The organism is Roseivirga sp. BDSF3-8 (assembly GCF_041449215.1).
Lineage (GTDB): Bacteria > Bacteroidota > Bacteroidia > Cytophagales > Cyclobacteriaceae > JBGNFV01.
Genome location: NZ_JBGNFV010000001.1, coordinates 5,627,299 through 5,811,168, shown reverse-complemented (window position 1 = coordinate 5,811,168; position 183,870 = coordinate 5,627,299). Strand labels below are relative to the sequence as shown.

Annotated in this window: 158 protein-coding genes and 1 riboswitch (1 of these 159 only partly in view); of the genes, 95 read left to right on the top strand and 63 right to left on the bottom strand. The window is 46.0% G+C overall.

Features of this window, described 5'->3' with window-relative positions; translation table 11 throughout:
- Nucleotides 1-6,571 (top strand): gliding motility-associated C-terminal domain-containing protein (locus AB9P05_RS23675; protein WP_371911320.1); only part of this gene is annotated, 6,571 nt, incomplete at its 5' end.
- 74 nt (nt 6,572-6,645) lie between these two features.
- Here the strand turns inward: AB9P05_RS23675 and AB9P05_RS23670 are convergent.
- A complete protein-coding gene (locus AB9P05_RS23670; protein WP_371911319.1) occupies nt 6,646-7,656 on the bottom strand; it encodes an acyl-CoA reductase in 1,011 nt (336 codons plus the stop codon).
- A gap of 119 nt (nt 7,657-7,775) precedes the next feature.
- Between AB9P05_RS23670 and AB9P05_RS23665 the strand changes: the two genes are divergently transcribed.
- Nucleotides 7,776-8,120, top strand: a complete 345-nt coding sequence (locus AB9P05_RS23665) for a 4Fe-4S dicluster domain-containing protein (protein WP_371911318.1) — start codon at nt 7,776-7,778, stop codon at nt 8,118-8,120.
- A gap of 47 nt (nt 8,121-8,167) precedes the next feature.
- Here the strand turns inward: AB9P05_RS23665 and AB9P05_RS23660 are convergent, their stop codons facing one another.
- On the bottom strand, nt 8,168-9,067 hold the full coding sequence (locus AB9P05_RS23660; protein WP_371911317.1) for a DUF58 domain-containing protein: 900 nt from the start codon (nt 9,065-9,067) through the stop codon (nt 8,168-8,170).
- Nucleotides 9,068-9,277: 210 nt separating this feature from the next.
- Here AB9P05_RS23660 and AB9P05_RS23655 point away from each other — a divergent pair, with 210 nt between their 5' ends.
- The 4 genes from AB9P05_RS23655 (at nt 9,278) to cas6 (ending at nt 12,946) form a co-directional block, all read left to right on the top strand.
- Nucleotides 9,278-9,610, top strand: coding sequence for a DUF3276 family protein (locus tag AB9P05_RS23655; protein ID WP_371911316.1), 333 nt, complete (start codon nt 9,278-9,280; stop codon nt 9,608-9,610).
- Nucleotides 9,611-9,722: 112 nt separating this feature from the next.
- The gene (locus AB9P05_RS23650; RefSeq protein WP_371911315.1) at nt 9,723-10,808 is read left to right on the top strand and encodes an AI-2E family transporter; all 1,086 of its coding nucleotides are present in this window, start codon (nt 9,723-9,725) and stop codon (nt 10,806-10,808) included.
- Nucleotides 10,809-10,825: 17 nt separating this feature from the next.
- Nucleotides 10,826-11,920, top strand: a complete 1,095-nt coding sequence (gene ychF / locus AB9P05_RS23645) for a redox-regulated ATPase YchF (protein WP_371911314.1) — start codon at nt 10,826-10,828, stop codon at nt 11,918-11,920.
- A gap of 147 nt (nt 11,921-12,067) precedes the next feature.
- Nucleotides 12,068-12,946, top strand: a complete 879-nt coding sequence (cas6, locus tag AB9P05_RS23640; RefSeq protein ID WP_371911313.1) for a CRISPR-associated endoribonuclease Cas6 — start codon at nt 12,068-12,070, stop codon at nt 12,944-12,946.
- A 57-nt stretch (nt 12,947-13,003) separates the two neighbouring features.
- On the opposite strand, the gene AB9P05_RS23635 is transcribed toward cas6, so the two are convergent.
- Nucleotides 13,004-14,332, bottom strand: coding sequence for a DUF5103 domain-containing protein (locus AB9P05_RS23635; protein WP_371911312.1), 1,329 nt, complete (start codon nt 14,330-14,332; stop codon nt 13,004-13,006).
- A gap of 162 nt (nt 14,333-14,494) precedes the next feature.
- On the opposite strand from AB9P05_RS23635, the gene AB9P05_RS23630 reads away from it, so the two are divergent.
- Nucleotides 14,495-15,046 (top strand): RNA polymerase sigma factor, encoded by a 552-nt coding sequence (locus tag AB9P05_RS23630; protein WP_371911311.1) that lies wholly within the window; start codon nt 14,495-14,497, stop codon nt 15,044-15,046.
- Nucleotides 15,030-16,520, top strand: coding sequence for a hypothetical protein (locus tag AB9P05_RS23625; protein ID WP_371911310.1), 1,491 nt, complete (start codon nt 15,030-15,032; stop codon nt 16,518-16,520). The genes AB9P05_RS23630 and AB9P05_RS23625 overlap by 17 nt, the downstream gene beginning before the upstream one ends.
- Nucleotides 16,521-16,774: 254 nt before the next feature.
- On the opposite strand, the gene AB9P05_RS23620 is transcribed toward AB9P05_RS23625, so the two are convergent.
- Entirely contained in the window at nt 16,775-18,703 is a 1,929-nt protein-coding gene (locus AB9P05_RS23620; protein WP_371911309.1) for an ABC-F family ATP-binding cassette domain-containing protein, read from the bottom strand.
- A gap of 99 nt (nt 18,704-18,802) precedes the next feature.
- Here AB9P05_RS23620 and AB9P05_RS23615 point away from each other — a divergent pair, with 99 nt between their 5' ends.
- On the top strand, nt 18,803-20,005 hold the full coding sequence (locus AB9P05_RS23615) for a sorbosone dehydrogenase family protein (RefSeq protein WP_371911308.1): 1,203 nt from the start codon (nt 18,803-18,805) through the stop codon (nt 20,003-20,005).
- Here AB9P05_RS23615 and AB9P05_RS23610 read toward each other — a convergent pair.
- A complete protein-coding gene (locus AB9P05_RS23610; RefSeq protein WP_371911307.1) occupies nt 19,993-20,361 on the bottom strand; it encodes an Mpo1-like protein in 369 nt (122 codons plus the stop codon). The two genes, AB9P05_RS23615 and AB9P05_RS23610, sit on opposite strands and share 13 nt — an antisense overlap.
- Nucleotides 20,362-20,429: 68 nt before the next feature.
- A complete protein-coding gene (locus tag AB9P05_RS23605; protein WP_371911306.1) occupies nt 20,430-20,963 on the bottom strand; it encodes a DUF2911 domain-containing protein in 534 nt (177 codons plus the stop codon).
- 100 nt (nt 20,964-21,063) lie between these two features.
- Between AB9P05_RS23605 and AB9P05_RS23600 the strand changes: the two genes are divergently transcribed.
- Nucleotides 21,064-21,546: a cytidine/deoxycytidylate deaminase family protein gene (locus tag AB9P05_RS23600; RefSeq protein ID WP_371911305.1), complete on the top strand. Its 483-nt coding sequence runs from the start codon at nt 21,064-21,066 to the stop codon at nt 21,544-21,546.
- A 6-nt stretch (nt 21,547-21,552) separates the two neighbouring features.
- Here the strand turns inward: AB9P05_RS23600 and murB are convergent, their stop codons facing one another.
- The 6 genes from murB to AB9P05_RS23570 all read right to left on the bottom strand — a co-directional run bounded on the left by murB (nt 21,553) and on the right by AB9P05_RS23570 (nt 28,566).
- Nucleotides 21,553-22,644 carry a UDP-N-acetylmuramate dehydrogenase gene (gene murB / locus AB9P05_RS23595; RefSeq protein WP_371911381.1) on the bottom strand — a complete coding sequence of 364 codons (1,092 nt, stop codon included), beginning with the start codon at nt 22,642-22,644 and terminating at the stop codon, nt 21,553-21,555.
- A complete protein-coding gene (locus AB9P05_RS23590) occupies nt 22,637-24,379 on the bottom strand; it encodes a sodium:solute symporter family protein (protein ID WP_371911304.1) in 1,743 nt (580 codons plus the stop codon). The genes murB and AB9P05_RS23590 overlap by 8 nt, the downstream gene beginning before the upstream one ends.
- 85 nt (nt 24,380-24,464) lie before the next feature.
- Nucleotides 24,465-25,142, bottom strand: coding sequence for an N-formylglutamate amidohydrolase (locus AB9P05_RS23585; protein WP_371911303.1), 678 nt, complete (start codon nt 25,140-25,142; stop codon nt 24,465-24,467).
- Nucleotides 25,139-26,365 (bottom strand): glutamate-cysteine ligase family protein, encoded by a 1,227-nt coding sequence (locus tag AB9P05_RS23580; RefSeq protein WP_371911302.1) that lies wholly within the window; start codon nt 26,363-26,365, stop codon nt 25,139-25,141. The genes AB9P05_RS23585 and AB9P05_RS23580 overlap by 4 nt, the downstream gene beginning before the upstream one ends.
- A gap of 2 nt (nt 26,366-26,367) precedes the next feature.
- On the bottom strand, nt 26,368-27,849 hold the full coding sequence (locus AB9P05_RS23575; RefSeq protein ID WP_371911301.1) for a RimK family protein: 1,482 nt from the start codon (nt 27,847-27,849) through the stop codon (nt 26,368-26,370).
- Between the two features lie 9 nt (nt 27,850-27,858).
- Entirely contained in the window at nt 27,859-28,566 is a 708-nt protein-coding gene (locus tag AB9P05_RS23570; RefSeq protein ID WP_371911300.1) for a C39 family peptidase, read from the bottom strand.
- A gap of 219 nt (nt 28,567-28,785) precedes the next feature.
- Here AB9P05_RS23570 and AB9P05_RS23565 point away from each other — a divergent pair, with 219 nt between their 5' ends.
- The 4 genes from AB9P05_RS23565 (at nt 28,786) to AB9P05_RS23550 (ending at nt 32,211) form a co-directional block, all read left to right on the top strand.
- The gene (locus tag AB9P05_RS23565; protein ID WP_371911299.1) at nt 28,786-29,754 is read left to right on the top strand and encodes a succinylglutamate desuccinylase/aspartoacylase family protein; all 969 of its coding nucleotides are present in this window, start codon (nt 28,786-28,788) and stop codon (nt 29,752-29,754) included.
- The gene (locus tag AB9P05_RS23560; protein ID WP_371911298.1) at nt 29,741-30,751 is read left to right on the top strand and encodes a hypothetical protein; all 1,011 of its coding nucleotides are present in this window, start codon (nt 29,741-29,743) and stop codon (nt 30,749-30,751) included. Before AB9P05_RS23565 ends, AB9P05_RS23560 begins: the two co-directional genes overlap by 14 nt.
- Nucleotides 30,752-30,812: 61 nt before the next feature.
- Complete coding sequence (locus tag AB9P05_RS23555; protein ID WP_371911297.1) at nt 30,813-31,457, top strand: SDR family oxidoreductase; 645 nt, start codon at nt 30,813-30,815, stop codon at nt 31,455-31,457.
- 238 nt (nt 31,458-31,695) lie between these two features.
- On the top strand, nt 31,696-32,211 hold the full coding sequence (locus AB9P05_RS23550) for a hypothetical protein (protein ID WP_371911296.1): 516 nt from the start codon (nt 31,696-31,698) through the stop codon (nt 32,209-32,211).
- A 606-nt stretch (nt 32,212-32,817) separates the two neighbouring features.
- Here the strand turns inward: AB9P05_RS23550 and trpS are convergent.
- Nucleotides 32,818-33,789 (bottom strand): tryptophan--tRNA ligase, encoded by a 972-nt coding sequence (gene trpS / locus AB9P05_RS23545; RefSeq protein WP_371911295.1) that lies wholly within the window; start codon nt 33,787-33,789, stop codon nt 32,818-32,820.
- 167 nt (nt 33,790-33,956) lie between these two features.
- Here trpS and AB9P05_RS23540 point away from each other — a divergent pair, with 167 nt between their 5' ends.
- From AB9P05_RS23540 to AB9P05_RS23530, 3 genes are all read left to right on the top strand, one after another.
- Nucleotides 33,957-35,081, top strand: a complete 1,125-nt coding sequence (locus AB9P05_RS23540) for a DUF1573 domain-containing protein (protein WP_371911294.1) — start codon at nt 33,957-33,959, stop codon at nt 35,079-35,081.
- Between the two features lie 216 nt (nt 35,082-35,297).
- Nucleotides 35,298-35,744 (top strand): IS200/IS605 family transposase, encoded by a 447-nt coding sequence (tnpA, locus tag AB9P05_RS23535; RefSeq protein WP_371906921.1) that lies wholly within the window; start codon nt 35,298-35,300, stop codon nt 35,742-35,744.
- Nucleotides 35,745-36,179: 435 nt separating this feature from the next.
- Nucleotides 36,180-37,370 carry an IS4 family transposase gene (locus AB9P05_RS23530; RefSeq protein ID WP_371911293.1) on the top strand — a complete coding sequence of 397 codons (1,191 nt, stop codon included), beginning with the start codon at nt 36,180-36,182 and terminating at the stop codon, nt 37,368-37,370.
- Nucleotides 37,371-37,545: 175 nt separating this feature from the next.
- On the opposite strand, the gene AB9P05_RS23525 is transcribed toward AB9P05_RS23530, so the two are convergent.
- Nucleotides 37,546-37,692, bottom strand: a complete 147-nt coding sequence (locus AB9P05_RS23525) for a pinensin family lanthipeptide (RefSeq protein ID WP_371911292.1) — start codon at nt 37,690-37,692, stop codon at nt 37,546-37,548.
- 346 nt (nt 37,693-38,038) lie between these two features.
- A complete protein-coding gene (locus AB9P05_RS23520) occupies nt 38,039-39,262 on the bottom strand; it encodes an acyl-CoA dehydrogenase family protein (protein ID WP_371911291.1) in 1,224 nt (407 codons plus the stop codon).
- A gap of 65 nt (nt 39,263-39,327) precedes the next feature.
- On the opposite strand from AB9P05_RS23520, the gene AB9P05_RS23515 reads away from it, so the two are divergent.
- The 7 genes from AB9P05_RS23515 (at nt 39,328) to ppk1 (ending at nt 49,173) form a co-directional block, all read left to right on the top strand.
- Nucleotides 39,328-40,299 carry a tryptophan 2,3-dioxygenase family protein gene (locus tag AB9P05_RS23515; protein ID WP_371911290.1) on the top strand — a complete coding sequence of 324 codons (972 nt, stop codon included), beginning with the start codon at nt 39,328-39,330 and terminating at the stop codon, nt 40,297-40,299.
- Nucleotides 40,300-40,338: 39 nt separating this feature from the next.
- Nucleotides 40,339-42,180, top strand: a complete 1,842-nt coding sequence (locus tag AB9P05_RS23510; RefSeq protein WP_371911289.1) for a toxin-antitoxin system YwqK family antitoxin — start codon at nt 40,339-40,341, stop codon at nt 42,178-42,180.
- 24 nt (nt 42,181-42,204) lie between these two features.
- Nucleotides 42,205-43,779, top strand: a complete 1,575-nt coding sequence (locus tag AB9P05_RS23505) for an NAD(P)/FAD-dependent oxidoreductase (RefSeq protein ID WP_371911288.1) — start codon at nt 42,205-42,207, stop codon at nt 43,777-43,779.
- Between the two features lie 53 nt (nt 43,780-43,832).
- The gene (locus AB9P05_RS23500) at nt 43,833-44,198 is read left to right on the top strand and encodes a CoA-binding protein (protein ID WP_371911287.1); all 366 of its coding nucleotides are present in this window, start codon (nt 43,833-43,835) and stop codon (nt 44,196-44,198) included.
- 57 nt (nt 44,199-44,255) lie between these two features.
- Nucleotides 44,256-44,816 (top strand): hypothetical protein, encoded by a 561-nt coding sequence (locus tag AB9P05_RS23495; RefSeq protein ID WP_371911286.1) that lies wholly within the window; start codon nt 44,256-44,258, stop codon nt 44,814-44,816.
- A 163-nt stretch (nt 44,817-44,979) separates the two neighbouring features.
- Nucleotides 44,980-46,938, top strand: a complete 1,959-nt coding sequence (gene gyrB, locus AB9P05_RS23490) for a DNA topoisomerase (ATP-hydrolyzing) subunit B (RefSeq protein ID WP_371911285.1) — start codon at nt 44,980-44,982, stop codon at nt 46,936-46,938.
- A 114-nt stretch (nt 46,939-47,052) separates the two neighbouring features.
- Nucleotides 47,053-49,173, top strand: a complete 2,121-nt coding sequence (gene ppk1, locus AB9P05_RS23485) for a polyphosphate kinase 1 (protein WP_371911284.1) — start codon at nt 47,053-47,055, stop codon at nt 49,171-49,173.
- Between the two features lie 67 nt (nt 49,174-49,240).
- Here ppk1 and AB9P05_RS23480 read toward each other — a convergent pair whose 3' ends face one another.
- Nucleotides 49,241-50,125 carry a Ppx/GppA phosphatase family protein gene (locus AB9P05_RS23480; RefSeq protein ID WP_371911283.1) on the bottom strand — a complete coding sequence of 295 codons (885 nt, stop codon included), beginning with the start codon at nt 50,123-50,125 and terminating at the stop codon, nt 49,241-49,243.
- Between the two features lie 178 nt (nt 50,126-50,303).
- A riboswitch (SAM riboswitch) is annotated at nt 50,304-50,417 on the top strand.
- A gap of 59 nt (nt 50,418-50,476) precedes the next feature.
- Between AB9P05_RS23480 and metH the strand changes: the two genes are divergently transcribed.
- From metH to AB9P05_RS23450, 6 genes are all read left to right on the top strand, one after another.
- Complete coding sequence (gene metH, locus AB9P05_RS23475; RefSeq protein WP_371911282.1) at nt 50,477-54,187, top strand: methionine synthase; 3,711 nt, start codon at nt 50,477-50,479, stop codon at nt 54,185-54,187.
- Nucleotides 54,188-54,215: 28 nt separating this feature from the next.
- Nucleotides 54,216-55,172 (top strand): methylenetetrahydrofolate reductase [NAD(P)H], encoded by a 957-nt coding sequence (gene metF, locus AB9P05_RS23470; protein WP_371911380.1) that lies wholly within the window; start codon nt 54,216-54,218, stop codon nt 55,170-55,172.
- Nucleotides 55,173-55,559: 387 nt separating this feature from the next.
- Complete coding sequence (locus tag AB9P05_RS23465; RefSeq protein WP_371911281.1) at nt 55,560-56,906, top strand: SPFH domain-containing protein; 1,347 nt, start codon at nt 55,560-55,562, stop codon at nt 56,904-56,906.
- 296 nt (nt 56,907-57,202) lie between these two features.
- Entirely contained in the window at nt 57,203-57,334 is a 132-nt protein-coding gene (locus AB9P05_RS23460; RefSeq protein ID WP_371911280.1) for a pinensin family lanthipeptide, read from the top strand.
- Nucleotides 57,335-57,791: 457 nt separating this feature from the next.
- On the top strand, nt 57,792-58,640 hold the full coding sequence (locus tag AB9P05_RS23455; RefSeq protein ID WP_371911279.1) for a hydroxymethylglutaryl-CoA lyase: 849 nt from the start codon (nt 57,792-57,794) through the stop codon (nt 58,638-58,640).
- Nucleotides 58,641-58,846: 206 nt separating this feature from the next.
- A complete protein-coding gene (locus tag AB9P05_RS23450) occupies nt 58,847-59,488 on the top strand; it encodes a tetratricopeptide repeat protein (RefSeq protein ID WP_371911278.1) in 642 nt (213 codons plus the stop codon).
- Nucleotides 59,489-59,541: 53 nt separating this feature from the next.
- Here AB9P05_RS23450 and AB9P05_RS23445 read toward each other — a convergent pair whose 3' ends face one another.
- The 3 genes from AB9P05_RS23445 to AB9P05_RS23435 all read right to left on the bottom strand — a co-directional run bounded on the left by AB9P05_RS23445 (nt 59,542) and on the right by AB9P05_RS23435 (nt 62,280).
- Nucleotides 59,542-60,627, bottom strand: coding sequence for a DnaJ domain-containing protein (locus AB9P05_RS23445; protein WP_371911277.1), 1,086 nt, complete (start codon nt 60,625-60,627; stop codon nt 59,542-59,544).
- A 131-nt stretch (nt 60,628-60,758) separates the two neighbouring features.
- Nucleotides 60,759-61,226: a hypothetical protein gene (locus AB9P05_RS23440; RefSeq protein WP_371911276.1), complete on the bottom strand. Its 468-nt coding sequence runs from the start codon at nt 61,224-61,226 to the stop codon at nt 60,759-60,761.
- Between the two features lie 37 nt (nt 61,227-61,263).
- Nucleotides 61,264-62,280: a hypothetical protein gene (locus AB9P05_RS23435; RefSeq protein ID WP_371911275.1), complete on the bottom strand. Its 1,017-nt coding sequence runs from the start codon at nt 62,278-62,280 to the stop codon at nt 61,264-61,266.
- 552 nt (nt 62,281-62,832) lie between these two features.
- Between AB9P05_RS23435 and AB9P05_RS23430 the strand changes: the two genes are divergently transcribed.
- Complete coding sequence (locus tag AB9P05_RS23430) at nt 62,833-63,480, top strand: nitroreductase family protein (RefSeq protein ID WP_371911274.1); 648 nt, start codon at nt 62,833-62,835, stop codon at nt 63,478-63,480.
- 22 nt (nt 63,481-63,502) lie between these two features.
- Nucleotides 63,503-64,429 carry a DUF5996 family protein gene (locus AB9P05_RS23425; RefSeq protein ID WP_371911273.1) on the top strand — a complete coding sequence of 309 codons (927 nt, stop codon included), beginning with the start codon at nt 63,503-63,505 and terminating at the stop codon, nt 64,427-64,429.
- Here the strand turns inward: AB9P05_RS23425 and dprA are convergent, their stop codons facing one another.
- From dprA to AB9P05_RS23395, 6 genes are read right to left on the bottom strand one after another with little or no spacing between them, the layout of a single operon-like run.
- Entirely contained in the window at nt 64,430-65,575 is a 1,146-nt protein-coding gene (dprA, locus tag AB9P05_RS23420; RefSeq protein ID WP_371911272.1) for a DNA-processing protein DprA, read from the bottom strand.
- Between the two features lie 25 nt (nt 65,576-65,600).
- Entirely contained in the window at nt 65,601-65,939 is a 339-nt protein-coding gene (locus AB9P05_RS23415; protein WP_371911271.1) for a MerR family transcriptional regulator, read from the bottom strand.
- An 11-nt stretch (nt 65,940-65,950) separates the two neighbouring features.
- Entirely contained in the window at nt 65,951-67,156 is a 1,206-nt protein-coding gene (locus tag AB9P05_RS23410; RefSeq protein WP_371911270.1) for a CapA family protein, read from the bottom strand.
- Nucleotides 67,157-67,207: 51 nt separating this feature from the next.
- The gene (locus AB9P05_RS23405) at nt 67,208-68,023 is read right to left on the bottom strand and encodes a PhzF family phenazine biosynthesis protein (RefSeq protein ID WP_371911269.1); all 816 of its coding nucleotides are present in this window, start codon (nt 68,021-68,023) and stop codon (nt 67,208-67,210) included.
- Nucleotides 68,020-68,796, bottom strand: a complete 777-nt coding sequence (locus AB9P05_RS23400; protein ID WP_371911268.1) for an ABC transporter ATP-binding protein — start codon at nt 68,794-68,796, stop codon at nt 68,020-68,022. Before AB9P05_RS23400 ends, AB9P05_RS23405 begins: the two co-directional genes overlap by 4 nt.
- A 12-nt stretch (nt 68,797-68,808) precedes the next feature.
- Nucleotides 68,809-69,537 (bottom strand): MlaE family ABC transporter permease, encoded by a 729-nt coding sequence (locus AB9P05_RS23395; protein ID WP_371911267.1) that lies wholly within the window; start codon nt 69,535-69,537, stop codon nt 68,809-68,811.
- 182 nt (nt 69,538-69,719) lie between these two features.
- Between AB9P05_RS23395 and AB9P05_RS23390 the strand changes: the two genes are divergently transcribed.
- Nucleotides 69,720-70,424: an SDR family oxidoreductase gene (locus AB9P05_RS23390; RefSeq protein ID WP_371911266.1), complete on the top strand. Its 705-nt coding sequence runs from the start codon at nt 69,720-69,722 to the stop codon at nt 70,422-70,424.
- 5 nt (nt 70,425-70,429) lie between these two features.
- Here the strand turns inward: AB9P05_RS23390 and AB9P05_RS23385 are convergent, their stop codons facing one another.
- The 3 genes from AB9P05_RS23385 to AB9P05_RS23375 form a co-directional block, all read right to left on the bottom strand.
- The gene (locus AB9P05_RS23385) at nt 70,430-71,590 is read right to left on the bottom strand and encodes an adenylate/guanylate cyclase domain-containing protein (protein WP_371911265.1); all 1,161 of its coding nucleotides are present in this window, start codon (nt 71,588-71,590) and stop codon (nt 70,430-70,432) included.
- Nucleotides 71,591-71,697: 107 nt separating this feature from the next.
- Nucleotides 71,698-72,312: a hypothetical protein gene (locus AB9P05_RS23380; RefSeq protein WP_371911264.1), complete on the bottom strand. Its 615-nt coding sequence runs from the start codon at nt 72,310-72,312 to the stop codon at nt 71,698-71,700.
- A complete protein-coding gene (locus tag AB9P05_RS23375; RefSeq protein ID WP_371911263.1) occupies nt 72,312-72,917 on the bottom strand; it encodes an outer membrane beta-barrel protein in 606 nt (201 codons plus the stop codon). The genes AB9P05_RS23380 and AB9P05_RS23375 overlap by 1 nt, the downstream gene beginning before the upstream one ends.
- 211 nt (nt 72,918-73,128) lie before the next feature.
- On the opposite strand from AB9P05_RS23375, the gene ispG reads away from it, so the two are divergent.
- The 5 genes from ispG to AB9P05_RS23350 all read left to right on the top strand — a co-directional run bounded on the left by ispG (nt 73,129) and on the right by AB9P05_RS23350 (nt 77,259).
- Complete coding sequence (gene ispG / locus AB9P05_RS23370) at nt 73,129-75,120, top strand: (E)-4-hydroxy-3-methylbut-2-enyl-diphosphate synthase (RefSeq protein ID WP_371911262.1); 1,992 nt, start codon at nt 73,129-73,131, stop codon at nt 75,118-75,120.
- Nucleotides 75,121-75,223: 103 nt separating this feature from the next.
- Nucleotides 75,224-75,670 carry an IS200/IS605 family transposase gene (tnpA, locus tag AB9P05_RS23365; protein ID WP_371906921.1) on the top strand — a complete coding sequence of 149 codons (447 nt, stop codon included), beginning with the start codon at nt 75,224-75,226 and terminating at the stop codon, nt 75,668-75,670.
- 84 nt (nt 75,671-75,754) lie between these two features.
- The gene (locus tag AB9P05_RS23360; protein WP_371911261.1) at nt 75,755-75,982 is read left to right on the top strand and encodes a DUF6728 family protein; all 228 of its coding nucleotides are present in this window, start codon (nt 75,755-75,757) and stop codon (nt 75,980-75,982) included.
- Between the two features lie 10 nt (nt 75,983-75,992).
- Nucleotides 75,993-76,340, top strand: coding sequence for an MmcQ/YjbR family DNA-binding protein (locus AB9P05_RS23355; protein WP_371911260.1), 348 nt, complete (start codon nt 75,993-75,995; stop codon nt 76,338-76,340).
- Nucleotides 76,341-76,590: 250 nt separating this feature from the next.
- Complete coding sequence (locus AB9P05_RS23350; protein WP_371911259.1) at nt 76,591-77,259, top strand: hypothetical protein; 669 nt, start codon at nt 76,591-76,593, stop codon at nt 77,257-77,259.
- Between the two features lie 265 nt (nt 77,260-77,524).
- Here AB9P05_RS23350 and leuS read toward each other — a convergent pair whose 3' ends face one another.
- A complete protein-coding gene (leuS, locus tag AB9P05_RS23345) occupies nt 77,525-80,293 on the bottom strand; it encodes a leucine--tRNA ligase (protein ID WP_371911258.1) in 2,769 nt (922 codons plus the stop codon).
- A 211-nt stretch (nt 80,294-80,504) separates the two neighbouring features.
- On the opposite strand from leuS, the gene AB9P05_RS23340 reads away from it, so the two are divergent.
- A complete protein-coding gene (locus tag AB9P05_RS23340) occupies nt 80,505-81,857 on the top strand; it encodes an HTTM domain-containing protein (protein ID WP_371911257.1) in 1,353 nt (450 codons plus the stop codon).
- 174 nt (nt 81,858-82,031) lie between these two features.
- A complete protein-coding gene (locus AB9P05_RS23335; protein WP_371911256.1) occupies nt 82,032-82,463 on the top strand; it encodes a hypothetical protein in 432 nt (143 codons plus the stop codon).
- Nucleotides 82,464-82,755: 292 nt separating this feature from the next.
- Here AB9P05_RS23335 and AB9P05_RS23330 read toward each other — a convergent pair whose 3' ends face one another.
- The 3 genes from AB9P05_RS23330 to AB9P05_RS23320 form a co-directional block, all read right to left on the bottom strand.
- Nucleotides 82,756-84,789 (bottom strand): M56 family metallopeptidase, encoded by a 2,034-nt coding sequence (locus AB9P05_RS23330; RefSeq protein WP_371911255.1) that lies wholly within the window; start codon nt 84,787-84,789, stop codon nt 82,756-82,758.
- Nucleotides 84,786-85,169, bottom strand: a complete 384-nt coding sequence (locus tag AB9P05_RS23325; RefSeq protein WP_371911254.1) for a BlaI/MecI/CopY family transcriptional regulator — start codon at nt 85,167-85,169, stop codon at nt 84,786-84,788. Before AB9P05_RS23325 ends, AB9P05_RS23330 begins: the two co-directional genes overlap by 4 nt.
- Nucleotides 85,170-85,275: 106 nt before the next feature.
- Nucleotides 85,276-87,126: a glycosyltransferase gene (locus AB9P05_RS23320; RefSeq protein WP_371911253.1), complete on the bottom strand. Its 1,851-nt coding sequence runs from the start codon at nt 87,124-87,126 to the stop codon at nt 85,276-85,278.
- A gap of 252 nt (nt 87,127-87,378) precedes the next feature.
- Here AB9P05_RS23320 and AB9P05_RS23315 point away from each other — a divergent pair, with 252 nt between their 5' ends.
- Nucleotides 87,379-87,984 (top strand): TetR/AcrR family transcriptional regulator, encoded by a 606-nt coding sequence (locus AB9P05_RS23315; protein ID WP_371911252.1) that lies wholly within the window; start codon nt 87,379-87,381, stop codon nt 87,982-87,984.
- Nucleotides 87,985-88,391: 407 nt separating this feature from the next.
- On the opposite strand, the gene AB9P05_RS23310 is transcribed toward AB9P05_RS23315, so the two are convergent.
- Together AB9P05_RS23310 and AB9P05_RS23305 are read right to left on the bottom strand one after the other, a co-directional pair.
- Entirely contained in the window at nt 88,392-89,417 is a 1,026-nt protein-coding gene (locus AB9P05_RS23310; protein ID WP_371911251.1) for a hypothetical protein, read from the bottom strand.
- Complete coding sequence (locus AB9P05_RS23305; protein ID WP_371911250.1) at nt 89,414-91,663, bottom strand: RND family transporter; 2,250 nt, start codon at nt 91,661-91,663, stop codon at nt 89,414-89,416. The genes AB9P05_RS23310 and AB9P05_RS23305 overlap by 4 nt, the downstream gene beginning before the upstream one ends.
- Before the next feature lie 118 nt (nt 91,664-91,781).
- Between AB9P05_RS23305 and AB9P05_RS23300 the strand changes: the two genes are divergently transcribed.
- A complete protein-coding gene (locus AB9P05_RS23300) occupies nt 91,782-92,576 on the top strand; it encodes a thymidylate synthase (RefSeq protein WP_371911249.1) in 795 nt (264 codons plus the stop codon).
- Here AB9P05_RS23300 and AB9P05_RS23295 read toward each other — a convergent pair.
- Nucleotides 92,573-93,382: an aminotransferase class IV gene (locus tag AB9P05_RS23295; protein ID WP_371911248.1), complete on the bottom strand. Its 810-nt coding sequence runs from the start codon at nt 93,380-93,382 to the stop codon at nt 92,573-92,575. The two genes, AB9P05_RS23300 and AB9P05_RS23295, sit on opposite strands and share 4 nt — an antisense overlap.
- Nucleotides 93,383-93,459: 77 nt before the next feature.
- Between AB9P05_RS23295 and sdaAB the strand changes: the two genes are divergently transcribed.
- From sdaAB to AB9P05_RS23280, 3 genes are read left to right on the top strand one after another with little or no spacing between them, the layout of a single operon-like run.
- The gene (sdaAB, locus tag AB9P05_RS23290) at nt 93,460-94,140 is read left to right on the top strand and encodes an L-serine ammonia-lyase, iron-sulfur-dependent subunit beta (protein WP_371911247.1); all 681 of its coding nucleotides are present in this window, start codon (nt 93,460-93,462) and stop codon (nt 94,138-94,140) included.
- Nucleotides 94,141-94,146: 6 nt separating this feature from the next.
- Complete coding sequence (locus AB9P05_RS23285; protein ID WP_371911246.1) at nt 94,147-95,598, top strand: TolC family protein; 1,452 nt, start codon at nt 94,147-94,149, stop codon at nt 95,596-95,598.
- A 25-nt stretch (nt 95,599-95,623) separates the two neighbouring features.
- Nucleotides 95,624-97,012: an efflux RND transporter periplasmic adaptor subunit gene (locus AB9P05_RS23280; protein WP_371911245.1), complete on the top strand. Its 1,389-nt coding sequence runs from the start codon at nt 95,624-95,626 to the stop codon at nt 97,010-97,012.
- Between the two features lie 6 nt (nt 97,013-97,018).
- On the opposite strand, the gene AB9P05_RS23275 is transcribed toward AB9P05_RS23280, so the two are convergent.
- Genes AB9P05_RS23275 through accC form a run of 4 tightly spaced genes read right to left on the bottom strand, consistent with a single transcriptional unit; the run spans nt 97,019 to nt 101,325 of the window.
- The gene (locus tag AB9P05_RS23275; RefSeq protein WP_371911244.1) at nt 97,019-97,996 is read right to left on the bottom strand and encodes a CPBP family intramembrane glutamic endopeptidase; all 978 of its coding nucleotides are present in this window, start codon (nt 97,994-97,996) and stop codon (nt 97,019-97,021) included.
- Nucleotides 97,950-98,558, bottom strand: a complete 609-nt coding sequence (locus AB9P05_RS23270; RefSeq protein ID WP_371911243.1) for a nucleoside triphosphate pyrophosphatase — start codon at nt 98,556-98,558, stop codon at nt 97,950-97,952. Before AB9P05_RS23270 ends, AB9P05_RS23275 begins: the two co-directional genes overlap by 47 nt.
- On the bottom strand, nt 98,506-99,807 hold the full coding sequence (locus tag AB9P05_RS23265) for a DUF1015 domain-containing protein (protein WP_371911242.1): 1,302 nt from the start codon (nt 99,805-99,807) through the stop codon (nt 98,506-98,508). The genes AB9P05_RS23270 and AB9P05_RS23265 overlap by 53 nt, the downstream gene beginning before the upstream one ends.
- A 15-nt stretch (nt 99,808-99,822) precedes the next feature.
- The gene (gene accC, locus AB9P05_RS23260) at nt 99,823-101,325 is read right to left on the bottom strand and encodes an acetyl-CoA carboxylase biotin carboxylase subunit (protein WP_371911241.1); all 1,503 of its coding nucleotides are present in this window, start codon (nt 101,323-101,325) and stop codon (nt 99,823-99,825) included.
- A 175-nt stretch (nt 101,326-101,500) separates the two neighbouring features.
- Here accC and AB9P05_RS23255 point away from each other — a divergent pair, with 175 nt between their 5' ends.
- A complete protein-coding gene (locus AB9P05_RS23255) occupies nt 101,501-102,751 on the top strand; it encodes an aminotransferase class I/II-fold pyridoxal phosphate-dependent enzyme (RefSeq protein ID WP_371911240.1) in 1,251 nt (416 codons plus the stop codon).
- Between the two features lie 106 nt (nt 102,752-102,857).
- A complete protein-coding gene (locus AB9P05_RS23250) occupies nt 102,858-103,037 on the top strand; it encodes a histone H1 (protein WP_371911239.1) in 180 nt (59 codons plus the stop codon).
- A 75-nt stretch (nt 103,038-103,112) separates the two neighbouring features.
- Here AB9P05_RS23250 and dapA read toward each other — a convergent pair whose 3' ends face one another.
- Genes dapA through ligA form a run of 3 tightly spaced genes read right to left on the bottom strand, consistent with a single transcriptional unit; the run spans nt 103,113 to nt 106,526 of the window.
- Nucleotides 103,113-103,991, bottom strand: coding sequence for a 4-hydroxy-tetrahydrodipicolinate synthase (gene dapA / locus AB9P05_RS23245; RefSeq protein ID WP_371911238.1), 879 nt, complete (start codon nt 103,989-103,991; stop codon nt 103,113-103,115).
- Entirely contained in the window at nt 103,988-104,503 is a 516-nt protein-coding gene (locus AB9P05_RS23240) for a hypothetical protein (RefSeq protein WP_371911237.1), read from the bottom strand. Before AB9P05_RS23240 ends, dapA begins: the two co-directional genes overlap by 4 nt.
- 1 nt (nt 104,504) lies before the next feature.
- Nucleotides 104,505-106,526, bottom strand: coding sequence for an NAD-dependent DNA ligase LigA (ligA, locus tag AB9P05_RS23235; RefSeq protein WP_371911236.1), 2,022 nt, complete (start codon nt 106,524-106,526; stop codon nt 104,505-104,507).
- Nucleotides 106,527-106,809: 283 nt separating this feature from the next.
- Between ligA and AB9P05_RS23230 the strand changes: the two genes are divergently transcribed.
- Entirely contained in the window at nt 106,810-107,490 is a 681-nt protein-coding gene (locus tag AB9P05_RS23230; protein ID WP_371911235.1) for a TetR/AcrR family transcriptional regulator, read from the top strand.
- Nucleotides 107,491-107,503: 13 nt separating this feature from the next.
- On the opposite strand, the gene AB9P05_RS23225 is transcribed toward AB9P05_RS23230, so the two are convergent.
- The 6 genes from AB9P05_RS23225 to AB9P05_RS23200 all read right to left on the bottom strand — a co-directional run bounded on the left by AB9P05_RS23225 (nt 107,504) and on the right by AB9P05_RS23200 (nt 112,941).
- On the bottom strand, nt 107,504-109,723 hold the full coding sequence (locus AB9P05_RS23225) for a S9 family peptidase (RefSeq protein ID WP_371911234.1): 2,220 nt from the start codon (nt 109,721-109,723) through the stop codon (nt 107,504-107,506).
- Between the two features lie 54 nt (nt 109,724-109,777).
- Complete coding sequence (xseB, locus tag AB9P05_RS23220; protein WP_371911233.1) at nt 109,778-110,011, bottom strand: exodeoxyribonuclease VII small subunit; 234 nt, start codon at nt 110,009-110,011, stop codon at nt 109,778-109,780.
- Nucleotides 109,998-111,311 carry an exodeoxyribonuclease VII large subunit gene (gene xseA / locus AB9P05_RS23215; protein ID WP_371911232.1) on the bottom strand — a complete coding sequence of 438 codons (1,314 nt, stop codon included), beginning with the start codon at nt 111,309-111,311 and terminating at the stop codon, nt 109,998-110,000. The genes xseB and xseA overlap by 14 nt, the downstream gene beginning before the upstream one ends.
- A gap of 138 nt (nt 111,312-111,449) precedes the next feature.
- Nucleotides 111,450-111,887, bottom strand: a complete 438-nt coding sequence (locus AB9P05_RS23210) for a Spy/CpxP family protein refolding chaperone (RefSeq protein ID WP_371911231.1) — start codon at nt 111,885-111,887, stop codon at nt 111,450-111,452.
- Between the two features lie 16 nt (nt 111,888-111,903).
- Nucleotides 111,904-112,371 (bottom strand): hypothetical protein, encoded by a 468-nt coding sequence (locus tag AB9P05_RS23205; RefSeq protein WP_371911230.1) that lies wholly within the window; start codon nt 112,369-112,371, stop codon nt 111,904-111,906.
- 30 nt (nt 112,372-112,401) lie between these two features.
- Nucleotides 112,402-112,941 carry an RNA polymerase sigma factor gene (locus AB9P05_RS23200; RefSeq protein WP_371911229.1) on the bottom strand — a complete coding sequence of 180 codons (540 nt, stop codon included), beginning with the start codon at nt 112,939-112,941 and terminating at the stop codon, nt 112,402-112,404.
- 210 nt (nt 112,942-113,151) lie between these two features.
- On the opposite strand from AB9P05_RS23200, the gene AB9P05_RS23195 reads away from it, so the two are divergent.
- The 3 genes from AB9P05_RS23195 to AB9P05_RS23185 all read left to right on the top strand — a co-directional run bounded on the left by AB9P05_RS23195 (nt 113,152) and on the right by AB9P05_RS23185 (nt 115,236).
- The gene (locus AB9P05_RS23195) at nt 113,152-114,018 is read left to right on the top strand and encodes a hypothetical protein (protein ID WP_371911228.1); all 867 of its coding nucleotides are present in this window, start codon (nt 113,152-113,154) and stop codon (nt 114,016-114,018) included.
- 35 nt (nt 114,019-114,053) lie between these two features.
- The gene (locus tag AB9P05_RS23190; RefSeq protein WP_371911227.1) at nt 114,054-114,482 is read left to right on the top strand and encodes a Spy/CpxP family protein refolding chaperone; all 429 of its coding nucleotides are present in this window, start codon (nt 114,054-114,056) and stop codon (nt 114,480-114,482) included.
- Between the two features lie 253 nt (nt 114,483-114,735).
- Nucleotides 114,736-115,236 carry a MarR family winged helix-turn-helix transcriptional regulator gene (locus AB9P05_RS23185; protein ID WP_371911226.1) on the top strand — a complete coding sequence of 167 codons (501 nt, stop codon included), beginning with the start codon at nt 114,736-114,738 and terminating at the stop codon, nt 115,234-115,236.
- 35 nt (nt 115,237-115,271) lie between these two features.
- Here the strand turns inward: AB9P05_RS23185 and AB9P05_RS23180 are convergent, their stop codons facing one another.
- On the bottom strand, nt 115,272-116,000 hold the full coding sequence (locus tag AB9P05_RS23180; RefSeq protein WP_371911225.1) for a tetratricopeptide repeat protein: 729 nt from the start codon (nt 115,998-116,000) through the stop codon (nt 115,272-115,274).
- 237 nt (nt 116,001-116,237) lie between these two features.
- Between AB9P05_RS23180 and AB9P05_RS23175 the strand changes: the two genes are divergently transcribed.
- Nucleotides 116,238-116,642 (top strand): DoxX family membrane protein, encoded by a 405-nt coding sequence (locus AB9P05_RS23175; RefSeq protein WP_371911224.1) that lies wholly within the window; start codon nt 116,238-116,240, stop codon nt 116,640-116,642.
- 346 nt (nt 116,643-116,988) lie between these two features.
- On the opposite strand, the gene AB9P05_RS23170 is transcribed toward AB9P05_RS23175, so the two are convergent.
- Nucleotides 116,989-118,539, bottom strand: coding sequence for an ArnT family glycosyltransferase (locus tag AB9P05_RS23170; RefSeq protein ID WP_371911223.1), 1,551 nt, complete (start codon nt 118,537-118,539; stop codon nt 116,989-116,991).
- A 640-nt stretch (nt 118,540-119,179) separates the two neighbouring features.
- Entirely contained in the window at nt 119,180-119,743 is a 564-nt protein-coding gene (locus tag AB9P05_RS23165) for a hypothetical protein (RefSeq protein ID WP_371911222.1), read from the bottom strand.
- Nucleotides 119,744-120,390: 647 nt separating this feature from the next.
- Here AB9P05_RS23165 and AB9P05_RS23160 point away from each other — a divergent pair.
- Complete coding sequence (locus AB9P05_RS23160) at nt 120,391-120,576, top strand: pinensin family lanthipeptide (protein WP_371911221.1); 186 nt, start codon at nt 120,391-120,393, stop codon at nt 120,574-120,576.
- A gap of 395 nt (nt 120,577-120,971) precedes the next feature.
- On the opposite strand, the gene AB9P05_RS23155 is transcribed toward AB9P05_RS23160, so the two are convergent.
- The 6 genes from AB9P05_RS23155 to AB9P05_RS23130 form a co-directional block, all read right to left on the bottom strand.
- A complete protein-coding gene (locus AB9P05_RS23155) occupies nt 120,972-121,454 on the bottom strand; it encodes a CPBP family intramembrane glutamic endopeptidase (protein WP_371911220.1) in 483 nt (160 codons plus the stop codon).
- Nucleotides 121,390-121,653 (bottom strand): hypothetical protein, encoded by a 264-nt coding sequence (locus AB9P05_RS23150; RefSeq protein ID WP_371911219.1) that lies wholly within the window; start codon nt 121,651-121,653, stop codon nt 121,390-121,392. The genes AB9P05_RS23155 and AB9P05_RS23150 overlap by 65 nt, the downstream gene beginning before the upstream one ends.
- A 391-nt stretch (nt 121,654-122,044) precedes the next feature.
- Nucleotides 122,045-125,245 carry an efflux RND transporter permease subunit gene (locus AB9P05_RS23145; protein ID WP_371911218.1) on the bottom strand — a complete coding sequence of 1,067 codons (3,201 nt, stop codon included), beginning with the start codon at nt 125,243-125,245 and terminating at the stop codon, nt 122,045-122,047.
- Between the two features lie 32 nt (nt 125,246-125,277).
- Entirely contained in the window at nt 125,278-126,372 is a 1,095-nt protein-coding gene (locus AB9P05_RS23140; RefSeq protein ID WP_371911217.1) for an efflux RND transporter periplasmic adaptor subunit, read from the bottom strand.
- A 14-nt stretch (nt 126,373-126,386) separates the two neighbouring features.
- Nucleotides 126,387-127,823 (bottom strand): TolC family protein, encoded by a 1,437-nt coding sequence (locus AB9P05_RS23135; protein ID WP_371911216.1) that lies wholly within the window; start codon nt 127,821-127,823, stop codon nt 126,387-126,389.
- Between the two features lie 45 nt (nt 127,824-127,868).
- On the bottom strand, nt 127,869-128,342 hold the full coding sequence (locus AB9P05_RS23130) for a GbsR/MarR family transcriptional regulator (RefSeq protein ID WP_371911215.1): 474 nt from the start codon (nt 128,340-128,342) through the stop codon (nt 127,869-127,871).
- A gap of 544 nt (nt 128,343-128,886) precedes the next feature.
- Here AB9P05_RS23130 and AB9P05_RS23125 point away from each other — a divergent pair.
- The gene (locus AB9P05_RS23125; protein ID WP_371911214.1) at nt 128,887-129,174 is read left to right on the top strand and encodes a hypothetical protein; all 288 of its coding nucleotides are present in this window, start codon (nt 128,887-128,889) and stop codon (nt 129,172-129,174) included.
- Nucleotides 129,175-129,712: 538 nt separating this feature from the next.
- Here AB9P05_RS23125 and AB9P05_RS23120 read toward each other — a convergent pair.
- Nucleotides 129,713-130,048: a hypothetical protein gene (locus AB9P05_RS23120; protein ID WP_371911213.1), complete on the bottom strand. Its 336-nt coding sequence runs from the start codon at nt 130,046-130,048 to the stop codon at nt 129,713-129,715.
- Between AB9P05_RS23120 and AB9P05_RS23115 the strand changes: the two genes are divergently transcribed.
- The 12 genes from AB9P05_RS23115 to AB9P05_RS23060 all read left to right on the top strand — a co-directional run bounded on the left by AB9P05_RS23115 (nt 130,049) and on the right by AB9P05_RS23060 (nt 142,085).
- Nucleotides 130,049-130,231, top strand: a complete 183-nt coding sequence (locus tag AB9P05_RS23115) for a hypothetical protein (protein WP_371911212.1) — start codon at nt 130,049-130,051, stop codon at nt 130,229-130,231.
- A gap of 130 nt (nt 130,232-130,361) precedes the next feature.
- Nucleotides 130,362-133,127 (top strand): DEAD/DEAH box helicase family protein, encoded by a 2,766-nt coding sequence (locus tag AB9P05_RS23110; RefSeq protein WP_371911211.1) that lies wholly within the window; start codon nt 130,362-130,364, stop codon nt 133,125-133,127.
- A gap of 3 nt (nt 133,128-133,130) precedes the next feature.
- Entirely contained in the window at nt 133,131-134,534 is a 1,404-nt protein-coding gene (locus AB9P05_RS23105; protein ID WP_371911210.1) for a restriction endonuclease subunit S, read from the top strand.
- Nucleotides 134,535-134,652: 118 nt separating this feature from the next.
- A complete protein-coding gene (locus AB9P05_RS23100) occupies nt 134,653-135,726 on the top strand; it encodes a hypothetical protein (RefSeq protein WP_371911209.1) in 1,074 nt (357 codons plus the stop codon).
- Between the two features lie 408 nt (nt 135,727-136,134).
- A complete protein-coding gene (locus AB9P05_RS23095; RefSeq protein ID WP_371911208.1) occupies nt 136,135-137,127 on the top strand; it encodes a hypothetical protein in 993 nt (330 codons plus the stop codon).
- A 177-nt stretch (nt 137,128-137,304) separates the two neighbouring features.
- Nucleotides 137,305-137,634: an STAS-like domain-containing protein gene (locus AB9P05_RS23090; protein WP_371911207.1), complete on the top strand. Its 330-nt coding sequence runs from the start codon at nt 137,305-137,307 to the stop codon at nt 137,632-137,634.
- Between the two features lie 93 nt (nt 137,635-137,727).
- Nucleotides 137,728-138,588, top strand: coding sequence for a hypothetical protein (locus tag AB9P05_RS23085; RefSeq protein WP_371911206.1), 861 nt, complete (start codon nt 137,728-137,730; stop codon nt 138,586-138,588).
- 63 nt (nt 138,589-138,651) lie between these two features.
- The gene (locus AB9P05_RS23080; protein ID WP_371911205.1) at nt 138,652-138,987 is read left to right on the top strand and encodes an STAS-like domain-containing protein; all 336 of its coding nucleotides are present in this window, start codon (nt 138,652-138,654) and stop codon (nt 138,985-138,987) included.
- Nucleotides 138,988-139,005: 18 nt separating this feature from the next.
- A complete protein-coding gene (locus tag AB9P05_RS23075) occupies nt 139,006-139,416 on the top strand; it encodes a hypothetical protein (RefSeq protein ID WP_371911204.1) in 411 nt (136 codons plus the stop codon).
- A gap of 29 nt (nt 139,417-139,445) precedes the next feature.
- Entirely contained in the window at nt 139,446-139,643 is a 198-nt protein-coding gene (locus AB9P05_RS23070; RefSeq protein ID WP_371911203.1) for a hypothetical protein, read from the top strand.
- An 89-nt stretch (nt 139,644-139,732) separates the two neighbouring features.
- Nucleotides 139,733-141,214, top strand: coding sequence for an N-6 DNA methylase (locus AB9P05_RS23065; protein ID WP_371911379.1), 1,482 nt, complete (start codon nt 139,733-139,735; stop codon nt 141,212-141,214).
- 1 nt (nt 141,215) lies between these two features.
- Entirely contained in the window at nt 141,216-142,085 is an 870-nt protein-coding gene (locus AB9P05_RS23060; protein WP_371911202.1) for a restriction endonuclease, read from the top strand.
- Nucleotides 142,086-142,191: 106 nt separating this feature from the next.
- Here the strand turns inward: AB9P05_RS23060 and AB9P05_RS23055 are convergent, their stop codons facing one another.
- Nucleotides 142,192-143,004 (bottom strand): hypothetical protein, encoded by an 813-nt coding sequence (locus AB9P05_RS23055; protein WP_371911201.1) that lies wholly within the window; start codon nt 143,002-143,004, stop codon nt 142,192-142,194.
- 367 nt (nt 143,005-143,371) lie between these two features.
- Between AB9P05_RS23055 and AB9P05_RS23050 the strand changes: the two genes are divergently transcribed.
- The 3 genes from AB9P05_RS23050 to AB9P05_RS23040 all read left to right on the top strand — a co-directional run bounded on the left by AB9P05_RS23050 (nt 143,372) and on the right by AB9P05_RS23040 (nt 149,481).
- Nucleotides 143,372-147,457, top strand: a complete 4,086-nt coding sequence (locus AB9P05_RS23050) for a two-component regulator propeller domain-containing protein (RefSeq protein ID WP_371911200.1) — start codon at nt 143,372-143,374, stop codon at nt 147,455-147,457.
- Between the two features lie 121 nt (nt 147,458-147,578).
- Complete coding sequence (locus AB9P05_RS23045; RefSeq protein ID WP_371911199.1) at nt 147,579-149,192, top strand: PhoX family phosphatase; 1,614 nt, start codon at nt 147,579-147,581, stop codon at nt 149,190-149,192.
- A 61-nt stretch (nt 149,193-149,253) separates the two neighbouring features.
- Nucleotides 149,254-149,481, top strand: coding sequence for a heavy-metal-associated domain-containing protein (locus tag AB9P05_RS23040; protein ID WP_371911198.1), 228 nt, complete (start codon nt 149,254-149,256; stop codon nt 149,479-149,481).
- Nucleotides 149,482-149,528: 47 nt separating this feature from the next.
- Here AB9P05_RS23040 and AB9P05_RS23035 read toward each other — a convergent pair whose 3' ends face one another.
- Nucleotides 149,529-149,951, bottom strand: a complete 423-nt coding sequence (locus tag AB9P05_RS23035; RefSeq protein WP_371911197.1) for a nucleoside deaminase — start codon at nt 149,949-149,951, stop codon at nt 149,529-149,531.
- A gap of 103 nt (nt 149,952-150,054) precedes the next feature.
- Here AB9P05_RS23035 and AB9P05_RS23030 point away from each other — a divergent pair, with 103 nt between their 5' ends.
- Nucleotides 150,055-150,555: a DUF4920 domain-containing protein gene (locus AB9P05_RS23030; protein ID WP_371911196.1), complete on the top strand. Its 501-nt coding sequence runs from the start codon at nt 150,055-150,057 to the stop codon at nt 150,553-150,555.
- Nucleotides 150,556-150,614: 59 nt separating this feature from the next.
- Here the strand turns inward: AB9P05_RS23030 and AB9P05_RS23025 are convergent, their stop codons facing one another.
- Together AB9P05_RS23025 and AB9P05_RS23020 are read right to left on the bottom strand one after the other, a co-directional pair.
- The gene (locus AB9P05_RS23025) at nt 150,615-150,989 is read right to left on the bottom strand and encodes a hypothetical protein (protein WP_371911195.1); all 375 of its coding nucleotides are present in this window, start codon (nt 150,987-150,989) and stop codon (nt 150,615-150,617) included.
- Nucleotides 150,990-150,993: 4 nt separating this feature from the next.
- Nucleotides 150,994-153,420 (bottom strand): penicillin acylase family protein, encoded by a 2,427-nt coding sequence (locus AB9P05_RS23020; protein WP_371911194.1) that lies wholly within the window; start codon nt 153,418-153,420, stop codon nt 150,994-150,996.
- Nucleotides 153,421-153,705: 285 nt separating this feature from the next.
- On the opposite strand from AB9P05_RS23020, the gene AB9P05_RS23015 reads away from it, so the two are divergent.
- From AB9P05_RS23015 to AB9P05_RS22995, 5 genes are all read left to right on the top strand, one after another.
- Complete coding sequence (locus AB9P05_RS23015; RefSeq protein ID WP_371911193.1) at nt 153,706-155,280, top strand: GNAT family N-acetyltransferase; 1,575 nt, start codon at nt 153,706-153,708, stop codon at nt 155,278-155,280.
- 9 nt (nt 155,281-155,289) lie between these two features.
- Nucleotides 155,290-155,841 carry a KdsC family phosphatase gene (locus tag AB9P05_RS23010; protein ID WP_371911192.1) on the top strand — a complete coding sequence of 184 codons (552 nt, stop codon included), beginning with the start codon at nt 155,290-155,292 and terminating at the stop codon, nt 155,839-155,841.
- Nucleotides 155,842-155,843: 2 nt separating this feature from the next.
- A complete protein-coding gene (kdsA, locus tag AB9P05_RS23005; RefSeq protein WP_371911191.1) occupies nt 155,844-156,689 on the top strand; it encodes a 3-deoxy-8-phosphooctulonate synthase in 846 nt (281 codons plus the stop codon).
- A gap of 109 nt (nt 156,690-156,798) precedes the next feature.
- Nucleotides 156,799-157,572, top strand: a complete 774-nt coding sequence (locus AB9P05_RS23000; protein ID WP_371911190.1) for a polysaccharide biosynthesis/export family protein — start codon at nt 156,799-156,801, stop codon at nt 157,570-157,572.
- Nucleotides 157,573-157,575: 3 nt separating this feature from the next.
- Entirely contained in the window at nt 157,576-159,960 is a 2,385-nt protein-coding gene (locus AB9P05_RS22995) for a GumC family protein (RefSeq protein ID WP_371911189.1), read from the top strand.
- A 243-nt stretch (nt 159,961-160,203) separates the two neighbouring features.
- On the opposite strand, the gene AB9P05_RS22990 is transcribed toward AB9P05_RS22995, so the two are convergent.
- Nucleotides 160,204-162,945, bottom strand: a complete 2,742-nt coding sequence (locus AB9P05_RS22990) for a T9SS type A sorting domain-containing protein (protein WP_371911188.1) — start codon at nt 162,943-162,945, stop codon at nt 160,204-160,206.
- A 119-nt stretch (nt 162,946-163,064) separates the two neighbouring features.
- Here AB9P05_RS22990 and AB9P05_RS22985 point away from each other — a divergent pair, with 119 nt between their 5' ends.
- From AB9P05_RS22985 to AB9P05_RS22890, 20 genes are all read left to right on the top strand, one after another.
- Nucleotides 163,065-163,913 carry an ABC transporter permease gene (locus AB9P05_RS22985; RefSeq protein WP_371911187.1) on the top strand — a complete coding sequence of 283 codons (849 nt, stop codon included), beginning with the start codon at nt 163,065-163,067 and terminating at the stop codon, nt 163,911-163,913.
- An 11-nt stretch (nt 163,914-163,924) separates the two neighbouring features.
- Nucleotides 163,925-165,205 (top strand): polysaccharide ABC transporter ATP-binding protein, encoded by a 1,281-nt coding sequence (locus AB9P05_RS22980; protein WP_371911186.1) that lies wholly within the window; start codon nt 163,925-163,927, stop codon nt 165,203-165,205.
- 4 nt (nt 165,206-165,209) lie between these two features.
- Nucleotides 165,210-166,112, top strand: a complete 903-nt coding sequence (locus AB9P05_RS22975) for a sulfotransferase (RefSeq protein ID WP_371911185.1) — start codon at nt 165,210-165,212, stop codon at nt 166,110-166,112.
- Nucleotides 166,113-166,120: 8 nt separating this feature from the next.
- On the top strand, nt 166,121-167,251 hold the full coding sequence (locus AB9P05_RS22970) for a DegT/DnrJ/EryC1/StrS family aminotransferase (protein ID WP_371911184.1): 1,131 nt from the start codon (nt 166,121-166,123) through the stop codon (nt 167,249-167,251).
- 5 nt (nt 167,252-167,256) lie between these two features.
- Nucleotides 167,257-168,573: a glycosyltransferase family 4 protein gene (locus tag AB9P05_RS22965; protein WP_371911183.1), complete on the top strand. Its 1,317-nt coding sequence runs from the start codon at nt 167,257-167,259 to the stop codon at nt 168,571-168,573.
- 21 nt (nt 168,574-168,594) lie between these two features.
- Complete coding sequence (locus AB9P05_RS22960; protein WP_371911182.1) at nt 168,595-169,686, top strand: GNAT family N-acetyltransferase; 1,092 nt, start codon at nt 168,595-168,597, stop codon at nt 169,684-169,686.
- Nucleotide 169,687: 1 nt separating this feature from the next.
- Entirely contained in the window at nt 169,688-170,674 is a 987-nt protein-coding gene (locus tag AB9P05_RS22955; protein WP_371911181.1) for a hypothetical protein, read from the top strand.
- A gap of 55 nt (nt 170,675-170,729) precedes the next feature.
- Nucleotides 170,730-171,221 (top strand): hypothetical protein, encoded by a 492-nt coding sequence (locus AB9P05_RS22950; protein ID WP_371911180.1) that lies wholly within the window; start codon nt 170,730-170,732, stop codon nt 171,219-171,221.
- Nucleotides 171,222-171,305: 84 nt separating this feature from the next.
- On the top strand, nt 171,306-172,421 hold the full coding sequence (locus AB9P05_RS22945) for a glycosyltransferase family 4 protein (protein ID WP_371911179.1): 1,116 nt from the start codon (nt 171,306-171,308) through the stop codon (nt 172,419-172,421).
- Complete coding sequence (locus tag AB9P05_RS22940) at nt 172,418-173,548, top strand: glycosyltransferase (RefSeq protein ID WP_371911178.1); 1,131 nt, start codon at nt 172,418-172,420, stop codon at nt 173,546-173,548. The genes AB9P05_RS22945 and AB9P05_RS22940 overlap by 4 nt, the downstream gene beginning before the upstream one ends.
- Nucleotides 173,545-174,771, top strand: coding sequence for a glycosyltransferase family 4 protein (locus AB9P05_RS22935; protein ID WP_371911177.1), 1,227 nt, complete (start codon nt 173,545-173,547; stop codon nt 174,769-174,771). Before AB9P05_RS22940 ends, AB9P05_RS22935 begins: the two co-directional genes overlap by 4 nt.
- A 15-nt stretch (nt 174,772-174,786) precedes the next feature.
- Nucleotides 174,787-175,629 carry a sulfotransferase gene (locus tag AB9P05_RS22930; protein ID WP_371911176.1) on the top strand — a complete coding sequence of 281 codons (843 nt, stop codon included), beginning with the start codon at nt 174,787-174,789 and terminating at the stop codon, nt 175,627-175,629.
- A complete protein-coding gene (locus AB9P05_RS22925; RefSeq protein WP_371911175.1) occupies nt 175,626-176,777 on the top strand; it encodes a glycosyltransferase family 4 protein in 1,152 nt (383 codons plus the stop codon). Before AB9P05_RS22930 ends, AB9P05_RS22925 begins: the two co-directional genes overlap by 4 nt.
- Nucleotides 176,778-176,779: 2 nt before the next feature.
- Complete coding sequence (locus AB9P05_RS22920) at nt 176,780-177,784, top strand: glycosyltransferase family 2 protein (RefSeq protein ID WP_371911174.1); 1,005 nt, start codon at nt 176,780-176,782, stop codon at nt 177,782-177,784.
- Nucleotides 177,771-178,994, top strand: coding sequence for an O-antigen ligase family protein (locus tag AB9P05_RS22915; RefSeq protein ID WP_371911173.1), 1,224 nt, complete (start codon nt 177,771-177,773; stop codon nt 178,992-178,994). The genes AB9P05_RS22920 and AB9P05_RS22915 overlap by 14 nt, the downstream gene beginning before the upstream one ends.
- 4 nt (nt 178,995-178,998) lie before the next feature.
- The gene (locus AB9P05_RS22910) at nt 178,999-180,198 is read left to right on the top strand and encodes a glycosyltransferase family 4 protein (RefSeq protein ID WP_371911172.1); all 1,200 of its coding nucleotides are present in this window, start codon (nt 178,999-179,001) and stop codon (nt 180,196-180,198) included.
- The gene (locus tag AB9P05_RS22905; RefSeq protein WP_371911171.1) at nt 180,195-180,719 is read left to right on the top strand and encodes a hypothetical protein; all 525 of its coding nucleotides are present in this window, start codon (nt 180,195-180,197) and stop codon (nt 180,717-180,719) included. The genes AB9P05_RS22910 and AB9P05_RS22905 overlap by 4 nt, the downstream gene beginning before the upstream one ends.
- 4 nt (nt 180,720-180,723) lie before the next feature.
- Nucleotides 180,724-181,752: a glycosyltransferase family 4 protein gene (locus AB9P05_RS22900; RefSeq protein WP_371911170.1), complete on the top strand. Its 1,029-nt coding sequence runs from the start codon at nt 180,724-180,726 to the stop codon at nt 181,750-181,752.
- Nucleotides 181,753-181,796: 44 nt separating this feature from the next.
- The gene (locus tag AB9P05_RS22895; RefSeq protein WP_371911169.1) at nt 181,797-183,191 is read left to right on the top strand and encodes a phenylacetate--CoA ligase family protein; all 1,395 of its coding nucleotides are present in this window, start codon (nt 181,797-181,799) and stop codon (nt 183,189-183,191) included.
- Nucleotides 183,188-183,870, top strand: partial view of a glycosyltransferase family 4 protein gene (locus tag AB9P05_RS22890; RefSeq protein ID WP_371911168.1) — the 5' portion only. 529 nt of this gene lie beyond the right edge of the window; only the first 683 of its 1,212 coding nucleotides appear in the window; it begins with the start codon at nt 183,188-183,190; the stop codon falls past the right edge of the window. The genes AB9P05_RS22895 and AB9P05_RS22890 overlap by 4 nt, the downstream gene beginning before the upstream one ends.

Sequence of the window (183,870 nt, the reverse complement as noted above, 5' to 3'; positions counted from 1 at the left end):
TGTAGAAGTTATAAGAAACCAGCAGGCCACTGCGGATGCCGGGACTGATGTCGTAATTTGTGAGGGAGAAGATGTAACTCTCAATGGATCAATTGGTGGAAGTGCCACATCTTTACAGTGGACAACACTTGGAGACGGTACGTTTGGTGATGACCTTTCAGCATCTACCACTTACACCCCTGGTACCGGTGATCTGGCAAATGGCTCTGTTCAGATTGTACTCAACAGCGATGATCCTGATGCGGCCGGTCCTTGTACAATTGCAAGCGACACACTTACTATTACCATTGGCGGCGGTGCTGTTGTAAATGCAGGTACCGACCAGGCAATTTGTGAGGGTGATGAAGTGGCACTGAACGGTTCTATAGGTGGTGCGGCTACTTCAGCTACCTGGAATACAAATGGTTCCGGTGTATTTGCCGACCCTAACTCACTTAGTACAACCTATATACCTAGCGCGGCTGATGTAGCAGCGGGTAACGTACTACTTACCCTGACTACCGATGACCCTGCTGGCGCATGTACTGAGGAGTCATCTACAATAAATGTAACCATTCAGCCAGTCAATGGGGATGAGGTGACATACGGAAATGAAACTTGGATTGGCTATGTGTATCAGGGTGAAAACTTTGATACCTATCGCGGATATATTGAGAACACGGATATTGCAGGAGCCGGAAATGGATCTGCTTATGATGATCCGAGCGATGCCTTCAATTATGACCTCATTACAGACCCTGTAAACGGACCGAATGTGTGTGGTAGCTATGAAAATAGCTTCAGCATTCGTTACCGCATGCGTAAAACCTTACCAGCAGGCCTTTATACCTTCACGGTAGGTTCTGATGATGGCTTAAGATTTAGTATTGATGGTGGAACCACCTGGTTGATTGATGATTTTGAGCTAAAAGCTTATTCTACTTCTGACACCACAGTTTGTCTTGATGGTACGTATGATTTTGTGATCGAGTACTTTGAAAGGAACGGGTTAAGCAGACTTACGTACGATGTTTCGCCTGATACCAATCCACAGACCTTAGTGGATCTTACAGCAGACAGGACAGATATTTGTGCCGGTGAAACGGTTACTTTTACTGCCAGCGTAACTAATGGCGGGGATAGCCCTGTATACGAATGGCTTGTCAGTGGAGTGACTGACCCGGCCGGCAGTGGTGATACCTACCAGAATAATAGCCTTGTGGATGGAGATATAGTTACAGTGAGTGTAACTCCGGACCCTGCTTTTGCATGCGGATCGGCAGCTCCGGTAACCAGTAACCCTGTTACTATTAATGTACCTGGCGCCCTCACTGCTAGTGTAACTGTATCAGCTGATCAGACCTTTGTATGTGCCGGTGAGACTGTAACCTTTACAGCCGTCGGTACGGATGCCGGAGCTAATCCGACTTACCAGTGGTTTGTTAATGGAGTGGAGGATAATAGCTCCACTAGCGATACCTATAGCACGAGCAGCCTTTCTGATGGAGACGAGGTTTTCGCTGTCCTCACGGCAGACCCTTCAGCGTCTTGTGTAACTAATAGTCCTGTAACATCTAATACAGTAACTATTTCTGTTACCTCGACTCTTGTAGCTGATGTAACCTTGTCTGCTGATAGGACCGAAATATGCGAAGGAGATGAAGTTACCCTAACGGCTACGCCTACCGAAGCCGGGGCTAACCCTACCTATGAATGGCAGCTCAACGGCGTAACCATTCCAGGTATAACAGATCCAGTATATACAACCAACACGTTAGTAAACGGTGATCAGGTAACTGTGGTGTTAACTGCTGATCCAACTGCTACATGTGTGACGAATTCCCCGGTCACATCTAACGCTGAAATCTTCACCGTATCTCCCGTTCCCGGTATAGCAGAAGATGCTGTAGCTGATGTTAGTTCATGTGGAGCTGCAGACGGAAGTATAACTGTAACTGTAACAGGTGGTAGTGGTACATTTGACTACCTGTGGACCGGACCAAATGGCTTTACCGCTTCCACAGAAGATATCAGCGGACTTACTGCTGGTACCTATGAGTTAATAGCTACAGATGTCATTACTAATTGCTCTGCAAGCTATACAGCTACTATTTCTGAACCGGTTGACTTTACCATCCAGGAAGACAACGTAACTCCGGTTTCAGCCTGTTCGGCGTCAGATGGAGCTATCGAAATTTCCCTCACGGGCGGTAGCGGTACATTCAGTTTTGCCTGGACCGGACCAGATAGTTTTACTGCTTCTACTGAAGATATTAGCGGCCTGGCACCCGGTACCTATGATCTCGTGGTAACTGATGATGTTTCAGGATGTATAGCTACTTATTCCACTTCCTTAGCTGATCCAATTGATTTTACTGCTCAGGTTGACAACGCGTCTGACGTGTCTGCTTGTGGTGCGAATGATGGATCAATAGACATTAGTATAACGGGTGGCAGCGGTACATTTACCTTTGCCTGGTCCGGTCCTGATGGCTTCACCTCTATTGATGAAGACCTGAGTGGCCTGGCCCCCGGTACTTATGAAGTGATTGTCACTGATGATAACAGTACCTGTCAAACCACCCTTACCGCAGAGGTAGGAGGTCCCACTGGTATTTCTGTTCAGGAAGAAGCTATCTCGCCTATTTCAGCTTGTGGTAGTAACGATGGGGCAGTGGATATTTCTGTCCTTGATGGAAGTGGTGACTACACCTATGCCTGGACTGGTCCTGATGGGTTTACTGCTACTACTGAAGACCTGAGCGGATTGAGTGAAGGCACCTATGACCTGACCGTAACGGATAATGTGAGTGCGTGTACTGCCACTTATTCAGTAGTATTTACCGAACCGGTGGATGTTATCATTACAGAGGATAATGTGACCCCCATCTCAGCCTGTGGTGCAGCAGATGGAGCGATAGAAGTTTCCGTTTCCGGTGGTAGTGGGGTCTTCTCCTATGAGTGGGTCTCTGACAATGGTTTCACATCTTCTGATGAAGACATTAGCGGGCTTCAGTCGGGTACCTATGACCTCACCGTAAGAGATAATGTGACTGGTTGCTCTGTAACCTACAGTACGACACTGACAGATCCTATAGATTTCACCATTCAGGAAGATGCCAAAACTCAGGTATCTGCTTGTGGTGCAGCCGATGGAGCTATAGAAATAACAGTAGCAGGCGGTAGTGGAGTATTCTCTTATGAGTGGACCTCTGACAATGGATTTACTTCTACCAGTGAAGATATCACCGGACTTTCTCCCGGCACGTATGATCTTAGTGTAAGAGACAATATAACCGGATGTATCGACACCTATAGTGCGACTATATCCGACGCAGTTGATTTTACAATCCAGGAAGACGCTGTAACCCAGGTGAGTGGTTGTGGTGCCTCAGATGGAGCCATAGAAATAACAGTAGCCGGAGGCAGTGGTGTCTTCTCGTATGAGTGGAGTGCAGATAACGGTTTCAGCTCTACAGATGAAGACATTAGCGGTCTTTCTGCTGGAAATTATGTATTGACAGTAAGAGATAATGTCTCAGGCTGTGAGGCCAGTTATTCAGTGAGCCTGACTCAGCCTTCAGGTATCTCAGTTACCGAGGATATTGTAAGTGATGTAACAGCCTGTAATATTGATGATGGTGAAATAGCCATCACTGTCGAAAACGGTAGTGGGGATTATACTTTTGCCTGGACGGGCCCTGATGGGTTCACTTCTACTGATGAAGACCTGACCGGCCTTGCAAATGGTACTTACGACCTCGTAGTTACGGATAATGTTAGTGGCTGTACGGCTACATACAGTGCTACAATCAGCGAGCCTGTAAACTTCACTATCACAGAAGATGCTATCACCGCGATTTCTGCTTGTGGTGCAGCCGATGGAGCAATTGAACTAACCGTTGCTTCTAGCGATCCTGTTAGCGTCCTGACCTATAACTGGACAGGTCCCAATGGCTTTACAGCAAGTACTGAAGACATTAGCGGACTTTCAGCAGGTGTATATACCCTGACTGTCAGAGAGCTTTCTGAAGAGTGTTCAGATACCTATACGATAGAGCTTACTGACCCTGTCGATTTCACTATCAATGAAGAATCTGTAACCGACATTACAGGATGTAACACAGCTGACGGAGCAATAGATATCAGCGTGAGCGGTGGTAGTGGTGTGTTTAGCTTTGATTGGACAGGCCCCAATGGTTTCACCGCAAGCGGAGAGGACCTGAGCGGCCTGGATGTACCGGGTGACTACACAGTAAGCGTTTATGACAACATAGGAGGCTGCCGTGCTGAGGCTACCTTTACAGTGAATAGTGCGGTTGAGGTAACAAATCCTTCTGTCTCACTGACAGCAGACAAAGCAATTGCCTGCCAGGGAGAGGAAATTACCTTCACTGCCGCTTTCTCAGACGCCGGAGCTAATCCTACATTTGACTGGTTTGTTAATGGCGTAGAAACCCTGACCGCAGCAGGTCCCCAGATTACGCTGAATTCTCTGGCTAATGGTGATGAGGTAAGTGTGGTCTTGAATGTCGATCCTTCAGTAGCCTGCCCTGCAGCTACGGAAGTGAATGCAGGCCCTGTGGCCGTTACTATCAGGAGCATCGGAGACCCTGAGTGTGGTAGCGTTTCTATAGACTGTGGGTTGTTTACCGTGACTCTTGAGAATGATAAGCTCATTCTGCCCACTTGTTCCACTAACGACGATGGTCTGCTGGCTTTTGCCGTAAGTGGTGGCAATGCACCATACATACTCACCTTGCGTAATGATAGTCTTTCATACCTCACTAGTCTGCCAGGTAACCTGGAAGGTGACGGTAAGGCACGCTTTGAGTTCCCCGATCTGGCGGCAGGCAATTATACCTATACAGTTCAGGACTCCGACGGAGCAATCTGTTCATTACCTGTTACTCTCCGCAATGCAACCCGGATAACAGCTTCGGCTTCCGGTTTTGTAGATGCAGCATGTTATGGTGAAAATACCGGTCAGGCCAGATTGAATATTGCCAATCATACAGGCGGATCAGCAGAGTACAGCTTTGATGGCGGTGCCCAGTGGTACAGCTTCGTAGATAATCAGGTGGTTAATAACCTGCCTCCAAATGGCATTTATACCATCTTGGTGAGAGATGATGCTACCGATCAGTGCCCTGCTGAGGTTTCAGTGACCATTAATAGTGCAAGCCCGGCCATCGAACTTAGCCAGGAGATCACGACTGAAACCCCTGCTGATTGTAATCCTAACGTAACTGTAGGTGTCATAAACATCGGTACGGTATCCGGTGGTAATGGTGGCCCTTATACCTTTACCATTGATGATAAGGAAGACCCTCAGCCGGTTCCTGCTGATGGAAGAATTAGCGGAATATCCCGTAATGATAACTTACTGATCGTTTATGATGGTAGTGGCTGTAGCATGCCCTTCGCCATAGATGTAGATGTGCCTGGTGCAATAGAAGCCGAGGTGATCGAACTTACGGTAGATGAATGCAGTGGTTCAGAGGAAAGAGGTATTGCCGTAGTTATAGATACGGATCGTACAGATGCCCCCGGTCCTTATGAGCTTGTGCTGAATAATGCAGATACCCCTGACGAAGGAGAGGTTTATGCCATCCCTTCGTCTAACGAGCTGGAAGTTAGGGGACTTGATAAGGGTGTGCTTTATCGCTGGACCGTAAGAAGCGCAGCTATTAACAGTTGCTCTGACGACGGAGAGATCAGGCTTACCAGTGGTACCACACCAGTCGCCTTTGAGGCAGAAGAAGTATGTTCTGCTGACGGACGACCCTCTGTACTCTTCACTAACTTTAGCGGAGAATATGGTACAGCTGCTAATCCTCTTCAAGTATATGTATATGAGCAGACTGGCCTTGATCCTGTATACACCTTCGCCAAGAATGCCATTATTCTGGACGACTTCGAGATAAACAGCAACCAGTTTGCATGGGAGCCCGGCGGGTACAAAATTTATGTGACCCAGCGCCAGGGAAGTTGTGATGTGAGCTCAGAGCCGGTATTTGTGACTATTAGCAGTCCGCTGACCGCAGAGATCATAGAAACTTCTATCTCATTGCCGGACGAACCCACGGGTAGCGTAAGTATAGAGGTACCTCCTACGGCAGGTACTCCCGGATACTCGGCGAGTATATACCATACTCAGCCTACCTTCCAGGACAGAATGACATCACCTATTCTGGATCTTCCGTTAAACGTAAACCCTGATGGTGATTACCAGTTGACGTTTACAGACCTTTATCCTGGTAACTACCTTGTTGTGGTTCAGGATGCCAAGGGGTGTACCTATGAACTGGAGGATAGCCTGGGTTACGATGATTCAATATTTGTTCCTAACGTCTTCACCCCTAACGGCGACGGATCCAACCCGGTATTCTACATCAGGAACCTGCCTTCTGAAGGCGCTGGTGTAGTCATTACTAACCGTTGGGGACGTACGGTTTACCAGTCTGAGAACTATCAGAATGACTGGGATGGAGGTGATGAGACTGAAGGAGTATACTATTATGAAGTAAGAATGCCTTCCGGCCAGATATTGACCGGGTGGGTCGAAATATGGAGAGGGCCTGCATACTAGGCCCGCCATCCTCTTTAAAAAAAAGCCCCGTTGCGAACTTCGCACTGGGGCTTTTTAGTTAAGGTATTTATCTTTTATAGCTTGCTCAGGAAGGCTAGTGTATCTACACCGTCGGCATAGTCCCATAGCTCGGGTTCCTGAGCTTTTCCCGGTGCTATCGAATCTTTTAGTGTTTCTTCAGAAGACACGATACACTGAATCTTATCTGCATTTGCGTCTAGGCTGTTGTTCAAAGAATTCAGATCTTTATATTCCTCATAAAACAGCACGCTTATAGGAGAAACCATCTCCTTACTTTCTCTGATCAGTAAAAACCCATTATCGAAGTGAGGCACTATATTCACGAGGAAAATGCTCTTATTGTAATCATAATTATTGACATACTTGTGGTGGTTACGTACCTCTTCATATCCTTCCAGGTTCTCATATAACCTGTTAAATTTATAACCTTCCGGCACAAAGACCTTACTGATATTACGACAGCCGAGTCCGAAATAGCTAAAAATATCTTTTCCCATTTTCCGCAATTCATCATCTGTTTCCTCGCCCGTGAGTACAATTATTGAGCTCCGGTTCTTTCTGATAATGTTTGGTACTTTTGAAAAATAGTACTCGAAATACCTCGAGGTATTATCACTACCTGTAGCAATAACAGCGTCTACTTCTTTCAGTAGTTCAGGGTAATGAATCCGGTCCCTGAAAGTCGGTTCAATAGCAATAAGCTTATCTGCAAGGTAGGGGAGTAGATAAGGGTCCTGGCTGCTCAGTTTAGAATACAGGTGATGTCCGCTGATCAGAACGCTCAGAAAGTCGTGAAAGCCCACCAGTGGAATATTTCCAGCCATCACTACTCCGATTTTTTTTGGTTGGGAAGGATCCAGCGTGTAAGTACTTGTCCACTGAGTAAGCTTTTCCTTATCCAGCATATATACGCATCCCAGGAGGGCTTGTCTAATATTATTAAACGTAAACCAGTTATTTTTACCCTGTGCTCTGAGGCTCAGAGAGTCAATTTCGTCATCCGATAAACTTCGAATGGCATCGCCCAGCCTTGTAAATGCTTCAATACGTTGCGAAAGATTCATGCTTCGGGTAGGGTTTTAATTTTTTTAATTATTGCTATGCTAACAATATGTTGATAAATTTGGTCTTCAAAGGGAGTTAACCCTATTGAAAATAATTTGATCGCGAAACTACGGTAATTATGGCAATAATGATCACCGACGAATGCATCAATTGTGGTGCATGTGAGCCCGAATGCCCTAACACGGCCATCTATGAAGGTGGTGTGGAATGGACATGGGCCGGAGGTACTGATTTATCTGAAGTAGAACTGGAAGACGGCACTGTGGTAGATGGAAACGAGCCCCAGGAGCCTGTATCAGATGAGTTCTATTACATTGTATCCGGCAAGTGTACTGAATGTACAGGCTTTCACGAAGAGCCTCAGTGCGCAGCCGTCTGTCCCGTGGATTGTTGCGTAGATGATCCTGACTATGAAGAGACCGAAGAAGAGCTCCTTGCCAAAAAAGATTGGATGCATCAGTAATCCTTCTTAAGGCTTAAGAATATTCAAAAGGGCGCTCATCAGCGTCCTTATTTCATTTTGGTACGTTTTACCAGGAAAGAGGACAGTACCTGATTCACCCCCTCGTTTATATCAGCTTCAATGAAGTCAATTCCAAATTGACCGCACTTTAGTTTTAGTTGTTCGAAGTGCTTCTTAGCCTCTTTTATATAAGTTTCCCGATACTGTGAAGGCTGTAGTTTTACCTTCTCACCCGTTTCCATATCGATAAACTCATACGGCCTGTCTTCAAAGGAAAAATCCTGCTCTGTCTTCTTATCCGTTACATGAAATAAAAGTACCTCGTGCTTCCTGTGCTTCAGGTGCCGAAGGGCATTGAGAATATCCTGATCGCTATCTGATTGCTCAAACATGTCACTGAATAGCACCACCAGGCTTCTTTTGTGTATTTTTTCAGCTACCTCATGGAGTACACTTGAAACATTGGTTTGTGTCGGGGAGGGTTCAGAGATCAGTAGTTTCTCAAGATATGCATAGAGCGTGTGCAGGTGTGAGTGTGTGGACTTTATATCTGTTTGTGTTTCTATCCCTTCAGCAAAAGTAACCAGTCCTACTGCATCCCGCTGCCGGTTTAGTAGGTAAGCCAGACTGGCTGCAGCAAGACAGCTAAAGGTGAGTTTTCCCCGGTCTTGCGCAGGGTAATACATAGATGGACTGTGATCAAGTAGTATTACTCCCCGAAGGTTAGTTTCCTCTTCGTAACGTTTTGTATACAGACGGTCAGTTTTGGCATAAACCTTCCAGTCGATATGTCGGGTAGACTCACCACTATTATACAGTCGGTGTTCGGCAAATTCCACCGAAAATCCATGGTACGGGCTTTTGTGCAGGCCTGTAATAAATCCTTCTACCATTTGCCTCGCCAGTAGTTCCAGGTTACCTACTTCCCGTATTTTCTTTAAATCCATATGTCTTTAATCTCTCAAGTTCAATGAAAATCAACCGATTAATCAATATAAAATTTCTGGTTGGGGTATAATTATTATCGGGAAAATCTCCTTTAACGACTTGCAATAATGAAAATTATTCTACTATATTAGAAACGAAAATATAATCCTGATTGTACATTCAAAAAAATCCATTGGGAAGTTTGGGTGTTAAATAAATTATAGAGGATAGTGGAAGAGAACAACGCAAACGGTAAAGCTGAAATTTATTCTCAGCGTGTTAGAGCGGGTAAGAGAACCTATTTTTTTGATGTAAAATCAACCAGATCCAACGACTATTACCTGACCATAACGGAAAGTAAAAGACGTTTTAAGGACGATGGGTATTTTTACGAAAAGCATAAGATTTTCCTATACAAGGAAGACTTTAATAAGTTCATTGAGGCGTTACAGGATACTGTAGACCATGTTAAAAACGAGCTTATGCCCGAAATTGACTTCTCTCAATTTGAAAATGAAATGGAAACTGAAGCTCAGGTAGATGATGAGCTTAAGTGGGACTAAACTTCCCTGATAAATTATTCTAAAGCTCCATCAGTCCGTTGGAGCTTTTTTGTTATCATTGTTTTTTACTTTATCGAATTGTAAAGGGCGTGGGAGCCCTGCCTTCAAGCGTATGAGGAAGACGGCTGTATATCTGGTAATAGGCATAAGCCTGTTCATTTTTCTAAGCTGGTACTTCAGCAACATATTCATATATATTGCCCTATCCCTCATTATCAGTACAATTTTAAGACCCCTTACCAATTATTTCAGCCAGATACAGGTGTTTCGTGTCAGAGTTCCCCGGGTGCTGGCTGTAATCGTTTCATTTCTGGTTTTTCTGCTCATTATCAGCTCCTTTATTTTGCTGTTTGTGCCCCTTGTTTCTGAACAGATCGCCGTTATTAAGGACATTAACTACGATGAACTGTATGGAATGATAAGCCAGCCCCTGAGCAGGATAGAAGTATTTCTTATTGAAAATAATCTGACTCAGGACGATCCCGGCTTTATCGTTGATGCTCTTAAGGCCAATATTGCGTCTCTCAAAGATGATATCAGGGTTCAGGACATTTTCAGTGATCTGCTAGCCATCACCGGTAACTTCTTTGTGGGAACCCTTGCGGTTACCTTTATTTCATTTTTCCTCCTTTTTGAAAAAGGTATTTTTCGCAGAAACCTTATCTCCCTCATTCCGAATAAATATTTTGAGGTTTCTATTGCTGCTTTGTATAAAATGGAGAAGCTTTTAAGCAATTACCTGCTGGGCCTGCTTTTTCAAATGTTCGCTATTTTCAGTATAGCTTCCCTGGGGCTTAGTATTTTTAGGATAAAGTATGCCCTGACCATTGCCGTTTTTGCCGCTCTGGCTAACCTGATTCCCTATGCCGGCCCTCTATTGGGAGCTTCTTTTGGTATTCTGGTTGGGATATCCACTATGCCAGGCCTGGAAAGTACACAGGACTATATTTTTCTCGTAATCAAGATTGTATCCGTTTTTAGTACGGTTCAAATCATTGATAATATCGTTTTACAACCCCTCATCTTTTCTAAAAGCGTAAAAGCCCACCCGTTAGAAATATTTATTATTATCTTTGCGGGCGCTACACTGGCGGGTATCCCGGGCATGATTGCTGCAATTCCTGTTTATACTATTCTCAGGGTTTCTGCGGTAGAACTTTATGCCGGATACAAACAGTATCATATTTTCAGATATTAATTGAGGCTAAGATAGTTATGGGACTTCAGTGCGGGATCGTAGGACTTCCGAATGTTGGTAAATCCACTCTTTTTAACGCGTTATCAAAAAATCAGGCCGAGGCTGCCAACTTTCCTTTCTGTACCATTGAGCCCAACGTGGGCGTGGTTACCGTACCGGATGGCCGCCTCAAAGTATTGGAAACCCTCGTGAGCCCTGAAAAGGTCATACCCGCTGTGATTGAGTTTGTGGATATTGCCGGGCTGGTTAAGGGAGCTAGCAAGGGCGAAGGGCTGGGAAATAAGTTTTTGGCCAATATTCGTGAAACAGATGCCATTATTCATGTGGTACGGTGTTTCGATGATGAAAACATTGTGCACGTAGAAGGGAAAGTTGACCCGGTAGGTGATAAAGAGGTTATCGACTATGAACTGCAGCTGAAGGACCTGGATTCAATTGATAAAAGGATACAACGTCAGGAAAAAGTAGCCAAGAGCGGTGATGCGAAGGCTAAAAAGGAAATGGAGATCCTTTTGCGGTATAAGAAAACATTGGAGTCCGGTCAGAACGCCCGTTCTGTGGAGTACACAAAGGAAGAATACCCGATTATAAAGAGCTGGCAGCTGCTTACTATCAAGCCTGTGATCTATGTGGCTAATGTAGACGAAAACTCGTTGCATGAAGATAATGAGTATGTTTCTAAGCTGAGAGAGTCAATACAAGGCGAAAACGCACAGATCATTAAGTTATGTGCAGCCTTGGAATCACAGATAGCCGAATTGGATGACGAGGAGCAGTCCATGTTCCTTGAGGAATATGGACTAACTGAAAGTGGCCTGAGTAAACTTATAAGGGCCAGTTACGCGCTTTTAGACCTTATAACTTACTTCACTGCCGGAAAGCAGGAGGTAAGAGCCTGGACTATCAAAAACGGGTGGAAGGCACCTGCCGCCGCCGGAGTCATCCACACTGATTTTGAGAGAGGATTTATTAAGGCGGAGGTTATAAAACTGGATGACTATCAGCAATATAAAACTGAAGCAGCGTGCAGAGAGGCTGGGAAAATATCTATCGAGGGAAAAGAATATATTGTTAAAGATGGTGATATCATGCACTTTCGTTTCAATGTATAAAGGTTTAAACTCATTATTCTCCTCGAAAAGTCTTAGATTCGCACATGTGAACCATATTACTGTTTAGGGAATGCTAAACAACATCAATTCTTTCTATGTTTATTCCCTGAAGATTTTATTTTTTGATCGTACTGACGACTTAGAACTTTGAGAGTTAGAATAATTTTTAATTTAAAAAACCGGGGAGCAAATGTGCCCTTTCATCATCAGTTCCTTTTAGCTCAGCTAATTAAAGGGATACTTATGCAAGGAGGGGATAGCACATATTCAACCTATGGCTTTTATAATTTTTCGGGGCTGAAGGGACAGACTAAGATTAGTCGTAATGGATTACACTTCTTCTCCAGTAAAGTTACACTGGTATTATCTTCACCCAGCGAAAAATTCATCGGCTATTTTATAAAGAATCTTTTTGCTTACCCAAAAATCGAGATGGGTAACCTGATATTGAGTCCTGACTCAGTAGAAGAAGAGGAATACCCAGAGCTGACAGATGTATCTAAATTCATCTGTATTTCTCCTCTGGTACTAGTAGTACCAGGATTTAATGACAGTGAAGGCAAGCGATTTATCTCTCCCGAATCAGATAGTTTTTCAGATATACTTTATGAATCTACTATAGATAGAATGGAGCAACTCGGCTATACCCCTGAGCAGCTTAGTTCATTCTACAAGTTTCAGTTAGTACCTGACGCAGATTATCTGGCTCGTATTCGTGATTCACAGAAGAAGTTTGCCCGAATCTACCCTGTCTATGACCAGGATGTTAAATATGAGGTAAGAGGATACACATTCCCTTTCAGATTATATGCATCACCAGAAGTGCAGTCATTTGTATTTACTTGTGGGTTAGGTAACTTCACTCATAAAGGGTTTGGTATGCTGGATATTGCTAATTCAGATCCGGCAAAACGTACAAAGGCTTTCACCTTTGAGCAGGCCCAGGCTAAAGCACCGGAAACAAAGGAAAAACGCAAGAGGGAAGAAGTTTCTCAGGAAGAAGTCTCCGAAGATGAAAGTCATTAATCATGAAAGTCATTAATCAGGCTGTATTACAGCCTGATCACACTTGGCCATAATTTCTCAATCATCATTTACAGTTACGCGTGAGTAACCTACCAGATAGTCCGTTCTGTCTGTCTGTCCACGAAAGTAAACCAGTATCTCATAAATATTTTCAGTCTGGTTAAAACTTCCCTCATACATGTATGGATTCGGTGCCTCCGGGGCATAGTAGATGTAATCATACCATCCTTGTTTCAAAAGCAGGTCACCGGTGTAACCAGAAACAGCAGGATCGTACGTGAGCTTATTCTCTTCGGTATGTTTGTATTGATTCATTTGTCCCAGCACATATATGTCACCTATCGCCTTATCAGTGGTTTCCAGCAGGAAGTTAACTGATACATAGTCACTTTCCGTAGCGCCGGTACCCGTTCCTCTCTCCACATTTTCAATTACATATCCTCCGTCAAAGTCAGGATATTGAGTATAGGGCTGATTTGCCCTGGACTTATCTTTTAACAGAAAAGCCTTAACACCATCAGGCTCCATTTTGATTTTTCCAACATTCCTTCCTAGTGCGTTCAGCATGCGGATATCAAAAAACCGATACTGATTGCCTCCGTAAAATGTATTTCGAAGGTCGAAATACTCATACTCAAGCTGGTTTTGTCCTTCCCTTACGAAGTTTGGTTTTAGGTTAGTGATGGCATTGTCCCAGCGATAGTTCTTTCTTATTACCACTTTAACCTGCTCAAATGGGTTCAATACGGCCAGGTTATTGTAGTTCACTGTAAATTGTACCTGTTGCCGGGTACGCCTGGCGGCTACAGCTTCTGCCAGCCCGATACGGGGGCTTACCAAGACTTGGTTGTCATATACCATGAACCTCTGGGTTAGAAGAATATTTCCTGGCGTATCATTACGATATAGCTGCAAAACATAGTTTCCAGGCTGCTTTACTTTTGGCAGGGGAGTGAAATAGTGAACGTATTGTGTACGGGTGTTATACGAAAATTCATGCTGGGTAATGTTGAATTCATTGTAATCAAACAGATACTCAAGATTGGATAGTTGTGAAGGAGTCCAATCCTCATCGCAGTGGATAATCTTATAAGCATATTGAGCGTATTCACCTGTAAGGTCATCAAACTCAAGGTATAGCGGTGCGGCCTGTGCAAGAGGCACGATGGGTGGGTACATTACATCATTTACATCGCCGGTGTTAGGATATAGCCTTACCGTTTTCAGGTTGTCTGAAGCTACATAATTAGCAAGTGGGATGTTGGTGTCCGGCTGTGTTGTGGCTGATGAGCTTGAGCCAACGGGTTGGGAAACAGGGACACAGGCTTGTAGTAGCAGGCTTGTAGCCGCTAAAAATAAAAGAATTTTAAAGCTTCCTGAAAGCATATTTTCCGGATAGTAAGTATGTTTAGGGGAACGGCAACTTCATGAAAAAAGCGTTTATTGAAAAATTTTTGAAGGAAAAATTACGCTGTTCCAACCTTTTAGAAATTACCTGTGTCTGTGCAGGAGGATATGAGAGTCCTTTTGAAACCGGTCAGAACTGATATGGAACTGGAAGAAGAGTTGATCACCGGTTGCTGTAAAAAGGATCGCAAAGCTCAGCGTAAGCTATATGATCTGTATGCGGGTCAGATGCTTGTGGTGGCTATGCGGTATGTCAAGGCTCAGGATGAGGCAGAGGATATATTGCAGGAGGCTTTTATTAAAGTATTCAAAAACATAGAAACCTTCCGTAAGGAGTCCTCACTTTTCTTCTGGATCAAAAAAATCCTGGTCAATACCGCACTAAACCATCAAAGAAGTAAGCTTTATATGTACCCCATGGTAGATGTAGATGAAATGCGGTCTCTTCAGCAACAGGAAACAACGCTTTCAGGCTATAGATATCAGGAATTACTCGGATTCATCCATCGGTTACCGGATGGGTGCCGGGTAATATTTAACTTGTTTGCAATAGAAGGATACGGGCATAAGGAAATAGCTAAAATGCTGAATATTTCAGAAGGGACGTCAAAATCCCAGTATAGCAGAGCGAGGCTATTACTAAAGGAAATGATCAATAGTGAGGATGAGTTGAGGTATGGAACGTTCAAATAAACCGTCAGATTTCGAAAGGGAGTGGCATGACGCATTTGAAGGTGCTTCCAGAACTCCATCTCCTGGTGTATGGGAAGGTATTGAATCTTCCCTGGATAATAAAAAGTCACGCAAAGCAGCCTGGGTTTGGTGGGTAGCAGCCTCTTTATTTCTCGTTGTTTCAGTAGGGGGAGGTGTCCTTTTATTTAATAATGGCGGGGGAGATCAACTTGCAACTGAACAAACGATGAATAGCGAACAGGAGTTATTGGAACCTAGTCATTCCCCCCAAGCTGACATCGATAACGCCGCTTCGGATAATAAATCAGGTCAGGGTCCCCAGTCCGGTCAGATAAATGGAAGTTCTCTTGCACAGAATAATGCAGACCAGCAAACCGGGATAGTCCACACAAGTGGTGATCTTGCTTCAGGTGCCGTAGAGAATGTGGTGGTGGAGACAGGAGATGAAAATAGGAGGCTAAATGCCTCTGCTAACCAGGAAGATCGAATAGAAGCCTATCAGGATGAAGCAACGCATGACCCGATGGAAACTACCACAGGCTCAGTTTATGCCTTTAACGAAATAAATAAGGAGCTACTTAATTCACCTGCCAGTCTTACTACTAAAGGCCCGTTTTTGCTTCCTGTCAACCTTCAGACTGTAGCCATTACGGTATATCGGGTACCTGATAATACCATGTTTGAAAAGCTGGAGGAAGAGAGGACAGTGAAGTCCTGGGAAAAGGAAAAGCTTTGGACAGGGTTGAGTTTTGCCGGAGGCAGCTTTGATCCATCATTTAATGAAAGACCCGGGGCAGAATTACCCTCTGTTCAGTTCGGTAAAAAAGGAGGTGGGGCACGTCTGGAAGAGCCCGACATAGACCAGGAAATACAGCCCACCTTTAGTTATGATATGAACTTTAATGTGGCGGGCATGCTGGGTAAGCATTTTGTCTGGCAAAGCGGCCTTTCCTATCAGCGGATGAATGCCACAAGTAATACTACCCTGGTGTTTCAGGATGTTCCCAGCCAGCTGAAATATCCTATATTATTGTCAAATGCTGATGCACCACAGAGTGAAGGTTATAAGCAAATAGAATGGATAAATACCGATACGAAAACGACTAACTCTTTTGAGTTTCTGACAGTGCCGGTAAAGCTTGGCTACGTATTTGGCGGAGAGAAGGTGCAGTTCCTGCTTTCCTCAGGTATTTCTGCAAACTTCTTCTTAGCCAATACGATAACTTCGGATAACCCCTCAGCCTACGGCAGCTTTGAGACCAGACGTGGAGATGAAAACAACCCCTTTAAAAGCATGACGATCAATGGGGTGCTTAGCGGGGAGTTATTGTATCGGATTACGCCGGATTTCAGCATTTCTGCGGGCCCTATGTACCAACATTCACTGGATAACCTGGCGGAGGAAGGTGCTTTATTTGATAGTAAGCCTAGCAGCTTCCTTATCTCAACAGGAATTAAATATCATATTAGATGAAAAAAAATTCTGCTCATTCCAACCTTTTAACAAAAGGCTGTGTCTGAGGGGTAGCAATCTTTCGGAACGGATTGCGAGCGTTTAGCTATTTTGGACTGCAAAAATCCTGTGGGGCAAACGGCTCCACCGGATTTTTTTAGATGAAAACAATAAGCTTGTTTAAGATACTCTTTACGAGGCTAATGTCCGTAAATTGATTATGAGGAGAATGCTACTACTTAAGCCGGAAATGAATTCCGGCTTTTTTTATGTCTCTAGCTAAGTTTTTCTTCCATTTCGTCGATTTCCATGGCCACAGATTCCCACTTTTCTGTCTGCTCTTCCATCAGTTTTTTTACTCCGTCATACTTCTCGTTTACTTCAAGAAGCTTGTCGGGATCACCATAAATGTCTGGTTTGGCCATTTTCTCTTCCAGTTCCTTCTTCTCCTTTTCCAGCTTGGCTATCTGCTGCTCATGCTCTTCCATTGACTTCTGAAGCTTCTTGAGCGAACGTTGAAGCTCTTTATATTCTTCCTGCTGAGCCTGGTTTCGACTAGGTTTTTCCTCCTTTTTAGGCTTTTCTTTTTTTTCTTCAGCCGGGGGAGGGGCTACCTGCGAGCGCCAGTACAAGTATTCCTTATAAGTGCCAGGGTATTCTTTGATCTCCTTATCCTCTATATACCAAATCTTATTGGCTACCTCATTTATGAAGTGGCGATTGTGTGATACGACTACATAGGTGCCTTGATATTGCTGCAACGCCTGGATCAGGATATTCTCAGAGATCATATCCAGGTGGTTTGTCGGTTCATCAAGCATCAGGAAGTTAGCTTCCGATATGATGGTCTTTGCCAGAGCTACCCTTGACTTTTCTCCTCCTGATAAAACCTTGATCTTTTTGTGTACTTCTTCATCAGAGAAGAGGAAGCAGCCCAGTACAGCCCTAAGTTCCTGTTCTGTCTTACCGCTGCCGGCTTGTTTTAGCTCTTCAATGATTTCGTTATCAATATTCAGACTTTCCAGTTGGTGCTGCGCAAAAAAGGCTGTTATCACATTATATCCTTCCTTACGTAAGCCTGCATGCTTTTCCATTCCGAAGATAATGCGTAGCAGGGTAGATTTACCCTTACCATTGGCACCAATCAGCGCAATCTTATCTCCACGCATAATACGGGCATCTGTACTTTCCAGTAACTCCAAGTCGCCATAGCCTTTGCTGATATCTTCCAGCTCCATTACTTGCTTACCCGATTGCTGATTGAAGCGGAAATCGAAGTTTATAGCGACATTAGTGTCTGTAACTTCTTCTACCCGATCCATTTTTTCCAGGGCCTTAACGCGGGATTGTACCTGGCGTGCTTTAGTGGCTTTACTACGGAAGCGCTCGATAAACCGTTCGGTTTGCTTGATCTTTTGCTGTTGATTTTCAAAGGCATTCTGCTGAATTTCATCCCGCATAGCCTTCTCTTCTACGAAGAACGTGTAGTTGCCAGAGTACTGGTTCAACTGCTGCTGGGATACTTCTACTATGGAGGTGATGGTATTATCCAGGAACTGGCGGTCGTGGGACACGACGATAATGGCGCCTTCGTAGTTGCGCAGGTAGTTTTCCACCCATTGGATAGAAGGAAGATCAAGGTGGTTGGTAGGCTCATCAAGCATGAGCAGGCTGGGCTTTTCCAAAAGTAACTTTGCCAGCATCACTCGCATGCGCCAACCGCCACTGAACTCCTGCAGGGGCCTTTCAAGGTCTTCCGTACGAAAACCAATGCCTTCCAGTATTTCTTCGGCCCGGGACTGCAGGGTGTAGCCCTCCATGGCCTCAAACTTTTCCTGAAGTTTTGCCAGCTTGTCTACCAACTCATCCCTGTAGTTGGTTTCCATTTCCTTCAGCGTTTCATTAATTTTTTCCTGAACATATAATGCCTCGGCAAAGGCACCCATGGCCACGCTTAGTATAGACTCTGAAGATTGATAGCTAAGTAAGTCCTGATTAAGAAAACCGATGCTACAGTCATTCCCATAGCTGATTTCACCTCCGTCAGGTGTGTACTCACCTGTTATCAGTCTTAGCAGGGTACTTTTTCCTGTACCATTCAAGCCAATAAGGCCTATCTTATCTTTAGGTTTGATGTGAAGGTTAGCCTCTTCGTACAGAGGTCGGTCGCCGATGTAGTATGACAGGTTATTTATAGAAAGCATAGAGCAAAGTTACGTTGCTAGAATGACAGTATGAAACGGGGCTATCATAAACAATCTTCATTGCGTATAATTGTGTAGTTTGAAACTGAAACTCTAACTATGCCTACATTCAGAAATTTACTCATACTGGCCGTGCTTTGTTTTTTTTCTGCCTGTGATTCCGGTTCAGAAGAGTCCGGAGCTGTTACTGATGATGATCAGGTAAAGGAGCAGGATAATGGTGATATGAACGCCGGTGGTCAGGATATTGTCATTGATTCGCTTCCACTCGAAACGATCATTTTGCCAGAAGGCTTTAAAATAGCTCATTATGCTACCGGAGTAGAAAATGCGCGCTCTCTTGCTATGGGAAAAAACGGAACAATCTTCGTGTCCAGTCGCAAACATGATGAGGTACGCGCGCTGCGTGATACGGACGGTGATATGGTAGCAGATAAGATGTGGGTAGTGGCCAGTGGCCTGAATACTCCTAATGGAGTTGCTTTCAGGGAGGGAGATCTCTATATAGCGGAAATTAGCAGGATATTAAAGCTGAGTGACATAGAGAATAACCTGGAGACGCCTGGAGAGCCAGAAGTAATCTATGATGAGTATCCTTCCGACACACATCATGGATGGAAGTATATTGCATTTGGTCCGGATGGCAAACTGTATGTGCCTGTAGGTGCACCCTGCAATATTTGTGAAAGTGACTCTATTTACGCATCCATTACGAGAATGAATCCTGATGGCACGGATATGGAAATTTTCGTCCATGGCGTGAGAAACTCTGTTGGGTTTGACTGGAACCCGCAGACTAATGAGCTGTGGTTTACAGACAATGGGCGCGATATGCTGGGAGATAACATGCCGCCCTGTGAGTTAAACAGGGCACCTGAGAAAGGCATGCATTTTGGCTATCCATACTGCCACGGAGGCACGATCAGTGATCCGGAATTTGGCAGTAAGTATGACTGTAGCCGTTTTACAGCTCCTGCACAAAACTTAGGGCCGCATGTGGCGCCACTAGGTATGAAGTTTTACCGGGGTAATAAGTTTCCGGAACAGTATCGCCGGAATATTTTCATAGCTGAACACGGGAGCTGGAACCGGTCTGAAAAGATAGGTTACCGTGTAACGATGGTGCCTGTAGTGGACAATTCAGAAGCATCAGGATATAAGGTGTTTGCCGAAGGCTGGCTTAACGATGCAGAACAGGAAGCCTGGGGCAGACCGGTAGACCTGTTAGAAATGCCTGACGGCTCATTTTTATTGTCTGACGATAAGGCAAACGCAGTTTATCGTATATACTATGAAGGGTGAGTTTTCTTGTCTTCTTTGCGGGGGTTAAATGACTCACGGCCGGTAAGGAGGTCTTTGAACATGATGAAATCCGATGCCAGGCTATAGGCTGGATACTGAAAGGTGGCTGGCTTATTTTTTTCAAAAAAGAAATGACCAACCCAGGCAAAGCCATAGCCTACAAGGGGTATCAACAGTAATCCCCACCATGTTTGCGTGGCCAGAGCCCATATAAGTATGCCGAAGAGGAGGGAAGTGCCGATAAAGTGAAGGGTGCGGCAGGTAGGGTCTTGGTGCTCTGAGAGGTAAAAAGGGTAAAATTCCTTTAGACTTGTAAATCGCTTTTCGGTGGCCATGGCTTTACTGTTTATTCCCAAATGCAATATAAAAAATAAAGGCGTTCCGTGAGGAGCGCCTTATCTTTTGTTTCTACGATTCGCCGGGCTTACTGAGGCTCAATAGGAATAGTAACTTTAGTTCGGTCCCAGATCATGTTCATGGACACACTATCTTTATTGAGGTCGAAGGTGATGGTGAAGGGCTCATAAGCCACATCGGTTTTTTCTACGGGTACCTCAAAGGTGAAGAGGTTCAACTCTTCATTATATTTAAATGCGCCCCACTGTCCGAGATCGGTATTGACTATGACAGTCCAGCTATCTTCATTTGGAATGGTAAATATTGCGTAGGTTCCTGCGGGGAGCTCTTTTCCTCCGAAAATGACATCTTCGGTAAGAGTAATCTCTGTAGCCTCATTGGCTCCGGTACGCCACACCTCGCCATAGGGTACGAGACCGCCGAATATGTCGCGACCTCTCATATGGGGTCTGCTATAGACAACTTTCATATACAGGTCGTTGAGCTTAACAGACACAACCTCGAGTGGGCTGGGTTCGGGAGTAAGTGAATCCTGCGCCATAGTGGGAGCAAGGCCTAATCCGATGCAGCAAATTGCAAGTAAAAATATGCGACGTAGCATGGCAATGGTATTTAAAATTACTTTTGCGCTAAAGGCAGTAAATATAGGTATTCTTTTCTATTTTCGATTTCGAATATCGTGCCAAACATAGTGAAGAGGGATGGAGAAGCCTGATTTTGATGACATTTTTATGGAGCTGGCTGTAAACCTTGCCAAGCGCTCACATTGTGTGCGCCGGCATGTGGGAGCAGTGCTCACAAAAGACACGAGAATTATTAGTATTGGATACAATGGTCCGCCTTCAGGTACGCACAACTGCGATGTGGAATGGCCGGATGAGGGCTGTGCCCTGGACCGTAAGGGAAGTTGCTCTCTGGCTATACATGCAGAGCAGAATGCGATACTCTATGCAGTGAAAAACAATGCTTCCGTGGAGGGGTCTACCTTGTATGTGACCCTGGCTCCCTGCCTGGCTTGCGCCCGTATCATTTACAGTATGGGGATTATCCGCGTTATCTTCCTTAAGTCTTATGCAGCCTATAAAGGTATTACGCAGGAAGAAGGGGTGGATTTTTTAGAAAGGTTTGGTGTGGAGGTGGAACAATATAGAGGTAGCCTGGAGAACGTGTCGCCACTGGTCTAGGCTACCTCAAATGATGTTGACTTCAGGGCGGATCCCAATCCCGAATTTTTCCTTTACGGACGCTTGAATGGATTTAGCAAGTTCTACCACTTCATGACCTTGCGCGCCGCCATGGTTCACCAATACCAATGCCTGCCGGTCATGTACTCCTGTATGACCTACTCGTTTGCCTTTCCATCCGGCCTGCTCAATGAGCCATCCTGCCGGTACTTTAATGGTGCCGTCAGATTGGGGGTAGTGGGGAACCTCCGGGAAAGCCGCCTGAAGTCTATTAAACTCTTCAATGGAGATAACCGGATTTTTGAAAAAGCTGCCGGCATTTCCGATTACGCGTGGGTCGGGTAGTTTACTTTGCCTTATATGGATGACAGCGTCACTGATAGCACGGGTGGATAATTCGGTAATGTTTCGTTCTTCCAGCACCTGCTTGATGGCTCCGTAAGAGGTGTTGAAAGAAGGCTGATTATTCAACCTGAGGGTGACATGAGTGATGATGTGACGCCCCTTGAGTTCTTTCTTGAAAATGCTTTCACGGTATCCGAAGTGGCAGGTATCATGATCGAAATGCTCCACTTTGCCTGATGATATTTCCACGGCTTCAAGCTTTTCGAAGACTTCGCAAAGCTCCACGCCATAGGCGCCAATATTTTGCATAGGGGCGGCACCGACAGTGCCAGGAATAAGCGATAGGTTTTCGACTCCACTTAGGCCACGATCAATGGTATTCAGTACAAATTGGTGCCAATTTTCCCCGGCGCCAATCCTGAGCCAGGTATGAGCTTCATCCTTCCTGATCTCTTCAATGCCTTTGATGTTCATTTTTATCACGATGCCATCAAAGTGACCAGTCATCAGTACATTACTGCCACCGCCCAGGATTAGCTTGGTGGCGTCCAGGTACCGTGAATCCTTGAGAAGCTTTTGCAGATCGGCTACGGAAGTAACCTCGGCAAAATATTTGGCATCGGCTTCAATGCCAAAGGAGTTGTAGGGCTTTAAAGAGACGTTTTCCTGTACCTGCATACGATAGTGTGCGTCAGTTTTCTGAATGAACGTGGCAAAGATAGTAGGGTAGTGGCTAATTCCCTGATTAGTCACCAAATATGCGTACCTGTTTTGCGGTAATCAGGAGTATGCTTAAGCTAACAACAGCTGTAAGCAGATAAATAGCTGCTTCTGTCCATTCCATGAAGATGACTTTACCAATGAGAAAGAGGGTGGAATAGGCCATAATAATGGCGCTAAGCCAGCAGATGGTAAGTTTGCGAAGCCTGGCCCAGCTACTTTTACTCGTGTCTGCATCTTGAAAAGGTCCCCACCAGCCGTCGGGTCTGATCCGTTCGTAAAATGCCTTTAGGTGCTGCCTGTCTGTGGGGCGGGTCAGGAAGGTTACTACAAGCCAGGCGATGCTGGTAGTGATCAGTATGAATACAAAGCTTTCGGGAAACTCGAGATTCAGCCAATAGTGGCCTGCCAGATAAGCTAGCAGCGGGAAGATGGTAGCGGTGATTTCACTGTAGGCATTGACGCGCCACCAGAACCAGCGCAGAATCAGGACCAGACCGAGCCCTGCACCGGCCTCGAGCAAAAGCTTCCATACGCCTTCTATGGTTTCAATGTGTGAAGTGATGAATAGCGCCACAGCCATAACGAGAATGGTGCCTATACGTGAGGCAAGTAGAAGCTGCTTATTGCCCGCCTTGGTAAACCGCTTGACGATGTCATTCACAAGGTAACTGGTACCCCAGTTTAGCTGTGTGGATATTGTACTCATATAGGCGGCAAAAAAGGCTACAAGCAACAATCCGCGTAGGCCAGGAGGGAGGAAATCCCGCATGGCCATTACAAATCCTAATTTTTTATCTGCAGCAGGTAGCTCAGGATATAGTACTATGGCGCTGAGGCCTACCAGTATCCAGGGCCACGGGCGAAGGCAGTAGTGGGCTATCTGGAAGAAAAGGGTGGCGTATACGGCGTGCTTTTCATTTTTGGCGCTCATCATCCGCTGAGCTATGTAGCCCCCGCCGCCAGGTTCGCTGCCGGGGTACCAGCTTGCCCACCATTGCAGACCCACAAAGGTGAGAAAACTACCGAGACTGAGCGCCAGGACTGTACCTGAGCTTTCCTCGCTTCCGATGGTCGGGAAGAGGTTGAGAGTGCCATCGGGCAGGGCTGTTTTTAAACCCTCGATGCCTCCGATATCTTCGCTGTTAATGACCAGTACGGCAAGGATAATACAGCCAGCCATGGCGATGGTGAACTGGATAAGGTCGGTAAAGGCTACCCCGAGCAGTCCGGAAAGGCTGCTGTAAAGAGTGACGAGTATCATGGCTCCGGCGATGTACCAGATAAGCATGTCTTCGGGAATATCGAAAAATACCTGAAGCAAGGACATAAGGGCGAGGTTTACCCACCCGATAATGAGGGAGTTCATGAACAGGCCAAGGTATATGGCTTTGAAGCCGCGAAGAAAGGCAGCAGGCTTGCCGGAATACCTGAGTTCGATGAGCTCTACATCGGTAAGGATCTCGGCACGTCGCCAGTATCTTGCAAAGAAAAACACGGTGAGCATACCTCCGGCTAGCATGTTCCACCAGAGCCAGTTGCCAGCCACTCCATCCGTAGCCACCAGCTCGGTTACAGCCAGGGGGGTGTCAGCGGCAAATGTAGTGGCTACCATTGAGGTGCCTGCTATCCACCAGGGGAGGTTACGGCCACCCAGGAAAAACTCGCTGATATCTTTACTGGCTCTTTTGCTAAAGTAAAGCCCGATGATAAGGCTGATGACCAGAAAGGTCACAATGATGACGCCATCCCAGAAGGTAAGTACCATAGTGCTGTCTTAATAATCGGACAATTAACGAAATCAAGGCATCAGCGGCAAATACTGGAAGTAGAAAGGGTGAATTTAAGGCTCTTTATAAGGGGTGATAAATCTGTTGAATAGCCTCAGCAATAGCTCCAGCTACAGCGGTTGGATTTGCAGATGCCAGGTTTTGATTAATTTCGATTTCAACGCCGGCATAGTTTACAGGAAATCTCCTTCTCAGATATGTGGTAAAGCCATCTGCTTTGCCAAGGTAGGGGTAATTCAGGCGTACGCGATAAGGCGAGTGATGAAGGAGTTGATTCTTTACCTCCAGGCATATTTCTTTTTCTAAATTAGAGGAAGGATCATAAAGCAAGCCTATATCGGTGTTTCTGACCTGACCGTTAAGCTCGGGGGTGAATGAGTGGATAGAAAAGTGCCATACGATAGCACTTGGTAGGGCTGCTTCAATGGCCTTCTCTACTTTAAAGCGGTAGGGCAGGTAATAATTATCGATAAGGTCCTGTTTCCGGGGTTTAGGGAGTTCCTTACTCAGGTGGCTAAAAAGGTTTTTGTGGTGGATACTCCGGTTAGGTTCTATGAGTAATCTGGTGTATGAATAGGTAAATAATTTGGCATCGATGAGCCGGCTGAGCTCCTGTGCTACAGGGAGTGCACCGGGGTCCCAGCCCCGGTGCGATTGCAGGAGGTTGTCGCATTGGGAAAAGAGCTTTTGGTAAGCTGCCGGTACTTTATTACCGGCATGCTCACAGCTTAAGAGAATCATGAAGCGGGAATGAAAGATTCATTTTTAGCCAAACAGTCTGCTAGCTGGCGGTATACTTCTTGGATAGTCTCTACATTTGGTTCACTTCCCAGAGCCTTTTTGATCCGGCTACTAAGCGTTCCTCCCGAAAGAATTACCCTCAAAGGTTTAATGGCCTCTTCAGGAATGGTGATTTTCTCAAGTAGCTTTTGCCATACTGCTCCGGCTGTTGCAGGTTCCGGAAGCAGGCCCAGGCTTTCCAGGTAGGTCACGTCTTCTATAATATACCCTTCTCCATATTGAATGGAGCCGTTTAAAATGGCAGCAAGCTTACCGGTATCCTGCTGGAATTGCAGTGAAAATGGGGAAAGCTGTTCCTCCACGAGTGCCTGTAGTACGGCACAGGTAGCTTGCAATATGGCCAGATCGGCTGCGGGGCATTCCTGTATGTCTATGACACGAATCTCAATGGCATTTCTATCGAAGCGGGCAATGGCTCCACGGCTGTTCAGCCACTCTTCCTGTAATATACTGTCCGGGTCAAGCGGAGCTATGGCCTGGTACATTGGTTGAAAAATCACCCGGTCATATTCTTCCGGGGAGAGGACCGGTTCAGGAATGACCATACCGGCAATTTGCGGAATAGCACATTGGTTGGTCTTATACACATTAAGCCTGCTATCACTTAATCCTGACAGTACGCCTTCGTAGATGGGGGAGCTGGCCGCTATAGCTGGGAGTAATGGTAATATAATTCTGATAGCGGTATGTAAACGGGCAAACTCTCCTTTACCATTAAAAGGCAGGTTAAGATGCACGCTCTGTAGGTTAGCCCAGCCATGGCCTTTGCAGTTGAAAATGCGGTCGTAGGCAGCGTATATATCGCGGTTCCCGTGAGGCCAAAGATGCATTTCTGATTCCGGTTGCATTAATGGGTGCATGGCGGTGGGCAGAAGCATTGCATTCTCCTCTTCCAGTATCCGGTTTATTTCTGAGATGGCTTCACTGAACTTTTCAGCTAGACCGTTAAGCCCGGCGGCCGGGCGTGTGGTTTTTAATTCTATTACGTGGAGGACTAGCTCGTTACTCCAACTGATATCCGGGCCGATTACCTCATCGGTGATAAAGCCGGTTACCTTTTCCATTACTTTGTCTGAAACAGGTTTTACACTAAGGTCACTCCTGTCTACAATCATGTATTCTAGTTCTACCCCGTAGGCTTCGAACAGGTGGTATGATTTCATTCTTATTTTTTAATCTGAGACTCTTTGGTCTCGCGAATTTTTGAGAGAAAATGGTTCATGATATGCTGGTACAGGCTGTCTTTCAGAATGGCGTCTTCCACACCGGTATCAATACTGGGGTTGTCATTTATTTCAATGATGTAGTACTGCCCGTTTATTTCTTTAATATCCACTCCGTAAAGTCCCTTCCCAATAAGACTAGCGGCCTGTATAGCTGTGTCAATCAGCCCTGCAGGTGCATCTTCTACCGCCAGGGTGTCACTTTTGCCGGCATGTTGCCGGGTGGATGACCCTTTGTCCCAGTTCACAATTTGCCAGTGTTGCTGTGCCATGTAGTATTTACATACATACAAAGGCTCTCCGCCAAGTATGCCTACCCGCCAGTCAAAGTCGGTAGGCATAAATTCCTGAGCGATAATTAGCTCACTGGTCTCTTTTAGTAATTTTGCCGCTGTTTTTTCATACTCTTCGCCGTCCTTAGCTTTCGAAACGCCTTGTGAAAAGGAACTGTCAGGCTGTTTGAGGATGCACGGGAATCCAAGTTTGTCCTTTGCTTCCTGCAGATTATCCTTGTGCACGATAAGGGTCTTAGGGGTGCTAACACGGTTTATTTGCATTAACTCTGCCAGGTATACCTTATTGGTACAGCGAATAATTGAATCTGGGTCGTCAATCACCACTAGCCCTTCCGCAGCGGCCCGTTGAGCAAACCTGAAGGTGTGATGATTGACGGCGGTAGTTTCCCGGATAAAAAGTGCATCGAATTCTGCCAGGCGGCTGTAATCATCTTTGGTGATAAGCTCTACACTCAGCCCGGCCTTTTCAGCAGCTTTTTGAAACTTAGCAATTGTCTTTTGGCAACTCGGAGGTGTTTTTTCTTCAGGGTTCACTAATATGGCCAGCGCATACCCCGGTGTCTGTCGCTTGCTTACGGTAAAGCGTCTGGCACTAAAGTAAGTTCTGGCATACTCCTCCACGTAAGGCTTATGGTCCGCGGGAATATCACTTGTGGCAATGGGGCTGATGCTTTGCAGAGTCCACTTTTGCCCTTTTACAAACTGGGCCCGTATGAGGGGCGAACGAAACAGGTTAAAGAGCTGGAGACTTAGCTTATCATATTTTTTAGACAGGTTTTTACCCCAGTATATGCTTAGGGTAAATTTATCGCTACGGAGGTCATGCAGTGACTTCTGGATGAGCGTATCCAGGTCATCACCTAATATCTGAACGACAGGCCGGCTTTTCATTTCTTCGATAGCAGCCACGTCAGGGAATGCACGGTGCCCTCTGGCGGCGGCCAGGAGGGATACATAGTATCCGGATGTCTGATACTTGTAACTTCGGGTGAGGTTGAATATTCGCGCATTGCGGCTGCTAAGAAACTTGGCCTGGGTCAGGTAGCTCCTGGCTGAGATAACCTCCACTCCGGGTATTTCAAAACTCCAGTCTTTGGTGTTGCTGACAACTATTAGGTTGACGGACATATGTATTCTTTAGGTAGTTTTTTGAGGTTCGATAACGAGGATATTGGCATCATAGGTCACTATGCCGAGCATAATGGCCCCAATGAGTTTGTTCATGCCTACGGTGTATTGTTGCCCGGTAAAGGGATTACTCATGTGTGGATCAGATACCTGAACCATGCGAGAATCCTGATCGTATCCGCTCAGGACGACGAAATGACCCGCAGGGTAGCCACGGAGATCATCATGGTCCACACCATGCTCTCTGGCATCATTATATAGATATGTGGCGCTGAGTCCGGTAAGGATAGGTATGCCGGCTTTCAGGTAGCGACGAATCAGGGAACCGTTAAGATCTTCATACTTGATGACCCCGCCCAGTTCAAGGTATTGCAGGTAGAGATTGGTTGCATAGGCGAATTTGCTACCACGCTTGTAGGCGAGTTGTCTTTTCAACTTATCAGCCAGATCCACTACCGGTAGGCCGTGAGCAAACCAGGTAGGGTCGAATAGATTAAGATCATAGGTATAAAGGCTGACCCGATACCCTCTGAGAAGGGCATGACAACCGAGATTGCCGGCCAGTGTGCCGCCCTCCCTAAGCATTTCCACCTCGCTTATGAGACGGGAGAGACTGAATGTATCGCCATAGTAGCGATAGACGGAATGCAGGCAGGTGGGCCCGCAGGTGGTATCGTCCGGCTGAGCGGAGATATCAAATCTTAAGAATGTCTCCAATATCTTAAAGCGAATGCCCGGTGGTAAAATGGATTATCCGGGTGAAAATTGAAACGCAAATTTGCACTTGAAGTTCAATTTTTCATGGTTTATTTTAGAAAAATTTATCATTCATAAGTAATTGACAGTCAGTGCTTTTTGTGGAATGTAGGACCAATGGTTCAGTATGAGGTTTTTTCTGGCAATCAATACTGCGTAATTTGATTAAAAAAGGAGCAATTGAAGACGATTTCCATTTACGGCCATAAGGTTAAACCGGGACAGAGTATTCAGATAGATATACCTGTGGCCCGCCTGCCTTCTCATACATTGATAGACCTTCCGGCGTTTGTATACCGTGCGGCTAAGCCTGGTCCTACACTGTTGTTGAGCGCCGGAATACATGGAGATGAGATCAACGGCATAGAAATCATTCGCAGGCTGATATCCCGTGACCTGATCTTTCCTGATGCCGGAATGGTAATCGCCCTTCCCCTGGTGAACATTTATGGTTTTTTGCACCATTCGAGGCAATTACCTGATGGGAAGGATCTGAACCGGTGCTTTCCGGGGTCACAAAAAGGCTCACTTGCCCGGCAGATAGCCTACATGCTGATGAATGAGATCATTCCTCATATTGACTATGGAGTGGATTTTCATACCGGTGGGGCGCGTATCAGTAATTACCCCCAGATCAGGGCAACGCTTGATGATGATAAAAACAAGGAGCTTGGGATGGCTTTTGGGGCCCCCTTGTTGATTAATTCAAACCTGATAGATAAATCGTTCAGAAAAGCTGCTTATAAAGCTGGCAAGACTATACTGGTTTATGAAGGAGGTGAGTCTTTGCGGATCGATGAATTTGCGGTGGATAAAGCGATAGAGGGAGTGCTGAGGCTTATGCACCACCTGAATATGAAAGAGGTGGGGCCAGGGCCCGCAGAAACTTCTCTAATTAAGAGCTCTTCGTGGGTAAGGGCCAGAATATCCGGTATTTTTCACTCTAAAGTAGGCTATGGTGAAAAGGTGAAAAAAAATCAATTGGTCGCTAAGATAAACGATCCTTACGGCTCCTCTCTTCATAATGTGAAAAGTCCGATGGATGGGGTTGTGATCGGTGTAAATAATATGCCTGTGATTAATGCAGGTAATGCTCTTTTGCATATCGGCTCTACCGAATACATTACGGGAGCAGATGGAGAGGAGTAACCGGTTTTCTGTTACCGGATACAGGCTGGTAGCTCTGTGGGCCTTTGCTGAGGCAGGGTTAGGAGGGGTGCTGCATGCCTTGCATCTGCCGGTTACGGGCCTGCTGGTAGGAGGTTTTGCGGTATTATGTATGGCTTTACTTGCTGCTTATGAAAGGCCGGGGGTGATACTGCCTGCACTTGGCGTAGTGCTGGCTGTCAAGTTTCTGGCTAGCCCGCATTCTCCGCCACCTGCTTACCTGGCTGTTACTTTTCAGGGTCTAATAGCCTGGCTACTGTTCAGCTTTGTGCCGAATTTTCGCATAGCAGCATTGCTGCTGGGGATGCTTTCATTGCTGGAAAGCGCCTCACAAAAGCTGCTTATGTTACTGCTTTATTTCGGTAAGCCTTTATACGAGGCCTCGGGTGCTTTCATTGCCAGCGTCGCGAGTCAGTTTAATTTTGATATTGATGAAGACGGAACGGGGTTAGTAATTAGTCTGGTTTCTGCATATCTGGTTGTTCACTTAGCAATGGGGCTGTATATCGGGTATAAAGCAGGTAAACTTCCGAAAAAGCTGCGTACTTACGATATACTTGAAAGTAGTAAGCTCACCTTTACTCCCAAGCCTGAAAAGAACCCTCTATCGAAGTGGGTGTCAAAGCTCTTGGTGCTTATGGTACCTGCCATTATCATATTTTTCTATTATCAGGGCGGGTCAAACTATGTTTTTATCAATGTTTTGTTGAGGCTGGTACTGGTATACCTTCTCACTGGTCCTGTATTGCAGGTTATCATCGGACTATTTCTCCATAAAAAGGCAAATCGTTACAGCCTGGAAGTATCCGGTATATTGAAATCACTCCCCTACATGAGAAGTCTACTTATTTCCAGTTGGAAGGCGTCAAAGATCAGAGGGAAAGGCCGGTTAACTGATTTTATGTTGCTATTTATAGCCTCGTGGCTGTTCAGGCCATCCTATACAATACCCTCTAAGGAAAGGTCCGGAAATTCCTGAATCTCTGTAAACTATACGTACTAATATGGGTTTATCTAACAGAAATTAGAATTAGTAAACTATGAAAGTATTAGTAGCTGGAGCAAACGGCAATACAGGTCGGCGAGTAGTATCACTGTTAGGTAAAAATGGATTTGAGCCCTACGCTATGGTGAGAAAAAAGGAACAGATGGAAAAGATGTCTGACCTGGGCGGAAAGCCTGTATTAGGAGATCTGGAAGAGGACCTTGGTGAAGTTGTGAAAGGCATGGATGCTATTATTTTTGCTGCCGGATCGGGGGGAAACACTGGTCCCGAAAAAACTATAGACATTGATCAGAACGGAGCTATAAAGCTGATTCAGGAGGCCGAGAATAAGGGTGTGCCAAGGTTCATCATGCTCAGCGCAATCAGTGCAGATAACCCTTCTGGCGGCCCGGAAAAATTACAGCATTATTTGGAAGCAAAGCACAATGCTGATGAGGCACTGAAGGCAAGTAACCTTTTATATACTATTCTCAGACCTGGTACGCTTAATGACGATCCATCTTCTGGAATCAGGGCGGCGGCCTCCCTGGATGACCCGACGGGGCAGATAAGCCGGCAGGATGTGGCTAAGGCTTTAGTCGAATGCCTTAACATAGAGTCCACTCAGGGAAAGATAATTGAGATGCAAGGAGGAAACCTGAATGTACAGGAGGCCCTTCTTGATGCGACCAAGTCATAATTGCGGCTGAATATACTGCCTAATATTGAACCCTGTAAGTCTGTTTACAGGGTTTTGTTGTTTGTAAGCTTCTGTTAGCTAGTAACTTATTTAGGATGATCCCGTTATTATGACCAGCGGTTCGATCAACGATCGTAATTTTTTCCGCGAGGGCCTGAAAGTTTCAGACTCTAATTTTTTAATTAAAGTTGGATTTATGAGAAGGGGTATTAATGTGCCTTTCCTTGTTTTTTTGATTATGTTCTGCCTGACCTCTTTTTATGGTCAGGGACAAAGCTGTGTGGATTTTGAGGCCCTGGAGGATGGGACTACTTTCTCTCCAGGAGGAATAATAGATATTAGTTATGATGTAAGTATGTCGGTAAGGCATTCTACCGGAGCAAATTCGGGGGGCGCAGGGTCGGTTTCCGTACTTACTGATATGTATGAGGGGTTAGATGGCCTTATGCTGAAAACAGATAATGCCCTGGCCTTATTCAAAACTAAACGAAAAATCAGCAACCTGACCATTGCCCTTAAAGAAGTAGGTGGCGAAGTGGAGGTGCATGTAGATAAGGACAAGCGAACCTTCCCCAGCATAGCTTATCTGGAAGGTAGTTCTGTAGGTGCTGCCAAACTCAGTTTGGTATATGGTACGGAGGGCCAGCCTGTGGGAGTGACTATTACCGGTAGTTTTGATGAATGCGCTATTGGTGGAACGCAGGTCTGGCTGGATAATCTATGTACCAGCGGAATGACTGTGGCGGGCAGGTAAATTACTGCTGCACTCAAGCATGAGATTACTAGGTAGCACCTGAACTGAAAGTCTGAATGCCCCCGACTTCATAAAGAAATTTTTAGGAAAGCTGACTCACACGCGTGGGTCGGTTTTTTTTCTGTTATAGATAAGGCTTTTTACTTAGTGGCAGGTACCCTCACGTATTGTTATCCAGGAATAATGCTATATAGGTGAGTATAGAATGCCCACATGTTGACTATAGGATGACTATAGGATCACTATAGAATCCCTATAGGATACTCACAGGGGGAATTATGGGATTAGTACAAATTACCAATGCGTCAATGCACAACAGGTCAACAGTTGACTTGTTATTAAAAGGACAGGGCTCTGGTGTGCTGGGAGTCGGATAGGTGAATAAAAAGGGGCTGTCTCAACAGCAGAAAGGCCTTTTTTGATGCAAACAATATTTGGAGAATTACTTTAACCACTCTGCATAGCGAAGTCTGACGCGACCAGAAACCAACTTCGCGTAAATGGCAACCACGGGATCGAACGCGACCCGGTACAACCCCGTGGTAGTTTGCCAAATACAAAATTATGTTTTGAATAAAAACAAAGAAGCTGCTTTGTATATATTTACTATTTGTATCCTAGCTTTTCTCTAACTTTATCAAGGACTCCGGAGATTATCTGCCGGGCTTTTTCTTCACCTTCCTTCAGTATCTCCTCCAGATCATGCGGGTTTCTCATGTAGTGATCGAATGTTTCCCGTTCCTGCTTATACTTTTCCAAAATAAGGCTCAGCAGTGCTTTTTTTGCATGGCCATAACCATACCCACCGGCGAGGTAGTTATCTCTCATCTGCTTCGTCTCTTCTTCAGAAGCAATCAGTTTATAGATAGAGAATACGACATCTTTATCAGGGTCTTTAGGGTCTTCCAGTGGTGTGCTATCGGTTACGATTGACATAACCTGTTTTTTCAATTGCTTTTCAGGAAGGAAAATATCCAGGGTGTTGCCATAAGATTTACTCATCTTCTGGCCGTCTGTCCCCGGAATGGTCATTACCTTTTCATCAATATGGGCTTCAGGTAGTACAAATACCTCACCATAGCGGTGATTAAATGCGCCGGCAATATCCCTTGCCATTTCCAGATGCTGTTGCTGGTCCTTACCGACAGGTACGAGGTCAGCATCATAGCCGATGATGTCTGCAGCCATCAATACGGGGTAGGTAAAAAGACCGGCATTCACATCGGCCAGCTTATCTGCCTTGTCCTTAAAGGAGTGAGCATTTGCCAACATAGGATATGGGGTAAAGCAATTCAGGTACCAGGTAAGCTCACATACTTCGGGTATGCGTGACTGGCGGTAGAACATGTTGCTTTTATAATCGAATCCAAAGGCAATCCAGGCAGCGGCAACAGCATTGGTATTAGCGATACGCTCCTCTGCTGTCTTGATGGTAGTAAGAGAATGCAGATCAGCTATGAAGAACAACGATTCATTTGCGCTGTCTTTTGATAGGTCTATCCCGGGCTTGATGGCACCAAGGATATTGCCTAGGTGGGGTTTTCCTGAACTCTGGATTCCGGTAAGTATTCTAGCCATTGCTTTAAAGATTTGGCGCAAAAATAAGAAGTTTGAAGGATCGGCCGCACCTTAACTAATCTAATACAGCTATTTTCTTACATTTTTTGATATAAATGACTCTGGCGAACTAATTTGGTACAGAATAAGTAGAGAGTGAAGACGTTTACCAGAGGGACATCCTAAAAATGGGAAAACAATTGAAGATAATTTTTCTGTTCACAACCATTAGCCTGCTATCAGGCCTCACTTTGTATGCGCAGAACAATGCAGAGCTTACCTTATTGCAGAAAAGCCATGAGTTTGGTCTTATAAATGAGGCGGATGGCCCTGTTGAACATACGTTTTATTTTGTAAATACAGGGGAGGACTCTTTAAGGGTGAAAGGTGTACGGGCCAGTTGCGGATGCACCACCCCTGCCTGGAGTTCTGATCCGGTGGCACCGGCAGATACAGGTTTTATCACAGCCCGATATAATCCGACTAACCGACCAGGCCAGTTCAATAAGTCGCTGACAATTACAAGTAATGCCTTGCGGCCATTACAGGTGCTGACTATTTCGGGTAAGGTAATACCAAGACCACGCACTCCTGCAGAGGATTTCCCTACTAAAAACGGAGACTTGCGTTCTCGTTACCGGGCATTTTATATGGGTACCATTACTACCAGGGGGCCTGTCTCAAAGGAGTTTACTTTGTACAATGATGGAGAAGACACAATTTACTTTCAGCCTAACACGGTAGTTCCGGATCATATACAGCTAGCTTTCATGCCTGATACGCTGCCTCCCTCCACTAAGGGTAAGGTAGTAATCACCTATGATTCACAGAAAAAGGGACGGTTCGGTTACCAAACGGACAACGTGGTTTTCTTCACCAGTGAGAAAGAGGCACCGCATAAGAGTTATTCTGTAATGGCTACTATCCAGGAATACTTTCCTCCCATGACTAAAGAGGAGCTTAAACAGGCGCCGAAAATAGGGGTTAGTTCACGGCTTATCGATTATGGTAATCTGATTGAGGGAGATACAGCTACTAGAGAAATCACTATTTCTAATAATGGGCTCAGCCCGCTGGAAATACGTGATATTACTTCAAACTGCGGGTGTATTAAGGGAAAGGCCTCCCAGACAAGGGTAATGCCAGGCGAGTCTGTAAAAGCTGATATTCAATTTATGAGCGAAGGTCGTAAGGGGTCTCAGCAGAAAATGGTTACTGTTTTCTCTAATGATCCCAAGGATTCAGCTAAGGTGATTACCATAAAAGCGGATGTGGAATTACGTCCTGTGCCACCTGAATCAGTTGACCAGTAAATTTTTAAAAAAGGGGTTGAAAGGCCCCTTTTTCTGTTAATACTTTTGCTTACAAGAAGCAGGGATAGACATTAAAGCTACATCCATTATAGCCATAGTGAGTCTTAAAGTGGTCTCCTCCTTTAATCGTAACAGGTTCTTTATTAATCGAATTAAAACCACCGTCTTAGACGGTGGTCATGTTTGAGGGCTATGCCAGTAGGGGTATATTGTGGAATGAGCAAGTATCGTAAGCTATCGCATAGCTTTTACTATTGTGTCTATCATGTAGTATGGACCCCGAAGTACCGCCACCGTATACTTCGTGATATTGTTGCAGATACGTTGGAGAATAAGATAAAGACGATATGTGAATGGAAGGAGGTCAAGGTAGAAGAGTTGAACATTCAGCCAGATCACGTTCATTTGGTATGTAGTATACCTCCGAAACTTAGTGTATCAGACTTCATGGGTATTCTCAAGGGTAAGACAGCGATCATGATGTTTAAGAACTTCAAGAGTCTTCGCAGAAAACCCTATTGGGGCAATCATTTTTGGTCACGAGGCTATTTTGTAAGTACGGTAGGCATAGATGAAGAAAAGATAAAGCGGTATGTTAAGTATCAGGAGAAGGAAGATAAGAAAGAGGATGGGGATATAGATATCCCGCTATTCGATAACTGACTATCCCCCTTTGGGGGTAATAACCATTGAAAACCCCCTCCTTTGGTGGGGGTAATTTATTCTCAGTTATAAAGCTCGCCACCCTTAAGGAGTGCGTATTCATCTTCCTTTTCATAGCCTAGTGGAATTTATGCGATTGTAAAAGGTTAAAGGTATGCGGTTGTGCTTTATGTTTAAATGAGGGTATACCCTTAATATTCAAAACATTATGAATTTAGCTTTTTTTATTAGGATTAATGTAAGTGTAAGGGTGTTAAATCTATGTGTATTAATTTAGATTTGATAATCGGCTGCGTTCCAGTTGTTTAATTGATATAATTAGATTGTATTATATAATCACACCTGTCCTAAATAAATACTAGAGAGGGAAAAAAGACTGGAAGGCAACCGCAGTTGCCTTATATTATAGGTAGTGAATCAATAATATATCCAGTCATGTCAAAAGTAACACTTTTCAGTCAGATAATCAGCCTTCTTCCCACGGCTAACTTTAGAAGAATAATCCAACATCATCATTCGGACAAGCACAGCAAAGGTTTGAGCACTCGTCACCACCTTATATCGATGCTGTTTTGCCATCTGGCAAAAGCAGACTCAATTAGAGATGTGGTGCAGGGCATGAAAGCTATGTCAAAAAACATCGTTCATTTGGGCATTGATCGAGTCCCCAGTAAGTCCTCTATTGCTTACATGAACAAGCATCGGTCCTGGGAGGTCTTCCGAGACTTTTACTATGAGTTGCAGACACACCTTCAGTCCGGACAGCCCTTCGAACGGACTGGTATGAAACGCCTGAAGCGTAAGGTGTTTATTTTGGACAGCACTACGGTTCCCTTATCGCTGCAGGCCTTTGACTGGGCCCATTTCCGCAGTAGAAAAGGGGCTGTCAAGCTACACACCTTACTGGACTATGACGGCTGTCTTCCTGCCTTTATCGACATGACAGAAGGCAAACAGCATGATATTCAGGCTGCAAGGACAGTAAATATACCCAGTGGTAGTGTATTGGTAGCAGACCGGGCTTACCTGGACTTCAAGTGGTTAAACGATTTGGACAGCACCAGGGTGTATTTTGTGATCAGAGCCAAAAGTAACCTGAAAGCACAACTGATAGCTGATTATGCCATCAATGGTTACAAGGCTACAGACATCATCAGTGACCGGGATATTTGCCTTAAAAGTCCCCGGTCGGCAGAAGCGTATCCGGGTAAACTCAGGCTGGTACGTGTTTGGGACAGCATACAGCAAAAGGAGCTCACCTTCCTGACCAATAACTTCGACTGGCAAGCAAAAACAGTTGCTGATTTGTATAAAAGCCGATGGGAGATCGAGGTGTTCTTTAAGCAGGTGAAGCAAAACCTGAAGATAAAGTCATTTATAGGCACCAGCCCCAACGCTGTGCTCATTCAGGTATGGACGGCTATGATCGTGATATTACTACTCAAATATCTGAAACAGAAAGCAGCATTCAACTGGCATCTGTCCAATTTGGTCACCTTTCTTAGAGTAAGCTTGTTCCTTAAATTAGACCTATATAAATGGCTGGACTGGCCAAGCTTTAGGGAAGACACACCTGCAGAAATACAATTAAGCTTATTTACGTCTAATAATATTAGGGGGGCTTGATTTTGAAATCAGCAAAAAATCAGCGAATAGGAACCCAAAAGAATGATTTCTACCTCATTTCAAATCGTTTAGGACGGGTGTGTATATAATATTAAATTACATGTAATAATAAGCAAAAAAAAGGCCCCCAAGTGGAGGCCCTCTAAACTATTTCTGCTTACGAAGTAACTAATCCTTATAGGAAGCAGGGGTATCTGTATAGGCTGCATCCATTAACTCCATAGTAAGTATCTGGTGCACCACCTTTTACTTTGAGCTCATTATCCACATTTGTTACAAAGCTTTTCACTTTCAAAGAGGAAATGTTCATTTTCTTTTTCATAGCTAATATGATGTTTGGGTTTATGAAAATTACTTTGTGCTAATATATGTTTTATGCTGTGGGAATGGTATAGGTGTAAACCCTCAAAAGCTTTTTTGATTATAAGTGTTATTGTAACACGATCTACACTCTTTGTCCTGTTTGAGTGTACATTTATTTGGTAAGGTGATAAAGTATCGGTTTGAGCTTTACCTATTAAAAAGGAGGTTTGATTCTTATAAGCCTACAGGAGGGTAGATGGAGGATGATTGCCAATCACTAACCGGAGAGTGAAAATGGCCTCTGCCTTTAGCTAAAAAAAGGGCAGTCTTATGACTGCCCTTATAGAATAAAATGTATATAATATTTATACAAACGCCTGGATACCAGTGATCTCTTTGCCAAGAATTAATAGGTGTATATCATGAGTGCCTTCATAGGTTACCACACTTTCGAGGTTCATCATATGGCGCATTATTGGGTATTCACCTGTAATACCCATGCCGCCGTGTATCTGACGTGCCTCACGTGCTATTTCTAAGGCAACAGCAACATTGTTACGTTTAGCCATACTGATCTGTGCGGTAGTGGCTTTGCCCTCATTCATCATTTTGCCAAGTTTCCAGTTTACCAGTTGTGCCTTTGTGATCTCGGTAAGCATTTCTGCCAGTTTTTTCTGCACCAGCTGAAAACCTGCGATGGGTTTGTCAAACTGTATTCTTTCCATAGCATAACGACGGGCACTGTCGTAGCAATCCATAGCTGCGCCTAATGCGCCCCAGGCTATGCCATACCTTGCAGAATCAAGGCACATGAGCGGAGCTCCCAGGCCATCTTTATTAGGGAGGATATTCTCTTTGGGAATCTTCACATTGCTAAAGACAAGTTCACCAGTTGTACTTGCCCGTAGGGACCACTTGCTTTTAATTTCAGGGGCGGTAAAGCCCTCCATACCTTTCTCAACGATTACGCCTTTAATGCGGCCATTGTCATCTTTAGCCCATACCACAGCCAGATCGGCTTTTGGGGAGTTACTGATCCACATTTTAGCTCCGTTAAGCACGTAGTGGTCTCCCTCATCTGTGATGCGGGTGGTCATGCCCCCGGGGTTAGAGCCGTGGTCAGGCTCTGTAAGCCCAAAACAACCTAGCCATTCACCACTTGCCAGCTTGGGCAGGTACTTATTTCTTTGCTCTTCAGAGCCAAATTTATAGATAGGATACATTACCAATGAGCCCTGCACAGAGGCAGTAGAACGGAGGCCACTGTCCCCACGCTCAATCTCCTGCATAATCAGGCCATAGCTTATGTAGTCCATACCGCCTCCGCCATAGGCTTCTGGTATGGTAGGGCCAAAAGCTCCCATGTCACCAAAGCGTTTTACAAGGTGGTAGGGGAAGTGGTTTTCCTGTGCCCATTCTTCAATGGAAGGACTGATTTCCTTCTTTACGAAGTCTCTTATGGAGGATCTTACGAGCTTATGCTCATCGGTAAGAAGGTCGTCTACACTATATAGATCGGGCGATTCGAAAAGGTCCTGCCTGGCTGATTTAGCGTGTCCGTTGGCAGCAACTGTTGAAAATTCGGCCATTATGTTGTTTTGTTTCTGACAATTGTCCCAAATTTACAAAAGAATTCGTGATTGAAACGGGCAATATGAATTATTCCGACATAGACGAAAAGGTACTGGACAGAATCCAAAAGCTAAAAGAAAAGTACGGTGCTTCCGGACAGGATCTGCTGTCATACCTTGATGGACTACTATACGCAGACTACCTTACTTACTGGGACTACATTCACCTGGACACCTTGCTAACTCTTCAGGTACCCAGGACCTCCTTTCCTGATGAAAATATTTTCATCATTTACCACCAGATCAGTGAGCTTTACTTCAAGCTGATTCGTCTGGAGATGGAGCAGTTAAGTGAAGCAGGAAAACCGGACGCAGGTACCTATCTGATGCGTCTAAATCGCATAAACCGCTACTTTGAGCACCTAGTGAGTAGCTTCGATGTCATGGTGGATGGTATGGATCAACAACAATTTCTCGCCTTCCGGATGTCTCTGCTACCTTCTTCGGGCTTTCAGTCCGGGCAGTACCGTCTTATAGAGTTGCAGGCAACTACGCTGAAGAACCTGGTGGAAAATGTAGAAAAGGTGAATCTCTCTCCTGATGCCGATGAGGAAAAGCTAATTCAGCAACTGTATTGGCGAAAAGGCGCTACGGAATTAGCTACTGGTAATAAGACTCTTACTCTCAGGCAGTTTGAAGATAAATATGCTGAGGAGTTTCTCCATGCTGCAAGAAAGTACAAGGACACTAATTTGTACAGTCTCTACCAGCAGTATTTTAGTGAGGCTGATGAAAAAGATGCCCTGGTGGAGGCTCTTCGTAAGCTTGATTACCTGGCTAATGTGGGGTGGAGACTGGCGCACTACAAAGCAGCTGTAAGGTACCTCCATAAGGATCCGGAAGATATTGCGGCAACGGGGGGTACTAATTGGCAAAAATATCTACCACCACGTTTTCAGCGCACCATTTTTTATCCTGAATTATGGTCTGAAGCAGAAAAAGAAGATTGGGGTAAGAGATGGGTCTTTAAGGAGGTTTTCAATAAGGAAGAGTAAATTACCTATCTTTTTTCATAATTAATACGTTACTATTTAGTGAACTCTCTGGTACGTCTACCTCTTTTTTTCGGGCTGCTTACGGTAGCAGGAGTTTGCTATGCCCAAACGAAGCAGAAGAGTGAATATTTTGATGCGAGGAAGCAGCATTTAAAAGCTACTTTTTACTTGCATGATGACGATGGCACCGTTCTTCACGGGCCTTACACCAGTTATTATTTTTCCGGTGGCAAGGAAAGTGAAGGAATGTTTGTGGAGGGCGAACCCACAGGGATCTGGTCATACTATTGGGAAAATGGCCATCTGAAAATGAAAGGTGAGCTAAAAAACCAGAGTAATTTTGGTCTGTGGAAGTATTATTATGAAAATGGTCAGCCGCAGAAGGAGGGGTATATTTATGATGGGTTACGGCAGGACGAGTGGAAATATTACTACGAAAGTGGTGGCCTAAAAAGCAATGGAAAGTATCTCGATAATACGAGGGTTGGCATATGGAACTACTATTATGAGGACGGATTCCTTAAAGCACAGGCCTTTTATGAAAATGGTGTAGGTACCTATCGTGAGTTCTACACCAGTGGTAAGCTGAAGGCTGAAGGGCTTAACCGGGATGGGGTAAGTGATAGCCTTTGGACATTTTATTATGACGAAGGTACGATTAAGGCGCGAGGTGAATATGAAGATGGGGTAAAGACGGGTACGTGGAGCTATTATTATCCTAACGGCAACCCTAGTGCGGAAGGAGAATATACCAAAGGGGAGGCTGAAGGTAAATGGACCTACTACCACGAAAACGGTGTGATGAGCTCTGAAGGTATGCAGGCTGATGGACTTAAGGAAGGTTTCTGGAAAATATACGCTGAAACCGGTAAGCCTATGGGAGAGGGCCTTTTCGTGAAAGGAGAGGGGGAGTACAAGGAGTTTTATCCCAGTGGTAAGCTTAAGGTGAAAGGAAGGATAGTTGATGAAACTAACCAGGGGCGATGGGAATACTACTATGAGGACGGTAGCCTGGAAGGAGAGGTGGACTATATAGATGGTGAGGGGTGGTACACTGGTTACTATCCTGATGGTACGCGGTATATGACTGGCCGTATTAAAGACAATAAGCGGGTAGGTACATGGGAGCTGTATAGTGCAGACGGTAGCCTGGCGGGTTATTACAGGCCTATCTATGAAAATGATAAGCCTGTATTTAAGCTGGTAGAGAGTGCCACGGAGAATACGGGTGATAATGGGCCGGGGTATTCACGTCCTGAATACAGGTATCGTAACCGAAAGCTCAAATACTTTACTCCCCGAATAGGGGAATTCAGAGGTTTTGTACTTGCTGCAAACCCTATTGCCACGGCATTCGGAGATTTACCGGTATATGCCGAATATTACATGCAGGAGCGACTAGGGTACGAAGCTGTTCTCACTCTTATCAGAAATCCGTTTTTTGAAGGTGACGCAACTATTGACCTGAACGAAGTATACACACGTGGGTTCTCCGTTACTTTCAGGCAAAAATTCTATCAGCAGGACAGGAGCATTGGTATGCTATACTTCGGTCAAGGCCTTCGCTTCGTTTCCCAGAAGCATCAGGTAAATACCGATCCTCTTTCCACAGGTGAAGGTGTCAGGTTACTAAAAGCTGTGGAGCGCCGTGGGGAGTATAGTTTGTTTATAGGAGACCGAATTGTAAAAGAGGCGGGTAACTCTGGTATTACAATCGATATTTGGGCGGGTCTCGGCTTAGGCTACAGGTACTTTAATAAGCAGTATGATGAGGGTATCGGTGAAGATCGCCTTTTTGATGAAATTTCTCAATCTCCCTTCGCTATCTATCCCCGTCTGGGCATCAACGTAGGCTACATTTTTAATTTTAAGACGAAGTGATATCCTAATAATCGGCAGATTACAGTGAATAAAACTCTGAATATTGTTCTAAGCCCCAGCGAAGCCTTCAACCCCGACCAGCTTGAGCCGGCTATCAAAAAGAAGGCCCGTGTTTCCCCGGATGAGTCTGTGCAGGTACGCTTACTTAAACGTAGCATAGATGCCCGGCAGAAAAACATCAAAGTAAATATTCAGGCGCTTATATCTGATGAAAGCCTGCCTCCCCGTATATCATACCGGAGAGATTATCCGGATGTGAGCAAGGCGCCGGAAGCCATTATAGTAGGAGCTGGCCCAGCAGGAATGTTCGCGGCCTTACGTTTGATAGAGTTAGGCATAAAGCCCGTATTATTGGAGCGGGGTAAGGATGTGCGTGCCAGAAGGAGGGACCTGGCTGCTATTAATAAAAAGCATATTGTTAATCCGAACAGTAATTACTGCTTTGGTGAAGGTGGTGCTGGCACATACAGTGATGGAAAGCTTTATACCCGTTCTAAGAAACGCGGCGATGTACAACGGATACTGGAGATACTGGTAGCTCACGGCGCTCGCGAGGAAATTCTTATCGATGCCCATCCTCATATAGGGACCAATAAGCTTCCCCGGATTGTAGCTGACCTTAGGGAAAGCATACTGGAAGCTGGTGGTGAGGTAAGGTTCAATGCGCGTGTCACTGATCTTGTCTTGAGCTCAGGTTCCGTATCCGGAGTGATACTGGCCGGCGGCGAAAAGATCAGTGGGGTAGGGGTGATACTTGCCACGGGGCACAGTGCGCGGGATATTTTTGATATGCTGCAACGGCAGGAGGTGGAGATAGAAGCTAAACCTTTTGCTCTTGGGGTACGGGTAGAGCATAATCAGGAATTGATAGATAGTATCCAGTACCATACACCGGACCGTGGTCCCTGGTTACCTGCCTCATCTTATTCATTGGTCCAGCAGGTTAGTCATGACCGTATAGAAAGAGGTGTATTTTCATTTTGCATGTGTCCCGGCGGCTTTATAGTGCCTGCGGCAACGGCTCCTGGTGAGATTGTCGTTAACGGTATGAGCCCCAGCAGGCGGGATAGTAAGTATGCTAATAGTGGTATAGTGGTTGCCGTACACCCTGAAGACCTCCCTGACTATCAGAAATTTGGTAAACTGTCGGCACTCCGGTTTCAGCAAGATGTAGAACAAAAGGCTTTCATAGCGGGGGGGAGTACTCAGGTGGCACCGGCTCAGCGTCTGGTTGACTTTACCCACGGAAAAGTATCCGCTAGTCTGCCGGATACCTCATACCAGCCAGGACTGGCAAGCACTGACCTTAATGAGGTGTTACCTGGCCTAATTGCCAAGAGGTTAGCTTCCGGCTTCCAATCATTTGGAAGAAAAATGAGGGGGTATTTTACCAATGAGGCTCAAATAGTTGGAGTTGAGAGCAGAACATCATCACCTGTCCAGATCCCGAGGGACCGGCAAACGTTCGAGCATACCCGTATATCCAGATTATACCCGTGCGGGGAAGGCGCAGGATACGCCGGAGGCATTGTTTCGGCTGCAATGGATGGTGAAAGATGTGCAGAAAAGCTGGCAGCCAAATACGGAAAATCTATTTAGATACAACCTATGAGTCATTTTCCTGTTTATAAGCCATAGATAATTCAGGAATAATGAAAAAAACCGTCGTATTAGGTGCTACCCCAAACCCTGCACGTTTTGCCTACCGGGCATCACATATGCTGACTGAATATGGGCATGAGATTGTGCCGGTAGGTATAAAAAAGGGGGAAGTAGCCGGGAAAGATATTCTTAATCTTCGTGAAGAACCCGGGGTTGAGGGTGTTGACACAGTAACACTATATATCGGACCACACAACCAGGCTGAGTGGTATGATTACATATTTTCACTTTCTCCCAAACGAATAATTTTTAACCCTGGAACAGAAAATTTTGAATTAATTAAGAAAGCAGAAGAGAAAGGCATCCAGACAGTTGAAGGGTGTACCCTTGTCATGTTACGAGTTGGCACTTACTGAAGTGGTATAATTACATTATTTATTGTTTAAATTATGAACAAATAAACACCACTTAAGATGACAACCATTCCACACAGGTTTTTCTCCTCTGCTACGGAAAAACCCTTTGAACATTGCATTGAATGCAAGAAATCTCTTCTATCGGGAGAACCTTATCTTATTCAGAAATCATATAGGAGATATCCGGACTTTAACATTGAGGATACCGTTTTTGAGTTTGCGATGTGCTTCGGGTGCTTCGAGGGCATGAGAAATCGTATGTCCAGGGACTCGCTCCGCAGAATGGATTCTTTTTTCTCCGAAAATGCACGTATTGAAGAACACCTAAAGAAAAAGACTTTAGGGCTCAATTTTTCGCTGGATCATTTCATTAACAATTGTATAATCGAGGATATACCTATCGAGGAAACCGAAGAGTTTCAGTTGGTCGCCCTTTGTGAAGGGTACCATCTGAGTTTTTCACTACCTCCTTATGCTATTTCCGGTCAGGCTATGGAGCGTATGGCTGAACTATTAAGTGCGGAAACCCTGGATGAGATGGATGACTTCAGAGGGAGGCACTTTACCGGACCACCCGAGCTTAGTAAGCTGTTGAACAGGAAGCCAATACTGATTTGATTTTTCCTGACAGGCTTAGGTCTGTGTTAAAAATACTGTAAAGGCGGCGAAAGCCGCTCTTTGCTACCTTCATTTCTTTTCGCTTGATTTACTGTGCTTTTTATCCGCCCAAAACTGGTAATAAGCCAATTTTTTGCGTAATTTTGCAGTTTTGAAAAATGTTATGAGCGAAGAAAAAAAGACCAACGCAGGAGATTATTCAGCCGGTAATATTACTGTACTTGAAGGACTGGAAGCCGTACGTAAGCGGCCTGCCATGTACATTGGTGATGTACAGGTAAAAGGACTTCATCACATGGTTTGGGAGGTAGTGGATAACTCTATCGACGAAGCCATGGCCGGATACTGCGACAGGATCGATGTGACCGTTCATGAGGACAATAGTATTACTGTAGAGGATAATGGTCGCGGTATTCCAACTGACATTCACCCAAAAGAAAAGAAATCAGCCCTCGAGGTCGTTATGACCGTGCTTCATGCAGGGGGTAAATTTGATAAAGACACTTACAAAGTATCCGGTGGATTGCATGGGGTAGGGGTAAGTTGTGTGAATGCACTGTCCACCGACCTTAAGGCTACCGTTCATCGTAACGGCAAAGTTTTCCAGCAGGAGTACAAGCAGGGAATTCCTCAATACGACGTGAAAGAAATAGGTACTACTGAAAAGCATGGTACCATTGTACACTTCGTGCCTGATAATTCGATCTTTACTATCACTGAATATAGTTATACCACCATTGCTACAAGGTTGCGTGAGCTGTCCTTTCTGAATGCAGGTATCAGGCTTACACTGACCGATCTTAGGGAAAAGGACGATGATGGCAACATACAGCACGAAGAGTTTTTCAGTGAAGGCGGCCTGGTAGAGTTCGTAACTTACCTTGATGCAGGCCGTGAAAAGATGCTTCCCACGCCGATCTACATGGAGGGTGAAAAGGCAGGTGTACCTGTGCAGGTATCAATGACCTACAATACCTCTTATACAGAGAATGTGGTGTCATATGTAAACAACATTAATACTATCGAGGGTGGTACTCACGTGTCCGGTTTCAGGCGTTCGCTCACCCGCACGCTAAAAAATTATGCTGACCGTAATGGCCTACTCGATAAGGTGAAAGTTGATATCACCGGTGATGACTTCCGTGAGGGATTAACGGCAATTATTTCAGTAAAGGTAGCTGAGCCCCAATTCGAAGGTCAGACCAAAACCAAACTTGGAAACAGCGATGTAATGGGTGCCGTGGAAGGGTGTGTTAATGAGATACTCAATAACTATCTTGAAGAGCATCCCAAGGAAGCTAAAGCCATTGTAGGAAAGGTAGTAGTGGCTGCCCAGGCCCGTCATGCAGCTCGAAAGGCCCGTGAGATGGTTCAGCGTAAAAACGTTATGGGCGGAGCGGGTCTTCCTGGTAAACTGGCCGACTGCTCTGAGAAGGACCCGGCAGTTAGCGAAATATATTTGGTGGAGGGTGACTCTGCCGGTGGCTCTGCCAAACAAGGTAGAGATCGTCGCTTCCAGGCCATTCTGCCTCTGAGGGGTAAGATCCTGAATGTAGAAAAGGCGCAGGAGCATAAAATTTACGACAACGAGGAGATCAAAAATATGATTACGGCCCTCGGCGTTTCATTTGGTAAAGAGGATGATGAAAAAGCTCTCAACCTTGATAAACTTCGCTATCATAAAATCGTAATTATGACGGATGCGGACGTGGATGGAAGCCATATCCGTACGCTTATTCTTACGTTCTTCTTCAGATACATGCGTGAATTAATTGAGCAAGGCTACTTGTATATTGCTCTTCCTCCTCTTTACCTACTCAGAAGGGGTAAGGATGAACGCTACATTTGGAGTGAAGCCGATCGTGAACGTGCGGTAATGGAAATGGCTAAGGACGGCAAAGAAGATTCTGTGAATGTACAGCGTTATAAAGGTCTGGGTGAGATGAATCCTGAGCAGCTATGGACTACTACCATGGATCCGGAAAACCGAAGCCTGAAGCAAGTAACTATTGAGTCAGCTGCCGAAGCTGACCACCTCTTCAGCATGCTTATGGGGGATGAAGTTGCCCCGCGCCGTGAGTTTATTGAAAAAAATGCCAAATACGCCAAACTTGATATTTGATATTCCGATTATAAAAATCCCGGTAGTGTCCGGGATTTTTTATCTGGCCATTGTTTTTATTATATCTTATTGAAAAAACTTTTTGTAAAGTCAGCTTTAAAAACCATCGATACCGTGGAACGAGTCGTTTCTATTGATCGCGTCAATAACCTTGTAAAAAAGTCAGATTTCATCAGCCGCGATCTCAGCTGGTTGAAATTTAATCACCGTGTACTTGATCAGGCCAGGCATCTCGACCGTAATATCTTCGAGAGGCTCAAATTCATGGCCATTACCGCTTCTAACCTCGATGAGTTTTTTATGATCCGTATCGGTAGTTTGTATAACTACATTGATTATGGTAAGGAGCGTATTGACTATAGTGGCCTAAGAGAATTGCCATTCCGAAAAAAATTACTCACTGAGGCTCAGGACTTTGTTCGGGCTCAGAACGAGTATTTTATCAAAAGGCTCAGACCCCTTTTTGCCGAGAACCAATTTAAGATCGCTAAAATATCGGATCTGGACGAAGACCAGAAAGAGAAGGTAAAGAACTACTTTCGGAAGACTATCTTTCCTATGCTTACCCCCATGGTTTATGATAGTTACCACACCTTCCCCATACTCATGAATAAGCTCCTGATCTTTGGGGTGGTAACCGTTAGCCAGACAGATAAGAAAGACCAGAAAAAGCTCAGTTTTATACAGGTTCCGCAAAACCTCCCTCGCTTTTATGAGATAGAGCATAATGGGGAGATTCTTTTTGTGCCTATCGAGGAGATTATCCGAGAGCACATTGCCAAGCTTTTCAGAAACATTGAGATTCAGTCAGTAAACTTATTCCGTATCATTCGTAATGGTGATTTTACGCTTGAGGAAAGCGATGATATCGAGGCCAACTTTCTGGAAGAGCTAAAGCGTAAGCTGAAAACCCGTAAAACCGGCCGGGTTGTACGTATAGAGGTAGAGGAGACTTGTGACAGGTGGATGCTTCGCATCCTTAAAAACCGATGGGAAATCGATGAGGATAATGTATTTCGGGCACCCGAAGGGGGGATGATTGACCTTACAGGCCTATGGTCTATCGTTAATCATACCGAGTTTAAAGACAGAATGCCGGACAGGCACCCACAGGTACCACCGCTAAGCTATAGTGAGCAGGGTGAGACTGACATCTACGAGGTGCTTGATGACCGGGATATTTTGCTTCATCACCCCTATAATAGCATTGAACCCTTACTGGAACTGCTGGACAGGGCTGCTGATGATCCGGATGTACTTTCCATAAAGCTCACCATTTACCGGTTGGCAAAGGAAAGTCGTGTTACTAATGCTCTTCTGCGTGCAGCAGAGAATGGGAAGCATATTTCTGTTCTGTTCGAGGTAAAAGCACGCTTTGACGAAGAGAATAACATGCGCGAGGCAAGAAGGCTGCAGAAGGCTGGCTGCTTTGTTATCTATGGTATCAGCAGCTTTAAAACCCACACTAAGCTGATGCTCATCGTGCGACAGGTGGAGGAAAAGGTTACCCGCTATGTGCACATGAGTAGTGGTAACTATAACGAAGATACTGCCAGACTATACACAGATCTGGGCCTGCTTACCACCAATGAACAGGTATGCAATGACGTCTCTGAGTTCTTTAATGCCATTACGGGGCATAGCATACCTACTATTTACCGTAACCTTATCACCGCTCCGCGCGATATGAGGCAGCAGCTTATAGAGCTGATAAGGAAAGAGGCGGATAATGCCCGTCAGGGCAAAGCCAGCGGAATTGTGATCAAAATCAACTCTCTGGAAGACAGGGAGACCATCGCCGAGCTTTATGCTGCCTCTCAGGCTGGAGTTAAGATTAAGCTTATCATAAGAGGTATTTGTTGCTTAAGGCCTAATCGCCCCGGCTTGAGTGAAAATATTGAGGTTGGTAGTATAGTTGGTGATTTTCTGGAGCATAGCCGCATTTATTATTTCCATAATGATAATGACCCCATTTTATATAGTGGAAGTGCCGACGTGATGGTTCGCAGCTTTGATAGAAGAATTGAGAGCCTATTCCTGGTTCAAAACAGTCTGTTGAAGCAACAGGTCATTAATATCCTCAGATACAATTTAAGGGATAATGTAAATGCCTATATTATGAATGAGGATGGAAGCTATACTATCAAGGAAAGTACCGGAGAGCCTCCCTTTAACATACACAAAGAATTTTATGAAGTGACTCTGGATGACATCCAGGATGCGAAGCTGTTCTAAAACATTGAGATAAGAAATACCGCCACAAAGCCAGGCGTCCTAAAAGAGAGTAGATAAAGCTCTCTTTTTATTTTTCTCCCAGGTTACGGTCTATCATAGTTTGCAGCATTCCATCCTTAAGGCCTACCTCTGGTACCAGAATGCGGCCGGAGTCCGCCCACCGCATTACGGAGAGGTAGATGTCAGATGCCGGCAGGATTACATCTGCCCTGTCCGGATTCAGCTCCAGTATATTAATCCGGTCTTCAAGTGAAAACTGCCCGATATATTGCTGAACTTCTTCCAATTTTTCTATTCCGATAGTCTTGCCGGGTTTCTTACCTGCAAGGTCAGAAAGCTTATTAATGTTACCCCCGGTACCTATACTGACTACTTTACTGTGCCTGCGTTTAAGGTGGTGTAATACCCAATCTTTCATTTCTACCCAAACCGCCGGGTCGTCATGTTTTTCCAAAGATCTCACCGAACCAATAGGGAAGGAGCGGCTGGCCACCTTTTCTTTACGAATGTACAGATTCAGCTCAGTACTACCCCCGCCCACATCTATATGCAAATAGGTCTTATCCGTTAAAAATGACTGTAACCCTCTGTTTATCAGATCTGCCTCTTCATCTCCGTCGATAATCCGTATATCAAGGCCTAGCTTTTCCTTTACCTCCTTTGTAATCTCTAGCCCGTTTTCAGCCTCACGCATTGCTGAAGTGGCAAGGGCCATGCAGTCGTCTACTTCATATAAATCCATCAGGATCTTAAAAGCTTCCATCAGCTTTAGAAATTTGCCCGCATTTTCCTGTCCGATCCTGTTTTCTGTAAATACATCATGTCCCAGACGTAAAGGAAAACGTACGTATTCCATTTTTTTCAGGAAATAAGAGCCCTCACGGTCTATTACCCGGGATACTTGCATGCGCACGGCATTGGATCCAATATCTACTGCAGCTAATTTTAGCATAAGGTCACAAATCTGATGGTCTGCGGCTAAATTACAATTCTTCCTATACTTTCCTTTTTACTAAATCACTTTCAAATAGAAAGTTCGAACGTTTGCAGGACTATGGTATGAATATTTAAGGAAAAAATTTCCATGCATAATCTGTGCAATTCGCTTTAGTTCATTACATTTGTATGAGTACTTATCGAGAAAGACGGAGGGATTGGGCCCTTTGATGTCTTGGCAACCTTGGCAAACTTGGTGCTAATTCCCATTCCGGATACCCCTGTCACAATCCGGAAGAAGATAAGTGGTGATAGGTTTTACCTCTTCCTCTTTCTAGATAAGCGCCAAATGTGAAAATTTTAGCCAATGAGCGCACCCATTTTTTCAGTTATTAAGGACCGTATTCTTGTGCTCGACGGAGCCATGGGTACCATGATCCAACGGTACAAACTTACCGAGGAAGATTTTAGAGGAGAAAGGTTTAAGGATCATACTTTTGACCTCAAAGGCAATAACGACCTTCTTTCTTTAACCCGACCGGATATTATCAGAGCAATACATGCTGAGTACCTCGAGGCTGGTGCGGATATTCTGGAGACTAATACCTTTAGTGGAACCAGTATCGCACAGGCAGATTATAAACTTGAGGAGGCCGTGTATGACCTCAATTATCAATCGGCAAAAATTGCTAAAGAAGTAGCCGAAGAGTTTACGGCTAAAGACCCATCCAAACCCAGGTTTGTGGCAGGTTCAATAGGTCCTACAAACCGCACTGCCAGTATTTCTCCGGATGTGAATAATCCCGGTTACCGAGCGGTAACCTTCGATGATCTCCGCGTAGCCTACTACGAGCAAGTGAAGGGGCTGGCAGAAGGGGGGGCTGATATATTCCTGGTAGAGACTGTTTTTGATACCCTCAACTGCAAAGCAGCGCTATTTGCCATTAGTGACTATTGCGATGCGACCGGTAAAGTAATCCCTACTATGGTGTCAGGTACTATTACCGATGCCAGCGGGAGAACTCTGTCGGGACAGACCACTGAGGCTTTTTGGATATCGATCAGCCATATGCCCCTGCTTAGCGTTGGTCTCAACTGCGCATTGGGAGCCAAGCAGCTTAAGCAATATATTAAGGAGCTAAGCCGTGTATCTAATACTTACATAAGCGCCCACCCAAATGCGGGCCTGCCAAATGAGTTTGGCGAATACGATGAGTCCCCTGAGGCAATGGCAGCCACCATTGAGAGCTTTCTATCTGAGGGCCTTATAAACATTATCGGGGGGTGCTGCGGTACTACACCGGATCATATCAGGGCCATAGCTGATGTAGCTGCCAAGTATTCACCAAGAGTTATTCCTAAGCAGCCTGTGCGAACCCGATTCAGTGGGCTTGAGCCCCTGGTAGTGAGGCCTGAGACTAATTTTATCAATGTTGGGGAACGTACCAATGTGACCGGATCACGGAAGTTTGCCAGACTTGTAAAAGAAGAGAACTACGAGGAAGCACTATCTGTAGCGGTTAACCAGGTAGAAGGTGGGGCCCAGGTCATTGATGTCAACATGGATGAAGGCATGCTTGACTCTGAGCAGGTTATGACTACTTTTCTACACCTGATGATGTCAGAGCCTGACATTGCGCGCCTGCCTATTATGATAGACTCTTCCAAGTGGACGGTAATAGAGGAGGGGCTGAAATGCGTTCAGGGTAAATCGATCGTAAACTCTATTAGTCTGAAAGAAGGTGAGGAGAAGTTCATTCAGCTTGCTCGCCTGGTAAGGAAATATGGTGCTGCGGTAATTGTTATGGCTTTTGATGAACAAGGCCAGGCGGACAATTATGAAAGACGTATTGAAATTTGTGAGCGAAGCTACCGCATCCTGACGGAAAAAGTTGGCTTTCCTCCGGAAGATATCATTTTTGATCCTAATATTCTGACAGTCGCTACGGGGATAGAGGAGCATAATAATTATGCAGTAGACTATATACGTACCGTAGAGTGGATCAAAAATAACCTTCCCCATGCCTTGGTTAGTGGGGGTGTTAGTAATATCTCTTTCTCATTTCGAGGAAACGATATCGTGCGTGAGGCTATGCATTCTGCATTTCTATACCATGCTATTAAGGCAGGGATGGATATGGGCATAGTAAATGCGGGTATGATCGAAGTCTATGAAGAAATAGATAAGGATCTGCTCCGCAAAGTGGAAGATGTATTATTAAATAAGCACGCTGAAGCTACCGAGCAGCTTATAGAACATGCCGAGAGTATCCGGGGGCAGGGCGGTAAAGCTAAAGTAAAGGATGACGCCTGGCGCCAGGCACCTGTGGAAGAGAGACTTTCTCACTCGCTTGTAAAAGGTATTGTTGAGTACATCGAACAGGACACGGAAGAAGCAAGGCAAAAGGCAGATAAGCCCCTAGAGGTCATTGAGGGTCCTTTGATGGCTGGGATGAACGTAGTAGGAGATCTATTTGGCGCCGGTAAAATGTTTCTGCCCCAGGTAGTGAAGTCTGCGCGTGTGATGAAAAAGGCGGTGGCCTATCTGTTACCTTTTCTCGAAGAAGAGAAAAAGAAGAATGCGGATGCTTCCCGGAATGCTGGCCGTATTCTAATGGCTACGGTAAAGGGGGATGTACATGATATTGGTAAAAATATTGTAGGTGTGGTGCTCGCCTGTAATAACTATGAGGTGATCGACCTGGGCGTTATGGTTTCGCTTGAGCGGATTTTGGAAGAGGCCGAAAAGAATGAAGTGGATATTATTGGCCTAAGTGGTCTTATTACACCCTCTCTTGATGAAATGGTATATGTAGCACGCGAAATGCAGGCCAGAGGAATGGACACCCCGCTGCTGATCGGAGGGGCTACTACCTCACGTATACATACAGCGGTGAAGTTAGCGCCTGAGTATGGCCATCCGGTGATACATGTAGCGGATGCTTCCAGAAGTGTTACTGTAGCTAACAGTCTGCTTGGTAAGAATAAAGGCGAGTACACGGCTAACATTCGTGACGAATACGAACGCCTGCGCGAAGGGCATAAAAACCGTGGCAAAGAGAAGAAATACATCCCTATTGAGGAAGCCCGTAGTAATAAGGTGAAAATAGAATGGGATCCTGCTGACATCTCCAAACCGAATTTACTGGGTAATAAAACCTTTAAGAACTACCCTTTAGAGGAGATAGCCAGGTATATCGACTGGACACCGTTCTTTCATACATGGGAGCTTAAAGGCAGATACCCTAAAATATTTGACGACGGAAACGTAGGTACGGAGGCCAGAAAGCTATTTGATGATGCTCAGGGTATGCTTCAGCGTATTATTGATGAAAAGTGGCTGGAAGCAAGGGCTGTTGTGGGGTTCTATCCGGCCAATACTGAAGAGCACGATACTATCATTGTGTACGAAGATGATGAGCGAACCAGAGAGCTTACCCGTTTCCATACGTTAAGACAGCAAGGAAAAAAAGCCTCCGGTGTACCTAATATGGCCTTCTCTGACTTTGTCGCCCCTCTCGAATCCGGTCTTGGTGACTACATTGGAGGGTTTGCAGTTACGGCGGGTATAGGTATAGAGAAGTGGGTTGAAAAGTTTGAGGCTGATCATGATGACTATAATGCCATCATGGTGAAGGCCCTTGCTGACAGGTTGGCCGAAGCCTTTGCTGAGCTTATGCACGCCAGGGTTCGAAAAGAGCTATGGGGATATGCCAGCGATGAAAAGCTGGAAAACGACGACCTTATCAGAGAGAAATACAGGGGTATACGACCTGCCCCGGGTTATCCGGGTTGTCCCGACCATACGGAAAAAGTGACCTTGTTTAATTTACTGAATGCAGAAGAGGAGGCCGGGATATCGCTAACTGAAAACCTGGCCATGTACCCGGCTTCAAGTGTGAGCGGACTGTATTATGCACACCCTCAATCTAGATATTTTGGACTTGGAAAAATAGCCAAAGATCAGGTAGAAGATATCGCCTTCCGTAAGGGTATCCTCACCGAAGAGTTAGAACGCTGGCTTTCACCTAACCTGAATTATGACACAAGTATCCCTGAAAAAGCCACGACAACCTGAACAAGAGACCAAACAGGAGAAAAAAGGAATGAAGGTCACCGAATGCATAAAGAATAAGGGAGATAAAACTCTCTTTTCATTTGAGATATTGCCTCCCCTTAAAGGTGAGAACATCCAGAATATCTTTAATCACATCGATCCCTTGATGGAGTTCAAGCCACCATTTATTGATGTGACATACCACCGGGAAGAATATGTTTATAAAAAAAGGGAAAATGGGCTTCTGGAAAAGAAAGCCATTCGAAAACGCCCTGGTACAGTAGGCATTTGCTCTGCCATCAAAAACAGATATGAAGTAGAGCCTGTGCCTCATATTATCTGTGGGGGGTTTACGAAGGAAGAAACGGAAAATGCCCTTATCGATCTGCATTTTCTGGGAATTAATAATGTGCTTGTACTCAGGGGAGACCCAATAAAGACAGAGGGACGATTTGTGCCTGAGCCGGACGGGCATCACTATGCTACCGAGCTGCTCGAGCAGGTCCACAATATGAATGAAGGGCTATACCTTGATGATAGCCTTGAAAATGCGACCCACACCGATTTTTGTATAGGAGTGGCAGGCTATCCGGAAAAGCATTTTGAGGCCCCCAACATTAGATCTGATCTTCGCTGGCTTAAGAAGAAGATAGAAATGGGCGCAGACTATATCGTGACCCAGATGTTTTTCGACAATCAAAAATTTTTCTCTTTTGTAAAGGACTGCAGAGAGCAGGGTATTACGGTGCCTATTATTCCTGGTCTGAAGCCCATAACGACAAAGCGCCACATCAACGTTTTGCCTAGTATATTTCACATTGATATCCCTGAAGCGCTGTCCGATGAGGTAGAAAAATGTAAAGACAATGCGCAGGTCAAGCAGGTAGGGGTGGAATGGGCCATACAGCAGAGCAAGGAACTGATGGAGTTTGGTGTACCTGTCCTGCATTACTATAGCATGGGTAAGTCAGATACCATCCTCAGAGTTGCGAAAGAGCTCTTCTAGTACTTTAATATAGCACTCTCATCAAATAGCCGTCCGCAAGCAGCGGGCGGCTATTTTTTTTACCTGACAGAGTGCAATTTTCTGATTCACTATGATTATTGATTTAACTATCTCATTTTCAGTGATAACTAGTATTTTCATGTGGTTTTTAATATTCTGAATTTGACTCAAAAGTCCAAATGATGTTCTGTCATCGAAGTATTATTAATAAAAAAAGTTTGTAAAACTTGCAACAATAAAAATTATACTCTCGTATATAATAGTAAAGCTATTACAAAATAATGTAAAGCTTTTGACACCCTGAACCGGTGAAACTGAGAAAGGTAGGTTGGCGAGTGCCAGCCGCCTTTTTAATCCTAAATAAACACACCCTTAACCTATATAAATATGAATGCATGGATGATTACTTTTGGTTGTATTGCTTTGGCCATTTCTATTGGGTTACTCATCCTTGGTAGAAATCAAGCCCGCAAATTGCCATGGAAAACTTCCGGTGTATTTTTTCTTGCCGGAGTTTTCTTTTTCTCGGCAAACGGCCTGCTCTTTTACTCCGAGCCGGGATATAGTTACCTGGTCCAGTACCCTACGGGAACTCAGATAGCTGAACTTCAACCGGGCTTACACTTCAAATTCTGGGGGCAGGCCGTTCCATTTAAAAAAGTTGTGACGGTGAAATTTCGCTCAGCGGAAGAGCAGGCACAGGATGAGAATGTATACAGTGGTATGCGTAACGCTATCCCTGTACGATTTAACGATGCGGTAAAGGCAAATATAAGTCTTTCGGCCAGGTTTAGAATGCCTGAATCAGAGGTTGTTTTTCTAAAAATGGCCAGTGAGTTCAGAACACAGGATAATTTAGTCAACAGTTCTCTTATCCCTGCCTGTATGGAAGTTGCTAAAAACTCCGCCAGGCTTATTTCAGCCCAGGAATATATAGCCGGTAGGGGAGGGGAGCTTGAGTCTGCTGTACTGGATCAACTGGAGAATGGCATGTACATACTTGTTGCCAGAGAAATGAAGGAAACGGGTACAGATACCATTGCGGCAGTAAATAAAATGCGCACAATTGAAAATCGTACGATGGTTAGGTATGAAGTAAGTAAAAAACGCTCTGCTGACGGCAAGATCATGCGTAAAAAACATCCTGTGTCGGATTATAATATCATAGTAGCTCAGGCTACTGTAGAAGATGTGAATCCGGAGACCCGCTTTAAGGAAATGCTGGGGAAGCAGAGAGATGCTGCCGCCCAGGCAAGCATTGAGAAGGAAAAAGCCAAACAGGCGGAGTATGAGAAGCAGCGAATCATTGCTCAGGGAGAAGCCCAGAAGGCCAAGATTAAAGTAGATATGGAGAAAGAACAGATTATGACGCTTATTACCATCGAGACTGAAATGAAGCGTGAGCAAATCACGGTGGATAAGCGTAAGCTGGAACTTGAATCGGCAAGGTTAAAGGCTCAGGAGACAAAGGTACTGGCAGATGCCGAAGCATATCAGAAGCGTAAGGTGATGGAAGCTGATGGGGCATTGGAACTGAAGCTGAAGACCTACGAGAAGGTTCACGCGGCGTATGCAGAGGCTATAAAAGGAACCAGCCTGGTGCCCGCTACCTACATATCCGGAAGCGGAGGAAGTGGTAAGGGTACCCCCAATTCGCTGGATTTTATAAACATAGCTACCGCCAATATGGCCCAGGACCTGAACTTAAAAATGAAAACACCAGGAAAAAATTAGTCGGCGAGCAAAAGTCGTCTGCCATTGGCAGGCGGCTTTTTAGTGTTAAGTCATAATTTGTTGATGAAAAAAGACCTCTTGGCATGTTTTTTTCAGCTATCTATTTTGGCGCTTATTAAAATATCTTATTTGTCTGTGTGTCTGTTAGTTGTGTTTGTTGAATGTTTTTTGCTGAACCACTGGGTTGCTTTACAGGTATTTGGATGTTTTGATTTATTTATATAGTTAAAAATTATATGAATTATGTCATTCTTTTTAACCTGAAATGATTAAATTAAGAGTAAATTTTAATCGATATGGAACCCAAGAAATTAGCATTAGATGCGTTAAAGGTCGAGAGCTTTATGACAGAATTCACCTTCCTATGGGGTAAAAAAGATCCTACAGGGGTCTATCCTTGTGGATCAACGGTGTGTTCTCACCCATAACATTCCATCTAAAATCATCGAACAAATTCCAATTTTAGGTAAGTCACCTATAGGCTTAACTAAGATAAGAAATATCACGTGCTATCTTTTCTGCCATGTTACCTCTTAGGGTGATTTGGAATGCCACAGCTATATTTTTTGTGGTAAATTACAGGGGGAGGCCTAGATAAAGGCCTGCGTTGTTGTATGTAAGATGTTGATTGTTTGACTTATAGCCTGTCCTGCGGATAGGCTTTTTTTATATTAATATGTAGAGAAAGAGGTTTTAGCTGAAGGAGTTACAGGTAAAGAACTTTTTTCTCTGGTAAAATCCTTAGTAAGCCTTATTGAATTGTTAGTCAACCACTTTGTTAGATTCCTAAAAATGGGTGAGGGCTTCCCCAGGCCAAACTTATTCATGAGACCCGTCATTCCGGGTGGCTTTTTTTGTGCGGTGTAATTTTACTAACATTAGGGTATGAAAATAATCGAGTGCCCCCGTGATGCTATGCAGGGAATAAGCGAATTTATTCCTACCGAAGTGAAAGCTGAGTATATCAATACCCTACTTAAGGTTGGCTTTGATACCATTGACTTCGGTAGCTTTGTTTCTCCTAAGGCTATTCCTCAAATGCGTGACACGGCCGCAGTCCTTTCAAACCTTGACCTTCGTGATACCACTTCAAGGTTGTTGGCCATTGTAGCTAATGTGCGTGGGGCTCAGGATGCTGCTCGCTTTGCAGAAATCCTTTACCTTGGCTTTCCTCTCAGTATTTCGGAAACTTTTCAGCAGCGAAACACTAATAAGTCAATTAACCAGGCTTTAGAGCAACTTGAAGAAATCCAGGATATCTGTATTCAAAATAATAAGGTGCTTGTTACCTATATCAGCATGGGGTTTGGCAATCCTTATGGTGATCCTTATGATAAGGAGGTAGTACTGGAGTTTGTAAGTAAGCTTAAGGAGATGGATATAAAGATAATCTCTCTTGCGGATACTATAGGTAGCTCACAGCCTGAAACGATTAAGTTCTTGTTTTCTAACCTTACTCACGCCTACCCGGATGTGGAATTTGGCGCCCACCTGCACTCTACTCCGGAAACGGCCATGGATAAACTTAGCGCAGCATATGAGTCAGGGTGCCGGCGGTTTGACGGCGCTATTCGGGGGTACGGCGGCTGCCCCATGGCAAAGGATGACCTCACTGGCAATATGGCTACTGAGAAGATCATTCGTTTTCTTGAGTCACAGAAAGCATTACCAGCATCTATTGATACTGAATTGATGAATAAGGCAATTCAGGCATCCGGTAAAGTTTTTCAGTAATTTATTATAATGTTGAAACAGCATTAAAAAGGGTGAGGTTTCATTGCATTGCTGCTGGACATCAGGCGATCGTGCTATTCCAACTTTAATAAGGTTTTATTTTCTTAACATATAATAAAGGCATACACTCCTTCGGTTTGCGGATAGTGAGTATAAGTGTTTTTGTTAAGTGTCTGAAAATCATGGAATTAAAAAAGTGGTCGTATATGAAAGTATCTCGTTTGTTACTTCTGACTGTGTTTTTTCAACTGAGCTATAGCCTGACGGTCCTTGCCGAATCCACTCCTGATGAGTTGGTTAAAAAAGGGATCACGCTTTATGCAGAAAAAAATTACATGGAAGCTTTAGTCAATCTGAATAAAGCAATTGACTTAGATAAGTCTTACTTTAAGGCATATTACCTGCGTGGAGTAATCAAAGCCCACTTTGGCGATAATCATGGAGCAATGAAGGATTTTAATGAAAGCCTTGAGCTCAATCCTACTTTTACAGAGGGGTATTTTGAAAGAGGAAATCTAAAATATAGCCTGCAAGACTACTACGGTGCAATCTCTGATTATTCTGAAGTGATTAATTTAAATGAAAATCATGTAGAGGCATACTACAAAAGAGGGCAGGCAAAGCATCAGTTGGAGGCTTACTCTGATGCTATCAATGATTGCTCAAAGATTATCGAAATCAATCCTAAGAATGTTGATGCATTTTACCTGCGCGGGCTACTTCTTATTGAGCACGGCCAGTTGGAGGCCGGGTGCCTGGATCTGAGTAAAGCAGGAGAGTTAGGAGACCTTAAGGCATATGAGGTAATTAAAGAACGCTGTAATCAGAAATGCTTTACGGGTAACTAAGTACTGTTTATCCGGACAATATTGAAGGCTTGCCGGATGGCAGGCTTTTTCTATTATGGACAATTATGGCTGAGGCTGAGGTCTGAATCCACTACCTTATAGCCGTTTTCTGCTGCTTTCTTCAGGAGATTACAAACTGTACCTGTGTCATCGCTTCGCGCAGACATAATTCTGGCAGAGAGGTAATATCCTATCCCTGACCGAGGCACTCTCTCCAGGAAAAGGTTGATGAAGGTATGGGCCTCATCGAGGTCATTAAGCTTATAATAACCGTACGCTTTCAGAAATAAAGCATGATGAAAGCCGCTCGATTTTTTTAATAGTTCGTCAGCCAGAGTCAATCCAGTAAAGTAATCTTTTTGAATAAGCGTTTTGATTTCGGCCATCGCATATAGAGCGCTATCCGGCCCGCCCCCTTTATTATAAGCATACTCAAAAGTTTGGTAAGAGTCGGAAATCCGCCCCTCAAACATTTCATTTTTAGCCCTTATAAAAAGGAGGTCAGACCTCTCTTTCTGGTCAGGTTCTGCGGCTACCCCTTTGGTTGCAAAGCTTCCGGCAAGCGGTATGTCATTCAGGTCATATAAACTTATACGTGCCGCCAGCAAGTATTGAGATGCTTTTAGCCCACTACTATTCTCTTCCATCTGGATAAGCGTCCTAAGGGCCTGTTCAGGTTTTCCATTTTTCCTTTCTATTATAGCCTTCTTATAGGCCATTTCATTCTGGTAGCTTAACAATGCCTGTACAAAGAGAAACGTAATAGTCATGACCCCTAATACTATAGCCCACACCACAAAGTGATTATATCTTTGAGTTGTGCCATGTGGAGTCTTGGGCTTATGGTATGAGTGGTGTCTTCGGCGATAATTTGTATGATGCCGTTGCTTCTCCCTCCTGAGCGGAGTGTCTGTCTGCACTAATTCGTTAAGTAACTGCAGGTCATATATCAGGCGTTTAGCCGGGTCAGAAAGGACATAATAGGCTGCCGTAATCTTTTTAAACCGCTCCTCTGCCTCTTCAGATCCACTATTTACGTCAGGGTGGTGTTTTCTTGCAAGGCTACGGTATGCTTTTTTAATAGCGTGCTCATTTGCTTTCGGTGTTAGTCCGAGAATATCATAGTGATTTTCTTTCAAAACAGGCCTCTTAGTTTCCTATTCTAGCTAACGGAAATGAAGTAAAGATTATTCACTTGGGGGTCGCTTTAAGCAAAAAAAGCCCTCTGCCGAAGGGGCAAAGGGCTTAATGTATTTCCTGTTACTGCGAATTAACGCTGTACAGAGTAGGTGTCTCCGGTTTTTGTAATGGTAAGGAAACCAGGCCATGAAGCATTTCCTCCCTCGTCAGCAGAGAAGCTTCCAGTATATTCCAGCGTTCTGCTTGAGTTGATACCGATAACGTATACCGTAAAGGATACATTAACAGATCCACTGTAATACTCAAGATCTACTGAGTATTCGCCATCAGCGAAGATAGGCTCTAAGGTAACGTCTTCAAATGATGATATTCTTGAAGATTCGTCTACTTCCGTAGTTCCTTTCATAAGCACCATATCCAGATCCACGTCATCCAATGACTGCGTGTTGCTTCCTCCGGTACTCCACTCAAGAACAATGCTTACACCTTCTGTATCACTGATCTCATTTGCAGGTAGTGGCTCCTCGTCTTCACTGCTTCCACAAGCTGCCACAAAAACAAGCATTGGCAGCAACATCATTGTAAGTAATTTCCTCATGTCTATAGAAATGAATTATTAGTAAATAAGATTTTAATTAAAGTCCGTTTGCTTCACGGCGGGCCATCAGGTCTTCCATGTCTCTTTTCATGGAGTTTGTCCAGCCATCACTCTTAAGGCCATCCGCTTTTTCAATCACCTCGCTCACCTTATCAAAGCGAGCCAGCCAATAGTTAGCTACGGCAATATTATTAAGTAGAACGCTTGCCACTTTTTCATTTATGCGAGCTTTCTTTTCACTATAGTCGGCTTCGCTCAGTTCTTTCTCCCATACGGCCAGGGAAGCTTCCAGGGTAGCTTTCAGGTCATCCGTCAGGTAGTCCATAGTGGGCTCCATGTTAGACAGGGCTGTTTCAGTATCTTCGCAAGCCTTGTTTAATCCTTCGTAATCAAATTTCTTGAACTTCTTGATTTTACGAAGCTGTACATACTGGGTGCTTGGAGTAAATCCGTATTCATCAGAAATATAGCCACTGATAGTGCCCAGGTGCCTGCTGAGCAGGTCCGACCTCATTTTATTAACTGTGCTATTCCACTCATTGCTCAGTTGATCAGACTTTCTTACTCTGTCTGTAGAAGCTGACGAATAGTCCTGGCTATTAGAGATAAAACCATTGTACAGCTCAGTGCCGTTTGCTTTATCTTCTATGACCAAACGTACCGGATACTTGTATTCAAATGTATACCAGTACTCGTAGTAGGTGGTCACTTTGCCTTCCTTGTTTTTAGTTTCTTTCTTTTCGCTATTAAACTTTCTGTTCTGATAGCCAAAAGTTCCCAGTGAAACATAGATGTTCACATCACCGTCACTTTCCACTTCTTCGTAGCCGTGCAATTCCATGGCGTTCTTCACGCTGCTTTCAATGCTGGATCTGTCCTGGCCTGAGGATAAAGAGGGAATGTAAATCTTCTTATTATAAGTCTTTACATTTTCAGGTAAAGGTGCCTTAGGAAGCCTCAGGTACTTCACGCTGAAGTTTTCCCGGTCTATGTTCTGGGCTACCGACAGCAACGGCAGCAAAACCAGACCTAATAAGAGTAAACGTTTAAGCATAACGTAGTTATTAGTATTTTTGAATAGTTGTGAGGCAAATATGAGTGATTTATTTCCAGGAATTAGTCAAAAAATACCTTCTCAAATTACATCGAAGTGGGGGGGAGGTTAATGAACTATACCAGAGTGGTATCAGCGTTCTTTAACTCAAAGTGCGTGTTGTACCATGGAAACCAGTCTCAAAAGCAGGGTGTCTAATCTGATTATCTATTTGTTAATTAAAATTCTACAGCACAGCACTTTACAAAGGTATTGCGAGAGAACTCCAAACAGAGTCTAAAGGATAATTAAAAAAATGCTTTCCGTAATGGGTTACTTTTTAAGCAGGTATAAAGTGTGTTGAAAAAGTAAAAAAATTGTAAAAAAATGATTTAGTGCTTAATTCTTTACTTCAAGATCAAACAATCAGGTAGTTATCTTGAAAACTCTTAAATGATTTAGTGTCTAAATGGCAATTGAAAATGTATTTGCCAGCTAATTACCAAATCCAGTGTAACCCTTGTACTGGAAAGTCAGTTTGATAAGTAAAAATGTACGTACATATAATTTAATATGAAGACTATTACCCTTAGTCAGACACTGGTGGAATCACTGGAATGGAGATATGCCACAAAGAAGTTTGACCCGGAAGAAAAGCTGGAAGCTGAAACGCTGGAACTCTTACTGGACGCTGCACGTATGGCACCAACCAGCTATGGTCTGCAGCCTTTTAGCCTGACAGTGGTTAAGGATTACGAAATAAGGCAGAGAATTTATAATGAAGCTTGTCCCCAACCTCAGATTTTACAGGCTTCGGAGTTGGTGATATTTAGTGTGGATGAGCACATCGATGCCACTCTGGTTGACGATTATATTCAAAGGATTGCTGAAACGAGAGGGGTGAGGTTAGAATCACTCGCGCCATTCAGTACAACAATAAAAAATACCCTCGAACCCCTTAGTGCAATGGAAAAACAAGGGTGGGCCGCACGACAAGCCTATATTGCTATGGGCTTCATGCTTCATGCAGCGGCTATGCACAGAGTTGATACATGTCCTATGGAAGGTTTTAACAAGGAGAAGCTCAGGCCGTTACTATCGGAACATGAGGACAAATTACCGGTGGTATTGGTAACTATAGGGTATCGTGCAGAAGATGATGTTTATGCTAAAAAAACTAAAGTTAGAAAAGACAAAAATGATTTCATAAACTTTATTTAGTGTAATCATCACTAAACAACAAATGAATAAGACCGCCTACGCTCTACCAGAACTACCCTTAGGGGAGTGGGAAGAGAGCAAGATGACCTTACACCTTTATTTTCGAATTGTAGGGAAAGTAAGGATGGCATTGATGCCTCGTAAAAATCATTGGTGGTTTATTACACTTTATGCTTCATCCAAGGGCTTCACTACCGGAACTATTCCATACAATGGGGAAGCTTTCGAGGTTATATTTAATGTTATCGATCATCAGTTGGGGATCAATACGAGTTGGGCCGGTAGTGAAGCGTTTCCCTTAAAGGTCGAATTAAGTGTGGCCGAATTTTATCATGCCTTTTTCAGAAGTCTTGACAATCTAGGAATAAAAGCTACTATTCAGGACCGACCATATGACCTTCCTGTTAAAAAGCCTTTTTCTGAAATAAATGAATATCGTTCGTATCAGAAGGAGTATGTGACCCGATTTTGGAAAATTATGCTTTGGGTCACAGATGTGTTTAAAGAGTTCAGTGGCAGGTTTTATGGAAAGACATGCCCGGTGCATATCTATTGGCATCATATGGACCTGGCTGTTACCCGTTTTTCAGGAAAAAGAGCTCCTGCTATGCTTGCTGAAGCAAGGATTTCTGATAAAGCTGCCTATTCTCATGAAAATATAAGCTTTGGTTTTTGGGCTGGTGACGAAGAGGTTCGCTCACCGGCATTTTATAGTTATACATATCCTTCACCGGATGGGCTGGACAAGCAGCCACTGCAACCTGGCCAGGCATCATGGCAGGATAGTAATGGAAGTCCTATGGCTCTGCTAATGTATGATGATCTGCGGGCAGAAGCAGACCCCCGGCAGGCTCTGCTTGATTTTTTAGAGAGCGCGTATCAGGCAGGGGCCAATCTTGCAGGCTGGGACGTATCAGCACTGACAGTTCCTCCACTGTCTGATCTATAATCATACAAATAGTGAGGTCTGGGCGGTGCCGGTAATGGCCAGTTTCAGGCGGTACCTTCTTCCCGGAAGTGGAGAAACGAGTCCCTGCAATTCGAGACTTAATAATACTGAAGCCATCTCGCTCACGCGCATTTTAGTTCTTACACACAGGTCATCCAGGTCCATCTCAAATTTATTTTCCGATAATAATGTGATGACCTTTTGTTCCTTCTCATTAAAATTACTGAGATCCAGGGTTACTGCCTGAGTGGTTTCACTACCGGAATGGAGCCATCCAAGCTGATTTACTATGTCTTCGGCACAGGTGCATATACCTGCTACATTTTCTCTGATTAGTTTATGGCAGCCTTCTGAATAAACCTGCCCTATATTTCCCGGTACAGCAAGTACTTCTCTGTTGTAGTCCTGGCCGAGCCGTGCAGTAATCAATGCCCCGCCTCTCTTTGCAGCCTCTACCACAACTATGACCTGTGCCAACCCTGCGATAATCCGGTTTCGGGCTGGAAAGCGATGAGCATCAGGTTTTGTTCCGGGAGGATTTTCGGATAACAGTCCGCCACTGGTTAGCATATCTCTTGCTATCTGCTTATGGACAGCGGGGTAGATAATGTCTGTACCTGAAGCCAGTACGCCGTAGGTAGGTAGGCCATATTTCAGAGACGCCTTGTGTGCGGCAATATCAATACCATATGCCAACCCACTGACAATCACCGGGCTGTAAGGCACTAGTGCCTCCACCAACTCCTCAGCTACAGACTTGCCATAAGCTGTGGCATGGCGGGTACCAACTATAGCCACAGACCGGCTGAAATCCAATGCCCCGTCTCCCCGGGTGTAGAGTAGGGGTGGAAAATCCGGAATTTGCCTGAGCTGCAAAGGGTAGGAAGGATGTGTAAATGGCAGTACACTGGTTTCGTTTTTTTCTGCCTTTTCCAGCACTTCCTCTGCGAGGCTGGTATTCTTATATTTTAGTATATTTTCGGCTGTTTGCCTGCCTATTCCTGGCACTTTTATGAGTTTAGCTACCGGCAGTGCAAACACATTTTCTGCTGAACCGGCATAGCTAAGTAGCTGGCGGATAAGTCTTGGTCCAAGACCGGGCACAAGAGTCAGGGCGACCTCATGGACGTTAGCTGGCTGTAACATGTGTGTAAGGAGAGAAAGAGAGAGGTTAGGGGAGTTTTTTACGAAGATCTACAAGAAAGCCTTTTACCTTTTCGAGGGATTCTATCAGTTCCATCCGGTCTTTAACTTTTCCCACGTTGTTTTTAAGCATGTCTTTTGCTCCTTGTAAGGTAAAGCCCTTTTCTTTTACTAGATGATAAATGAGCCGTATGCTTTCAATGTCTTCCTTAGTAAACTGGCGGTTACCTTTCCGATTCTTTTTCGGGCGAATAGTATCGAATTCACTCTCCCAGAAGCGGATGAGTGAGGTGGCTACACCGAAAATATCGGCCACTTCGCCGATGGTGTAGTACTTCTTTTCTATTTCTTTCTCTTTGTAGGGCACCTGCCGTCTATTTATTGTTTAATATAGGTAATTACACCCCCCTCTTCAAAATACAGGGGTACCTCTGGAAAATCCTCTTGTGTAAGTTCTTTAAGTTTTTTCCATGCACGATCCTGTGTATCTACAACCGGACCACCTGCCCCACGTTGGATAATGCTCGTTACCTTAGCTTTATAAAATTTTCCGTTTCCATCTGTAAAGACTTTTACGATAGGCGCTATGCCATTAACACCCCGGAGGTTAAAACGTCCATAAGTGAGGAAATTACCAAGACTATAGGCGATAAATCTATCATTGTACACCTCTACAGCCCGTGTGACATGAGGGCCATGACCGAATATCACATCTGCCCCGTTGTCTATTAGTGTATGGGCAAATTCATATACGTTTCCCCTGTTCTCACCATAGAAGTATTCTCTTTCTCTTGTAATATGCTCGTATTTATTGCCTTCTGCTCCTCCATGAAATGATACTATTACAATATCTGAGATAGAATCCAGATGCTTAATAATATCTATCGCCCCGTCGAGATCATTTATGCTTACGGTACCGGTATTAGGTGAAAAGGCAGCAAATCCATATCGCATGCCATCCTGTTCAAACGTAACATAAGGCCTTTGTAGCTGGCCTGCATGGTATATGCCCAGACTATCAAGTGTTTTCATGCTACTCTCACGACCGGGTTGCCCGAAGTCACCGGCATGGTTATTAGCCAGGCTCATAACATCGAATCCGGCCTCTGTCAGATAGGGGGCGTAGGATATTGGCGTACGGAATATATAGCACAGATCAGGGTCACTACAACGCTTGGGGTCACCGCCTTCATTTAATATAACCCCTTCATGATTGCCAAATGTGACATCTGCATCCTGCAGGATACTATTGACAGGTTTCAGCAGGTTTTCTCCGGGCAGGTATTGCTCGGAGGGAAAGTTAGTGCCCATCATAATGTCTCCCACACCAATCAGGGTTACGGTATCTTTTAGCAGCCGGTAGGCATCTATAGCAACGGCATTCTTTTCCCAGGCGAGGGAATCAATTTTACGCTGTACCACGGCGAGCGAATCGGCTATGCGTATACTATCCATTCGTGCAATGGAGTCCTGCCTGGCCGCCATCTCCTGGTTGGAGGTGGAGCGGCTCATCTGGCCTGGTTTACACGCAAAGAATACAAATGGGGCCACGGCAAGAACCCGGACAAGAATACGGAATACCATAGTTGATAAAATAAAAAGAAAAGTGACGGAAAAGTTACTAAAATTCAGGAATTAATAAGTCTTTTCCGCTATCTGAGGAATACTTATTTCTCCCTTAAGATATGTGACAGCCTGGCCTTTTAAGAGTACCCGGTCATGATTAAGAGTACACAGGAGGTTGCCTTCTCTATGGCTTATTTGCTTGGCATAGAGTGCATTTTTATTAAGTCTTTCAGCCCAGTAGGGGGTAAGGATAGTGTGGGCTGACCCTGTTACAGGATCTTCGTCTATTCCAGCTTTAGGGCAAAAGAACCTGCTTACAAAGTCAAGATCCGGAGAGTCTGCAGGAGCGGTGGCAATCACTCCCAGCCAGGGCAGGGAGGCCATGGTGCGAAAGTCTGGCCTAAGGTTTTCCAGTGATGCCTGATGAGGATATATTGTCATCAGGTAGCGGGCGTCATATACTGCTTCCGGCTCTGAACCCATCAGGTTTTCCGGCAGCAGCCTGGCATCGTAGCTTTTAGGTTTGTCAGCCGGAAAGTCCATCACATACAGGTCCCTCTCACGGCTTACCTGCAATTGGCCACTTCGGGTCTGAAAGATGATCCTCTCCTTATTGAAATCAAGATGCCTGAAAAGGACATGAGCTGTGGCAAGGGTAGCGTGGCCGCAGAGGTCTACTTCAACAGCAGGAGTAAACCACCTAAGGCCATAGCCGTCGCCTTCTGCTACAATGAATGCTGTTTCGCTAAGGTTATTTTCCCTGGCAATCTGCTGTAGCAACTTATCTGAAGGCCATTCCTGCAGTGGTACCACCGCAGCCGGATTACCACCAAAAAGTGAGGAAGTAAATGCATCTACCTGGTATAAGGCAAGGGTCTGGTTCATGTTTCCTTGGGATCAAAGTTAGGTGAGTTTTTCAGAGCTTGCATCACTTTACTGGCAAAGACAAAGTTGTTAAGCTCTTCCACATCACTAAACATGATCTGCTCCTTGCTACCCTCCCATACCTTATGGCCATTAGCCAAAAATATGATATGTTCTCCCCAGCCCATTACAGAATTCATGTCATGAGTAACTACAACGGTGGTCACATCCAGCTCTTTGGTAATTTCGGCAATAAGCTCATCGATTACGATACTTGTCTGCGGGTCGAGGCCGGAGTTAGGCTCATCACAAAATAGGTAGTTTACATCTTCATTGACGATGGCGCGGGCTATACCCACCCGCTTTTTCATACCTCCGCTAATCTCACTGGGCATTTTTTTATTGACATTCTCCAGGCCAACGCGCTGTAGGACAAAGTTTACGCGTTCCAGCTTATCATCCTTACTCATGGTTGTGAGAATGTCCAGTGGAAACATCACATTTTGCTCTACCGTTTTTGAATCGAAAAGTGCACTACCCTGAAAAAGCATCCCTATCTCCCGGCGAATTTCCACTTTCAGATCACGATCGGCTTTAGTGAAGTTGCGATCATTATAATATACGTGCCCTGAGTCAGGGGGAATCAGTCCCACGATGCACTTCAGCAGCACACTCTTACCGGTACCACTGGCGCCAATGATCTGGTTGACCACACCCTTCTTAAACTCACCGCTTATGCCCTTTAGTACTTCCTTGCCACTAAAGCTTTTCGTTATGTCTTCTATTTTGATCATGAAATGATAGGCTTACAGTAGTAATTGAGAAAGAAGGTAGTCAGCACAAAGAATGGCAATACAGCTATTGGTCACTGCTTTGGTGCTGGACTGTCCTACCTCCAGGGCTCCGCCTGTGGTGTAAAATCCCTTATAAGAAGAAATAGAGGCTACAAGAAAGGCAAATACCAGGCTCTTGATCATGGCAAACGTAACAGTGTATTCGTTAAAGTCAGCCCGTATGCCATAAATGTATTCATTTTCGGTGATAACACCAGTGAGTGTGCCTGCTAGAAAACCACCATAAATGCTTAGAAACATGGCTAGTATGACTAACAAGGGGTACATGAGTACTGATGCGATTATCTTGGGTAAGACCAGGTAGGTCACACTATTTATACCCATTACTTCCAGTGCATCCACCTGCTCGGTAATTCGCATGGTACCGAGCTCACCAGCCAGGTTAGACCCTACCTTGCCGGCAAAAACAATGGCCGTAATAGTCGGCGCAAGCTCCAGTATGGTCATATCTCTGACGATAAGGCCTATTACCCAGTCCTGAATCAAGGGGCTGACCAGGTTATAGGCTGTCTGTATGGCGGTAACCGCACCTATAAAAGTGGAGATGATGACAACAATGAATATTGAGTTAACTCCGATCTTAATACATTCATCAATAATAAGTCGAATGTAGACGCGGGGCGACTCTCGGTTAACAAATAAATTGCTTATAAAAATAAAATACTTCCCTATGCTATGCATGTGCGGTCCTTCAAGTATGATGCAGTGTGCGATCGTTTACCGGGGCTAAATTACGCAATCAAAACAAAAAAAAATTAATATACCACGCCGGCCTTTCCTTAACATCAAAATAAACGGGGACTTTCTGCTTTGGTTAGGTGAATACGTATATTTCGGAAATTTTCAGACAAACCAGTCCATTCATGAAAAAACTGATAGTGGTCACTAGTGGCACAAAAGGCATAGGCCGTGCAGTAATCAGGTTATTTGCAGAGCATGGGTTTGATGTGGCAACCTGTGCCCGTACGGAAAAAGACCTTAAAAAGTTGAAAAAGGAAATAGAAGCAGAGTATGAAAGCGAGGTTTTCTATCATCCTACCGATATGTCTGTACAGTCTGAGGTAAATACATTTATTAGCTATCTGAAGACGCTGGATCGCCCGGTGGATGTGCTTGTTAATAATACAGGATTTTTTACCCCCGGCGGAGTGCTTGATGAGGACTTTAGTAATCTGTCAAAAATGATGGATACCAATGTTTATAGTGCCTTTCATATGTCGCAAGCTATCGGTAAGGAGATGCGCCGAAGAAAGAAGGGCTATATTTTTAATGTATGCAGTATTGCCAGCATAGTAGCTTATGCAAACGGCGGATCCTATGCTATCACCAAGCATGCTATGCTGGGCATGAGCCGGGTGCTGCGTGAGGAGCTTAAAGAGCACAACGTCAGGGTATCTTCTGTAATGCCCGGGGCTACCCTTACGGCCAGTTGGGAAGGGGTTGATTTGCCCGAAGAACGGTTCATGAAAGCTGAAGATGTGGCTGAGGCTATATTTTCTGCCTATACTATGTCTCCCCGCTCTGTGGTAGAGGAGATCATTATAAGGCCTCAATTGGGAGACATCTGATACTGTCACACCTCATCGGGGCGATATATTTTGGGTTGGCTTTGCTCGATAATCTGACCTGGCTTGTCACTTTGATAAAGGGCATAGATTTCCACCATATTCAGCTTTCCCTTGAGCTCAGTTTTACCCATCGGGCGGGCTTTTAGCTCTTTGGGTAAAACGATACGCTCCAGGAGGTCCTTTGTAACTAATAGTTCAGACTGGTAGGAGTTGCACAATGACTGTACCCTGGCAGCCGTGTTGAGTGTGTCACCATGGTAGGCGATCTCCCGCTTTATGTCTCCAACTTCGGCAGCCGTTACAGTTCCAATGTGTGCGCCAGCTTTAAATTCAGGCACCAGCCCGAACCGATCCAGGTATTTGGGCGACCTGGACTTGATTTTATTGACATAAGCGAAGAACATTTCCAGGCAGCGGGCTTTTCTAAGGCCATGTTTCACAGGCCATGTAACTACCGCCTCATCACCTACATACTGGTAGATCGTACCGTGATATTTGTCAACGATCTCATTCAGCACAAAAAAGCAATCCTGGATCAATTTACTATAGCGAATGTGCCCCAGCTGTTCGGCGTAGGTAGTGCTGCTACGCAGATCGATAAACATGAATATGCGCTCTTCAGAGATAGGCTGATGATATTTTCCAGTAAATAATGAGAGTAGCAGGCCGATTCCGAACTTTCTGGTCACCAGCATTAAAAGGTTCATCAGCAGGATGAGAATAGTAAAGAAAGGAGCTACTCCCAGAAAAAAGTACTGTAACAGACTTTCTGTGGAGGCTACGAGGGTAATGTATTGAGGGTAATACCCTACAGATTTCATAAGGGTGCTGACGAATAGTGTGACCAGAACCAGTGCTACAAAATATAGAAGACTTTTGATGAGCAGTATTCGACCGAAGGCTTGCTTATTTATTATTGACCGGTCGAAAAAGATATTTATAAAGAAGAAAAGGGTGCCAAAGAAAAGGCCAAACAGGGCAGCCTGCATAATCAGCGATTCAGTGGTCAGGAAAATATCGAATCGAATTCCTAACTCCTGAGAGTCAATACTGGCAAGGTCCATAAAAAGCTTGACTGCCTGTACGATGATAAGTACGTACAGGCAAGTACAAATAATCCAGGCAGAGGCCATGGCCAGCCACCCGTAAAAAAATCTTCTGATCATATAGTCTAAAAAAAAGTCCCTTATACCGGACACATAATGAAGGTGTACAGAAGCATATTTGTTTAACGCATTAGGAGAGCTTTTGCTATATCTGTTAAAAAATACCTTTATCTGGGTTCCAGAAATATGTTGTCCGGGTAAACTTTAAAGTCAAATCGCCCGCTGTGAACAGAGACTTCCCCACATTCATTGCTCAGGTAGTCAAAACCAAATGTGCCAGAGAAGATCACCGTCCGGCGGTTGTTAGTTATTTTTTCCTGAACATATCTGATGAAAAGTTTACCTGTCTGACTTTGGGGCAGACAGGCTAATTCTTCAAAAGGAGATTCCTGATATGTTCCAATGACCTGGCTGCTCCCCAGGGTATACTCTGTACCTTCCAGTGCCAATAAGTCATCCGGACTGGTGACAAGCATATCTGAAAAATTGAAGCTTATGATGCTATTATCCGCTCCAATAAACCGGATCACAGTGCTATCAGGCAGGTTTGCCTCTCTATTTGCCGAGTAAGCTCTTATGTCCATTTCCGTATTACATCCGTTCACGAAATTGCAATCGGAATTAGTGATCCACCTCTGGCCATTAATCTTTGCTCCGGCTGTATTAACCCCTTCGGTGGTATAGGCCGGGGTCCAGGGTTGCAGTGGATCAGGATAATATGCCTCTTCACATGCAGTGAACAGAAAGTAAATGAGTGCGAGTATAGGTAATGTCTTTTTCATTAGTCAAAGTGTGCCAGGTTGATCTTTAAACTGATACGAAGGCTACTCAGCCTGAGTGTTTCTACTGAGCTGATTTCACCATACTCATCCACATCCTGATAAGTAAAAAGGTCTCCTGATCCCAGCAGTCCGTTCACAGTAATACTTATATCCTTGTGAATATGAAAGTCTAAGCCAGCCATGTAAAACAGAGCCAGGCCTTTCATCTCATCCTCATAAGAATTTCCTAGTACAGAAAGGCCGGAGGGGAAACTAAGCTGAATACCACCGCTGAATTCTATTGGGTTTGCAATGCGGTATCTGAGACTAAGTGGCAGGTCCATAGTCACAATGTGTGATGAATAGGAGCCGCCTGAAAAACTCTGCGAAAAGTTTAGGGTGCTGAAGCCTAATCCACCTTGTCCTTTGAGGTTCTTAGCCAGGTCAAATGCCGCACCGGCATGCATGACTATCCCTATATCGGGCTTAATATGAGCAGTGTACTCATCTTCTACTGCATCAGTGCCTGTTACGCCTGCTTCCACATAAAACTGGGCGAATGCTGACAGGCTTCCAAGCATCATCACCAGACATAGTATGCCTGGTATGAGTGTTCTTTTTTCCATCTTATTTGGTTCAAGTAATAGTCTGGGTGCCTCAAATGTATAAACTTTTATTCAAGGAAGATAGGTGCTACCCAGGTTGATTCTGCAATTGATATATAAATTATTAGTATACAAACTGTTTGGAAAGGATGGCTTTCAATATATTTGTGTGAATGATCGGGCATAACTTTGCCCTTCCCCGGCAGTTATTGAATGGGAATAAACAGTAGGAATGACAATGATAAGTGAGCAGGTCAACCCGGCCAGAGAATACTGTGGTAGTCTGACAGAATATAAGCGACGAACCACGCGCGAAGTAAATATCGGCGGCGTACCCCTGGGAGGAGATAATCCCGTGCGTATTCAGTCTATGACCACTGTGGATACGATGGATACGGAAGGCAGTATCGAGCAGACGATTCGGATGGTAGAGGCTGGCTGCGAGTATGTACGTATCACCGCTCCAAGTATTAAGGAGGCCCAGAACCTTGAGGAGATCCGTAATGGCCTTAGACAAAGAGGGTATAAGGTTCCCCTTGTCGCAGATATCCATTTCACCCCAAATGCAGCGGAACTGGCTGCCCGTATCGTGGAAAAGGTGCGAATTAATCCGGGGAACTATGCTGATAAGAAAAAATTCGAAACAATCGACTATACGGATGAAGCCTATGAAGCTGAGTTGCAACGCATCCGTGAAAAATTTACGCCCCTTGTAGAACTGTGTAAAGCCCATGGCACGGCCATGCGCATAGGAACTAATCACGGCTCGTTGAGTGACCGAATCATGAGCCGCTATGGCGATACGCCCCTTGGTATGGTAGAGTCAGCATTAGAATTCCTTCGCATTTGTGAAGACCTGGAGTATTATGACATCGTCCTGAGCATGAAGTCTAGCAACCCACAGGTGATGGTACAAGCCTATCGTCTTTTGGTGCAGAAACTGCATGAAGAAGGGCTTCAGCCTTATCCCTTGCATCTTGGAGTAACAGAAGCCGGTGAAGGGGAAGATGGGCGGATTAAAAGTGCGGTGGGTATAGGTACGTTACTGGAAGATGGTCTGGGAGATACCGTACGGGTGTCTCTTACGGAAGAGCCGGAAGAGGAGGCACCGGTAGCAGCTATAATGGTGAACCGCTATGCACACCGCCCAGGTCATGATGGTATAGAGCCTGTGGTCCAGAGTCCTGTGGACCCGTATGCTTATACCCGCCGGCATACCCTTGAGGTGGGGGCTATCGGAGGAAACCAGGTGCCCCGGGTGGTAGCTGATATTTCGCGGATTAATAACCCTGAGTATAAAGACTTCAAATCCATAGGTCATTTTTACCTGCCTGAGCCGGACAAATGGCGAATGAATGACTTGGGGGCTGATTACATCTATAGTGGCTCACAGCCCGTGCAGTGGATGTTACCCAATGGCCTGAAAGAATGGCTAGACTATGATGTATGGCTGATGGCTGATGATAAAGAGAACAAGATACCTGTACTTACTGCCGGCCAGTTACTGGAAGAGGGGGAGCGTCATCGTGAGATCAATGTCCTGAAAATACAAGATGACGAGTGGTCTGATGCCATCGCTGCAAGGCTGAGAGAGGACCTGACGCTGGTGGTGCTTCTGCACACCACTAATACGCATGCTATGCCGGCAATGAGGCGGTTCTTTTTCCGGCTGATAGATGAAAACCTGGATACTCCCGTGGTCATTTTAAGGGATTTCCCGGACCTGTCACCTGACGAATTTCAGATATATGCTGCCACCGATACAGGAGGTCTGCTGATTGATGGCATGGGTGACGGCGTCATGTTTGGCACCACTAATCTTAAGGAGAGGAAAAGAGAATCTTTACTTGAGGCTATAAAAATGTATAATAATACGGCCTTTGGTATATTGCAGGCGGCGCGCACACGCATGACAAAAACGGAGTACATTTCCTGTCCCAGTTGTGGTCGTACCTTATTTGATCTGCAGGAAACCACTGCAATGATCAGGAAACGGACGGACCACCTGAAAGGGGTGAAAATCGGAATAATGGGCTGTATAGTGAACGGTCCGGGTGAGATGGCTGATGCGGACTACGGTTATGTAGGCAGTGGTAAAGGCAAGATCACTCTGTACAAAGGGCAGGAGGTTATCAAACGGTCCGTACCCTCTGCTAAAGCGGTTGATGAACTGATCGAAATAATTCGGGAGGATGGCCGCTGGATCGAACCCGAAATGGCGTGACGATGTTCTTTGCGCGAAGCGAAAAATTTATTAATCGAATTAAAACCACCGTCTTAGACGGTGGTCATGTTTGAGGGCTATGCCAGTAGGGGTATATTGTGGAATGAGCAAGTATCGTAAGCTATCGCATAGCTTTTACTATTGTGTCTATCATGTAGTATGGACCCCGAAGTACCGCCACCGTATACTTCGTGATATTGTTGCAGATACGTTGGAGAATAAGATAAAGACGATATGTGAATGGAAGGAGGTCAAGGTAGAAGAGTTGAACATTCAGCCAGATCACGTTCATTTGGTATGTAGTATACCTCCGAAACTTAGTGTATCAGACTTCATGGGTATTCTCAAGGGTAAGACAGCGATCATGATGTTTAAGAACTTCAAGAGTCTTCGCAGAAAACCCTATTGGGGCAATCATTTTTGGTCACGAGGCTATTTTGTAAGTACGGTAGGCATAGATGAAGAAAAGATAAAGCGGTATGTTAAGTATCAGGAGAAGGAAGATAAGAAAGAGGATGGGGATATAGATATCCCGCTATTCGATAACTGACTATCCCCCTTTGGGGGTAATAACCATTGAAAACCCCCTCCTTTGGTGGGGGTAATTTATTTCCGGGACCTATTCATTAGTACTATGGAATCAGGCAAAAAAGACGACGTTCAAAAAGGTGCTCAAAACTCTGTTAAAGACTATTTTAAGATAGGGGACATGTTCTCATATTTTTTCAGGGTTTTTAAAAAGACACCCGAAGGACAGCCTAAGCCAAATATTAACCTTCGGATGATGCATGGCATTAACAAGATCAGTATTCTCATGTTTTTGGCTGGGATGATCTATATGGTCATTAAACACGCCTTCTAAACATTTTGCAGTGGATATAGAATCATACCGTGAGTACTGCCTCTCCAAGCCTGGTGTGACAGAAAGTACACCCTTCGGCCCGGATGTGCTCGTGTTCAAGGTAGGCGGCAAAATGTTTTCACTCACGGATATTGAGCAATTTGAAAGCATAAACCTTAAGTGTGACCCGGAAGAGGCTGTTAAGTTACGGGAAGAGTTTCCAGACGCTGTAATGCCCGGGTATCATATGAGCAAAAAGCACTGGAATACAGTGCATACCAGGGGGCAGGTCCCTGAACATCTGTTGTTTAAGTGGACAGATGATAGTTACCAGCTGATAGTCGACTCACTACCTAAGAAAATTCGCGAAGCGCTGTAATCCGGCTAGTAAGATTTGTAGGTAAAGCTCAGCGTTTTGGTACACTATTGCTTCAAAAAGGAATTCTTCATTACAAAATGCGCAAAATTTTCTCCATTAGCCTTTTTATCCTTTGTGAAAGGCTATTTTTACAACCGCATGCAATGTGCCATGAGGGCACGCCGTTAGTGGGTTAGTTAAACAGATGTTGCAATCATTCAGATTTTCACATGTACTCTTATTCCTAGCTACCATTTGCCTGGTGCCCGGAATGCTTACTTCCTGTAAGGACAAGGTGATATGCCCTGCCTATCAGAGTGTGTATCTGCATGACCCACAGGCCCAAGAGCGACTCTTTTACCCCTTTGATAAAGATACCCTGCCCGTAGACTACTCCGTTAACGTAGAAAAGACCAGGTATGGAATAATGGAACTGGAGCCTTATAAGAAAAAGGTCCGGTCACTCCAGACAGTAGAAATGGAGTATGTGTATCCGGCACCTGATTCCGCCGAAACGGAAATCCTGGCCTACCACGAGCTTGATTCTGCCCAGAGAGACAGCATAGAGGCGGGAATAATGGCTAGAAAATATGCTGATGTGTTTCGGTACAATCGCGACATGAAAGTGTACATGCAACGCATAGGGCAATACCAGATGGCGCCTCCGGAGGAAGAACAGGAAGAAAATGAGCTGGATGAGTTTGCCGATGAACTCAGAGATGAGCCCATGGATGAGGAAAGCAATGAGAAAAAGCCAGGCTTCTTCAAGCGATTATTTGGTGGTAACAAAAAGAAAAAAGAGGAAGAGGTAATCCTGGAGGAAGATCAGGACCCTTATGAACTGGATTACTATCAGAACCAGGAGGAAGAGGAATCAGAAGAAGAAAAGGACCCTGCCAAGAAAGAGATTGGTGTATTTAAAACCGGTCAATTACATTAGATTTTTCTCACCATAGTACCGGGTATCAGTAGGGTAACTTACTTAAATGCCATCCTGAGCCTCACATCCTTTAAACCCTGCTATTATTTCTTACTCCCATCTGGCGAAATGGCAAGAGTTAATCCCGATGTAATTTTAAAGAACTTCTTTTAGGTTTTGTGGATAAGTGTCTCATATAAGAGAGGTTATCTATCTAGTACCTATATGCCGCAAGGACAAAATAAAAGAGACTGCTCTAATTATGAACAGCCTCTTCTTTTTCAATTTATACGACTACGTTCACTATCTTCTTGGGAACGATTATTACTTTTTTAGGCGGCTTGCCTTCAGTCCATTTTTGAACCACCTCCGAGGCCAGCACTTCTTTCTCCATTTCTTCTTTAGGCATATCTACAGGAAAGGCGATCTTCGTCCTCATTTTGCCATTAATAGAGATAGGGTACTCATGCACATCATCCTTCAGGTGTTCTTCGCTCCACTCAGGGAAGGTGGCCTCAAGTACTGAGCCACTATTACCCAGTGCCTGCCAAAGCTCTTCTGCCAGGTGCGGTGCATAAGGGGATAGTGCAATGACCAGAGGCTCAAGTATCTGGCGCTTACGGCACTTTAAAGCAGCCAGTTCATTGGTGCAAATCATAAAGGCACTTACCGTCGTATTGAATGAGAAGCGCTCTATGTCCTCTTCTACCTTTTTAAGGGTTTTGTGAAGCACCTTCAGTTCATCAGCAGTCGGCTTATCGTCTGTTACACTGAACTCACGCTTCTTGTAGAAGAGATTCCAGAATTTACGCAGGAAGCCGCTGACCCCGGTGATGCCATTGGTATTCCAGGGCTTGCTGTCTTCCAGTGGCCCAAGGAACATCTCGTACATACGGAGCGTATCAGCGCCATACTGATCGATCATGTCATCAGGGTTAATAACATTATACTTTGACTTGGACATCTTCTCGATTTCCGCTCCGCATATGTAGCGGCCGTCTTCAAGTACAAATTCCGCGTCGGCCAGGTCAGGACGCCACTGGCGGAAAGCCTGGATATCCAGTACGTCATTCTCACCCACCAGGCTTACGTCTGCGTGCATAGGCACTACATCGAAGTCTTTGGTGAGGTTATAAGATACAAACGTATTACTGTCCTTAACCCTGTACACAAAATTAGACCGACCCTGAATCATGCCCTGATTGATCAGCTTTTTGAATGGCTCTTGTACGGTTACAAATCCACGGTCGTACAGGAACATGGTCCAGAAACGTGAGTAAAGCAAGTGCCCTGTGGCATGCTCTGCGCCTCCGATATACAAGTCTACATTTTCCCAGTAGCCTTGAGCCTGCTTTCCAACGAAGCGCTCATTGTTACGCGGATCCATGTATCTGAAAAAGTACCAGCTTGATCCGGCCCAGCCCGGCATCGTACTTAGTTCCAGCGGATGGCCTTCATCCGTTTTCCAGTTTTCAGCCCGGCCCAGGGGAGGCTCACCGGTTTCTGTTGGCAGATACCGGTCTATTTCCGGAAGGGTAAGAGGCAAGGAAGATTCTGGCAACAGATGAGGGATACCATCTACATAGAATACCGGGACTGGCTCACCCCAATACCGCTGGCGACCAAATACGGCATCCCGCTGACGATAGTTGATCTTTCCTTTACCTATTTTATTGTCTTCCACATAGGCAATGGCTTTTGCTATGGCTGCCTGAACCGGCAGGCCGTTGAGGAAATCAGAGTTTACAATGGTACCCTCTTTACCATCAAAGGCTTCTTCTTCAATGTTTCCACCGCTCACTACCTCCACTATAGGCAGGTCAAAGTGCTTGGCAAAAGCGTAGTCACGGGTATCGTGAGCCGGTACAGCCATTACGGCCCCCGTGCCATATCCACCCAGAACATAGTCTGCCACCCAGATAGGAATATTTTCTCCGCTAAAGGGGTGAATGGCATATGCGCCTGTAAATGACCCGGAAACCGTTTTCACATCACTCATGCGATCACGCTCGGAACGGTTCTTGGCCTGCGCTACATAAGCTTGAACCTCTTCACGGTGGGTATCCGCAGTTAGTTCATCCACCAATTCACTCTCCGGGGCAAGGGCCAGGTAAGTAACTCCGTAGATAGTGTCTATTCGGGTAGTGAAAACACGAATCTTACGGTCGCTACCTTCTACACTAAAGTCTACTTCTGCCCCTACTGATCTGCCTATCCAGTTCCGCTGAATTTCCTTCATTGGTTCCGGCCAGTCTATGGTATCCAGTCCGTCAAGCAGGCGCTGACTGTATGCAGTGATGCGCATGCTCCACTGAAGCATTTTCTTACGCTCTACCGGGTGCCCCCCGCGTTCACTTACGCCGTCCTTTACCTCATCATTGGCCAGTACAGTACCCAGGGCAGGGCACCAGTTTACCACGGCTTCGGACAGGTAGGTAAGACGATACTTCAACAGCAGGTCGGCTTGCTCTTTTTCACTGAAGCCTGTCCATTCTTCGGCACTAAATAGTGGGGTGTCTTCGTCGCAGGCAGCATTCACTGTGCTATTTCCTTCTGCAGCAAACAGCTCAGTTAGTTCACTGACCGGTCGGGCCTTATTAGCCTTATTGTCATACCAGCTATCAAACAGCTGCATGAATATCCACTGAGTCCATTTGTAATAGTCAGGATCACAGGTTTGCACCTCTTTGTCCCAATCGAAGCTGAAGCCTATATTATTTAGCTGATGCTTATAACGGTCCAGATTCTCATAGGTGGTTTTTGCAGGATGCTGGCCAGTCTGGATAGCGTATTGTTCTGCCGGCAGGCCAAACGCATCGAAGCCCATAGGGTGCAGGACATTATATCCCTTAAGCTTTTTATAGCGCGCTACTATATCCGAAGCAATATAGCCCAGGGGGTGTCCCACATGCAACCCAGCGCCGGAGGGGTAGGGAAACATATCCAGCACATAGTATTTGGGCTTATTATGATCTATATCGGCTTTATAGGCATTACGTTCTGCCCAAGTCTTCTGCCATTTTTTCTCTATCTCTCGAAAGTGGTAATCGGCCATTCTTCCTTAATTATTTCTTAGTTCAGCCAAACAGGCAGCTAAATTAGATAATATATCCTGTTTTTGGGAATGCACGGGGCGGTTATTCTGCCGGGTTCTCCATACATTCAACCCTTACTGCGCATTTTGTTTAGAAAAAGGAGATAGTGAGAAGGATGCTTCCATCTAAAGCCCTGTACTATGTCCGGACTTTAATTATTTTTGGGCTAAGATGACTACAGATTCGCTTACCCGACAGAATGCCGGCCTGCTGGACCGGATGCTTTTTACTCAGACAGATAACAGTCCGCTGGTCCTTTTCCGCATGGTCTTTGGCTTTTTGCTCTTTCTGGAAGCCGCCGGCGCCATGGCACTGGGGTGGGTGGAGCGCGTACTCATAGCGCCCGACTTCACTTTCAACTACATTGGTTTTGAGTGGATAAGGCCTTTGCCAGGCTATGGTATGTACATATGGTTTAGTGCGATGGCCCTTTGCGCGCTCGGTATCATGCTTGGCTACCGCTACCGAATCAGTGCCATAGGTTACTTCGTATTATGGACCGGCGTTTATTTGATGCAGAAGTCCAGCTACAATAATCACTATTACCTGATGGTGTTGCTTACAGGGTTTATGACCCTTATGCCGGCAAACCGCGTCTATTCGCTGGATGCAAAGCGTAACCCGGATATGAAGAGTAATACATGCCCCCGGTGGTGTCATTTCATCTTTATAGTACAGGTGGCTATTGTATATTTCTATGCAGCTGTGCATAAGCTATATCCTGATTGGCTACAGGCCATGCCTATGGAGATATGGTTTACCTCAAAGGCGAGATTGCCTACAGTAGGACCTATATATGCGGAGCGCTGGTTTCATTACTTTATTTCCTACGGCGGAATCCTGTTCGATGCCTCCATTGTGCCCCTGTTGCTTTACAGACGTACCAGGGTGTTAGGCTTTTGCCTGAGTCTGTTTTTCCATCTATTTAATTCAATCACCTTTGGTATCGGTATCTTTCCCTATATGGCCATCGCGCTCAATGTGTTTTTCTTTAATCCTGAAACCATCCGCAGGGTATTCTTTAAGAAAAAGGAGCCGGTATCTACCCACTCTGTCGCTATACCAAATTACAAGCCGGTGCTTGTGACGTTTTTAGCACTCTACTTTGTGCTACAGATATTTTTGCCCATTAGGCATGTGCTGTTTCCCGGATCAGTACACTGGACAGAAGAGGGGCACCGCCTGGCCTGGCAAATGATGCTCCGGACTAAATACGGAGTTATTCATTTTAAAGTTAATATGCCGAGTAATGGGAAAAGTGAGATAATAGACCCTAGGGAGTACCTCACAAATAAACAGGCAAGGAAACTGGCTACCCATCCGGATATGGTGTACCAGTTTGTACAGCACCTTAAGAAAGTATACCGTGAAAAGGGGTATGAAGAGATCGAGATATATGCCCTGAGTAAAGCCTCACTTAATGGCCGGCCCTTGCAGGAGTTTGTAGACTCAGAGGTGGACCTGGCCAAGATAGAGTGGAATACATTCGGGCATAGTGAATGGTTGAAGCCACTGGAAGAGTGAAACATAAGTGTATAAGTCTCACTGTCCGAAAATGAAAGTACGATGTCATGTTTCCGTACAGTCATTTTTGTACCAGCTTCATTTTTTTCCCTCATATGGCTCTCAGGAGCCATTTGCGTTTTTTGGCACCTATTGTGCAAACCAATAGCCATACAACCAAAAAACTCAATTTTTATGATTAATTCACGCAACAACACCCTTCGGGCCAGCATGTTATTATGTTTGTTACTCACCTTTTTCCTGGCAATACCAGCCCTCGCAGGCGGACAGGATGGTAAGGTGGATAAAACCACCGATAAGGCTCGCACCAAGCTGGAGAAAAAGGCTACCCCGGACTGGAAGGATTACTGCAAGAGTGCCCAAATGTGTGTCAGGAAAAACACAAATATGGAAGAGGCACATAGTTGGTTAGAAAAATCCATAGAAATGGATAAAAACCCTGACAACCTGGAAGCCATGGGCGACTACCATCTGGCGAATAATGAAAAACGCAAAGCGGCAGATTTTTACCTGGAAAGCCTGAAGGCAGGTATTCTCAAGAACCCTAACTACCAGGATGAAAGCCTGCAGAAAAAATTAACCCAACTTCAAAAAGACCTAAGTTAATCTTCAAACCATCTGCAATGCTGAATGTGAAACAAAGTCTGCCAGTCGGCAGGCTTTGTTTTTTTATGTCCTTTTGAAAAGGGAGTGAACCTGATTGTCTTTTGCCAGGCAGCACTACAACTGGGCATAAACACAATAGAGAGGAGCAGTTGGTGCCTATTAAGGTGTTATTACTAGGTTATAAGAGATAAATGAACCTGCACGATGTATTCTTTATAATCAAATGCGGGCATAAAAAAGCTGTCTGCCCGCAAGTGCGAACAGACAGCCGATCAGATAATGAGAATATTAATTATTGCTCCTCTTCGATCTCCTTTTTCAATTGTTCGATTGATTGTTGGAGTTCTTTCTGTGCGTCACGGATGCTTTCAAAGTAGGTACTGTCCAGGTCTATATCGAAGTCCATTTTCATACCCTCCATCATTTCCTGAAGGTGGTCTTCCTGAAAATTGAACTGGTCTTTCATGTGTTCAAGTTGCTCATGAGCTTCACTTAAAGCCTGTAACTGTGACTCTTCAAACATTTGCCTCATGTGAGAGGAATCAGCATAAAACCTCTCAATGTGCTTCATAGCCTCTTCTGATGCTTTTAAGCGTTCGCGCCACACAGCCGTATCCTGTAACACTCGCTTCATCTCTTTTTCGGCCTCTGCACGGTGCTTTTCTGCTTCTCTGAATGCCTCCTTCATGACTCTACTGTGCTCGGCCGAATCAGCCCTGTGAAGCTCAAGCGCATGGTGCGCCTGCTCAAGGGCTGCTAGCCTTTGCTCCCGTGATTGGTGAGCCATTTCCACAGCCTTGCGATGCTGATCCGAATGAGGGATAGCGCCGGAGGCTCCTTTCATTTCAGGGTCATGATTGATGTGCCAGTTAAATGAGCCGCTTGCCTTCACTTTACCCATGTCTTTTTCATACATGTTCCGGTACTTACGGTAAACGCTGGCAGGCTGTTTTTCCCCATTAATAATGAGCTCATTCTGGTTGAAGGTAATGCTATAAGCCTCTGATTCGTTAATCAGCCCATCTTCTTTCATGGCGTCAGTAAGCTTATCAAATATCTTCAGGTGTAATGCCTCAGGGGAAGGGGGGGCAGGCATTCCTTCCGGTACGTTCCGTATACCTTCGGGAGTGTGAACCGTGTCCTGCGGTAAGGCAGGGCTTTCAGGCAAAGGATGTGCTGCCGTTGATGAGGGTGTCCCCGGGGCCGCAGGTACTTCCGGAGGGGTGGGAGGGACCGGCATCTGGTCTCCCGGTACATTGTCACCGGAGATAGCACTTACATGCAGCAGGCCTGCAGTTACAATCAGTGCTACCGCTGCCACCAGTCTTTCACCCAGGTAGCGCGAAGGGTTACCCTGACCAAGCAGCCGTTTCATTCGATCCGCAATAGGCGTACGCTTCTGACCAAACCCCATTGCGAGAGAAGCTTTGGCGGGTTTACTTTGCTGTATGCCAAGTTTGCCCAGTGCCATTACCAGGTGAGTAGGAGTACCCGTAAGGCTTACCGCAATATCATCGCAGCAGTGCTCCCTTTCTGTACGGGCTATCTCAAGCATGAACCATACGGCCGGGTGATAAAAGTAAAGTGATTCCAACACCTGCATCAACAGGTTTACAAGGTAATCACGACGATGAATATGGGCCAACTCATGCGCCAGTATGGCTTCCAGGTGGGCAGGCTCAGTACCGGTAAACGTGCCGAGGGGCAACAGGATCATGGGGCGTATAATGCCTATAACCATGGGCGTATCCGCAAGACCGGATTCAGCCAGGTCAAACTTACTCCTGATTCCCAGCCTATCTGCCATAGCCCGGGCACTTTTCTGCCACTGCTCAGGCACCCGGTTGGGTATGCCCGAAGATCGTAACCTGTACGTATAGGCCAGACCAGTAGATAGTTTCATAGAAAAAAGCAGCATGCCTATGAGCCAAACAGCCAATACCACCGATGATGATTGTCGATAGAGAGTCAGGGCATAAGAAAATGCATAGACCAGGCTATTTTCACTTTTCAGTCCATTCTGCACGATACCCGCTTCCAGGGGAGTCATATCTGTAAAGATGAGGCGATCGGGGTTTACTGTTAGCTCCGGAGCCGGGCTCCACGCTTGGTAGGAATATAGTCCGGTAGCGATGTTACCTGCAAAAAAGAACAGGAGTGCGCCAGTAATGAGGCGGTACCTGAATCGGGCCGTTTGATTTCTCAGAAAGTGCAGAGAAAGAGCCAGGCCAAAGGCAATTAAGCCGCCCTGCCACAAGGAGTGTAATAGCGCGTTAGAAACCGCATAAGTCAGTTGGTCAGAGAAAATCTGTTGTATGAAGTTCATTTCTCACCTCCTTCCATCTGGTCCAGTATTCTGCGTATTTCAGCTACCTCATCAGTGTCCGGCCTGCGCTGACTTAGAGCTTGTACCAGCTTGGTGGCTGATCCGCCAAAGGCCCTGTCCAGGAAGCGGTCTAGTAGCCGCTGCTGTGTTTCTTCTTCTCTAACCACTGCCTCGTAAATATGCTGTCTGCCAGCTCCTTTGCGCGTAAGCATGCCCTTTTCTAGCATGATCTGCATCATTTTCAGGGTTGTGGTGTAACCCGTGTCCCGGGTCTCATTGAGTTTGTCGTTAACAAAACGGACCGGGTTAGGTCCGTTTTGCCACAGCACCTGCAGAATCTCGAGTTCAGATTCTGTAGGATAGGTTAGTTTGGTAGTCATTGTTGTTGCGAGTTATCGTTCTACGAATAATTTCGTAACACAATTATATACGAACCTTTTCGTAGATGCAAACTAATTTACGAATAATTTCGTAGATAGATCTGCCTTATTCTAATGTTATTTGCTTATAAACTGCCTCGTAGTGCTTGGATAAGGCTTTCCAGTCAAACTTAATCGCATTTCCTTCCACCTTATTTCGTAAAGCGATTCGTTCCCGCCGGTTCAATTGCGAAAAGCGGTACAGCGCATCAGCAAGTTCATCAGTAGCCTTTTCATATTCCTGATGGTGTCGCCTTACCACATAGAGTCCGCTATCATCGTGATCTTTGATGGTCCTGGTCACATAATCGCCAAAACCTGATAGATCACTGGTCACAGCCGGTACTCCCCGGGCAATGCACTCCAGTGGCGTATAACCCCAGGGTTCATAGTAACTTGGGAATATGCCCAGATGGCACCCTCGTACAAACTGACCATAGTCTATTCCCCACAGTGGGCTGGAGGCTGATACGAAGTCCGGATGGTAGACTACCTTTACATTATCCTCCTTAAAGTTCAGAAGGTTGAATTCCCTGAGCGCATTCAGTATTTCGTCCTGCTGGTCATCCATCAGATTATGGGTAACGATTGGGGGTAGTTTATCACTTTTCCAGCTTTGTAGGGTACGGCGGTAACGTAGTTTCCAGTAGTCCTCAACAAAGTCGCTCAGCTCTGGCAGTTTATGATTTGTGCTGCCCGCAGCCGTATAGAACAGTTTCTTGCCCACCTCCTTTTCTATGGCCGAGCAGGTTTGGCGCAGCTCCTCCATCAGCGCCCTGGAGTGAAGTACCTCCGGATTAAGAGAGTGATAGGGCTGCCGTGTTACAAAAAACATGACGATAGTAAGCGGGCTGTCATCCTCTTTCAACTTTTCATTAAGTTTTGATAAGGCCTGCAGAGTCATATCAAACCCCTTATTCTTATACTCAAACCGGCCACTGGTAAAGAAGTACAGCGTATTATCCAGGTCAAAGCTGTAGCTCGGGAAAAAATAGGCCATCGCGAAGCGGTGAATTTTTTCTTTGTACGCCTGGTGAAGATTTTGCACCTCATGCAGTGCTTCAAATCGCTCGATATTAAGGCCATTGGGTAGAATGGCGTCCGGCGTTCTTCCCAGAAGATATATACATTCCTGGGCAGTCACATCGCTCACAGTTGTGCACATATGACAGTCGGCTGCGGCCACCCGCTCTATTTGTACCTGAGGCATTATATTATAGTGCGTGGCTTCCTTTTCCCAGTCTACAAATGGAAGGTTCTGGTAAAACATGGGGTCATTCATGGCCACGTAACGCCCCAGCATAGTAGCATGAGTAGTAAAAATGGTTTTTATAGGTAATTTCTCACGACGGATATCCGGGATAGGTGTAGCCGCCATCCATTCATGAAAGTGTGCCAGTACATGGCGTGGGCACCGCTCGTCCTGTACCATATAAGTAAGCAATCGTTTTACCAGATGCCCGAAAGCAACCACCCCGTCAATAAGTTTGTCATCCGGAGGGGTGGGAATGCCATGGTGCTCCCATAGCAGGTACTTGACGTCGCTCAGGTAGTCACGGGCAGACGCAGGATCAATAAGCACCACCCTCGGGCGACCGGATATAAGCCAGATGCCGTATTGTATCCTGACCCCTTCCTTCCTTAGCTTTTTCACAGCAGCACCCAGCGCATCATCTGGTTCATCAATAGGCTCAAACTCTGAGCTTACATGAGGGTGCACTAAAGGCCCTACCAGTACATAATTATTTCCCCAGCGTTCACGGATCACAGGTACCTTAGATCTGATCACGGTGTAAATGCCACCTACCTGGTTGCATACCTCCCAGGCTACTTCTATCAGTTTGGATTGGGCTATTTCTTTTTTGGTGAGGACTTTTTTGCCTTTTCGGCGGTTATTAGAGGCTATATCGCTTGCCATATACGTTGGGGCTTCCGGTTTATGCTTGCTTTGAAAAAGTATGGAAATAAATGAATTATAAGGCTATTTGAAAAAATCTGGGGGCAAATCTGCATACTCTTTGTTTAGGAGTGCTATCTGTCTGAGAATCAGCATGTAATAAATCATGTGTTTTTGCATGGAATAGTATAAGGAATTCCCGATGCTATACTCTACCTTTGCACATCCAAATTAAAGGAAACTATTTGTTGATTTCCAGTGTAGTTTTTTCTGATGACTAATCGACTCGACAGAAAGAAAGTAATCCTGCAGGGAGCGCGTGAGCTTTTCTATAAAAATGGCTTTAGCCAGGTTTCAATGGATGAGCTTGCCCGTCATCTGGGGATGAGCAAGAAAACCCTTTACAACTATTTCGATAGTAAAGAGGTGCTCCTGCATACTATCATCATTGAGCTTAAAAACGATCTTTCTGCAGGGGTAGATCGCTTGTTGATGGATGAGACGCTGGAGTTTCCCGATAAGATTAGGCAAATATTTGCATTTGTTGGCACAAAACTAAGTGCTTTCAGTCAGAATTTTTTGTTGGATCTTAAGCGCACCTCGCCCCAGGTATGGGCTATGGTGGAAGATTACCGGCGGGAAGCAGCTTTCCTGAGGTTTAATCGTCTTCTGGAGCAGGGAATCAACAAGGGGTATATCCGTAAGGAAGTGAATAAAACGCTGGCTGTCATGCTATACGCAGCAGCCATTGAAACAATTCTCAATCCTGAATTCAGGAAATTAGTGCCTGAGCAAATGGAGGAGGAAATTCCTGATAAACCTGCCGAGGTATTTGACGGGCTGGTGAGTATCATTCTCGACGGAGCAATGGCCAGGTAAAAAAAATCAGATGCAGGAAACTAATATTTCAATATTGGTGTAATGTATTCAAATGGGCTGGTAAACGACTGGCCCTCTTGAAATAGCAAGGTGGTTTTACCAGACTCCGGGTGAAAATTTCAAAGAGAAAAGTGATTGATTTCAAAGAAAGTTTAGGGTTCATAATGGTTGATCTTACTGTCCCTCAAGTATGCTTAGAAGGGTTGTGAAGGTGGTATGCCGGACAGTTTTTCTATCCTTGATTCTGATGTAATAAAATTGATATAAAGTTACTGAATAACAGGAACTTAAAAGCTTTAAGAATTGCTAATATAGCAGCGTTTTCTTTTTCATAGGTTTAGTGGTTTGGTTGACAAGGCGCAGTTCAGTTGACGGGTAATACCGGAAATTGTCTGCGCCTTACTTTTTTATTCTGACATTACCTCGGCCCCATACCATTCTTTCAGGGTTAGTAATCCCCTTTTATTCTGCACCGTGTAGGGTTCCGTAATCTCTCCGCGTTTCATTGTCTCTGCTGTAGGGTGCCACTTCCATAAGAAGCCACCGTCAAACCAGTGCTTCCCTTTCCAAAAAGTAGTATAAAGGCCTTCCAGCCCGGCTACTTGTGCCTGCTCTTCCCATATTCTCTCTCTTTTTTCCCAATGGGCAGCTGCCGTATAAGTAGTGCTTTTGTAACCATATTCAGTGAATATGACCTGCTTACCAATGCTTCCGGCAAAGTTAGCCATGTGCTCTGCTATAGGCTTCCATGCATTTCTTAGCTCTTCAGCAGAGGGTAGCGGATCATCAGAAAGAGGGAAGTAAGCGTCTATTCCGATATAGTCAAGCTCATTCCAGAAGCCTACGTTTTCATAGTTATCCCAATTGGCTGCATAAGTAAGCTTACCACGGTATACATCTTTCACCGTATCTATCAGTTCCGGCCAATAGGCAGGCCTTTCTTGCACTACCTGCCTCATTTCCGTTCCTATGCAGAGCATTTCCACCCCTAGTGAATCGGATAAATCTGCGTAAAAAATTAAGTATCGGGTGTAAGCTTCCTGCCATTTTTGCCATTTTTCTTCATCTGAAAGTGTGAAATCGCCCATCCATCCCTGGCCCATGACCCACACATGTGGCTTAAGCATCACTTTCAGTCCTATTGCGTGAGCTTGGTCTACAGCCAGAATAATGCCCTCTTTACGCTCTCCTGCCCATTGACCGCTGGTGTTAAAATGTATCTCTGTCTCACCAGGTCGAAGAAATGCATAGGGGATTACAGCTACCCAGTTAGCCCCGGTCTTTTGGATAGCCCCAAAACTGGCAGAATCCGGATGCCCCGGAGCAGCCACCAGGTTCAGGCCCTTTATGACAGGAGTATAACTGGTGTTTTCTTCTTCCCATCCGCACGCCACAGCAGCCCATAGCGTCAATACCAGCAGGATATGCCTCATGTGGTTGATGGTTGATCAGGTTTAAAGTAACTAAGGATAACAGGCAGGAGTAACAAGTCTACCACCAGGGCAGAGACCAGTGTGACGGAAACCAGCAGCCCCATATAGTAAATGGCGCCAAATCTGCTGAACAGGAAAGTCATAAAACCTGCACTTAAAAGGAGGGTGGTTACCACAATAGCCTTACCCGTGAGCCGGAAGGTGATATGCAGAGCCTTGTTGCGATCAATCCCACGCTTTTCCATGAGCCTCAATTTACTTAAAAAATGCAGGGTGTCATCCACCGCAATGCCAAATGCGATAGTAAAGATAACGGAAGTGCTTAGCCGGAGTGTGATCCCGCTAAATCCCATTACGGCTGCAGTCATTAGAATAGGCAATAAGTTAGGAATTAAGGCTATGAGAGCCATTTTAGGGGATTTATACAGCAAGGAAGCTATTATACCCACCAATATCATAGCCAGACCCAGACCCACAAACATATTGCGCGTAAGGGTTTCATTATTCTGGTCTATAAGCAATGAGGTGCCTGTAAACCGCGGGGAGAGTATACCTGCATAAATAGAACCCTCCGCTGCAGTCTGTAACCTGTCTAGTTCCGCCAGGGTTTTTTTGCTTCCGATATCAGCGATACGTGCGCTGATGCGGTACACCCTTCCACTATCTGCTTCAATAGGGAATTTAACGTAGCGTCGACTCCTCCGTATATACCGCCGGAACCGACTTATTTCCCTGTCCCCCTGGGGTAGCCTGAACGCTTCCGGATCTCCGCCGGATAGTGCCTGATTGGTGGCATAGGCCAGCAATAGGGGAGAGGCTACGACCCTTATTGGTCCTTCGGCAATATCCCTCTGAAATGCCTCCATGGCCCTGAGTGTCCCTAATTCATATGCATCGGCTGTGTCTGGCAGCGTCATCGTTATCTCAAGGCTTCGCGACCCGCCGAAATACCGGTCGATGTACTGAAAATCTGCCATTAGGGGATCAGTCTCCGGTAAATCTGATATCAGAAAGCTATCCGTCTCCACCTTTGACGCTCCGAAGACTGAGATAATAGTAATAAGTAAACTCCCGGCAATGACCACTTTCCGATGCGACAGCGACCAGTCGAGCAGCCGATGCAGCAAGTGCTCCCATTTTTCACCGGAGCGCATTACTTTCGTAATCGAGGGTTTAGGTAACAGGGTCAGGAGGGCCGGCAGAAAGGTAAAGGTGATAACGAAGGCAAGAAACACGCCCGTACCCACCACTACCCCAAATGACCTGATGGGCCGGATAGAAGCCGTCAAAAGGGTGAAAAAACCTGCTGCTGTGGTTATGGAGGTCAGAAAGGTAGCCAGCCCCACTTCACGAAAGGCAAGTTTCATAGCCATAATAGCAGATAGCCCCCTCCGCAGCTCTTCCAGGTAACGCGTTAGCAGATGTATTACGTCCGAAGTAGCCACCACGAAAATAATGCTGGGTAAAGCCACCATCATAATATCTACCGGTATGCCGGCCACTGCCATGAATCCTATTGCCCATAATACAGTAAGCCCAACCGTAGCCAGAGGGAGAGAGGTCCACCATAGGCTTCTATAAAACATATACAACAGCGCAAGTACCACCAATACAGAGAGCCCCAGCAGAGTGGGCAACTCCTCCTGCATAAGGTTTACGTAATGTTTTTGCGCTCTGGCCTTACCCGCCACCGCCACACGTTCACCCTTAAAGCCTGCTGAGTAGATTGCCTGGTATACAGAATCCACGATCAGGTCAGAGGCTTTTTTCTCGGAGACCGGCTCCAGGTTGACCAACAAACTGATCCTTTTTAGGTCATCATCAATTACCGGCCATGTTAGCGGGCGATTATTCATTATTCGGAGGCTGTCACCCGCACCCCCCTCATTCAGCCAGGGTAAAGAGATCACGTTGCCGTCTGCAAGCACACGGCGCTCACCTTGCCGGGTGGGAGACACGACAGAGTTTACGGCGGCGAGATTATTGAGCCGCTTTGTCAGTCCGTTCAACTTATTTATAAAATCCGGGTCCGTTACGGAGTGATCCGATGTAATACCAACAAGAAGATAGTCGTTATCAGACTCAAAGTTCTCACGGAAATAGCGGTAGTAGCTAAGGTCCTCATCACCTACAGGCAAAAAATTCTCAAAATTATAGTCGAACTTCAGAGAGCGGATATTGCCGGCCTGCCAGGCGGAAATAAGCAATATAACGATGAGCAGTGGCAGGGCATATTTTTTCGGCATGCTGTCAGATCAGTTCAGAAGATATTTTTTTTAACTTAATTTGTAAATCTACGAAACCCCGGATATATACCGAGGTTTTCAGATTTTCTCTATTTCCACACAAAGCAAACAGAAACCTATGCGTCAGTACCTGGATTTGATGCAGCATATCCTAGACTACGGCACCCGCAAAGAAGACCGTACGGGCACCGGTACCATAAGTGTATTCGGCCGCCAGATCCGTTTTGATCTGCAGGAGGGCTTTCCCCTGGTGACCACCAAAAAGGTCCACCTCCGGTCCATCATTCATGAACTCCTATGGTTCATTAAAGGAGATACAAACATCAAATACCTGAATGATAATAAGGTGTCTATCTGGGATGAATGGGCTGACGAAAGCGGTGATTTAGGTCCTGTATATGGCTACCAGTGGAGAAGCTGGCCGGATGGTAAGGGCGGTACTATCGATCAGTTAGCTAACCTCATCCGTCAGATAAAGCAAAACCCCGACAGCCGCAGGCACATTATCAGTGCATGGAATGTGGCAGATGTTGACCACATGGCGCTGCCTCCCTGCCATACCCTCTTCCAGTTCTATGTTGCCGATGGTAAGCTCAGCTGTCAGCTATACCAGCGAAGCGCCGACGTATTCCTTGGCGTACCCTTCAACATTGCAAGTTACGCCCTGCTTACCCTGATGGTTGCCCAGGTTTGTGATCTGCAGCCGGGAGAGTTTATCCATACCTTTGGCGATGCCCACCTGTATACCAATCACCTGGAGCAGGCAAGACTACAACTCTCCCGTGATCCGCGGCCCATGCCTGTTATGGAAATCAACCCGGAGGTAAAAGATATTTTCGATTTTACGTACGAGGATTTTACCCTCAAAGATTATAACCCGCACCCCCACATACGTGCCGCAGTGGCTGTTTAGTCCCTATCAACAAACAATATATCCTGCGGTACAGAGGCGTAAATACGATCTGCTATACGATGTATTGGCACAATAGCATTCGCATTGGTTCTGAAAGCATACGAGGCCATCAGGAGCTTCTCCGGGTGGCTTTCCGCTTCCTCTATGGAGTATCCGAGGTCAGGCAGAATATTCATCAGTTCTTTTCTTCGTACTCCCTCAATACACCCTGTTTGCAGGGAGGGGGTATAAAGCTCTTTTCCTGACCCCCAGAATAAGTTAGCATACAGGCATTCTGCCACCTTTCCCCTATCAGATAATAATATCAGGTCATCCAGGCCCCTTTCACGGCATTCCCTGGCGGCCATCACGTAGGGTAGGGCACTTATGGTCTTTAGTGGACTGATCTGGCTATAACTCAGGTGAATGCTATCAGCAAAATCAGCCGATCTGACCATGGCCGGCCCCGGCGAATAGGGCATCACTTTTATCAGCTCATGAAAGCTTTCGGTTTGCGGCAGATAAAGCCCTCCCGGCCTGCGCCATATCATCCATTTGATACGCAGTTTACCGCTCAGCTTATTTTCTTCGATCAGCGATGTTATCTTTTTCTCCTGCGCTCCTGGTTCTAATACTTCATTTACTTCCAGGCCTAGTATTTCAGTCCCCTTTTTCAGTCTTTTGAGGTGTAGGTCAAGGTTTCTTACGGCCTCACCGTTCCAATACATCGTTTCAAATAGTCCATCTCCATATTGCAACCCCCGGTCATCTATCCCTACTAGTCGATTCTCCTCTTCATAAACACTGCCGTCAAAAAGTATTTTCATAAAGCTATTTCGCCACTTGTAAAGAATTATATTATTTCGCTCAGCCAAATTAACGAATATCGGAACAGTAATACATTATGGCAGAACGAAGCAGCATATTTGACATGATCGGTCCTGTGATGATCGGACCTTCCAGCAGCCACACCGCAGGCGTGGTCAGAATAGCCCGTACCGCTATCAGAGTGCTGGGAGAGAAGCCTGTGAAAGCAGAGATCACCTTTTATAATTCGTTCGCCAGGACCTATGAAGGACACGGTAGCGACAGGGCGGTTATTGCCGGTTTACTGGACTTTCATACTGACGATAAGCGCATTAAAAACGCCATGGATTATGCCGAAGAGCGAGGACTTGAATATTCCTTTCGCTCCATAGGCAGCGCAGCCGTCTATCACCCTAATACCGTTAAGCTCAGGCTTACCGGTGAGTCTTCCCGCACCATGGATGTAATTGGCGAAAGCCTCGGAGGCGGAGTCATCAACATTAGAGAAGTAGATGGGTTCTCGTCAGGCTTCAGCGCCAGCCTTCATACCATGATCATCATGGCAAAGGATGTGAAAGGCAGTATTGCTTTTATCGCGAATATTCTGTCTAATGACGATTGCAATATAGCTACCATGACCGTATCACGTAAGGGCAAAAATGATCTGGCCTGCCTGGTACTGGAAATGGATTCTGGTGTAAGGGAGATAACCTTACAATATTTAGAACAACTGAAGTGGGTGAAGCACGTACGCTACATCCCGAACATCGACCAATAATGAACTATGAATAACAGGAAAAAGTACCTGGGAGCCCTCGCCGGTTTGCTGCTGTCCTTTGGGGCCACAGCACAGGAGGCAGAGGTGTGGTCCCTGGAAGAGGCTATCCAGCATGCAGTAAGTAATAACCTGACCGTGGAGCAGGCTCGCCTGGATGTTCAGCAAAGCGAGATAAATCTCAATCAGGCCAGACATAACCAGTTGCCAACCTTCAATGCCAACACGCAGGCTGGTTTCAACTGGGGTAGGTCCATTGACCCGACCACCAACGACTTTGTGAATACGGAGATTAAGTTTGCCTCAGGGAGTGTAAGCGGAAATCTATTGCTTTTTAACGGGTTTAGCCTCAGGAATAATATAAAATCCAATGAGGCCAATGTCCTTGCTTCCCAGGCACAACTAAAGGCGATATCTAATAACATTACCTTGTCGGTGGCCAACCAGTACCTGAATGTACTGTTTGCCAAAGAACAAATCAGGATCGCCGAGAGCCAACTGGAGACTACCTCAGAGCAGGTAGACCGTACCAGGCGGTTAGTGGATGCAGGGGTGCTTCCTGCCAGCAACCTGCTGGAATTTCAGGCCCAGCTCGCGAGCAACCGCCGTGACCTGATCCAGGCAGAAAATAGCCTCGCTATTGCCAAGCTTAACCTGAAGCAACTACTTAGGCTTCCGGCCGAAGAAGAAATAGAGGTAGAGAGCCCTGACCTGGATGTGGCCACCCTCGATGTGCTGGAGCAGTCTTCCGATGAGATTTATCAGAATGCCGAACAGGTACTGCCTCAAATAGAAAGTGCTGACAAGTCGGTGGAAAGTAGCGAATACAGTGTGGAGTCAGCTCGGGGAGAATATTACCCTACCCTCAGCCTGGGCGGTTCACTACGGACTAATTATTCCAGCCTTGGAGAATCCCGCACCCTGATAGGGGACCCCATAATGGTGGTTGATACTGTTGGGTATCTTGCCTCTGATCAGTCTGAGCTGGTAGTGATAGAAGGTTTAGATTTTGAAAGAAATATTGAAAGTGGCATTGGCGTATGGCAACAGTTTGATGAAAACTTCTCTCAGAGTGCGTTCATCAGTCTCAATATCCCGATACTTAACGGCTTCAGAACCAGAAATAATGTCCAGCGTGCGTCCATTAACCAGAGAAGGGCAGAGCTGCAGGCACTGCAGGTACGTCAGGACCTGAGGCAGAGCATAGAGACGGCCTATACCGATGTGGTAACGTCCAGCGAGTCCTTTGAGGCAAGCCAGCAGCAGGTAGAGTCACTTGAAGAAGCCTTTCGCGCTACTGAAAAGCAGTACAATGTTGGTGCACTGAATTTTGTCGACTATCAACTGGCTAGCAATAACCTGTTCCGGGCTCGTTCCGAACTGCTTCGTGCCAGATTCGAATACATTTTTAAGAAGAAAATACTGGAATTCTACCAGGGCCAGCCTATTACCCTAGACTGATTTATCTCACGCTAAACAAACATGAATGGCTACTGCTAAACGTAAAAAATCGAATAAAAAATGGTATATCATCGGAGCACTTATCGTGTTTCTGGTGATAGTACTTATGGTGGCTAAGCGCCAGGGGTGGATTGGTCAGCCTAATGCAAGAGAGGTTGAGCTGGCAGAAGTACGGCGTACCACGATCATTCAGAAAGTGACTGCGTCCGGCACCATACAGCCGGAAACAGAGGTAAAGATCAGCCCTGATGTACCCGGTGAGATCATCGAATTGAATGTGGAGGAGGGAGACAGCGTGAGACAAGGTGACCTGCTCATCCGTATTCGACCCGATAACTTCCAGACCGCCCTTGCGAGGGCCGAGGCTTCCCTGAATCAGCAGCGTGCATCGCTTGCAGAAGCTCAGGCACGACTGTCACGCGCCGAAGCCCAGAAGCTCAGAGCTAAGTCTGAGTTCGACCGCCAGCAGGCGCTTTACGAAGATTCAGTGATAAGCGACAGTGATTTTGAACAGGCCAAGACTAACTATCTGGTGGCCGATCAGGATCTTGAGGGAGCCAAGCAAAATGTATTGGCTGCAAACTATATGGTTAAAACAGCCCTCGCCAATGTCTCTGAGGCAAAAGAAAACCTTAGCCTTACCAGCGTGTACGCCCCCGTTACCGGTATCGTATCACTACTGAACGTAGAGAAGGGAGAGCGCGTGGTAGGTACCAGCCAGATGCAGGGTACCGAAATGCTCCGTATCGCCGACCTGAGCCGAATGGAAGTGCGCGTAGATGTCAACGAAAATGATATCATCAAAGTAGGTGTGGGTGACACTGCTGAGATCGATGTCGATAGTTACAGCTTTGCTGATAAGCAGTTCAGAGGCGTAGTGACTGCCATCGCGAATACGGCTAATCAGAAAGCAACCGACGAGGCCGTTACCGAATTTGAAGTGAAGGTGCGCATCCTTAATGATAGTTATAAAGACCTTGTAGCCGAAGGAAATACAGACGCCCCTTTCAGACCCGGCATGACGGCCAGCGTGGATATCGTAACAGATGTCAAGCGTAACGTGCTGGCAGTCCCTTTGTCAGCAGTGGCTACCCGCACCCTGGAAGATGGCGAAGTTGTAGCCGCATACCGTGAAAGCAAAAGTAAAGGAGAAGTAGAAGAAGTCGTGTTTATTGCTGAGGGTGGAATGGCTGACCTTAAAATCGTAAAGACTGGCATTAGTGACTTTGACAATATTGAGGTTACCGAAGGGCTAAGCGAAGGTCAGGAAGTAGTTAGCGGGCCTTTCCTGGCAGTAAGTAAAGAGCTGGAAGACGGAGACCGCATAAGCGTAAAAGAACGCGAAGAGACTACCAGCCGCAGGAGCCGCCGCAAAACTGGCGGCAGCGAGAAAGAAGAAGAAGAGCAGGAATAATTCCCCCTACTGCCTCTGCAGCCATGCAGCCAGTTCCATCATCCAGGCCAGTCCTACATGAAGCAGGATGCCTCCGATGATGGAACGGCTGTAATAGGCAAGTATCCCCAGTAAATACCCCCCGAAAATAGAACTGAAAGCCTCCATGGGGGGCTTACCGAAGTGATAGACACAGTACAGGGCCGCCATGGGTAAGATCGCCTGTGGTCCAAGGATTCTCAGCATGCCAATGACCAGGAAGCCCCTGAAAATAAGCTCTACTGAGATAAAGCTAAGCCCATAGGTAAGCTCATACACCACCACCTTAATCCATCCCGGGAGGTCCGAAGTATAGTAAGGAGTATACCGCGGGTAAGCATCCTGAAAACCCTCCGTAAAAGAGGCCCCTGCTACCAGCGGTGCCACGCACGCAAGCAGGACCAGGTAACCTTGCCAGTGTATATTCCTGTTGCCTAGTCCGTAAAAGCCAGTACGCTCCTTAGCCAGATAATAGTAAATCCCCAGCGGAAGAAAAATAGTGAAAAGGGTAAGGAGATTATTACTGCACCTTAGCAACCAGTAGGCATACCCCATATCGAACGTACTTCGGATCCATTCCCAGTGCCAGCTAAAAGAAGAGTCAAAAGCCATGCATATCAGGATAAACACACTGCGGGCATAGAAACCCCTGGATAGAAAAGCGTTGCCCGTAAGGCCATATGCGTGGAGTACCCAGCAGCTTAGATAATACGGAACACTAAACAGCAGGAAGAACCAAAGGACACGAATAGGGTGCCCCGCCCATACCTTGTCAATGTAGTAATCCTCTATATCCAGGTAACTGTTTATAACAATCGCGGCTACCAGGAAAATAAATACAATAAGTGATGAGGGCCAGTGAAAATCTTCCTGGTAGTGTTTTTTAATAAGGCCAATGAGGTGGCGCATGGTGGGTAATCTATTGAGGCAGCCGGCCGTTATTCGCCAGGTAGGAGAGGTGTTCATACACCTTATGCACAGGCAAGCCCATTATCGTAAAGTAAGAGCCGTTGATCCTGTCTATTCCCAGCATACCGAAGCGGTCCTGTACGCCATAAGAACCTGCCTTATCCATAGGCTCACCCGTTGCTACGTAGTCCCGAATAAACTCCTCCGATAAAGGGCGAAAATATACATCTGCCCGGTCATCGAATGTAAAGCTTCCTTTGCTGGTTTTCAGGCACACCGCAGTGACTACCGTATGGTGCTTACCACTCATATTTCGCAGCATCTGCATGGCATCTTCTTCATTTACCGGTTTGCCCAGCAAGGTGTCATCTAGTATCACTACTGTATCCGAGGTGAGTAGCACTTCGTCATCCGCAAGGTCTTTATGAGCAGATGCCTTTAGCTCACTCAGGTAAGAGGCTACCTTCCATACATCCATGTCGTCAGGGTAAATCTCTTCTACCTCCCTCACCCGGGTAGTAAAATCAAATCCAGCCTCTTTAAGGATGTATTGTCGCCGGGGCGATTTAGAAGAGAGAATGAGCTTTAGGGACAAATTCTTCAGGTTTGATCGAGCCATAAATAAATCCGCTGATTACTTTAGGGTAAAAATAAGTAGACTTTTGTGGCATCGTATAGCCGCTGAAACACACTTTTTTAACCTCTTCCATGCTAATATCCTGGGTGATAATAGCGCACTGAGACTCGCCCCCCAGTACACTTCGCAGGCACTCGCTGAAGTTGCGCTCAAAAATGATATTACGGCTTGCACGTTGCTTATGACCCGGGATCCCCAGCGCCTTTTCCAGTACAAAATAATGTAGTACCGTCAGGTCCAGTTCCTTCACCACCTCCGGAAAATTCCAGTTCAACTGATCAAACACCTCCGGCTTCAGCCGAATCTTATAGGTATTTTCTTTGAACAGAAGGCCGAAAGCCCATTTTTTTCCCAGAATAATCTCGTGGATATCTGACGGGTTATTGATGTTCTTGATGATGAAATATGGCTCCACTGCCTTCATGAAGGCCTCTTCGCTGAAGTTTTCAAGATTTTGAAGCAGACGGTGCGTGGATAAAATGCGTAGGTCATCAGACTCCATATTAGTCAGGTACATCATATGGTAGTTATAAGACTCCTCCCCCGTGTGATCCGGATTTTTTGCCATCATTTCCTTGCGGTAGATGAGCGAGCTTTCATACCGGTGGTGTCCGTCCGCAAGGATCACCTGTTTTCTTTCCAGCTTCTCCACAAAGCGCTTGATCACCTTGGCATCATGAATAATGCTAAGTACATCACGCACCCCCTGGTAGTCTTCTGACTCATAAATCGGGTGTCGCATACTCTCATCCATATACCGCTCCAGCTCAAAGCTATCGTCACTGTAAAGCCCGTGGGTAGGGCTGGCATGCATTTCTGTCGCTTTCAGCAGATCTATCCGGTCATTTACTGCATGAGGGATAGTGTTTTCATGCCGTAAGATGACCTTTTCAGGCCAGTCATAAGCCTTGATCATCACAACAAACCCCTTACGACAATATTCTTTGGTACTGCCGGCAAGGGAAAAGTACTGGTAATAAACATAGATTGCCGGAAGGTCATCCTGCACGATTACCCCTTTTTCTTTCCAATCAGCCAGTAGCTCTTTGGCGTGCTGTGCAGGCTGCTCACCCCTCGGTACCGAAATATTAATGCTGTTATACGGGGTCTGGTAGAGTGCCTCCCTTTGCCTGGGCGATACCACATCGAACAGGGGAGAGGTAAGGCTGTCTATTTTCGGAGCCAGCTCACGGTTATACCGCCAGGCCCTGAAAGGTCTGATTTCTGCCATCTGGTGATTTAGCTTTTATCTTCCGCGAAGTTTCCAGGCGCTGGCTCTGCCCGTCGTAGCCTGATCCGGAGCCTTCCCCCCGGCCATTTCGTTTTTCTTACGCCACGCCCGTGCAGCCAGGGCCGCTGCCAGTTCAAGCACATCTTCCGAGGGGGGCTCATCAAGGTATTCAGGCTTAAAATGCTGGTCTACAAATTTGGTGTTAAATTTTCCCGATACAAATGCATCATGCTTCAGCACAAATTTACAGAATGACAGGGTCGTCTCTATACCCGTGATACGATATTCCTCAATAGCGCGTATCATCCTGTCTATAGCTTCCCTACGGTCCTTGCCATGTACGATCAGCTTGGCAATCATAGGGTCATAGTGGATAGGAATATCCATGCCCTGCTCAAAGCCGTCATCCACCCGTACACCGGGGCCCTGGGGCCGCTGGTAAGTCTGTAGCTTACCTATGTCCGGGAGGAAGTTATTAGTAGGGTCTTCCGCATACACACGTACCTCCAGCGAGTGGCCGTTAATACTCAGGTCTTCCTGCTTAAAGCTCAAAGGATTGCCCATCGCAATCATCAGTTGCTCCTTTACCAGGTCAACCCCTGTGATCAGTTCAGTTACCGGATGCTCCACCTGCAGGCGCGTGTTCATCTCCAGGAAGTAGAAGTTCAGCTCATCATCCACGATAAACTCTACCGTACCTGCCCCATAGTAGTTACACGCTTTTGCCACACCTACGGCTGCCTCACCCATAGCCTGCCGTACCTCCGGCGTCAGGATATACGAGGGAGCCTCCTCTATCACCTTCTGGTGACGCCTTTGTATACTGCACTCTCTTTCAAAAAGGTGGACAATATTGCCCTGCGTATCCCCGAGTACCTGTATTTCGATGTGGCGAGGGCTGGTAATAAACTTTTCTATAAATACGGCTCCGTCGCCAAAAGCAGATACTGCTTCACTCACAGCCCGCTGCATCTGCTCTTCCAGTTCCTCCTCGGCCTGCACAATACGCATACCCTTGCCACCCCCACCGGCACTGGCCTTGATCAGAATCGGGTAACCCGTTTCAGCGGCGATTTTCTTAGCCTCCGCCGGGTCCTCTATGGCTTTATCCGTACCCGGTACCAGCGGAATGTCATATTTAGATACAGCCGCTTTAGCTGCCAGTTTGCTGCCCATCACCTCTATTGCTTCCGGCGAGGGGCCTACAAAAATCAACCCCGACTCGGTTACCTGGCGTGCAAAGTCTGCATTTTCAGAAAGAAACCCGTAGCCAGGGTGAATAGCCTCTACCCCCAGTTTTTTAGCCTCTTCAATGATTACCTCCCCTTTGAGGTAAGAGGCGGAAGAAGCCGCAGGACCTATGCAGACTGCTTCATCTGCCGCCCTGACATGCAGGGCATTACGGTCAGCTTCGCTGTATACAGCTACGGTCGATATACCCATTTCACGGGCAGAACGGATGATGCGAAGAGCGATCTCTCCACGGTTGGCGATAAGTAATTTGTTAATTTTTGCCATCAGTGAGGAACTTTTGCGATGAAAAACGGCCTTACAATGCTAATTAATTAATTATTATTTTCTAAACAGACCGTGCATTTTATAAGCGTCCTTTGGTGATACTGCTAATAGTGTTACATTTGTGTGCTTTTTTGCAGGCTACTGTAATGTTGTAATAACGAAAACATAATTATTAGTGGACTTATTCGACAAAATTAAATCGGACAGAGGGCCATTGGGCAAGCATTCCGACGTTAGCGAGGGGTACTTCATGTTTCCTAAACTGGAAGGTGATATCGCTCCCAGAATGAAATTCAGAGGGAAAGAAGTACTTACCTGGAGCTTAAATAACTACCTCGGACTGGCTAATCACCCTGATATCCGTAAGGTGGATGCCGATGCGTCGGCAGAGTGGGGGCTTGGATACCCCATGGGTGCCCGTATGATGTCCGGTAATACAAAGTACCACGAAGAACTTGAAGGCCAGCTTGCTGACTTCGTTCAGAAGGAGGACTGCATGCTGCTGAACTTCGGTTACCAGGGCATTATGTCTATTATCGATGCGCTGGTTGACCGTAAGGATGTGATCGTTTACGACGCAGAGAGTCACGCATGTATTATCGATGGACTCAGAATGCACCTTGGCAAGCGTTTCGTATATCCTCATAATGATATCGAAAACCTTGAGAAGCAGCTTAAGCGTGCTACCCGCCTTGCCAATGAGAATGGTGGTGGTATACTGGTTATTACCGAAGGTGTATTCGGTATGTCCGGTAATATGGGTAACCTTAAGGATATTGTGGCCCTTAAGGAGAAGTATGAATTCCGCCTGCTGGTAGATGATGCTCACGGATTTGGTACCATGGGCGCCACCGGCGCAGGTACCGGCGAGGAGCAGGGTGTACAGGACGGTATCGACGTGTACTTCTCTACTTTTGCCAAGGCCATGGCCAGCATCGGTGCTTTTGCTGCCGGTGATAAGGATGTGATTAAGTTCCTTCGATATAATACCAGGTCTCAGATCTTTGCCAAGTCCCTTCCCATGCCATTAGTTATTGGTGGTATCAAGCGTCTGGAAATGCTGCGCAGCATGCCGGAATTGAAGGAAAATCTCTGGAAAGTGGTGAACGGTCTGCAGAACGGCCTCAGAGAGAAAGGCTTCAATATCGGTACCACCCAGTCTCCGGTAACACCTGTTATGCTTTCCGGTGGGGTTGGAGAAGCTGCCGCTTTAAGCTATGACCTGAGAGAAAATTATAATATTTTCTGTTCAGTTGTTATATACCCTGTAGTACCTAAGGATGTTATTATGTTACGCCTTATACCTACAGCCGCTCACAGCATGGAAGATGTAGACGAAACCATCCGCGCTTTTGAGTCCGTACAGGACAAATTGAACGACGGAGTCTATAGAAAAGGAGAGCTGGCGGCTGCCTTTGCTGAGTAAAAAAATGTGCTAAAATCAGCTTTAATTTGTTGATTTCTGAACATTTTACTTATATTGTTCCCGGTTCGAATTAAACAAATAATCAATAACTTCAAAACTATTAGGTATGAATAGATTTGACCAAATCAGAGACTTGGTAATGTCCTTAGAAGGTGATTTCCATAAGTTCTACGAAAAAGGAAATCAGGCTGCCGGTACCCGCGTTAGAAAGGGCATGCAGGAGCTGAAAAACCTCGCTCAGGAAATCCGTGTTGAGGTTCAGGACATCAAGAACAACGAATCATAATTCGAGTCTCTTATAAAGATAAAAAGGCTGATCGTGTAATACGGTCAGCCTTTCTTTTTATAGTATTATACCTAATTACATCTTATCAAGTACCTGTAGTATTCGCTTGTTAAGGTCTTCACTCACAGGGAGTAATGGCATACGTACCCGTGCGTCACATACTCCTTTTGCTGCCAGCACAGCCTTTATTCCTACCGGGTTACTCTCTTCATATATAAGCGAGTTCATGTCAATCAGGCGGAAGGCTACCTCAGAGGCCTTTTTGAAATCCCCTTTCAGAGCAGCGTGCACCATATCATGAATCAGGTCCGGAAAGCCATTTGCCAGCACTGAGATTACCCCCTCTGCCCCTACAGACATCATAGGCACCGTTAGCATATCATCACCGGATAGTAAATAGAAGTCCTTTGGTTTATGGCGGCTGATCTCCATAGCCTGCTCCAGTGAGCCTGAAGCCTCTTTAGTGGCTATGATATTTGGATGCTCTGCCAGTCTCAGCGTGGTTTCTGCCCTTACGTTAGAAGCCGTCCGGCCTGGCACATTATATAATATGACAGGGACCGGGCTGGCGTCAGCAATAGTCGTATAGTGCCTTACTATCCCCTCCTGGTGCGGCTTGTTATATGCCGGACTTACAGATAGTATAGCGTCCACACCTTCAAGGTCTGCCTGGCGGAGCGTGTCCAGCACAGCCTCCGTATTATTACCTCCAAGTCCATATACAACCGGCAGTTTGCGAGGGTTGTGCTCTATGGTGAACCTAAGTAATGAGGCTTGCTCTGCCGCTGTAGTAGTGACAGATTCGCCCGTGGTGCCCTGGACTACCAGGTAGTCTACCCCATTCTCTCTCGAGACGTGGGTAAGAAGCTTTTCATATGCCGTATAGTCAGGTTTCATCTCCTGGTCAAATGGAGTAACCAGGGCTACACCCGCTCCGCTGAACTTTCTGCTCATTGGTTTTTAAGGTTTTTAATGAGGTTAATAAGCTGGCGCATAAAGTCTGCCGCAGAGGGTGTTTCCTCCGCAGCTGTCATTAGCTCAAAATATGGCTGCTGATTTTCCGTATAGCGTCCTACCCGGCATGCAGCCGGTGACCCCGCTAGTAAAAATAGCAGATATTCATTAGGGTCAGGGTCCACACAGATCAAAAAATCAAATGGCTTATCCATAAAATCCTTTAATTCCTGTGATTTGACCCTCCCGGTTATAGATATATCCTTTTTTGTAAAATAGTCAAATAAAAACTCGTGGTTTTCCGTGCTCTCAGGAAGGAAGGTCATTACCTCGACCTTTTTTCCGTCTTCCTTTAGTTCACTGATAAACTGCTTTACTGCGTTATGGCGCTCCATGCCCTTGACAGTGAATACTATCCCTACACTTTGAGCGTCTGAGTACGACTTAGAGGGTAAGGGCTTACGCGACTTACGAAGCTGTTTGATGCGGTATCTGAGAAATGCAGTAGTCAAGTTAAATAGTCAGGTCCAGTAATTCGATAAAGTCCTTTTCGGAAATAATATTGACGTTAAGCGAACGTGCCTTGTCCAGCTTAGAGGGCCCCATATTCTCACCCGCTACCAGGTAGTCAGTCTTACCCGATACCGAACCAGCCACTTTTCCCCCATGTTTACGGATAATATCTTTTAGCTCATCCCGGCTAAAGGCCGTAAACACCCCGGACACCACCAGTGTCTTGCCTGCCAGGCTATCAGATGCCTGTTCCTGCTGCTCTTCTTCCTCCTCTTCAAACCGGAGACCCGCCTCCTGCAGGCGCTGTACCTCCTCCAGCCATTCTTCGTCAGTAAAGAACTCCATTACACTTTCAGCTATCCTTTCGCCGATCTCGTGTACACCCACCAGATCTTCATAGCTTGCCTGCTTCAGGTTTTCCAGCGTTTTGAAATGCGCCGCCAGCTTTTCAGCCACCGTTCGCCCCACATAACGAATGCCCAGGGCGAAAAGTACATTACGGAAAGGCTGCGCCTTAGAAGCCTCTATACCCTCCAGCAGGTTTTTCGTAGACTGATCTTTGAAGCCTTCCAACTCATAAACGTCATCGTAGCTCAGCGAATACAGGTCTGCGGGGCTTTTTACCAGACCCTTTTCATATAGCATGGCAATCGTACGGCTGCCGATGCTATTAATATCCATGGCCCTGCGCTGAATAAAGTGTTCGATACGGCCTTTAATCTGCGGGGGACACCCTTTCGTGTTAGGGCAATAATGTACAGCTTCTCCTTCCTTGCGTACCAGAGGCGTCTCACACTCAGGGCATTTATCCGGGTAGTTTACCGGCTGGCTGTTAGCCTCTCGTTTCGTAGGGTCTACCGCCGTTACTTTAGGGATGATCTCCCCGCCCTTTTCCACTGATACTGTGTCACCTATGCGCAGATCCAGGCGTTCTATTTCATTAGCATTGTAAAGAGAAGCCCTCTTTACAGTAGTGCCCGCAAGCAATACCGGTTCCAGGTTAGCCACCGGGGTAACAGCCCCCGTACGGCCTACCTGGTAAGTAACTTCTTTCAGTGTAGTCTGCGCGCCCTCTGCCTGGTATTTATAAGCGATCGCCCACCGGGGACTTTTTGCAGTACTGCCTAGTTCACGCTGTTGGGCCAGCGAGTTTACTTTGATCACAATGCCGTCCGTGTCCAGGGGCAGATTATGACGTTCCTCTTCCCAGTCGCTGATATATTTTTCTATTTCCTTCAGGCTCCCGCATTTACGATAGGTCGGTGAAACCTTGAAATTGAGCTCTTCCAATAGTTTAATTGCTTCCTCATGGGTCTCAACCGGCAGGTCATCGCCTACCATACTGTATATATAGCAGTCCAGGTGGCGTTTTGCAACAATGCTGCTGTCCTGCATCTTGAGCGTTCCGGAAGCCGTGTTGCGCGGGTTAGCCAGTAAGGCCTCTCCATTTTCCTCTTTTTCGCGATTAATCCTGTTAAACACCTCCCTCGACATGTACACCTCACCCCTTACCTCAAACCGGGCCGGGGCCTTACTTTTGTCCACACTCAGTGGCAGCGTACGAATGGTTTTGGCGTTAGCGGTGATATCATCCCCACGCGTACCATCGCCGCGGGTAGCAGCCCTGGTCAGTACCCCGTTTTCGTAAGTGAGGCTTATGGCGACCCCATCAAACTTAAGCTCACAGAAGTATGTATAAGGCTCATCTTCAAGTTGTTTGGCTACCCGCTTGTCAAACTCTTCAAGTTCCTCCGGGTTATAAGTGTTACCGAGAGAGAGCATGGGAAAAGCATGCGTCACCGTCTCAAACTCTTTAGTGATGGTACCGCCGACACGTTGGGTAGGAGAGTCAGGCGTCGCAAGGTCCGGAAATTCTGCTTCCAGATCCTGCAGCTCCTTCATCAGGCGATCAAACTCGAAGTCGGATATTTCCGACTTGTTTTCCATGTAATAAAGGTGATTATGCCGGTTTATCTCTGCCGTTAGTGAACCGATTTTATTTTTCGCCTCTTCCTGGGTCATATAGTGTCGCTTATGGTCACAAATTTAAGCAAAGTGGCAACTGAAACAAGTAGTGCGGGAGCGGTGAGAGGTTACAGTAAGACGTACAGCAATGTGATCTATTTTGGGAAAACTTGTATGTTAAGAACAATAGTGTGCCGAAATGGTGTTTTGTTGTATTTTCGAAGTTGAATTAGTTATTAATGTGTTATAAATAACTGTTTCTGGATAGTTTTTTGGCTAAAAAGTTATAGTTGAATGACCGTTTTTTAAACGATTAATTAAATAGGTTGAACATTTAAAAATGGCCACTACAGACAAACGGAAGGGGCAAATAAAAGAGGCAGCCCGTTCCCTCTTTTACCAAAGAGGGTTCACCTCTGTCACAATGAATGACATTGCGCGTTCGCTCGGCATGAGCAAAAAGACTCTTTACCAGTTTTATTCAAGCAAAAAGGAATTACTTGAGGCCATTTTATCTGATTTTGAAAGTATCGTTTCCGGCAGAATAGAAGAAATCCTTGCAGATGAGTCACTGCCCTTCACCGAAAAGCTTAAGTCCTTTCTGAGCTACCTGGGCCAAGCCATGAACCACATAAGCAATGTGCTGGTTCACGATATTAAAGTCCACCTCCCGGCTATGTGGGAGCGTCTGGAGGACTATAAGCGTACCGCAGCCTTTGACCGTTTTGACCGGCTTATAGCAGAAGGGGTCAGGCAAGGCTATGTACGCAAAGACATTGAGCGCCCCGTTGTCATTGCGTTGTATTCCTGCGCCATAGAATACCTGCTGGACCCAGCCTTTTTAAAGCAATTACCGGCCCCCATCCGGGATGCTTTCCCTGACAGGGCCGGTGCCATTTTTGATCAGATAATACGGGTGATTTTCCAGGGGATTCTGGTCGAAGAGGCCCGGAAAGAGCTTTCATCAGCTCCCTCCAAGCCTGCCGATCGGTATCAGAGTTCTCTAAAGGACTCCGCCTGAGCCATTACCGGGTCTACTTGGTATCCCCCGCCCGCGCCATTGTGTCATCACTTCCTGCCCCAGGGTCCGCCTCAATACCGAGTAACTTGAACATAAAGGCATATTTAAAAGCTACTTCCTCCAGGTAACTGAACCTGCCGGAAGCCCCAAAGTGGCCCGAGCCCATATTCGTACGCAGCATTATGGTATTGTTCCCCGTATTAGCTTCACGTACTGCAGCCGCCATCTTGGCCGGTTCCCAGTACCCTACACGCGGGTCATTCAGCCCACCTGTAAATAGCATGTTAGGATATGCCTGCTCCTTTACATTATTATAGGGAGAGTAGGAGAGCATGTATTCAAAGTAGGCCTGTTTGTTTGGATTGCCCCACTCTTCATATTCTATCACCGTAAGCGGCAGGTTAGGATCCAGCATCGTATTGATAACGTCCACGAAAGGCACCTCTGCCATTACCAGTTTAAATAGATCAGGACGCATATTGGCCACGGCTCCCATAAGGAGACCACCGGCACTACGGCCATTGGCCACCAACTTTTCCGGTGAGGTATACCCCTCATTTACCAGGTGTTCCGCGCATGCTATAAAGTCCGTAAAGGTATTCTTCTTATTCATGAGCTTACCGGCCTGGTACCATTTTTCGCCCATATCGCCACTGCCACGGATGTGCGCAATTGCAAATACCATTCCCCTGTCCAGCAGGCTCACCCTGTCTGCGCGAAAGCTCGGGCTGGTCACCGAGCCATAACTGCCATAGCCATATAGCAATAGCGGGTTGTTCGCTTTTAGGTTAGTTCCTTTTTTAAAAACCATCGAAACAGGAATAGACGTGCCATCCTTAGCTGTCGCCATGATACGTCTGCTTTCATAAGCATCCGGATTATAATTAGGAACCTCCTCGCGGTGCACCATTTTCCGGCTGCGATCGCTTACACTATAGTCATAAACAGTGTAGGGCATCACCAGTGAGCGGTAGCCGAAGCGGAGTGTGTCCGTATTGAAGTCAGGGTTTTCTTCTCGTGATAAAGCATAAACCTCCTCGTCGAACTGAATGTAATGCGCTTCACGCGGGTTCATGACCGGTAAAATCCCAATACGCTGCAGTCCCGTCTCCCGCTCTATTATCGCCACATGGTCCTTAAATACCTGGGCGCTTTCCAGGGTAATATCCTCACGGTGTCCGATCACCTCCTGCCAGTTTGCCGGCCGGGTTTGGCCCGCCCCTGCCTGCATTAGCTTATAGTTTACCGCATTCGCATTGGTCAGGATAAAGAACGTATTATCATGCGGCATAACGGAGTATTTCACCCCCTGCTTCCGGGGCGCAAAAAGGCTCAGCTTCGTATACGGATCATCGGCAGGGAGTAGATGCACCTCACTGGTTACCTGGCTTTCAGAAGAGATCAGCAAGTACTGCTGCGAGCGTGACAGCCTCACATCCACAAAGAAACGCTCGTCTTCTTCATGGTACACCTGCTTATCATCACTATAAGGAGTGCCCAGGCCGTGACGGAATATTTTATAAGGACGCTTAGCCTCATCCTGTACACTGTAAAAGAGCGTCTGATTATCCGTAGCCCAATCCAGCGACCAGCTCAGGCCGGGGATACTATCCGTAAGCATCGTCTGGTCTCGAAGGTCTTTTACGAACAGGGTAAAAATTTCATTGCCACTAAGATCAACCGTATACGCAAGGTGACTATGGTCCGGACTTACCTTATACTGGCCCAGGCGAAAGTAGTCCTCCCCCTCCGCAAGCTTATTCTCATCCAGCAATATCTCTTCTTCAGCGGACATGCTGTCCTTTTTACGGCAATGGATAGCATACTCCTTACCCGCTTCATACCGCGTGTAGTAATAATAATCATCATTGCGTACCGCAGGCATGCGCTGTTCTTCCTTTATACGGCTGCGCATTTCATCATACAGGGATTGCCGCACCTCTTCAGTACCTGCCATCAGGCTGTCACCATAGGCATTTTCCGCCTCCAGGTAAGCTATCACCTCCGGATCCTTCTTATCCTTCAGCCAGGCATAATCATCGTAAATTACCGTATCGAACATCACAAGCGTGTCCGTCTGTATAGCAGCTACAGGGGGAGTAGGCACCGGAGCCTCTTCACCTACAGCTTCCTGTGAGCCATCATCCTCATCCGAGTCAGAACAGGCGGGAGCAAGGGCTACGCATGCCATCAATAAGGCACAGCGTGTGATCATGTTTTTTAATACGCTCATATGAGTGCTATCAGGGGTATAAAGTTTATAGTGAAGTGGTAAGTGAGTCCTGGCCTAGGCATCTGCCGCCGGCTCTTCCGGCGCATCCGAATCCATGTCATTCAGTGCCTTTTGCAGGTCCTGCTCCGTATGTCTGAGTTTGGACTTACATGCCTTGATCAGCGCCAGGGCACGGTTTACGTTGCCGGAAAGGTCATCTATGTCCAGTTCCCGGTTCTCAATATGCTGCAGGATACTCTCCACCTCCTTTATCGCTTCGCTATAAGGCAAATCTTCAGGCTTTTCCATCTTCGATTTTATCCAAAGTACTTGATAATACAAAATCCCGCCCCCTCGTTTCCAGAGTGTCACCCGGCTTCAGGTCAGCCGCAGATTTTACGATTTTTCCCTTATTCAGCGTAAGGGTATAGCCCTTTTCCAGTAGCCGGTCAGGGTGCTGCAGGTTCAGGCTTTTTTCCAGATATACCAGTTTGTCCTTTTCAGAACGCAGCCTGGCTTCCGGTAGTTTTTTCAATGCTTTTGCCATCTCCTCCAGGCGGTTTTCTTCCCGGTTCAGGTAGTTTGATGCCTGGTTTCTGATGTCCCTGCCTGCCACTTCCAGCTTTACCGATTCATTGTGCAGGCGTTGCTGTACAGACATGTGCAACCGGCCCGACAACTGGTCAGTCAGCCTGGATGCCCGGCTCAGATTGCCTGCCGCTACATGTATGAGTGATCTGAGTGCAGTGTTCAGCCGGTCATCAAAGCGTGTCGCCCCACTCAGTAGGAATTCAGCCACCGCCGTAGGCGTTTTCAAGGAAGTATGAGCCACCATGTCAGCGATGGTCTCATCCCGCTCGTGACCTATGCCTGTAAACACCGGCAATGGAAACTGCGCCACGTGCGAAGCCACCTCATACGTGTCGAAGCAGTCCAGGTCCACCTGGCTGCCACCCCCGCGAATGATGATCAGCGCATCAAAGCAATCCATCTGCTCATAGATCTGGTGCATCGCGTTCACTATAGCCGCAGGCGCCTTGTCACCCTGCATCAGTGCCTGAAACAGCACAATCTCAAAGTGATAGCCATTGCGGTTGTTTTCCAGCTGGTGCACAAAGTCTCCGAAACCGGCCGCAGTAGGAGAGCTGATCACCGCCAGCCGCTGAGGCACCAGTGGCAGCGGCAGTTGCCGGTTCATGTCATATACCCCTTCCTCTTTAAGCAGCTTGAGTATCTCCTGCTTACGGCGCGCCCTTTCCCCCAGCGTAAACTGAGGGTCTATGTCCTGAATATTCAGGCTCATACCATACAGTTCATGAAACTGCACCTTCCCAAAAGCCAGCACCTTCATGCCCGGCTCCAGCCCCTGGCCCGTTACAGCCTCAAACCAGCCGCTGATATTACGGTACGTGTACGCCCATATATTAGCCCGGATCTTAGCCTTTACCTGGTCATCCTCCTTTTCCACCAGTTCCATATAGCAGTGGCCGCGCTGGTTCATACGCATTTCACCTATTTCAGCCACCACCCAGTAGCCCGGTTCCAGGTTAGCATCAAGAGTATTGCGAATCAGTCGATTCAGTTCAAAGAGCGTTAAGCGGGACTCCATGCCGCCAAAATACAGGATTTTAAGAAGTATCCACGACCAGTTATCAATAATTAAGACCAAAGCCCGTCCCGCAGAAAAAAAGGCGGTGAATGACCTTGCCCCATTCACCGCCTTTTATTGTCTGTTCATGAAATACATTTAGCCACCCCGCCGCTCGTTCAGTCTGCGCAGCAGACGTCTCCTTAATTCGTCCTCTACAGATATGAGAGCCAGCACCTGCCTGGCTGAAAGCACCTCACGAAACCTCTCCATATATTCAGTTTCCAGTTTTACCTCAGCCATCCGGTGCGCCTTCCACTCATCCAGCAGCTTATCCGCCTCTGCTTCACTTAAGTCACCTATCTGTAGGTTTCTGCGGGCTTCCGCCATGTTTCTGCGCAGCCCTTTCCGCTTGTCGTCAAACTCATTGAATATAGGCCAGAACCGCTGTGCCTGCTCCGGGCTCAGCGAAAGCTTTTCAGTGATTATGGCAATGCGGGCCGCCTCAAGTTTTTCCCTGTATTCCCCGCTACCACGCTGGCTATAAGCCGCACCAGCAGTTATCATCATAAGGGTTATCAGTATTATTTTCTTCATATCCATATCAGGTTTTTCAGATCAGGTCATATAAGTCCCCATACATAATTTCCTCTTCCCACACCTCATCAGGTATTTCTTCCCCCTCAGGAAATATTTCCACTTCCTCCGGCAGGCTTTCAGGTGCTGTTTCAGCTATCTCCTCCACATCCATATTACTCTGGCTCAGGTAGTCTATCATTTCCTGGTCAGAAAGCTGAGCCAGGAGCTCCGTACTGTCCGGAGCATGTGTACCAGCACCCTCCGACTGCCAGAACCATACCGCTATAGCCAGCAGTGATGCCGCCGCCGCAGACACCACCATCGGGTACATAGGGGCCAGTTTGCCAGGCCGCTTACCCGCTTCTTTTTCCTCAGCTACCTTATCCATGATCCGGTTGGGCAACGAATCAAAGTAGCCCTCCGGTGTCCGGAACCGAGCCTGGCCATCACGCCCCGGCAAGGTAAGCTTAGTCTTTTCCGTATGCTTCTTCTGAGGTTTCATATCTGTTTGACCGGTTTTTTACACCAGGGTTTAATGTTCACGGATAAATTCTTCAATTTTTTTTACAGCATGGTGATAACTCGCCTTAAGCGCCCCTACGCTGGTGTCAGTGATCCTCGCCATATCTTCGTAGGCGATCTCATCAAAGTAGCGCATGTTAAATACAAGCCTTTGCTTGTCCGGTAACTTCAGCAGTGCTTTTTGCAGCCTCATGCTTACTTCATCTCCCGATATAAGCGCGTCACTTTCCAGCTTTAGCTCCAGCTCCCCTTCATTACGGCCAATCGGTAGAAAAAAGCGCCTCTTTTTTTTATTCAGAAAGGTAAGGCACTCATTCGTAGCTATCCTGTACAGCCATGTATACAGGTTACTATCCTCCCTGAAGCGGTCTATCCCCTTCCACACCTTTACAAAAACATCCTGTACCAGGTCATCAGCATCCTCATGATCTATCACCATTTTCCGGATATGCCAATACATCCGCTCCTGGTACTTCTCCACCAAAAGACGAAAAGCATGGTCACGGCCTTCACCGTTTTTCAGTCTTTTTACTATTTCCTGGTCTTCCAAATGCCAACCCGTATTTGATACTTAGACCGCGGTGTGGCTCCCCGGTTTAATCCTCAATAAAATAAATTTCAGAAAATATCCTTCCCCATATATAACTAAGGTGTAAACCACCTCCCCGGTATTTTTTTCACAAAAATCAAATGCCCCATTAAACCAGCCAGGCTATACCAGGTCTAAGGGGTGTATTCAGAAAATTAAACCAATAGATACATGAAAAGAACACCCACAACCGCCGCCCTGCTTAGCCTCACCCTGATGCTGGGATTTACCGCCTGCCAGGATGAGTCCGATGATCTTAGCCAGTCCGCAGAGCCGGGAGCTGAGGTCTCCGTTACCATTGTACAGGCCGAAGGCGAGAGCGAAATGGAATCGGTTTTTGAGTTGGTGGAAGATGAGATGGCAATTATTTCCGAAAGCCTGGAAGGCGGCAGCGTGAGCCAGCGCGAGCATCGCATACTGGCAGCATGCGCTACCGTAACACACCATGAGGAAAACCGGCAGGTAACCATTGATTTTGGTGAGGAGAATTGCCTCGGTAAAGACGGGCTGTACCGAAGAGGCACGATCGTCATCAGCTACGACGGCTACAGACATGAGCCGGGCGCATCGCGTACCATAAGCCTGCAGGATTATTACGTGAATGACAACCTGCTCACCGGTACCAAAACCATTACCAATGCTACTGAGCCCGAAGGTGTACCCGCCTTTCATATTACCCTCACAGAGGCCACCTATACCAATGCCCGCGGTTCAGTAAGCTGGAGTAGCAACAGGCAACTGCAGGTAGTGGAGGGCGCAGACACCCCCCGCAACCCATTTGATAACAAGGTCCAGGTGACAGGCAATACATCCGGCACCAACAGGCGAGGGGTAACCTTCTCCTATACCGTGAAGGAACCCCTCATCCGTAACACAGAAGCCGGCTGCGCCAGAACCTTTGTTGACGGTATTATTGCTTACGAAAACGAAAACGGATTAAGCTGGACACTCGACTATGACCCCGTAGGAGGGCAGCCATGCGACAGGTTAGGCGCAGTAACAATAGGGGAGAAAACCTACCCCCTTACCCTAAGATAATTAATTGAAAAACAGATTTTAATAGTAAACAAGTTATGAAAAAAGGACTGATAATTTTCGCAATGATTAGCCTCGTGACCATGCAGGGCATGGCCCAGGACGGCGGACGCAGAGGGCACAGAGGTAAAGACATCTCCCCTGAAGAGCGCATGGAAAAACACATCGCACGGCTGGATGAAAAGCTGGAGCTTACCGATCAGCAGGAGCAGGAGATCCGCTCTATTCTGGAAGATAGCCATGAGGAGATGAAAGGTATTCGTGAGAATATCAAAGAGAGTGACGAAGTAGACCGTACCGCTGTAAAGGAACAGATGAAGGCGTTGAAAGAGAAAACCGATTCAGACATTCTGGCGGTACTTGACGATGAGCAGGATGCTAAATACACCCAAATGGCTGAGAAGCGTAATCAGCGCATGAAAAAACGCATGGAAAAACGAAGAGGCCATAGAGGAGGCAACGGCTGATTTAATTTCCCCGCTGAATAAGCTTAGCTTGACAAAAACATTCGTTTCATAAAGCGAATGTTTTTTGCTTTGGTGCCCCTTAGTGGCTGGTGTTTGGATTTTTCTGTTTATTTTCGTCGAAGACTTTTGTTGATTTACCTCCCCGTTATGGTGTTTTGTGAATTGGACGTTAAACAATTTGCGGGTAGAGTAGCGTTAGATTAACGTAACCAAATCTTTACAGGCATATGTGGAGAGGTTAATAAATAGTAGTATGGCAATAGAAGATGATATCCACCAAAAGAAATTCACATCCGAATACCAGAAGTTAGTGATTAATATCCTGTATACATCTAGCTGGCTAAACGAGCGACAGGCTGTCGTTTTTAAAAAGTTTGGGCTCACGGCTGCCCAGTATAACGTATTACGGATACTTAGAGGTCAGCACCCCAAGCCAAGCACCATTAACCTCATTATCGAGCGTATGCTGGACAGAATGTCCAATGCATCACGGATTGTGGACAAGCTGGAGAGAAAAAATCTCGTCGTAAGAAAGCAGTGCCCTTCCGACCGCCGGGCCGTAGATGTACATATATCTGACGAAGGGTTGGAATTACTGGCAAAGATCGATCCCGTTATGAATAACTGGAACGACGAACTGTCTGTACTTACGGAAAAAGAAGCGGGTACCCTTAATGAGCTGTTAGATAAAGTACGTACCTCCACACTCTTTGAGGAAAAAGGCAATAAAGTAGGTAAGGGGGTTAAAATATAAGCGGATAATTATCAGCCCCCTTTCAGGAAAGTAAGCTACAGGCTGTTCAGGATCTCATTAGACTTCACCCTGAACATATTCTCAAAGGCATTTAACCCCTCCAGGGCCTCTCGTGCCGCATGGGCATCTCCGTTTTTAAGGTGTGCCAGGCCCAGGTAATATAGTACAGGCCCCCTATCTGAAAAGGGCATTAGCTCAGACGCAGTAGTCAGATGCGCAATGGCCTTTTCCGTATTGCCACCGGCAAGCAGTGCCAGACCCTTATAAAAATTAGCTGTTACATCCTTTGGTTCAAAGATCAGTACATTATCCATACCCTGTACAGCCTGGTCGTAAAAGCCATTTTCATATGCCTCCACCGGCTTTTGGTATTTCGTCTCCAATGCAGCGCTGCGGTCTATAAAAGGCCGGTAATGGCGAGAGTAAATAGTGGCTGTTTCTACCTTACTGTTCATTAATAAAACAACCGTGGCAGCGAGTAGAATAAGTGCCGCTGCAAAGGCTCCCCACACATACAGATTATTCATACCATATGGCCGGGCCGGAGCCTGTTTTTCTATTACCGGCTTGTGGAGTTTGATGGCCGGCGCCCTCAGGTGTAATCCCAGTGTTGCTCCCTTGATCAATTGCTTATCCAATGCCACCTTGCCGGCAAACTGCGGATCCTCTTCAAGTATTTTCTTAAAAGCAGCTTCCTCTTGCCTGCTCATTTCATTTCGCAGGTAGCGCCTTACCGTAATGTTGTTGAATTTCTGTGTCTTCATGTACCTTCTCCGCTCAAAAAGAGTATGATCTTAATAACCGAGTGACCCGAAAGTGGTTTTAAACAATGAATGATTCCCCAAATAATATACGAAAAAGTTTAACATGGATGTATGTTCAGGAGCCTGTTTTATTTAAAATGGAGAATCCGAAGACACCAAAGCATGTCCTAACTCACAATCAATTAAGTATTTACAACCATCCGGCACCCTCCGGATTGTTTAAATAAAACCAATCATATGACAGCCAATAAATTTAGCGCTTACCTGTTCGCCAGGTTAGCAGTAGGGGGTAGCTTTACAGGGCATGGCCTTATCAGGATGCCCAAGCTGGATGGTTTCAGCCAGTGGATGACAGGAGAGTTTTCCGGCTCACCCTTACCCCAGTGGCTTGTAACACCTTTTGCTTACGCCTTACCATTTGCCGAACTCGCCCTTGGCTTATTACTTCTGGTGGGGTTGTTTTCACGGCTGGCCTTAACATCAGCCTCCATTATCATGCTCACCCTGATTTTTGGCTCATGCATGATCGAAAACTGGAGCGCCGTGGCTACCCAGCTATTTTACTCTCTTTACCTTGCTATACTTCTGGCACTGCATGAATATAACCGCTACTCCCTCGATTATAAACTGGGAATAGCCTAGGGGGAACAGGGCCGGCAGGATGCTTTCAGGTCCACAGGTAGAAGTCAAATACAGGGCGGGGCGGGTTGTCCTTTTCTGTGCTGGTACTCATTTAAATTATATTAGCTTTTACAGGATATGTTTTAATAATTTAACCATTACCCCCTATAGAAGGCAAGAAAAAAATGAAAAAATTGTTAAAATGGTACATTTCTATTGGAGCACCTTTACCCAGATCGCTATAAACGCCTATTGCATTAACGTGTTGAGTGTAGTGTTTGTATCTAGATAGCATTGGGCAGCCCCGTAAAAAGTTACATCTGAGCTAGCGGTAGTTTAATATCCCTAAACTTACTGATCCGCCGTATCAGTTATAATTTTTTGCTGCCGGCCAAAGCACCTCCAGGGCGGCCCTTGGTTTGCGGCAAACATATATCGTCAGGTTATTCTCATAAGGCATAGCATAGGTTGCCCCGTGGTAGCCGGCCTCCTTCACCACCTCAAAAGATTGCAGGTGGTCCTCCCTTTCGCCTCCCACTATTATTACCGTCTCCAGAGGCTTATCTCCCGGCCCCCACAGGAAGTAGTTGTTATGCCCGGCCATGACTAGCGGTAAAGGATAGCGGTCACTGTACAATTCCAGAGCAGCCGCTTCGCCGTAATTATTTGCATATACCCTCGCATTTACTTTTTCATCCTCCGGTAGCAATTTATATACCTCCGAGACATTCTGCGCCATCTCCTCCCAGCCGTGCATGTCTGCATAAAACTGGTGCAGGGCAGCTACCTCCTTACCTTCTGCATTTCCAGGTCTTACCCCCAGTGCCTGACTAAAAGATATATAGTCTTCCGGTGCCAAAAGCGGCTTTACCATCGGGGCCAGAGTCAGTGACACAAGAAGGAGCAAAACCTGGGCATATGGTGCCCACCTGAGGTAAGTTACTTTACCTGCTCCTGAGATCAGCATACCTCCCCCTGCAAACAAAACAGGAAATGAAGCCCCCAGGTACTCTGCTTTGCTATGGCCGTTTATAAGCAAAATGGAAAAGGTCGTAAGAAATATAAGTCCCAGGGCCATGTATTTTCTGCCAGGCCTGTATAAGAAATAAAAGATAAGGCCGCATACCCATACCGGAATAGCCAGAGGATTCTCCTGTAGAATCACCTCGCTGATAAAGTCGCTTCTGGTAATGCCCTGGTATTTGTACTGCAGGGCGTTTTGCATAAACTCCACGTGAGCCCAGCCATTAGCCATATTCCAGAATATATACGGAGAGAAAAGTACCAGTGCTATAGCCGCAGCTACGTATGGTCCCGCCGTAGTCAGTTCCTTCCGCAGTGGCGTGGCCACCATAGCTACCCCGAGCCCCGCCCCGAACCACAGGAAGCTGATTTTATTAAGCAGTGCCAGCCCCATCACTATACCCAGCACCACCCATTGCTTCATGGTAAGCCTCCATGCCTGCACCATGCCGCAAACCAGGTATATGGCCACAGACCAGAACAGCATATCTAGGCTGTTCATGCTATAGTACGTGCCCATAGCCAGGAAGATAGGGGCCGTAATAATACAAAAAGCAGCAATGGTAACCGCCACCGCATTGCCCCCCATACGCAGTATGGTTTTGCCGTTAAACCAGATCACCCCCGCAATAGCTATAGCAGGTACCATCCGAATCATGAAGAGACTTTTGCCAAATAGCACCTTCCATACAGTAAGGATCCATATCGACAATGGGGGCTGGTCTACATAGCCCCAGGCAGGGTGTTCCGCACAAGCCAGGTAGTAAAGCTCATCCCGAAAGTAACCGTAGCTGAAATATGCATTACCGATAAGGTGAAAAGCGAAAAGAAAGCAAGTCGCTCCGATCAGTATCAGGCGTTCCTTATCCCTGCGCGCACTTAATTTAGGTTCCATAGTTCATGTTTGGTCGCTGTAATTTGAACAGAAGGAGACATTTAGTCAATAAAAAAGCAATAGCTGGTAAAATCATGGGGCAGACGGATTCATTGTATAATAAATGAGTGATTTGCAGAAGAAGCGGTCACATAGCTGCAGGAAGCCTCTATGTCTGCCGGTTTTAGTCATAGGTAGGGTGTGAGGGCAGATAGATAGGTGTATTTCGGTGAAAGGGTGTTTTATTATTGGTCAATATGCTTATTGTGAAGAAAATTTCTTATAATAATGGAATTAATTAAAATTAATATATGAAGCTATGAAGAAAGACAAACTAAGCCTCCACCAACTGCAGGTGCAAAGTTTCAAAACCTCGCTAAAAAAATCCATTAAAGGTGGTGCAGAGAGTGATCGAAGTTTATGTCAGTCCATCAACTGGTGTGAAACCTGCGACTATTCTGCCTGTGGAGGCGGAGGAGGTTGTCAGCTTTATCAATCCTATCCATGTAGTACACGATAAAAGCAACATACAAAACTCCTGGCACCGCCCCAGGGGTTATGCATTCAAAAGTTTCCACCATATCACTCAAAGCCCTCCATCGTGGAAGTAATGAGAATAAAGAATAAGTAAAGCCTAAGGTTTCCCCATATACCCTCCTTACTAGCCCAGGTAGTTGGACAGTTCAATCACATATTCATCCTCATTTCCCGGCCGGTCCACCGCCACTATACGAACCCTGCCGCCACATAAAGCAGCCACCGGTATTTTCGCGTTCCAGCTATCCTTCAGTTCGTCTTCGATAGCCCTTACCACCTTCCTGCCTCCCGGCGTTTCATATTCGCATCGCACCGCGCAAACCCGTGTATCATCCACCGCCACTATTCTCAGCTCCAGGTCATTACCCTTATTGATAAAGCTCACTTCCTTTATTTCCGGTGCCTGCTTATAGTCACTTATAGCCGCATGGTATTCATACCGGTGCTTACGCCCATATCGTTTATAATAAGCCCTTGCCCCCTCATCCTTCAATACCTCTTGAGCGTAAAGCACGCCCGCTCTAAACGTCGTCCGGGTAGCGTGGCGCGCTTCTGTGTTTCCCTTGCCCGTGTTTCGTGGCACTGCCGACACGTGCGTTTTGCCATTAGGCATCTGCTTAAATACCAGGTTGCCGATCTTACCCGACATACCCTGTAGTAAAAGATTTTTTGGATCGATTATCGCCATGTTTATTTAGATTTACCGCAATAATAATCACCCCTCAATTGATAATCTTTTCTTTGTAATGCATATCATTACATAGTGAAAGTGCCCTGCACCCATTCCACTATTTTTGTGTGGTTTTTTGAACTATTTATAGGGGAGTGTTTTGCATGCCCTTTCAATTTCCTCCTCATGTCCAGTCCTTAGCTCCGTACTTTCACCGTCTTAGCTCCGTTGCTTCTCCGTTACGAGTAGGGCCAGACCAGGGGTATTCCTTGTCCTATCCTTGGTATTCCTATGTGTTGTATTTATTTGTATTATTTCGTGGCGAGTGTAAGCCCATTTTTTGCCACACCCAAATTTTTAACCTATAAGCAAGCCACTTTATTTCTCCCTTTTTCTTACCTCAATTCATAACTCAGTTACTCTATTACTCAACAATTCCTTTACTTTATTTTCCCCCCTGCCTGATCTCATCCCCCGGGTGTAAAAAGCAATAGCTATCCACTTGGTCAGATAGTAGGCAAAAGCCCTTTATTTCCGCAAAAATAAGCTTCGGTAATAGGGTGAGCAGTTGTGTGAGGTATAATTATTCCGTTTGGGGCTTTTTTGGCAATGAAAATTTCTTATTTTAATGGAATTAAATAATGTTTATATATTGATAACAGACTATGAAGAAAGACAAATTATCCCTCGATCAGCTTAATGTGAAAAGCTTTACTACCTCTGCTGCTGCCAGATCCAGGGGCGGCGCCTATTCCGATCTTTGTATTCCCGATGGCGAGACAGTTGATTATACAGCATGTTATGGTGATCGTCAATGCCAGATCTACGATACCGCAGGTATGTGCCAGTAATTCTAACCACAATTGATCAACAGAATCAATCGCTATGTTTAAACCCTCCAGTGAGAAGAAATTCCCACTGGATTAATAATTTATTTTTAACAGCAAATAAAGCTATGAAGAAAGAAAAATTAAGCCTCGACAAACTTGAAGTAAAGAGCTTCAGCACGACCAATCAGCGCAACGTAAGAGGCGGTTTTGAGACTGACTCTATTTGCGAATCAGTAAATCTCTGTGAAACAGTTGATTATACAGCATGTTACGGCCAGTATAACTGTGGCATTTGGAACCCTAATACAATGCAGTGTTAAATTGAAACAGTCATATATATGCCCGTTCCTTTCAGGGGAGCGGGCTTTTTTGTTTTTATACACATAGCCAGCCTGTTAAGATAAAAACACGAATACTTACCGCCCTACAGGTACCTTTTGAGGTAGCAAAACCTTTACCCCTGCCAATATAAGCAGGGGGGCACCAATAAGACCTATTAGCGAAAACAAGGTATTAGGAGGTAATGCGGTGGAGCTTATCATCACCCCCGTGCCCAGAGGGCCTTTGGAAAAGACAGTATTAAGAGTAAAGTTCCAGCCCAGGTGTATGCCCACAGGTAGCGCCACAGACTCCGTTTTGTAATAGGCTAAGGCCAGCGCATAGCCCATTAGGCCCGTACCGGTAAAGATCACCACCATAGGAACCACATTGCCCCATAGGCCGAAGCTAAACCAATGGTATACCCCGAATGCCGCCGCAGAAAGGAGCAATGCATTGCTTTTCCCGATTCTCCTTAAAAGAATAAACAGCACAGCCCCCCTGAAGATAAGCTCCTCAGTAAGCAGACCGGAAGTCCCACCATAGCATCCGAAGCAGAGAAGTAAGGCTGAAGTCAGCATTTAAAGACCATCCTGCCTCTCTTTGCCAGCCCTCAATGCACTGAATTGCTGCGCAGAGCAGGGCCGTAAGGATAAAGCCCACTAAAAACTGGATAAACCTCCTGCCAGCCGGCAGTATCCCCAGCACCATCAGGCTTCTCCCCTCAAAAAACCACAGTAGTACCCATGATATCAGTAAGATCACTAAAATACCCAGCATGCAGCCACTTTTTTGCCCCCCGAAAGATAGAAGTTTATTTATACTTTAGACATAGCAGGGGTTTCTGAGCCCGGTATTGAATTACAGCTAACTAAGCCAGCTAATAAATAGCAGCACGTCGGCACACCATCGTAGCCTGACTAGAGCCATCTTTCAGAATCACTCCACCGGTTACTTACACAAATAAGCCCTACAATCCCTGGTACCAGGGCCAGCCGCCTTCCTCTCATTTACACTGGGTAGATAAGGATAATATCCCCTACCTTTTCACCATAATTCAGCAACTCAATAAATTTATTAGTCAATAATTCCCCCCTCGTCAGGAAAAAAATAACCCCGGCCGGGAATTCCCGACCGGGGGTGTCAACCAAAACTGACACGGACAACGTCTTTAAACAGCATGAACTTCAGGCCGTGGCTGATGCTTCTGAGCCTGAGCCAGACTTTCCTCTATCTCCGTATTAAGCTCTTCCATAGGCGTTTCCTCAAGTACTATTTCAGTCTGCTTATCCCATCCGAACGTTGCCAGTACCCGGTCCATAAGGTAATAGATGACAGGCACCACAATCAGCGTAAGGAACATCGAGCTGGTAAGCCCCCCTATTAGCACCCATGCGAGGCCGTTCTTCCATTCCGCACCCGCACCTGAGGCCAGCGCAATAGGAAGCATACCTATCGCCATAGCCAGAGTAGTCATAAGGATAGGGCGGATACGCACCTGCGTAGCTTTTATAAGTGCTTGCTTTACTTCCAGGCCTGCCGCCTTAAGTTGGTTCGTAAAGTCCACCACCAGGATAGCGTTTTTAGCGACCAGTCCTATCAGCATGATCATACCAAGTATAGAGAAGATGCTCAGCGAACTGCCAGTCAGAGCCAGGGCAAGCAGCGCACCGATTATCGCAAGCGGCAATGAGAACATCACCACAAAAGGGTAAGCGTAGCTGTCATACAGAGCTACCATAATCAGGTACACCAAAGCAAGCGAAGCAAAAAGAGCAATGAAGAGGCTGCCAAATGCTTCCCCCTGACGTTCAAGCTGGCCACCCATCTGGTAGTCCACCCCCTCAGGCATGTCCAGTCGTGCCACCATTTCGTTAACTTCCGTACCCACAGTACCCACCGGGCGCCCTACCACCTGAGCTTTTACCGTTACCGTAGTAGTTCTGTCCAGGCGCTCCAGACGGCTGGGGCCAGAGCCTTCTATCACAGTTACAAACTGCCCCAGCTGTACAGCCTCGCCACGGTTATTGATGAGCGTCAGCTTGCGAATGTCGTCTGCATTCTCACGGTCAAACTGGTCCAGTTGAATGCTGATATCATATTCATCCACCCCGTCACGGTATTTCGTTTCCTGCGAACCACTAAAGGCCGTCTGCATAGTACCACCTACCATTTGCATCGTCAGGCCCAGGTCAGCCATTTTCTCACGGTCTACCTCCACCTTGATCTCAGGGTTGCCCTCATCCACACTCGTCTGTATCTCCGTAGTACCCTCAATACCTGTAAGGCTGTCCATTACCACCTGAGAGTAGGCCAGGAGCTGGTCCAGGTCAGACCCTTCCAGTATCACCTGGATAGGCGCATCATCCGCAGTACCCATGATACTTACAGGCACCGGCTTGATCTTAGCCCCCGGGATATTCTCCTCCAGGGCTATTTTTACCTCACGGGAAAAGATATCCGTGCTTACCTCACGCTTGTCCTTATCTATGAGCGTAACCATCACCTCCGCTTTGAACGGCTCAGTAGAGCTCGACATGCGGCCGCTGGTTTGGCCTACCGTCGTGGTCACAGACTGCACCACATCATACCGGCTTAGGAAACGCTCTATTTCCATCGCCGTAAAGTTCGTGTTTTCCAATGACGATTTTTTCGGCATCTCCACCTCGATGATGAATTCACCCCGGTCACCCGACGCCACAAATTCACTACCGATAAAGCCTGCTCCCACAAGCATGAAGCTGCCGGCAAAAAGCAGCAGAGAGCCAATCAGTACGATCGCTTTATGGTTAAAAGCCCACCTGAGGCTGCCCGTCATGCTGTTTTCAAAACCCGTAACAATGCCCTCAAAGCCATTTACCACTCGTCCCACAAGAGATTTTTTGTTCAGGTGCTCCACCTTCGCAAAGCGTGAGGCCAGCAAGGGGATCACCGTGAAGGCTACCAGCAGGCTCAGTGCTGTACTCAGTGCCACAGTAATAGAGAACTGAAGCAGCAAGTCACCCACCGTACCACCCGTAAGCGCGATAGGCACAAACACCGCAATGATCACCAGGGTGATTGATACCACCGTTACCCCGATCTCGCGTACACCATCATAAGCAGCCTGTATCCGGTTCTTGCCCATCTCCATATGGCGGTAGATGTTTTCTATCACCACAATAGCATCATCTACCAGAATACCTACTACAAGAGACAGCGCCAGTAGAGACATCAGGTTCAGCGAGAAGCCAAACAGGTACATTCCTGTAAGAGTCGCTATGATAGACATCGGTACCGACACCATCACAATCACAGCCGTACGTAAGCTGTGCAGGAAGAGCAGCATGATGAAGGCCACCAGCACAATCGCGATAACCAGGTCATGCATTACTCCTTCTGCAGCTTCCAGTGTAAAGTCCGAACTATCACTGGCAATGTTAAATGCAAGGCCGTTGCTGTCAAACGTTTGCTCCAGTTCCGCCATTTTGGCCTTGGCAAGCTCACTGATCTCCACCGCATTGGCGTCACTTTGTTTCTGTATCGTCAGGCCTATAGCGTTCTCCCCGTTTACACGGCTGTAAATTTCAGCGTCCTTCTTCGTGTCCTGTACTTCCGCCACATCCCTCAGCCTTACCAGCGAGCCGTCGGGCCGCGTCACAATCACCAGATTACGCATCTGCTCCAGGGAAGAGTACTTACCCGTAAGCCTGATCGTAGTCTGCTGGTCCGCCTGTTTGATCTTACCCGTAGGGAAGTCCATATTCGCTCCCTCTATAGCCTGACGGATCTGCAGAATGCTCAGTTGCTGCGCCTGTAGCTGTTCCTCATTTATATTTACCCTGATCTCACGCTCCTGCCCACCAAGGACATTTACCTGTGCCACCCCCGGTATCCTGGACAGCTCAGGCACTATTTTCTGGTCCACCATGTCATACAGCACCGTAGGAGACACATCTGCCGCAACCCCCAGCCTCATAATAGGCAGGTCGCCCAGGTCAAACTTTCCCAGTGATGGCGTCTCCACATCATCCGGCAGATTACTTATCATAGCATTGATCTTACGCTGAGCCTCCTGCAGAGACAGGTCCACGTCCATACTTTGCTCCAGCTCCACCGTCACCACAGATACGCTTTCCATGGAGTTAGAAGTAATCTTTTTAATTCCTTCCATAGAAGACACAGCGTCTTCTATCTCTTTGGTTACCGAGTTTTCCACCTCATAGGGAGAAGCACCCGGGTACACCGTTACGACAGATACGATAGGCGAGCTGATCTTAGGGATAAGCTCATAATTAAGCTGAGTATAGCTGAAAGCGCCCAGGGCCAGCAGTATCGTAAACAGTACCACCACGATCGTAGGCCGCTTTATAGATGTTTTAACTAGTTGCATGCTTGTGTTCTTTTAAGAGGAAATAAAGGCGCTTATTCAGCTTTCGAAGGAGAGGTAGTCCCCCCGTTGCCAGCGTTTACAGGCTTCACTTTCGTGCCCTCCTTCAGGTTGATCTGGCCGTTTACCACTACCTGGTCCCCCTGCTCAAGGCCCTTTATCACTTCCACTTCACTGTCAAAAATTTCCCCTACCACTATCTTTTTCCGTTGCGCTTTTCCGTCCTTCACCACAAATACCGTAGGGTCCTTTATGCTGCCGGTAAGGGCGTCACGGTTGATATACAGCCCTTCATCCGCACTCCTAAAGGGAAACTCAGCCTTGCCGAACATGCCAGCTTTAAGCGGTTTCTCCTTATCGTTATCCAGCAGTATTTCCACATTATACTTCATGCTGGCATCCGCTTTGGCAGCTACAGCAGTTACTTTACCCCTGTATTCCGCCCCCGGGTGCTGGTCCGTCGTCACCGTTACCCCGCTGCCCTCCTGCACATTCATAATATTATTAGCGGTCACCTTCACATTAAGGTAGAGCTTGCTCACATCCACTATGTCATACAGTTTTGCATTCATAGTAATGTTAGAGCCCTGCTGAAAGTAGTCCTCATTGATTGTGCCCGGCGTAGTCGCCCTGATGTACGTATCAGCCAGTTGTTTGCGGGCGATTTCGTACTGTGCGTTAGCGTTCGCCAGGCCTATGCGCACATCCTCAAGCTGGCGCTTGGTGACAGCCTCTTTTTCGTAGAGTTTCTCAAAGCGTTCTTCATCCACCTTCAGCTTCTCATAGTTCGCTTTGGCAGCATCTACCTGAGCCTGCAGCCTGCCGTTTTCCACCTGTGCCAGCAGATCACCCTTCTTTACAGTTTCACCTTTACGGTGGTACATCCTCGTCACCACCCCGCTCGTCTGTGAGAGGATCGTCAGGTCCGTAATAGCCTCAAAGGTGCCCAGTGGCTGCACCACAGATTCAGGCCTTTTTAGCTCCACCTCTCCCAGTTGCACAGGGATAAAGTCACTGACCCTTTCCGCCAGCTTCGCACTTTCCGCCATTTCTTCCTTATTCCGCATAAGCTGGAAGGCTACCAGCCCTATCACAGCAATAACAGCAACGATTGTAAGTACTTTTTTCATCAGTATATGAGCGATTATAAGTTGGGGAGTTTCGTTAATTGACCCTGGGCTTTGAGCAGGTCCAGTTCTGCTTTTCTGAATTTCAGCACCTCGCGGAAGTAGTTGATCTGTGCTTCACGCAGTGCCGTTTCCGCATCCAGGAGATCATTCAGGCTGCTTACCTGTTCCTTATACAGTTCCTGGGTTTGTCCCAGTACCTCCTCAGCCAGAGCCCGGTTTTCCTCCTGCACTTCCACAGAGCTGAGGCTGTTCATCAGTTGTTTGCGGGCGTTTTCATAGGCTGCACTATTAGCCCTTTCTGCCTGCAGCTTATCCAGCTCCAGCTTCTCTATATCTATTCTGGACTGCTGTACCCGGCTTCGCCTTTGCAGGCCATCAAAGATCGGCACATTCAGCGTGAGCCCTATCACCGTCTGCTGAAACCACGGGTGGCTGCCATCAAAGAAGTTAAACTCATTCCGCTGCGCCTGCCACGTCTGCTGCCCAAAAGCCGATAGGGTAGGGTAGTAGCCAGCCTGTATATTCTTCTTATTCAGTTCATTCAATTCCGTCTGCTTATCCAGTAACCTGATCGAAGTAGGCGTCACAGCTTCCCACTGCAATTTATCCAGTGAGACAGATTCCAGCCTTTCACCCTCTTCAAGCGTGATGTCAGTATCCATAGGGTAGCCCGCAAGGAGTTTCAGAAAGTTTTTAGACTGTTCTTCTACTGTTTTCAGTGATTGCAACTGCGTAGTAAGGTTCGCTTTATTCACCCTGAGCCTGTTATAGTCCGTTTTAGTTACCAGGTCATTCTCATACTGGATCCTCATCAGCCCTTCCACCTGCTCCAGTTTGTCCAGGTTGCTCTCCAAAGCCTCTATCTGCGCCTGCACCTCCAGCGTCTGGTAAAAGGCCCCTGCTACCTGGTATATTACCTCTTCCTCAGTCTGTATGCGGAGCATTTCATACAGCTCCCGGGAAGACCTGGCAGCCTTCAGGCCCGTAAGGAAAGACTGGCTGTAAAGCAACTGCGTCACCTGTACCCCCCCGCTCATCGTATAGGCACTACCAAACTGCACCGGCACCTGCGTCCCCGGCTGCCCGATGATCTCTCCCGGTAGCAACTGCGTGGGAAGGTTAGGAAAATGCTGCAACTGCCCCGTACCATTTACCTGGGGGAGTCCGCTGCCCCTTACCTCATTGATCTGGTACTCAGCCTGCTTCTTGTCCAGCAGCGATTTTTGCATGCTCGTATTATTCTCAAGGGCATAGTTCAGTGCCTCCTTCAGAGTGAGAGTAGGCTGCATAAGAGGCAGAGAGTCGCTTTCCTTGGCCGTACCCGAATCAGCGCCTCCTCCATTAGCCCCTTCCACCTGCGCAAAACCCGCCAACGGGCAGACGGTGCCGGCTATGATAGAGAAAGCAATTAATAGCTTCTTCATGTATATAGTTTCGAATAAAGTTTTCATAAGTAGTTAGTTCTGTTTTAAAAGAACCAATAGAGTAAAATTTTTTTACTCCCTTTTCTGCTCCCATTTAGCGTACAAGCCGGGGAGCTCATCATTCAGAAAACGGATGAAGTCGATAACCTCCTCCAGGCTCCTGTTAAACTCAGGAGTAGTTGATGGCCGCGTGTGAAGAGCCTCCTCCATAAGGTCAGCAGCCTCCCCAAAGCCACGGAATTTCTCCCGGATATTCTCCTTCCAGAAAGCCACCTTACTTTTAAAGTAGCGCTTTCTTTCACCCGGCCGCGTTACATAATCCACCTTACCCGTCGTCAGCAGGAAGTTAATGGCATTGCTGGCCGCACTTTTACTCAGGTTCAGAGTCTCCCTGATTTGATCGAAAGAAAGCTCAGTCTCAGGAGCTACCAGCAACAGGCCCAGCACCCGTGAAGCCGCAGGCTGTAGCCCACCCTTCTCGTGCATCACCCCCAGGCGTTCCACCAGTGTTCTTTGTTCTTCCGTTAAGTTTATTGCGTCAGACATAGTTGCTGTTTGGAGATACAACGATACAAAAGTCTATTTAGTTCTGCAATTACAGAACTAAAAATTTTTTCCTGACTAGAGTTGGCGTGTGTTGAGTAAGGAAGTGGATTCATGCAGTGGCCCTACGAAATTTCCTCACTGTTAATGAATAATTCTCATTCCTAGGGGGCTAGGTAGCGGTGATTGATCCCTTCGTCGATAGTTACTTAGCTATCACGATTCTACATCTTGTGATAAAGATTTATATAAGCCTCCGACTACTGCCTTGCAAAAGCAAAGGGTAATGTTGATAATACCCTCTCATACTCCTATGTATCAATGATGACAGGTTTTTTGTAGGTTGCTTTAAATTTGCAGTGTATAGCTTGTGAAGAAATCAGTTCGCCGAGGGTTTAAAAAGGGGGAATTCAGGTATAAGAAATCCTTTATAGTGGTAGGGGTGATATCGATAACACCTTTTGTTTTAGGTTATCTGTTAATGATAATGCCGAGTCCTTTCTTTGACACGATAGATATCATAATACATTCTATCATCTGGATATTTATGGCAGGGCTCCTGACAGCCATTATTGTGGATAATGTAAAAAGTAAGGTAATCATTAATCAAAGGAAAGTATCCAAATACGGATTAAGGCCTGTTCGTCAAATCCCCCTGGACAAGATAAAGGGGTATAAGATAAAGAAAAGCTATTATCAGGGGTATAATAAATCTCTGATTCTGTATCCGGATACGAAAGAGTTTAAGGTGATTCGCATAAGTCATAATTTTAAAGGGTTTGACCGTATTCAGGAATGGGTGCAGAAAAACTATCCTGACATTACAGAGGCATAGAGAATACAAAAACGGAGGAGTTCAATCAATATGGCAATGAAAATGTCTTCAGGGATTGGACTTGTATTCAAGCTGGGGTCGCACCCAACGGGCAGATAAAAAAAGGTAGATATAAAAATGTGATGATCATTCCACCGGAAGCTGGCACTAAAGCCAAATGTCTACGCTACCTGGTGCGAGGCTGTGCCTCGTTCCTATCATTACCTCGAAGTTGAACTTCGCGGTTTACTGAACTTAGAATACAAAATCAGCTATTCCGTTTTAGAGACTAATCAACACCTTTGCAAATAGATATGGCTGTCGGCATAATTGAATTTTAATACCGTATGGGTAGTGATAACAGCCTGTATCCGTTAACTAATAACTAGGTAATTCAATAAATCTCTATCATTCATTCATAGACCTTACCTACTTTGATAAGTTCAGGTAATAAGGCCTGACACTCCAACCCGAAACTTTCCAACTAAAAACTAATAACTCACCACTCAAAACTCAGTAACTCTATTATTCTGTTACTCAATCACTCAACCCTCTCGTCCTACACCCCTGAAACACCTATAGGTGAATGCTTCTTCAGCCACTTAAGCTGACTTATAAAAATCAGGTACACACCGATAAGCTCCACCGTCTCCTCAGCCCCCACCATCCATACGTGATAGTTGAAGTGATTAGGGTCTATGACCCCTCCAAGGCCTTCCAGGCCTACCGCACCGCAGAAGAACACAAATAGCCCGATAAGGAAAGGCTTTATATTCACGTCCGTCGTACGGATCAGGTATACCACACTCCCCACCATGGCTACTGCCAGCGGAAGGCCGAAGAGTAACCATTGAAAACGGAAGAAACTGCCAGGCAGGAAAAAAAACCTTTGCAAGTGGACCGTCAGCTTTGGGTACTGGCAGAAAAGTATAAAGTATACGATGATTTTCCGCCGGAGGGCTACTTATTCAGAAAAGAGATGTTCTCTGACCACTATGATGATGTAGACCTGTACAACTTCACCAGGCTTATCAATAAAGGGCTAAAAGTAGTCCATCTTCCTAAGCATACTGTATAATATAAGACACGATAAATCGCGCCTATACACCATTCACTCATCCATTCATTCCATCATCATCTCATTCAATCATTATTATTATATTCGCATTGGAAAGAAAGACTATTTAGTAGCAAAATACCCGGAACCTATGGCTAACCAACGCCTTAACCAGGACCCTGAGCAGATAGCCCGTGATAAGATAGACAGGATGCTGATCGATGCAGGCTGGGCCGTACAGAGCAAAAACGAGTTTGACCGCTTTGCTGGATTAGGCGTGGCCCTGCGCGAGTACCAGACACCAAATGGTACCGCAGACTATGTGCTGTGGGTAGACGGTGATCCTGTCGGCATAATAGAGGCCAAGCGCGAGGAAGAAGGCGTAAGGCTGAGTACCGTAGAAGAGCAGAGCGGCGAGTATGCCAGCCAGGGCATAAAGCACTACGAGGGGCAGGCCATGCGTTTTATCTATGAAAGCACTGGTGTGCTTACCCGCTTTCGCGACATGGGCGACCCCAGGCCCCGTAGCCGCGAGGTGTTTTCCTTTCATAGACCGGACACTATGAAGCGGCAACTGCAGGTCGGTAACAGCCTGCGCGCCAATATGCAACTACTGCCCCCGCTGCACCCCGAGGGTCTGAGGCACTGCCAGTTTGAAGCCATTACCAACCTGGAGCAGAGCCTCAAAGAAGATAAGCCCCGCGCCCTGATCCAGATGGCCACCGGGGCAGGCAAGACCTTTACCGCCATTACCGCCATATACCGCCTGCTCAAGTTTGCCAAAGCCCGGCGCGTACTCTTTTTAGTAGATACCCGCAACCTCGGCGAGCAGGCCGAGCAGGAGTTTGCCCGCTTTATGCCTACCGACGATAACCGCACCTTTACCGAACTGTACAGCATGCAGCGGCTGCGCAGTAGTGCCATACCCCAGGGCACCCAGGTCGTCATAAGCACCATACAGCGCCTGTACAGCATGCTTACCGGTAAGGAAATAGCCGAGGAGGCCGATGAGGCCACCCCTGCCGAAACCGGCACAAAGCAGACCGTGGTGTACAACCCCCGCGTGCCCGTGGAGTTTTTTGATGCCATAGTGATAGACGAGTGCCACCGCAGCATATACAATGACTGGCGACAGGTGCTCGACTACTTTGATGCCTACCAGGTAGGCCTTACCGCCACGCCCGACAACCGTACCTATGCCTACTTTAATGAAAATGTGGTAAGCGACTACACCTATGAGCAGGCCGTAATAGACGGCGTAAACGTAGACTATGAAGAGTACCTGATCCGCACCGCTATTACCACCGGAGGGGCCGCAATAGAAGCCGGTGAAAAGGTGTATAAGCGCGAAAAACTGACCCGCAAACAGCGCTGGGAGCAACTGGATGAAGACGAAAACTACAGTGGCCGGGACCTGGACAAAAAGGTCGTAAACAAAAGCCAGATACGGCACGTACTGCGCACCTTTCGCCATGCCCTGCCCACACTATTTCCCGACCGGCAGAGCCAGGTACCCAAAACCCTCATCTTTGCCAAAAGCGACAGCCATGCCGAAGACATCATTGAACTCGTACGCGAAGAGTTTGGCGAGGGCAACGAATTTTGTAAAAAGGTCACCTACCGCAGCCAGGAAGACCCCAAGACCGTACTGAGCGCCTTCCGTAATGAGTACTACCCCCGCATAGCCGTAACGGTAGACATGATCGCCACGGGCACAGACATAAAGCCCCTCGAATGCCTCCTCTTCATGCGCGATGTGCGCAGCCGTACCTACTTTGAGCAGATGAAGGGCCGCGGTACCCGTACCCTGAGCTTTGACGACCTGCGCAAAGTAAGCGATAAGGCTACCACCGCCAAAACCCACTTTGTGATAGTAGATGCCGTCGGCGTACTGGAAAGCCACAAGACCGACAGCCGCCAGCTCAACGTACAAAAAGGCCTCAGCCTGAAGCAGGTGCTGGAGCAGGTGATGGTCGGCAAAACCGGCGACGAACTCTACAGCACCGCCGTAAGCCGCCTCAGCCGTCTGGATAAGCAAATGACCAGTGAAGACCACAAGGGATTTATTGAAGTTACCGGAGGCGTGAGCCTGCAGGAGCTTATGAACCGCCTGAAGGATGCCACCGACCCCGACACCATAGCCCAAAAAGCAGAAGAAGACTACCGCGCACAGGGTGGCCAGGGCACCGTACCCCCCGCTATGGAAGACCAGGCCCGGCGAGAACTCGAAAAGCAAGTAGGCCGCATAGTGACCGGCTCCACAGTAGACTACCTCGTTAAAGTAAAGCAGCTAATAGAGCAAACCATAGATACCGTAAACCTTGATAAGGTACTATACGTCGGCCACCGGCAGGATGAAGGCGCCCGCAGCAAACGCCTCACGCAGGACTTCAGGGCGTATATAGAGCAAAATCGCGATGAAATAACCGCCCTTAAGGTCCTCTACAGCATGCCCCGGCGGCGGCAAAGCCTGCGCGCAGACCTGGTAGAAGAGCTGTTTAACCGCCTGAAGGCCGACAGGCCCGACCTGATGCCCACCCGCGTATACGATGCCTGGGCACGCCTCGAAAATACCCGCAACACCAGCCGCCCCTTCAATGACCTGACCGCCCTGGTAAGCCTGGTGCGCCATATCGTAGGCCTCGATGCCAGCCTCACACCCTACGGAGACCTGGTGCGCAAAAAATTCAAAGAATGGATATTTAAGCAAAATGCCGGGGCCACCCAGTTTACCCCTGAGCAGGTGGAGTGGCTGCAGATGCTGCGCGACCACATTGCCACCAGCTTTCATGTAGAGATGGAAGACCTGGATCTCCACCCTTTTAATGATAATGGTGGCCTCAACCGCTTTTATTCCTTGTTTGGTGAGCAATACACTGCTATTCTTGCAGAACTGAACGAAGAACTCGTGGCCTGATAAATGGAAAACAACACAACAAAAAAGGAACTGCCCGAGGGGTGGGAGTGGACTACTTTAGGGCGGGTGATAGAGCTTGAGTATGGAAAAAGCCTACCCAAAAGAGTTAGGAATCAAGATGGCGAATTTTCTGTTTTTGGATCAAATGGTATAGTTGGTAGACATGATGAACATTTGCTTGATGGACCTGGGGTAATCGTTGGGAGAAAGGGATCAGCTGGAGTAGTGCACTATACTGATAAAGCCTACTGGCCAATAGATACTACTTATTTTGTTCAACCGAAGGACAAATACGTCTTAAAATTTATTTATTTTCTTCTTATAAGTCTCAGATTAGATAATTACGATCGTTCGACCGCTATTCCAGGCTTAAATAGAAATGATGCCTATGACATTGAGGTAGGTATTCCCCATCCCACTGTTCAAAAACAAATTGTAGAAAAGATCGAGGCCCTGTTTAGCGAGCTGGACCATGCCGAGGCCGGTATGGAGCGCAACCTGCGCCGCCTGCAGCGCTACCGCCAGAGCCTGCTGCGCCAGGCCTTTAGCGGTGCCCTCACCGCCGACTGGCGCAGGGACAACCCGCCCGCACCCGCCAGCCAGCTTCTGCAGCAGATAGCCCAAGCCCGCAAGGCCCACCACCAGCAAGCCATACACGACTGGCAGCAGGCCCTGACCCAATGGGAAGAGGCAGGCAAACCCGGCCGCAAACCCACCAAATCCAAAGCCCCCAAAACCCTGCCCCCCCTCACCCCCGAAGAAAGAGCTGCCCTTCCGGAAATTCCTGAGGGTTGGGAATGGGTGAGAGCTAATGAGTTAATAGATGATATAGATAATGGTTATACTCCAAAGGCTAACTTTCTTAGTCCTGGTGATGGTGAGATTCCTTTTCTTAAAGTTTACAATCTGAAATTTGATGGCACCCTTAACTTTAAAAAAGACCCCTATTTCATTCCAGATGATATTCATAAAGAAAAGCTAAAGAGGTCAATAACTGAACCTGGTGATGTTCTGATAAACATTGTTGGACCTCCGCTCGGCAAAGTGTCAATTGCTACAGATCAATTTAAAGAATGGAATATTAACCAGGCAATAGTTCGGTATAGGCCTAATGATTTCGTTTCCTCAAAGTGGCTGTCTTACTACATGCAAGACCTGCATACTATTACATGGCTCGAAAATACTTCTAAGGCTACGGCTGGACAATATAATGTCAAAGTATCAACGTGTAGAGAATTACCTATACCTTTGATTGATATTAAAGAACAAACCCAGATCGTCAACGAACTGGAAGAGCGCTTGTCTGTAGTAGAGCAACTGGAGGCTGCTACGCGCACCGCCCTGCTCAAGAGCAAAAACCTGCGCCGGAGCATACTGCAGCGGGCTTTTGAGGGAAAGTTGGTTTAATTGTTAATGGTGAATTGTCAATTGTTAATTGGGGAGCAGGTGACCGGAAAGGTTAGCTTCCTCATTGTGTAAGGGTTGAAGCTGACTTTTATGATAAAATGAAAAACTAATACATCGTATGAACAGCCAGTATGAATCAATCATATCCGAATTCAGCAAAATTGAAGAAAAGCCAGGTGATATAAGCGGGTCTTCGCTATCAAGATGGGAAGAACTTTATATGCTCGGGAAGGATTTTGTATCATTTTTAAAGGTAAATGACTATGTCTATTCACTGAATGCTGACTTAATAGAGGACTATATAAAAAGGCTGAGAGATATTGCGTATAAGTTGAGTCGTGGGAAAAGCGACCGAAATTTAGAAGAAGAAGGCAATGATAAGTTAAGAGAACTTTATGAAGAAGTCTACGAAGGGAAATACACCAAATTAATTGAAGAAAACGGGAAGACACACTATGAGTATCCTCAGGTGCCGTACGAAAAGAACGTTCTGATACTAGCCACACGACTTCGCACAGAAGCCCTGCAAGCTCATGTGGATGCAGTACTGCGTGAAAAGGATAGCCTTTTAAAGCTCAGAACCACCATGGAAGATGCCGCAAAAGCACAGCTCAGTGCCAAGTATGTGCAGACTTTCCAGGAAGAGGCTAAGAATCATAGGAAGTTTTATAAGCGGTGGCTAAGAGCCGGTATAGCTACAGTTGTTTTATTTGCAGGTTTATTTACATGTCTTAGCGATCTCTTCGTTCCGAATCTCGATAAGTATATTGCCTTCACATCAAATATAGAACAGGTTGACCAGCAGAATGACGGGGAAGCTAACCAAAAACAGGGGTCGAATGGAGTACCTGAAAAATCTTTGGTTAATGTCTACCTCTTTGCTAATCTTTTTTCCCGGCTATTATATGTTTCTCTGGGTATCTTCCTTATACGGTTTTGTTTTAGGCAGTATAGCCTGCAGCGGCACTTGTATACCGAAAATACGCATAAGGCGAAGGCGCTGGACAGCTTTAAGCTCTTTGTAGAAACAGTTGACCCTAAGGATAAGGAAACACGGCACACCCTGGTGCTGGAGCTTGCCAAAGCCATCTTTGAGAACCGCCCCACCGGCTACCTCGGTGCCAAAGCCGAAGCCAACGACCCCAAGGTGTCCTTGACTGATCTGATGAAAATGATGCCGAAGCAAAGCTAATGGCTGAATGAGAGAATGACTGAATGAAGGAATGCAGCAAAATAAGTCCCCCTTCTGGTCCAGTTTTTTATAGTCAAGCATACCAATGTTCCTGCGGAATGCATAGCTGGCATCTACCTAAACTCCCCTCCTGTGATAATAGGAGGGGGGATCTAAAAACGCGAAGGCGTATTTTAGATCGGGGTGGTACATGCAGAATATGGATCGGGGGTAGTCATCTCCGTAAACTTCATATCTTAACTTGACAGCTTCGCGGCAAAGGGCTATCAATGCGCTCACAAGCGTAGGCAGGGGCAGCCCATCAGGGAAAGCCGAAGTGTTCCGTTCGGGGGATGTAGCGGTGCACCTGAATAACAAAAGGCCTGGATTACTACACGTCTCGATTAATTGATAAATATTGTATCAGCTATGACAAATAAAGAGTTAGTAGAGAAGTTTAACAAGATAAATAAGAATCCATTCGGTAGCATGGCTGATGGCAATCAAAGCTATATCCAATGGTGTGAAATATTCAAAGTCGCAGAAGATATCGCTGACTTACTTTCCAGTGATGTAGAGCTACTTTATCATGAAGATAATGCCATTGCTAAGGTGTATGAAAAGTTAGTTAAGATCAGCTTTCAAATCGAGAATGAAAAAAGTTTGGATAAGCCATTTGATGAGATACAAAAATTACACAATGAGGTTATCAAGGGGGTTCAGGAAGTTTTCGTCGGAACCCAAGATGAATTACTCGCTATACCTTACAGCCAGTCTCTACTGGCTATTCGAAACCGTCTCAGGGGAGAGTATTATGCAAAATTATTCGCTGAGACAGGAGGATTTGAATTCAGGAATAGGCTAAAAGAATTAAATGATGGATTGGATGCGGTAAAGGAGATTTCTGCTAAGGCAGCCTCAGAGCAGTATGCGAAAGTTTTCCATCAGGAAGCAGACTCAAATAAGAATAAATCTATGTTGTGGCTAGGGGCAGGAATATTAGTGCTTATCGGTTTTATACTTGCTTTCAACACGCTAAACGCTATTCTTCTGCCGGGCACAAAACAATTAGAGGCAATTACAGACGCTTCTTACCTTATCGGCATCAGCATCCTTTCCAGGGCGCTTACCATTACCATCGGTTTCTTTGTGCTGCGCTTTATTGTGCGGCACTATAATGTGCAGCGGCACCTGTATACGGAAAACAAGCACCGGGCGAGTGCGCTTGATGCTTTTAAGCTATTTGTAAACAGCGTAAAAGACAATGACCCCGTGGCGCACAATGCCCTGGTGCTGGAAGTGGCCAAGGCCATCTCGCAGCCCCCGCAGTCCGGCTACCTGGGCAGCAAGTCTGATGGCCAGACCAATGTGCCTTATAGTGATCTGGTTAAGATACTGGCCAATACCAAGGGTAAGGTATAAGCCCCGGTTTATAATGACGTATTTATAATTGATACTTTCCTGATACGTGCAGAAAAGGTATCTTCACACCCTGAATAATTCCAGCTTGAATGATAGGAGAGGCACGTAAAGGAAGAGGAAAGACGAGCATGTCGGTTTGTTTACATTCGGAATACTGGACCAACTATATAGACAATAATGATTTTTAGCATTACAGATATCATTGATAGCCACATTGGCATAGACACTAAACTGGGTTCCAAAGTCGCAGATCAGGTACTTTCTTTCCATGCCGGTAACCCTGCCGAGCCTATTGAGCTTGACTTTACTGGTTTGGATAGGTTTTCAAGCCTGTTTATCCATGCATCTGTAGGCAAAGTAGCACGTGAGCTTAAGCAGCGCATTGCGTATACAGGCGTAAGCTCAGACGTAAAAAAGCGCAAGATAAATGATGCCATAGAGTTGGCTATAGATGATGAAAAGGCGCGCAACCGCCAGCGCTACATGGAAGAAGCCATGAACGCCTGACAGGCATTGGTCTATGCTAATACATGCCTGTTTATATCTGATCGGGTCAGCCTCCTCGGAAAATTAGTATATTTGCGGAAATAACCGGCCGGTATGTACGAAGATGACTTTGACTTTGATGAGCGGGATTTGGTAGATGAGGAATATCCCTTAAGAAAAGATATTAATACCTCAATAGTAGGGCATAATGAGCTTGGTCGCATGTACCATAATTGTCGCAATTATGGTATTGAGAACATCGACCTGATCCTTCCCACTTTTTTTGAAGCCAACATGTCGGCGGTGCTTCTGGCCATGGCTCACCAGTTAGCAAAAGAAGATATACATTTAGGGTTAAGTCTGGAAAACGACCATGTACTAGTCAGAAATGGTCTTGTCAATAGTCTGCTGGGCGAAGAAAATCCGCAAATTACTGATAGGCGGCAGAGCACTGTACCTCTTAGAACATTCGGCCAGGAGGAGGACGATGCTTTTACAGCTTATATTCACGATGACTTTTTAGGCCATAGAGGCAATTCGCATCAACTTCCCTATAACTTAGTTAAAAGCTTAACACGCCGCTACCAGGAGATATTTTCTAATGTGGCCCTGCACGCCGAGACTACCGAACCGATTTACACCTGCGGACAGTATTTTCCCGGCAAAAAGAAATTTGTATTCACTTTATGTGATGTAGGTATTGGCTTTCTTAATAATGTTAGTAATTTTGATAATAATATTAGTACATCTCTTCAGGCTATAGAATGGGCTCTTCAGGGCAATTCTACTAAGACAGAAGCCAAAGGGGGCCTGGGCTTATCGACTATTTTAAGCGAGTGTATGAACCATATGGGAGAACTTCATATTGTTTCCGGGGACTGTTATTGGAAGTACTGTCCGGAGAAAGGAAAGACTACATATCATCTTGAGCATGAGTTTCCCGGCACAACAGTTCATCTTGTTTTTCGTTATTAAGTTAGGAAAACCGCGAATTATTCATCATATTCTATTAGATTTGCGAACTAAATTAGCAAAGCCATGAAAACGTTCACTATTCTCGATATCATCAGTTCACGTAATGCTATTCTGCATAGCAAAGGCATGAAGGTATATGAGGAGGTAGCGTCGTCTACCGCGCCTTGTGAGGATATTGTATTGGATTTTAATGGCATTTGCAGTCTTACCACCGCCTTTTTGCACCCCGCTATAGGCAAGCTCGTTACCCGCAATAATGGCCGTGAGCAGCACATCCATATCAAAAATATGGATCAGGAAGACATAGATACGCTGGTGGCTGAAGTGATAGAGCGTGCCAAGTCACCTGAGAAGCGCCGTATCGCTAGTGAGCAGGTAGCCAGCCTTTTTGAAGATTAAGTTTCCCATCTTTTATATATGCCCCAACCTGCTATTCGCAGCCTGAATAAAGTCAGGTTTGAAGATTATTCCCTTTTCTTCCTGGATGCTAATGTCTGGCTTACTTACCTCATTTATGATGATGCGGAGTTTGATGATGTACGACACAGCAAAAATAGCGATCAGGCCTATAATGATTTCTTTGGAGAAGTACTGGAGGAGTCCGGCAACAGAGAAAAGCCCCTTATCATCCTGACCAGCCTGCTCATCTCTGAGATCTACAACCGCTACATGAAACTGGGATACGATGCCTACCTGGAAGAAAGTGGTAAGGAGCCCAGGGACTTTAAGTATAAGCATCACTATCGTAAGCGGAACTGTGAGCATTTTAATCAGACTCACAGAACATTAAAGCGTAAAATAAAAATCTGCAGAGTTTTATCTATGTAGCCGATGACTGCCTGGAAAAGGTAGCCCCCATGCAGCTACTACAGGATTTGTCTGCCGCCCATGACTTTAACGACCTGTACTATCACCGGCACATGCAGATTATGGCTGAAAGCCAGCCCAGGCCCATTGCTATCGTTACACACGATGGTGACTTTAACTTCCGGGACAGCCACATCTTTACAGAAAACGACTACTTACTCGACCGCTCTAATCGCAGACACCGGTAAGCTATATAAATCACCCCGGCCAATAACACTTTCCCATTAAAACCCGACTATTTTCTAACGAGCCATTATCTTTGAGGTACCACATAACAATGTATATGAGTACCCACGCCATTACCCAAAAAATATGGAACTACTGCCATACCCTTCGCGATGAAGGCATTGGCTACGGCGACTACCTGGAGCAGATTACCTACCTGCTGTTCCTGAAAATGGCTGATGAATACAGTAAGCCTCCCTACAACCGCGACACCGGGCTGCCCGCAGAGTATGCCTGGCCTGCGCTTAGTAAGCTTACCGGTGCTGAACTGGAAGAGCATTACCGTGCTACACTGCAGGCCCTGGGAAAGAAAAAAGGCATGCTCGGGCAGATATTTACCAAAGCCCAGAATAAAATACAGGACCCCGCCAAGCTCTATCGCCTCGTAAAACTGATAGACCAGGAGCAGTGGACGGGCATGGACACCGACGTAAAGGGAGATATATATGAAGGCCTGCTGCAAAAGAATGCCGAAGATACCAAAAGCGGTGCCGGGCAGTACTTTACGCCACGCCCCCTGATACAAGCCATGGTAGCCTGCCTGCAGCCACAGCCAATGCGCACCATTGCCGATCCGGCCTGTGGCACCGGCGGGTTTTTCCTGAGTGCCTATGATCATATAGCCGCGCAGTCGCTGAACCGCGAGCAGAAGCAGTTTCTCAAAGAAAAGACCTTCTACGGCTGGGAGCTTGTATCAGCTACTGCCAAGTTAGGGCTTATGAACCTTTTTCTGCATAACATTGGCAAAATGGACAGCCACCGCCTGCCCATAACCCGTGGCGACTCCCTGCTTACCAAGCCTTCCGAAAGCTTCGACTACGTACTGGCCAACCCGCCCTTTGGCCGTAAAAGCTCCGTGACCTACACCAACGAGGAGGGCGATGAGGAAAAAGAAGACCTGTACGTGAACCGCCAGGACTTCTGGACCAGTACCAGCAACAAGCAGCTTAACTTTCTGCAGCATATCGTCAGTATGCTAAAGCCCGGTGGAGAGGCTGCCGTAGTACTTCCGGATAACGTATTATTTGAAGGTGGGGCAGGAGAGACCGTGCGCCGCAAACTCATGCAGACCTGCGAGCTGCATACCGTGCTGCGCCTGCCTACCGGCATCTTTTACGCACAGGGTGTAAAGGCAAACGTGCTCTTTTTTACCGCTAAAACAGCCGCCAAAGACCCCTGGACTAAAGAGGTGTGGTACTACGACTATCGTACCAATGTGCACCACACCCTCAAGAAAAACCCCATGCGGCTGGCCGACCTGCAGGACTTTATCAATTGCTATAACCCTGACAACCGGCACCACCGCAAGGAGCTGTGGAGCGAAGAAAAGCCTGACGGCCGCTGGCGCCGTTATACCTATGAAGAGCTGGTGGCACGTGACAAAGCCAGCCTGGACCTCTTCTGGCTGCGTGACGACACACTCACCGATATGGACAACCTGCCCGATCCAGACACCCTTGCAGCAGAGATTATAGAAGACCTGGAAGCAGCCCTGGAAAGCTTCAGAACCATAGGGAAAGAATTGGAAGACTGATATGCCCCAAAAGAAAAAACAAGCCGAATTCATCAAGTGGTTTGGTCCTTTGCTCGATGCCCTGCGTGAGCTGGGCTACTCCGGCAAGCCGCGCGAAGTATCTGAAAAGATCGCCGAAATGAAAGGCCTTAAGGAAAGAACCCTTGATGCCACGCTGAAGTCAGGCACTAACCGCTTTCATAACCAGGTAGCCTGGGCGCGGCAGTACCTGGTATGGGAAGGCCTGCTGGACTCATCCATACGCGGCACCTGGCGCCTTACCGAGAAAGGCAAGAAAACCTCGCTGACTGAAGAAGAGGCCCGGGAGATATTCCTGAAGTGGGTAGAGATAAACCGGCAGATCAGGGAGGAAAAGGCAGGGAAGCAGCAGGTGGCAAAGGAAGAAAGCACTGAAGCCCCTGACGAGATCACATTTTCAGCGGAAGATGACCTGCTGTCTGTCCTGAAGAGCGTATCACCGGAAGGCTTCGAATACATATGTATGGAGCTATTGCGTGAGCACGGTTTTGTAAGCCTGTCTGTTACGCCTAAGGGAGCTGACGGGGGCATAGACGGATTCGGTGTGCTCGAGATCAATCCTTTCGTTACCATGAAGATAGCCTTCCAGAGCAAGCGCTACAAAGGATCGGTGAGTCGTGCCCAAATAGGAGACTTTCGTAGTGCTATTATGGGTAAAGCAGAAAAAGGGATTATGATTACTACCGGTACCTATACCAGGGCTGCCCAGCAGGAAGCTTCACGGGATGGTGCTACACCCATAGAACTCATAGACGGTGAAAAGCTCATACAGATGTTTGAGAAGGTGGAGCTAGGTCTGAAACCTAAGGTAGTGTATGAGGTGGATCTCAACTACTTTGATAAGTTCAGGTAATAAGGCCTGACACTCCAACCCGAAACTCTCCAACTAAAAACTAATAACTCACCACTCAAAACTCAGTAACTCTATTATTCTGTTACTCAATCACTCATTCCTTGTATTACGCTCCTGAAATGCCGATAGGTGAATGCTTCTTCAGCCACTTAAGCTGACTTATAAAAATCAGGTACACACCGATAAGCTCCACCGTCTCCTCAGCCCCCACCATCCATACGTGATAGTTGAAGTGATTAGGGTCTATGACCCCTCCAAGGCCTTCCAGGCCTACCGCACCGCAGAAGAACACAAATAGCCCGATAAGGAAAGGCTTTATATTCACGTCCGTCGTACGGATCAGGTATACCACACTCCCCACCATGGCTACTGCCAGCGGAAGGCCGAAGAGTAACCATTGAAAACGGAAGAAACTGCCAGGCCCGAAATCCGTGAACAGCGCAATCACATTCATGGTGCGCTCATGCAATGAGATACTCTCATCTATGGACATAGCAAACAGCCCCAGGGAGACTAGCCCCAGTATATACTTTTTCCGCTTGGAGGGTGCGCATAAAGCACGGATGGCGAACATAATAGCCGAGAAGGCGAACAGGATCACCGAAGTATACGTACCGAAAGACTGCTCCTGGTCCAGGTCTGTAATGGTAAACAGGCCGTCGAAGGGGTAGCCGTCCGGGTTGCTTTCGTAGACTGATTGCATCACAAAGTGCGTAATCACGATCAGCGATATAGCCAGCAACACCCCTCTTGAAATAAAACCGGTGTTTAATTTTGCCTGCTTAGCATAAGTCATAGCAGCAGCTTCATCTTCAGATGTATTAAGCGATGAAGGGTAGCCATGTATCCGCCTTTCACGCGATGTTTCTTTTATGTTACCTCTCACACTATCTACTATTCGAGCCTTTCCTGCCTCCATTTACTAAATCTTTAAATGACCTTCTACAAAGCAAGGTCACACCAAACGACACTATGTACTTTTTTTGCTTTAAAATCATTTGAACAGAGGCCTAAACCGATGAATTGCCCCGAAAATAGCAGGGTAATTCATTATTTATTCTTCTTCAAATATAGATAAAAAGTTAAGTAATATTATTTTATCGTTATTTAATCATTAGAATTGTATGATAACTACTTAAATAGCAGTGTTTTGTTTATATGCCTAATGGTAAATTTTGTTAATCTTCGAAGAGAGTGGCGTATCTTTCATTTTTTGAATTTTTGATGTAAGCTTTTAGCGTATTATTTTAGGTAAGTTTACGCCGTCATTCGTTATTTGATCTCCAATGTGTAATTGGTTCCGGGCTTTTATTCTGATACTTATCCCTGTCATTGCTGCAGAAGCCGTTTCTGTTGACAGTCTGCGCTTCTATCAGGTAGAGGCCGATTTGTCACAGCACAGCGTAACCCGGATCATTCAGGATAAGCAAGGCTTCCTTTGGTTCGCCACCCGTTACGGACTCAATCGCTATGACGGGGAGAATATTCTGTCTTTCTATGGAAAAGAGTCACAGGACGGTACCCTCGGCAACAGCTTTATTAAAGACCTGGCACTCGATGCCCGGGGTAACCTCTACATAGCCACTTTTGGCGGGGGAGTTAACACATGGCATGAAGGCCGGTTTGGCCAGCTCAAGGGAGACAGCACCCTTGCCAACCTCCTCGTTAACAATGTGACTGTTGACCAAGACGGCAATATCTGGATAGGTACCGATAAGTCCGGAGTTATCCGCGTCCCTTCTCCCGGAGATGAGTCCGCAGATACCGGCCTCCGGCACTTCCGGCATTACGCCGGTGACCCCTATACCCTGTCAGGTAATAGCACCACCGCTTCCGCCACTGATGGACACGGCAATGTTTGGATAGGCACCTGGGACCAGGGACTGAATGTTTACCTGCAGGAGAATAGCCGGTTCATGCGCTTTACCGCTGCTAACAACTCAAACCTCCCCGGCGACATCATACGAAGTATCAGCAGGGCTCCCGACGGTTCCCTTTGGGTAGGCTTTCAGAAAGGAATACGCCGCATCAGTTATACCGGGGACGGCTACGAAGTAAACTCCCTTGAGACCGGCCCCCCGTCTCTTACCCGCATGCTGGAAACCCTTACCGTACTATCCATCCTGCACGATGAGGATAACCGCCTGTGGATTGGTACTGAAAATGAAGGGCTTATTGTGATAGATTTGAACACAGGCCGGTTCGGTCAGTATAAAAAGAGCCTCGATAACCCCTTCAGCGTAGGAAGTAATTCAATCTGGAGCCTCTACCAGGACCGTGCAGGCACTATATGGGTCGGTACCTTTGACCAGGGCGTATTTAAAGTAGACCCTCACGAGGTCAGATTCGACCACATAGCCCAGATTCCCTACTCCAGCAATACCCTCAGTCACAGCCTTGTAAGTTCCTTTGCACCAGATGAGACCGGTGGACTTTGGATAGGTACAGACGGTGGCGGACTCAATCACATGAGCGCCGACGGGACCTTTAGCGTCCTCCATACGGAAAACAGCCCCCTTCGCAGTTCCTCAATATTAAGCCTCCAAAAAGACGAAGACAATAACCTCTGGATAGGAGGGTGGCGAAGCGGACTCAGTATGATCCCTGCCGGAACCGAAGATCTTATCAACTTTCCTTTCGAAGCAGGCGAAGAGGGTACCGGAGGCCGCCTCATCTTTGATCTCGATAAAGACCCCGAAGGCAATATATGGATAGCCTCCTACCGCACCAGCGTGGATGTATACCTGCCCGATCAGAAACGCTTTCTGCATTTCACCCCCGAGGATTCTACCCGCTACATTACCGCCAATACCGTGCAGGCCATTGCTGCCATGCCCGATGGGAGTATCTGGATTGGTACAGAAGGCAGTGGTATAGACAAGCTTGAGGTAGATGACCAGTACAGGACGAAAAGCCTCAAAAACTATAGCCTGGGTGCACTTCATGAGGAATCCCACAGCAGCATTACCAGCCTGTACATAGATAAAAAGGGACGCCTGTGGGCAGGCACCAGGGGAGACGGACTCGCCCTCTACCTGAAAGATGAAGACCGGTTCACAACCATCACCACAGCCGATGGCCTTCCCAGTAACCTCATTTACACTATGGAGGAAGATCAGGAAGGTAAGCTATGGCTCTCGACCAACCGGGGAATAGTGGCCTACGACCCTGCTTCCGGGGACATAGAAACATTTGATGTAGCAGATGGGCTTCAGGCCCTCGAGTTTTTCCCAAAAGCCTCCTATACCCTGCAGGACGGTACTATGCTGTTTGGAGGCATTAATGGCTTTAACCGTTTCCACCCAACAGACATAGCTGCCATACCATTAAATGGAGATGTCTATATCACCAGTGTGCAAACCTCTGGGAGCGATAAAGGCGATATGAGGCCAGGGAGTAATCTGTTAATTGATGGAGAGCTTGACCTTAGCTATAAGAACAATGATTTTAATATCTCCTTCTCATACCTCAATTTCACACAGGCCTCCAAAAACCGCTACCAGTACAGACTGGAAGGCTATGATGAAGAGTGGCAAAATGTAGGCACCCGTAATACCGCCTTTTACACCAATGTGCCCGCCGGTGTATACACCTTTCAGGTCAGGGCAGCTAATGCCGACCAGGTCTGGGCGCCAATGACAGCCTCATTACCTATAAGAATTCGTCCCCCCTGGTACGGCACATGGGGGGCTTATGCCTTCTACGGCATATTGATTCTAGGCTTCCTGATGTGGAGAAGGCATACCATCATACAGCGGGTAAAACTAAAAAATAAGCTAGCCCTGGAGCACCTGGAGTTGGAAAAAATGAAAGAACTCGACGAAATCAAATCCAGGTTCTTTGCCAATATATCACATGAATTTCGTACCCCTCTTACCCTTATACTCAGTCCTCTGAAGAGCATGATCTTTGATGACAGAATAAAAGATTATCATCCCCGCCTGAAGTCTATGAGCAGGCAGGCAGAGCGACTACTCAGTTTCATAAACCAGATACTAGACCTTAGTAAAGTAGAGTCCGGCAGTGCCAGGCTCGAAGCCAGACACGTAGAACTCGGAGCTTTGCTCAAGCCACTCGCCTATACATTTACCAACCTGGCTGAAAAGCAATACATCCGGTATAAAGTCATTACCCCTGAAAAGCCCGTAATGATCTATGCAGATACCGATAAGCTCGAAAAGATAATAACAAACCTGCTTTCCAATGCCTTTAAGTTCACTCCGGATTTTGGTGAGATCAGTCTCTCCCTGGTCGTCCGCCGTGAAGAAGTATGCATTTCTGTATCAGACTCCGGAGAGGGGATTTCCAGGGAAAACCTGAATCACGTTTTCCGCCGTTATTACCAGGGAAAAAATGAAGGTAAAAGGCAAGGGCTTGGCACAGGAATAGGCCTTGCCCTCACAAAAGAACTGGTGGAGCTGCACCGTGGCAGGATAGAGGTGAACTCCGACGAAGGGAAGGGGACTACCTTTAAAGTGTATCTACCCCTGGGCAAAGACCACCTAAAACCCGCTGAAATCGTAGTAGGGGAGGTAGAGGCAAAAATTTACGAGCAAATTTCGGCACCGGAAGAAGAAGTCTCCCCGGCCCCCGCAGAGAGCCAGACAGAAAAAGCCGTGAACCGGGGTAAAATACTGGTGGCTGAAGACAATCGTGAGATCAGGTCTTTTATAAAAGAATACCTCGAGGGAGAGTTTGACGTCATGGAAGCCCCTGACGGAGTCAAAGCCCTCGAACTCGTAAAAAACCAAAAGCCCGACCTGGTAGTCACTGATATTCTTATGCCAAAGATGAATGGCTTTGAACTCGTCAACGCAATAAAAAATGATGAGTCCCTCAATCACATACCCACCATAATGCTCACTGCCAAAGCATCCGCCGATAGCATGGAGGAAGGGTACGAACTCGGTGCTGACTACTACATCACAAAACCCTTCAACCCTACACACCTGCGGCTTCAGATCAATAATATTCTCAAAGCCAGAAAGAGCTATAAAGAGCGCGTTAAAAGCGGCAAGCACATAAACCTTGCCCCCCGTCAGATACAAGTGGCCCGGGAAGAGGAAGAACTTATTGCGCGGGTGATGAAAGTCATCGAGCAGCATATCTCAGACCCTAATTTCACTGTAAATGAGTTGTGCAAAGCTGTAGGGATGAGCCGTATGAAGCTGTATCGAAAGCTTAAAGCCAATATATCCATGTCCGCTAATGAGCTTATCAGGCATGTGCGGCTGCAGAGGGCCGCTCAGCTTATCAAAGAGAAGCAGCATTCCATTTCCGAGATCACCTACATCGTCGGGTTCACAGACCTTCAGTACTTCCGTAACAGCTTTAAAAAGCATTTTGGCGTAAACCCCTCTGATTATCAGTAACCCCAGCCGGTGATATTACCCACTGTATGTTGTCTTCCTGTTAATTTTCCACACAGTGAGCCACCCCGTTTTACAGGCCCGGTTTTTCGCTTAAATTGCAAATCTGAAATCATCGATACCCATGGACACCACTCAATCCAGAAGACAGTTCCTTACGTTTTTCGGACGCACTACCCTTACCGCTGCAGCCCTTACCTCTGTGGGAAAAACCTTTTCTATAGCGGATACCCTCGAGCTTTGGGACCAGGCCGATAGCGGGCTGCCCTTTACCCCACTCCCCCCTGTACGTAAGGATGATGTGGTACTGGCCAAAGGATTTAATTATGAGGTACTGGCCAAATTTGGTGATCCCCTGGCCGAAGGAGTGAGTTTCGGTACACATAATGATTATACCGCCTTCGTACCCTTCCATAAAGAAAATCCCACCGATGGTCTCCTCTGGGTGAACCATGAGTATACACATCCCCTCTTTGTGAGCGGATATACCGGCGGTGAAAAAACCCGGGAGCAGGTAGAGACCGAGATGAAGAGCGTAGGAGGGAGCATACTGCGTATTCGCAAAGAAGGAGCTAAGTGGCAGATAGTCACCGGTGATAAGCACAATAAGCGGATAGATGCACTTACAGAAATACCTTTCGCATGGCCAGAACCTATTGCCGGTAGCGACAAAGCCATGGGTACCCTGGCTAATTGTGCTGGAGGCATCACCCCATGGGGTACTGTGCTCACCTGCGAGGAGAATTACGATGGGTTCTACGGCGAGACTGAGTACGTAAATGAAGAACGCCGCAAAATGTACAATGGTGCGCTGGACTGGGAGCAATACTATGACAACCCACCGGAGCATTATGGATGGGTGGTAGAAGTGAACCCCAAAGAAGGCACAGCACGCAAGCTTGTGAGCCTCGGGCGCTGTGCCCACGAGTGCGCCACCCTATACCGGCAGCCCGACGGCACCTGTGTGGTATACACCGGAGACGATGCCAATGATGAGTGCCTGTACAAGTTCATCAGCGCACGGCCCGATGATCTCACCGAAGGCAGGCTTTATGTAGCCGATATGGAAAACGGCCGTTGGATATCCCTTCAGTTGGAGGACCAGGAAGTGCTCAGAGAAACCTTTGCTACCCAAACCGATGTGCTGGTACGGCTCAGGGAAGCAGCAAGGCTGGTAGGAGGCAGCCGCCTGGCACGTCCAGAAGACATCGAGATCGACCCGGTAACAGGTGCAGTCATCGTAGCCCTCACCAATAATAAGCCTCGCGGAAACTACCATGGCACCATTCTCAGAATAGACGAAGGTCCTGATAAAACTACCCTCTCCTTCGAATCCTCAATACTCCTTGCCGGAGGGCCCGAAACCGGCTTTGCCTGTCCCGATAACCTTGCTTTTGACCTCAAAGGCAACTTATGGTTTACCTCAGATATCTCCGGTAGCGAGATCGGTAAATCCCCCTATGAGGCATTTGGTAATAACAGCCTCTTCTATGTACCCATGAAAGGAGGGCAGGCAGGCCGCGTCTGTCGGGTAGCCAGTGCTCCCACCGATGCAGAGTTTACCGGTCCCACCTTCCTGCCAGACGGGCAGACTCTCATGTTGTGCGTGCAGCACCCCGGTGAGCGGTCCCCTTCCCTCCATCGCCTTACAAGTCACTGGCCCGAAGGGGGAGACGCCGTTCCTAAGTCCGGTATCATTCTCATTAGTGGCCCCGCCCTCACAAGTATGATGAGCTAATGCAACCATACCCTTGCCTGCTGCGTTTGCTCAGTAAGAATCAAGCTAATGAAAGGTCCATATGTCGAAATACACTTATAAGACCAATATAAACTGCGGAGGCTGTGTGGCTACCGTAACCCCTTACCTTGAAAGATTAAAGGGTGTGGAGAAATGGGAAGTGGATACAAATTCTCAGGATAAGATACTCAGGGTGGAAGGCAATAACCTCTCTTCCGAGCAGGTAGAAGCTGCCGTGGAAGATGCTGGCTTCAAAATTGAGCGTAAAAAGAAGTTCGGACTGTTCTGATGAGAACAGATACTTTGATAGAAAAGGGGCTTATGCCCCTTTTTTCATTACTCGTTATTCACAAACGTTTCGAATAGCTCCCGGCATTCCCCTTCCATCACCCCTCCTTTAATAGAGATATCAGATTCCGTATTCTCTGCAAGGTGACTGCAACGAACCATGATCTGCTTAACATACCTTGCCGCCGTAGGAATATCTGTGCCGTATACAATGTCCCTGAAGCCTCCCATGAGTAAGGCTCCCATACACATGGGGCATGGCTCACATGTCGTGTATACGATCATTTTTCGGCGTTCACTGCGGTCATACTTACGGCAGGCCGCCCGCAGCGCATTCATTTCCGCATGTTCCGTAGGGTCGTGATCACTCATCACAGTGTTATACGCCCTTGCCACAATATGCCCGTCACGGGCGATCACACATCCGAAAGGAGTCTTTCCTTCATTAGCCTCCTTTATCGCTTCATGCATTAGTTCCTTTTCTTCCATCCATAATAAACCTCCCTTTCATCCATATGTTACCCATTGTCCTTAATCAAAACTTATAGTACTTTTATAAAAAAAACAGAACCACATGAAAAGAATTGGTCTGCTAAGCCTACTCATAGTCGGATTAGCCTGTAGTGAAAACAAGCAAAGCCAGGAGTCAGCCGAAGTGCCGGCCCCTGAGGCATCCGTAATGGCCTATTATGGTGATACCATAGAAACCACCAAAGCAGTAAGTGCCATGGCCCTGGAAGAAGAATTGGGGAGAGAAATTGAAAAGCATACCCGCGTAAAAGGTACCGTCACAGATGTATGTCAGGCCAAAGGCTGCTGGATGAAGGTGGACCTTGGTGATGGAGAAACCATGCGTGTTACCTTTAAGGATTATGGCTTTTTTGTACCAAAGGACGCTGCCGGTCAAACGGTTGTAATAGAAGGAGTGGCGCAAAAAGAAGTTATCGATGTAGAAACCCAGCGCCACTATGCAGCCGATGCCGGTAAGTCTGCCGAAGAGATTGAGCAGATTACAGAGCCCAGGGCTGAACTCACCTTTGAAGCCGAAGGGGTTGCCTTCCTAAGAGAAGAATGATAAGTCAGCTCCCGCTGAAGAGATAAAAAAAGACAGGTTATCAGCCTGTCTTTTTTTATTTAATAATATGCTTTCTTCCTTTTTTTCCGGTTGAAGAACAAGGCCCGGAACAGATGACCGCTAAGTGCACCAAGACCCCCGGATAAGGCCCCGATCAGTGCCGTTAATATCACCAGTAAAAAAGAGCTATTCAGCGTAAAGATCGTGCCCACCCTTTCCGTCAGTCTGCTTTCCGTTTGAGAGTCGATAAGCCAGGAAATAGCAAGCCATAACAAGCCAACGCCTAAAAAACCGCTGAGGAAAGATATAAAACCCCGGGTAGGTATAAACAGGCACACCAGAAAGGCCGCCAAAGCGCCCGCCCACCAGGGAAGCAACCCTGATGTAAAATAAGTTACCAGGGCGATCAATAGTATTTTTATCAGAAAACGCATTCGATCAGGGGGTAAGAGTTTGTTCGTAAAGTGGCTCAGACAGCGATTCGCCGGGCTTCAGGAAATAAAGAGGCATATACTCCCCTTTAGCCCACATGTCCACCATATTATCATAGTATTTGCTGCCCGAGTTTCCGCTCTGGCCGCCGGGGTAAATACCCCATGCCTGCACACTGTCCTCCAATGAAACAACCATTCGCCAACTCGGGCCATGGTATTTACTGGTCGCATTCACTATGCTGCTGTTTCCACCGCTTTCAACATAGTCAACACCCATACCTGGCAACCTCATCAGATGCCTTATTTCTGTCGCCTTAAAGCGGCCCCATTCAAATTTTTCTTCTCCTTCCTTTTCCTTCCAGTTTGCCAGGCTGTCCGCTGCCTGTTCCAGCGACATACGGAACAGATCAGGTGCTGTTTCTTTCTCACTGGTTTCCACCACATCAAAGAGAGCGAAGCCAGGCTCTTTCGTGAGCAGGTCTATTGTAGTAAAGTCAGAAGGGTACCTCATAGGGATATCCTGCGCAAAAATCTCGTCCCACGTGAGACGGTACAGTTTATCATACCACACCTCCCAGATAGAAGCCGCTGTCGAGTTAGCATTATTATAGAAATTCCACCGTCTCAGTACATTTACTAACTCCTTTTCTTCCGCACCCAGCTCACTGAACTCCAGCGTGTCCAGCATTGCAGGTACCAATTCCGCTGCCTTCAGGTTATAATTGTCAAGCTGCAGACGCATCATATCTTCAGGAGTAGCACGCTTTAACTCCGAAAGCCGGTTATTGATTCTCCGGTTACGGTACGTCTCATAACTGGCATCATATACATAATAAGGGTAAGTACTATCTACAGGAATCTGATTAGCAGAGCTTACAAATCCTCTTGGCGGGTTCACCACCATGGCATTCTCTTCTGCTGGAATAAAGCCCTTCCACACCATGTCGCTGCGGGAGCCATCCATCAGGAACTTGCCCTGATTCTCAAACTTAATGGGGAATTTACCCTGTACCTTCAGGGCTATATTGCCCTCCTTACTGGCAAATACAAAGTTTTGAGCCGGGTTTGTGAACGTACTTATCGCCTCCTGCCATTCCTCCAGGTTAGACGCCCGGTTTATGCGATGAAAGGTGATCATCTCATTGCTCGGGTCATGAGCCGTCCAGCGAAGAGCGTAATTGTTATATTCAGACGAGTCCCCGAACGTACGGTCATACGTGACAGGGCCCAGATGCGTCATGATAATGGTGTCATACACCACCTCACCATTTCGGACCAGTAGCTTCTCGATCTTCTTCTGGGTCTTCAGCCACTGATCGTCAAATTTATATTCTTCGCGGCTCGAATCGCGAAATTGTATCTTGTACCAGTCCCGGACATCACGGGTAGCGTTAGTAACCCCCCAGGCAATGTTCTCATTAAATCCGATAATTACCCCGGGTGCACCCGGCAAGGTAGCTCCATATACGTTGGCCTCAGGAGAAGATAGCTGCATGACATACCATATACTTGGCAGAGATAACCGAAGATGAGGGTCATTGGCCAGCAAGGGTGCGCCCGTGCTGGTGCGCTCGCCACTTACCGCCCAGTTATTACTACCATTATGCGGGTGCGGTTTTTCCATCTGGCTCCTTGTAGTCGCCCCCGTATAGATGGAATCAGGAGGAGTAGGGCGGTCCCCCTCAAAGTCATATTCCGTACCGCGGGGTATGATGGGGTCATCCGAAGCAGACATGTCCGGGTAAAGTTTATTAAACATCTCCATGCCCAGTACATTGACCGCGTTCGTACTCTCCAGGTCCATATCCCGGCCGCTAAGCGTATTCGCCATATATTTCAGAAGAAGGGCAGTCTTAAGCGGAGTCCAGTTTTCTGGTTTGTAGTCCAGTAACTTATATTCCACAGGCAGACCTTCGTAAGGCAGGGCGGCAATATAGGCATTGACCCCGTCAGTAAACGCCTGGACTACTTCCATGCTTTTTTCATCCTTACTGATCTGGTCGATAGAGTTCTGAGCAGCCATTACCAGGCCGTAGCGACGCTGGGTCCGGTCAAAATCAAGGTATGCACCATTCGGGCCTTCGCCGAGTATTTCACTCAGCCTGCCACCTGCTGCCTGTACCTGAAAGTCCATTTGCCATAGTCTGTGTCGGGCAGTGATAAACCCCTGGGCCAGGTAAAGGTCATGATCATTTTGGGCGTAAATATGCGGTACCAGAAATTCATCGTAGGTAATCGTTACCTTATCCGTAAGGCCGGGAATCTTTAGTTCCTCCGCGTCCTGGTCAAGTTCGATCGTTGCGTTATGCCAAAACCCGTTAAACGGATCCAGAAATTTGCCGAGCGGCGGTATGCTCCCCATTCTTATACTAAGAGCCACTATAAAACCTACCGTTACGGCAAATGTCAGTAGAAATCTTACTAATTTCATATTTGCCCAATTTTCACCCAATATATTGAAATAAGCAGGTATTCCCTTTTTGCATGAAGAATTAATTAACCAAAAATGCCTGAATACGAATTACTGCTTAATAAAGTCATGCAAAACTAAAAAAATGTAGTTGCGAAAACAGCATTTTTAAAATCCGTAAATCAGGGAATAAACCTATTCTTTTATAGGCGTAACCACTTTGTGCTCTGTGGGGTTAATAATAAATCCTCAGACTTCGGGGATATACCATTTGATTTATATTTTTGCGAAAATAAGAATGCGTCTATGACATCACAGGATCTTGAGCACCGCATCAAGTTGAGAAATATCGTCATCGAAGATTATGATGACATAAGAGAAATAATGAATGCCGTATACGGCTGGGAGGGAGGATCATTTACTAAAGAAGAGATCGAACGCCAACTTGCCATATTTCCCGAAGGGCAGATTTGTATTGAAGATAATGGCATTGTCGTAGCTGCTGCCTTTTGTATTGTCGTAGATTATGCAAAATGGGGTGATAATCACAATTACGATATCATCACCAACTACGGCAAGTTCGACACCCACGATCCCGAAGGAGACACCCTGTATGGTACTGACCTTTTCGTAAGGCCCGAATACAGAGGCATGAGGCTGGGACGTCGTCTATATGACGCCCGTAAAGAGCTTTGTGAAAACCTGAACCTGAGAGCTATAATAGCCGGAGGGCGTATACCTGGTTATCGCAAATACGCTGACCAGATGACCCCCAAGCAATACATCAAAGAAGTACGCAATAAAGAGATATACGATCCCGTACTAAGCTTTCAGCTGGCCAATGACTTTCATGTACGGAAAGTAATGGTCAAGTACCTGCCCGATGATGTCGAATCAAAAGAGTATGCCACCCTTATCGAGTGGATCAATGCCTACTACGATGAAACCGAAAAGCTCGTAGGTGGCCGTAAAAGCATCGTGCGTGCAGGACTAGTCCAATGGCAGATGCGTTATATGTCTTCAGTCGAAGACCTCCTGAGCCAAATGGAGTTTTTTGTAGATACCGTTTCAGGGTACAAAGCCGACTTCGTGATTTTCCCTGAGTTCTTCAATGCCCCGCTAATGGCCTTGTACAATGACCTTAGTGCAGCAGACTGTGTGCGTAAGCTGGCAGATTTCACAGAGAAAATCCGCGAGGAACTGGTAAATATGGCGGTGGCCTATAACATCAACATTGTGGCAGGCTCAATGCCCGAATACAGGGAACATAAGCTGTATAATGTATCCTACTTGTGTAAACGCGATGGTAGCTGGGAAGAGCAATATAAGCTTCATATTACTCCTGACGAACAGCAATACTGGGGCCTGCAGGGAGGTAATAGCCTCCGTGTATTCAATACCAATGCAGGGCGCATCGGTATCCTCATCTGCTATGACGTGGAATTCCCCGAACTAGGCAGACTGCTGGCCGACCAGGAAATGGACATACTTTTTGTCCCTTTCTGGACAGATACTAAAAACGCCTACCTCCGTGTAAGGCGCTGTGCTCAGGCCAGAGCTATTGAAAACGAATGCTATGTGGCCATAACCGGTAGTGTTGGTAACCTGCCTAATGTAGAAAATATGGACATACAATATAGCCAGGCTGCTGTATTCAGTCCTTCAGACTTTTCATTCCCCCATGATGCTATCGTGGCTGAAGCCACTCCTAATACAGAGACGACGCTGGTGGTAGACCTGGATCTTGACCTGCTAAGAAAAGTTCGTACCCAGGGTAGTGTGAGAAACCTGCAGCAGCGCAGAAAAGACCTGTACCGCGTAATGATGACCCGTAAAAAGCAATCTCAGCCTAAGGAAGAGGAAGAGACCACAATCAATTAAATTAAAAATATGCCCGATCTAAGCTACATACTGGAAGGGATAGACCCCCATGTGGTAGACAGAGCCAGAAAGGTAAAAGCCGTAATATGTGATGTGGATGGTGTGCTGACAAACGGCGGAATCATCTATGACGATAATGGTAAAGAATTCAAGGTATTCAATGTAAAGGACGGGCAGATAATCAGCCACCTGAAAAGGAACGGGATAGCAGTAGGCGTGATCACCGGCCGGGAATCCGATGTAGTAAAATACCGTTGTAATGAACTTAAGCTGGACTTTCACCATCATGGGATAAAGGATAAGCTCAAAACATATCGTGCTATTTTGCAGAATTATGGATGGGAAGCTTCCGAAACTGCCTACCTCGGAGATGATCTGATCGATATTGCTGTTCTCAGAGAGTGTGGCCTGGCCATAACGCCTGCCGACGCACCCCCTTATGTACAGCACTTTGCCCATCATGTAACCCGGCAGAACGGAGGCAGAGGAGTGCTCAGAGAAGCAGGGGATATCATACTTACTGCCCAGGATAAAATGAAAGCAATCATAGAAGAACTTTAAAGATGACGAACCTACCGAAATTTGATAAGCCCGTTACCCTTTCACCAAATATCCGGCTGGGGGGCGATCGCCTGGTGCTCATCAGTGGGCCCTGTGCAGTGGAAAGCTACGATATATGTATGACCGTAGGGGAGAAAGTACATGAGCTCACGCAGAAATTAGGAATAGACTATATCTTTAAGGCATCTTTTGATAAAGCTAACAGGACCTCCTCTTCATCATTCAGAAGTATAGGAATGGATGAGTCACTCGGTATTTTACAAAAAGTAAAAGAAAATCTGGGTGTACCCGCACTTACTGATGTACATGAGAGCCACCAGGTAGCCCCAGTGGCTGAGGTGATTGATGTACTCCAGATACCAGCCTTCCTGTGCCGGCAGACTGACCTGCTGCAGGCAGCCGGTGAATCAGGCCGTGCCGTGAATATCAAGAGAGGACAGTTTATGGCGCCGGGTGATATGCAGTTTGCAGTAGGTAAAATACAGTCAGCCGGAAACCCCAACAGTTTTCTCACAGAACGTGGAGTGTCCTTTGGTTATCATAACCTCGTAGTGGATATGCGCGCACTGCCCACCATGAGGCAATTTAGCCCCGTGGTATTTGATGTCACCCACAGTGTTCAGCAACCGGGTGGCATGGGAGGAAAGAGCGGTGGCCAGCGTCAGTTTGCCCCTTATCTCGCACGGGCCGCTGCCGCAGCAGGGGTAGATGGCTTTTTTATAGAAACACATCCAGAGCCTTCAAAGGCACTGTCGGATGGTCCAAACATGGTGCCTCTGGATGAGATGGAGGAGTTTCTGACCATGCTTAAAGATACCTGGGAAACAGGCAGAAAATACGCAGGCTGAACGGCCGGGAAAGCTGGTATGTTTGGAGCCTAGTAGCAGTATGCTTACTTTTACCGGATTAAAGGCTGTATTTTTTCAGTCATTTACGACTGCTTTTTCAAAAAATTAAATGAAAAGATTTCTTTTCGGTCTGATTATCATGTCGGTAGCTTTCGCATGTGTACCGAACAAAAAACTCATTTACCTCCAGTCACAAGGCATAGATGATGCTGACAAAGTCACCACAGACTCAGTACTTAAAGTGGTTGATCTTGCAAAATACAAGTATAAATTGCAGCCTGGTGATATTGTTTCAATAAAAATTTCCAGCCTTACCGATCCAAAGTTTAACTTCTTTGCTGAAGCTGAAAGGGAACTTAAAGAGGGGATCGATCCTTCTTTAAGCGGATTTATGCTGGATGACCGTGGATTTGTCGAGCTGCCGGTGGCAGGAAAAGTAAGCCTGACCGGGCTTACTCTCGAAGAAGCTCAGGATAAAGTAAGAGAGGTGGCACAAAGCTATCTGGAATCTCCTACGGTAAACCTGAGGCTACTTAGTTTTCATTTTACCATACTGGGGGAGGTTAATGTTCCTGGCAACTATACCACCTATAGCGGAAGGTATTCAATTATGGACGCAATTGGGCAAGCCGGTGACCTTACCGATTTGGCAGACAGAAAGCGGATCAAGGTCATAAGATATGATCAGGGGCAAGCCAAGGTCTATTTCATGGACCTGTTGGATGCTGAGACCATGAGTTCCCCTTTGTTTTACCTGCAACCAAATGACCTGGTGTATGTGTCACCCCTCAAGGTTAAGAACTTTACCCAGTTTCAGTCACGAAATATCGCCCTCGTACTATCCATTATCACATCCCTATCCCTCATATTTTTCAGGTTTTAATCCATGGAGAGTAATACCGACAAAAAAATAATGACCTCCAAGGAGCATCTGGATGATGTGAAAAAATTCCTTGGGAGGCTCAGAAAACGCTGGTATCTGTTTGTGATCTCACTGGGGATCGCCCTCTTAGTGGCCTTCCTTATCAACCGCTACACCTCCCCCGTATATCCCGTTACCTCCTCTATATTAGTCAAAGGAAGCAACGATATGGAAAACTCCATAGGCCAGCTTCTGTATGGAAATCGGGCAGGAAGAAAAAACCTGAACAATGAGATACTCATACTGAAGTCATACCCCCTGATTTATCGCACGGTAAAGAGTCTGGGTTTTGAGAAATTCTATTTAGGTGAGGGAAATTTTCAGTCAAGCGAAATATATAAGGCGGTACCCTATGAAATGGTTGTGTTGTCAGAGGATAGTAACATTCCGTACAATCAGACATTTATTATCTACCCGGTAGATCAGTTCACTTTTCAATTCTACAGGCAGACAGAAGACGAAGATCAACGTAGCGTGTCTACTTTCCGGTTTGGAGAAGAAGCTAATTATAATGGTTTCAAATTCACCCTGGATCTTAAAAGGCCACTTGGTAGCTACCTGAAAAGGAAAGTTATATTCATACACCGCACCACGCATGACGTTACCCGCACGTACCAGCAAAAACTAAGGGTAGTAGTAGATGGTGGTGAAACAAGCATACTCAAGCTCTTTCTGCAGAGCACACGCCCACAGAAGGATATCGATTTTTTAGATAAGCTGGTAGAACTCTACCTGGAGGACAATCTCGAAGAGAAAAATCAGAACGCAAGCCGCACCATTGCATTTATAGACTCCCAGCTCGACGATATCAGTGATTCCCTGCAGGTTATCGAGCAGAGAATGAAAAACTTTAAGGAAACAGGAACTCCCCTGGGGATTCAGGAAGAAGGCCTCAGGGCCTATGGTAAGATCGATGCGGCTGAGGGAGAATTGCTCGAAGTTAGAAGACGTCTTGATTATTACAATTATCTGCAGAAGTACATAGAACAAAGCAGAGGAGTAGAGGGCCTGGTAGTTCCCTCAGCTATAGGTGTGAATGATCAGGTGCTACAGCAACTTATTAATCAGTTGGTAGAACTGCAACTTGAAAAAGAACAATTGACAAAGGCAGGGGCTACCTCTAATCCTTATGTCGAAATACTCAATAAGCGCATGGATGAACTCAAGAAATCCCTTGAGGAAAACCTGCGTAACCTCATCTCTAGTACCAGGCTGCTGGAAAGAGATCTGAGACAGACAGTCGGGCAGGAACGCCGTGTGGTCGAATCCCTTCCACAGGCAGAGCAGGAATATGTGAATATCAAAAGAGTTTATGACCTGAGCGAGAGCCTCTACCTCTTCCTGATGGAGAAAAGGGCTGAAGCAAGTATTTCCAAAGCCTCTACCACCTCAGATATTATCATGGTAAACCCCCCTATGATTTCCGGGGGTAAGATAATGCCTCAGCCTGAAAAAAACCTGATCTTTGCTATACTCCTCGGGCTTTCTATTCCACTCCTTATCATGATCGTAATGGACTACCTGAATAATAAAGTCAGGTATAAAGAGGATGTGGCTGCTATTACTAATATTCCTTTCCTGGGAGTTATCGGTCATAATTCACGGTCCAGTGACCTGGTATTCAAAGACCAACCAAAAGGTGGGGTAGCTGAATCCTTTCGAAGTGTGCGTTCAAACCTTCAGTTCTTCCTGGGAGAAAATGGCTCTGCCAGTAAAACGCTTCTGGTGACCTCATCTATTAGTGGAGAAGGAAAAACCTTTTGCAGCGTAAACCTTGCCCTGGTTTTGAGCTATTCCGGTAAAAAAGTAGTGATCATTGGGGCAGATATGCGCAGGCCTACCTTACAGGCCAAGATGGGAGCTACAGGGGAAAAAGGGCTTAGTAACTATTTGTCTGATAATGCGGACCCCGATCAGATAGTCCACCCTACCGAATCTCCCAACCTCTTTATCATTAATAGCGGTGATGTACCCCCTAATCCATCTGAGCTATTAATGAAAGACAAACTCCAGAAGCTTTTGGAAAGGTTAAGAGAGCGGTTTGACTTCATAGTCATAGATTCACCTCCTATGGGGTTAGTAACGGATGCACTTATTATCTCTAAGTACGTGGATCATACTGTCTTTCTGGTAAGACAGAATTACACACCTAAGGAGCTTCTTCAGCAGGTAAATGAACTGTACGAATCTGGTAAACTAAACAACGTCAGTATCTTATTGAACGACGTGAAGGTAAATAGCTACGGGGGTAGCTACGGGGGGTACGGCGGCAGTTACGGCTATGGTTACTATGAGGAAGGAACTGGCAAGAAAGGACTTCTCGAAAAAATAAAAGAGAAGCTATCATAACCCCTCTCTTATTGTATAAAAAGCTTATAAGCGAGCCATAAGGCTCGCTTTTTTTGGCCATGAGCAATTCACTTCACAAAATAGTGCCTTGTCCGTAAGTCCCGTTAAATGCCGTAAAATATCCTTCCGAAGATTGAGAAAGAGTCAATCAGGGTGAGAGGTAGAACGATAGAGCATAGTCTAAAAAAAAGAGGTAGTCTACGGAAAGACTACCTCTTTTTTTGATTAGTACTATTGAGGGTTTTACTCAACTACTATCCTGCCTGTGCTAACCCGCGTTTCGCTGGACAGGTGGAATAAATAGATGCCTGGTTGCAGTTGTCCTTTTTCAATCTGCACACTAGTTGTTCTAATATTCTCTACTGACCTGATGGTTTTGCCACTGAGGTCTGTTAAAGTGAATGAGAATGCCTCTTTCTGATCATTAGGGAACTCCAGAACTGACACCGAATGAAGCGGGTTAGGGTAGAAGACCGTTTCTTTATTGATATCCTCGAGGTCCACACCAGTTACCTGGTTTACCGTAATGATAACAGGGTCAGAAGTAACTTCATTACTGGTAGCGCACTGTAAATCAGAAGTAAGCACCGCAGTAACCACTGCCTGATCTGAAAGCGTTTCACTGGCAAATACCTCACCGGTTTCTGTGGTCGATAAGCCATTTACGAACCATTCTATCACGGCATTACTACCCCCGTTTGCGACTGTAGCAGTGAAGGTTACATTCTCACCTACCTCAATTACCGTCTTATCTGCAGAGATGGAAATTTCTGGTGTAATAGTAGATGAAATATTCAGAGTCACAGTAGCAGTAGCCACCGAAGCACCACCTTCGTAGCATACATCCTGGCCCGTTACCTGAACTTCATATTCGTCACCATTAACAGGAGCGCTAATGATGAGAGTAGGACTCGTTTCATCTACAATTACATTACCATTTCTTAACCACTCGTACGCCACGAAGTCATACTGACCGTTAAGTTCAGCTGTCAAAAGTAATTCCCCGCTTTCGCATCCTATCGCATCATTAGGGTCGATAGTGACGCCAAGGATAGGAAGGATATCCGGGAAGATAGCATTTGAAGTGGCTGTAGGCTCATTGAGACATGGCAGGGAAGAGGTGGCGTCCAGCGTTACCACATCACCAGGTTGTAACTGATCTGTGATAAGCGTATCATTCGTAGCCCCTTCCAGCACCACATTATTTACTTTCCATTGATAAGTGGGTGATTCGCCACCACCACGCACATCGGCGGTGAATGTGATAGGAATACCCGCACACACAGCAGAAGCTTGGTCTGAACGGATCTCCACGCTCACCGTGAAGTTGTCCACATCTATGGTAATTGGCGCAGAGGTCACTGCTTCACGACAAAATTCCTCACGAACTACGCGTAACGATACGTCGGACTGCTGTGTCAGTGTGTCTACCTCCAGGGTACTTCCACTGGTCTGAACAATGGTCTCGTTAATATACCATTCTATCATCGGGGCTTCACCCTCATTTTGAATATCCGCTGTAAAGGTCACCAGATCACCCGAACAGATAGCCTCTTTATCAGATGTGATGGACACACTAAGAGGGAAAAGAGTGCAATCACGTAGCTTCAGGAAAAAGGCATCTGCCGTATTGGTTTCAGTACTGTTAAAGGCAATACCCTCAATATTGACCGTATTATCTACCTCCAGTCCAAGGAATACGATTCCCGGATTGGCTGCATATATGGAAGTTCCCTGCTGGAAACCGACCCCGGAGTATTGCTTAGCATCCAGAGGAGTACCATCAAAGCCATACTTGGCCATATAAACATCAGCACCATCACCACTTTGATGAGTAAGAGTAAAGTTCCCAAAGCTCATAACGCCTTCAAAGCGGCCTGTAAAATAGACAAGCTCATTTTCACTATCTACAGCTACGCTGATGGCGCGGTCATTTGAGGGGGAGTTTGAAGAAGAGTTACGCACCCAAAGGATATTACCATTGGTGTCATATTTGGCTACAAATGAGTCAAATCCCTGTGTGCCAGCTACCGTTATTTCGCCAAAACTATGTGGTCCGAGTACGCGACCAACTATATAAACATTATTACTGGCGTCCACGTCAATTCCGAAAGGCTGATCTTCAAAGTTACCGCCGCCTTTCTGTGCCCACTGAAAGTTACCATCCAGGTCAAACTTAGCCAGATAAATATCCCGGGACTGCACATCGGGACCCGGGTTGTTGCCTGCCAGGATCTGATTGCCTTGGTAAACAACATTACTTCTGAACTCTCCGCTCAGATAAATATTGTCATTAGAGTCTATGATCATACCTGCACCAGGCGTGATACGCTCGCTGTCTTCTAGTTGGCTGGCAAAAACAAGTGTACCGTCAGGCTGATACCTGGCCAGGTAGGTGTCAAAGCTATTGCCAGTGCTACTTAAAGTCTGCTGGCCATTCATGCTCGCATCACCGGCAAAAATACCTGAGAGAATATAGTCACCGTTTGAAGCAAGGCCCAGACCGGCAATACCTACTACACTGGTACCTTTATTTTCGATAACCGATTGGGCTGTACCATTTTGATTAAAATTCATCATAAAGGCATCAAAACTACCATCACTTGTAATGGTAATGCCGTCTACGGTAACTGTGTTTTGATAAACACCTGTAATAACAAAACTTCCATCTTCCCTGGCAATAATATCTCCCGGAATTTCAGGGCCTGTACCGCCGATAGAAATAGCCCATACCACATTGCCGGCCGGGTCATATTTTGCGACATAAATATCAGAATTACCTTGGCTTGTGAGTTGTGTACTTCCTAAAGTAAGGGTATTATCAAATTCACCTAAAACATACAGGGTGTCGCTTGGATCAGCGAAAACATCTACTACAAATGCGTCTCCCACATTGTTAGCAGTTCGTACCCACTCCATGTCCTGGGCTCTTAGGGACAAGAGCGACAAAAAACAGATGCTAAAAAGCAGGTAAATTTTTTTCATATTTTACATCTTTTTTGTTTCAAATATAAGAATTTTCTCTTTCACGCGGTAAATTGACTCGCGGCTACTACCTTTGCGGGGTATTAAAAATATGGCATTTTGCCATTTTTACTTTGAATATGAAGCAGCAGGAAGTAGTCATCCGGCCTACCGCGGGGTCTAATTTTTTTAACTTCCGTGAACTGAGGGAGTACAGGGATTTACTTAAGTTTTTAATCATCAGGGGCATAAAAGCAAAGTATGCTCAATCTGTACTTGGTATAGCCTGGGCAATCATTCTCCCCGTCTTTACTACTGGTATTTTTACTGTTGTGTTTGGAAAAGTTGCAGGTATTAAAACCGACGGTGTTCCTTATACCTTATTTAGTTTTACTACGGTCGTCTTCTGGACCTACTTTAATGGTGCGTTGACTGATGCGACTAATAGCTTGGTAGTCAACTATAATATGATCTCAAAAGTGTATTTTCCACGGATCGTATTACCCCTTTCGGCAGTTATTTCCAAACTGTTGGACCTGGCCATTGGTCTTTTGTTACTTATTCCTGTATTTATTATTTATAATGTACAGATAACTACGGACTTCTTTCTGTTTCCTTTCATTTTCCTGCTATTATTTCTGTTTACCATTGGTCTGGGAATGATCCTCTCCGCGCTGGCCATTAATTATCGGGATGTAAAGCATGCCCTTACCTTCATGCTTCAGTTATTGATGTATGCCAGCCCGGTGGTGTTCCCCTACAGTACAGTGATAGAAAAGGTGCCCCAGGAATATGCTGTTGCGTTTAAGTACGTTTATGGGCTTAATCCTATGGTAGGTATTCTGGAAGGTCTTCGCTCTGTTATGATCCATACGGTGCCACTCAGAGTCGAGCTGCTGGCAGAAGCAGGCATTGTTAGCCTGCTCATATTTATCATAGGCGTACGCTATTTTAATAAATCTCAGTTTGCATTTGCAGACGTAGCATAACCGGGAGTGCGATGAAAGCGATATCTGTCGATAATATTAGTAAGCGGTACAGGATAGGAGTGGAAGATAAGCGGGCCGATACACTCGCCGGTCAGGTAGCTTCTATACTCAAATACCCTATCAGGAACTTCAGGAACCTCCGAGGCTTAAAGCATTTCGATGATAATGAGGAGAGCGTATTTTGGGCCCTTCGGGATATCAGCTTTCATTGTAATGAAGGGGAGGTGCTTGGTGTTATCGGTCATAATGGAGCTGGTAAAAGTACTCTTCTCAAAATCCTTAGCAGGATTACCCTGCCATCTAAAGGCGAAATCCGGATCAACGGGCGGGTAAGTTCTTTACTCGAGGTAGGCACTGGTTTTCATCCTGACCTTACCGGGCGGGACAATGTCTACATGAATGGTACCCTGCTGGGCATGAAAAAGGCGGAGGTGGATGCTAAATTCGACGAGATTGTAGCTTTCTCCGGGGTCAAAAAGCATATCGATACGCCTATCAAGCGTTATTCTTCCGGTATGAAAGTACGCCTGGCATTCAGTGTGGCAGCCCATCTTGAGCCAGAAATACTTATTATTGATGAAGTACTGGCTGTAGGAGATCAGGAGTTTCAACGCAAGTGCCTTGGCAAAATGAAAGACGTGGCTGGATCGGGAAGAACCGTACTTTTCGTGAGCCACAACATGACGGCAGTTAAGTCCTTATGTCACAGGGCTATTTTGCTCAATAAAGGCCAAAAGGTATTCGACGGGGATGTCGAGCAGGCAATCTCCCGCTACCTCGGTGTGAGTAACCTGTCCAGTAATAGCCAGCAGTGGAGTGAAGACAAAGCGCCGGGTAACGAGACAGTCAAAATATTAAATGTCGAGGCCAGGAGAAGTGGGGGAGCAGTAGAAGACCCCATTACCATGGACGATGATATTGAACTGCAGGTAACCTTCAAAAGATATATTAGCGGGCAAAGGCTCGATATAAACATCCAGTTGGTTTTTGAGGATGATATACTTTTTGCTACTTCTACAGGGATGGACAACAATGTAGACGCAATGCCTGATACCCAGGGAGTGCATACCGTTAAGTGTACAGTACCTTCACATTTTCTTAATTCAGGTAATTTTGCCCTCAACATACTGGCCGTTACGGATTACCGTAATCTATGCTATAAGCTCGAGCAAGCCGTACAGTTCTCTATAGTTCAGCGCGAGGCTGGTGAAGGAGCCTGGATGGGACGTACTAAAGGCCCCTTAAGACCAAAATTGGATTGGGAAGTTGTCAAAAGCCCTATCACAAGCTAAGGTTATGAGTCAGATACTCTCAGATAAGCAAATGGTTTTCATTATAGGTAGTCCGAGAAGTGGTACTACCTGGCTGCAGAAGATACTGGGGAATCACCCATCTGTTGGAACCGCCGAATCAGAGATCACCCTGGTTCATAAGTACCTGCGTCCGCTACATGATGCTTGGACCCAGGAAAAAGGAACCAATGCAATGGGAATACCCCATGGCCTGCCTGCCGTCTGGAATGACGGGGAGTTCAACGCATTTACCGCTGACTTTATAGATAGGGTATATCAAAAAGTGCTTGACGTCGAAAGTAATAATGTTACGCATGTGGTGGAGAAATATCCTCAGAACGCATTCGATGTTCATTTTATCAAAGAACTGTTTCCCAATGCAAAACTGATCCATTTGATCCGTGATGGGCGTAAGGTAGCACTCTCCCTGGTGAATGTTCGCAAAACGGCAGGTTTTGGTTCAGATAGTCTGCCCAGAGCAATCAAATACTGGAAAAAGAGTATAAAGGCTGCACGTGAGGGCCGTAAGTACACAGGCGATTTTTTTGAGATCCGCTATGAAGACCTGCTCGAGGATGGGGAAAAACATTTGCCCACTGTGCTGGATTTTTGTGGTTTACCCCACACTGAAAGGCAAGTTAGAGAATGGGTGGAAGCCAATAGCATTCGTAATAAGCCGGTTTCATTCCCTACCAGCGGCGACACGGTTAAAGAGGACCTTAAAAAAGAGTATTCCCCTACAGAAAAGCTCATTTTCAATAAGATAGCCGGTGATATGCTTGTTGAGCTTAATTATGCAGGGCCCGATTGGTGGCACGAAGGAGCTGCTTCTAAGTACAGTCACCAGTTCAGATGGTTTGTGAAATCGTTAAGTAATCGACTCAAAAGGGTAGTGGCAGATAAATGAGCAGGAAATTGGATAATACAATAGCTAACAACCCTGGATGGAAAAGTGAGGAACCTGTACAGGTAACAAAAACTTATTTACCCCCTCAGGAAGAATATCAGCAATTTCTAAATGGTATTTGGAATAGAGCCTGGGTAACTAACCATGGGCCATTGGTTACCCAATTGGAAGAGGACCTTTCTGCTATGCTTGATGTGCCCTATCTTAAATTCCTCAATAATGGTACCATCGCCCTTCAGATTGCAATCAAGGCGCTGGACCTGAAAGGGGAGGTAATCACTTCACCATTCAGTTATGTGGCTACCACCAGCAGTCTGGTATGGGAAAATTGCACACCCATATTTGCCGATATTGAGCCTGGAACCTTTACTCTTGATCCACAACAGGTCGAAAAAGCTATCACGCCCCGTACTACGGCCATCATGGCCACACATGTATTCGGTAATCCCTGTGATGTGGAAGGCTTAAAGCAAGTTGCCGAGAAGTACAATCTCAGCATTATTTACGATGCTGCACATGCATATGGCGTTCGCTACAAAGGGGAGAGCCTGTTTCGCTATGGACACTTCTCTACCCTTAGTTGCCACGCAACCAAACTATTCCATACTATAGAAGGGGGGGCAATCACCACTATAGATGAAGAGTTAAATCATAAAATGAGCTACATGAGAAACTTCGGTCATAATGGCCAGGAAGATTTCTATGGGCTAGGCATAAATGGTAAAAACAGTGAGTTTCATGCGGCCATGGGCTTGTGTTTATTGCCGAAAATGAAGGACCTCATCCATCAAAGAGAAACCATTTTTAAAAACTACCAGAAACTGCTGGAGAAAGTTGCAGAAAAGGTAAGCTACCAGGAGATTAGGACCGGGACTGACTATAATTATAGCTACTTTCCTGTGGTGTTTGAAAGTGAGGAAGATCTCCTAAGGGTTCAAAAACAAATGAATGCCGCAAATATTTTTCCACGCCGGTATTTTTATCCATGCCTTTCCTCACTTAACTATGTGCAGGACACAGGAAGGACACCTGTTTCGACCGGACTGAGTAAACGTATCCTCTGCCTGCCTTTCCACAGTCAACTTGATAGCGATTTGCAGGAAAATATTTCCACACTACTCCTTAAAGCCATTCAGTAACTGTTTTGAAGAGTAAGGAAGACATACATCCGGAAGCATCCGGTAGGGGAGAACGCCTGCATGATAAGGTCGTGGTGATTGCTAATCCTGATAGCTTATTCGCTTACCAGTTAGCGGAAAGCTGGAAACCATATGTTCAGGAAGTACTCATCCTGACAGTACCTGATTTTTACCAGGGCCCTGTAGCCCCAAATGGTATACCCATTACGTCTACCGATGAATACGTTAAGCCAGGACAGTTAAGCAAGTGGAAGAAAGAGGCAAGGCGTATTCGTAAGTTGGAAAAGCTATCTTACAAAGTAGATGGTAAAAAATACAGAAACGCCAGGGAGAACTATGTATTTGAGTCCGGGCTTCCATCTGTAAGAAGGCCTTACCTATATGGCAGGCAGTTAGCCGAGGCATTAAAGCACATCAGACCTGATTTTGTGCATGTACAGGAAGCCTTTACCTTCGGTGGTGTATCGCTTTTCCATCAGCAGTCAACCGTCGTTATTTTTCCTTTTGGAGGCGATATTTATACCCACAGCCAGACATCCCTCTTTGCTCATCAGTATATGAAGCGGGTACTCCGTAAGGCCCACCTGGTAATGCCCAGTGCCGAAAGTGCCGCCGGATATTTGAAAGAGCGCTTTTCCCTTGATGAAGAGAAAATTAAGCCTGTTTCCTGGGGGGTCGATCTGTCTGTGTTCAAGAGAATGGAGTCTCCTGCACGTGAGGAAACGAAAGCCAAACTGGGTATTCCATCAGGTAGGAAAGTGATACTCAATGTAAGGAGGTTCCGGCCAGGCTGGGGAGCACTTACCGCCCTTGAGACCTTTATTGACCTCGTTAAGAAGTATCCCGGAAAGTACTACTGTATACTGTTAGGAGGAGCAGGTAATGATAAACAGGCGCTGAATGATGCAGTAGCCCGACTGAATAGTGAAAACCTTACAGACAGCATCTATCTGATACAGGAGCGGATCAGCCTTGAGGAAGTGTCTGACCTGATGGGAATTTCTGATGTGTTTGTGAACCTGATGGCCAAGGAAGATATGCGCTCCTCCAGCATCATCCAAGGAGCAGCACGGGGTGGAGTGCCTGTAATGGTGGACCAACCTGAATACAGATTAATGGAAGCAGATGGCTTCAGGAGCCTGTTTGTCTCAGATCAAGATCCCGCACAGGTTGCTGATACCCTTCACACCCTCTGCCAGGATAAGGAAAAGCTCCGTAAAATGGCAGATGATAATATCAGATACGTTACCGAAAAGGAAGATAGTAGAAGGCAGGTGAAAAGGATGTTGGAGATAGTAGCCGAATACAATAATAAACGCTGATACAGAATTGCATCGTCGTATATGACCAGAGTGATAAAACATAGTTGGGAAGAAACTGACAAACAGGCTTTTGATCGTTTGCTGGATGCTTCTGCGAAGCATTCCGTCCAGCAGCGGTCCCAATGGCTGGACCAGTATTGCCAGGCCTACCAGCAACGTGGTGATGACCTGGTGCTTTCCGTTGTGGATGGGGATGAACTTATCGGGTGTCTCCCTATGAGAGTAGAATATAAGCGTGCTACACGTTTTTTTAAAATAAGGAAGCTGATTGACCTGGGTAGCGGCCCTGCAGATTTTTTCTATATAACGGCTGCACCAGGTAAAGAAGAAATAGTTGCCAGCGCCCTGGCCTCCTGGTTTAATGATAATAAACAGGAATGGGAACAGCTGGAGCTGAGCTTCATTCCCCGGGACTGTAAAGTAGCCTATCTATTTGCAGATAAGCTGGCGGAAGCCTTCCCGGATACAGAAACGGATATCTCAAGGCTGTATTACTCGCTCGATACCAGTGGGTCTTGGGAGGAATACTATACTCCCGAGTTCAATAAGAAGATCAGAGATATACGTGGCCGGCTTAATCGTGTAAAACGTAATGAGATTACCCTCCATTACGATGAAATATCCTCTGGTATCGTTCAGTTTCTGGATGATTTTATAGAGGTTTTTAATAAAAGGAGGGAAGAGAAAAGTGAAAAAAGCTCTTTTGAGGAGCCTGAAAAGATTAAGCTTATTAGAGGTATATTGCCCTATTATGAAAAAATGGGGTGGGTGAAGCTATCCGTACTAAAAGATGGTGAAGGAAATACCTGGGCTTATCAGTTAGACCTGGTCCATAACCGGACCTGGTACCACTATTCTCCTGCCTTCGATAAAGAATACGCATGGTATAGTCCCAGCAAGCTCTTACTATACCACACCTTGCAAAAGTGTTTTGCCGATGCTGGCATAGACGAGTTTAATTTTATGCGAGGTGAAAGCCATTATAAAACTCAGTTTACCGAATATCATGAGCCTTATTTAAAAATAACCGCTGGAAATGAACAGTCAGTAAGGAGGAAGGGCTGGGTAGCTGCTACGAGGTTGCTTACATTCGGTAGGAATATGAAAGGGTAATATGAAAGGGCCGAAAGTACTAATACTCGTTACTATTGATACAGAATGTGACAAGGGACCTGGATGGAAGGTACAGCTACCCATGAAGTTCCGGTCAGTTACTGAGGCAGTTCCTGGTATTTATACCCCCCTTTTCGACGAACACGGTATTAAGCCTACCTATCTGCTGAGCCCGGAGATCATTAGAGACCAAGCTAGCGCTGATACCCTGAAGAAGGCAGGCAACTGCGAATTGGGCACCCACCTTCATAGCGAGTTTATTGAGCCGGAAGCTGTATGGGAGGCAGATCGTACCAAGCGTATCCAGATGGATTACAGTGCCGGCGTGGAAAAGGCAAAACTGGAAAACCTTACAAATCTATTTAAAGAAACGTTTGGTCAGGCTCCTACCAGCTTCCGTGCCGGGCGTTTCGGTATGACAGAGCGTGGCCTTCAGTTTCTCCAGGAGCTGGGGTATACAGTCGATAGCACCGTCAGCCCTTTTAAAACCCATTACTTTGAGACAGGCTCAGTGCGTAATTACTGGGGAGCCCCTTTACAGCCCTATTATCCCAGCAGGCATGATATGCGTAAAAAGGGCAGTATGAGCATACTGCAGGTGCCGGTAAGCATCGGAAACCCCTATTATGACCGGCTTCCCGGCATACTAACCAGGCGGCTGGAGGATAAAAAAAAGTTCCATAAGAAGGTAATGGCCAAGCTGGGATATGCACCTGGCATCAGCTGGTTCAGACCCTATCGAAGTAGCTTTGAAGAAATGAAAGGCCTGTGCGACTGGATCACAGAAAGGTATAAGGGCAGCGGCAAACCAGTAGTGCTGAATATGATGTTTCACAGCAATGAGGTGCTTATCAATGGCAGCCCCTATGTAAAGAATGAGAAGGAACAAATTGCCTATATTGATAGCTTAAATAGAATTTTTGACTACTTAAATAAGGAATACAACTGTGAAGGTGTGGGCCTATCAGATGTTAAGGCATATTTCTAAGCTGGCAGGGAGCATCAGACCTTCTGTTCATATCGAATACTTTTACTCACATGATTTGAGTGAAATACCAGAGGTTGAACCGCGCATTCCTGTAAAGCTTACAAAGCTCCGTCCAGGTGAGGGGCAGAGGATAAGAGAAGTATGGCCTGTACCTGTACAAAAGACGGAAAGCAGACTCAAACGAGGAGATCTGTGTTATTTAGGGGTGGTTAATGATAAGGCCGTAAGCTATCACTGGGTACAAACTTCCGGATCCCATTTTGTGCAGCCTGCAGGAAAGGACATGGTCCTGAATCAGGGGCAGTTCATGATATATCACACCCGTGTGGATGAGAAGGTCAAAGGTAAACGCATTAATCCCTTTGTCATATGCACCCTTCTGAAAGAACTCAAAGAAGCAGGCTATCATCAGGGACTGATATATACAGCATCAACGAATCAGGCAAATCAAAGGAGCCTTGAAAGGGTTGGCTTTAGAAAGATACTCCAGGTGAAGAGCCTGAGAATAGGAAAAAGGTTTTATTCAAACTGGAAAGCAAGCATATAAATGCCACATTCACTGCGTGTCGCTATATTATTTGATCAGTACGGTCATCCAAATCAACCTTTTCTGCGAAATTGGTACCTCAGATTGAAAAAGGCAGTACCTGGAGTTCATGGGTTTACTTTTGACTTTGCAGGTAGCACGGCTGAAAAGGAGGAAGTTACTATTCTTGGTAAGCAAGGCAAGAGTTCCATGCTCAAATCTCTAACCAAAAGAAAGCTTACAGGCGACAATGCACTTAAAAAATGGCTGGGTGAATCTGCCGAAACGTCCACACAAAGAAAGTACTATACCTTTGGTAATTTTGAGCCACTCATTGACTTTCAGCCCCATGTAGTACACCTGCTGAATGTACAACGGTATGATCGTTACAAAGAACTGTTAAAATTTTTAAATGTGCCCTTTGTGGTAAGCTTCAGGGGGTTCGATACCAGTGTCAGACCTTATGTAGATGAGACATACAGGCACATGATACAGGAAGTGTATCAGAAGGCTTCCAGGCTGCAGTTTGTCAGCGATTTTTTAGCTGGTGAAGCCGTGGCACTGGGAGCCCCCAGGGATAAGTGCCACACCATTTACCGCTCTATCGATTTAAACGATTTCTCAGCTAATTCTTCAGAGAGAATATCAGCCAATAATAGGCCTGTATTCCTGTCTGTTTGTCGTCTAACCTGGCAAAAAGGCCTTGAGTATGCTTTGCAGGCAATGGGAGAGCTGAAAAAACAGGGTCTGGACTTCAAATACCGTATCATAGGAAACGGAGATGAAAAAAATAAGCTTGTATACCTCTCCAGGTTATTTGATGTAGAAGACAGAGTCATATTTGCCGGGCATAAGAATCATACCGGGCTCAAGCAGGAGATGCTTAGTGCTGACATTATGCTACAGCCCTCAGTATCTGAGGCCATGCCTAATACCCTTATTGAGGCCTCCGCTTTAAAGTTACCTATAGTGGCAGCACAGGCCGGGGGTATACCCGAAATAGTGTATGACGGGGAGACTGGTTTGCTGGTGCCTCCTGCTGATGCATCCGCTCTGGCTAGTGCTATCAAAACTTTACTGGATGCCCCGGAAAAAGGCAGGTTATTGGCAGATAATGCCCGGGCCATGGTAGAAGATAAGTTTAGCCCTGAAAAGGAATGCAGTAATTATGTGGAGTTCTATGAAAAAGCACTTACAGATGGAAAGGAGAGGGGGCAATGAGAGTTTTGGAAATAGTAAACTCCGTTCCAGGAGAGACCTTTATCCGTGAGCATGCACAGGCCATTGTTTCACACACAGATATTGAGCTTATGTGGGGAGCCTGGCAAACCACTAGCACGGGTAACCTACCTTCACCTGTAGCCGGACTCAAAACAGTAGAAGCCTTACCGAATTACAATCGCATGAAGGTAGGTGGAAAGCTCAGGCAAAAAGTATCTTACTTTCTGAAAAAATTCAAAAACCCTTCCCCACAGGACATAGTAAGGGAAACGGTGGCTAAATTTCAGCCCGATCTTATTCATTTTCAGTTTGCCTCATTAGCTGCCCAGCATCATCAGTGGGCCAGTGATTTATCTATTCCTTACACATTTTCGGTAAGGGGTAGCGATGTACAGGTTGAACCGTTAAATAATCCACTCTATCTAAAAAGCCTCATTAGTGCGGCCAATCACGCAGCAGGCATTCACCTGGTATGTGGTCAGTTAGGTAAGCTTTTAGAAGGCTACGCAGGTAAAACGCTACCAATGTCAGTTGTGCGTACAAGTCTCAATCCTGCATGGGAGAAGGTAGCCAGGAAGCCAGTAGACGGAAAGATAGTTTCTGTTGGCCGCCTTCATTGGCGCAAGGACTTCCCTACACTGGTACTTGCGGCAAAAAAACTGAAGGAAGTAGGTAAACAATTTGAAATACATATTTTCGGTGATGGTCCTGCTCAGGAACAACTCGAATTCATGATCAGATCCATGGAACTGGAAGACTTCGTATTGTTAAGAGGCAAAATCACTCACGAAGCGCTGAAAAAGGAGTTTGAGTCTGCGTCTATATATGTTCAAACCAGTATAGCCGAGGGCTTCCCTAATGCAGTGGGCGAAGCCATGCTGGCAAACATTCCGGTGGTAAGTACCATTTGCGGAGGGGTGGATGAGGTTCTTACACATCGAAGAAATGCCATGCTTGCCCTACCCGGCCAGGCAAAGGAAATAGCACAGCATATTGCTTACCTGATGGATAACCCTGATTTTTGCATTGAAATTAGCCAAAGCGCCAATAAAAGCGCTTTAGAGCACTTCAACTCCCGGAAACACGCCAGAAAATTCGAGTTATTTTGGAAAAAAGCCCTTTCATGAGTCATCCGAAGATACTGGTTGTAGTTACGAAGTACCCCAGTCCGCAGCATCCTTACATTATCAGGTTGATGGCTGCGCTTAAACAAACCTATCCGGGGCTGCAGCTATTTATGTTTCGCCCTGGCGACAAGCAGGCTGGTATCGCCCAGGTGGGTAAAGAAGATATTGAAACTGTCCTTACAGATGCGCTGATGCGCGGACAACCGAAAGCCAGACCCGGTATATTACTGAATTTCATTGGCAACTGCCTGCGTAACCCCCGTCAGGCTATCGCTACCTACAAGCGGGCCAGGTCTCAGAACCTTAGTACAGCTCAGGCTATAGGCCAGGTCTTTTACCATCACGAGTTATTTGGTAAGCAATTCGATATGGTGTACTTCAATGCCGTACAGATAGCCTATCATTTCGACATACCCTTTTATTTTCCCGATACGAGAATTTTAATCTCCTGCAGAGGAGATGATTTTGATCTCAATCCAACTAAATATAACAAGCCATTACTTACAGCTGATCATGTACATGTATTAGGTAGTTATCTTAGAAGTCAGGTAATAGACAGAGGTATTGAGGACAAGAATATTACCACCATTCCACCAGCCTTTCTACCCAAGTGGCCCAGCAGGGAGAATTTCGTTTACAGTTCCAATACACTTAAGATTACTATCGCAGCCAGGCTCAACTGGACTAAAGGGCATAGGTATCTTTTAGACGCTATAGATATCCTAAAGAAAAGCCTTAATGATACGCGGGTAGAGCTTCACATAATGGGGATAGGTGAAGCTGAGGAGGAGCTTAGGTACAGAGTATTTGAGCTTGGATTAGATAAGGAGGTTACTTTTCACGGATGGGTAGCCGAGAAGGAGGTAATAGAGATGGTTCGAGACAGTTTTGTGTATTGCTTGCCCTCCCTGGTGGAAGGGTACAACAATTCTGTTGTAACGGCCCAGTCACTTGGCGTCCCTTGCATAGTAGCGAGGTCCGGTGGGTTATCCGAAAATGTTATTCACGAAAAGACCGGATTTGTAGTGTCTCCTGCCAGTGGCGAAGAGATTGCACAGTCCATACTTTCATTATGGGAAGACAAAGACCTGTACCAGAACATGTGTACGAATGCGATAGAAAGAGTAAAAGAGCTGGACTTTTCTATTCACATTCGCAGGTATAACCAGATGTTTGATGAGGTTTTGTCTACAGATTTCAATAAAGGCAAAGAGCAAGATTAAGCGGGCGATAGAATTATGAGTACAATGCAATTGCCGGATTTTTTAGTAATAGGAGCAGAAAAAAGCGGGACCACCTGGTTAAAGCACAACCTCAACGAACACCCGGAGGTATTTGTCCCTTCAAAAAAGGAACTTAACTTTTTTGATAAGGATGAACACTATGACCAGGGACTGTCCTACTATGCATCTTTTTTTGAGCAAGCGGATGGTAATGTGAAAAAGGGAGAGCTTACCCCCGGCTACCTGCATACTCCGGAAAAGTCAGCAGCCAGAATTTACGAACTATTTCCACAGATAAAATTAATAGCCATACTCCGTGATCCTGTCGAGCGCGCCTGGTCTAATTTTCTAATGCACAAGGCAGATGGGCGTACGGACGCTTCATTTGCTGATATTATCAGTCAGAATCACTCTATTGTCACTAAGGGCTACTATTATCAGCAGTTACTTCCCTACCTGAACCGGTTTCCTTCTGAAAATATAATGATTCTCAATTACGACAGGCTCAAAAGTGAGCCTGCAGCTTTGCTAAAACAGATATTCTCATTCATTGGCGTTGATGATAACTTTGTGCCTACGCAAAGTAAAAAGGTTATTTTTTCAGCACGAAAAGCGAAATACCCTGTGCTGAATAAAACCTTATCCATTGTAGGGCACGTGTCCCGAAGCCTTGGGTTTGCAGGTAAATTTAGGGGAGCTAAAAGAAAGCTCAGGCAATGGGTTAAGAAAAATAATACAGTGACCGCGCCAAAGGAAGCCATGTCTGAATCAGACCGCCGGGCATTGAATAATTTGTACAGGGAAGACTTGGATCAGCTCAGCGGCCTGGTGGGTAAAGATTTTTCAAACTGGATATGAAGCATATACTTTTTGTTTGTAATGAATTGCCACCCGCCCCTCACGGAGGTATTGGCATATTCGTCCGTATCCTAGCAGAAGGCCTCGTGTCCAAAGGGCTTAAAGTGAGCGTTGTAGGATATGATGAAACAGTTGCTGAGAATACTGTGGCTGTTGAAGATGGTATTTCCGTACACCGCCTGTACGACCCTTATACGCGTAGTAAGAAAATATTGCTCTTTGGCCGCTATTACATCGATGCCGGTTTCTATTTTAAAAGAAAATATCTTTCCCGATACTTAAAAAGTGTGGTTAAGTCAGCCGACGTAGATATCGTGGAGAGTTACGACTGGAGTGGCCCCTTATGGTCCCATCCCGGGGTGCCCCTGATTGTAAGGATGCACGGTGCCTATGTAGCCAGTCAGCTTCAGGAAGGAAAACGAGCCAGTAAAGTAGTGGCTTATTGTGAAAAGAGAAATGTGAAAATGGCAGATAAGCTTATAGCCGTTTCCAATCACATAGGCAATACCACTAATAAGGCATTGAAGCTTGACAACCCATTTTCTGTAATTCATAATTTTGTGGATACCACAGTCTTCCGGCCGGTGGAGGAAGTAAGCCGGGACGTGAATAAAGTAGTCTATGTAGGAAGAATTCATGAACGAAAAGGTTTGTTTGAGCTATTTGAAGCAATGACTTCGATCATGAAAAGTAATGGACGCATTCACTTGGACCTCTATGGCAGAGGAGAACAACAAACGATCGAAGCCCTGAAGGAGAGTGTGCCTCCGGAAGCAAGACTAAGAATCCATTTTAAGGGCTACGTCAATCATGGGGAGCTTGCCAGAGTATATTCGGGAGCAGGTATAGTGGTATGTCCCAGTAGAGCCGAGGCCTTTGGACTGTCCGCTGTTGAGGCCATGGCCTGTGGTACTCCCGTATTAATGACAAGAGAAACAAGTGGACCAGAGATAATTAAAGAGGGATTAAACGGAGAGCTATCCTACCTCAAAGGAGATGATCTGAAAGCCACGCTTTCAGCTATGGTCAACAAAGCAGAAAATAATGGTTATGACCCGGCGAAGATCAGAGAGCATGTAAAGGAAACATACTCTATGGATGTCGTTCTTGAGCAGAACCTCTCATTTTACCAGGACCTAAAACAGTAGGCATGGCAGACTTTGATGTCATTATCTGCACATATAATCGTCCCAAAAGAGCACAATCCCTTATTAGTCAGGTGCTGGAGTGTACACCTGCTCCTGAGAAGATTGTAGTGGTAGACTCTACCGAAGAGCAGGATCCCTCGGAATATGCCCGCCTGGGACCTGGCGTTACTTACTTAAAAAGCTCCCATAAAAACCAGCCCTATCAGCGCTTTCTTGGGTTTCAGAATACAGTATCTGATGTATTGGTTTTTCTCGACGATGATGTAAAGATTCTGGATCAGAAGATATTTCAGTACATGCTTAGTGCATTTAGTCAGGAAGATGTAAAGGGTGCTTGTATCAGAGTCAGGTATGAAAATGTAATGCACGATCTTTTAGAAAAAAAAGAAGTAAAACAAGGACGTCTCCTGGACTTCATCAATAAAATATCAGGAGTACCCTCGCCAGCAGTGGGGAAACTTGGTCTTGTTGGCGTTCCCGGCCCACTGCCTGATTCTGATGGAGAAGTTGAGTTTTTTCAGGGAACTAATATGGCCTTCAAAAGAGAGGCTGTCGAAAAAGCCTTTGATAGCAGAGTTTTCTCTCAATATGAATACAGGATTGGGAAGGGGGAAGATAAAATTTTGAGCTTTAAAGTTGCTTCTCTAGGGAAATTAATGTTTCTGGATCGGGAAGTGTTACACCACCCTCCGGTTGAGACTTCTTATTTTGACCATAGTTATGCGTATTATAAACGCTTGGCTTATAGCCGTTATTTTCTTACCAGGATTTGGTGCGAAGAGAGAAGTTTCCCTCTTTGGCTAGGTGTTCTCCACTACTATTACTTTATGGCGTGGAGGCTGCTGATAGCCATAGGTACTTATGTCAAAGGCAGGTCAAGTGGTCAGAAAGAAGCAGTTAAGGGTATGTGGAAAGGAGTAAAAATGGCCTTTAGTGGCCATAAAGCTTACCGTTCGTGCAGTTTGGATTGGAAGGAAGAGGTAAGAAAGGATTGTGAAAGTAGATAAACAACAGATCGAATTTCATGAGAAAATCTTGTTCTGGTATACCTTTTTTATGGCATACCCGGGCATGCTCATTTTAGGGCAGAATACAAGTATTTTCTTTTTCCCAGTCCTGATATATTCCTTCTACAAACGTTTCGGGTACATCTTTAGATTGGACAGGCTTGTAATTCTTTTCATTCCCTATTTCACAATAGGTTCAATACTTAGTGTAGTAAACCTTTATATCACCGATGCAGATCCGGTATCCCTGGCGAGAGCCAATGCTGTCTTGCCCAACTATATTTATTGGAGTATCCTGATTCTTTTTCTCGTGGGCCAGCGGGATAATATTCGGATGGAAGTTGTTGGCAAGGCTATCTTTTGGGGGGTGACAGCTTCAGCTTTTCACTATTTTATTTTACAAAACACACCCTTACTAAGTATTCCGGTTTTAAGACGTCTAACTCAAAATGCCTTTGCCTTTCTTATAATTATCTATAGTCCTATTGCTGTTTATTATCTGGCCAAGCGGAACCCCCGGCTTGGATTGTTATTTGTTTTCATCCTGTCTGTTTTAGGGTTTTTATCCGGTAGTCGCTCAGCCTCAATATTAGTACTTGCTGAGTCTTTCGCTGCTTATTTTCTGATAAATCGTAAAACCCTCAGATACGTATTCCTAATCGTGCTTATAGTTGGACCAATGTTGGCTATACTCAACGAAGTCGGGGCGGTGGAAAGTGCTATAGAGACCCTCAATCCTCGGGCTCATAATTTGCTCTATAACACTGAAAATGTTATTGAACAGGATAGGTCCTATCTTACCAGAAGAGCTATGGTGGAGAAGGGGCTCAAGATATATGAAGAGCACCCCTTGTTTGGAATCGGTCTCAATAATTTCACAAATTATGAAGCAGAGCTGGAAGGAAATTTTGAAGGAGCTAAGTATGTAATTAATAAGAAAAAGATTAATGAGACCAGTTCTCACAACTCCTATATCAACCTGTTAGCTGAAGCAGGCTTGCTGGCTTTTATTCCCTTCATACTTGTTATTCTCACTACCATAGTCCAGCTGATATTCCGTGCATCAAAGTTATCAGGGGAAGACCTTTCAGTGACATTAGGCTTTTTAGGATTACTCCTCCACTTTTATTTTATCAATGCCATTGTTAACGTATTTGCCTGGTTCGCGATAGGCTTGTGTATTGCATTGGTTAATAGAAAAAACGCTTAATATTGTGCGCATAGCTTTTCATTATCATTCTGTAGCCATTGAGGTTAATGGCCGGATAAAAACCCCGTCTTATATTGGGTTATTTATTGATAGCCTGGCCAGTGAGGTAGAAGAAGTTATTTGCTTCATGCACTCTCCAAGACCTTTCGAAATGGCTGAGGCAGATTATACCCTGACCTCTCCTAATGTAAGGCTAATCAACCTGGGAGTTCATTCTGCATTACCATTGCGTATAATAAATGTTCCTAGGTATAAAAAAATTGTCAAAAGTTACGAGAGCTATTTTGATGTGATGCTCATACGGACACCTTCACCATTGACTTTTGCGCTTTCAGGTGCTCACTCAAGGCCAGTGGCTTACTATGTAGTGGGAGACTATGTAGAGGGGGCCAAAACGCTGACGCTACCCACTTGGAAGTCAACTATAATCAAGGGGTATGCACATTATTTCAATTCCCGGCTTCTCAGAGCCATCAAGAATCGAACAATGGTCGCTAATAGCCAGCTGCTCTATGATCAGCTAAAAGATCGGGCAAAACAGGCTTACCTGATTAAGTCTACCACTTTAAGCAGAGACGATATTTTTGTAAGAGAAGACAGCTTTGAGGCTCAGGAAAGTGAAGGACCGGTAAAAATCCTCTTTACCGGGAGAATAACCCCCTCCAAAGGACTGGAAGATATCATTCAAGCTTGTGGCACGCTAATACGCAGGGATGGTTTCAATTTTGAGTTTCACATTGCGGGTATATTAGATAAAAACGGGCAGCAGTTCATTGATCTGTTAGTCGAAAAATCATCAGAATTTAAAGAAGGGGGCTTTGTCATCTTCCACGGTAAACTTAGTGTGGGAGAGGAGCTTAATAGCCTGTATCGTAAATGCCACCTGTTTACACTTGCCAGCAGAGGAAACTTTGAAGGCTTTCCGAGGGTAATTTGGGAGGCAATGGCCAATAGCCTGCCGGTTTTGGCTACAGAGGTGGGATCGATTCCATATTTCCTCCAAAATGAGAAACATGCCCTACTTGTACCACCTAACCAGCCTTCATTATTTGCAGAGGCTATAAAAGAGTTAGTTAATAATGGAGAGAAAAGAAGGAAGCTGATAGAGAATGGAAGAGAACTAGCCCAATACAACACCCTGGAAAACAGAGCTAAAGAAATGGTAGACGTGCTTAAGGCCGTACTTAACCAAGAAACCACATGAGTAATCTTAAAAAGCTTCTAAGGTATGATTGGCCACTGCATTTTGTGCTGCTATTCACTAACTGGTTGCCGGATAACATCCAGATACTCAGGTTGAGAGGGTACTTAGCTAGTCCTTTTTTTAGAAAATGCGGTAAGAATCTTCGCCTGGGAAGAAACATCACCTTTTACAATCCCTCGAGAATCAGCATAGGAAATGACGTATATATTGCTTTAGGCAATTGGTTTATGGCGGCAGAAGCCATTGATATTGATGATCAGGTAATTATTGGGCCTTATAATGTATTTGTTACCGGCGATCATACGTTACAGGATGGGTCTTTCAGGTATGGTGCACATGTCGTTGCCCCTATAAAAATTGGCAGAGGCTCATGGGTAGCGTCTTCATGTACAATCACCAAAGGGTCTACCATAGGATCAGGAAGTGTAGTGGGAGCGAACTCAATGGTGAATAAAGATATTCCCTCAGATACTATGGCCGGAGGCTGCCCAGCTAAACCCATCAAATCCTTAAAAAAATAGCAGCTTGAGCAAGCGTATCCTTTTTGTAGGTAACTTTTTTGATAAAAAAGCTGGTACTACCTCTCCTTCACGGAAAGTGGCAGAAGTATTGAATAAACAGGGGCTTAAATCGTCCTTTGTTTCTTCCTTTACGAATAGATTATATCGGGTTCCTGATATTCTCATGAGGGTAATAAGCTATCCTTATAGTATCCTTCACATAGATGTATACAGTGGAAATGCCTTTAGAATTGCTGAAACAACTGCCAGGCTAGCCTTAAAGAGAAAAAAGCCTTATGTCCTCGCACTTCATGGTGGCTCATTGCCTGAGTTTTTCCAGAACAACGCTGATAGAATTAATGAGCTTTTCTCTCAGGCAAGTTTCATTTATACCCCAAGTAATTATCTGCATCGTTTTTTCAATAAGCAGAATCCTGATTGTGCCATTACCTATATGCCAAATATGGTGGACCTGGCAGCATTCTCACCCAAACCTGTCTATGGCCCTGTAAAAAAACTGCTGTGGGTCAGAGCTTTTACCCCTATCTATAATCCGGATATTGCCCCTAAGGTACTTCATGAATTAGGTAAAGACTACCCCGACCTGACTCTAACAATGGTAGGGCCGGATAAAGGGCTATTACCTCAGATTAAAAGCCTGGCCGATGATCTCGGAGTTGCGGATAGAATTTCGTTTACAGGTCCTGTTCCTAACGCCAGCCTGCCGGAGGTGTATCGCAACCATGATGTTCTGCTTAATACCACTTCCTATGAAAGCTTTGGCATGTCAGTGGCTGAGGCGGCTGCTTCCGGCTTACCCGTGATCAGTAGTAGGGTAGGAGAATTGCCTCTCATTTGGAATGAAGGCAGCGATATTTTGTTTACTTCTGAAGTAAAGGCTGAGGCCTTCGCCGTCCACCTTAGGAAGCTTTTGGAAGACAGCCAACTGGCTGAAGAATTAGGGCGTAGTGCCAGTATAAATGTGAAAAATTTTGATGAGGAAAAACTTGCTCAGCGGTGGGCTCACATTGCGCAAAGTTTTAAAGATTTTTAGTCCCTCTCATATTTGAGCGCTATGTTTGCATAAAATTTCCGGAGATGAAGAATGTCCTTTTGCCCATATTTCAGAGACTACCCGGCTTTGTGAAAAATGCTGCCACCACCTGGGTGGGTGAAAGGCGAAATAAGTGGCGTTATACGGAAAACTCCGATAGGTTAATACAGGAAGTTGCCGAGCGGGATGTTTATTCAAAAAACGAATGGGCAACCTACCAGCAGGAACGGCTCGATTTTATACTTCATAGAGCCCGGCACAAAGTCCCTTATTATAAAGCTTACTGGGACAAGAGATCAAAAAAAGGTGATACGGAAAGCTGGAAAAGGCTTGAAAATTGGCCTGTGCTTACCAAAGAAGAAGTCAGAAATTACAATTCTGCCTTTATCGCGGAGGATTGCGATCCAAAAAAAATGTATACGGAGCGTACTAGTGGCAGTACAGGTAAGCCGGTTACCGTATTCTGGTCCAGGGAAACCACAGAAACCTACTATGCTATTTTTGAGCGCCGGATGAGAAACTGGCATGGCATTACTAGGCATGATAAGTACGCAATGCTGGGGGGACAGTTGATAAATAGCGCCAATCAGACCAGCCCCCCCTTCTGGGTGAAAAACAAAGCCATGAATCAACTTTACATGTCTTGTTTTCATATAGCCCCGCAGTTTGTACCACATTATGCCCGGGCGTTAAGAAAATACCAGCCAGAATACATGTATGGCTACGCTTCATCCATGTATCTGCTTTCAATGCTAGTCCTTGAGCAGGGGCTGGAAGTTCCCAGGCTTAAAGCGGCTATCAGTAATGCAGAGTTCTTCTTTGACTATCAGCAGGAAGCTATTAGAAAAGCCTTTAATTGTCAGACCATAAATACGTACGGCATGAGTGAACTTACCGCTGCTGGGTGTACATATGGAGGGCAGGATATTTACCTTTGGCCAGACGTAGGTATTATGGAGGTAATGGAGTACGGAGTAAACCATCCTGTTGCTGAAGAGACTAAAGAAGGAAGGTTTATTTGCACTACGCTTATCAATCCCGATATGCCTTTTATCCGGTATGAGGTTGGAGACGGTGGTGTCGTACAATCCTGCACGGCTGATGATAAACTCCACTATAAAAAGATCACCCGGATAGGAGGTCGAATTGATGATTTTATTATAACCTCTGATGATCGATACATAAGCAGGCTCGATGCCTTATTTAAAACACACGAACTTAATATAGTAGAGGCGCAGGTTATTCAGGAAGAACGCGATGTTTTCCGTATTCTTGTAGTTCCTGGAAAAGGGTATAGCAAGGAAGATAGGGCTATAATCGAAAGTAACTTCAGAAAAAGAGTGGGCGAAGGAAAGCTTACCTTCCAGTCTGTAGAAGCCATTCCTCGGACAGCGGCAGGGAAGTATAAAGCCATCGTATCAAAAATAAAGAAAGATTGAAAGTAGTCATACTTACACAATATTTTCCGCCTGAGATAGGCGCACCACAAAACCGCCTGGTTGAAATGGCTAAAGGGTTGGTAGAACGCGGTTGCGATGTCCGGGTGCTCACCGCTATGCCAAATTATCCCACAGGTAGAATTTTTGATGGCTATAAAGGACGTTTTAGTACAACAGAGCCTTTGGGCACAGATTCCCTTTCAAGAGATATTCAGGTATATCGCTACTGGCTCTATCCGTCAAATAGTCCCAATAAAATACCTCGAATTTTGTCTATGCTATCTTTTTCAGCCACCTCCTTTTTCGGATTAGGTAAGCTGAAAAAGTGGAAGCCAGACTACGTAATATCTGAAAGTCCGCCATTGACTCTGGCCCTTACCGGATTGTATCTAGCTAAGTGGAGCGGTGCGAGCCACATCATGAATGTTTCCGACCTCTGGCCTTTGTCAGCAAAAGAGCTGGGAGCAATCTCCGATGGGTTTGTCTACCGCCAATTCGAAAGACTTGAACACTTTCTCTACAGAAAGTCCTTTGCAGTAACAGGCCAGTCACAGCAGATCCTGCAACACATTGCCGAAAGGCAGGCTACCCGTACACACCTTTTTAGGAATGGGGTAGATTATACCAGGTTTTCCACCTTAGAAAACAAACCGGTATCCGAACCGAGAAAAATAGTTTA

Bases quoted from the DNA above. Each gene is read 5' to 3' on its own strand.
- AB9P05_RS23670 (WP_371911319.1), bottom strand. From the start codon at position 7,656: ATGAATCTTTCGCAACGTATTGAAGCATTTACAAGGCTGGGCGATGCC.
- AB9P05_RS23665 (WP_371911318.1), top strand. From the start codon at position 7,776: ATGGCAATAATGATCACCGACGAATGCATCAATTGTGGTGCATGTGAG.
- AB9P05_RS23660 (WP_371911317.1), bottom strand. From the start codon at position 9,067: ATGGATTTAAAGAAAATACGGGAAGTAGGTAACCTGGAACTACTGGCG.
- AB9P05_RS23650 (WP_371911315.1), top strand. From the start codon at position 9,723: ATGAGGAAGACGGCTGTATATCTGGTAATAGGCATAAGCCTGTTCATT.
- ychF (WP_371911314.1), top strand. From the start codon at position 10,826: ATGGGACTTCAGTGCGGGATCGTAGGACTTCCGAATGTTGGTAAATCC.
- AB9P05_RS23635 (WP_371911312.1), bottom strand. From the start codon at position 14,332: ATGCTTTCAGGAAGCTTTAAAATTCTTTTATTTTTAGCGGCTACAAGC.
- AB9P05_RS23630 (WP_371911311.1), top strand. From the start codon at position 14,495: ATGGAACTGGAAGAAGAGTTGATCACCGGTTGCTGTAAAAAGGATCGC.
- AB9P05_RS23625 (WP_371911310.1), top strand. From the start codon at position 15,030: ATGGAACGTTCAAATAAACCGTCAGATTTCGAAAGGGAGTGGCATGAC.
- AB9P05_RS23620 (WP_371911309.1), bottom strand. From the start codon at position 18,703: ATGCTTTCTATAAATAACCTGTCATACTACATCGGCGACCGACCTCTG.
- AB9P05_RS23615 (WP_371911308.1), top strand. From the start codon at position 18,803: ATGCCTACATTCAGAAATTTACTCATACTGGCCGTGCTTTGTTTTTTT.
- AB9P05_RS23605 (WP_371911306.1), bottom strand. From the start codon at position 20,963: ATGCTACGTCGCATATTTTTACTTGCAATTTGCTGCATCGGATTAGGC.
- AB9P05_RS23600 (WP_371911305.1), top strand. From the start codon at position 21,064: ATGGAGAAGCCTGATTTTGATGACATTTTTATGGAGCTGGCTGTAAAC.
- AB9P05_RS23590 (WP_371911304.1), bottom strand. From the start codon at position 24,379: ATGGTACTTACCTTCTGGGATGGCGTCATCATTGTGACCTTTCTGGTC.
- AB9P05_RS23585 (WP_371911303.1), bottom strand. From the start codon at position 25,142: ATGATTCTCTTAAGCTGTGAGCATGCCGGTAATAAAGTACCGGCAGCT.
- AB9P05_RS23580 (WP_371911302.1), bottom strand. From the start codon at position 26,365: ATGAAATCATACCACCTGTTCGAAGCCTACGGGGTAGAACTAGAATAC.
- AB9P05_RS23575 (WP_371911301.1), bottom strand. From the start codon at position 27,849: ATGTCCGTCAACCTAATAGTTGTCAGCAACACCAAAGACTGGAGTTTT.
- AB9P05_RS23560 (WP_371911298.1), top strand. From the start codon at position 29,741: ATGGAGAGGAGTAACCGGTTTTCTGTTACCGGATACAGGCTGGTAGCT.
- AB9P05_RS23555 (WP_371911297.1), top strand. From the start codon at position 30,813: ATGAAAGTATTAGTAGCTGGAGCAAACGGCAATACAGGTCGGCGAGTA.
- AB9P05_RS23550 (WP_371911296.1), top strand. From the start codon at position 31,696: ATGTTCTGCCTGACCTCTTTTTATGGTCAGGGACAAAGCTGTGTGGAT.
- trpS (WP_371911295.1), bottom strand. From the start codon at position 33,789: ATGGCTAGAATACTTACCGGAATCCAGAGTTCAGGAAAACCCCACCTA.
- AB9P05_RS23540 (WP_371911294.1), top strand. From the start codon at position 33,957: ATGGGAAAACAATTGAAGATAATTTTTCTGTTCACAACCATTAGCCTG.
- tnpA (WP_371906921.1), top strand. From the start codon at position 35,298: ATGAGCAAGTATCGTAAGCTATCGCATAGCTTTTACTATTGTGTCTAT.
- AB9P05_RS23530 (WP_371911293.1), top strand. From the start codon at position 36,180: ATGTCAAAAGTAACACTTTTCAGTCAGATAATCAGCCTTCTTCCCACG.
- AB9P05_RS23525 (WP_371911292.1), bottom strand. From the start codon at position 37,692: ATGAAAAAGAAAATGAACATTTCCTCTTTGAAAGTGAAAAGCTTTGTA.
- AB9P05_RS23520 (WP_371911291.1), bottom strand. From the start codon at position 39,262: ATGGCCGAATTTTCAACAGTTGCTGCCAACGGACACGCTAAATCAGCC.
- AB9P05_RS23515 (WP_371911290.1), top strand. From the start codon at position 39,328: ATGAATTATTCCGACATAGACGAAAAGGTACTGGACAGAATCCAAAAG.
- AB9P05_RS23500 (WP_371911287.1), top strand. From the start codon at position 43,833: ATGAAAAAAACCGTCGTATTAGGTGCTACCCCAAACCCTGCACGTTTT.
- AB9P05_RS23495 (WP_371911286.1), top strand. From the start codon at position 44,256: ATGACAACCATTCCACACAGGTTTTTCTCCTCTGCTACGGAAAAACCC.
- gyrB (WP_371911285.1), top strand. From the start codon at position 44,980: ATGAGCGAAGAAAAAAAGACCAACGCAGGAGATTATTCAGCCGGTAAT.
- AB9P05_RS23480 (WP_371911283.1), bottom strand. From the start codon at position 50,125: ATGCTAAAATTAGCTGCAGTAGATATTGGATCCAATGCCGTGCGCATG.
- metH (WP_371911282.1), top strand. From the start codon at position 50,477: ATGAGCGCACCCATTTTTTCAGTTATTAAGGACCGTATTCTTGTGCTC.
- metF (WP_371911380.1), top strand. From the start codon at position 54,216: ATGAAGGTCACCGAATGCATAAAGAATAAGGGAGATAAAACTCTCTTT.
- AB9P05_RS23465 (WP_371911281.1), top strand. From the start codon at position 55,560: ATGAATGCATGGATGATTACTTTTGGTTGTATTGCTTTGGCCATTTCT.
- AB9P05_RS23460 (WP_371911280.1), top strand. From the start codon at position 57,203: ATGGAACCCAAGAAATTAGCATTAGATGCGTTAAAGGTCGAGAGCTTT.
- AB9P05_RS23455 (WP_371911279.1), top strand. From the start codon at position 57,792: ATGAAAATAATCGAGTGCCCCCGTGATGCTATGCAGGGAATAAGCGAA.
- AB9P05_RS23450 (WP_371911278.1), top strand. From the start codon at position 58,847: ATGAAAGTATCTCGTTTGTTACTTCTGACTGTGTTTTTTCAACTGAGC.
- AB9P05_RS23440 (WP_371911276.1), bottom strand. From the start codon at position 61,226: ATGAGGAAATTACTTACAATGATGTTGCTGCCAATGCTTGTTTTTGTG.
- AB9P05_RS23435 (WP_371911275.1), bottom strand. From the start codon at position 62,280: ATGCTTAAACGTTTACTCTTATTAGGTCTGGTTTTGCTGCCGTTGCTG.
- AB9P05_RS23430 (WP_371911274.1), top strand. From the start codon at position 62,833: ATGAAGACTATTACCCTTAGTCAGACACTGGTGGAATCACTGGAATGG.
- AB9P05_RS23425 (WP_371911273.1), top strand. From the start codon at position 63,503: ATGAATAAGACCGCCTACGCTCTACCAGAACTACCCTTAGGGGAGTGG.
- dprA (WP_371911272.1), bottom strand. From the start codon at position 65,575: ATGTTACAGCCAGCTAACGTCCATGAGGTCGCCCTGACTCTTGTGCCC.
- AB9P05_RS23410 (WP_371911270.1), bottom strand. From the start codon at position 67,156: ATGGTATTCCGTATTCTTGTCCGGGTTCTTGCCGTGGCCCCATTTGTA.
- AB9P05_RS23405 (WP_371911269.1), bottom strand. From the start codon at position 68,023: ATGAACCAGACCCTTGCCTTATACCAGGTAGATGCATTTACTTCCTCA.
- AB9P05_RS23400 (WP_371911268.1), bottom strand. From the start codon at position 68,796: ATGATCAAAATAGAAGACATAACGAAAAGCTTTAGTGGCAAGGAAGTA.
- AB9P05_RS23395 (WP_371911267.1), bottom strand. From the start codon at position 69,537: ATGCATAGCATAGGGAAGTATTTTATTTTTATAAGCAATTTATTTGTT.
- AB9P05_RS23390 (WP_371911266.1), top strand. From the start codon at position 69,720: ATGAAAAAACTGATAGTGGTCACTAGTGGCACAAAAGGCATAGGCCGT.
- AB9P05_RS23385 (WP_371911265.1), bottom strand. From the start codon at position 71,590: ATGATCAGAAGATTTTTTTACGGGTGGCTGGCCATGGCCTCTGCCTGG.
- AB9P05_RS23380 (WP_371911264.1), bottom strand. From the start codon at position 72,312: ATGAAAAAGACATTACCTATACTCGCACTCATTTACTTTCTGTTCACT.
- AB9P05_RS23375 (WP_371911263.1), bottom strand. From the start codon at position 72,917: ATGGAAAAAAGAACACTCATACCAGGCATACTATGTCTGGTGATGATG.
- ispG (WP_371911262.1), top strand. From the start codon at position 73,129: ATGACAATGATAAGTGAGCAGGTCAACCCGGCCAGAGAATACTGTGGT.
- tnpA (WP_371906921.1), top strand. From the start codon at position 75,224: ATGAGCAAGTATCGTAAGCTATCGCATAGCTTTTACTATTGTGTCTAT.
- AB9P05_RS23360 (WP_371911261.1), top strand. From the start codon at position 75,755: ATGGAATCAGGCAAAAAAGACGACGTTCAAAAAGGTGCTCAAAACTCT.
- AB9P05_RS23350 (WP_371911259.1), top strand. From the start codon at position 76,591: ATGCTTACTTCCTGTAAGGACAAGGTGATATGCCCTGCCTATCAGAGT.
- leuS (WP_371911258.1), bottom strand. From the start codon at position 80,293: ATGGCCGATTACCACTTTCGAGAGATAGAGAAAAAATGGCAGAAGACT.
- AB9P05_RS23340 (WP_371911257.1), top strand. From the start codon at position 80,505: ATGACTACAGATTCGCTTACCCGACAGAATGCCGGCCTGCTGGACCGG.
- AB9P05_RS23335 (WP_371911256.1), top strand. From the start codon at position 82,032: ATGATTAATTCACGCAACAACACCCTTCGGGCCAGCATGTTATTATGT.
- AB9P05_RS23330 (WP_371911255.1), bottom strand. From the start codon at position 84,789: ATGAACTTCATACAACAGATTTTCTCTGACCAACTGACTTATGCGGTT.
- AB9P05_RS23325 (WP_371911254.1), bottom strand. From the start codon at position 85,169: ATGACTACCAAACTAACCTATCCTACAGAATCTGAACTCGAGATTCTG.
- AB9P05_RS23320 (WP_371911253.1), bottom strand. From the start codon at position 87,126: ATGGCAAGCGATATAGCCTCTAATAACCGCCGAAAAGGCAAAAAAGTC.
- AB9P05_RS23315 (WP_371911252.1), top strand. From the start codon at position 87,379: ATGACTAATCGACTCGACAGAAAGAAAGTAATCCTGCAGGGAGCGCGT.
- AB9P05_RS23310 (WP_371911251.1), bottom strand. From the start codon at position 89,417: ATGAGGCATATCCTGCTGGTATTGACGCTATGGGCTGCTGTGGCGTGC.
- AB9P05_RS23305 (WP_371911250.1), bottom strand. From the start codon at position 91,663: ATGCCGAAAAAATATGCCCTGCCACTGCTCATCGTTATATTGCTTATT.
- AB9P05_RS23300 (WP_371911249.1), top strand. From the start codon at position 91,782: ATGCGTCAGTACCTGGATTTGATGCAGCATATCCTAGACTACGGCACC.
- AB9P05_RS23295 (WP_371911248.1), bottom strand. From the start codon at position 93,382: ATGAAAATACTTTTTGACGGCAGTGTTTATGAAGAGGAGAATCGACTA.
- sdaAB (WP_371911247.1), top strand. From the start codon at position 93,460: ATGGCAGAACGAAGCAGCATATTTGACATGATCGGTCCTGTGATGATC.
- AB9P05_RS23285 (WP_371911246.1), top strand. From the start codon at position 94,147: ATGAATAACAGGAAAAAGTACCTGGGAGCCCTCGCCGGTTTGCTGCTG.
- AB9P05_RS23280 (WP_371911245.1), top strand. From the start codon at position 95,624: ATGGCTACTGCTAAACGTAAAAAATCGAATAAAAAATGGTATATCATC.
- AB9P05_RS23275 (WP_371911244.1), bottom strand. From the start codon at position 97,996: ATGAACACCTCTCCTACCTGGCGAATAACGGCCGGCTGCCTCAATAGA.
- AB9P05_RS23270 (WP_371911243.1), bottom strand. From the start codon at position 98,558: ATGGCTCGATCAAACCTGAAGAATTTGTCCCTAAAGCTCATTCTCTCT.
- AB9P05_RS23265 (WP_371911242.1), bottom strand. From the start codon at position 99,807: ATGGCAGAAATCAGACCTTTCAGGGCCTGGCGGTATAACCGTGAGCTG.
- accC (WP_371911241.1), bottom strand. From the start codon at position 101,325: ATGGCAAAAATTAACAAATTACTTATCGCCAACCGTGGAGAGATCGCT.
- AB9P05_RS23250 (WP_371911239.1), top strand. From the start codon at position 102,858: ATGAATAGATTTGACCAAATCAGAGACTTGGTAATGTCCTTAGAAGGT.
- dapA (WP_371911238.1), bottom strand. From the start codon at position 103,991: ATGAGCAGAAAGTTCAGCGGAGCGGGTGTAGCCCTGGTTACTCCATTT.
- ligA (WP_371911236.1), bottom strand. From the start codon at position 106,526: ATGACCCAGGAAGAGGCGAAAAATAAAATCGGTTCACTAACGGCAGAG.
- AB9P05_RS23230 (WP_371911235.1), top strand. From the start codon at position 106,810: ATGGCCACTACAGACAAACGGAAGGGGCAAATAAAAGAGGCAGCCCGT.
- AB9P05_RS23225 (WP_371911234.1), bottom strand. From the start codon at position 109,723: ATGAGCGTATTAAAAAACATGATCACACGCTGTGCCTTATTGATGGCA.
- xseB (WP_371911233.1), bottom strand. From the start codon at position 110,011: ATGGAAAAGCCTGAAGATTTGCCTTATAGCGAAGCGATAAAGGAGGTG.
- xseA (WP_371911232.1), bottom strand. From the start codon at position 111,311: ATGGAGTCCCGCTTAACGCTCTTTGAACTGAATCGACTGATTCGCAAT.
- AB9P05_RS23210 (WP_371911231.1), bottom strand. From the start codon at position 111,887: ATGAAGAAAATAATACTGATAACCCTTATGATGATAACTGCTGGTGCG.
- AB9P05_RS23205 (WP_371911230.1), bottom strand. From the start codon at position 112,371: ATGAAACCTCAGAAGAAGCATACGGAAAAGACTAAGCTTACCTTGCCG.
- AB9P05_RS23195 (WP_371911228.1), top strand. From the start codon at position 113,152: ATGAAAAGAACACCCACAACCGCCGCCCTGCTTAGCCTCACCCTGATG.
- AB9P05_RS23190 (WP_371911227.1), top strand. From the start codon at position 114,054: ATGAAAAAAGGACTGATAATTTTCGCAATGATTAGCCTCGTGACCATG.
- AB9P05_RS23185 (WP_371911226.1), top strand. From the start codon at position 114,736: ATGGCAATAGAAGATGATATCCACCAAAAGAAATTCACATCCGAATAC.
- AB9P05_RS23180 (WP_371911225.1), bottom strand. From the start codon at position 116,000: ATGAAGACACAGAAATTCAACAACATTACGGTAAGGCGCTACCTGCGA.
- AB9P05_RS23175 (WP_371911224.1), top strand. From the start codon at position 116,238: ATGACAGCCAATAAATTTAGCGCTTACCTGTTCGCCAGGTTAGCAGTA.
- AB9P05_RS23170 (WP_371911223.1), bottom strand. From the start codon at position 118,539: ATGGAACCTAAATTAAGTGCGCGCAGGGATAAGGAACGCCTGATACTG.
- AB9P05_RS23165 (WP_371911222.1), bottom strand. From the start codon at position 119,743: ATGGCGATAATCGATCCAAAAAATCTTTTACTACAGGGTATGTCGGGT.
- AB9P05_RS23160 (WP_371911221.1), top strand. From the start codon at position 120,391: ATGAAGAAAGACAAATTATCCCTCGATCAGCTTAATGTGAAAAGCTTT.
- AB9P05_RS23155 (WP_371911220.1), bottom strand. From the start codon at position 121,454: ATGCTGACTTCAGCCTTACTTCTCTGCTTCGGATGCTATGGTGGGACT.
- AB9P05_RS23150 (WP_371911219.1), bottom strand. From the start codon at position 121,653: ATGCTGGGTATTTTAGTGATCTTACTGATATCATGGGTACTACTGTGG.
- AB9P05_RS23145 (WP_371911218.1), bottom strand. From the start codon at position 125,245: ATGCAACTAGTTAAAACATCTATAAAGCGGCCTACGATCGTGGTGGTA.
- AB9P05_RS23140 (WP_371911217.1), bottom strand. From the start codon at position 126,372: ATGAAAAAAGTACTTACAATCGTTGCTGTTATTGCTGTGATAGGGCTG.
- AB9P05_RS23135 (WP_371911216.1), bottom strand. From the start codon at position 127,823: ATGAAAACTTTATTCGAAACTATATACATGAAGAAGCTATTAATTGCT.
- AB9P05_RS23130 (WP_371911215.1), bottom strand. From the start codon at position 128,342: ATGTCTGACGCAATAAACTTAACGGAAGAACAAAGAACACTGGTGGAA.
- AB9P05_RS23125 (WP_371911214.1), top strand. From the start codon at position 128,887: ATGGCAGGGCTCCTGACAGCCATTATTGTGGATAATGTAAAAAGTAAG.
- AB9P05_RS23110 (WP_371911211.1), top strand. From the start codon at position 130,362: ATGGCTAACCAACGCCTTAACCAGGACCCTGAGCAGATAGCCCGTGAT.
- AB9P05_RS23105 (WP_371911210.1), top strand. From the start codon at position 133,131: ATGGAAAACAACACAACAAAAAAGGAACTGCCCGAGGGGTGGGAGTGG.
- AB9P05_RS23100 (WP_371911209.1), top strand. From the start codon at position 134,653: ATGAACAGCCAGTATGAATCAATCATATCCGAATTCAGCAAAATTGAA.
- AB9P05_RS23095 (WP_371911208.1), top strand. From the start codon at position 136,135: ATGACAAATAAAGAGTTAGTAGAGAAGTTTAACAAGATAAATAAGAAT.
- AB9P05_RS23090 (WP_371911207.1), top strand. From the start codon at position 137,305: ATGATTTTTAGCATTACAGATATCATTGATAGCCACATTGGCATAGAC.
- AB9P05_RS23085 (WP_371911206.1), top strand. From the start codon at position 137,728: ATGTACGAAGATGACTTTGACTTTGATGAGCGGGATTTGGTAGATGAG.
- AB9P05_RS23080 (WP_371911205.1), top strand. From the start codon at position 138,652: ATGAAAACGTTCACTATTCTCGATATCATCAGTTCACGTAATGCTATT.
- AB9P05_RS23075 (WP_371911204.1), top strand. From the start codon at position 139,006: ATGCCCCAACCTGCTATTCGCAGCCTGAATAAAGTCAGGTTTGAAGAT.
- AB9P05_RS23070 (WP_371911203.1), top strand. From the start codon at position 139,446: ATGCAGCTACTACAGGATTTGTCTGCCGCCCATGACTTTAACGACCTG.
- AB9P05_RS23065 (WP_371911379.1), top strand. From the start codon at position 139,733: ATGTATATGAGTACCCACGCCATTACCCAAAAAATATGGAACTACTGC.
- AB9P05_RS23060 (WP_371911202.1), top strand. From the start codon at position 141,216: ATGCCCCAAAAGAAAAAACAAGCCGAATTCATCAAGTGGTTTGGTCCT.
- AB9P05_RS23055 (WP_371911201.1), bottom strand. From the start codon at position 143,004: ATGGAGGCAGGAAAGGCTCGAATAGTAGATAGTGTGAGAGGTAACATA.
- AB9P05_RS23050 (WP_371911200.1), top strand. From the start codon at position 143,372: ATGTGTAATTGGTTCCGGGCTTTTATTCTGATACTTATCCCTGTCATT.
- AB9P05_RS23045 (WP_371911199.1), top strand. From the start codon at position 147,579: ATGGACACCACTCAATCCAGAAGACAGTTCCTTACGTTTTTCGGACGC.
- AB9P05_RS23040 (WP_371911198.1), top strand. From the start codon at position 149,254: ATGTCGAAATACACTTATAAGACCAATATAAACTGCGGAGGCTGTGTG.
- AB9P05_RS23035 (WP_371911197.1), bottom strand. From the start codon at position 149,951: ATGCATGAAGCGATAAAGGAGGCTAATGAAGGAAAGACTCCTTTCGGA.
- AB9P05_RS23030 (WP_371911196.1), top strand. From the start codon at position 150,055: ATGAAAAGAATTGGTCTGCTAAGCCTACTCATAGTCGGATTAGCCTGT.
- AB9P05_RS23025 (WP_371911195.1), bottom strand. From the start codon at position 150,989: ATGCGTTTTCTGATAAAAATACTATTGATCGCCCTGGTAACTTATTTT.
- AB9P05_RS23020 (WP_371911194.1), bottom strand. From the start codon at position 153,420: ATGAAATTAGTAAGATTTCTACTGACATTTGCCGTAACGGTAGGTTTT.
- AB9P05_RS23015 (WP_371911193.1), top strand. From the start codon at position 153,706: ATGACATCACAGGATCTTGAGCACCGCATCAAGTTGAGAAATATCGTC.
- AB9P05_RS23010 (WP_371911192.1), top strand. From the start codon at position 155,290: ATGCCCGATCTAAGCTACATACTGGAAGGGATAGACCCCCATGTGGTA.
- kdsA (WP_371911191.1), top strand. From the start codon at position 155,844: ATGACGAACCTACCGAAATTTGATAAGCCCGTTACCCTTTCACCAAAT.
- AB9P05_RS23000 (WP_371911190.1), top strand. From the start codon at position 156,799: ATGAAAAGATTTCTTTTCGGTCTGATTATCATGTCGGTAGCTTTCGCA.
- AB9P05_RS22995 (WP_371911189.1), top strand. From the start codon at position 157,576: ATGGAGAGTAATACCGACAAAAAAATAATGACCTCCAAGGAGCATCTG.
- AB9P05_RS22990 (WP_371911188.1), bottom strand. From the start codon at position 162,945: ATGAAAAAAATTTACCTGCTTTTTAGCATCTGTTTTTTGTCGCTCTTG.
- AB9P05_RS22985 (WP_371911187.1), top strand. From the start codon at position 163,065: ATGAAGCAGCAGGAAGTAGTCATCCGGCCTACCGCGGGGTCTAATTTT.
- AB9P05_RS22980 (WP_371911186.1), top strand. From the start codon at position 163,925: ATGAAAGCGATATCTGTCGATAATATTAGTAAGCGGTACAGGATAGGA.
- AB9P05_RS22975 (WP_371911185.1), top strand. From the start codon at position 165,210: ATGAGTCAGATACTCTCAGATAAGCAAATGGTTTTCATTATAGGTAGT.
- AB9P05_RS22960 (WP_371911182.1), top strand. From the start codon at position 168,595: ATGACCAGAGTGATAAAACATAGTTGGGAAGAAACTGACAAACAGGCT.
- AB9P05_RS22955 (WP_371911181.1), top strand. From the start codon at position 169,688: ATGAAAGGGCCGAAAGTACTAATACTCGTTACTATTGATACAGAATGT.
- AB9P05_RS22940 (WP_371911178.1), top strand. From the start codon at position 172,418: ATGAGAGTTTTGGAAATAGTAAACTCCGTTCCAGGAGAGACCTTTATC.
- AB9P05_RS22935 (WP_371911177.1), top strand. From the start codon at position 173,545: ATGAGTCATCCGAAGATACTGGTTGTAGTTACGAAGTACCCCAGTCCG.
- AB9P05_RS22930 (WP_371911176.1), top strand. From the start codon at position 174,787: ATGAGTACAATGCAATTGCCGGATTTTTTAGTAATAGGAGCAGAAAAA.
- AB9P05_RS22925 (WP_371911175.1), top strand. From the start codon at position 175,626: ATGAAGCATATACTTTTTGTTTGTAATGAATTGCCACCCGCCCCTCAC.
- AB9P05_RS22920 (WP_371911174.1), top strand. From the start codon at position 176,780: ATGGCAGACTTTGATGTCATTATCTGCACATATAATCGTCCCAAAAGA.
- AB9P05_RS22905 (WP_371911171.1), top strand. From the start codon at position 180,195: ATGAGTAATCTTAAAAAGCTTCTAAGGTATGATTGGCCACTGCATTTT.
- AB9P05_RS22895 (WP_371911169.1), top strand. From the start codon at position 181,797: ATGAAGAATGTCCTTTTGCCCATATTTCAGAGACTACCCGGCTTTGTG.